At 71.7% G+C, this 196,996-nt stretch carries 149 protein-coding genes and 4 pseudogenes; 90 read left to right on the forward strand and 63 right to left on the reverse strand.

From position 1 onward, the window contains the following. The 8 genes from ACGF5O_RS43845 to ACGF5O_RS43880 all read left to right on the forward strand — a co-directional run. On the forward strand, positions 1-10,854 hold a 10,854-nt coding region (locus ACGF5O_RS43845), incomplete at its 5' end, for an amino acid adenylation domain-containing protein (RefSeq protein WP_393815540.1). Positions 10,855-10,974: 120 nt separating this feature from the next. Beyond that, positions 10,975-12,522 carry a tryptophan halogenase family protein gene (locus tag ACGF5O_RS43850; protein WP_393815674.1) on the forward strand — a complete coding sequence of 516 codons (1,548 nt, stop codon included), beginning with the start codon at positions 10,975-10,977 and terminating at the stop codon, positions 12,520-12,522. Between the two features lie 52 nt (positions 12,523-12,574). Then, entirely contained in the window at positions 12,575-13,081 is a 507-nt protein-coding gene (locus ACGF5O_RS43855) for a flavin reductase family protein (RefSeq protein ID WP_393815541.1), read from the forward strand. Continuing rightward, complete coding sequence (locus ACGF5O_RS43860) at positions 13,074-14,405, forward strand: cation:proton antiporter (RefSeq protein WP_393815542.1); 1,332 nt, start codon at positions 13,074-13,076, stop codon at positions 14,403-14,405. The genes ACGF5O_RS43855 and ACGF5O_RS43860 overlap by 8 nt, the downstream gene beginning before the upstream one ends. Positions 14,406-14,786: 381 nt before the next feature. Further along, complete coding sequence (locus ACGF5O_RS43865) at positions 14,787-15,392, forward strand: class I SAM-dependent methyltransferase (RefSeq protein ID WP_393815543.1); 606 nt, start codon at positions 14,787-14,789, stop codon at positions 15,390-15,392. Positions 15,393-15,687: 295 nt separating this feature from the next. Continuing rightward, on the forward strand, positions 15,688-16,671 hold the full coding sequence (locus ACGF5O_RS43870) for a hypothetical protein (protein WP_393815544.1): 984 nt from the start codon (positions 15,688-15,690) through the stop codon (positions 16,669-16,671). Between the two features lie 187 nt (positions 16,672-16,858). Then, the gene (locus tag ACGF5O_RS43875; RefSeq protein ID WP_393815545.1) at positions 16,859-18,706 is read left to right on the forward strand and encodes an HSP90 family protein; all 1,848 of its coding nucleotides are present in this window, start codon (positions 16,859-16,861) and stop codon (positions 18,704-18,706) included. A gap of 2 nt (positions 18,707-18,708) precedes the next feature. Then, positions 18,709-21,651, forward strand: a complete 2,943-nt coding sequence (locus ACGF5O_RS43880; RefSeq protein ID WP_393815546.1) for a tetratricopeptide repeat protein — start codon at positions 18,709-18,711, stop codon at positions 21,649-21,651. A 219-nt stretch (positions 21,652-21,870) separates the two neighbouring features. Here ACGF5O_RS43880 and ACGF5O_RS43885 read toward each other — a convergent pair whose 3' ends face one another. Beyond that, the gene (locus ACGF5O_RS43885) at positions 21,871-23,082 is read right to left on the reverse strand and encodes a cytochrome P450 (RefSeq protein ID WP_393815547.1); all 1,212 of its coding nucleotides are present in this window, start codon (positions 23,080-23,082) and stop codon (positions 21,871-21,873) included. 124 nt (positions 23,083-23,206) lie between these two features. Here ACGF5O_RS43885 and ACGF5O_RS43890 point away from each other — a divergent pair, with 124 nt between their 5' ends. Further along, complete coding sequence (locus ACGF5O_RS43890) at positions 23,207-23,860, forward strand: TetR/AcrR family transcriptional regulator (RefSeq protein WP_393815548.1); 654 nt, start codon at positions 23,207-23,209, stop codon at positions 23,858-23,860. A 345-nt stretch (positions 23,861-24,205) separates the two neighbouring features. Then, complete coding sequence (locus tag ACGF5O_RS43895; RefSeq protein WP_393815549.1) at positions 24,206-27,535, forward strand: lectin; 3,330 nt, start codon at positions 24,206-24,208, stop codon at positions 27,533-27,535. A gap of 85 nt (positions 27,536-27,620) precedes the next feature. Here ACGF5O_RS43895 and ACGF5O_RS43900 read toward each other — a convergent pair whose 3' ends face one another. After that, positions 27,621-29,327: a carbohydrate binding domain-containing protein gene (locus ACGF5O_RS43900; protein ID WP_393815550.1), complete on the reverse strand. Its 1,707-nt coding sequence runs from the start codon at positions 29,325-29,327 to the stop codon at positions 27,621-27,623. A gap of 241 nt (positions 29,328-29,568) precedes the next feature. Next, entirely contained in the window at positions 29,569-31,560 is a 1,992-nt protein-coding gene (locus tag ACGF5O_RS43905; RefSeq protein WP_393815551.1) for a LamG-like jellyroll fold domain-containing protein, read from the reverse strand. 601 nt (positions 31,561-32,161) lie between these two features. On the opposite strand from ACGF5O_RS43905, the pseudogene fusA reads away from it, so the two are divergent. Beyond that, positions 32,162-32,383, forward strand: a pseudogene (gene fusA, locus ACGF5O_RS43910) (elongation factor G); the annotation flags it as partial. Positions 32,384-32,442: 59 nt separating this feature from the next. On the opposite strand, the gene ACGF5O_RS43915 reads toward fusA, so the two are convergent. Continuing rightward, positions 32,443-33,672 carry an RNA-guided endonuclease InsQ/TnpB family protein gene (locus ACGF5O_RS43915; RefSeq protein ID WP_393815552.1) on the reverse strand — a complete coding sequence of 410 codons (1,230 nt, stop codon included), beginning with the start codon at positions 33,670-33,672 and terminating at the stop codon, positions 32,443-32,445. 17 nt (positions 33,673-33,689) lie between these two features. On the opposite strand from ACGF5O_RS43915, the gene ACGF5O_RS43920 reads away from it, so the two are divergent. The 9 genes from ACGF5O_RS43920 (at position 33,690) to ACGF5O_RS43960 (ending at position 41,814) form a co-directional block, all read left to right on the forward strand. Beyond that, positions 33,690-33,896, forward strand: a complete 207-nt coding sequence (locus ACGF5O_RS43920) for an Arc family DNA-binding protein (protein WP_393815553.1) — start codon at positions 33,690-33,692, stop codon at positions 33,894-33,896. 445 nt (positions 33,897-34,341) lie between these two features. Then, entirely contained in the window at positions 34,342-35,658 is a 1,317-nt protein-coding gene (locus tag ACGF5O_RS43925; RefSeq protein ID WP_393815554.1) for an ABC transporter substrate-binding protein, read from the forward strand. A 5-nt stretch (positions 35,659-35,663) separates the two neighbouring features. Next, complete coding sequence (locus tag ACGF5O_RS43930) at positions 35,664-36,656, forward strand: carbohydrate ABC transporter permease (RefSeq protein WP_393815555.1); 993 nt, start codon at positions 35,664-35,666, stop codon at positions 36,654-36,656. A 7-nt stretch (positions 36,657-36,663) separates the two neighbouring features. Next, positions 36,664-37,503, forward strand: a complete 840-nt coding sequence (locus ACGF5O_RS43935) for a carbohydrate ABC transporter permease (RefSeq protein WP_393815675.1) — start codon at positions 36,664-36,666, stop codon at positions 37,501-37,503. A gap of 26 nt (positions 37,504-37,529) precedes the next feature. Next, positions 37,530-38,888, forward strand: coding sequence for a GH1 family beta-glucosidase (locus ACGF5O_RS43940; RefSeq protein ID WP_393815556.1), 1,359 nt, complete (start codon positions 37,530-37,532; stop codon positions 38,886-38,888). A gap of 221 nt (positions 38,889-39,109) precedes the next feature. Beyond that, a complete protein-coding gene (locus ACGF5O_RS43945; RefSeq protein ID WP_393815557.1) occupies positions 39,110-39,979 on the forward strand; it encodes a Scr1 family TA system antitoxin-like transcriptional regulator in 870 nt (289 codons plus the stop codon). After that, on the forward strand, positions 39,976-40,161 hold the full coding sequence (locus tag ACGF5O_RS43950; protein ID WP_393815558.1) for a DUF397 domain-containing protein: 186 nt from the start codon (positions 39,976-39,978) through the stop codon (positions 40,159-40,161). The genes ACGF5O_RS43945 and ACGF5O_RS43950 overlap by 4 nt, the downstream gene beginning before the upstream one ends. Before the next feature lie 177 nt (positions 40,162-40,338). Next, positions 40,339-41,028 (forward strand): hypothetical protein, encoded by a 690-nt coding sequence (locus tag ACGF5O_RS43955; RefSeq protein WP_393815559.1) that lies wholly within the window; start codon positions 40,339-40,341, stop codon positions 41,026-41,028. Positions 41,029-41,088: 60 nt separating this feature from the next. Further along, positions 41,089-41,814: a YcnI family protein gene (locus ACGF5O_RS43960; protein ID WP_393815560.1), complete on the forward strand. Its 726-nt coding sequence runs from the start codon at positions 41,089-41,091 to the stop codon at positions 41,812-41,814. Between the two features lie 197 nt (positions 41,815-42,011). On the opposite strand, the gene ACGF5O_RS43965 is transcribed toward ACGF5O_RS43960, so the two are convergent. Beyond that, a complete protein-coding gene (locus tag ACGF5O_RS43965; RefSeq protein WP_393815561.1) occupies positions 42,012-42,896 on the reverse strand; it encodes a CDP-alcohol phosphatidyltransferase family protein in 885 nt (294 codons plus the stop codon). Between the two features lie 122 nt (positions 42,897-43,018). Here ACGF5O_RS43965 and ACGF5O_RS43970 point away from each other — a divergent pair, with 122 nt between their 5' ends. The 5 genes and pseudogenes from ACGF5O_RS43970 to ACGF5O_RS43990 form a co-directional block, all read left to right on the forward strand. Further along, a complete protein-coding gene (locus ACGF5O_RS43970) occupies positions 43,019-44,002 on the forward strand; it encodes a dehydrogenase (protein ID WP_393815562.1) in 984 nt (327 codons plus the stop codon). A 159-nt stretch (positions 44,003-44,161) separates the two neighbouring features. Continuing rightward, positions 44,162-44,560: a 6-carboxytetrahydropterin synthase gene (locus tag ACGF5O_RS43975; protein WP_093497951.1), complete on the forward strand. Its 399-nt coding sequence runs from the start codon at positions 44,162-44,164 to the stop codon at positions 44,558-44,560. A gap of 5 nt (positions 44,561-44,565) precedes the next feature. Continuing rightward, on the forward strand, positions 44,566-45,759 hold the full coding sequence (locus ACGF5O_RS43980) for a glycosyltransferase family 4 protein (protein ID WP_393815676.1): 1,194 nt from the start codon (positions 44,566-44,568) through the stop codon (positions 45,757-45,759). Beyond that, complete coding sequence (locus ACGF5O_RS43985) at positions 45,756-46,775, forward strand: trans-aconitate methyltransferase (RefSeq protein WP_393815563.1); 1,020 nt, start codon at positions 45,756-45,758, stop codon at positions 46,773-46,775. The genes ACGF5O_RS43980 and ACGF5O_RS43985 overlap by 4 nt, the downstream gene beginning before the upstream one ends. Then, a pseudogene (locus tag ACGF5O_RS43990) lies at positions 46,772-47,653 on the forward strand (YbhN family protein); the annotation flags it as partial. The gene ACGF5O_RS43985 and the pseudogene ACGF5O_RS43990, both read left to right, overlap by 4 nt. A 98-nt stretch (positions 47,654-47,751) precedes the next feature. Here ACGF5O_RS43990 and ACGF5O_RS43995 read toward each other — a convergent pair. Then, positions 47,752-48,510 carry a creatininase family protein gene (locus tag ACGF5O_RS43995; RefSeq protein WP_393815564.1) on the reverse strand — a complete coding sequence of 253 codons (759 nt, stop codon included), beginning with the start codon at positions 48,508-48,510 and terminating at the stop codon, positions 47,752-47,754. 38 nt (positions 48,511-48,548) lie between these two features. Between ACGF5O_RS43995 and ribA the strand changes: the two genes are divergently transcribed. Continuing rightward, a complete protein-coding gene (gene ribA, locus ACGF5O_RS44000; RefSeq protein ID WP_362594758.1) occupies positions 48,549-49,208 on the forward strand; it encodes a GTP cyclohydrolase II in 660 nt (219 codons plus the stop codon). A 55-nt stretch (positions 49,209-49,263) separates the two neighbouring features. Next, positions 49,264-50,409: an NAD(P)/FAD-dependent oxidoreductase gene (locus ACGF5O_RS44005; RefSeq protein WP_393815565.1), complete on the forward strand. Its 1,146-nt coding sequence runs from the start codon at positions 49,264-49,266 to the stop codon at positions 50,407-50,409. 16 nt (positions 50,410-50,425) lie between these two features. Here ACGF5O_RS44005 and ACGF5O_RS44010 read toward each other — a convergent pair whose 3' ends face one another. Continuing rightward, positions 50,426-51,649, reverse strand: a complete 1,224-nt coding sequence (locus ACGF5O_RS44010; protein WP_393815566.1) for a serine hydrolase domain-containing protein — start codon at positions 51,647-51,649, stop codon at positions 50,426-50,428. Between the two features lie 372 nt (positions 51,650-52,021). Here ACGF5O_RS44010 and ACGF5O_RS44015 point away from each other — a divergent pair, with 372 nt between their 5' ends. From ACGF5O_RS44015 to ACGF5O_RS44025, 3 genes are all read left to right on the forward strand, one after another. Beyond that, positions 52,022-52,447 (forward strand): PPOX class F420-dependent oxidoreductase, encoded by a 426-nt coding sequence (locus ACGF5O_RS44015; RefSeq protein WP_393815567.1) that lies wholly within the window; start codon positions 52,022-52,024, stop codon positions 52,445-52,447. A gap of 316 nt (positions 52,448-52,763) precedes the next feature. Further along, positions 52,764-53,174, forward strand: coding sequence for a VOC family protein (locus tag ACGF5O_RS44020; RefSeq protein ID WP_393815568.1), 411 nt, complete (start codon positions 52,764-52,766; stop codon positions 53,172-53,174). 67 nt (positions 53,175-53,241) lie between these two features. Beyond that, positions 53,242-53,583: a VOC family protein gene (locus ACGF5O_RS44025; protein ID WP_393815569.1), complete on the forward strand. Its 342-nt coding sequence runs from the start codon at positions 53,242-53,244 to the stop codon at positions 53,581-53,583. On the opposite strand, the gene ACGF5O_RS44030 is transcribed toward ACGF5O_RS44025, so the two are convergent. From ACGF5O_RS44030 to ACGF5O_RS44040, 3 genes are all read right to left on the reverse strand, one after another. Beyond that, positions 53,480-54,694 carry a glycosyltransferase gene (locus ACGF5O_RS44030; RefSeq protein WP_393815570.1) on the reverse strand — a complete coding sequence of 405 codons (1,215 nt, stop codon included), beginning with the start codon at positions 54,692-54,694 and terminating at the stop codon, positions 53,480-53,482. The two genes, ACGF5O_RS44025 and ACGF5O_RS44030, sit on opposite strands and share 104 nt — an antisense overlap. 86 nt (positions 54,695-54,780) lie before the next feature. Beyond that, complete coding sequence (locus tag ACGF5O_RS44035; RefSeq protein ID WP_393815571.1) at positions 54,781-56,103, reverse strand: nucleotide sugar dehydrogenase; 1,323 nt, start codon at positions 56,101-56,103, stop codon at positions 54,781-54,783. Positions 56,104-56,195: 92 nt separating this feature from the next. After that, positions 56,196-57,617, reverse strand: coding sequence for a glycosyltransferase family 4 protein (locus ACGF5O_RS44040; protein ID WP_393815572.1), 1,422 nt, complete (start codon positions 57,615-57,617; stop codon positions 56,196-56,198). Positions 57,618-57,718: 101 nt separating this feature from the next. Here ACGF5O_RS44040 and wecB point away from each other — a divergent pair, with 101 nt between their 5' ends. The 4 genes from wecB to ACGF5O_RS44060 are packed head-to-tail and all read left to right on the forward strand — an operon-like array spanning position 57,719 to position 63,465. Then, positions 57,719-58,807 (forward strand): non-hydrolyzing UDP-N-acetylglucosamine 2-epimerase, encoded by a 1,089-nt coding sequence (gene wecB / locus ACGF5O_RS44045; protein WP_393815573.1) that lies wholly within the window; start codon positions 57,719-57,721, stop codon positions 58,805-58,807. Then, positions 58,800-59,450 carry a class I SAM-dependent methyltransferase gene (locus ACGF5O_RS44050; protein WP_393815574.1) on the forward strand — a complete coding sequence of 217 codons (651 nt, stop codon included), beginning with the start codon at positions 58,800-58,802 and terminating at the stop codon, positions 59,448-59,450. Before wecB ends, ACGF5O_RS44050 begins: the two co-directional genes overlap by 8 nt. Continuing rightward, positions 59,450-61,282, forward strand: coding sequence for a hypothetical protein (locus ACGF5O_RS44055; RefSeq protein ID WP_393815575.1), 1,833 nt, complete (start codon positions 59,450-59,452; stop codon positions 61,280-61,282). Before ACGF5O_RS44050 ends, ACGF5O_RS44055 begins: the two co-directional genes overlap by 1 nt. Next, positions 61,279-63,465 (forward strand): glycosyltransferase, encoded by a 2,187-nt coding sequence (locus ACGF5O_RS44060; RefSeq protein WP_393815576.1) that lies wholly within the window; start codon positions 61,279-61,281, stop codon positions 63,463-63,465. Before ACGF5O_RS44055 ends, ACGF5O_RS44060 begins: the two co-directional genes overlap by 4 nt. A 137-nt stretch (positions 63,466-63,602) precedes the next feature. Here ACGF5O_RS44060 and ACGF5O_RS44065 read toward each other — a convergent pair whose 3' ends face one another. The 3 genes from ACGF5O_RS44065 to ACGF5O_RS44075 form a co-directional block, all read right to left on the reverse strand. Further along, positions 63,603-64,604: an acyl-CoA desaturase gene (locus ACGF5O_RS44065; RefSeq protein ID WP_393815577.1), complete on the reverse strand. Its 1,002-nt coding sequence runs from the start codon at positions 64,602-64,604 to the stop codon at positions 63,603-63,605. A 201-nt stretch (positions 64,605-64,805) separates the two neighbouring features. After that, the gene (locus tag ACGF5O_RS44070; RefSeq protein ID WP_393815578.1) at positions 64,806-66,167 is read right to left on the reverse strand and encodes an MFS transporter; all 1,362 of its coding nucleotides are present in this window, start codon (positions 66,165-66,167) and stop codon (positions 64,806-64,808) included. Between the two features lie 198 nt (positions 66,168-66,365). Then, positions 66,366-67,031, reverse strand: a complete 666-nt coding sequence (locus ACGF5O_RS44075) for a TetR/AcrR family transcriptional regulator (protein ID WP_393815579.1) — start codon at positions 67,029-67,031, stop codon at positions 66,366-66,368. A 157-nt stretch (positions 67,032-67,188) separates the two neighbouring features. Between ACGF5O_RS44075 and ACGF5O_RS44080 the strand changes: the two genes are divergently transcribed. The 3 genes from ACGF5O_RS44080 (at position 67,189) to ACGF5O_RS44090 (ending at position 71,986) form a co-directional block, all read left to right on the forward strand. Further along, positions 67,189-68,070 (forward strand): shikimate dehydrogenase, encoded by an 882-nt coding sequence (locus ACGF5O_RS44080; RefSeq protein WP_393815580.1) that lies wholly within the window; start codon positions 67,189-67,191, stop codon positions 68,068-68,070. Between the two features lie 87 nt (positions 68,071-68,157). Continuing rightward, entirely contained in the window at positions 68,158-69,939 is a 1,782-nt protein-coding gene (locus tag ACGF5O_RS44085; RefSeq protein WP_393815581.1) for a bifunctional sugar phosphate isomerase/epimerase/4-hydroxyphenylpyruvate dioxygenase family protein, read from the forward strand. A gap of 175 nt (positions 69,940-70,114) precedes the next feature. After that, a complete protein-coding gene (locus tag ACGF5O_RS44090; RefSeq protein WP_393815582.1) occupies positions 70,115-71,986 on the forward strand; it encodes an ArnT family glycosyltransferase in 1,872 nt (623 codons plus the stop codon). 13 nt (positions 71,987-71,999) lie between these two features. On the opposite strand, the gene ACGF5O_RS44095 is transcribed toward ACGF5O_RS44090, so the two are convergent. From ACGF5O_RS44095 to tkt, 13 genes are all read right to left on the reverse strand, one after another. Continuing rightward, positions 72,000-74,867 (reverse strand): glycoside hydrolase family 2 TIM barrel-domain containing protein, encoded by a 2,868-nt coding sequence (locus ACGF5O_RS44095; protein ID WP_393815583.1) that lies wholly within the window; start codon positions 74,865-74,867, stop codon positions 72,000-72,002. A 36-nt stretch (positions 74,868-74,903) separates the two neighbouring features. Beyond that, positions 74,904-75,770 carry a carbohydrate ABC transporter permease gene (locus tag ACGF5O_RS44100; protein ID WP_393815584.1) on the reverse strand — a complete coding sequence of 289 codons (867 nt, stop codon included), beginning with the start codon at positions 75,768-75,770 and terminating at the stop codon, positions 74,904-74,906. Then, on the reverse strand, positions 75,767-76,735 hold the full coding sequence (locus tag ACGF5O_RS44105) for a carbohydrate ABC transporter permease (protein ID WP_393815585.1): 969 nt from the start codon (positions 76,733-76,735) through the stop codon (positions 75,767-75,769). The genes ACGF5O_RS44100 and ACGF5O_RS44105 overlap by 4 nt, the downstream gene beginning before the upstream one ends. 20 nt (positions 76,736-76,755) lie before the next feature. After that, positions 76,756-78,021, reverse strand: a complete 1,266-nt coding sequence (locus ACGF5O_RS44110; RefSeq protein WP_393815586.1) for an ABC transporter substrate-binding protein — start codon at positions 78,019-78,021, stop codon at positions 76,756-76,758. Between the two features lie 260 nt (positions 78,022-78,281). Next, positions 78,282-80,132, reverse strand: a complete 1,851-nt coding sequence (locus tag ACGF5O_RS44115) for a glycoside hydrolase (protein ID WP_393815587.1) — start codon at positions 80,130-80,132, stop codon at positions 78,282-78,284. An 11-nt stretch (positions 80,133-80,143) separates the two neighbouring features. After that, complete coding sequence (locus tag ACGF5O_RS44120) at positions 80,144-81,391, reverse strand: ROK family protein (RefSeq protein ID WP_393815588.1); 1,248 nt, start codon at positions 81,389-81,391, stop codon at positions 80,144-80,146. Between the two features lie 217 nt (positions 81,392-81,608). Next, entirely contained in the window at positions 81,609-82,202 is a 594-nt protein-coding gene (locus ACGF5O_RS44125) for a histidine phosphatase family protein (protein WP_393815589.1), read from the reverse strand. A gap of 7 nt (positions 82,203-82,209) precedes the next feature. Next, positions 82,210-83,085, reverse strand: coding sequence for a phosphogluconate dehydrogenase (NAD(+)-dependent, decarboxylating) (gene gnd / locus ACGF5O_RS44130; protein WP_393815590.1), 876 nt, complete (start codon positions 83,083-83,085; stop codon positions 82,210-82,212). Between the two features lies 1 nt (position 83,086). Next, complete coding sequence (gene pgi / locus ACGF5O_RS44135) at positions 83,087-84,733, reverse strand: glucose-6-phosphate isomerase (protein WP_393815591.1); 1,647 nt, start codon at positions 84,731-84,733, stop codon at positions 83,087-83,089. After that, positions 84,726-85,661, reverse strand: a complete 936-nt coding sequence (gene opcA, locus ACGF5O_RS44140) for a glucose-6-phosphate dehydrogenase assembly protein OpcA (protein WP_393815592.1) — start codon at positions 85,659-85,661, stop codon at positions 84,726-84,728. The genes pgi and opcA overlap by 8 nt, the downstream gene beginning before the upstream one ends. Further along, complete coding sequence (gene zwf / locus ACGF5O_RS44145) at positions 85,658-87,226, reverse strand: glucose-6-phosphate dehydrogenase (protein WP_393815593.1); 1,569 nt, start codon at positions 87,224-87,226, stop codon at positions 85,658-85,660. Before zwf ends, opcA begins: the two co-directional genes overlap by 4 nt. Next, positions 87,226-88,368 (reverse strand): transaldolase, encoded by a 1,143-nt coding sequence (tal, locus tag ACGF5O_RS44150; RefSeq protein WP_393815594.1) that lies wholly within the window; start codon positions 88,366-88,368, stop codon positions 87,226-87,228. The genes zwf and tal overlap by 1 nt, the downstream gene beginning before the upstream one ends. Positions 88,369-88,400: 32 nt before the next feature. Further along, on the reverse strand, positions 88,401-90,503 hold the full coding sequence (gene tkt, locus ACGF5O_RS44155; protein WP_393815595.1) for a transketolase: 2,103 nt from the start codon (positions 90,501-90,503) through the stop codon (positions 88,401-88,403). A 145-nt stretch (positions 90,504-90,648) separates the two neighbouring features. Here tkt and ACGF5O_RS44160 point away from each other — a divergent pair, with 145 nt between their 5' ends. Beyond that, positions 90,649-91,545: a helix-turn-helix domain-containing protein gene (locus ACGF5O_RS44160; protein ID WP_393815596.1), complete on the forward strand. Its 897-nt coding sequence runs from the start codon at positions 90,649-90,651 to the stop codon at positions 91,543-91,545. Positions 91,546-91,625: 80 nt separating this feature from the next. Here ACGF5O_RS44160 and ACGF5O_RS44165 read toward each other — a convergent pair whose 3' ends face one another. Both ACGF5O_RS44165 and ACGF5O_RS44170 read right to left on the reverse strand, forming a co-directional pair. Next, positions 91,626-93,035 (reverse strand): glycoside hydrolase family 16 protein, encoded by a 1,410-nt coding sequence (locus ACGF5O_RS44165; RefSeq protein WP_393815597.1) that lies wholly within the window; start codon positions 93,033-93,035, stop codon positions 91,626-91,628. A gap of 1,703 nt (positions 93,036-94,738) precedes the next feature. After that, on the reverse strand, positions 94,739-95,017 hold the full coding sequence (locus ACGF5O_RS44170; RefSeq protein WP_393815598.1) for a hypothetical protein: 279 nt from the start codon (positions 95,015-95,017) through the stop codon (positions 94,739-94,741). 185 nt (positions 95,018-95,202) lie between these two features. On the opposite strand from ACGF5O_RS44170, the gene ACGF5O_RS44175 reads away from it, so the two are divergent. Beyond that, on the forward strand, positions 95,203-95,730 hold the full coding sequence (locus ACGF5O_RS44175) for a WD40 repeat domain-containing protein (RefSeq protein ID WP_393815599.1): 528 nt from the start codon (positions 95,203-95,205) through the stop codon (positions 95,728-95,730). A gap of 36 nt (positions 95,731-95,766) precedes the next feature. Here the strand turns inward: ACGF5O_RS44175 and ACGF5O_RS44180 are convergent, their stop codons facing one another. Continuing rightward, positions 95,767-97,014, reverse strand: a complete 1,248-nt coding sequence (locus ACGF5O_RS44180; RefSeq protein ID WP_393815600.1) for an Ig-like domain-containing protein — start codon at positions 97,012-97,014, stop codon at positions 95,767-95,769. Between the two features lie 337 nt (positions 97,015-97,351). On the opposite strand from ACGF5O_RS44180, the gene ACGF5O_RS44185 reads away from it, so the two are divergent. Then, the gene (locus tag ACGF5O_RS44185; protein WP_393815601.1) at positions 97,352-100,021 is read left to right on the forward strand and encodes an FAD/NAD(P)-binding protein; all 2,670 of its coding nucleotides are present in this window, start codon (positions 97,352-97,354) and stop codon (positions 100,019-100,021) included. 95 nt (positions 100,022-100,116) lie between these two features. Here ACGF5O_RS44185 and ACGF5O_RS44190 read toward each other — a convergent pair whose 3' ends face one another. From ACGF5O_RS44190 to ACGF5O_RS44205, 4 genes are all read right to left on the reverse strand, one after another. Beyond that, positions 100,117-100,548, reverse strand: coding sequence for a DMT family transporter (locus ACGF5O_RS44190; RefSeq protein ID WP_393815602.1), 432 nt, complete (start codon positions 100,546-100,548; stop codon positions 100,117-100,119). Between the two features lie 52 nt (positions 100,549-100,600). Beyond that, on the reverse strand, positions 100,601-100,921 hold the full coding sequence (locus ACGF5O_RS44195; protein WP_351716761.1) for an SMR family transporter: 321 nt from the start codon (positions 100,919-100,921) through the stop codon (positions 100,601-100,603). 165 nt (positions 100,922-101,086) lie between these two features. Beyond that, positions 101,087-101,743, reverse strand: coding sequence for a DsbA family protein (locus ACGF5O_RS44200; RefSeq protein WP_393815603.1), 657 nt, complete (start codon positions 101,741-101,743; stop codon positions 101,087-101,089). Then, positions 101,740-102,228, reverse strand: a complete 489-nt coding sequence (locus tag ACGF5O_RS44205; RefSeq protein ID WP_393815604.1) for a nucleoside deaminase — start codon at positions 102,226-102,228, stop codon at positions 101,740-101,742. The genes ACGF5O_RS44200 and ACGF5O_RS44205 overlap by 4 nt, the downstream gene beginning before the upstream one ends. A gap of 218 nt (positions 102,229-102,446) precedes the next feature. Between ACGF5O_RS44205 and ACGF5O_RS44210 the strand changes: the two genes are divergently transcribed. The 9 genes from ACGF5O_RS44210 to ACGF5O_RS44250 all read left to right on the forward strand — a co-directional run bounded on the left by ACGF5O_RS44210 (position 102,447) and on the right by ACGF5O_RS44250 (position 110,564). After that, positions 102,447-102,896 (forward strand): MarR family winged helix-turn-helix transcriptional regulator, encoded by a 450-nt coding sequence (locus tag ACGF5O_RS44210; RefSeq protein WP_393815605.1) that lies wholly within the window; start codon positions 102,447-102,449, stop codon positions 102,894-102,896. Positions 102,897-103,385: 489 nt separating this feature from the next. Continuing rightward, a complete protein-coding gene (locus tag ACGF5O_RS44215; RefSeq protein ID WP_393815606.1) occupies positions 103,386-104,912 on the forward strand; it encodes an AMP-binding protein in 1,527 nt (508 codons plus the stop codon). Then, positions 104,870-105,094, forward strand: coding sequence for an acyl carrier protein (locus tag ACGF5O_RS44220; protein ID WP_393815607.1), 225 nt, complete (start codon positions 104,870-104,872; stop codon positions 105,092-105,094). The genes ACGF5O_RS44215 and ACGF5O_RS44220 overlap by 43 nt, the downstream gene beginning before the upstream one ends. A gap of 95 nt (positions 105,095-105,189) precedes the next feature. After that, complete coding sequence (locus ACGF5O_RS44225) at positions 105,190-105,564, forward strand: ectoine synthase (protein ID WP_393815608.1); 375 nt, start codon at positions 105,190-105,192, stop codon at positions 105,562-105,564. Positions 105,565-105,646: 82 nt separating this feature from the next. Next, the gene (locus ACGF5O_RS44230) at positions 105,647-106,819 is read left to right on the forward strand and encodes an acyl-CoA dehydrogenase family protein (protein WP_393815609.1); all 1,173 of its coding nucleotides are present in this window, start codon (positions 105,647-105,649) and stop codon (positions 106,817-106,819) included. A gap of 25 nt (positions 106,820-106,844) precedes the next feature. Then, the gene (locus tag ACGF5O_RS44235; RefSeq protein ID WP_393815610.1) at positions 106,845-107,531 is read left to right on the forward strand and encodes a transglutaminase family protein; all 687 of its coding nucleotides are present in this window, start codon (positions 106,845-106,847) and stop codon (positions 107,529-107,531) included. A gap of 76 nt (positions 107,532-107,607) precedes the next feature. Continuing rightward, on the forward strand, positions 107,608-108,417 hold the full coding sequence (locus ACGF5O_RS44240; protein WP_393815611.1) for a maleate cis-trans isomerase: 810 nt from the start codon (positions 107,608-107,610) through the stop codon (positions 108,415-108,417). Continuing rightward, on the forward strand, positions 108,414-108,587 hold the full coding sequence (locus ACGF5O_RS44245; protein ID WP_393815612.1) for a DUF6253 family protein: 174 nt from the start codon (positions 108,414-108,416) through the stop codon (positions 108,585-108,587). Before ACGF5O_RS44240 ends, ACGF5O_RS44245 begins: the two co-directional genes overlap by 4 nt. A gap of 189 nt (positions 108,588-108,776) precedes the next feature. After that, positions 108,777-110,564 (forward strand): sulfatase-like hydrolase/transferase, encoded by a 1,788-nt coding sequence (locus tag ACGF5O_RS44250; RefSeq protein WP_393815613.1) that lies wholly within the window; start codon positions 108,777-108,779, stop codon positions 110,562-110,564. Here the strand turns inward: ACGF5O_RS44250 and ACGF5O_RS44255 are convergent. Genes ACGF5O_RS44255 through ACGF5O_RS44265 form a run of 3 tightly spaced genes read right to left on the reverse strand, consistent with a single transcriptional unit; the run spans position 110,557 to position 113,096 of the window. Next, a complete protein-coding gene (locus tag ACGF5O_RS44255; protein WP_393815614.1) occupies positions 110,557-111,897 on the reverse strand; it encodes a lanthionine synthetase LanC family protein in 1,341 nt (446 codons plus the stop codon). The genes ACGF5O_RS44250 and ACGF5O_RS44255 overlap by 8 nt on opposite strands. 9 nt (positions 111,898-111,906) lie before the next feature. Continuing rightward, positions 111,907-112,680 (reverse strand): IclR family transcriptional regulator, encoded by a 774-nt coding sequence (locus ACGF5O_RS44260; RefSeq protein ID WP_393815615.1) that lies wholly within the window; start codon positions 112,678-112,680, stop codon positions 111,907-111,909. Beyond that, the gene (locus ACGF5O_RS44265; protein WP_393815677.1) at positions 112,677-113,096 is read right to left on the reverse strand and encodes a MarR family winged helix-turn-helix transcriptional regulator; all 420 of its coding nucleotides are present in this window, start codon (positions 113,094-113,096) and stop codon (positions 112,677-112,679) included. Before ACGF5O_RS44265 ends, ACGF5O_RS44260 begins: the two co-directional genes overlap by 4 nt. A 230-nt stretch (positions 113,097-113,326) precedes the next feature. On the opposite strand from ACGF5O_RS44265, the gene ACGF5O_RS44270 reads away from it, so the two are divergent. Genes ACGF5O_RS44270 through ACGF5O_RS44285 form a run of 4 tightly spaced genes read left to right on the forward strand, consistent with a single transcriptional unit; the run spans position 113,327 to position 117,108 of the window. Then, the gene (locus ACGF5O_RS44270) at positions 113,327-114,244 is read left to right on the forward strand and encodes an SDR family NAD(P)-dependent oxidoreductase (RefSeq protein ID WP_393815616.1); all 918 of its coding nucleotides are present in this window, start codon (positions 113,327-113,329) and stop codon (positions 114,242-114,244) included. Continuing rightward, positions 114,244-115,119, forward strand: coding sequence for an amidohydrolase family protein (locus ACGF5O_RS44275; RefSeq protein WP_393815617.1), 876 nt, complete (start codon positions 114,244-114,246; stop codon positions 115,117-115,119). The genes ACGF5O_RS44270 and ACGF5O_RS44275 overlap by 1 nt, the downstream gene beginning before the upstream one ends. A gap of 10 nt (positions 115,120-115,129) precedes the next feature. Beyond that, positions 115,130-116,656 (forward strand): long-chain fatty acid--CoA ligase, encoded by a 1,527-nt coding sequence (locus ACGF5O_RS44280; RefSeq protein WP_393815618.1) that lies wholly within the window; start codon positions 115,130-115,132, stop codon positions 116,654-116,656. Continuing rightward, positions 116,653-117,108 (forward strand): MaoC family dehydratase, encoded by a 456-nt coding sequence (locus ACGF5O_RS44285; RefSeq protein ID WP_393815619.1) that lies wholly within the window; start codon positions 116,653-116,655, stop codon positions 117,106-117,108. Before ACGF5O_RS44280 ends, ACGF5O_RS44285 begins: the two co-directional genes overlap by 4 nt. A 70-nt stretch (positions 117,109-117,178) precedes the next feature. On the opposite strand, the gene ACGF5O_RS44290 is transcribed toward ACGF5O_RS44285, so the two are convergent. The 8 genes from ACGF5O_RS44290 to ACGF5O_RS44325 all read right to left on the reverse strand — a co-directional run bounded on the left by ACGF5O_RS44290 (position 117,179) and on the right by ACGF5O_RS44325 (position 129,140). Next, positions 117,179-118,852: a histidinol-phosphatase gene (locus ACGF5O_RS44290; protein ID WP_393815620.1), complete on the reverse strand. Its 1,674-nt coding sequence runs from the start codon at positions 118,850-118,852 to the stop codon at positions 117,179-117,181. 23 nt (positions 118,853-118,875) lie between these two features. Then, positions 118,876-120,711 carry a LamG-like jellyroll fold domain-containing protein gene (locus tag ACGF5O_RS44295; protein ID WP_393815621.1) on the reverse strand — a complete coding sequence of 612 codons (1,836 nt, stop codon included), beginning with the start codon at positions 120,709-120,711 and terminating at the stop codon, positions 118,876-118,878. 77 nt (positions 120,712-120,788) lie between these two features. Continuing rightward, positions 120,789-123,731 carry a glycoside hydrolase family 2 TIM barrel-domain containing protein gene (locus tag ACGF5O_RS44300; protein ID WP_393815622.1) on the reverse strand — a complete coding sequence of 981 codons (2,943 nt, stop codon included), beginning with the start codon at positions 123,729-123,731 and terminating at the stop codon, positions 120,789-120,791. Further along, positions 123,728-124,645: an alkaline phosphatase family protein gene (locus tag ACGF5O_RS44305; protein ID WP_393815678.1), complete on the reverse strand. Its 918-nt coding sequence runs from the start codon at positions 124,643-124,645 to the stop codon at positions 123,728-123,730. The genes ACGF5O_RS44300 and ACGF5O_RS44305 overlap by 4 nt, the downstream gene beginning before the upstream one ends. A gap of 138 nt (positions 124,646-124,783) precedes the next feature. Continuing rightward, entirely contained in the window at positions 124,784-125,707 is a 924-nt protein-coding gene (locus ACGF5O_RS44310; protein WP_393815679.1) for a carbohydrate ABC transporter permease, read from the reverse strand. Then, positions 125,674-126,651, reverse strand: a complete 978-nt coding sequence (locus ACGF5O_RS44315) for a carbohydrate ABC transporter permease (protein WP_393815680.1) — start codon at positions 126,649-126,651, stop codon at positions 125,674-125,676. The genes ACGF5O_RS44310 and ACGF5O_RS44315 overlap by 34 nt, the downstream gene beginning before the upstream one ends. A 34-nt stretch (positions 126,652-126,685) precedes the next feature. Beyond that, a complete protein-coding gene (locus tag ACGF5O_RS44320; RefSeq protein WP_393815623.1) occupies positions 126,686-127,963 on the reverse strand; it encodes an ABC transporter substrate-binding protein in 1,278 nt (425 codons plus the stop codon). A gap of 157 nt (positions 127,964-128,120) precedes the next feature. Further along, on the reverse strand, positions 128,121-129,140 hold the full coding sequence (locus ACGF5O_RS44325; RefSeq protein WP_393815624.1) for a carbohydrate kinase family protein: 1,020 nt from the start codon (positions 129,138-129,140) through the stop codon (positions 128,121-128,123). A 128-nt stretch (positions 129,141-129,268) separates the two neighbouring features. On the opposite strand from ACGF5O_RS44325, the gene ACGF5O_RS44330 reads away from it, so the two are divergent. The 5 genes from ACGF5O_RS44330 to ACGF5O_RS44350 all read left to right on the forward strand — a co-directional run bounded on the left by ACGF5O_RS44330 (position 129,269) and on the right by ACGF5O_RS44350 (position 136,779). Next, positions 129,269-130,033 carry a DeoR/GlpR family DNA-binding transcription regulator gene (locus ACGF5O_RS44330; protein WP_393815625.1) on the forward strand — a complete coding sequence of 255 codons (765 nt, stop codon included), beginning with the start codon at positions 129,269-129,271 and terminating at the stop codon, positions 130,031-130,033. Beyond that, the gene (locus ACGF5O_RS44335; protein WP_393815626.1) at positions 130,030-131,367 is read left to right on the forward strand and encodes a 6-phospho-beta-glucosidase; all 1,338 of its coding nucleotides are present in this window, start codon (positions 130,030-130,032) and stop codon (positions 131,365-131,367) included. Before ACGF5O_RS44330 ends, ACGF5O_RS44335 begins: the two co-directional genes overlap by 4 nt. Before the next feature lie 45 nt (positions 131,368-131,412). After that, on the forward strand, positions 131,413-134,457 hold the full coding sequence (locus ACGF5O_RS44340; RefSeq protein ID WP_393815627.1) for an alpha-mannosidase: 3,045 nt from the start codon (positions 131,413-131,415) through the stop codon (positions 134,455-134,457). Between the two features lie 4 nt (positions 134,458-134,461). Then, a complete protein-coding gene (locus tag ACGF5O_RS44345) occupies positions 134,462-135,712 on the forward strand; it encodes an alpha-L-fucosidase (protein WP_393815628.1) in 1,251 nt (416 codons plus the stop codon). 191 nt (positions 135,713-135,903) lie between these two features. Next, positions 135,904-136,779: a sulfotransferase family protein gene (locus tag ACGF5O_RS44350; RefSeq protein ID WP_393815629.1), complete on the forward strand. Its 876-nt coding sequence runs from the start codon at positions 135,904-135,906 to the stop codon at positions 136,777-136,779. Between the two features lie 36 nt (positions 136,780-136,815). Here the strand turns inward: ACGF5O_RS44350 and ACGF5O_RS44355 are convergent, their stop codons facing one another. Beyond that, positions 136,816-138,495: a carbohydrate binding domain-containing protein gene (locus ACGF5O_RS44355; protein ID WP_393815630.1), complete on the reverse strand. Its 1,680-nt coding sequence runs from the start codon at positions 138,493-138,495 to the stop codon at positions 136,816-136,818. Positions 138,496-138,718: 223 nt separating this feature from the next. Next, a complete protein-coding gene (locus tag ACGF5O_RS44360; RefSeq protein ID WP_393815631.1) occupies positions 138,719-139,840 on the reverse strand; it encodes an ATP-grasp domain-containing protein in 1,122 nt (373 codons plus the stop codon). A gap of 345 nt (positions 139,841-140,185) precedes the next feature. Between ACGF5O_RS44360 and ACGF5O_RS44365 the strand changes: the two genes are divergently transcribed. Further along, positions 140,186-141,091 carry a metallophosphoesterase family protein gene (locus tag ACGF5O_RS44365; protein WP_393815632.1) on the forward strand — a complete coding sequence of 302 codons (906 nt, stop codon included), beginning with the start codon at positions 140,186-140,188 and terminating at the stop codon, positions 141,089-141,091. Next, complete coding sequence (locus ACGF5O_RS44370; protein WP_393815633.1) at positions 141,039-141,719, forward strand: 4'-phosphopantetheinyl transferase; 681 nt, start codon at positions 141,039-141,041, stop codon at positions 141,717-141,719. The genes ACGF5O_RS44365 and ACGF5O_RS44370 overlap by 53 nt, the downstream gene beginning before the upstream one ends. 13 nt (positions 141,720-141,732) lie before the next feature. Here the strand turns inward: ACGF5O_RS44370 and ACGF5O_RS44375 are convergent, their stop codons facing one another. Continuing rightward, entirely contained in the window at positions 141,733-141,960 is a 228-nt protein-coding gene (locus ACGF5O_RS44375) for a hypothetical protein (protein ID WP_393815681.1), read from the reverse strand. A gap of 243 nt (positions 141,961-142,203) precedes the next feature. Here ACGF5O_RS44375 and ACGF5O_RS44380 point away from each other — a divergent pair, with 243 nt between their 5' ends. Then, the gene (locus ACGF5O_RS44380) at positions 142,204-143,226 is read left to right on the forward strand and encodes an alpha/beta fold hydrolase (protein WP_393815634.1); all 1,023 of its coding nucleotides are present in this window, start codon (positions 142,204-142,206) and stop codon (positions 143,224-143,226) included. Between the two features lie 49 nt (positions 143,227-143,275). On the opposite strand, the gene ACGF5O_RS44385 is transcribed toward ACGF5O_RS44380, so the two are convergent. Beyond that, positions 143,276-143,839: a toxin-antitoxin system, toxin component gene (locus ACGF5O_RS44385; protein ID WP_393815682.1), complete on the reverse strand. Its 564-nt coding sequence runs from the start codon at positions 143,837-143,839 to the stop codon at positions 143,276-143,278. 88 nt (positions 143,840-143,927) lie between these two features. Continuing rightward, positions 143,928-144,584, reverse strand: a complete 657-nt coding sequence (locus ACGF5O_RS44390) for a helix-turn-helix domain-containing protein (RefSeq protein ID WP_393815635.1) — start codon at positions 144,582-144,584, stop codon at positions 143,928-143,930. Between the two features lie 250 nt (positions 144,585-144,834). On the opposite strand from ACGF5O_RS44390, the gene ACGF5O_RS44395 reads away from it, so the two are divergent. Further along, a complete protein-coding gene (locus ACGF5O_RS44395) occupies positions 144,835-145,503 on the forward strand; it encodes a hypothetical protein (RefSeq protein ID WP_393815636.1) in 669 nt (222 codons plus the stop codon). Positions 145,504-145,582: 79 nt separating this feature from the next. On the opposite strand, the gene ACGF5O_RS44400 is transcribed toward ACGF5O_RS44395, so the two are convergent. Continuing rightward, positions 145,583-146,362 carry a cache domain-containing protein gene (locus ACGF5O_RS44400; RefSeq protein WP_393815637.1) on the reverse strand — a complete coding sequence of 260 codons (780 nt, stop codon included), beginning with the start codon at positions 146,360-146,362 and terminating at the stop codon, positions 145,583-145,585. A 38-nt stretch (positions 146,363-146,400) separates the two neighbouring features. Beyond that, positions 146,401-147,141 (reverse strand): FadR/GntR family transcriptional regulator, encoded by a 741-nt coding sequence (locus ACGF5O_RS44405; protein WP_393815638.1) that lies wholly within the window; start codon positions 147,139-147,141, stop codon positions 146,401-146,403. A gap of 123 nt (positions 147,142-147,264) precedes the next feature. Here ACGF5O_RS44405 and ACGF5O_RS44410 point away from each other — a divergent pair, with 123 nt between their 5' ends. From ACGF5O_RS44410 to ACGF5O_RS44455, 10 genes and pseudogenes are all read left to right on the forward strand, one after another. Beyond that, positions 147,265-148,296, forward strand: a complete 1,032-nt coding sequence (locus ACGF5O_RS44410; protein WP_393815639.1) for an ABC transporter ATP-binding protein — start codon at positions 147,265-147,267, stop codon at positions 148,294-148,296. Between the two features lie 51 nt (positions 148,297-148,347). Beyond that, positions 148,348-149,538 (forward strand): ABC transporter substrate-binding protein, encoded by a 1,191-nt coding sequence (locus ACGF5O_RS44415; protein ID WP_393815640.1) that lies wholly within the window; start codon positions 148,348-148,350, stop codon positions 149,536-149,538. 3 nt (positions 149,539-149,541) lie between these two features. After that, a complete protein-coding gene (locus ACGF5O_RS44420) occupies positions 149,542-150,405 on the forward strand; it encodes an ABC transporter permease (protein ID WP_393815641.1) in 864 nt (287 codons plus the stop codon). Between the two features lie 11 nt (positions 150,406-150,416). Next, complete coding sequence (locus tag ACGF5O_RS44425; protein WP_393815642.1) at positions 150,417-151,232, forward strand: ABC transporter permease; 816 nt, start codon at positions 150,417-150,419, stop codon at positions 151,230-151,232. 58 nt (positions 151,233-151,290) lie between these two features. After that, positions 151,291-152,286: a LacI family DNA-binding transcriptional regulator gene (locus ACGF5O_RS44430; protein ID WP_393815643.1), complete on the forward strand. Its 996-nt coding sequence runs from the start codon at positions 151,291-151,293 to the stop codon at positions 152,284-152,286. A 141-nt stretch (positions 152,287-152,427) separates the two neighbouring features. Then, on the forward strand, positions 152,428-153,780 hold the full coding sequence (locus tag ACGF5O_RS44435) for an ABC transporter substrate-binding protein (RefSeq protein ID WP_393815644.1): 1,353 nt from the start codon (positions 152,428-152,430) through the stop codon (positions 153,778-153,780). A 5-nt stretch (positions 153,781-153,785) separates the two neighbouring features. After that, positions 153,786-154,745: a carbohydrate ABC transporter permease gene (locus ACGF5O_RS44440; RefSeq protein ID WP_393815645.1), complete on the forward strand. Its 960-nt coding sequence runs from the start codon at positions 153,786-153,788 to the stop codon at positions 154,743-154,745. Beyond that, positions 154,742-155,623 carry a carbohydrate ABC transporter permease gene (locus tag ACGF5O_RS44445; protein WP_393815646.1) on the forward strand — a complete coding sequence of 294 codons (882 nt, stop codon included), beginning with the start codon at positions 154,742-154,744 and terminating at the stop codon, positions 155,621-155,623. The genes ACGF5O_RS44440 and ACGF5O_RS44445 overlap by 4 nt, the downstream gene beginning before the upstream one ends. Positions 155,624-155,654: 31 nt before the next feature. Beyond that, a complete protein-coding gene (locus tag ACGF5O_RS44450; RefSeq protein ID WP_393815647.1) occupies positions 155,655-157,262 on the forward strand; it encodes a glycoside hydrolase family 13 protein in 1,608 nt (535 codons plus the stop codon). Between the two features lie 110 nt (positions 157,263-157,372). Then, positions 157,373-157,897 (forward strand): annotated as a pseudogene (locus ACGF5O_RS44455) (discoidin domain-containing protein); the annotation flags it as partial. On the opposite strand, the gene ACGF5O_RS44460 reads toward ACGF5O_RS44455, so the two are convergent. Genes ACGF5O_RS44460 through ACGF5O_RS44475 form a run of 4 tightly spaced genes read right to left on the reverse strand, consistent with a single transcriptional unit; the run spans position 157,866 to position 161,229 of the window. Beyond that, positions 157,866-158,684 carry an ABC transporter ATP-binding protein gene (locus ACGF5O_RS44460; RefSeq protein WP_393815648.1) on the reverse strand — a complete coding sequence of 273 codons (819 nt, stop codon included), beginning with the start codon at positions 158,682-158,684 and terminating at the stop codon, positions 157,866-157,868. The pseudogene ACGF5O_RS44455 and the gene ACGF5O_RS44460 sit on opposite strands and share 32 nt — an antisense overlap. 24 nt (positions 158,685-158,708) lie before the next feature. Beyond that, the gene (locus ACGF5O_RS44465) at positions 158,709-159,485 is read right to left on the reverse strand and encodes an ABC transporter permease (RefSeq protein ID WP_393815649.1); all 777 of its coding nucleotides are present in this window, start codon (positions 159,483-159,485) and stop codon (positions 158,709-158,711) included. Beyond that, positions 159,482-160,255 carry an ABC transporter permease gene (locus ACGF5O_RS44470; protein ID WP_393815683.1) on the reverse strand — a complete coding sequence of 258 codons (774 nt, stop codon included), beginning with the start codon at positions 160,253-160,255 and terminating at the stop codon, positions 159,482-159,484. The genes ACGF5O_RS44465 and ACGF5O_RS44470 overlap by 4 nt, the downstream gene beginning before the upstream one ends. Positions 160,256-160,263: 8 nt before the next feature. Further along, complete coding sequence (locus tag ACGF5O_RS44475) at positions 160,264-161,229, reverse strand: ABC transporter substrate-binding protein (RefSeq protein ID WP_393815650.1); 966 nt, start codon at positions 161,227-161,229, stop codon at positions 160,264-160,266. Between the two features lie 199 nt (positions 161,230-161,428). Here ACGF5O_RS44475 and ACGF5O_RS44480 point away from each other — a divergent pair, with 199 nt between their 5' ends. Further along, complete coding sequence (locus ACGF5O_RS44480) at positions 161,429-162,154, forward strand: helix-turn-helix domain-containing protein (RefSeq protein WP_393815651.1); 726 nt, start codon at positions 161,429-161,431, stop codon at positions 162,152-162,154. On the opposite strand, the gene ACGF5O_RS44485 is transcribed toward ACGF5O_RS44480, so the two are convergent. Genes ACGF5O_RS44485 through ACGF5O_RS44495 form a run of 3 tightly spaced genes read right to left on the reverse strand, consistent with a single transcriptional unit; the run spans position 162,105 to position 164,280 of the window. Beyond that, the gene (locus ACGF5O_RS44485) at positions 162,105-163,043 is read right to left on the reverse strand and encodes a PDR/VanB family oxidoreductase (RefSeq protein ID WP_393815652.1); all 939 of its coding nucleotides are present in this window, start codon (positions 163,041-163,043) and stop codon (positions 162,105-162,107) included. The genes ACGF5O_RS44480 and ACGF5O_RS44485 overlap by 50 nt on opposite strands. After that, positions 163,040-163,219: a hypothetical protein gene (locus ACGF5O_RS44490; RefSeq protein WP_393815653.1), complete on the reverse strand. Its 180-nt coding sequence runs from the start codon at positions 163,217-163,219 to the stop codon at positions 163,040-163,042. Before ACGF5O_RS44490 ends, ACGF5O_RS44485 begins: the two co-directional genes overlap by 4 nt. Beyond that, positions 163,216-164,280, reverse strand: a complete 1,065-nt coding sequence (locus ACGF5O_RS44495; RefSeq protein WP_393815654.1) for a Rieske 2Fe-2S domain-containing protein — start codon at positions 164,278-164,280, stop codon at positions 163,216-163,218. Before ACGF5O_RS44495 ends, ACGF5O_RS44490 begins: the two co-directional genes overlap by 4 nt. A gap of 1,143 nt (positions 164,281-165,423) precedes the next feature. On the opposite strand from ACGF5O_RS44495, the pseudogene ACGF5O_RS44500 reads away from it, so the two are divergent. Next, positions 165,424-166,365, forward strand: a pseudogene (locus ACGF5O_RS44500) (transposase family protein); the annotation flags it as partial. 469 nt (positions 166,366-166,834) lie between these two features. Here the strand turns inward: ACGF5O_RS44500 and ACGF5O_RS44505 are convergent. Beyond that, on the reverse strand, positions 166,835-167,386 hold the full coding sequence (locus ACGF5O_RS44505; protein WP_393659682.1) for an HdeD family acid-resistance protein: 552 nt from the start codon (positions 167,384-167,386) through the stop codon (positions 166,835-166,837). Between the two features lie 444 nt (positions 167,387-167,830). Here ACGF5O_RS44505 and ACGF5O_RS44510 point away from each other — a divergent pair, with 444 nt between their 5' ends. Both ACGF5O_RS44510 and ACGF5O_RS44515 read left to right on the forward strand, forming a co-directional pair. Next, complete coding sequence (locus ACGF5O_RS44510; protein WP_393815655.1) at positions 167,831-170,371, forward strand: YbhN family protein; 2,541 nt, start codon at positions 167,831-167,833, stop codon at positions 170,369-170,371. Between the two features lie 128 nt (positions 170,372-170,499). Next, positions 170,500-173,241, forward strand: a complete 2,742-nt coding sequence (locus ACGF5O_RS44515) for an ATP-binding protein (protein ID WP_393815656.1) — start codon at positions 170,500-170,502, stop codon at positions 173,239-173,241. Positions 173,242-173,299: 58 nt separating this feature from the next. Here the strand turns inward: ACGF5O_RS44515 and ACGF5O_RS44520 are convergent, their stop codons facing one another. Beyond that, positions 173,300-176,071, reverse strand: a complete 2,772-nt coding sequence (locus ACGF5O_RS44520; RefSeq protein WP_393815657.1) for an ATP-binding protein — start codon at positions 176,069-176,071, stop codon at positions 173,300-173,302. A gap of 141 nt (positions 176,072-176,212) precedes the next feature. Between ACGF5O_RS44520 and ACGF5O_RS44525 the strand changes: the two genes are divergently transcribed. From ACGF5O_RS44525 to ACGF5O_RS44590, 14 genes are all read left to right on the forward strand, one after another. After that, on the forward strand, positions 176,213-178,948 hold the full coding sequence (locus tag ACGF5O_RS44525; RefSeq protein WP_393815658.1) for an AAA family ATPase: 2,736 nt from the start codon (positions 176,213-176,215) through the stop codon (positions 178,946-178,948). A gap of 87 nt (positions 178,949-179,035) precedes the next feature. Beyond that, positions 179,036-179,203, forward strand: a complete 168-nt coding sequence (locus tag ACGF5O_RS44530; RefSeq protein WP_393815659.1) for a hypothetical protein — start codon at positions 179,036-179,038, stop codon at positions 179,201-179,203. A 320-nt stretch (positions 179,204-179,523) separates the two neighbouring features. Next, the gene (locus ACGF5O_RS44535) at positions 179,524-180,009 is read left to right on the forward strand and encodes a hypothetical protein (RefSeq protein ID WP_393815660.1); all 486 of its coding nucleotides are present in this window, start codon (positions 179,524-179,526) and stop codon (positions 180,007-180,009) included. Between the two features lie 66 nt (positions 180,010-180,075). Continuing rightward, positions 180,076-181,965 carry an amidohydrolase gene (locus ACGF5O_RS44540; RefSeq protein WP_393815661.1) on the forward strand — a complete coding sequence of 630 codons (1,890 nt, stop codon included), beginning with the start codon at positions 180,076-180,078 and terminating at the stop codon, positions 181,963-181,965. An 83-nt stretch (positions 181,966-182,048) separates the two neighbouring features. Continuing rightward, positions 182,049-182,711: a hydrolase gene (locus ACGF5O_RS44545; RefSeq protein ID WP_393815662.1), complete on the forward strand. Its 663-nt coding sequence runs from the start codon at positions 182,049-182,051 to the stop codon at positions 182,709-182,711. Positions 182,712-182,747: 36 nt separating this feature from the next. After that, on the forward strand, positions 182,748-183,272 hold the full coding sequence (locus ACGF5O_RS44550; protein ID WP_393815663.1) for a DoxX family protein: 525 nt from the start codon (positions 182,748-182,750) through the stop codon (positions 183,270-183,272). After that, positions 183,253-183,990, forward strand: coding sequence for a YoaK family protein (locus tag ACGF5O_RS44555; RefSeq protein ID WP_393815664.1), 738 nt, complete (start codon positions 183,253-183,255; stop codon positions 183,988-183,990). Before ACGF5O_RS44550 ends, ACGF5O_RS44555 begins: the two co-directional genes overlap by 20 nt. Positions 183,991-184,076: 86 nt before the next feature. Then, positions 184,077-186,026 carry an amino acid transporter gene (locus ACGF5O_RS44560; RefSeq protein ID WP_393815665.1) on the forward strand — a complete coding sequence of 650 codons (1,950 nt, stop codon included), beginning with the start codon at positions 184,077-184,079 and terminating at the stop codon, positions 186,024-186,026. 225 nt (positions 186,027-186,251) lie between these two features. Continuing rightward, positions 186,252-188,939: an AAA family ATPase gene (locus ACGF5O_RS44565; RefSeq protein WP_393815666.1), complete on the forward strand. Its 2,688-nt coding sequence runs from the start codon at positions 186,252-186,254 to the stop codon at positions 188,937-188,939. Between the two features lie 115 nt (positions 188,940-189,054). Then, positions 189,055-191,721 (forward strand): ATP-binding protein, encoded by a 2,667-nt coding sequence (locus ACGF5O_RS44570; RefSeq protein ID WP_393815667.1) that lies wholly within the window; start codon positions 189,055-189,057, stop codon positions 191,719-191,721. 114 nt (positions 191,722-191,835) lie between these two features. Further along, positions 191,836-192,831 carry a LysR family transcriptional regulator gene (locus ACGF5O_RS44575; protein WP_393815668.1) on the forward strand — a complete coding sequence of 332 codons (996 nt, stop codon included), beginning with the start codon at positions 191,836-191,838 and terminating at the stop codon, positions 192,829-192,831. 154 nt (positions 192,832-192,985) lie between these two features. Then, positions 192,986-193,639: a BON domain-containing protein gene (locus ACGF5O_RS44580; RefSeq protein ID WP_362594573.1), complete on the forward strand. Its 654-nt coding sequence runs from the start codon at positions 192,986-192,988 to the stop codon at positions 193,637-193,639. A gap of 110 nt (positions 193,640-193,749) precedes the next feature. After that, positions 193,750-194,019 carry a hypothetical protein gene (locus ACGF5O_RS44585; RefSeq protein ID WP_393815669.1) on the forward strand — a complete coding sequence of 90 codons (270 nt, stop codon included), beginning with the start codon at positions 193,750-193,752 and terminating at the stop codon, positions 194,017-194,019. Positions 194,020-194,108: 89 nt separating this feature from the next. Then, positions 194,109-194,576, forward strand: coding sequence for an SsgA family sporulation/cell division regulator (locus ACGF5O_RS44590; RefSeq protein ID WP_393815670.1), 468 nt, complete (start codon positions 194,109-194,111; stop codon positions 194,574-194,576). Positions 194,577-194,591: 15 nt separating this feature from the next. On the opposite strand, the gene ACGF5O_RS44595 is transcribed toward ACGF5O_RS44590, so the two are convergent. The 3 genes from ACGF5O_RS44595 to ACGF5O_RS44605 all read right to left on the reverse strand — a co-directional run. After that, the gene (locus tag ACGF5O_RS44595) at positions 194,592-195,041 is read right to left on the reverse strand and encodes a hypothetical protein (protein WP_393815671.1); all 450 of its coding nucleotides are present in this window, start codon (positions 195,039-195,041) and stop codon (positions 194,592-194,594) included. Positions 195,042-195,368: 327 nt separating this feature from the next. Further along, positions 195,369-196,820, reverse strand: coding sequence for an alpha-amylase (locus ACGF5O_RS44600; protein WP_393815672.1), 1,452 nt, complete (start codon positions 196,818-196,820; stop codon positions 195,369-195,371). After that, a partial coding sequence (locus ACGF5O_RS44605) for a hypothetical protein (protein WP_393815673.1) occupies positions 196,817-196,996 on the reverse strand: 180 nt, incomplete at its 5' end. The genes ACGF5O_RS44605 and ACGF5O_RS44600, both read right to left, overlap by 4 nt.

Consider the following 196,996-nt stretch of genomic DNA (forward strand, 5'->3'; position numbering starts at 1 on the left):
GCGCAGGTCCTCGGTGTGGAGTCCGTCGGTGTGGACGACGACTTCTTCGCTCTCGGCGGGCATTCTCTTCTCGCGGTCCGGCTGGTGTCCCGTGTTCGGGTGCTGCTCGGCCAGGAGGTGGGGGTCCGTGCCCTGTTCCAGGCGCCGACGCCCGGGGCACTGGCGGCCTACCTCGGTGCGGCCCGTGCGGACGGCGTCCTGCGTCCTGCTCTGACCGCTGCCTTGGAACGGCCTGACAGGCCTCCGCTGTCCTTTGCGCAGCAGCGCCTGTGGTTCCTGGCCCAGCTCGAAGGCCCCAGCCCGACCTACAACCTCCCCATGGCACTACGTCTGTCCGCTGCCTCCCTCGATCGGGCAGCGCTGACAGCGGCTCTGCGTGACGTACTCGGTCGGCACGAGGCGCTGCGGACGAGGTTCCCCGCGGTCGACGGGGAGCCGTACCAGCATGTCGTACCGATCGCGGAGCTGGACTGGGACCTGGAGACCGTCGAGCTCGGCGATGCCTTGACGGACGACATCGCTGCGGCGGTCGGCGAGCGGGGCCGATATGCCTTCGATCTGACGGCCGAGTTGCCTATCCGGGGCTGGCTGTTGGAGGTCGACACCGAGTCGTGCGTGTTGGTGCTGGTGGTGCATCACATCGCGGGTGACGGCTGGTCGATGGGGCCGTTGGCGCGGGACCTTTCGGCGGCGTATGCGGCGCGGTGTGAGGGGCGGGTGCCGGAGTGGACGCTGTTGCCGGTGCAGTACGCGGACTACACGCTGTGGCAGCGGGAGTTGCTCGGCGACGAAGACGATCCCGACAGTCTGATCTCCCGTCAGGTCGCCTACTGGCGCGAGGCGCTGGACGGTGTGCCCGAGGAACTCGACCTGCCCTCCGACCACCCCCGCCCGCCCCTGGCCACCCATCGCGGACATGCGAGCGAGCAGCAGCTGTCAGCGGATGTGCACGCCAGGCTGGTCGAGTTGGCCAGGGCCGAGGGTGTGACGGTGTTCATGGTGTTGCAGGCCGCGTTGGCGGTGCTGTTGTCGCGGTTGGGTGCGGGCGAGGACATTCCGATCGGGTCGGCGGTTGCGGGCCGTACGGACGAGGGGCTTGACGATCTCGTCGGGTTCTTCGTGAACACCCTGGTCATCCGCACCGACCTCTCGGGTGATCCGGCCTTCCGCGATGTGCTGACGCGGGTGCGGGAGCGCAGTCTTGCCGCGCTGGAACACCAGGACGTCCCCTTCGAACGGCTCGTGGAGGAACTGGCCCCGGCCCGCTCACTCGCCCGGCACCCGCTCTTCCAGGTCATGCTCACTCTCCAGAACGTGGCGAGCACAGCCGTCGACCTGCCCCGTGCCGCCGCGCAACTGCCCGGCACGAGCGGACCGACGACGTCCGTGTCGAAGTTCGATCTCGACGTGACCGCCGGCGAGTTGTTCGACGACGAGGGCGGTCCGGCCGGGCTGCGGTTCGTGGTGCGGGCGGCGACGGATCTGTTCGACGCGGGGTCGGCCGCGGCGCTCGCCGAGCGTTGGGTGCGGGTGCTGGAGCAGGTGGTGGCTGTTCCGGAGGTGCGGCTGCATGCGGTGGAGGTGCTGGCGGAATCGGAGCGGCGGCAGGTCCTCACCGAATGGAACGACGCGTCCACCGGCTCCCCCCGCACCGCTGACCACTCGCTCGCCGAGCTGTTTGAGGCGCAGGTGCGACGCTCGCCGGATGCCAGGGCCGTGGTGGCCGAGGACGGCGAGGTCTCGTACGCGGAGCTGGACGCGCGGGCGAATCGGCTGGCGCGCCATCTGAGGGAGCAGGGTGTGGGGCGCGAGTCCGTGGTCGCGGTGATCATGGACCGTGGGACGGACGTCGTGGCGGCGCTCCTGGGAGTGGTCAAGGCGGGAGCGGCATACCTGCCCGTCGATCCCCAGCAACCGCCCGAGCGGCTGGGATTCATGCTCGCCGACAGCAGGGCGAGCTGCGTGCTGTCGTCCCGCTCGGTCGCGGCCGGGCTGGTGGACGCGATCGGTGACGTACCGCTCGTGGCCGTCGACAGTCCCGAGACCGCCGAACGCCTGGCCGAACTGCCCGACACCGCGCCCATCGCCGGGGACGGCGGAGCCAGGGCGCTGCCGGACCACCCCGCCTATGTGATCTACACGTCCGGCTCCACCGGCCGCCCCAAGGGTGTCGTCGTCACGCACCGCAATGTGGCACAGCTCTTCGCCGCCGCAGAGCGTCTCTACGCGTTCGGCCCCGACGACGTGTGGAGTTGCTTCCACTCCTTCGCCTTCGACTTCTCCGTCTGGGAGATGTGGGGCGCGCTGTTGTACGGCGGACGCGTGGTGGTGACCGGGTTCTCGGTGTCACGTTCGCCGGCCGAGTTCCTGGACCTGCTGGTGCGCGAGCGGGTGACGGTGCTCAGCCAGACACCGTCCGCCTTCTACCAGCTGATGGCCGCCGATGCCGACCGGCCGGAGATGGGCAGGCAACTGGCCCTGCGTTACGTCGTGTTCGGGGGCGAGGCGCTGGACCTGCCACGGCTGGGCGAGTGGTACGCACGCCATGCCGTCGACGGACCGGTCCTGGTGAACATGTACGGGATCACCGAGACCACTGTGCACGTCAGCCATCTCGCGCTCGATGCCGAACTGGCCGCGCGTGGCGGCGGAAGCCTGATCGGCCGTGGCATCCCCGGTCTTCGCACCTTCGTGCTGGACGCAGGGCTGCGCCCGGTGCCGGTCGGCGTGGCCGGTGAGTTGTACGTCGCGGGCGGCGGGCTCACCCGCGGCTATCTTGCCCGGCCCGGGCTTACGGCCGAGCGGTTCGTGGCCTGCCCGTTCGGTACCGGAGAGCGGATGTACCGCACCGGCGACCTCGCCCGTTGGCGGGAGGGCGGGGTCCTGGAGTACCTCGGCCGGGTCGACGAACAGGTGAAGGTCCGTGGTTTCCGTATCGAGTTGGGCGAGATCGAGGCCGTCCTCGCCACCCACCCGGACGTGGCCCAGGCCGCGGTGGTCGTGCGCGAGGACACCGGGGGCGAGAAGCGCCTGGTCGCCTACGCCGTCGCCAGGACCGCGACCACCGCCGCGGAGGACCTGCGCGCATACGTCGCCGACCGGCTGCCGTACTACATGGTGCCCTCCGCCGTGGTCCTCCTCGACGACCTGCCCCTGACCGTCAACGGCAAGCTCGACCGCAAGGCGCTGCCCGCATCCGACCACACCCACGCCACCGGCGCCCCCGGCCGGGCCCCCGCCAACGCGCGGGAGGAAGTGGTCTGCCAGGCCTTCACGGAGGTGCTCGGCATCGACGAGGCAGGAGCGGACGACGACTTCTTCGCCCTCGGCGGGCATTCGATGCTGGCGGTACGACTGGTGGAGCGACTTCGGGCGCGCGGACTGGACGTCTCGGTGAGGGCGCTGTTCCAGGCGCCGACTCCTGCCGCACTCGCCGCCGTCGCGGTGGCCACAGACGGCGGTTCCGGCGACACACCGGACGGAATCCCCGAAGGAACGACGCGGATCACCCCGGACATGGTCCCGCTGGCGGGGCTCTCGGCCGAGGAACTCCAGCAGGTGGCGTCGACCGTGCCCGGCGGCGCGGCGAACGTGGCGGACATCTATCCGCTGGCACCGCTGCAGGAAGGCCTCCTCTTCCACCACCTGCTGGCGGAAGGCGGAGCGGACGCCTATGTCACGGTGATGGTGCTGGAGTTCCACGACGACCAGCGCCTGGAGGCGTTCACCACCGCGCTGGGACATGTCATCGACCGCCACGACGTGTACCGGACCGGAGTGGTCTGGGAAGGTGTGTCCGAGCCGGTCCAGGTGGTCAGGCGCCATGCGGAGCTGCGGACCCTCTCCGTGGTGCTGGACGAGCGGGCGACGGCCGACCCCGTCACCGCGCTGGTGAACTCGGTGGGCCGGTCCATGGACCTGTCCCAGGCGCCGTTGATGGACCTGCACACCACCCGGACCGCCGACGGCCGGCTCCTGGCCCTGCTGCGGATGCACCACCTGATCCAGGACCACACCGGCATGGCACTGCTCCTGAAGGAGTTGCGCGCGTTCATGCTCGGCGAAGGCGACCAGCTGCAACGGCCCGTGCCGTTCCGGGACTTCGTCGCCCAGGCCCGCACCGAGGTCACCGACGCGGAACACGCCGCTTTCTTCGCCGAGTTGCTGGGTGACGTGACCGAACCCACCGCACCGTTCGGACTGCTGGACGTGCACGGTGACGGCGCCGAGGTGGTGCGCGCCCACCGTCCCGTGACGGCGGCGGTCGCCGACCGGGTCCGCCGCGTGGCCCGGAGCCTGGGGGTCAGCCCGGCGACGGTGTGGCACGTCGCCTGGGCGCGGGTGCTGTCCGCGGTTGCCGGTCGGGACGACGTGGTCTTCGGCACCGTACTGCTGGGACGCATGAGCGCGGGCGCCGGAGCCGATCGGGCGCTGGGCCTGTTCATGAACACCCTGCCCGCCCGTGTCCGGACCCTTGACACAGGAGTCCGGGCGGCCGTGGCCGCGATGCGCGCGCAACTGGCCGAACTGGTGGCGCACGAGCACACGCCACTGGCCGTGGCACAACAGGCCAGCGGCATCATGGGCGATGCACCGCTCTTCACCTCCCTCCTCAACTACCGCCACAACGACCGCGACATCGTCGGACTCCAGCCCTCGGACCCCCGCGACGCACAGCTGGGCGTCCGCTCCCTCTACACGCAGGAGAGCGGCAACTACCCGCTGATCGTCTCCGTGAACGACCACGGCGACCGCGGATACACCCTGAGCGTGGAGGCCACCAAGTCGGCGGACGCCCAACTCGTCGCCGACCTCCTGCACACCACGGCCGACAACCTCTCCACGGCCCTGACCGTCTCCCTGGACGGCGGGCCGGACCTCGAACTCGCCGCCGTGGAAGTCCTGGACGCCACCCAACGCGAGCAGGTACTCGACCACTGGAACGACAACGGGGTCGAGTTCACGGACGAGTCGGTGCTGGAGTTGTTCGAGGGGTGGGTGCGGCGGTCGCCGGGTGCGGTGGCGGTGGTGTGCGGGGATGTCGAGGTGTCGTATGCGGAGTTGGATGCGCGGGCGGATCGGCTGGCCCGGCATCTGGCGGGGTTGGGGGTTGGGCCGGAAGCGCGGGTGGGGTTGTGTCTGCCGCGTGGGGTGGACATGGTCGCCGCGGTGTTGGGGGTGTGGAAGGCGGGTGCTGCGTATGTGCCGGTGGATCCGGAGTATCCGGCGGAGCGGGTCGCGTTCATGCTGGCGGACAGTGGGGCGGCCTGTGTACTGGCGCACCGCGAGGCTGCCGGCCAGGTGCTGGCGGACGTGTCGGACGTCTTGTGGCTGGAGGACGTGGAGGCGGCTGCGGATGGTGAGGGATCGGGCTGCTCTTCGTTGGTGGGTGTCCGGCATGTGGATGGGCTTGCGTATGTGATCTATACGTCTGGTTCGACGGGGCGGGCGAAAGGCGTGGCTGTCGAGCATGGTGCGGTGCGTAATCTGGCGGGGGTTTTTGGGCCGTTGATGGGTGTGGGTCCTGGTGTGGGTGTGTTGCAGTTTGCGTCGTTCAGTTTTGATGCGTCGGTGTTGGATGTGGTGGTGGCGTTGTCGTCGGGTGGCATGTTGGTGGTGGCGAGTGGGGAGGAGCGGGCGGAGCCGGTCCGGTTGCGTGGGCGGGCCGGGTTGGATGTGGCGAGTGTGGTGCCGTCGCTTCTGGAGGTGTTGGAGCCGTCGGATCTGGGTGAGGTGCGGACGCTGCTGGTGGGGGCGTCGGCGATCAGCGTGCCCACCGCGCGGGCCTGGGCGGAGAACTTGTGTCTGGTGAATACGTATGGGCCGACGGAGTCGACGGTGATGGTGACGGCGGGTGTGGTGGATCCGGCTCGTCCGGGTCCGGTGCCGATGGGCTTGCCGATCGCGAACACCCGCTTGTATGTCCTGGACCGTTGGTTGCGGCCGGTCGCTCCTGGTGTGGTGGGGGAGTTGTACGTCGCGGGCGCGCAACTGGCCCGTGGTTATGTCGGTAACGCGCCGTTGACCGGGGAGCGTTTCGTGGCGTGTCCGTTCGGGTCGGGTGAGCGGATGTATCGGACGGGGGACCGGGCCCGCTGGACTGGTGATGGGCAGTTGGTGTTTGCCGGGCGGGTGGATGACCAGGTGAAGGTTCGTGGGTTCCGGATCGAGCCGGGTGAGGTGCAGGCGGTCGTCGCCGCACACCCCGCAGTTGCTCGTGCGGCTGTTGTAGCCCGCCCGGACACCCAGGGAGAACTCCGGCTGGTCGCCTACATCGCGCCGGACGACGACGAATCACGTAACGTGCCGGAACTCGTGGCCGCTGTGCAGGAGTTCGCTGCTTCGCGGTTGCCCGGGTACATGGTTCCGTCGGCTGTCGTGGTGCTGGATGAGCTGCCGTTGAATGCGAACGGCAAGGTGGACCGTGCGGCGCTGCCGGCTCCCGAGTTCGCGGCGGGTGGTGCGGGGCGTGCTCCGGCGGATGTCCGTGAGGAGTTGCTGTGTGTGGCCTTCGCGCAGGTCCTCGGTGTGGAGTCCGTCGGTGTGGACGACGACTTCTTCGCTCTCGGCGGGCATTCTCTTCTCGCGGTCCGGCTGGTGTCCCGTGTCCGGGTGCTGCTCGGCCAGGAGGTGGGGGTCCGTGCCCTGTTCCAGGCGCCGACGCCCGGGGCACTGGCGGCCTACCTCGGTGCGGCCCGTGCGGACGGCACCACCCGTCCCGCTCTGACCGCTACCGTCAAACGGCCTGACCGGCCCCCGCTGTCCTTTGCGCAGCAGCGCCTGTGGTTCCTGGCCCAGCTCGAAGGCCCCAGCCCGACCTACAACCTCCCCACCGTTCTACGGCTCTCGGCCGACGTGGACGCGACCGCACTCGCCGCCGCTCTGCGTGACGTACTCGGTCGGCACGAGGTACTGCGGACGAGGTTCCCCGCGGTCGACGGGGAGCCGTACCAGCACGTCGTACCGATCGCGGAGCTGGACTGGGACCTGGAGACCGTCGACCTCGCGGACGCGTCGCCCGCGGAGGTGTCGGAAGCCGTCATGCTGCGGGCGCGCCATGCCTTCGACCTGGAGGATGAGATACCCGTACGGGCATCGCTGCTCAGGATCGGCGACGCGGGGACCGCCCTGGTGCTGGTGGTGCATCACATCGCGGGTGACGGCTGGTCGATGGGGCCGTTGGCGCGGGACCTTTCGGCGGCGTATGCGGCGCGGTGTGAGGGGCGGGCGCCGGAGTGGACGCTGTTGCCGGTGCAGTACGCGGACTACACGCTGTGGCAGCGGGAGTTGCTCGGCGACGAAGACGATCCCGACAGTCTGATCTCCCGTCAGGTCGCCTACTGGCGCGAGGCGCTGGACGGTGTGCCCGAGGAACTCGACCTGCCCTTCGACCACCCCCGTCCACCGGCGGCAACGCATCGCGGCCACAGTGTTCCGCTGGTCATCCCGGCGGATGTGCACGCCAGGCTGGTCGAGTTGGCCAGGGCCGAGGGTGTGACGGTGTTCATGGTGTTGCAGGCCGCGTTGGCGGTGCTGTTGTCGCGGTTGGGTGCGGGGGAGGACATTCCGATCGGGTCGGCGGTGGCGGGGCGTACGGACGAGGGGCTTGACGATCTCGTCGGGTTCTTCGTGAACACGCTGGTCATCCGTACGGATCTCTCGGGTGATCCGGCGTTCCGGGACGTGCTGACGCGGGTGCGGGAGCGCAGCCTCGCTGCCCTGGAACACCAGGACGCCCCCTTCGAACGGCTCGTGGAGGAACTGGCCCCGGCCCGCTCACTCGCCCGACACCCGCTCTTCCAGGTCGTACTCGGCGTGGAGAACGTCGAGCACGCGGTCGCGGACCTGCCGCGCGCGCAGCCGGCGAAGCTCGGCAACTCGGCCGCCGAGCGGGAGGCCGCAGCGCCCACCGGCGCCAACTCCCTCACCGCGACCGCGAAATTCGACCTGGAGTTCACCGTCCGGGAGTCGCTGGACGGTGACGGCAGGCCCGCGGGACTTCGCGGCGCGGTCACCGCGGCGGCGGACGTCTTCGACCCGGCGACCGCCAGGCTCCTCACCGAGCGGTGGGTGCGGGTGGTGGGGCAGGTGGCCGCCGAGCCCGAACGGCACCTGCACGAGATCCAGGTGCTGGCCGACGCCGAACGCGAGCAGTTGCTGGCCGACTGGAACGACTCCACTGCCCCGGTGCCGGTCCGCACGGCGGTCGAGCTGTTCGAGGCACAGGTGCGGCGCACACCGGACGCGCCCGCCCTGCTCGGCGACGGTGTCGAGATCTCGTACGCCGGACTCGACGCCCGTGCCGACCGGCTCGCCCGGCATCTGACCGGACGGGAGGTGCGGGCCGAATCCGTCGTGGCGGTCCTGATGGAGCGGGGCGCCGGACTCGTCACGGCTCTCGTCGGAGTGCTGAAGGCGGGGGCGGCGTATCTGCCGATCGACCCGCAGCAGCCGGCCGAGCGGCTGGCCTACCTCCTGGCCGACAGCGGCGCCGCGCACGTACTCACCTCCCGCGCCTGCGCCCCGCTCCTGGACGAGGCCGCCCTGATCACCGACGTGCCGCGCACCGTACTGGACGACCTGAACCTGGACCTGGGCCCGGATCCGGAACCGGCCGCCCGCACCGCCGCCCCCGGTGGCGCCGGGTCCGCCGCCGAGCGGGACCCTGCCGGCATCACGCCCCAGCAGGCGGCATACGTGATCTACACCTCCGGTTCCACCGGGCGCCCCAAGGGGGTCGTCCTGTCCCATGCGGGCGCCGTGAACCTCGCCGAGGCACAGCGCCGGCGGCTCGGGGTACGGGCCGGAGACCGGGTCCTCCAGTTCGCCAGCGTGGGCTTCGACGCCGCGACCTGGGAACTGCTCATGGCGCTGGGCGCGGGCGCCGCGCTGGTGGTGGCACCCGCCGACGAGCTGTCGCCGGGCACTGGGCTCGCCGAGGTCGTGGACCGGTGGCGGGTCAGCCATGCGACGCTGCCGCCCGCCGTGCTGGCGGTGGAACGGCCCGCCGACTACACCGGCCTGCGCACCCTCGTGTCGGCGGGCTCCGCGCTCGACCCGCGGGTTGCCGAGCGCTGGGCCGAAGGGCGCGAGCTGATCAACGCCTACGGGCCGACCGAGACGACCGTCTGCGCCACCATGTCCGCGCCCCTGGACCCGGTACGGGTGGCGGGCGGAGCCGTGGACATCGGCGGACCGGTCGCCAACACCCGGCTGTACGTGCTCGACGAGTGGCTGCAGCCGGTACCGGCAGGGGTGACCGGTGAGCTGTACGTCGCCGGGGCGGGACTGGCCCGTGGCTACACGGGCAGGCCCGGCCTGACGACGGAACGGTTCGTGGCCTGCCCGTTCGCCGTCGGGGAGCGGATGTACCGCACCGGCGACCGGATGCGGTGGACCGCGGACGGCAACCTGGTCTTCGCGGGACGGGCCGACGACCAGGTCAAGATCCGCGGCTTCCGGATCGAGCCCGGTGAGATCCAGGCCGTGCTCGCCGCGCACCCGGGGCTCGCCCAGGCGGCTGTGCTCGCCCGCGAGGACACTCCGGGCGATCCCAGGCTGGTGGCCTACGTCGTCCCGGCCGACGGCTCCGACGGCTCCGACGGCTCCGACGGCTCCGACGGCTCCGACGGCTCCGACGATGCCGACGGTCCCGACGAGTTCGTGGCGCCCCGGCTGCTCGCCGAACTGCGGGCCTTCGCCCGGCAGCGACTGCCGGAGTACATGGTCCCGGCCGCGTTCGTCGTACTCGCCGCACTCCCGCTCACGGTGAACGGCAAACTCGACCGCGCCGCGCTGCCCGCACCCGACCCGACCGCGCCGGGACGGACCCGTGGCGCCCGCCGCGGTCCCGGCACGGTGCTGGAGGACCTGCTGTGCGAGACGTTCGCCGAGGTGCTCGGGCTCGCGGAGTTCGGACTCGACGACAACTTCTTCCAGTGCGGCGGCCATTCACTGCTGGCCGTCAAGCTCGTCGCCCGGCTGCGGGAGCGAGGTGTGTCGGTCTCCGTCGGCATGCTGCTCGCCGCCCCCACGGTGGCCGCGTTGCTGAACCGGATGAACCTGTCGTCGGTGGCCGACTCGCTGGACGTGCTCCTGCCGCTGAAGACCGACGGCGGCCACGCCCCGTTCTTCTGCGTCCACCCGGCCGGCGGCCTCAGCTGGTCGTACAGCCCGCTGGTCCGCCATGTGCCGCGCGAGATGCGACTGTACGGGCTCCAGGCCCGCGGCTTCGACGGCAGCAGCGCGTTCGCCGCCTCCGTCACGGAGATGGCGGCCGACTACATCCGGCAGATCCGCTCCGTCCAGGAGGCCGGCCCCTACCACGTGCTCGGCTTCTCGGCCGGTGGCATCCCGGCCCACGAGATCGCCGTCCAACTGGAGGCGGCCGGCGAGGAGGTCGTACTCGTCATCCTCGACGCCTATCCGGAACAACGGCCGGAACAGGCCGAACAGGCCGAACAGGCCGAAGAGTTCGAAGAGTCCGAGCAGCCGGAACAGTCCGGACGGCGAGGGCCCGACCTGGACCGGCTGGTGGCCAGGATGCAGGCGGAGGCCGGCGAGACGCTCGGCGGACTCTCCGACGCGGAGATCCAGATCTTCGCCCGCGTCTACCAGAACAACGCGTCCATCAACTCCGAGCACCGGTGCGGCCGTTTCGGCGGTGACGCGCTGCTCGTCGTCGCCGCCGCGGACAAGCCGGACGACGAACCCACCACCGAACGCTGGCGCCCCCACATCGCCGGCGACATCACCGAAGAACGCCTTGCGTGCCGGCACACGGACCTGCTGGCACCCGACCACCTCGGCGAGGCCTGGGCGCGTATCGCCGCCTGGCTCGGCCTGGAGAACTGACCCACCACGGCGGCACCGATCAGGGGGCGGTGCCGCAGCGCATCAATACGGCGAAAAATCAAGGAAATGGAGTGACAAAACGTGAATGCTCCTGTCAGTGATCAGTCCCGTTCGGCCGCCGTGGAGAACGTCGTCATCGTCGGCGGTGGTACGGCGGGATGGATGACCGCGGCGTACCTGACCGCCGCCTTCGGCGACCGGGTCAAGATCACGCTGGTGGAGTCGGCGGACGTCGGCACGATCGGCGTCGGCGAGGCCACGTTCAGCGACATCAGGCACTACTTCGAGTTCCTCGGCCTGGCCGAGCGGGACTGGATGCCCGCGTGCAACGCCACGTACAAGCTCGCGGTCCGGTTCGAGAACTGGCGTGAGCCGGGGCACCACTTCTACCACCCGTTCGAGCAGCTCGGGTCGGTCAAGGGCTTCCCGCTCACCGACTGGTGGCTGCGCTACCCGACCACCAGCCGGTTCGACGTCGACTGCTTCGTGATGGCCAACCTGTGCGACGCAGGCCGCAGTCCGCGCTACCTCGACGGGCGCCTGCTGGAGCAGGAGTTCGTGGAGAACGACGAACTGCCCACGACGATCGCCGACTACCAGGGCGCGCAGTTCCCCTACGCCTACCACTTCGAGGCGCACCTGCTGGCCAAGTTCCTCACCAGGTACGCCACCCAGCGCGGGGTGCGGCACATCGTCGACACCGTGCAGGACGTGGGCCTCGACGAGCGCGGCTGGATCTCGCACGTGCAGACCGCCGAGCACGGCCGCCTGGCGGGCGACCTGTTCGTCGACTGCACTGGATTCCGCGCGCTGCTCCTGAACAAGACACTGGACGAGCCGTTCGTGTCGTACCAGGACACCCTGCCCAACGACAGCGCGGTCGCGCTCCAGGTGCCGATGGACATGGACAAGGACCCGCTGCGGCCGTGCACCACCGCCACCGCCCAGGACGCGGGCTGGATCTGGACCATCCCGCTGATCAGCCGGATCGGCACCGGATACGTCTACTCCCGGGACTACCTGGAACCCGAGGAGGCCGAGCGGACGCTGCGCGAGTTCGTCGGCCCCGCCGCCGCGGACGTCCAGGCCAACCACATCAGGATGCGGATCGGCCGCAGCCGGCGGTCATGGGTCAACAACTGCGTGGCCATAGGCCTGTCCAGCGGGTTCGTCGAGCCGCTGGAGTCCACCGGCATCTTCTTCATCCACTACGCCATCGAGCAGCTGGTCAAGTACTACCCGGCCGCCGACTGGGACCTCTCGCTGCGCGAGCAGTACAACGGCGCGGTGATGAACGTCATGGACGGCGTCCGCGAGTTCCTCGTCCTGCACTACCGGGGTGCCAAGCGTGCCGACAACCAGTACTGGCGGGACACCAACACCCGGGTCATACCCGATGCGCTCGCCGAGCGGCTGGAGCAGTGGGAGAGCAAGGTCCCGGACACGGGCAGCGTCTATCCCCGCTACCACGGCCTGCCGCCGTACTCGTACAACTGCATCCTGCTCGGCACCGGCGGTATCGACGTACGGCCCTCGCCGGCGCTCGACCTGATCGACGAGAAGGAGGCGCTGGCCGGGTTCCAGCTCATCAAGGACAAGGCCCGTGCGCTGGTGGCGAGCCTGCCCACCCAGAACGAGTACTTCCGGAGGATGCGTGACGGCGCGTGAGCGCAGGACACACGGGCCGGCGCCGGGCGGCTCGGGTGAGGTGAGGGTGCCGATGCACGGCGAGTTCCGCGAGATGATGGCGGGCTTCCCCACCGGTGTGTCGGTGGTCACCGCCCGGCACGGTGCCGACCCGCCCTGGGGCATGACGTGTTCGTCCCTGTGCAGTCTGAGCACGGCCCCGCCGAGGCTGCTGGTCTGTCTGCGCGCCCAGAGCCCGACCCTGGACGCGGTGCTCGCCAGCGGCGCGTTCGCGGTGAACCTGCTGCACGGGGACGCGGAGCAGGTGGCGGCGCTCTTCGCCTCCGGCGCGGCGGACCGGTTCGAGCGGGTGGTGTGGAAACCGTCCGCCCGGACCGGCAGCCCCGCCCTGGTGGAGTCCGCGCACGCCATCGCGGACTGCACCGTCGCGCGCACCCACCCCGACGGCGACCACGTGATCGTCGTCGGGGTGGTGCGGTCCGTCGAGCGCTTCGACCGGGACAGCTCGCTGCTCTACGGCTTCCGGCAGTACGGGGAGCTGTCTCGTCCGTTGCCCGTGTCCCGGGGTGCGCGTGACTGACACCCTGGCGGCGGCGCCGGTCCCGCCGATCGGCGCGCACCCGATGCTGCTCTTCCTGCTCCAGGTGGGCGTGCTGCTGTCCCTGGCGATCGTGCTGGGCAGACTGGCCGTACGGCTCGGACTGCCCGCCATCGTCGGGGAGTTGACCGCGGGGGTGCTGCTCGGTCCCTCGCTGGCCGGCTGGGCCGCCCCCGGCGCGGCCGGCTGGCTGCTGCCCCGGCAGCCGGAGCAGATGCACCTGCTCGACGCGATCGGACAGGTCGCGGTGCTGCTGCTGGTCGGGCTGACGGGCATGGAGACGGACCTGCGGATGATCCGCCGCCGACGGTCCACCGCGCTGCGGGTCAGCCTCGCCGGGCTGCTCGTCCCGCTGGGCCTCGGCATCGCGCTCGGCTACCCGCTGGCCGGCCTGCTCGACCCGGACTCCGACACCACGGTGTTCGTGATGTTCATGGGCGTGGCCATGTGTGTGAGCGCCATACCGGTGATCGCCAAGACGCTGATGGACATGGGGCTGATCCACCGGGACGTCGGTCAGCTCACGCTCGCCGCGGGCATGATCGACGACGCGTTCGGCTGGATGATGCTGTCGGTGATCTCGGCGGCGGCGGTCGGCGGGCTGACCGCCGGGACGGTCGGCCACTCGGTCGGTGCGCTGGTGCTGGTGATCGTGCTGGCCGTGGTGGTCGGCAGACCGGTCGTCCGGCGCGTGCTGCGCCGGTGCGGCCCCTCCGCCGAGCGGACGGTGGCCGCGGTCGCGGCCCTGCTGCTGATGTCGGCCGCGGGTACGCAGGCGCTGGGGCTCGAGCCGGTGTTCGGGGCGTTCGTCTGTGGCATCCTGATCGGCTCCAGCCGGGAGTGGGTGCCGGCCAGGACGGCGTCCCTGCGCACGGTGGTGCCGGCCGCCCTGGCACCGGTGTTCTTCGCGACCGCCGGACTGCGGATCGATCTGCGCGCCCTGGCGAAGCCCCCGGTGCTGGCCGCGGCGCTGATCGTGCTCGCCGTGGCGGTGGTCGGCAAGTTCACCGGCGCGTTCGTGGGCGCGCGCCTGAGCCGCCTGAGCCGTTGGGAGGCGCTGGCGCTGGGCGCCGGGATGAACGCACGCGGTGTGGTCGAGGTGATCGTGGCGATGGTCGGGCTGCGCCTGGGCGTCCTGACGACCGACTCCTACACGATCATCGTGCTCGTCGCGGTGGCCACGTCCGTCATGGCACCCCCGATCCTGGCCTTCGCCATGAAACGCATCGACTGCACGAAGGAGGAGGAACTCCGGCTCCGGTCCTGGGGCGGATCGTCGGTACCCAGCGAGGAGGGGGTGGCCTAGCGGTGGGGTGGTCGGGCGGTGAGGCGGTGGGGTGGTCGGGCGGGAGGCGGGACGGCGGGACGGCGGGGCGGTGAGGCGGTGGGGCGGTGGGGCGGTCGGGGCCGCGAGGCGATGGGATGGCGGGAGGCGGGAGGCGGGAGGCGGGAGGCGGGAGGCGGGACGGCGGGACGGCGGGAGGCGGGACGGCGGTCCGGTGAGGTGGCGGCGAGGCGCGGAGGCGCCCGTGGCGTCCGCGGGCAGCTCGCTCACGGACGGTGTCACCTCCCCGAGGGTCGGCGGCATCGGTCGTCCGCGACCACCGTCCCCGGCGGCTGTCCCCGGCCCGCGCGGGTGATCCGGGCGCGTCTTCGAGCGGCACGCGGTCGGCCTATAGTTCGTCGCATGAGTCGCTGGGACGAGCTGACCGGTGGGACGTCCGGACGGGAGTACGCCGCCCGGTTCGCCGCCGTGGCCCGGAGCGGCAAGGACGTGCACGGTGAGGCGCGGTTCTGCGCGGCGCTCGTGCCCGCAGGGGCGCGCGTGCTGGACGCCGGGTGCGGTACCGGGCGGGTCATGATCCGGCTCGCGGAGCTCGGGTACGACTGCGTCGGGGTCGATCTCGACGCGTCGATGCTGGCAGTGGCGCGGGAGCAGGCGCCGGAACTGCCCTGGTTCCAGGCCGACCTGGCCGAATTCGAGCCCCGCGGACTCGGCATCGCGGCGGACTTCGATCTCGTCGTCGCCGCGGGCAACATCTTCCCGTTGCTCGCCGCCGGTACCGAGGCCGCCGTGGTCGGGCGCCTGGCCGCGGTCCTGCGCCCGGGCGGTCTGCTGGTCGCCGGCTTCGGCCTGGACGAGGCTCATCTGCCCGTACCGCCCGGCATCACCCTGCCCGAGTACGACGACTGCTGCGCCGCGGCCGGCCTTGCTCCCGTCGACCGCTTCGCCACCTGGGACGCAGAGCCGTACGACGGCGGCGGATACGCCGTCAGCGTCCACCGCCGCTGAACGCGTCTGCCGTCGCCGAACACGTCCACCGCCGTTGAAGTCGTCTTCCACGGCTGAACACGTCCACCACCGTTGAACGCGTCTTCCGCCGCTCAACCCGCTCACCGTCGCTGAACCCCCGTTCACCCCCGCCGAACCCGTCCGGGCCGCCTCTGAAACCCCGGTCGCCGCGCCCGTCACGCGGTCGGCGGGAGCGGTCTCCGTGGGCTCCCGGTGAAAACCCTGTGGAAACGATGTCGGTGGGGCCGCTTATGCTGCACCGGAATGATCACGCGGAACCTGGGGAGGGCGCGGCATGTTCGGCAAGCTGTTCGGTAGAGGCGGGGAGAAACCGGCGGCGGATCCGCATGCGCTTCCCGTGCCGCGCAGGCAGAACGGGGTGTACAAGCTGCAGTTCCTCGGGGACACCCGGGTCATGGCGCTGCTGGTGGCGGCGGAGTCGCGGGACTGGGACGCGGTCAGGATGGCGTCCGCCCACTTCGACCTCGGCCGCGACCACCAGGTGCTGGGTGAGTTGTCCGACGTCGACGGTCTGCAGGACTGGATCGGCCGGGCCGCCGAGGAGGACGAGCAGCACCGGGCGACGGCGCTGCTGATGTCCGGGGCGCGCCACATCAGCTGGGGCTGGGAGGCGCGCACCTCCGCGCGTGCCACGGACGTCTCGCGGGACCAGTGGCGCGTCTTCTACGAGCGGCTGGAGACAGCGGAGGAGCACCTGCTCGAAGCCGCCGAGCTGCGGCCGGAGTGGATCACGCCGTGGCGGCGCCTGCTCACCTCGGGCCGCGGCATGTCGGTGGGCACCGCCGTCAACGAGGCCCGGCTCGACGCCGCCCTGCGCCGCGACCCGCTGGACCTGGCGACCCACATCGAGTGGGTGTCACACCTGCAGCCCCGGTGGCACGGCGAGCCGGGCCAGGCCCTGGAGTTCGCGCGCAAGGCGTTCGCCGACGCTCCCGACGGCCATCGTCTCGGCTGTGTGGTCGCCATGGCCCATATCGAGGACTGGGTGGAGTCGGACGACAAGGACTGCCTCGACACCCCAGAGATCCAGAGGGAGTTGCGGGACGCGGCCGAGCGCAGCATCCTCCACCCCGGCTACCAGCGGCGGCCGGGCTGGCAGGAGGACTTCAACATCTTCGCCATGGCCCTGTCGCTGTCGGCCGAGAGCGTCGTGGCCCCACGGGTGTACCACGAGCTGGACGGCGCCTGGACCCGGTGGCCCTGGACCTACATGGCGCAGCCGGAGAAGACGTACGCCCGCTTCCGGCGCCGCGCCTGACCCGGCCGCCGTCACCGGTGCGTCCCGCGCCGCGCCTGAACCGGCCACCGTCACCGGTGCCTTCCGCGTCGCGGCTGAAACGGCCGCCGTTGCCGGTGCCTCCGGCGCAGCGCTCGCCGGTGTCTCCCGCGCCGCCCGGCGCACCTTCCGCCCGCCACTCCTCGATCACCCCACCCCGGACTCTGTGATGACTCTGCCCCACACCCCAGCGAGCCCGGCCGGCGCCGACCGCACCTTCCAGGTGGACCTGCGCGGCCTCGTCGACCTCCTCTCCCACCACCTCTACTCCAGCCCCCGCGTCTACCTGCGCGAACTCCTGCAGAACGCGGTGGACGCGCTGACCGCCCGGCACGGCCTCGAACCGGGCGCCGCCGCCGACGCGTTCGGCATCCGCCTGTACGCCGACGGTTCGGTGGTCCGGGTGGAGGACGACGGGGTCGGCCTCACCGAGGCCGACGTGCACACCTTCCTCGCCACCATCGGCCGCAGCAGCAAGCGTGCCGACCAGGTGGCCGAGCAACGCGCCGACTTCATAGGCCAGTTCGGCATCGGCCTGCTCTCCTGCTTCCTGGTCGCCGACGAGATCCACGTCGTCAGCCGGTCCGCCCGTACCCCCGACGCCCCCGCCGTGGAGTGGCGCGGTCGCGGCGACGGCAGCTACACCGTCCGCGCCCTGCCCGCCGCCGCCCGTCCCCGGCCCGGCACCACCGTCACGCTCACCCCCCGCGCCGACGCGGGGGAGTGGACCCGGCCGGTCCAAGTACAGGCGCTGGCCCGGCACTTCGGCTCGCTGCTGCGTCACCCGGTGACCTTCGAGGACGGCGCAGGCGGCCCTGCCGCACCCGTCAATCCCGAGCCCGCGCCCTGGGCGCGCAGCTACCCCACGCCGGGCGCGCGCTCCCGTGCGCTGGCCGGGTACGGCGAGGAGGTCTTCGGGTTCACGCCGCTGGACACCATCGACCTGGACCTGCCGGCCGTGGGCCTGAAGGGCATCGCGTGCGTGCTCCCCGAGGCGGTGCCGGCCGGGCGCCGCCACGGCCACCGCGTGCACGTCAAGGGCATGCTGCTGTCCGAGCAGGCCGAGGAGATCCTCCCCGAGTGGGCGTTCTTCGTCCGCTGCGTCCTCGACGCCGAGAGCCTGCGCCCGACCGCGTCCCGGGAGTCCCTCTACGAGGACGACACCCTCGCCGCGGTCCGCGACGCCCTCGCCGAGCGGCTGCGCGCCTGGATCGCCCGGACCGCCGCCAGCGACCCGGACCTCCTCGGCCGCTTCCTCCAGACCCACCACCTGGCCGTCAAGTCGCTCGCCGTGCACGACGACGAGATCCTGCGGATGCTGCTGCCGTGGCTGCCGTTCGAGACCACCGACGGACACGCCACCCTCGACGAGTTCGCGCGCGCCCACCGCACCGTGCTCGTGACCTCCAGCGTCGAGGAGTTCCGGCAGGTGGCGGCGATCGCCGCGGCGGCCGGACTCGGCGTCGTCAACGGCGGCTACACCTACGACCGCGAACTGGTCCACCGGCTGCCGGAGATCAGGCCCGAGGTCGCCGTCGCCGACCTCGACCCGGGCACCCTCACCGCCCACCTCGACACCGTCGACCGGGAGACGGAGCTCGCCGCCGCGGCCTACCTCGCGCAGGCCCGCGACGCCCTCGCCGTCTTCGACTGCGACGTCGCGCTGCGCACCTTCCAGCCCGCCTCCGCGCCCGCCCTCCTCCTCGACAGCCGCGAGGCCCGGCACGAGCGCAGCCGCTCCCAGCTCGCCCGCGAGCAGCAGGGCGGGGTGTGGGGCGACATCCTCGGCCACCTGCGCCAGGAGGCCCCGCGGGCCCAGCTGATCCTCAACCAGCTCAACCCGCTGGTCCGCACCGCGGTCACCATCGACGAGCCCGAACTGGCCCGCACCAGCGCCGAAGCCCTCTACGGGCAGGCCGCGATGCTGTCCCGGCGCCCGCTCAGGCCCGCCGAGTCGAGCCTCATCAACCGCTCTTTCCTCGACCTCCTCGCCCACGCCCTCCGCAAGGACAGCTGACGATGCCCTCCGCACCCCATCCCCAGAACACGGACGAGCTGTACCAGGCGCTCCAGGAGAACGACCGGCGCCCCTACGGCCGTACCCGCACCGTCACGGCCGAGGAACTGGCCGAGGCCGCCGAGCAGTTCGCGGAACCCCGGGCGCTCGTCCACGCGCTCCTGGAACTCCAGGAGGCCTACACCTACGGCTCCGAACCCCGTAAGTCGCCGGTCGTCTTCGCCCGCCTGCTCACCCTCTTCGACGAACAGCCCGACGTTTTCGACGAGCGGCTGCGGCACATGCTGTTCTGGCGGTTCAAGTGGGTGGCCAACGCCCTGATCGCGCTCCCCGAGATACCCCTCGCGAGTCTGCGCCAGTGGCTGACCGAGATGCGCGACCGGTACGAGAAGGCCGGCCTCGCGCTCCAGCCCTACTACGCGCAGGCCTACCGGCTCGCCGCCCACGCCGGCGAGGACACCGGCCTCGCCTACGAACTGTGGGCGGGACGTCCGCGGACCCGGCTCAGCGACTGCGAGGCCTGCGAGATCTGCGACCGCGCCCTGTACCACCTCGACGGGGACGACGACGAGCGGGCGCTGCGCACCTGGGAGCCCGTCCTGGCCGGGAAGGAGTCCTGCCAGGAGGAGCCCGCCCGGTCCGTGTCGTACGCGCTGCTTCCCCTGCTGCGCACCGGCGCCGCCGACCGGGCCCGCGCACTGCACCTCTCCGGTTACCGCGCCTGCCGCCGCAACCCCTCGATGTCCGGCGAGGTCGGCCGCCACCTGGAGTTCTGCGCGCTCACCGGCAACGAGGCCCGCGGCCTCGAACTCCTCGCGGAGAACCGGAACCTGTTCGACGAGGTCGACTCGCCGCTGGACCAGCTCGGCTTCCTCACCGGCGTGGAGGTCCTCCTCCAGCGCGTCGAACTCCTCGGCCACGGCGGGCTGCCCGCCGCCGGATACGCGGGCCGCACCTGGACGGTGGCCGGCCTGCGCGCCGAGGTGCGTGGCCGCGCCGACGACCTCGCCGCCCGCTTCGACGCCCGCAACGGCACCACGGCCCACACCGACCGGCGCCGGGCCCGCCTCGACCGCGCCCCCCTCCTGGACGCACTCGAACTGACCCTGCGCGCCCGTGGCCTGGACGACGTGGCCCCGGCGGCCGTACCCGCGCCCGCCGCCGCGCCCGCCGCCGTGCCCGAGTCGCTGCCCGAACTCATTGTCCGGGCACGGGAGCTGGACGACCAGGGGCATCCGGACGCGGTGGCCTGCTGGGCCCGGCTGCGCACCCTCGTCGCCGCCCCCGGCTACGTCCACCCCGACGACCCGGCCGTGGGACCGCTCGTACGGCTGCGCGCGGACCTGCTGGAGGACGAGGCGGGCCGGGCGGGCGACAAGGAGGAGTTCGACGAGGCGGCCGCCCGGTACGAGGAGGCCGCGGGCCTGTACGACGAAGCCGGCGCACCGGGCCACGCGGCGCTCGCCCGCGCCTGTGCGGTGCTGCCCGCGGGCGGTCTTCCCGGCGGGCACGGCGACGAGGCCGAGGCGCAGGCCGCGGCGCTGACTGCCGCCCACGCGGCCCTGGTCCGTCTGCACGAGGAGGCGTCGGACCTCGCCCCGTACCAGGAGGCCCGGCTGCTGCGGCTGCGGGCGACCGCGCTCGGCATGCGGCTGCAGACGTCGAGGAGCGACGAACACGTCGCGCCGGTTCTCGCCGAGGTGGACCTGCTGCTCGACTTCGCCACCCGGCACGACATCTCCGGACAGGTCTCCGGCGCCCATCTGCTGCGGGCCAGCACGTACGCCGTCTCCGGCGACCTGCCCACCGCGATCACGGAGATCGACGCCCTCCTCGACCGGCTGAAGGCGGACGGCCCCGCCTGGTACCTGCCCCGCACGTTCGCCCTGCGCGGCCGGATCCAGCTCGGCCTCAAGGACCCGGAGGCCGCGCACGCGGACCTGACCGAGGGCCTGCGGCTGGCGGCCGACTGGCCGTCCCACGCCGGCGGCGCCGCCCGCCTCCACGGTGACCTGGCCGAGGCGTCCATGCGGCTGGGCCGCCCCGACGAGGCGCTGCGGCACCTGACCCGCTCCGCGGAGCTGGAACTTCGCCGCGGCAGCCGCTTCGACGCGTTCTGCACCTACAGCAACGCGGCCCAGCTCACCCTCGACCTGGGCCGCGTCGAGGACTGCATCGCGCTGCTCGACTCCCTCCTGGCCGAACCGGACATCGCCGCCGGGGAGGTGGACTCCCGGCTCGTCGCCCAGCTGCGGCTGGCCCGCGCCCGCGCGCTGCACGCGGGGGAGGACCTCAAGGCCGCCACGGCGGAGTACGCCGCCCTCGCGGCCGAGTCGGCCGGCTGGGACGACGACCCCGGCAGCCACGCCATGATCGCCGCGGAGACGGCCATGCTCCTCGCCGAGTCCGGCGAGTTCGGCCCGGCCCGCGAGGCCGCCGACCAGGCCCTCGCCGCGCACGCCAAGGAACCGCGCTACGAGCAGCTCAGCAGCTGCCTGCGCGAACTCGCCCGCCTCCAGGCCCAGCAGCAGGGCGCGGAGGGCCTGGCCGACGCGCTCGCCCTGCTCGCCGACGCCGGCCGGGTCGCCGACGAGGCCCGCGCCGCGGGGTACCGGGCCCGGGGCCGCGACCTGGACAGCGCCCTCGCCTACGAGCACGGGCGGGTCAACGCCTACGCCAAGGAGTACGAGACCTCCCTGACCGCCCTGGACAAGGCGCTCACCCTCCTCGGTGAACCCGAACCCGACTCCCACGACCGGGACCACGTCGGCGAGTGGGCCGAGTGCGTCCGGCTCGCGGCTGTGGTGCAGGGCCTCTACCTGGAACGCCCCGAGCCCGCCCTCGTCCGCCTGGACGCGGCGGTCTCCCTGCTCACCGGCCTGGGCCACCCCGAGGAGACCGAGCCGCTGACCACCCTGGCGGCCCGGCTGCGCGACGAGGGGTGACCCGGCGGGCGCGGCGCGGGGGGGCCCGGGGGGGGGGGGCCGCCCCCCCCCCCCCCCCGGCGGGGGGGGCCCCCCCGGGGGGGCGCCCCCCCCCCCGCGCCCCCGGCCCCCCCCCCCGGGGGGGGGGGGGGGGGGGGGGGGGGGGGGGGGGGGGGGGGGGGGGGGGGGGCGGGGGGGGGCCCCCCCCCCCCCCCCCACGCCCCGGTCCGGGCGGTGCTCTCACCAGGTGACGGGCAGCTCGCTGACCCCGCCGGTGAGGGTGGTGCGCATCGTGAGGTCGTCGACGTCCTTGGCGAGCCGCAGACCGGGCAGGCGCTCGGCGAGGGCGGCGAAGACGATGCGGAGCTCCGTGCGGGCCAGGCTCGCCCCGATGCAGAAGTGCGGGCCGTGGCCGAATCCGAGGTGGTTGCGTTCCGGACGGTCGGGGTCGAACCTCTCGGCGTCGGTGTAGACGGACGCGTCGCGGTTGGCCGAGTTGATGGAGAGGATCACGGCGTCGCCGCTGCGGATGGTGACCCCGGCGACGTCGACGTCGGTGTGGGCGTAGCGCAGCAGACCGAGGTCGCCGGGTGCGCCCAGGCGCATGATCTCCTCGACGGTGGCGTTGACCCGGCCGGCCGGGTCGGCGGTCAGCGCCTGCCACTGGTCGGGGCGGGTGAGCAGGAAGAGCGTGCCCAGCCCGATGCGGTTCACGGTGGTCTCGTGGCCGGCGAAGAGCAGCCCGACGCAGAGCCTGATCATCTCGGAGTAGTCGAAGTCCGCGTCGGCGCTCTGGGCGCGGACCAGGTCGGAGATGACGTCCTCGCCCGGCCGGGGGCGTTTGGTCTCGGCGAGCGTCGTCATGTACTCGTTGAACTCCTCGCGGGCCCGTTCGGCTTCGCCGCCGATGGCGTAGTTCGCCATCCGCTCCGACAGCGAGGCGAAGTGCTCGCGGTCGCTCTCGGGCACGCCGAGCAGCCGGCAGATGACAGCGACGGGCACCGGGAAAGCGAGTCCGGCGTGCAGGTCGACCACGCCGTAGGGCGCGGCGGCCCGTTCGGCGAGCAGCCGGTCGATGCAGTCGTCCACCAGCTGCCGTACGTGGTCGGAGAGCATCACCATGCGCCGGGCGGAGAACGCCGGGGTCAGCAGCCGGCGCATCCGGGTGTGGTCGGCCTCCTCGGTGGCGTAGTCGCCCGAGGGGCCCTCCTGCACCGCGGCGCTCGTGATGCGGGACGCCCGTTCCGGCTCGGGATGGGAGCGGCCCAGCCGCTTGTCGCCGAGGAGGTCGCGGACCTCCTCGAAGCGGGTCACCAGCCAGGCCGGATCCCCGGCCGGGGTGGTGACCGGCGTGATCGGCGCCTCCCGGCGCAGCACCGCGTAGAGGGGTGCGAGATCGAGCACGTTCGGCCGTGCGAAGGGTAGTCGGGAAAGCTCGGCGGCACCGTTCATGGTCCTCCTCCTGGACCTCGGAACGCGATCTTCCGGCACTTCGACCGTAACACTTTATTGTCAGTCACTGCCAATAATGTTTTCGGCCAGTCGCCGCGCGGCCCCGGCGTGGTTGGATCGGCCGATGGAGGACGTGACGGTGGACAGTGGCCCGATGGCGCCCCGCCGGGGACGGCCCCCGGTGAGCGACCGGCAGCGGCAGCGGCAGCGCCTGGAGATCTCCCGGCACGCGGTCCGGCTGTTCGCCGCACACGGGGTGGCCGCCACCTCCGGCGAGCAGATCGCACGGGCGGCCGGCGTCTCGGAGCGCACCCTGTGGCGCTACTTCCCCACCAAGGAAAGCTGTGTCGAGCCGCTGCTCACCCAGTCGGTCGCGGCCTTCCGCACGGTCCTGCACGCCTGGCCGCCCGGCGTCGACCTCACCGAGCACCTGCGCGCCGCCTACCGGCCCGCACCCGACGCGTCGGCCGACGGGGACGCCGAGGCGGTCCTCACGGTGATCCGGCTGACCCACGACGAACCCGCGCTGCGCGCCGTCTACCTGGTGCTCAGGGAGCGCGCGGAGGACGCGTTCGTCGAAGTGCTCGCCGGACGCGCGGGCGGGGAGGCCGACCCGCTCGACGTCCGGATGCGGGCCGCCACCATGAGCGCCGTCCTCAAGGTGGCGACCGACGACCTCGCCCGGGCCGTGGCCGGGGAGGGCGTCACCCCCGAGGCGCTGCGCCGGCACCGCGAACAGCTCGCCGACGCGCTCAGCCTCGTCTCCCGGGGGCTGTAGGGGAGTTGCCCGGGAGCCGTAACTCCCGCAAGCGCCAACGGTATTGAGCCCGGCGTACGCCCCTTCGTGAACTTCGCGCCCAGAAAGTCTTGTTGGCCTCGTTGACACGCCGCAAGCGCAGGCGTTTCACTCGACTCTCGTGCATGGCAACGTTGTCAGGCCGTGGGAGCGACCGGATTCGTTGCCTGTCGCCGGCATTCCGGTGATTTTCGGCGCGCCGACACCTGATGTGCGAAGCACGAACTGCTGCGGAGGCAACCGATGGTGAGACCCCGACGTCCAGCCGCACCACGTTCCACCCGAGAGAGATTCCGCAGGCGCCTCGCCGTGGTCTGCGTCCTGGGCATGGCAGCCCTGCCGCTCACCGCGGCGGGCGGCGCCCATGCCGCGAGCGCCGGCACCCCGGCCCTCGTGACGGACCCCGCGTCCCTCGTCAACCCCCTGATCGGCACCTCCGGCGCCGTGGACACCTTCCCCGGCCCCGACATGCCGGCCGGCATGGTGCAGTGGGGTCCCGACACGACGCCGAACCGCCCCGACGGCGGCGGCTACGAGTACGCCGACAAGAAGATCTCCGGCTTCAGCCTCACCCACGTCTCGGGACCGGGCTGCCCGGTCGCGGGCGACCTGCCCGTGCTGCCGGTGACCGGCGCGCTCTCGGGCGACCTCGGCAGCACGTCGGTCGGTTTCGGCCACGCCGACGAGCAGGCGGCCATCGGGTCGTACAAGGTCACCGACGCCAACGGCGTGAAGACCGAGCTGACCGACACCACCCGGGCCGGTCTCGGCACCTTCACCTTCCCCGCCGGACAGCAGGCGAACCTGCTGTTCAAGCTGAGCGGGGGCGCCACCCAGGTCGACGGGACCCGCGTCCAGGTGGTGAACAGCAAGGAGATCAGCGGCGCGGTCGACAGCGGCCACTTCTGCGGCGCGAGCAACCGGTACACGCTGCACTTCGACATCAAGTTCGACCGGCCGTTCGCGGCGAGCGGCACCTGGGTCGGCGGCACCATCACCCCCGACGCGACGTCGCTGAAGGCGGGCAAGGTCAGCGCGGCCCCGCAGAAGTCCACGTCCAAGCCGCTGAAGGAGAAGCACTTCACCGTCCCGGCGAAGCCGGCCCCGACGGTCCACGGGAGCGCCGCCAAGGCCTCCGGCACGGCCTCCGCGGCACCGAGCGCCGGTGCGGCGTCCCGGCCGTCCAAGGCCGCCCAGGCCGCCCAGCCGCCCACGACCGGCGCCAACGGCATGTACCTCACCTTCGACACCTCCGCGAACACCACGGTCACCGCGAAGGTCGGCATCTCGTACACGAGCGACGCCAACGCGGCGGGCAACCTCGCCGCCGAGATCAAGAACTGGAACGCCGGCGCCGTCGAGAAGGCCAACCACGACGCCTGGAACGCGGTGCTGAAGAAGATCGAGGTGGGCGGCGGATCCGCCGACCAGCAGACGCAGTTCTACACCGCGCTCTACCACGCCCTGCTGCACCCGAACGTCTTCTCCGACGCCAACGGCCAGTACATGGGCATGGACAACCAGATCCACAAGCTGGCCAAGGGCCAGCAGGCGCAGTACGCCAACTACTCGGGCTGGGACACCTACCGCTCCCAGACCCAGCTGATGGCGTTGGCCGAGCCCAAGGTCGCCAGTGACGTCGTCACCTCGATGCTCAACGGCTACGACCAGACGGGCCTGCTGCCCAAGTGGGCCTCGAACAACGGCGAGAGCTACGTGATGGTCGGCGACCCGGCGGCCGGGATCATCGCCGACGCGTACGCCTTCGGCGCGACGGACTTCGACACCGCCAAGGCCCTCGCCGCCCTCCAGCACGAGGCCACCGTCCCCAACAACGACCGCCCCGGCGAGTCGGTACGGGACGCCAAGGGCTACCTCCCGCTGGACGAGAACGACTACAACTGCTGCAACTTCTACGGCCCCGTCTCCACCCAACTGGAGTACGACAGCGCCGACTACGCCCTCGCCGCCTTCGCCAAGTCGCTCGGAAAGACGGACGTCTACACGAAGTTCGCCACCCGCGCCCAGGACTGGATGAACGTCTTCAACCCGCAGACCGGCTACATGCAGGCGAAGAACAAGGACGGCCAGTTCGCGGGCGGCTTCACCCCCGGCACCTCCAACGGCTTCGTGGAGGGCACCTCCGCCCAGTACACCCCGATGGTCCCCTTCAACCTGCAACAGCTCATCCAGGCCCGCGGCGGCACCAAGGCGTACTCGGCCTACCTGGACAGCCTCCTCGACGACATCACCAGCCCCGGCGGCACCGACGCCGACCTGAGCAACGAGCCCAGCGTGGAGATCCCCTGGGAGTACAACTACACAGGTGAGCCCTGGAAGACCCAGGCGGCCGTCCGCACGGCCCAGCAGGGCCTGTACTTCAACGCCCCGGTCGGCTCGTTCGGCAACGACGACCTCGGCGCCATGAGCTCCTGGTACGTCTGGTCCGAGCTCGGCATGTACCCGGAGACCCCGGGCACGGACACCCTGGTCCTCGGCAGCCCGGCGTTCCCGACGGCCCAGGTGACCTTCGGCAACGGCAAGACGGTGCGGATCAACGCCCCGCAGGCCGCGCCCGACGCGCCCTACGTGCAGTCGCTCAACGTCAAGGGCAAGGCGTGGAACGCCTCCTGGCTGACGTACCAGCAGTTCAAGGGCGCGGGCACGCTCGACTACACGCTCGGCACCCAGCCGAACACCTCCTGGGCGTCCGGCCCTTCGGCGGTGCCGCCGTCGGACACCACGGGCGGCGGCCGGGTGCTGGCGGCGACCGGTCCCAGCAACGGCCTGGTCCTCCAGCCGGGCACGGGCGACGACGCCACCCTGAACCTGACCAACCTCGGCGGCAAGGCCGTCACGGTCGACTGGACGGCGACGGCGCCCTCCGGTGTCACCCTGGACACGGCCTCCGGCTCGCTGACGGTGCCCGCCTCGGGCAGCGCCGAGGCCAAGGTCCACGTGACGGCGGGGGCGACCGAGGGAACGTACCCGGTCACCTTCGCCCTGACCGACCACGGCACCGGTACGGCACTGTCCGGCGCGACCCTCCGGGTGGCCGTCGCCAAGGCGGGTGCGCTGTGGCCGTACGCCACCAACGAGGGCATCTACGCCGACGGCACCACCTACTCGGGCGGGTTCGACGGCGGCGGCTGGGCCTACTCGCAGAACGCGCTGTCGGCGGCCGGCGTCACGAGCGGCTCCACCCTCACGGTCGACGGCATCTCCTACACCTGGCCGACGGTGACCTCCGGTCAGCTCGACAACCTGGAGATGGCCGGCCAGACGATCCCGATGCCGGCCGGCACCTCCGGGTCGTCGCTCGGGCTGCTGGGCTCCGCGGTCAACGCACCGACCGACGGCAGCGGGGTCTCGGGCACGCTCACCGTCACCTACACGGACGGCACCAACTCCCAGGCGACGGTCGGCTTCTCGGACTGGACGCTCAACGGCGGCCCGAGCAAGCCGCTGCCGGGTGACACCACGGCCGTCACCACCGCATACCGGAACACCGGGAGCGGCGGCCGGGACGGCGTGAAGACCTACGTCTTCGCCACGAAGGTCGCGCTGGATCCGTCCAAGCAGGTGGCGTCGGTGACGCTGCCGGTGACCGGCCAGACCGGCACCGACCACCTGTTCGCCTACGGCTTCGGCCAGTAGGGCGTAGGGCGGCACGGACGAGAGGGGGGCCGGTTCCCCGGGCACGCGCCCGGGGAACCGGCCCCCCTCGTCGTCGGATCCGTGCTCAGCTCAGGGTGAAGTCGTCCGCGTCGACGGCGGACTGGCCGTACCAGCCGTGCACGAAGACGGTGACCGCCCCGCTGCTGCCGGTGGTGAAGCTGACCGTGAGCTGGTTCCAGCTGCCGCTGTTGGACCAGGTGCTCGCGGAGGCGCCGCCGCTCACCCCGATGTAGGCGTACGGGCCCTGCACCCAGGCGGTGAGGGTGTAGGTGTGGTTGGCGGACAGGGTGACGCTCTGGTCGCACTCGCCGGTGCTGCTGGAGCTCGGCGTGACCTGGAGGGCGTGGCTGCCGCTGTGGACCGGGCCGGCGACCACCGCGCTGCCGCTCGCGCAGGTCCAGGGGCTCAGACTGCCGGTCTCGAAGCCCGCGTTGGTCAGCGAGCCCCCGCCGCCCCCGCCGCCCGAGGAGAACGTGACCGTGAGCGAGTAGGTCGCGCTGTGGCTGCCGCTCGCGGCCGTGCCGGTGACGGTGATCGGGTAGGTGCCCGCGGCCACGGACGAGCCGACCGCCGCCGTCAGCGTCGAACTGCCCCCGGACGTCACGGAGGTGGGGGAGAAGGAGACGCTGACACCGGAGGGCGCGCCGGAGGCGGAGAGGCTGACCGACTCGGCGCTGCCGGAGGTGACGGCCGTACCGACGGTCGCGGTCGCCGAACCGCCCTGGGCGACCGAGGCGGAACCCGGCGACAGGGACAGCGAGAAGTCGGTGGTCGTGCCGCCGCCACCGCCCGTGCTGCCCTCGTAGGGCACGAACGCGTCGGTGAACGCGAGGGTGTTCTGGCTGATCTCACTGCACGTGGACAGCGAGTTGGCGCTGCCGCTGCACGGCTGGTCCCGGTTGGCCGACCAGAACGACAGCCGCCCGACGCCGTTCTGCGCGGCGAAGGACTCCACCGTCTGGGCGTCGGCGAGCGTGAAGGTGGACCCGTCGTCGTTCTTGCCGATCATCGGCGTGATGCCGAGGTCGGCGTAGGTGTAGCCGGAGTCGACGGACTGCATCTGGGCCAGCGTGGCCCTGGCCGCGGAGACCGCGCCCTGGCCCATCTCGGTGCCGGTGCCCGCGTAGTAGTCCATGGCCATGATGTTGACCACGTCGATCCTGATGCCCGCCGTCTTCGCGGCCTTGAGGATGTTGACGCCGTCGTTCGTCAGCCCGCTGGTCAGCACCGGCAGGGTCATGGAGAACTTCAGGTTCGGGTTGGACGCCTTGAGGTCCTTCATCGCCTGCATCTGGCGGGCCGCGGCGGCGGTGTCCGCGATGGCGGCGCCCTCGACGTCGAAGTCGAGCTGGGTGACGCCGTAGTCGTTGATGATGGCCTGGTAGCCGGCGTCGATGCTGCTCTGGGTCGAGCAGGTCCAGGCGAGCGGCTCACCGCTGGCCCCGCCGGAGGAGATGATGACGGAGGCGCCCTCGGACTTCGCCCTGGCGATCTCCGGGTCGGTGTAGGAGTCGTTGCCTATGGGGAGCGTGTCGCCCCAGATCTGGGTGCAGCCCTCGCCGAGTACGAAGGCCGCCGTGTAGGCCTTGAGCCCGTGTCCCGTGATGGCGGTGTCGAGCAGTCCTTCCTGACCGTTCGACATGTCGACGTAGGGAGCCACGGAGTAGACGCTGCTCCCCGCGGCGCTGCCGGCGGGGGCCAGCGCGACGGTGACGCCGGTGGCCGCGAGTGCGAGCGCACACGCGGAGGCCGCAAATCTTGCCAGGTGCATGACAGTGGCCCTTTCGGGATGCCCGTTCGAGGGCGGGGTGGTGGGGGGTGGGCCGAGATTTGGTACATACCAAACCGCCGTCAGGGCCTGCCAGTCAAGAGGACTAGACCAACTCCATACCTTCGGATGTCTCCCGCCTCCCGCCTCCCGCCTCCGGTCTCCCGCCTCCCGCCTCCCGCCTCCCGCCTCCCGCCTCCCGCCTCCCGTCTCCGGCGGCCGGGCCGGAGACGGGAGACCCGGCTCACCGCGCCGTGAGGAACTCGTCCGCGGCCAGGGGCCGGTTCACGATCCGGGTGTCACCGACGCTGCCGTGGAACACGATGTCGACGGCGCCCGCGTACTCGTGGCCGCCCACCAGCCACGGGAGTCCGAGCGAGGTGAGGCCGGCCGACAGCCGGTTCGGGTTGTCGACGACCGGGGCGCCCTCGACGTACAGCCTCGTGCGGCGGCCGTCGTTGACCACCGCCAGGTGCCACCACTTGAGCTCCACCAGGCCGTGCCCCCAGTTGGTGGTCGGCCAGGTGGCGTTCAGCGGGTAGTGGTTGAACTGCGGCTCGCGGCCGTTGTTCGAGATGGAGAGCTGGAGCACCGGCTCGCCCGGGTCGGTGTTCTTGCCGTGCTTGCCGGCGTCCCCGGCCGAGCCGCGGCGGCTGAGCACCGACGCCCAGCCGTTGTTCCCGGCGTCCCAGTCCAGTGGCAGCATCACGAACGTCTCGATGGTGTACCCGGACCTGAACGTCTCGCCGTTCAGGGGAGCCTGCGCCCCGGTGGTCAGGTACGAGCCGTGCAGCGGGTTGCGGCCGCCGCCGAACCTCAGGCTGGCGTGCGCCGGTTGGTCGGGGTGGTGGTCGGCCGACCAGGTGAGCGCGTCGGCAGCGGTGCCCGGCAGGGTCACCACCGTCAGGTCGTTGCCCTTCCCGGACAGGTCGCGGACGGTGTCGCCCGCGCCGAGCGCGGTGCCGGGCGCGCCCTGCCCGTCGAAGCGCCAGTACGCCAGGGTGCCCTTCACCAGCTCCCGGGCGGCGGGCCGGGCGGGCCGGGCCGGCACCGGGGCGAAGCCGGCGAAGCGCCGCTCGAAGTCGATCGGCACCGAGAAGTCGTCCACCGGACCGGTGATCCGGGCGTGCTCGGCCGCCAGCTCGGACCGGGACTCCGGCTCCTGGGCCAGGATCCACGGGTTGACCGTCTCCACGTCGATCGTGTTGCGGGCCAGGTCGAAGTGGTAGAGCCGGATCATGCCGCCACCGCCGAAGTAGCGGTTCTGGTAGTTGGTGATATGCAGGTGCACATCGTTGCCGGCGGCGTTCTTCGCGGTCGTCCGCGCGGACGGCCAGTAGTGGCCGTTGAGGGTGAGGAAGATCTGGTCGTTGCCGTCGATCAGCCGGTCCCAGACCGTCCGGCCGTAGGCGGAGAGGGCGGCGTTGTCCTCGGGGTCCCCGGACTCGTACGGGAAAACGTTGTCATCGTAGTCGGAGTAGACCAGGTCGTGCGTCGTGAGGATCACCGGCAGCTTCGGATGGGCCTTGACGACGCTCTCGGCCCACGCGAAACCCTGCTCGCTGGTCCGCCAGTCCAGGGCGAGCAGCAGCCAGGAGCGGCCGGCGGCCCGGAAGACGTGCGCGGTGTTGTAGCCGGTCGGATCGGCCCCGGCGAACGTCTTCGCGTGCGCGAACCGCTGCGGGCCCATGGTGCGCAGGTACGCCGTGTCACCGCGGCTGTCGTCACCGCTCACGTCGTGGTTGCCGGCCAGCACGCTGTACCCGGCACCGTGCCCGTCCAGCAGCGCGAAGGCCTTGTCGACCTGCTGGAAGGAGGACGGGTCCGCGTCCTGGGTCAGGTCGCCGAGGTGCGCCATGAACACGATGTTGTCGCCGTTCGCGTCCCCGCTGTTCTCCACGACGTAGCGGAACGACGCCTCCTGCGGGGTCCGGTTGACGCTGTCCTGGCTGCCCCAGTACAGGAACTGGGTGTCCGGCATGACCGCGAGGGTGAACCGGAGAGCCTCCGTGTCCGGTCTCCAGGTGCCGGTCCTGGCACCGCCGGTGGCCTCCGCGGCGGACGCGGGCGTCGCGCCGAGCACGGCCGCGCCGGTTCCCGCTGCCGCCGCGCCCGCGCCGGCCAGCGCCGTGCTGCGGAGAAAACCGCGCCGACTCTGCCCGGAGTTCTGCCCGTTGCTCTGCTCCGTGCTCTGCCCTGCGCTCTCCTGTGCCGGGGTGTCGTCTCGATGGGACATGGGGCCGCCTTTCCCGTGCCGATGGCTCAAACGCGACGACGCTACCCAGCGGCGCTCCCGGCCGGGCGGCCAAGAGGTGACAGCCGAAGACCGGGCTGCTGTCCGGGACTTGAAGGATCGAGACGGCCGGTCGAAAACCGGGTGCGGCGCCCCGCGCCCCCTGCCTACACTCGTCCACTGTCACGCACCGTAACCGTGACCCGCGGCCGCGCTGTTGTGCCGTGACGAGTCCGGACGAACGAGGGGAGAGGGCCATGCGTGAGCGCACCGCTGCCGCCCCCTCCCTCTCCCGCGCCCTGTCGCGCTACGACGTGATCCTGGTGTCCCCGTCCCTCCGGTGCCCGCCGCGCGGCCGGCACCGGACTCCGTGACGCGCGACCAGATCTGTCAACCACCGCCACATGCACGTGCTTTGACACGTCATCAGGCATGACCGGTGGAATACGCCGCACGGGAAAACGCGCCGCCCCTTCCGGGAGTGATTCCGGGAACCGCCGTCCGAAAGGTACCGGGCCATGCGCACCGAACCCCGCACGAACTCCGTCAACCCCCTTGTCGCCGTTCGCAACCTGGGCATCCTCGCCCACGTCGACGCCGGACCGCGCTGCGCGACCTCGCCCTGTCCGGTGACTGCGTCGTCGTCCTGTGCGGCTCCGCCTACCGCAACAGGGGTGTCGAACCGCTCCTCGACGCGGCGGTGGCCTATCTGCCCTCGCCGCTCGACGTCCCCGCCGTACGCGGCATCCACCAGGACGTCGAGGAGCGGCGGACCGCCGACCCCGAAGGGCCGTTCGCGTTCGCGGCGCTCGCGTTCAAGTTGACTGTTCCCCTCCCTGAAGGGAAGGGGATTCCTTCCTTCAGGGCTGAGCGGGGATTCCTGGCTCAGGCTGCCTCTGGGAGCAGCGCTCCCGGCGATCTTACGCCCTCGACGCCAGCCGGGTTCAGACCTGCCCGGACGAGCATCACGCGGGCGGAGTTCTTGTCTCTGGGCGAGACCGCTCCGCACGCGGTGCAGGTGTAGGTGCGCTCGGACAGCGGCAGTGCGTGCTTGGTTCTCGCTCCGCACGATGCGCAGTCCATGGTGGTGTGCGCGGGATGCACAAGACGGATGTCGCGTCCGTGCTTGCGGCCCATCTCGGTCAGGGCCCTCTTCGTGGCGCCGATCGCGGCGTCCGCCGCCTTACGCGCCATCGAGGACCTGGCGAGGAACTTCGGGCGGAAGTCCTCGACCGCGATGGCGTCGTGGTCGGTGACGGCCTTCTTCGCCCACTTGCGTGCGGTGTCCTGCCGCTGCCGGGCGATCTTCGCGTAGGCCTTCGCCCGCCACTTCTTCGCCTCGCGGTAGCCCTTCGAGGCGGCTTGCCCCTTCTTCGGCCGACGGCGGGCCATCATCCGGTCGTACCGGGTCAGCCTGGTCTGGGCCTTGCGGCCGTGCTGGGGGTGTGGGAGGTCGTGGGCGTCGGAGGTGGTGGTCGCGGTCTCCTTAACGCCCCAGTCCACGCCGAGCACCCGGCCGGTTCGAGGCAGCGGTCGTACCTCGGCGGTGACCACGAACGAGCAGTACCAGTGACCGACGCTGTCCCGGTACACGCGCGCCGAGGAGGGTTCGGCCGACAGGCCGCGCGACCACACCACGCTCAGCACGATCCCGCCCGCCAGATGCAGGCGGCCGTCCTTCAGCCGGAACCCGCGCCGGGTGTAGTTCAGCGTCGGCAAGGCGTCGCGTTTCTTCTTCCACCCTGGCATACCGGCCCGCTGCCGCTGAGGCAGGCGTTCTTGGATGTCCTTGTGCGCCTTGGCGCGGGACTTGCCGAAGTCCCGGATCAGCTGCTGCTGCGGCACCGAGCTGCCCTCGCGCAGCCACGGCGTACGCGCCCGCGCCTCGGTCAGTATCTTGTCGAGCTGCGCCGGGCCGCAGGTCCGCTTCTCCCCCTTCTCCTGCGTGGTCTTGTTGTGCACGTGGGTGGCCTTCGACTTGGCGACACACTCGTTCCAGATCCACCGGCACCGGTCCCATTCCGCCTCCAGCGCGGTACGGGCGGTCGATGACACACGCAGACGGTAGGTGTACCGGGCGCACCCGGCCCCGTCGGTCTCCATCAGCGTCGTCATGATGTCACCGTAGCGTCATGATTCGTTTCTCACTCCGGATCCCGGCCGACCTACACGAACGGGTGACCGCCCAAGCCGCCGCGGACCGGCGGTCCCTCAACTCCGAGATCTTCCACCTCCTGGAGGCCGCCCTCGCCGCTCCCCGGGCGGCCGCGGGATCGCCCGGCGGCGATCCGGCTTCTCCTGCCCCGCTCCGCGGGAAACCGGACTCCTCCCCGGCGTGAACGCCGGGGAATCCTCCGGGCATCCCGGTGACGGCCCGCTTGCCGCCGTGGGCGGCGGCCCCATGCCGCCGTTGGCGAGCGGGAGCGTGCCGCCGCCCCCTCCACCGCCGTAAGCGGCGCCCCGTCCCCAACGCCCCGTCGAAACACAACCGTTGTGGAACGGCATCCGGCCCCGCTCCGCGCAGGTCACCCGGCTTCGGCCCAGGTCACGCCGTCGGGGTGGGCGTACCATCGCCGCGGAACCGGCTGTTCCCCGGCCCGCCTGCACGGATACCCGTGCCGGATCCCTTGACGAGCTACTGTTCGGGGGATTAACTCACGTCCTAAATTAAGCCATGAGGGGCTTCGGAAGCCGAACGTCGGTCCAGGCGTCCGCACGCGCGGGCGCCGGCCTTCGCGAAGCCCTCTCGGGGTTCTCGACTCCCGGAAAGGCACAGCTGGAGCCATGCGCAGCATCCGAGCCGCGGCCGTAGGCGCCGTCACCATGTCTCTCGCCCTCGCGGCCACGGCCTGCGGTGGCGGTTCGTCCACCGGGGGCGGGTCCAACGACTCCCCGAAGACGCTGACCTACTGGGCCTCCAACCAGGGTGCCAGCATCGAGGTCGACAAGCAGGTCCTCCAGCCGGAGCTCGACAAGTTCCAGAAGCAGACCGGCATCAAGGTCAAGCTGGAGGTCGTGCCCTGGTCGGACCTGCTCAACCGGATCCTGACCGCGACCACCTCGGGCCAGGGCCCCGACGTGCTGAACATCGGCAACACCTGGAGCGCCTCGCTGCAGGCGACCGGCGCGCTGCTGCCCTGGGACGCCAAGAACTTCGGCAAGATCGGCGGCAAGGACCGCTTCGTCGACTCCGCGCTCGGCTCCACGGGCGCCGAGGGCAAGGACCCGGCGGCCGTGCCGCTGTACTCGATGGCGTACGCGCTCTACTACAACAAGAAGATCTTCGCCGACGCCGGCATCGCCAAGCCCCCGGCCACCTGGGACGAACTGGTCGCCGACGGCAAGAAGATATCGGCCAAGGGCAAGTCGGTGCTCGGCGCCGAGGGCGGCAACGTCTCGGAGAACATCCACCACGTCTTCGTCTTCGCCAAGCAGCACGGCGCCGACTTCTTCACCTCCGACGGCAAGCCGGACTTCACCAACGACAACATCGTCGCCGCGGTCAAGCAGTACGTCGACCTGATGGCCAAGGACAAGGCCATCCCGACCGGTGACGCCGAGTACGCGCAGAACCAGTCGGTCAGCGACTTCGCCAAGGGCAAGCAGGCCATGCTGCTGTGGCAGTCGGCCTCCTCCAACCTCAAGTCGCAGGGCATGAGCGACAGCGACTACGGCATCGCGCCCGTCCCCGTGCAGTCCGGCACCCCCGGCACCGGCACCCAGGTCAACTCGATGGTCGCCGGCATCAACCTGGCGGTCTTCAAGAACACCAAGAACCTCGACGGCGCCACCAAGTTCGTGAAGTTCATGACCAGCGACGACGAGCAGAAGATCCTCAACACCGCCTACAGCTCCATCCCGCCGGTCAAGACCGCCCAGGAGGACGCGGCCTTCAACACCCCGGCCAACGCGGTCCTGAAGAACACCCTCGCCACCAGCGCCTCGGCCCTGCCCCAGGTGGCCTCGGAGTCGCAGTTCGAGACCACCGTCGGTACGGCGGTGAAGAACCTGTTCGCCGACGCCGCCGCCGGCCGCGCCATCACCACCGACTCCGTCAAGGCCGAGCTGGAGAAGGCCCAGCAGCAGATGCCGGCGGCCTGAACACGATGACGACCACCACCACCGCCGTGCAAGAACCGGCGCGGGTGAACTCCCCCGGGGCGGCGGGCGGCTCGGGCCGCCGCCCCGGGCGGATCCGCCGCGTCGGACTGCCCTACCTGCTCCTGCTGCCCGCCCTGCTGCTCGAACTCCTCGTCCACCTCATCCCGATGGTCATCGGCGTCGTGATGAGCTTCAAGGAGCTCACCCAGTTCTACATCCGCGACTGGACCACCGCCCCGTGGGCCGGATTCGACAACTACAAGCTGTCGGTCGAGTTCAACGCCCCCATCGGCAAAGCCCTGTTGCACTCGTTCTTCGTCACCGTCGGCTTCACCCTGCTCTCCGTCGGCCTGTGCTGGCTGATCGGCACCGCCGCCGCGGTCTTCATGCAGGACACCTTCAGGGGCCGCGGCCTGCTGCGCGCCCTGTTCCTGGTGCCGTACGCGCTGCCGGTCTACGCGGCCGTCATCACCTGGGTGTTCATGTTCCAGCACGACAACGGCCTGGTGAACCACGTCCTGCACGACCAGCTGCACCTCACCGACAAGCCGTCCTTCTGGCTGATCGGCGACAACAGCTTCTACGCCCTGCTCACCGTGTCCGTGTGGAAGGGCTGGCCGTTCGCCTTCCTGATCGTGATGGCCGGCCTCCAGAACATCCCGAAGGAGCTGTACGAGGCCGCGGCCCTGGACGGCGCCGGCATGTGGCAGCACATCCGCCGGATCACCCTGCCGTCGCTGCGCCCGGTCAACCAGGTGCTGGTCCTGGTCCTGTTCCTGTGGACGTTCAACGACTTCAACACGCCGTTCGTGCTGTTCGGCAGGTCCGCCCCGGAGGCCGCCGACCTCATCTCGGTCCACATCTACCAGGCCTCCTTCGTCACCTGGAACTTCGGCACCGGCTCGGCCATGTCCGTGCTCCTGCTGCTCTTCCTGCTGGTGGTGACCGGCGTGTACCTGGTGTTCACCTCGCGCGGACGGAGGACCTCGGATGTCTAGCTCGCCCATGGCCCCGCCGCGGTCCTTCCTCTGGTCCCGGCGGATCTTCCTCACACTGCTCACCGGGTTCGTGCTGATCCCCGTGTACGTGATGATCTCCAGCTCGCTCAAGCCTCTCGCGGACGTCACCGGCAAGTTCCGCTGGCTGCCGAGCGGGCTGACCCTCCGCCCGTACATCGACATCTGGTCGACGATCCCGCTCGCCCGGTACTTCGTGAACTCGCTGATCGTGGCGGTCGCGGCGACCGTCTGTTCGGTCGTCGTCGCGGTGTTCGCCGCCTACGCCGTCAGCCGCTACGAGTTCCGCGGCAAGCGCGTCTTCACGGTCACCGTGCTCTCCACCCAGATGTTCCCGGGCATCCTCTTCCTGCTCCCGCTGTTCCTGCTGTACGTCAACATCGGCAACGCCACCGGCATCGCCCTGTTCGGCTCCCGCGGCGGCCTGATCCTCACCTACCTGACGTTCTCGCTGCCCTTCTCGATCTGGATGCTGATCGGGTACTTCGACTCGGTGCCGCGGGACCTGGACGAGGCGGCCCTGGTGGACGGCTGCGGACCGCTCGGCGCGCTGCTGCGGATCGTCGTACCCGCCGCGATCCCCGGGATCGTCGCGGTCGCCGTCTACGCCTTCATGACCGCCTGGGGCGAGGTGCTCTTCGCGTCGGTGATGACCAACGACACCACCCGCACCCTCGCCGTCGGCCTCCAGGGCTACTCCACGCTCAACAACGTGTACTGGAACCAGATCATGGCCGCCTCGCTCGTGGTGAGCGTGCCCGTCGTGGCCGGCTTCCTGCTCCTCCAGCGCTACCTCGTCGCCGGGCTGACCGCCGGCGCCGTCAAGTGAACCCACCCAGTTCCGAAGGGAATTTCGTGACCATCGACCTCGCCGCCCTCCCACACGACTTCCTGTGGGGCACGGCAACAGCGGCGTACCAGATCGAGGGAGCCGTCGCGGAGGACGGCCGTGCACCCTCCATCTGGGACACCTTCTCGCACACCCCGGGGAAGATCGCGGGCGACGACAACGGCGACGTCGCGTGCGACCACTACCACCGCTGGCGCGAGGACATCGACCTGATGCGGCAACTGGGCGCGAACGCCTACCGGTTGTCGGTCGCCTGGCCGCGCGTGCGGCCCGGCGGGGACGGCCCGGTCAACGCCAAGGGCCTCGACTTCTACGACGAGTTGATCGACGCCCTGCTGGCGGCCGGCATCACCCCGTCGGTCACCCTCTACCACTGGGACCTGCCGCAGGCCCTCCAGGACCGGGGCGGCTGGCCCGAGCGGGCGACCGCCGAGCACTTCGCCGCGTACGCCGCCGTCGTCGCCGAGCGGCTCGGGGACCGCGTCCACCACTGGACCACCCTCAACGAGCCCTCCTGCTCCGCCTGGATCGGCCACCTGGAGGGCAAGATGGCCCCCGGCTGGACCGACCTCACCGCCGCCGTCCGGGCCTCCTACCACCTGCTCCTCGGCCACGGCCTCGCCGCCCAGGCGATCCGTGCCGCCGCGCCCGGCGCCGAGGTCGGCATCGTCAACAACCTCTCCACCGTGTTCGCCGCCACCGACCGCCCCGAGGACGTGGCCGCCGTCCGCCGCCACGACGGGCACGTCAACCGCTGGTGGCTGGACCCGGTGCACGGCCGCGGCTTCCCGGCCGACATGGTCGAGACCTACGGCGTGGAACTCCCCGAGCGGCCGGGCGACCTGGCGACCATCGCCACCCCGCTCGACTGGCTGGGCCTGAACTACTACTTCCCGGCCTACATCGAGAACGACCCGGACGGCCCCGCGCCCTACGCCCGTTCCGTCTACCGCACGGACGTCCCGCGCACCGGCATGGACTGGGAGATCGACGCGAGCGGCATCGAGACCCTGCTGCTGCGCCTCACGAACGAGTACGGCGCCCGCAAGCTGTACGTCACCGAGAACGGCTCGGCCTACCCCGACGTGGTCCGCCCCGACGGCACCGTCGACGACCCCGAGCGCCAGGCGTACCTGGTCGGCCACCTCGCGGCGTGCGCCTCGGCCGCCCGCAAGGGGGCCCCGCTGGCCGGCTACTTCGCCTGGTCGCTGCTGGACAACTTCGAGTGGGCGTACGGCTACGACAAGCGCTTCGGCCTCGTCCACGTCGACTACGACACCCAGGTCCGCACGATCAAGGGCAGCGGCCACCGGTACGGGGACATCATCCGCGACCACCGGGGACAGGCCCGCAGGGCGGCCTGACCCCGCACGACCGCGGTGGGCGCGGACCAGGGGAGTACCGCGCCCACCGCACGTTCGACCGTCATACGCGTGAGCGACGACGACGCACCCTTCCGGGTGCGTGATGCGTACGCTGCGTCGGCGTACGAGGGCAAGACGTGGACCGTACGTGGATCTTGCCGTCACTCTGGGTGAGTTGAGCGTGGGGAGCGGAGCGCGCACGTGCCTGGAGGTGGCCGCGTATGACGAACGGTGTGGACGAGAGTGACGGCGACGACCTGACGGGCTGCGAGGTGGAGCGGGAGCCCGATCCCTCCGACAGCCTGCGGACCTTCGGGGCCGTCGTCCATGCGCTGCGGGAGCACGCCGGGTACAGCAGGTCCGAGTTCGCCGAGCTGGTGCGGTACTCCAAGCACACGGTCGCCTCTGTGGAGCTGGGAAGGCGGATGCCGGACCGGGCGTTGGTGGAGCGGGCCGAGGAAGTGCTGGGCAACACCGGGGCGTTACGGAAGGCGGCCCAGTTCCTGACGCGGGGCGACAAGGGGTTGGCGGTCTGGTTCCGGCAGTGGGCCCGGCTGGAGCGGATCGCGGTCAGCCTGTGCACGTACGAATGCCGCTTGGTGCCGGGGCTGTTGCAGTCGGACGGATACGCGCGGGCCGTGTTCGACGGCACGATTCCGGTGGTCACCGACGAGGGGCTGGAGAACCTGCTCGACGTGCGGATGAAGCGGCAGCGCATGCTGTTCGAGCGGCCGACGGTGCCGTTCAGCTTCATCGTCGAGGAGCACGTGTTCCTGCGGCGGTTCGGGGGCGCGGAGCTGATGCGCGAGATGTACGACCACGTGCTGGAGCGGGCCGCTCTGCGCAACGTGACACTGCAGATCGTGCCGTTGGCGGCGGGGTTGCACGCGTGTCTGGACGGACCGGTTCGACTTCTTGAGACGCCGGAGGGGCGGCGCTTCGCCTATTCGGAAGGGCAGCAGAACGGGCGGCTGATCGGTGACGTGAAAGAGGTGAGCCTCCTCCAGCAGCGCTATGACACACTGCGCTCGCAGGCCCTCAACCCCAAAGAATCGCAGGGCTTGTTGGAGCGACTGCGAGGAGAACTATGAGCACGACGGAACTCGCCTGGTTCAAGTCCAGCCACAGCGGCAGCCAGGGGGACGACTGCATCGAGGTCGCTGTCACCGAGCAGGCCGTCTGCGTACGGGACTCCAAGGATGTGTCCCGACCGCACTTCGCCGTGTGCCGTGACGGTTGGACGGAGTTCGTGGCGTTCGCGGCCGAGGCCTGATCCTCGCGCTACCCGTCCGAGCGTTCACGCGTTCGAGTGATGCATTCGTCGCGTCGGGGCGACGATCGCGGACCGCGCTCACAGCGGACCACGGCCCACGCACGGGAAACACCCAGCCATGAGTGAACGGGGCGTCCGTGTCTCCCGTATCCCCCCATCATGGGAGGATCGCTCACCATGAGTGCGTCACCGGCGGTACGGAGCCTGCGTGCCGCGGTGTTCGCCGCGGTGTGCGTGCTGCTGGCTGCCGCCGGGCACGGCCTCGCCATGGGTGATCTGCCGCCGCTGTGGGCCGACGCGGCTGGGTTCGTGACCGTGTTCGTCCTGGGGCGGGCCCTCGCGGGGCGCGAGCGCGGCCTGCCGGAGATCGGCGTGGGCATGCTGCTCACCCAGGCCGGTCTGCACTTCGGCTTCGACGCGGCCCGCGCGGTCACTCCGGCCGCTTCCGCGCCCGCCGTGACCATGGCCCACATGCGCATGCACGGTCAGGCCATGGCTGGTATGAGCGGCATGGGTGTTATGGGCGGAATGACTGGTGTGGCCGGTAGGGCGGGTGTGCGGGGAGCGGTGCAGTCGTACCCCCATGTCCATGTCCTGAGCGCGCACGCCACCCTCGCCCATGTCGTCGCCGCGCTCGTCGCCTCCTGGTGGCTGCGGCGCGGCGAGGCCGCGCTGTGGTCGCTGCTGCGGCGGACCGCCGCGCTCGTCCCCGGTCTGGCCGCCTGGTGGCACGACGCCCCGCTGCCCGCCCCGGCCGACGGCCCCCGCCTGGCCCCGGCCGCCCCGATACGGCCCCGTCCGCTGCTCGCACTGCGGCACGCGGTGAGCCGGCGCGGCCCACCGAACCCGATCCCGTACCCGGTCTAACACCCGCAAGAGCCTCTAACAGACTTCACTCGTACGGAGATCGACTCACTCATGTCCGCCATGTCTGCAACCCGCCGCACCCTGCGCCGCGCCGCCACCGTCACCGCGCTTACCTCCGCGTCGGTCCTGGCCGCCGCCGGTATCGCCGCCGCGCACGTCACCGTCCACCCCGAGAGCTACGCCAAGGGCGCCACCGACGGCGTGCTGACCTTCCGCGTGCCCAACGAGGAGGACACCGCCTCCACCACCAAGGTCCAGGTCTACCTGCCCACCGACCACCCGGTCCTGGGCGTCCTCGTCACCCCGCACGACGGCTGGACCGCCAAGGTGACCACCACCAAGCTCAAGACGCCGGTGAAGACCGACGACGGCACCATCACCGAGGCCGCCTCCGCGATCACCTGGACCGGTGGCAAGATCGGCGCCGGCCAGTTCGAGGACTTCGACGTCGCCTTCGGCCAACTGCCCGAGGACACCGACCAGCTGACCTTCAAGACCCTCCAGACCTACTCCGACGGCAAGGTCGTCCGCTGGATCGAGGAGGCGCAGAGCGGCGACGACGAGCCGGAGAACCCGGCGCCGACGCTCAAGCTGACCGCCGCGGGCGACGACTCCGCCACGGCGGCCGCACCGGCCGCCAAGAGCAGCGGCAAGGCGACCACCACGGCCGCCGACTCCAGCGACTCCACCGCCCGCGGCCTCGGCATCGCGGGCCTCGTCGTCGGAGCGCTGGGCCTGGCGGCGGCCGCGTTCGCCGTCGTCCGCACGCGGGGCGCACGGTCGTAGGTCAACACTGGTAGGTCAACACCGGTAGGCCAACACTGGTAGGCCAACACCGGTAGACCAACGCCCGCAGGCCAACACCCGTAGGCCAACATTCGCAGGCCTACGGGTGTTGGCAATCGCCCGTGGGCCAACACCCGTAGGCAAGACGAAGGGGCCCGGACCATCCCCCGGTCCGGGCCCCTCGCGCTGTCCTCGACCTACCGCACCGCGGCCAGCTCCCGTGCCCGGGCTCCGGCCCGGGCCCCGGCCCCGGCTCCAGCCCCGACCTCGATCGCGATCCCGGCTCCGATCTCGGCCTCCAGCTCGGCTTCGAGGTCGGCCTCCGTGCCGGTCCCCGCCATCGCCGCCACCGTCCCGGCCGCCGCGGCCGGCCGCGCGTTGTGCCACAGCCACAGCACGTCCCGGCCGAAGGACCACACCAGGGAGCCGAGCGCCAGCAGCACCACGGCCAGGTTGGCCAGGTACGGCAGCAGGTCCGCGCCGGCCAGCAGCAGGCAGATGCCCTGCATCGCGGCGACCGTCTTGCGGGCCATGGAGTGCGGCAGCGGGGCGTTCAGCCAGGGCGCGGCCTTCGCCGCCGCGACGAACGCGTAGCGCATCCCGCCGATCAGGAGGACCCAGGGCCCGAGCTGCGTCGAGACGTACACGCTCAGCACCAGGATCAGGAACGCGTCGACCTCCATGTCGAAGCGCGCGCCCAGCGCGGTCGAGGTGCCCGTCTTGCGGGCCACCTTGCCGTCGACGCCGTCGAGGATGAGGGCCACGGCCGTCAGGCCGACCAGCAGGGTGACCGGCGGGGAGCTCTCGAAGGAGTCGGCGACCAGGGCGGTCACGCCGCCGACCAGGATCGCGCGGCCCAGGGTCACCCGGTTGGCGGGGCCGAAGGACCGCGGCCGGGTGCGGTGCAGGGCCCGGGAGAGCACCGCCCAGGTGGCTATCGCGAACGCGAGCCCCGTCAGCCAGCCGGCCGGCCCCATGCCGATCGCCGTCCCCAGCAGGGCCAGCAACAGGATCTGTACGCCCGCTCCCACAGCGGTCTCCTGCTGGACCAGCCTGGCTTCGTAAGTGTTGTTCAGGGCCACCGCACGTCCTCCGGCCGAGTGACAGAGTCGATCAACGCCGCGTACTGTGCGCGGCCTGTGCACTTCATCGCTGTGCACATCTCCGTACGTGAACCACTTCCCGATCGTTCAGGAGGATTCCGATGAACTCCTCGGCCCGCGCGTTCTGGCTCCGCTCCCCGGGCCACGGAGAGCTGCGTGACGTCACCCTCGCGGAGCCCGGCGAGAGCGAGGTACTGGTGCGCGCGCTGTACTCCGGAGTCAGCAGGGGCACCGAGACACTGGTGTTCCGCGGCGGCGTGCCCGAGAGCCAACACGCGGTGATGCGGGCGCCGTTCCAGGAGGGCGACTTCCCCGGTCCGGTGAAGTACGGCTACCTCAGCGTCGGCGTGGTCGAGCAGGGCCCCGATGCGCTGATCGGGCGTACGGTCTTCTGTCTGTATCCGCATCAGACGCACTACGTCGTTCCGGTGAGCGCGGTGACGGTGGTACCGGAGCGGGTACCCCCGGCGCGTGCCGTACTCGCGGGCACCGTCGAGACCGCCGTGAACGCCCTCTGGGACGCGGCGCCGCTGCTCGGCGACCGGATCGCGGTCATCGGCGGCGGCATGGTCGGCTGCTCGGTCGCCGCCCTGCTCGCCCGCTTCCCCGGCGTACGGCTCCAGCTCGTGGACGCCGACCCGGCCCGCGCCAAGACCGCCGAGGCCCTCGGCGTGGACTTCGCGGCGCCCGAGGACGCCCTCGGGGAGTGCGACCTGGTCGTGCACGCCAGCGCCACCGAACAGGGCCTGGGCCGCGCGCTGGAGCTCCTCGCGCCGGAGGGCACGGTCCTCGACCTGAGCTGGTACGGCGACCGGCGCATCGCCCTCCCGCTCGGCGAGGCCTTCCACTCCCGCCGTCTTACCGTGCGCAGCAGTCAGGTCGGCACCGTCTCCCCGGCCGCCCGCGCCGGCCGCACCTACGCCGACCGGCTCGCCCTGGCCCTGGAGCTGCTGGCCGACCCGGCGCTGGACGCCCTCATCACCGGGGAAAGCGCGTTCGAAGAGCTGCCGGAGTTGCTGCCGAGACTCGCCTCCGGGGAGCTTCCGGCCCTCTGTCACCGGGTCCGCTACGGCGACAACGGCTGACGGAACGTCCAATAACGTCCACTGCGCGCCCCAAGAGGTCCTGACCTGAGAAAAGAGTGAGAGTGGACTGAACGCGGGGAAGCGAAGAGCCGTATTAAGGGCATCCCCCGGCAGGGATCAGCCGGGGGACCAGACGCGCCGCACCTGGAGGGTCGTCCGTTGTTCAGCATCACCGTCCGCGATCACATCATGATCGCCCACAGCTTCCGCGGCGAGGTGTTCGGGCCCGCGCAGCGACTGCACGGCGCCACGTTCCTGGTGGACGCCACCTTCCGCCGCGAACAGCTGGACGACGACAACATCGTCGTCGACATCGGTCTTGCCACCCAGGAGCTCGGCGCCGTGGTCAGCGAGCTGAACTACAGAAACCTGGACAACGAGCCCGACTTCGCCGGGATCAACACCTCCACGGAGTTCCTCGCGAAGGTCATCGCCGACCGGCTCGCCGAGCGCATCGAGAAGGGCGCGCTCGGCGAGGGCGCCCGGGGTCTCGCCGGACTGACCGTCACCCTCCACGAGTCGCACGTCGCCTGGGCGAGTTACGAGCGTGCCCTGTGACCGACATGGCCATCGGCCGCCCGTCGGCCCTCACCTACGTGCCCGCACAGCGCGCGGCCACCACCGACAGCAAGGCTCCGGCGAGCATCGGGATCCTCCCCATGTCCCTGCGCAACGTGCACTTCGTCATGCCCGGCGGCGTGGACGACCCGGCCAGCCCGAGCGGCGGCAACGCCTACGACCGGCGGGTCTGCCTGGACCTGCCCGGCTTCGGCTGGCAGGTCACCAGGCACGCGGTGGCCGGCTCCTGGCCGCGCCCCGGCACCGCCGACCGCGACGCCCTCGCCCGCACCCTGCGGGAGCTGCCCGACGGCACGGTCGTCCTCCTCGACGGCCTGGTGGCCTGCGGGGTCCCGGAGATCGTCGTACCGGAGACGGAGCGGCTGCGGCTCGCCGTCCTCGTGCACCTGCCGCTCGGCGCCGAGACCGGACTCGACCCGGCCGTCGCCGCCGACCTGGACGCCCGCGAGCGCACGGTGCTGCGCGCCGTACCGGCCGTGATCGCGACCAGCGACTGGGCGGTACGACGGCTGGTCTCGCACCACGGCCTGGCCCCCGAACGGGTGCATGTGGCCGCCCCGGGCGCCGACATCGCCCCGCTGGCCGGCGGCACCGACGGCGTCTCGCACCTGGTGTGCGTCGCCGCCGTCACCCCGCGCAAGGGCCAGCACCGGCTGATCGAGGCCCTGGCGGCGGTCCGGGACCTGCCCTGGACCTGCACCTGCGTCGGCGGTCTCGACACGGCTCCCGAGTACGTCGCCCACCTGCGGTCGCTGATCGCGGAGCACGGGCTGACGGACCGGCTGCACCTGGCGGGCCCGCGCGCCGGCGCCGACCTGGACGCCAGCTACGCGGCCGCCGACCTGATGGTCCTCACCTCGTACGCCGAGACCTACGGCATGGCCGTCACCGAGGCCCTGGCCCGTGGCATCCCGGTGCTCGCGACCGACGTCGGCGGCCTGCCGGAAGCGGTCGGCCGCGCCCCCGACGGCGGGGTGCCCGGCATCCTCGTGCCGCCGGAGGACCCCGCCGCGCTCGCCGTCGAACTGCGCGGCTGGTTCGGCGAGGCGGACGTACGCCGTCGCCTCAAGGCCGCCGCGCGCGGCCGGCGGGCGGCGCTCGACGGCTGGGCGACCACCGCCCGCAGCCTCGCCGGAGTCCTGCTGCGGCTCCCTGACGAACCCCGGAGGGCGGCATGACCAGCGAGACCACGACCACTACTCCGGTCGGCGCGATACCCGCGCAGCCGGGGCCGACGGATGTTACGGATGCAGGCGTGGGACGAGAACACGAGCAGGCGCCCTCCGAGGTGATACCCGGGGCCGGTCCCGTCGTCCGTCCGGGCGAGCGGGCCACCGTACGGCTGCGCGAGGCCGGGCCGGAGGAGCCGCCGCGGTACGCCCCCGAGTGGCTGGAGCTGCGGGAGAGCGCGGACGCCGCCGCCCGGGCGCACGACCTGCTGGACCCGCTGCGGATCCGGCTGGCGAACATGCCCGGCAAGGCGGGGACCGTCGTGCACGACCTGGGCTGCGGCACCGGCTCGATGGGCCGCTGGCTGGCGCCCCGCCTCGACGGCTCCCAGCACTGGATCCTGCACGACCGCGACCCCTACCTGCTGCACTTCGCGGCCGTCGCCTCGCCCCGCGCCGCCGCCGACGGCAGCCGGGTCACCGTCGAGACCCGGCGCGGCGACGTCGCCCGGCTCACCCCCGACGCGCTGATCGGCGCCTCCCTGGTGACCGCGTCCGCGCTCCTGGACGTCCTCACCCGGGAGGAGGTCGACATCCTCGCCGAGGCCTGCACCGGGGCCGGCTGCCCCGCACTGCTCACCCTCTCGGTCGCCGGGCGGGTCGAACTGAGCCCCGCCCACCCGCTGGACGCGGAACTCACCGAGGCGTTCAACGCCCACCAGCGGCGCGGCGGCCTGCTCGGCCCGGACGCGGTCACCGCCGCCTGCGAGGCGTTCGCCGACCGGGGCGCCACCGTGAAGGTGCACCCCAGCGCGTGGCGGCTCGGCCCCGACCAGAAGGCGCTCACCGAGCAGTGGCTGCGCGGCTGGGTCGGCGCCGCCGTCGAGGAGCGCCCCGAACTGGCCGAACGGGCCGACGCCTACCTGGCCGAGCGGCTCGCCGCCAACGCGGCCGGCGAACTGCGGGTCGTCGTGCACCACAGTGACCTGCTCGCGCTCGCCCGGCCGACCGGAGGCACCTCATGAGCACCCCCACCCTGGTCCGGCAGACGGCTCCCGTCGCCGCGCCGGCCGTGCCCCGGCGCCTCAACCTCCGTGCTCTCCGCACCCACCTGGGCACCGTCGCCGGAGCCGCCATCATCGCCGTGCTGCTGTGGCGGCTCGGCACCGGCGTCTTCCTCGACGGGCTGCGCCGCATCGACACGCCGACGCTGGTCGCCGGCCTGGTGATCGGCGCGGTCACGACCGTACTGAGCGCCTGGCGCTGGCAGTTGGTGGCCCGCAGCCTCGGCCTCCGGCTGCCGCTCGGGCCCGCCGTCGGCGACTACTACCGGGCGCTGTTCCTGAACGCGGCCCTGCCCGGCGGAGTCCTCGGCGACGTGCACCGCGCGGTCCGGCACGGGCAGAGCGAGGGCGACATCGGGCGCGGGGTCCGCGCCGTCGTCCTCGAACGCACCGCGGGACAGATCGCGTTGACGGTGTTCGGCGCGGGCGCGCTGCTGATCCTGCCCTCGCCGGTCCGCGGCGATGTGCGCAGCTTCGCCCCGCTGGCCGCGGCCGGGCTGGCCGGCGCGTGCGCGATCGTGGTCGCCCTCCGCATGAACAAGGCCCCGGGCAAGCGCGCCGGCGCCCTGCGCGCCACCCTCGGCGAGGCCCGCCGCGCGCTGCTGTCGCGGCGGAACGCACCGGGCGTCGCGCTCTCCTCGGGAGCCATCCTCGCCGGGCACGTCGGGATGTTCGTGGTGGCCGCCCGGGTCGCCGGCTCGGCCGCCTCCGTCGCGGTCCTGGTGCCGATCTCCGTCCTCGCGCTGGTCGCCATGGGCCTGCCGCTGAACGTCGGCGGCTGGGGCCCCCGCGAGGGCGTCACCGCCTGGGCGTTCGCGGCGGCCGGCCTCGGCGCGGACAGCGGGCTCGCCACCGCCGTGGTCTACGGCGTCCTCAGCTTCGTGGCGGCCCTGCCGGGCCTGGTGGTCCTCGTCGTCCGCTGGTACGCCGGACTGCGCTACTCCCGCCCGGCGGTGAGCAGTTCGAAGAGCGCGCCGAAGGAATCCGCGAGGCTCGACAGGAGTTCCTTCCCCTTTTCCGCCGAACCCAGGGAGGGGCGGCCGATGACGCCCGATTCGGTATAGGCGGACATTCCCAGGGTGAGGAGATGGCGACGGTCGTCAGCGGTGAAATCAGCGGACTCGTATCCAGGGCGGACCAATTCGGGATGAGCGTGCAGCAGAATGGAGGTCTCGATTTCTCCGGCATGCATGTCGGTGAGCGCCGAGGTCTCCACGCCGGCCCGGCCGAGAGCCGACTCCCAGTCCTCCGCGGCGGGGTACAGCGCCAGCCGCTCGCCCCGCGCGGACGCCTCCTGCACGACGTTGCCCAGCACGTAGTTGCCGCCGTGGCCGTTGACCACGACCAGCGCCTCGACGCCCGAGCGGCGCAGCGAGCCGGCGATGTCGTTCACCACCGCGTGCAGCGTCACCGCGGAGATGCTGACGGTCCCCGGCCAGGCCGCGTGCTCGTGCGAGCAGGAGACCGTCACCGGCGGAAGGAGGTGCACCGGGTACGCGGCGGCGATCTCCCGGGCTACCGCACAGGCGACGAGGGTGTCCGTAGCGAGCGGAAGGTAGGGGCCGTGCTGTTCGAAGCTCCCCACGGGAAGGACGGCGACCTGTGTTGAAACGTCCGCCCCCCTGGTCCGTACCTCTTCCGTAGTGTCCGCCGGCAACAAGCCGTAAGCCGCCGTACGCGCGCCCGAACCACTCATCTTTTCACGGCCTTTCGTCTCTGCTTAGGAATCAGATCATGACAGAAAACATCGGCGTACTCGGCAAGAAGTCCCCACGGCGTTCGGGCGTGGAACGCGTCGTGAATGCACCGCTGCCCACCGTGTACGGCAAATTCCAGGCGATCGGCTACCTGGACCACGACCGCGGTGACGAGCAGGTCGCCCTGGTGTACGGGGACATAGACAGCGACCGGGTGCTGACCCGGCTGCACTCCGAGTGCCTGACCGGGGACGCGTTCGGCTCCCAGCACTGCGAGTGCGGCGACCAGCTGGCCGCCGCACTGCGCGCGGTCGTCACCGAAGGCAGCGGCATCGTCGTCTACCTGCGGGGACACGAGGGCCGCGGCATCGGCCTGCTCGCCAAGCTGCGCGCCATGGCCCTCCAGGCGGAGGGCCTGGACACGGTCGAGGCCAACCTCGCGCTCGGACTGCCCGTGGACGCCCGCGACTACGGCGTCGCCGCCGGCATCCTGAGCGACCTCGGGGTGCGTTCGGTGCGCCTGATGTCCAACAACCCGCGCAAACGCGAGTCGTTGGTACGGCACGGCATCGAGGTCGCCGAGACGGTCCCGCTGCTGATCGAGCCGTGCGAGAACAACATCACCTACCTGCGGACGAAGCGCGAGCGCCTCGACCACGTGCTGCCCCACCTGGACGCGGTGGCGCACTGGTCCTGAGGTACCGGGTGGCCTCCGGGGGAAGGATCGGGGGAGACCGACAGGAGGTACACGCGTGAATCTTCGGGCCCAGGCAGTGATCATCGGCGGCGGGGTGATGGGGACCAGCATCGCCTGCCACCTCGCGAGCGCCGGCGTCCGCGACGTCGTCCTCGTCGAACGCGACGAACTCGCCGCCGGATCCACCTCGAAGGCCGCGGGCGGGGTGCGCGCCCAGTTCTCCGACGAGCTCAACATCCAGCTGGGCGCGCGCAGCTTGGAGGCCTTCGCCCGGTTCGGCGAGGAGATCGGCTACGACATCGGGCTGCGCCGCGTCGGCTACCTCTTCCTCCTCTCCACCCCCGAGGAGGTCGCCTCCTTCGAGGCGGGCGTCAGGCTGCAGAACCACCTCGGCGTGCCCAGCCGGATGCTGACCCCGAAAGAGGCGGCCCGGCTCTCCCCGCTGATCGCCACCGACGGGGTGCTGGCCGCCGCGTACTCACCGGACGACGGCCACTGCACGCCCGAGTCCGTCGTGCACGGCTACGCGGCCGCCGCCCGCGCCCACGGCGCCCGCGTCCTGCGCCACACCGAGGTCACCGGCATCGAACGGGACGGCCCCTACATCACGGCCGTGCACACCACCCTCGGCCGGATCGCCACCGAGACGGTCATCTGCGCGGCCGGCGCCTGGTCGCGGGCGGTCGGCGCGATGGCCGGCGTCGACTTACCGGTGCAGCCGCTGCGCCGCCAGATCGCGGTCACCGAAGCGGTGCGGGGACTGCCGCCGACGCTCCCCATGACGATCGACTTCACCACCAGCCTGTACTTCCACGCCGAGGGCCCGGGCCTGCTGCTCGGCATGTCCGACCCCGACGAGCGGCCGGGCTTCGCCACCGACACCCACGACCGCTGGATCCCGCGCCTGTACGCGGCGATGGAACGCCGGGCCCCGGCCCTGCTCGACCTGCGCCGCACCGGCGGCTGGGCGGGCCTGTACGAGAACACCCCCGACCACAACGCCCTGATCGGCGAGGCGCCCTCGGTCTCCCGGTTCCTGTACGCCACCGGGTTCTCCGGTCACGGCTTCCTCCAGGCACCGGCGGTCGGCGAGGTGGTCCGCGACCTGTACCTGGGCCGCGCGCCCTTCCTGGACGTCGGCCCGCTCGGCGCCGGCCGGTTCGCGGCCGACGCTCCGCGCCCGGAGTCGAACCTGGTGTGACCCGGGTGGGCGGCGTTCAGTCCAGGATCGCCTCGTGGACCAGTCGGCGCAGGTCCGGGAAGATCTTCAGGGTCTTCGGCCGGAGCTGCGTGTGGAACTGCACGGTCAGGTCGTGGGTGGGGTCGACCCAGAACGCGGTGGTGGCCGCGCCGGTCCAGCCGTAGGCGCCGGGGCTGCTCGGGGAGAGGGTGCGCTCCGGGTCGATCACCACGGAGACGCCGAGGCCGAAGCCGAGCCCGTCGTTGCCGGGTTCCTGGTGGACCGGGGCGCCGTAGGCCCGCAGATCGGCCCCGCCGGGCAGGTGGTTGCCGGAGAGCAGCCCGACCGAGGCGGTGGACAGCAGCCGGACGCCGTCCAGTTCGCCGCCCCGGCGGAGCATCTCCATGAACCGGTGGTAGTCGTACGCCGTCGCCGCGAGGCCGCCGCTGCCGGACAGGAAGCGGGGGCGGCCCCGCAACGGCAGCCCGGGGATCGCCTCGATGCCGCCGCCCTCGGTCTCGCCGTACAGCTCCGAGAGCCGGTCGGCCTGTTCGGGCACGATGTGCAGGCCCGCGTCCGGCATGGCGAGCGGCCGGAAGATCCGGTCGGCGAAGAACTCGTCGAGCCGCTGTCCGGAGACCACCTCGACGACGCGGCTGAGCACGTTGAAGCCGACGGAGTAGTTCCACTGGGTGCCCGGCTCGAACTGGAGCGGCATCCGGGCGTACACCGCCATCGCCTCGGCGAGGTCCGCGCCCGAGGGCACCGAGAACTCCAGGCCCGCCTCGCGGTAGCAGGCGTCCACGGGGTGCGTGTGGTAGAAGGCGAAGGTCAACCCGGCGGTGTGGGTGAGCAGATGGCGGATCCGGATCGGGCCGTCGGCCGGCCGGGTCACCATGTCGTCGCCCGCACCGGAGACGTGGACCCGCGGGGCCGCGAACTCCGGCAGGAACCGGTCGACCGGGTCGTCCAGGGACAGCAGCCCGTCCTCCACCAGCAGCAGCACGGCGACCGCGGTGACCGGCTTGGTCATGGAGTAGATCCGCCAGATGGTGTCCGCCTCGACCGGCAGTCCGGCCGCGCGGTCGCGGTGGCCCTGGGCGGTGAGGTGGGCGACCCGGCCGCCGCGTGCCACGGCCACCAGGTAACCGGGCAGCCGCCCTTCGTCGACGTAGTGGGCGAAGTGCTGGTCGAGGCGGTCGAGCGCCTTCACGTCCAGCCCCACCTCACCGGGGTCGACTTCCTGTCGCAGCTGTGCCATCGCTCTCCTTGGGTCGTGTCGTCCGCGGTGCGGTCCGACCTCGGACCTCATCGTCGCGCAGGAAGAGGGGAACGGTCCCGCTCATCCACGTGTGGTGTGACGGACGCTATAGAAGAGACACCGAAATGCGGACGGCCGGGGGCCCGTGCCGAACGGCGGGTCATGATGGTTCATCAGTTCCTGTCTGCCCGCGATGTCCCGCCCCGACTCCGGGCACGACCGGGGCGGCGCGGCGACTTGTGCGCCCGGCGCGCCGTACTGTGGCCCGGCGGCCTCCGTGAGGCCCCGGCGTGCGACGGCCGGGACACGTTCGGGAACGGCGCGGAGGCGGTGACGGGAATGCACGACGGACGCGGAGGGGTTCCACCCGACATGACCCAGGACGCTCTTCTGAAGCTGCTCGGCGAAGGACACGACGGGGTGCTGGTCACCCTCAAGAGCGACGGCCGCCCCCAGCTGTCCAACGTCAACCACGCCTACTACCCCGACGAGCGCACCGTCCGCGTGTCGGTCACCGACGGCCGCGCCAAGACCCGCAACCTGCGCCGCGATCCCCGCGCCTCCTACCACGTCACCAGCCCCGACCGCTGGGCCTTCACGGTCGCCGAGGGCACCGCCGAACTCTCGCCGGTCGCCACGGACCCGTACGACGCGACCGTCGAGGAGCTCATCCGCCTCTACCGCGACGTCCGCGGCGAGCACCCCGACTGGGACGACTACCGCGCCGCGATGGTCCGCGACCGCCGGCTGGTGCTGCGGCTGCGGGTGGAGCGGGCGTACGGCATTCCGCGCCCCTGACGGGCGGCGAGGCCGGGCCTAGGGCCTGTCTGACCATTCCCGTCCGCCTCGCGACGCCATGCACGCTCCGCCAGCCTTCGGCCGGGGGGACCCCCACTCGCCGCACCGGGCGCAGACCCGAGTACGTCCGGTACGAGGGCCTGCGCCCGGCACGCCGGGAGCACGCACCCGACGCCGCGAGGCCGCCCTCCGGGCGACGACGGGAATGGCCGGACAGGCCCTAGGACCTGTGGTCCAGGGCGATCGGCCGATGGTCGCGCGAGCGCCGGACACCTAGGCTGCCGAGGAGGGAACGGCAGCTCAGGAAGAGGTCACGATGTCCGTCAACGGCCGTAGTCACATCCGGATCGCCCGGCCCTCCCGGGACCTGGCGGCGGCCGAGCGGTTCTGGGTGCGGGGGCTGGGCCTCGGCGTGGTGTGGCGGGCCGAGGGCGGTTCCGAACCGGGCGAGCACGACCTGCTGATGGTGGGCTGGCCGGACGCCGGCTGGCATCTGGAGCTGGTGCACGAGCCCGCCCGGCCCGTGGAGCCGCGGCCCACCGAGGAGGACCTGCTGGTGGTCTACGTCGACGGGCCGGTGCCGGAGGACCTGGTGGCCCGGCTGGAGGAGCACGGCGGCAAGCGGGTGACCTCGCCGAACCCGTACTGGAACCAGTGGGGGATCACCGTCGAGGACCCGGACGGATACCGGCTGGTGCTCTGCGCGCGGGGCTGGTCCAACACGTGACGGGCGGTGGTCCCACGCATGGCGGCGGGTGCTTGCCGCCCGGCCGTTCCGGGACTAGCCTCCGCGCGTGATCAATGGGGCACATGTGGTGATCTACACCCGCGACGCCGAGGCGGACCGGGCTTTCCTGCGGGACGTGCTGGAGTGGCCGCACGTCGACGTGGGGCACGGCTGGCTGATCTTCCGGCTGCCGCCGGCCGAGGTGGCATGCCATCCGGCCGACGGCGAACCGTCGCACGAACTGATGCTGATGTGCGACGACCTGGACGAGACGGTCGCCGAACTCACCACCAGGGGAGTCGAGTTCAGCCGACCCGTCCAGGTCGCCGCCTGGGGCCGGGTGACGGGCCTCCGGTTGCCGGGCGGCGGCGAGGTCGCCCTCTACGAGCCGCGTCACCCGCGCGCCTAGGACCGCCCTCCTCCCGCACCCAGGTCTCCAGCCACTGCGCGAACTCGGCCGCCTTGTCCGGCCAGTTGAAGTGCGTCAGGGCCGCCTCACGGCCGCGCTGGGCCGCGGTGTGGCGCAGGATCGCGTCGGTGCTGAGCCGGCGTATCGCCTCCGCCGCCGCCCGCGGATCCTCGTACGGGACGACGATTCCGCAGCCGTGCCGCTCCACCATGTCCGCGGCCAGCGGGGTCGGCGTGGTGATGACGGGCACGCCGTGGGCCATGTACTCGACGACCTTGGTGGGCCGGGAATGGCGGTAGTTGGGCTGGTCGTGCAGGAGGGAGAGGCCGGCCAGGGCGCCCGGGAACAGGGCGAGGGCGCGGTCGTTGGGCAGGAAGCCGTGCCAGCGCAGGACGCCGTCCCGGTCGGCGGCCGTGAGCGCGTCCCGGACGTCGGGGTCGGCCGCGCCGGCCACCTCGACGCGCGGGCCGGGGCCCAGGTGCCGGGCCGTCTCTATCAGGTCCAGTGCGCCGCGCGCCCGTGACAGGTGGCCCACGTAGACGACCCGTTCGGTGCCCGGCGGTTCGGGTGCCTCGGCCGGGGCGGTGGTGAAGTTCGGCACCACGGGGTGGGTGCGGCGGAACCGCTCCTGGTAGGCGTCCTCGGCGAGCAGCAGCCGCAGATGGCGTTCCGCCAGCCGTTCGGCCGCGCGGACGCCGAGCCGCAGCGGTGGCCGCAGCGCCCTCGGCACCCAGCGTTTCATGGCGAGCGCGGCGGCGGTGTCCTCGTGGACGTCCCAGACGACCACAGGCCCGGTGCCGGACCGCCGCCAGCGGCGCAGGGTGCCGGGCAGGGTCAGCAGCAGTTCCGGGTCGTGCAGCAGGATCACGTCCGCCTCCGGCCCGCGCCGGGCCAGCAGGGCCCGGGCCGCGCCCACGGCCGCGCGGCGGCTGCGGCCCGCGGCCCTGGGCAGGTCGATGCCTTCGAGGTCCGGGCGGGGTCTTGCCTCGCGGGCCGAGAACGGCGCCGCGTAGACGACGTGGTGCCCGCGGTCCCGCAGGGCGGTGATCTGCCGGTGCAGGATGCGCGCGTCCTCGGGGTGGTGGACGACGGTGACGACGAGTATCCGCATCTGAGCGCCTTTCGACTCCGTGGCCCGGAGCGCTTCGACTCCGGGCCACGGAAGGGGAGTTGCCACACAGGTCCGGCAGCGGCCGGCTACAGCACCTCGACGCCGGGCCGGAAGATCCGCCCCCGGGTGTCGAAGAGCAGGCGGGCCTCGTCGCCGAGGGCCGGGAGGTCGTACGCGGAGTGGTCCTGGAGCAGGATCGTCAGGTCGTGCGAGCGCACCGCGGCCATCACGTCGGTGACCCGCGGCACGGCCTCCCCGTCCACGAACCAGGCCTGCACGAACGGGTCGTGGAAGGCGATCTCGGCCTCCCGCTCCCGCAGCAGCCGGGCCACCGGCACCGCCGGCGCCTCGCGCTGGTCGGCGACGTCCGGCTTGTAGGTGACGCCGAGGAGCAGCACCCGGGAGCCGTGCAGCGCCAGGCCCTCGTGGTTGAGCAGGTCCTGGGCGCGCCGGACGACGTACTCCGGCATGTGCGCGTTGATCTCCCGGGCGAGTTCCACGAACCGGAACTCGTAGCCGATCGAACGCACCTTGTAGGAGAGGTAGTTGGGGTCGATCGGGATGCAGTGGCCGCCCACCCCGGCGCTCGGCCGGAAGGGCTGGAATCCGAACGGCTTGGTGCCCGCGCAGCGGATCGCGTCCCACACGTCGACGTGCAACTCGCGGCAGAGGATGGCCAGTTCGTTGACCAGGGCGATGTTGACGTGCCGGTAGGTGTTCTCGAGAAGCTTGGCCATCTCGGCTTCCCGGGTGCCCTTCGCCTGCACCACCGTGTCGACGAGCTTGCCGTAGAAGGCGGCTGCCTTCGCCGCGCACGAGGGGGTGCAGCCGCCGACCACCTTGGGGGTCTGGCGCAGCCCGTGGGTGGTGTTGCCGGGGTCGATGCGCTCCGGGGAGAAGGCGAGCGCGAAGTCGTCGCCGGCCCGCAGCCCCGACTCCTCCAGGAGCGGTCTGACGATCTCCTCGGTGGTGCCCGGATAGGTGGTCGACTCCAGGACGACGAGCCGGCCGCGGCGCAGCCGGCCAGCGACCGCCCGCGCGGCGGAGGTCACCGCGCCCAGATCTGGGCCGCCGTCCTCGCTGAGCGGGGTCGGCACGCAGATCACCACGGTCTGCGCCCGGGCCAGGCACTTGTCGTCGGTGTACGCGGTGAACCCGGCCGCCCGCATCCGGGCGACGTCCTCGTCCGAGACGTCGTCCACGTGGGAGTGCCCGGCGTTGAGGCCCTCCACGACCCGTGGGTCGAGGTCGAGCCCGGCCACTCTCAGGCCGACCAGCGACGCCTCCCGCGCCAGCGGGAGTCCGACGTAGCCGAGCCCGATGACGGCCAGTTCAAAACTGTCGGTCTCTTCCTCGTCCCCGAGCGATGCGCTCGATTCCCCGAGCGGTACGGCCTTTTCGACCTGCATAGGGATTCACTCCGCCCTCGACGGCAGCAACTGCGGACGCCGTATGGATCCGAAGGGCCCGGACGGTGAGCAGTGGTTCCGGGCGCGGGGTCTCAGACACATCCAAGAGCGCGGTACGCCTCTCGGGTCGTGGCAGCGACCCTTTTCCAGGTGCGTTCACGCGCCACCAGCGCGCGGGCGGACTCTCCCCATTCGTCCCGCCTTTTTCGACTGTAAAGCAATACTTCGAGAGCTTCTGCCCAAGCCTGTGGAGATCCGGGCGGGATCAGCCGCCCGTTCACCTCGTCCTGCACGAGTTCGCGCAGGGCCGTGAGATCACTGGCCGCCACGGGAAGACCGCTCGCCATCGCCTCGACCGGCTTGAGCGGGGTGACCAGACGGCAGACCCGCTCGTCGGTGCGCGGCACCGCGAAGACGTCGAGAACGGCGTGGTAGGCGCGTACTTCGCGGTGCGGCACGCGACCGGTGAACAGGGCGGCGCCGGCGGCAAGGCCGAGCCGCTCGGCGAGCGCCTGGAGCCGCCCGCGCTCGGGCCCGTCGCCGACGATCAGCAGCCGCAGCGGGACCCCCCGGCGGCGCAGCTCGGCACCCGCATGGAGCAATGTGCCGATTCCCTCGTGTGGAGTAAGGGTGCTCACGGTGCCCACCACGAAGTCGTCCGCCGCGATGCCGAGCCGGGCGCGCAGTTCCGCCCCGTCCGGCGGCGGCGCGAGGAACGCGTCGTCCACCGCGTTGGGCACGATCAGGACCCGTTCCGCGGGCACCCCGCGGCCCACGATCTCGGCCTTCATCGCCGTGCCCAGCGTCAGCACCAGGTCCGCCCCGCGCATGCAGTACGTCTCCAGGGCGCGCCGGGCCCGGTACGACGGGTCGTCCGTGCCGCGGCCGGGCGCCTGGGTCAGCCAGGTCTCCTCGAGGAAGCCCCGCACCTCGTACACCACCGGCAGCCCGTAGGTCTCCCGCAGGGCGAGCGCCACCCGCCCGTTGCCGTGGTCGGTGGCCGCGTGCAGCACGGCGGGCCGCAGCCGCTCCACCAGGCGCCCGGCCAGCTCGGCGTTGCGGGCCAGGACCGCCCCCTGGCCGTAGGGCAGCCCGTACGGCAGCAGCCGGTGCTGCGGCACCCCGTTCACGACCTGCCACGGACTGGCGTCAAGCACGCCCTGCGCCACCGGGAACCCGATCCGGGTCACCACGTGCGGATCGAGCCCGGCGGCCCGCTGGGCCTCGGCGAGCGCCTGGGTGCGCACGGTGTAGCCGGCGTGCCTGAACGGCAGCCCGTTGGTGACCAGATGGAGCACCCGGCCCGGCTCGGGCCGCACCGCCCGCCCGGCGGGCGCCGGTACCCGGGCGGCGGACGGGCCGGCGGTGGGCCCGGCCGTACGGGCCCGGGCGGCGAGCCGCTGCTCCACGGGCCGCAGCCCGCGCCGCACCCGCCCCGGCAGCAGCCGCACGCCGAGCAGCGCGGCCCGGGCGGGGTCCTGCCGCAACTCGCCCCAGGCGACGGATGCGGCCAAGCTGAGTGCACGGGGGATCCGGGAAACACGGCGCGGCAGGCGAAGAGACGGACGTCGGGCCATGTCGCCAAGGTAGGCCGACAGAGCGGAGAACGTACGACATGAACGGCCGCGTACTCCATGTCGTAGGGACCAGGCCGAACTTCGTGAAGGCCGCGCCCGTCGTCGCCGCCCTGCGCGCGACCGGGCACGACCAGGTCCTCGTGCACACCGGTCAGCACTACGACGAACGGATGTCGCACGTCTTCTTCCGGGAGCTGGGCCTGCCCGCCCCGGACACCGACCTCGGCGTCGGCTCCGGCAGCCACGCCCGGCAGACCGCGGACCTCCTGGTGGCCCTGGAGGGCGAGCTGCTGGCCCGCGCCCCGGCCCTGGTCGTCGTCTACGGCGACGTCAACTCCACCCTGGCCGCGGCCCTGGTCGCCGCCAAGCTCGGCATCCCGGTCGCCCATGTCGAGGCGGGGCTGCGCAGCTTCGACATGGCGATGCCGGAGGAGGTCAACCGGCGCCTGGTCGACCAGCTCGCCGAGCTGCTCTTCGTCACCAGCCCGGAAGCCGTCGGCCACCTCGCCCGCGAGGGCGTCGCCGCGGACCGGGTGCACTTCGTCGGCAACCCGATGATCGACACCCTGCTCACCCATCTGGAGCATTTCGACCCGGCCGCCGCCCGCGCCGCCCACGCGCTGCCCGAGCGGTACGGCGTGGTCACCCTGCACCGCCCGGCCAACGTCGACGACCCCGAGGCCGCCGAGGCCGCCGCCCGCGCCCTCACCGAGGCCGCGACCCACCTCGACCTCGCGGTGCCGCTGCACCCGCGCGGCCAGGCGGCGCTGCGCAGGGCGGGCCTCGCCGACGCGCCCGGCATCCACCTCCTCGAACCGCTCGGCTACGTCGAGTTCATGGGCCTGGTCCGCGGCGCCGCCGCCGTGATCACCGACTCGGGCGGCGTGCAGGAGGAGACCACCGTGCTCGGCGTGCCCTGCCTGACGCTGCGCACCACCACCGAACGCCCGGTCACCGTCACCCACGGCACCAACCGCCTGGTCCGGCACGGCGAACTGGTGCCCGCCCTGCGCAAGGTCCTGGACGGGCGGGCCGCGGCCGACCCGGAGGGACCACCGCTGTGGGACGGCAAGGCCGGCCCCCGGATCGCCCGCGTGCTCACCGAGTGGCTGGAGCGCCATGACTGACGCCACCCGTACCTACCCCGAAGCCCCCCTCACCTACTGGGACACCCGGCACCGCGAACGCGACGACCTCGCCTCCGGCGGCCACATCGGCCTGGACCGGCCAGGCAACGAGATCTTCTACGCGATCCGGCTCGGCCAGCTCCTCACCCTGATCGGCGACCTGTCCAGCCCCGCCGCCCCGCTCTTCGTCCTCGACGCGGGCTGCGGCAAGGGGCACTTCGCCCGCTCGCTGGCCCGCTGCGGCCACCACGTCGACGCCTTCGACGCCAGCGAGGCGGCCGTCACCCACGCCAGGACCGAGGGCGGCGGCCCCCGCTACGCCGTCGCCGGGCTCGACGAGTGGCGCAGCCCCTGGCTCTACGACGTGGTGATGTGCGTCGACGTCCTCTTCCACCTCCTGGACGACGCACAGTGGGCGGCGAGCCTGCGCAACCTCGCCTCGCTCGTCCGGATCACCGGCCGGCTGATCGTCACCGACGAGAACACCGACGCACCCGTCCCGCGCGGCGACTACATCCTGCACCGCCCGCTCGCCGCCTACCGCGAGGAACTCGATCCCCTGGGCCTGAGCCACACCCTCTTCCGGCCCTACGGCTTCCGCGAGAACCGGGTCGGCTTCCACGTCTTCACAAGGACCCGCTGATGCGCCTGACCGATCTGCTCCACCCGCACCTGGACGACGTGACCTCGGTCGTGGACGCGACGAGCGGCGGCCTGCGTCTGGACCCCTACCTGCACCTGCCGCCCGGCGTCGAACTGCGCCGGCACGGGGAACCCGTCGGCGAAGGGGAGCTGATGCTCCTCTGCTACGGCCCCGACCTCGCCCTGCACGGCGCGGAGGCGGACTGCCTGGCCGCGCTGGAGCGGATGCGGCCCGGCGGCCGGGGCCTGATCGTCTTCGGCCACCCCGGCACCGACCTGCCCTACCACCGGCTCCTGGACGCCCTGGTGGCACACCGCTGCCAGGTGCTGCACGCGGCCCCGGTCGGCTACACGCACCTGCACGCCGGCGCGGTGTTCGCCTGCACCGAGGAACTCCTGCCGCCGCACGACTGGTTCGGCCACCCGCTGCCGGCCGACGGCTTCGCCACCGCCCTCCGCATCGCCGACGAGTACGTCCTCGCCGACTTCGTCTCCCGCTCCCAGCGGGCCCGCCTGATCGACCTGGAGCGGGCCGCCGAGGAGACCGCCCGCGCCCTGGAGAGCGCCCGCGAGGACGGCCTCGCCGAACGGCTCGCCGCCGCCGTCCGGGACAAGGACCAGCTCTCCTCCGCGCTGCGCCGGGCCCGGGAACGGACCGGCGTACTGGAGGCGCGGGTGGCCATGCTGGAGGGCTCCACCTCGCTCCGGGTCGGCAAGGCACTGGTCTCCGCTGCCCGGTCGCCCAAGCGCCGCGCGGCCCGGCTGCCGGGCGAGCTGTACGGGCTGTGGCGGCAGCGGAAGGCCAAGGGCCGCCCCGCCGGCCTCCGGACCACCGCCTCCGCCTCCGCGGCCGCCTCCGCCTTCGCGCCGGAGGCGCAGGCCGACGACCGCTTCCACCTCGCCCACCGCGCCCTGTCCGTGGCCCCCCGCGACCGGCTGGTGATCACCGGCGTGCTCACCGACCGCACCGCCCGGGACTTCGCGGCGGACGCCGTGGTCAGCCGGGTGCTGCCGCACGACGGTCGGCTGCTCGTCGAGCGCACCGACCCGGACGTCCTCCTCGTCCAGCTGAGCGCCTGCGCCGCCCAGGACGGACCCTGGTCGCTCACCGGCACCGGACTCGCCCCCGACCTGGACCGGCGGCTCGCCGAACTGGTCTCCCAGGCCAGGGGGCTGGGCCGTACCGCCGTGCTGTGGCGGGACGGCCCGGCGTCGTCCGCCCCGGGCCTGTCCCTGCTGCCCTGGGACACCGTCCTCGACGGCGACACCGGCACGGCGCTCTTCCGCCTCGACCCGGTCACCGACGGCCGGGACCGGCTCCGGGACGTCTTCGTGCAGGACAGCCCCCGGGTCCGGCTGGCCCGGCTCGCGGCCCTCACCGGCGGCCCCGACCCCCTTGCGGAGCGCCGGATCGCCGTCCTCGCCGCGCCCCGGGACGCCACCGACGTGGCCCGGCTCGTCGCCCAGGCGCTCGGCCAGCTGCACCGGCCGGCCGAGGTGGTCGTCGCCGACCCGGCCGGCCTCGCCCTCGACGAACTCACCGCCGCCTCGGTCGCCGTGCACGCCGGGCCCCCCACCGCACCCTGGGTCGCCGACTGGACGGACCTGACCGAGGACCGCCCGGACACCCTCCTGCTCGACCTGCTCTGCGCCCAGGAGTTCTCGGGCGCCGACGCGGTGGGCCACACCCCCGCCGCCGACGACTACGCCTTCGTACCGGCCCTGAGACCGCTGCTCGTGCGCCGCTCGCTCCTGGACTCCGGCACCCCGCAGGACAGCTGGTCGCGGGCCGGGCACCGCCTGTTCGCCGTGCGTGGAAAGGAACCGTCATGACCCGCACCCTCAGGGCGCTCGTCTACGGCGACGTGGACCTCAACCTCATCGACGGCTCCGCGGTCTGGGCCCAGTCGACGGTCCAGGCACTCTCCCGCGCGGGCTGCCGGACCCGCCTCGTCCTCAAGGCCCCGGTCGAGACGGGCCGGTTGACCGACCCGCTCGCGGGCCTGCCCGGGGTCACCGTGGTGCGGCCCTACGAGGAACACCTGGTCCCCGGCCAGGGCGCGCACCCCCTCTCGCCGTTCCAGGCCTCGCAGTTGCTCGCCCGACTGGACGCGGAGGAGCCCTGCGACCTGCTGGTGCTGCGCGGCCGCCGGCTGGTCAAGCAGATCGTCGGGGACGGCGCCTTCGACGGCCGTATCTGGGCCTACCTCACCGACATCCCGCAGTCCCCGGCCGACATGACCGAGGAGGCCCGCGCCGACCTCGCCCGCATCGCCGCCGCCTCCCGGCAACTCCTCTGCCAGACCGAGGAGTTGCGCTGCTTCCTGGAGGCCTGGGTGCCGGAGGCCTGCGGCCGGTCCGTGCTCTGCCCGCCCGCGGTGCCCGAGCCCGGCTTCCCGGTCCCGGCCCGCAGCGGCCTGCACGATCCGGTACGCCTCGTCTATACCGGCAAGTTCGCGCCCCGCTGGAACACCCTGCCCATGACCCGGCTGCCCGCGATGCTCGCCGAACGCGGCATCCGCACCGAACTGCACGCCGTCGGCGACAAGATCCACAAGGATCCGGGCCACCCCGGCTTCGACACCGCCATGGCCGAGGCGCTGCGCACCACCCCCGAGGTCGTCCACCACGGCGGCGTGCCGCGCGAGGAGGCCATGCGCCTCGCCGCCGACTGCGACCTCGGCCTCGGCTGGCGCGACGCCTCCCTCGACGCCAGCCTCGAACTCTCCACCAAGGTGCTGGAGTTCGGCTCCCTCGGGCTGCCCGTCGTGCTGAACCGGACCCCCGCCCACGAGGCCCTGCTCGGCGCCGACTACCCCCTGTTCGTGCCGGGCACCGCCGGCCTCGCGGACGCGGCGGACGCCGTCGCTCTCGCCGTACGCGACACCGCGGCCCGGCAGCTCGCCGCCGACCGGTGCGCGGCGGCGGCCCGCGAGTACACCATGGAGGCCGCGGCCACCCGCTGGCGCGGCCACCTCGACCGCGCCTTCCCCGCCGCACCCGCCGCCGTCGCCACCCGGGCCCGCCCGCTGCGGGTCGGCGTCGCAGGGCACGACCTGAAGTTCCTCACCCGCCTCCTCGACCACCTCGGCGCGCTGCCCGACCTCGACGTCCGGATCGACGCCTGGCCCGCGCTCGCCCGGCACGACGCCGCCGCCAGCCGCGAACTCGCCGACTGGGCCGACGTGGTGGTCGTCGAATGGTGCGGCCCGGCGGCCATCTGGTACAGCCGCCACAAGCGGCGCGGCAGCCGGCTGATCGTGCGCCTGCACCGCTTCGAACTCGACGCCGGATACCCGCGCCAGGTCGACATCGACAACGTCGACCGGGTGGTGTGCGTCAGCCCCTACTACGCCCGCGCCACCCGGGACCGCACCGGCTGGCCCGCCGCGAAGATCACCACGATCGGCAACTGGGTCGACGTCGACCAGCTCGACCGGCCCAAGGCGCCCGGCGCCCGCCACCGCCTCGGCATGATCGGCATCGCGCCCAGCCGCAAACGCCTCGACCTCGGCCTCGACGTCCTCGAAGCGCTCCGCGCCCGCGACCGGCGCTGGCACCTCTCGGTCAAGTCCAAGCCGCCGTGGGAGTACTGGTGGATCTGGAACAAGCCCGAGGAACGCGAGCACTACGACGCGATCCTGCGCCGCATGCAGACCTCGCCGCTCCTCGAAGGGGCCGTCGTCTTCGACCAGTTCGGCCCAGACGTCCCCAACTGGCTGCGCCGCATCGGCCATGTGCTCTCCACCAGCGACGACGAGAGCTTCCACCTCTCCCCGGCCGAGGGCATGGCCTCCGGCGCCGTACCCGCGCTGCTGCCGTGGCCGGGCGCCGACGAGATCTACGACCGGCGCTGGATCCACGACACCCCCCAGGCGATGGCCGACGCCATCGCCGGGCTCGCCGAGCAGGAGGACTGGCGGTCCGCCGGGGCGACGGCCCGCGAACAGGTGCGGGAGGGGTTCTCGCTGGAGCGGGTGGCGGAGGACTGGACGGAGCTGCTGGTGTCCGGGTGAGTCCGCCTGAGTCCCGGCGAGACCGCCGGGCGCGTGCGGACCCCGTGCCCGGCGGTCTCGCCGGGCACGGGGTCTTCGTCGTCCTTCGCGCGGGTGACGCGTCGTCAGCGGTGGGTGACGCGCTGTCCGGGGAGCCGTCAGGCCGCCGACTCCTGGCGGCCGGCCGGCTCGGGGAGCAGGCGGGCGCCGAGGCGGTCCTGGCTCGGCCAGCGGACGTCGTGGGCCCAGCCCAGCTTCTCGAAGATCCGGATCAGGCGGGCCGACGGGTCGATCTGGCCCGGCAGGACACCGTGGCGCGCGCCCGTCGGGTCGGCGTGGTGCGAGTTGTGCCAGCTCTCGCCGAAGGACAGCAGAGCCAGCGGCCAGAAGTTGGTGGCCTTGTCCCGGCTGGCGAACGGACGCCTGCCCGCGACGTGGCAGACCGAGTTCACCGACCAGGTGACGTGGTGCAGCAGGGCCATCCGCATCACCCCGGCCCAGAAGAACCCGGTCAGCGCGCCGGCCCAGGTGCCGGTGACGAGCCCGCCGACCAGCGCGGGGGCGAGGAGGGAGACGACGGTCAGCGGCCCGAAGAGCCGGCCGATGAGCCGCAGGTCGCGGTCGGCGTCGATGTCGGGCGCGAACCTGGCCCGGTTGCTCAGCTCGCGCTTGAGCATCCAGCCGATGTGCGCGTGCAGCAGCCCCTTGAGCAGCGCGCGGGTGTCGGTGCCGAAGCGCCAGGGCGAGTGCGGGTCGCCCTCGCGGTCGGCGAAGGCGTGGTGGCGGCGGTGGTTGGCCACCCACTGCACCGGCGAGCCCTCGACCCCCAGCGAACCCGCGACCGCCAGCGCGATCCGCAGACCCCGCTTCGCCTTGAACGAGCGGTGCGTGAAGAGCCGGTGGTAGCCGACCGTGAGGCCGAAGCCGGACACGAGGTAGGCGACCACGGCCATGGTGACGTCCAGGGCCGACAGGCCCCGCCCCCACAGCAGCGGCACCGCGACGACCAGGCAGAGCAGCGGGCCGACCACGAAGATCCACATCGCGACGCCCGCCGCGGCGTTCTGTGGGGCGTCCAGGAGCGGCTTGACCCCGGCCGCGGTGCCGGCGTCGCCTTCGGTGACGGTCTGTTCAGAACGGTCAGCTGTGCTCGGGCTCATCGGTTCCCCGCCGTTGCTCAAGGATGTCGGACACGGTGCCGCCTACCGCCCACGATCGCACCGAACGGCATCGCCGCAGGTCATCGCTCATGTCCAGGGTGTGAACGGCGTGGGACCAAATCTCCTTCGAGCCGGACGGCGACGGTCCGCCCGGGCGCCGGCCCGGGCGGACGTGTGCCTGCATCGCACGGCGGACGAGGGTCAGGCCGTCACGGTCTCCGGCCGGGACGCCTCGCGGGGGGTGCGGGACCCGAGGTCCTCCGTGGCCACCGTGTGGGTCTCACGGGCGGACAGCGCGGCGATCACCGGCGGCACGCACAGCGCGGCCGTGAACAGCGCCACCGCCGACCAGTCGTCGCCGCCGGGACCCGCGATCTGCGCCGCGAAGGTCACCGCGAACCCGGCCACCGCGAAGCCGATCTGGGTGCCGATCGCCATGCCCGACAGCCGTACCCGGGTCGAGAACATCTCGCCGTAGAAGGACGGCCAGACACCGTTGGCCGCGCTGTAGACGACACCGAAGGCGACGATCCCGAGCAGCATGATCAGCGGGTACGAGCCGGTGGAGATCGCCCACAGGTAGCCGAACATCGCCACCGCGCTGCCCACCGCCCCGATCAGGTACACCGGCCGCCGGCCGATCCGGTCCGACAGCGTCGCCCACGCCGGGATCGCGCCCAGCGCCACCAGGTTCGCCAGCGCACCCACCCACAGCATCGACGTCTTCGACATCCCGACCGAGTCGCTCGTCGCGTAGGCCAGCGCCCACACCGTGAAGATCGTGCTCACCGAGGCGATCAGCGCGCCCCCGACCACCCGCAGCACGTCCGCCCAGTGGTAGCGCACCAGCGTCACCAGCGGCAGCCGTACGACACCCTCGCCCGCCGCCTGCTCGGCGAAGGCCGGGGTCTCCTCGAGCCTGCGCCGGATGAACCAGCCGGCCACGGCCACCGCGACACTCAGCCAGAACGGCACCCGCCAGCCCCAGGACATCAGCTGGTCCTCGGGCAGCTGGGAGACCGCGATGAAGACCAGGGTGGCGATCAGCTGACCGCCCTGCGTGCCGCCGAGCGTGAAGCTGGTGAAGAAGCCGCGCCGGCGCGGCGGCGCGTGTTCCAGAGTCATCGAGCTGGCGCTGGCCTGCTCGCCCGCCGCCGAGATGCCCTGCAGCACCCGGCAGAGCACCAGCAGCACCGGAGCCAGGCCGCCCACCTGGGCGCGGGTCGGCAGACAGCCGATCAGGAACGTCGACAGGCCCATCAGCAGCAGCGTGAAGACCATGATCTTCTTGCGGCCGATCCGGTCCCCGAAGTGCCCGAGGAACAGCGCGCCGACCGGGCGGGCCGCGTACGCCACCCCGAACGTGGCCAGCGAGAGCAGGGTCGCGTTGGCCGGGTCCGACTCGTCGAAGAAGACCTTCGGGAAGATCAGCGCGGCGGCGCTGCCGTAGATGAAGAAGTCGTAGTACTCCAGGGCGCTGCCGATCCAGGCGGCCAGAGCGGCCTTCTTCGGCTGGCCACCCGGTGGAACGGCGGTGGCGGCGGGCTGGGCGGGGACGGGCACGGCGGTGCTCCTTCGGGGAACTCCAACGTAGGCGGAGTGAGCGGCGGGGGAGAAGGCCGGTTCCCAGGGATGACGGGGTCGGCGGACCAGGGGCCGGGTGCTAATTAACCCACTGGGTAGTTAGTCGCGATGGGTACGGATGTTGCGCTCGCGTTTCCCCGGTGTCAAGAGGTCGTGCCGGACACTCCGGTGCGACGGTCAGTCCGCCGCCCGTTCCGCGGTGAGGTAGGCGATCACCATGTCGCCGAGCATCGTCCGGTAGTGCGCGCGCTGCGCGGGGTCCACCAGGTCGCGGCCGAAGAGGGCGCGGAAGGTGGCCCGGTTCGCCACCCGGAAGAAGCAGAACGAGCTGATCGTCGCGTGCAGGTCGACGGCGTCCACGTCGGCCGTGAACAGGCCGGACTCCTGCCCGGCGGCCAGGATCCGGCGGATCACCTCAAGGGCCGGCGAGCCCATCCTGCCGAGCTTCTCGGAGGCCGCGATGTGCTCGGCGCCGTGGATGTTCTCGATGCTGACCAGCCGGATGAAGTCCGGGTGCTGCTCGTGGTGGTCGAAGGTCAGCTCGGCCAGCCGGCGGATGGCCGCCACCGGGTCCAGATGCTCGACGTCCAGCTGCTGCTCGGCCTCGCGGATCACGCCGTACGCGCGCTCCAGGACCGCCGTGAACAGCTGCTCCTTGCCGCCGAAGTAGTAGTAGATCATCCGCTTCGTGGTGCGGGTGCGGGCCGCGATCTCGTCGACGCGGGCCCCGTCGTACCCGGCCCGGGCGAACTCCTGGGTGGCCACGTCGAGGATCTCGGCCTGGGTGCGGGCGGCGTCACGGAGCCGTCCGTTGGTCTGTGCCGGTTCGTCGACGCTGGTCATCGGGTTCCTATCGGGTGCCTTCGCAGGGGTGGCCGGTGCGGAGATTCTAGAAGCCCCCGCCGGAGGCGTTCGCGGAGAGGTCTTCCCCTGTCGCGGTCTCCGGTGTTATAGCTAACGTACTAGTTCGTACATTAGCTATGCCGCTCTGGAGGGCCACGTGGCCAAGGACTCGTATCTCGTCGGACTGATCGGTTCCGGTATCGGCCCCTCGCTCAGCCCGGCCCTGCACGAGCGCGAGGCCGACCGGCAGGGACTGCGGTACGTGTACCGGCTGATCGACATCGACGTGGTCGGCGTTCCGCCGGAGGCCGTGGGGGAGCTGCTGCGGGCGGCGCGTGACCTCGGCTTCGACGGGCTGAACATCACCCACCCCTGCAAGCAGCTGGTCATCGAGCACCTCGACGCCCTCTCCCCGCAGGCCGAGGCGCTCGGCGCGGTCAACACGGTGGTCTTCGAGGCCGACGGGAGGGCCGTCGGCCACAACACGGACGTGACCGGGTTCGCGGCGTCGTTCGCACGCGGGCTGCGGGACGCCTCGCTGGAGAGTGTCGTGCAGCTCGGCGCCGGGGGCGCGGGGGCCGCCGTCGCGCACGCGACGCTCACGCTGGGGGCCGAGCGGGTCACCGTCGTGGACGCGCTCGCCGACCGGGCCGTCGATCTCGCGGGCTCGCTGAACCGGCACTTCGGCGCGGGGCGCGCGGTCGCCGCGACGCCGGACCGGTTGCCGGAGCTGCTCGCGGGCGCCGACGGGCTGGTGCATGCGACGCCGACGGGGATGGCCGCGCATCCGGGGCTGCCGGTGCCCGCGGAGCTGCTGCGGGCCGGGTTGTGGGTGGCCGAGGTGGTGTACCGGCCGTTGGAGACGGAGCTGGTGCGGACCGCTCGGGCGTTGGGGTGTGCGGTGCTGGACGGGGGCGGGATGGCCGTGTTCCAGGCGGCGGATGCGTTTCGGTTGTTCACGGGGAGGGAGCCGGACGCTGCGCGGATGCTGGCCGACATCGCGGAGCTGGCAGAGAGTTCGGCGGGTCAGGTTGTGTGACGGGTGCGGGCCGGTGGGGGTTGATCGCGCAGTTCCCCGCGCCCCCAAAAAAAGCAGGGGGTTGCAGTGAACGTGAGGAAAAAGGTCATGCGGACTTCCATTGCCACCGTTTCGCTCAGTGGGTCGCTCACCGAGAAGCTGACCGCCGCCTCCCGGGCCGGGTTCGACGGGGTGGAGATCTTCGAGAACGATCTGCTGGCCAGTCCGCTCCCGCCCCGTGAGATACGGGCCCGGTGCGCCGATCTGGGGCTGACCGTCGACCTCTATCAGCCCATGCGGGACATCGAAGCCATCCCCGGCGACGAGTTCGCGCGCAATCTGCGGCGCGCGCGGCACAAGTTCGGGCTGATGCGGGAGCTGGGGGCCGACACCGTGCTCGTCTGTTCCTCCGTGTCGCCGCTCGCGATCGACGACGACGGTCTCGCGGCCGAGCAGCTCTCCCGACTGGCGACGCTCGCGCAGGACTTCGGCGTCCGGGTCGCCTACGAGGCGCTCGCCTGGGGGCGGCACGTCAGTACGTACGACCATGCCTGGCGGATCGTCGAGGCGGCAGGGCACCCCGCGCTCGGGACGTGCCTCGACAGCTTCCACATCCTCTCGCGGGGGTCCGATCCCAAGGGCATCGAGGACATCCCCGGGGAGAAGGTCTTCTTCCTGCAGCTGGCCGACGCCCCGCTGCTGGCCATGGACGTGCTCCAGTGGAGCCGGCACTACCGGTGCTTCCCGGGGCAGGGCGGGTTCGACGTCGCCGGGCTCGTGCGGCACGTGCTGCGCACGGGGTACGACGGGCCGCTCTCCCTTGAGGTCTTCAACGACGTCTTCCGGCAGGCCGAGGCCGGGCCGACCGCCGTCGACGCGCACCGTTCGCTGCTGGTGCTCCAGGAGGCCCTCGGGGTAGGGGAGTTGCCCGTGCCGGTCGTGCCGACTGGGGTCGCGTTCGCCGAACTGGTCACGCCGGACGCCGAACCGGTCTCGGCGCTGCTCGGCGCCCTCGGCTTCGCCAGGACCGCCCGGCACCGCAGCAAGCCCGTCGACCTGTGGGAGCGGGGCGCGGCCCGGATCCTCGTCAACACCGGTCCCGCCGCCCGCCGCGACGGCACCGGGCTCGCCGCGATCGGCCTGGAGTCACCGGACCCGCGGGCCGCCGCCCGCCGCGCCGAGGCCCTGCTCGCCCCCGTGCTGCCCCGCCGCCGCGCCCCCGAGGACGTCCCGCTCGACGCCGTCGCCGCCCCCGACGGCACCGAACTGTTCTTCTGCGCCACCGGTCGGGATCCGGAACTCCCCGACTGGCGGGCAGACTTCACCGACGTACCGCACATTCCGCCGGCCACCCCCGCGCACATCGACCACCTCGCGCTCACCCAGCCCTGGCACCAGTACGACGAGGCGGCCCTCTTCCACCGCAGCGTCCTCGGCCTGCACGCCCAGGAGAGCGTCGACGTCGCCGACCCCTACGGGCTGCTCCGCTCCCGCGCCGTCACCAATGCCGACGGCAGCGTCCGGATCGCCCTCGGGGTCGGCGCGGCCCCGGCCGACGACACCCTGCACGCCCAGCACATCGCCCTGGCCGTCCCGGACGTGGTCGCCGCGGCCCGTGCCTTCCGGGCGGCCGGCGGCGCTCTGCTGCCCATCCCCGCCAACTACCACGACGACCTCGCCGCCCGGTACGAGTTCGCCGACGGCGAGCTGGAGACGTACCGCGACCTCGACATCCTCTACGACCGGGAGGCGGGCGGGGTCTTCCGGCACTGCTACACGCGGACCGTCGGACGGGTGTTCTTCGAACTGGTCGAGCGGGACCCCGGATACCGCGGTTACGGCGCCCAGAACGCCCCGGTGCGCCTCGCGGCCCAGCACACCCGGCGGTGAGACACAGGCGGGGTTCAGGATTCTTACAGCTTCCATGGGCAATACTCACGAACATCCTGAATGTTCCTTGACAACCCGGACGTGACGTTCGCCGGAATCCCGTCGTCCTACAGGCCGTAGCACTCCGGGGCGCTTGGGAAGCCCCGGACACCGGGAGTCCTGGAGGCCGTCCGCGATGCCGAGCCCTGTCAGCGCCGAGCCGCTCGTCCGAGTCGAGGGGCCGCCGCCCCCGCCGGCCCCGGCGCGGAGCCGTACCCAGCGCTACGAGCGCCCGATCCTCGCCGGCATCGCCACCGTCGCCGCGCTGTTCTTCTTCTGGGGCATCTGGCACAGCGCGTACCACTCCTTCTACGCGAGCGCGGTCCGCAGCATGACCGACAACCCGGTCGCCTTCCTCTACGGCTCCTTCGACCCGGGCAACTCCATCACCCTGGACAAACTGCCCGGCTTCCTGTGGCCGCAGGCCCTGTCGGCGCTGGTCCTCGGCTTCCACCCGTGGTCCCTGGTGGTCCCGCAGGCCCTGGAGGGCGTGGCCTCGGTGGTCCTGCTGCACGTGGTCGTACGGCGCTGGGCCGGCGTACCGGCCGGGCTGCTGGCCGCCGCCTTCCTCACCCTCACCCCGGTGACCGTGGGCCTCGGCCGCTCGGTCACCGAGGACGCGCCGTTCGTCCTGCTGTTGCTGCTGGCCGCCGAGGCCACCCAACGGGCCACCGCCCGCGCCCGGCTGCGCACCCTCGTCCTCGCGGGCGTCTGGGTCGGGGTGGCGTTCCAGTGCAAGATGCTGGAGGCCTGGGCGGTGCTGCCCGCGCTGGCCGTGACCTACCTGGTGGCCGCGCCGACCACCCTGCGCCGCCGGATCCGGGACCTCGCCGTGTCCGGGGCGGCCACGCTCGCGGTGTCCCTGTCCTGGATGCTGGTCGCCGGCCTGACCCCGGCCGCCGCCCGCCCCTACCTGGACGGCACCACCGACAACGCGCCGGTCGCCCTCGTCGTCGGCTACAACTTCCTGACCCGCTTCCAGGCGCTGGGCGTCGACGCGGCCGGCACCGGGAGCATCGTCACCGACCGGACGCACGGCAGGGCCTCGACGGGCATGGGGGAGAGCGTCTGGAAGATGTTCAGCCCCGGGCTGGCCAGTCAGACGGGCTGGCTGTACCCGCTGGCGGCGCTGGGCCTGGCCGCAGGGCTGTACGGCCTGTGGCACCGCCGCCCGCAACGCACCGATCCCTTCCTGGCCGGGTACCTGCTGTGGGGCGTCTGGCTGGTGACGTTCTTCCTGGTCTTCAGCTTCGGCAGCGTGACCGGACACACCTACTACATGGGTGTGGTCGCGGTCGGCCTGTCCGCCCTGGCCGCGACGGCCGTGACCCGGGTGCGGCGCCGGGGCGTGCTGTGCGCGGTCCTCGCCGTCAACGTCGGCTGGTGCGCGGCCCTCACCCTGTACTACCCGCGCTTCTTCACCTGGTCGGTCGGTGTCGCCGCGGTCCTGGCCCTGCCGGCGCTGGTCCTCTTCGCCGTCGGCGGGCCACGTCCGCGCAGGACCGCCCTCGCCGTCGCCCTCGCGGCGGTCCTGGTCGTCCCCACCGTCTGGTCCGCTTCCGCCATGTCCCTGCGCTACAACCAGCCCGGCGGGTTCGGCCGGATCGGCCCGGGCAGCATCGCCACCCGCAACGGCGCCTCCGCCCTGACCCCGGACCAGCAGCGGGTCCTCGCCTACCTCACCGCCCACCGGGACGGCGCCCGCTACCTGGCCGCCGTGCCCCGCTGGCAGATGGCGGCGCCGTACATCCTCTCGGACAACGCCGCCATCCTCCCGCTCGGCGGCTTCACCGCCCACGTGCCGTACCCCGCGCCCGGCACCTTCCACCACCTGATCGACACTGGCCGGCTCCGCTACGTCCTGCTCTCCGCGGCCGACCTCACCCACCGCGCCCGGGGCGCGAAGACCCCGGGCCGGGCCCTGGTCCGCTGGGCCGTCGGGCACTGCGCGCCCGTGCAGGTCTCGCGGTACACGCTGTACCGCTGCGGACCGGGCCACGGCGGGTGACCGCGCCGAAGGGTCAGCCGATCTCCGTGAACACGAAGGAGAACTCGGCCGGTCCGGCGTGCAGTTGGTACTGCGGCAGGACACCCGGCCCGCAGGACTGCGAGCCGATGCCGTGCTGGCCGTGGTCCAGGTTGACCCACACGGTGTCACCGGGCGTCAGACCGGTGCGATGCGCGGCGGCGTCCAGCTGCTCGGTGGTCCAGCGGCGGGCCGTGAACCAGAACTCCGGGTCGCCCTCGATCCGCAGCCCGCCGAGCTCCGCCCAGCGGACGTCCGCGCGGGCGCCGTTCTCCTGCGGACGGAGGTACGGCGTCTGCAGGCCGTCCACCGTCGACTCCCAACGGCCCACCATCGAGGCCGACCTGGTGTCCGGGTACGCCTCGCCCGGTCCGCCGCCGAACCACCGCACACGGTCGGCCGCCGTCAGCCCGAGGCGGACGCCGAGCCGGGGCAGCGGCACCGTCCAGTCCCCGTCCGGGGCCACGGACACGGTGAGCCGGAGCCGGCTGCCGTCCGTGGTCCAGCGGTAGACCGTGACCAGCCCGAACTCCCAGGCGGCGGGCGCCACCCGGGTCCGCACGGTCAGCGCGTCACCGGTCTGCTCCACCGCGTCCAGGCGGTGGCGCATCCGGTGCAGGCCGAACTTCCGCCACAGCGCGCCGTAGCGGATGTCGCTCTGCCAGGCGGCACCGTCGTCGTTGTCGGTCGGAGCCCGCCACACGTCCAGCCGCGGTCCGGTCACCGCCACCGAGCCGATGCTCCGCAGCGCGCCGCTGCGCGCGTCGAAGACGGCCGGACCGAGGGTGATCGACCCGTCGCCGGACGCCACCGGTCCGGCGGAGGCGGCGAAGGCCGGCAACTGCCGCCCCGAGACGGGGAACTGACCCCACGCCACGACATGACCGCGCGGTCCCCAGCCCGCGTCGGCTCCCAGCACCGCCCGTACCGTCCACTGCGTCTCGCCGCTGCCGGCCGCGACCGGCGGCTCCGGCAGCTTCACCTCCGCCGACCCACCGGCCGCCAGGGCCGGTACGGCCAACGGGCCCGACTCGACGGTCTCGCCGCCGACCTGGTACGACCACTCGAAGTCCAGCGCGGACAGGTCGGCGAAGTCGTACCCGTTGGTGACGCGTACGGTCCCGTCCGCGCCGTCGCCGTCGATCCGGACGGGCTCGATCACCTTCTTGTACTCCACAAGCCCGGGGGAGGGCTCCCGGTCGGGGAAGACCAGCCCGTCGCAGACGAAGTTCCCGTCGTGCAGCTCCTCGCCGAAGTCGCCGCCGTACGCGTACCCGTACCGCTCGTCCTTGATGCCGTGGTCGATCCACTCCCAGATGAAGCCGCCCTGGAGCCGGTCGTACGACTCGAAGATCCGCTGGTAGTCGGCGAGGCCACCGGGGCCGTTGCCCATCGCGTGCCCGTACTCGCAGAGGATGAAGGGGAGTCGACGGCGCTTGTGGGTGCCGCCGTCCAGTTCCCGGCCGATCCGCTCGACCTCGGCGTTGTCGGCGTACATCCGGGAGTACACGTCCGTGTCACGGCAGTCGATGTCACCCTCGTAGTGCACGAGCCGCGACGCGTCCCGGCCGTGGATCCACTCGGCCATCGCGGTCAGGCCCCGCCCGGTGCCGGCCTCGTTGCCCAGGGACCAGATCACCACCGACGGGTGGTTCTTGTCGCGCTCGACCATCCGGGCGGCCCGGTCGAGCAGCGCCGGGGTCCAGCGGTCGTCGTCGACCGGGTTGTCCCGCCAGGCCTGCTCGGTGAAGCCGTGGGTCTCCAGGTCGCACTCGTCGATCACCCACAGGCCGTACTCGTCGCACAGGTCGAGGAAGGCCGGGTGCGGCGGGTAGTGCGAGGTGCGGACCGCGTTGACGTTGTGGCGCTTCATCAGCAGCACGTCCGCGAGCATGGTCTCCGGGTCGAGGGCCCGGCCCTTCTCGTGGTGCCACTCGTGCCGGTTGACGCCCTTGAAGAGGACGGGCCGCCCGTTGACCTTGATCAGCCCGTCCTCCAGCACGACGGTCCGGAAGCCGATCCGCAGCGGCACCCGCTCGCCCTCGGTGGCCAGCACCCCGTCGTACAGCCGCGGGGTCTCCGCCGTCCACGCCTCCACCGGGACGGTGACCGGTTCGCCGGTGGCGACGTCGATCCCCAGCTCCGGCACGGTGACCCGGCCGGCCACGTCGGAGTCGACGCGCAGCGTGCCCGCGCCGTCGACGTGGTCGTAGGAGGCGTGCACGAAGAAGTCGAGGGCGCTGCCGGCCGGGCGGTGCAGCAGGGTCACGTCCCGGAAGATGCCGGGCAGCCACCACTGGTCCTGGTCCTCCAGGTAGGAGCCGGCCGACCACTGGTGGACGCGGACGGCAAGCACGTTCCCGGCCGGCTTCAGCAGCTGCCCGACCGCGAACTCGTGCGGCAGCCGGGAGCCCTTGAACTCGCCGATGTCCGTGCCGTTCAGCCACACCCGGGCGCAGGACTCGACCCCGTCGAAGCGCAGGACCGCCCCGCCGTCCGCCAGGTCCCAGCCCTCGGGCAGGTCGAAGAACCGCAGGTGGTCACCGGTGGGGTTCTCGGTCGGGACCCTGGGCGGATCGACCGGGAACGGGTAGAGGTGGTTCGTGTAGATCGGCGCGCCATGCCCCTGGAGCACCCAGTGCCCCGGGACCGAGACCTCCGCCCAGCCTCCGGCGTCGTACCCCGGCTCGGCGAACGCGTCGTCCTCGGCGTCGGCCGTGGGCGACAGGCGGAAGCGCCAGCCGCCGTTGAGGGAGAGGGACTCGGCGTCCGAGACGGGGTACCAGGCGCGGGGCGGCAGGGCCCCGGAGCCCGGTGAGACGTCCTCTACGTAGTCGACGGCCGTGGCAGAGCGGAAAGACATCGGTCTCCAGGTCTTTCGAGGTGTGTTCGCGGCGGGTCAGCCCTTGATGCCGGTCTGCGCGATCCCCTGGACCAGCCAGCGCTGGAGGAAGAGGAAGACGAACACCAGGGGCAGGATGGAGATGGCGGTGGCCATGAAGATCAGGTGGAAGTTGACGGTCTGGTTGGTCATGAAGGAGGAGAGCGCGATCTGCACGGTCCAGGAGCTCGGGTCCTGGCCGATGACGAGCGGCCACAGGAACGAGTTCCAGGCGCTGATGAAGGTGATCGTGGCGATCGCCGCGAAGAAGTTCAGCGAGTTGGGTACGACGATCCGCCAGTACGCGCCCCAGTAGCCGAGCCCGTCCACGCGTGCCGCCTCCTCCAGCTCCTTGGGGAATCCGAGGAAGTACTGCCGGAAAAGGAAGCAGGTGAAACCACTGAACAGGCCGGGGATGATGAGTCCGCGGTAGGTGTCCACCCAGCCGAGGGAGGAGACCAGCACGAAGCTGGGCACGAAGGTGACGGCGGTGGGGACCATCAGGGTCGCCAGGACCGCGTAGAAGACCTTGTTGGCGTGCCGGTACGGGATGCGGGCCAGGCCGTAACCGGCCAGGGAGCACACCAGGAGCGTGCCGCCCGTGGTCAGGACGGCGACGACCAGCGAGTTCACCATGGACTTGCCGAAGTCGACCGTGGGGTCGCTGAACAGCTCGCTGATGTTGCCCCACTGGAAGGAGGGCAGCACCTTCCAGTTCTCGCCGGTGATCTCCAGGTCCGTGGAGAGGGCGTTGCGGACGATCAGGTAGAAGGGGATCAGGAAGAGCAGGGCGGCGATGCCGACGGCGACGTACAGCCCCGTGCTGCCGAGGACGCCCCCGCCCTTCCTGCGTCGCTTGCCGACCTGGGGCGTGGTGGTGGTCACTTGGACTCCTCCCCCCTTCCGAATCCCATGAACTTGCCCTGGACCAGGGTGACCAGGCAGATGAGCAGCGACAGGATGACCGCGCCGGCGCTGCCCGCGCCGTAGTCCTGGCTGGTGCCGAGGGCCGTCTTGTAGAGCTCCATGAGCGGTGTCTGCGCCCAGGTCGCCTTCTGCCCCACGATGTTGAAGAACTCGTCGAACGCCTGGTACGCGGCGATGAGCAGGAGCAGGATCACCGCGGTGGACGTGGCGCGCAGCTGGGGCAGCGTGATGTACCGGAAGGTCTGCCAGCCCCGCTTGGCGCCGTCGATGGCGGCGGCCTCGTACAGCTCGCCGGGGATGTTCTGGAGCGCCGCCAGGAACAGGATCATGTAGAAGCCCGCTTGGATCCACAGCCGCAGGGTCACGATGACCAGCCAGTACCAGGGCGGAGTGGGGTCGGACATCCAGGCCACGGTGTCGGCGCCGAACCAGCCGATGACCGTGTTCGCGAGTCCGAAACGGACACCGCTGAAGATGGACATCTTCCAGATCAGGGCGGCCGCCACGTAGGAGACGGCGGTCGGCAGGAAGAACACCGACCGGAAGAACGCCCGCATGAACCGCAGCTGGTTCACGAGCAGCGCGAGCCCGAGCGACAGCGCCCAGGTGGTCGGCACGATGAACGCGGCGAACACGGTGAACGTCACCAGCGAGTCGGGGAACTCGCTGTTGGTCAGGATCTGCTTGTAGTTGTCGAAGCCGATGAAATGGCTCGGCGTGACGGTGTAGCGGGCGTCGAAGAAGCTGAGCCAGATGCTCCAGCCGATCGGCACGAAGACGAAGATCGCCAGGCCGATGAGGAAGGGCCCGGTGAAGAGCCAGAAGTTCACGGTCGGGTTGCCCCGCAGGCCCCGCCGCGGCCGGGCCGGGGAGGCCTTGGCCGGGGCGGGCTGGGCGACCCCGCGTGTGGTGGTGGTCGACATGTCGTGGTCTTCCCTGGGGCCTATCCGAACAGCTTCTTGAGCTCGACGTCGACCTTCTTGTCGCAGGTGTCGAGCGCCGCCTCGGGGTTGCCGTTCTTACGGACGGAGGAGGCGATCACCTCGGCGAAGGCGGTCTGCATGGTCTGGTCGTAGGCGATGTTGTCGAAGTGTCCGTAGTCGGTGAAGAGCTTCACGCCCTCGGCGGCCAGGCCGGACTTGAGCTTGGTCGCCCCGCTGGCGATCGAGGTGCGCGGCGGGATGTGGAAGCCGTACGAGGTGGCCCAGTCCTCCTGGTACTGCTTCTGGTCGATCCACAGCCACTTGACGTACTCCTTGGCCGCGTCGACGTTGTCGCCCTTGGCGTTGACGAAGATCGACCAGCCGCCGTTGTAGACGGACAGCTTGCCCGCGCTGCCGATCTTCGGGAACGGGAAGATGCCGAGGTCGTCGCCGAGGGCCTTCTGCATGGCCGGCATGGACCACATGCCGCCCCACTGGATGGCACACAGGCCCTGGTTGAGCGAGGACGGGTCCCAGAAGTCGGTCGGGGCGTCGAGCAGCACGTCGCCGCTGGTGAACAGCTTCCGGAGGGTCTTCAGTCCCTCGATGACGCCGTCCGTGTGGTAGGCGATCTGGTTCTTGTCGTCGATGGTGTCGGCGCCGGCGGACCAGATGATGGGGTTCTGGATCGCGCTGAAGTCGTTGCCGAGGAAGGCGCCCTTGACCTTGCTGGTGGTCAGCTTGGCGGCGGCCTCGACCAGCTCGTCGAGGGTGGTGGGCACCTCGACCTTGGCCTTCTCCAGCATCGACTTGCGGTAGTAGAAGAACTGCGGGTCGTCGATCATCCGGATCCCGTAGATCTTCCCGTCGACCGTGTGGGACTTGATGTCGTTCGGGTTGAAGTCGTCCTTGACCGGGTCGATGATGTCGCTCAGGTCCGCCACCTGGCCGCTCTTGACGAGCTGGAGCTGCGGGTGGAACTCGAAGACGTCGGGCGCCTTCTTGGTGAGCAGGGCCGCGAAGAGCGCGGACTCGAAGTTGTTGCCGGTGATCCAGTTGGTGCTCACGTCGGCCTTCTTGTACGCCGCCGCGTAGCGCTTGAGGGCCTGCTCGGTGCCCGCCTCGCCGTAGGCGTGGAAGTACTGGGTGAGCTGCGTGCCCGACCCGCTGCCCCCGCCTCTGCCGTTGTTGCTGCCGCACGCGGCCAGCGTGCCGGCGGCGGCCATGCCCGCTGCCGCCCGGAAGAGCGACCGGCGAGACCAGTTGTTGTTGCTGAGTGCCGACATTTTGACGTCCTTGTCTGTCGAGTGCGGCTGTGGCGCTGCGGCTGTGGAAGGCCCTGAAAACCTCGCGAGCCGGCTGGCTGAAAATGCGTCGCGGAGCGGGACGTTAACCTTCGGCTAATGCTTCGGCAAGAGGTTGGACGAAGTCTGCGCGAAACGTTGCACCCGGTTCGGGATGACGAACAGGTGCGAAAGCGGAGCGAGTTGAGGGCCGCCGGGTCAGGGGGTGGCCGGCGGCCCTCGGTCCGGGCGGAGCCGGTCGGTTACTGCCTGGTCCAGGCCTCGTTGGCGCCGCCGTTGCAGCTGTAGAGGATCACCTTGCTGCCGTCGGCGGTGGCCTGCCCGCTGACGTCGAGGCACTTGCCGGACGCCTCGCCGAGGATCTGCCCGTTGGCGTTGAGCAGCCAGCGTTGGCTCGCGTCACCGGTCGGCTCCGCGGTGGCCGTCAGACCGGAACCGGACGCCGTCAGATAGCCGTTCGGGCCCTTCAGGGTGCCGTCGGCCCGGTACGACCAGGACTGGTCCGCGGCGCCCGTGCAGGTGGCGAGCGCGGCCCCGGAGGCGTCCGCCGTCAGGCACTTGCCGGACTGCCTGCCGGCCAGCGCGCCGGTCACGGCTGAACTGCCGTGGCCCTTCTGGTCGAAGACGTACGTCGTGACCGAGCGGGCCGCGAGGGTGGCGGACACCGTCCCCGCGCTCACCGACGGTTTCGCGACGTCGGCCCAGTCCTCGGTGGCCGACGTGCGCACCGCCTGCCTGGCCTTCGCCGGTGCCGCGTTGTTGAAGTGCAGGCTCAGCGGGGTGTCGGTGGTGTTGTGGTTGTTGACCACGACCACCCACTTGCCGCCGCTGTCGTACGCGGACACCTCGACCCCGTCCGGCGCCCCGGTCACGTTGTGCGCGACCGAGCCGGGTCTGACGAACTTGCTGTACTGGCCGAGCGCGTAGTACCGCTTGGTGAAGTACAGCGTCTGGTTGCCGTTCGTCGCGTAGTCGGGGTCGTAGTAGACCAGGCCGTCGTTCCAGCCGACGTCGTTCTTCGCGTACGGGTCGGTGCCGTAGCCGCTGGCCAGCGCCACCCACCACTGGAAGGCCGAGTCGTGGGCGCTCGCGAAGTCCTTGTAGATGATCCGGGACATCAGCAGGGCGTTGTCGATGGACGGGTCGTACTCCTGGTTCCAGCCCGTGGAGCCCTTGCCGAAGCAGCAGATCTCGCTGGCCCAGGACTTCTGGCCGACCGTCCTCGACGTCTCGTAGACGTTGCCGAGCTGGCCGTCGCCCGGGTTGTTGTAGGTGTGGTGGGCCAGCGCGGACACGTACTGCGCGGTGCCGGGCTGCGAGATCCACTGCGGGAGTTCGGAGACGAACTGGGTGGTCTGGCTGGACTCGTCGGCGATGACCGAGGTCTTCTGCTGCCGGGCCCGCTGCTCGGCGCCCAACGCCCGCACGATGTCGTCGCGTTGGTCGACGGTGACCTGCATGCCCTCCTGGCCGCACGAACCGAAGTCGTTGTCCGGCTCGTTGAAGGGGCTGATGTAGTCCAGTTTCACGCCCTGGCGGGCGAAGTGGTCGGTGACGTCGGCGATGTAGTTCGCGTAGGCGCTCTCGTCCTCGGCCTTCAACTGCCCGCCGCAGCTCTGCCCGTTGGTGGTCCACCGGGCGGGCGCGCTGTTGACGAAGCCGATCAGGTCCTCGACGCCGTACTTCGCCGCGTACGTCAGGAACGTCCGGCCGCCTTTGTCCCTGGTCCAGTCGTACGAGCCGCCGGAGGTCAGGAAGTCCTCGGCGGCCCGGGCCGGGGTGGTGACCGCGGCCCCGCCACCGCCGATGTTGTAGCGGTACGAGCTGAGGTCCAGGCCCTGCTTGGAGAAGAGCAGTTTCGCCACCCTGGCCTGGACCTTGGGGGAGAAGTGCTGGAGGTCGTTGACCCACCAGGCGCCCGAGGCGCCGATGTCGTCGATGGTCTGGGCGGCGTGCGGGGAGACCTCGGCGGCGGATGCCGTGGCGGTGGCGGCCGAGGTGGGCGGGGCGGCTGTCAGGGGCCCGGCGACGGCCAGTGCGGCCGCGGCCGTCAGGAGGACCGATCTCCTGCGATGGGGGTGTGACACGTGCATCCCTTCCGTCGTCATGAAGGTGGTGCGGTACGGCTCCGGGCGGGGCCGGCGGTGCGTCTCGGGGTCCGCTGTCCCACCGACTGCAGGGCGCCCTCCAGCGCGAACGTGGCCGCGCCCAGGCAGACCGGGTCGGTGGGGACGGGGGAGAGGACGATCTCGGTGGCGGCGAACGGCCGCCGCAGCGCGTGCCGCCGGACGGCCTCGCGCACCTCGTCGAGCAGCGGTGCGCCCAGCCTCCTGGCGACCCAGCTGCTGAGCACGACCACTTCGGGGTTGTACAGGTTCACCAGGTCCGCGACGCCCGCGCCGAGATAACGGGCGGTGTCGCGGACCACCTTGACGGCCACCGGGTCCCCCGCGGCCACCCCGTCGGCCAGCGCGTCGATCGTGGCCGTCTGGTCCTCGGGGTGCATCAGCGTGGAGCGGGGGCTGAGTTCGCGCAGGTTGAGCATGATGCCCGGGGCGCCGACGTACGTCTCGACGCAGCCGTGGTTGCCGCAGTGGCAGAGCCGGCCGTCGAGCACGAGGGTCGTGTGCCCCCATTCGCCGGCGCTGTTGGTCACCCCGCGGTACAGCCCGCCGCCGAGGATCAGCCCGGCGCCGACCCCGGTCCCGAGGTTCACCACCACGGCGTCCTCACGCCCGCGCGCGGCCCCGAACCAGAGCTCGGCCACCGCGCTCGCCCGCAGCGGGTTGTCCAGGTGGAGGGGGTAGGCGATGTGTTCGGCGAGCAGGCCGAGGAGCGGCACGTCGTGCCAGTCCCAGTTGGGCGCGTACTCGGCGATGCCGGTGGCCCGGTCCACCTGGCCCGGCACGCTCACCCCGACACCCAGCACCCGGGCGCCTTCCACGCCGGCCTGGGCGACCACCGAGCCGACGGCCGTGGCCACCTGGCCGACCGCCCGCTCGGGCCGGCTCTCCCCGGGGCGCATGTCCTCCACCGCGCGGGCCAGCACGTTCAGCCCCAGGTCGAACAGCTCCACCCGGACGTACGTCTCCGCCATGTCGACACCGATCAGCGCGCCGCCCGCCGAGTTGACGGCGACGAGCCCCCGGGGACGGCCGCCCGCCGAGTCCTCGAAGCCGACCTCAGTGATCATCCGGAGGTCGAGCAGCTCCCCGACGAGGGTGGCGACCGTGGCGACGCTCAGTCCGGTGGCGGCGGCCAGCGTCTGCCGGGAGGTGGGGGACCGGGCGATGATCTGGCGCAGCACCTCGTAGCGGTTCGCGGTGCGGATGTCACGCGATGTGCGCTTCACGCGGCTGCCCCTCCCATCCCGTCACGGCCGGGCCGGGGCGTACGACGGCACCGGCGCGGCGTCAGGCTATGGGCTTCACAGGACTTTCGACAAGGGGTTAGGAAATGGGCCGTAGAAACATGCGCGGCGGCCACCGGGGGGCCACCCGTCGAGCCGCCGCGAGCCAACACGGCAAAACGGCCCGCCAGTTGTCACTGGCGGGCCGTCGCGACAGGCGTTACGGCTGCTTGTTCCACTCGGCGATCACGGGCCACCCGTGCTCGGTGGAGAGCCGGCTGACCGTCCCGGTCGCCAGCTGGAACAGCCGGCCCTCGGCGGGCGGCAGCCCCAGGCGGCGGGCGGTCAGCACGCGCAGGAAATGGGCGTGGGCCACCAGGATCACGTCACCCGTGCCGGTGTTCAGCGCCGTCTCGACCTTCCTGAGCACCCGGTCCGCCCGTGCGCCGATCTGCTCCGGCGACTCGCCCGGGTGGCCCTGCGGGCCCGGCGGGACGCCGTCGGTCCACAGGTACCAGTCGGGGCGGCTGCGGTGGATCTCCACCGTGGTGACGCCCTCGTAGCCGCCGTAGTCCCATTCGTGCAGGTCGGGGTCTGGTACGACCCCGGTCAGACCGGCCAGTTCGGCCGTGCGTATGGCGCGGTCCAGCGGGCTGGCCAGCGCCAGGGCGTAGGTCCGGCCGGTGAGCAGCGGGGCGAGGGACTTGGCCTGTTCCTCGCCGTGCTGGGTCAGGGGCAGGTCGGTCCAGCTGGTGTGCTGGCCCGACACGCTCCACTCCGTCTCACCGTGGCGGACCAGGAGGAGGTCCCCCACGGCACACCTACTTCGACTCGACGGCGTGGCCGCCGAACTGGTTGCGCAGCGCCGCGATCATCTTCATCTGCGGGGAGTCGTCCTGGCGGGACGCGAACCGGGCGAACAGGGAGGCCGTGATCGCCGGCAGCGGCACCGCGTTGTCGATGGCCGCCTCGACGGTCCAGCGGCCCTCGCCGGAGTCCTGCGCGAAGCCCTTCAGCTTGTCCAGGTGCTCGTCGTCGTCCAGCGCGTTGACCGCGAGGTCGAGCAGCCAGGAGCGGATGACGGTGCCCTCCTGCCAGGAGCGGAAGACCTCGCGGACGTTGTCCACGGACTTGACCTTCTCCAGGAGCTCCCAGCCCTCGGCGTAGGCCTGCATCATGGCGTACTCGATGCCGTTGTGGACCATCTTGGAGAAGTGCCCGGCGCCGACCTTGCCGGCGTGGACATAGCCGTACGGGCCCTCCGGCTTGAGCGCCTCGAAGATCGGGTGCAGCCGCTCGACGTGCTGCTTGTCGCCGCCGACCATCAGGGCGTAGCCGTTCTGCAGGCCCCAGACGCCGCCGGAGACGCCGGCGTCGACGAAGCCGATGCCCTTGATGCCGAGTTCGGCGGCGTGCTTCTCGTCGTCCGTCCAGCGGGAGTTGCCGCCGTCGACCACGGTGTCGCCCTCGGACAGCAGGTCCTTGAGCTCGTCGACGACGGACTGGGTGGCGTGGCCGGCCGGGACCATCACCCACACCACGCGCGGGGCGTCGAGCTTCTCGACCAGTTCTTCCAGGTTCTTGACGTCGGAGACGTCGGGGTTGCGGTCGTAGCCGATGACGGTGTGCCCTGCGCGGCGGATCCGCTCGCGCATGTTGCCGCCCATCTTGCCGAGGCCGATGAGTCCGAGCTGCATGTCAGTTCACTTCCTTGAGCGTGCGGTACGTCGAGACGAGGGCGGTGGTGGACGGGTCGAGGCCGGGCACGTCGGCGCCCTCCGTCAGGGCGGGCTCGATGCGCTTGGCGAGCACCTTGCCCAGCTCCACGCCCCACTGGTCGAAGGAGTCGATGTTCCAGACGGCGCCCTGGGTGAAGACCTTGTGCTCGTAGAGGGCGATCAGCTGGCCGAGGACGGACGGGGTCAGTTCCCTGGCGAGGATGGTCGTGGTGGGGTGGTTGCCCTTGAAGGTGCGGTGGGCCACCTGCTCCTCGGCCACGCCCTCCGCGCGGACCTCCTCGGCGGTCTTGCCGAAGGCCAGCGCCTGGGTCTGGGCGAAGAAGTTCGCCATCAGCAGGTCGTGCTGGGCCTTGAGTTCACCGCTCAGCTCGGCGACCGGCTCGGCGAAGCCGATGAAGTCCGCCGGGATCAGCTTGGTGCCCTGGTGGATCAACTGGTAGTACGCGTGCTGGCCGTTGGTGCCCGGCGTGCCCCAGACGACCGGGCCGGTCTGCCACTGCACCGGCCGGCCCTCCCGGTCCACCGACTTGCCGTTGGACTCCATGTCCAGTTGCTGGAGGTAGGCGGTGAACTTGGAGAGGTAGTGGCTGTACGGCAGGACCGCGTGCGACTGGGCGTCGAAGAAGTTGCCGTACCAGACGCCCAGCAGGCCCAGCAGCAGCGGCGCGTTGGCCTCGGCGGGGGCGGTGCGGAAGTGCTCGTCGACCAGGTGGAAGCCGTCCAGCATCTCGCGGAAGCGGTCCGGGCCGATGGCGATCATCAGGGAGAGGCCGATCGCCGAGTCGTAGGAGTACCGGCCGCCGACCCAGTCCCAGAACTCGAACATGTTGTCCGGGTCGATGCCGAACTCCGTGACCTTGCCGGCGTTCGTGGAGAGGGCCACGAAATGCTTGGCCACCGCCTTCTCGTCGCCACCCAGTCCGTCGAGCAGCCAGGTGCGGGCCGAGGTCGCGTTGGTGATCGTCTCGATCGTGGTGAACGTCTTCGACGCCACGATGAACAGCGTCTCCGCCGGGTCCAGGTCCCGGGTCGCCTCGTGCAGGTCGGCGCCGTCCACGTTGGACACGAAGCGGAAGGTCAACTCCCGTGCGGTGAAGGCGCGCAGGGCCTCGTAGGCCATCGCCGGACCGAGGTCGGAGCCGCCGATGCCGATGTTGACGACGTTCCTGATCCGCCTGCCGGTGTGGCCGGTCCACTCGCCCGAGCGGACCCGCTCGGCGAAGGCGCCCATCTTGTCGAGCACGGCGTGCACGCCGGGCACCACGTTCTCGCCGTCGACCTCGACCACCGCGTCGCGCGGGGCGCGCAGCGCGGTGTGCAGCACCGCACGCTGCTCGGTGATGTTGATCTTCTCGCCGCGGAACATGGCGTCCCGCAGCCCGAACACGCCGGTGGCGGTGGCCAGTTCCTGGAGCAGGGCGAGGGTCTCGTCCGTGATCAGGTGCTTGCTGTAGTCGATGTGCAGGTCGCCGACCCGTACGACGTACCGCTCGGCGCGCGCCGGGTCGGCCGCGAACAGCTCACGCAGGACGGGCTGTCCTTCGGCCCGGTGGTCCTCCAGGGCGGCCCACTCGGGCCGCCGGGTGAGCTCGGGGGTGTCAGGCATGGGAAGCGGTCTCCTCGGTTGCCTCGCCCCGAAGGGCGATGGCGTACATCTCGTCGGCGTCGAGGCGGCGCAGTTCCTCGGCGATGAGTTCGGAGGTGGGGCGGACCTTCAGGGCGAGGGTGCGCGGCGGCTGGCCCGGCAGGGTCAGGCTGGCCAGGGGGCCCTCGGGGCGGTCGATGACGATCTCGCCGGTCGCGGTGCCGAGCCGGACCTTCGTGACGACCGGGCCCGGGGAGACCACGCGGTCCACCTTGACCTTCAGGCGCGCCTCCAGCCAGCGGGCGAGGAGTTCGGCGCTGGGGTTGTCCGCCTCGGCCTCGACGGCCGCCGAGGTCACGTCGACCCGGGCCTGGTCGAGGGCGGCGGCCAGCATGGACCGCCACAGGGTGAGCCGGGTCCAGGCGAGGTCGGTGTCGCCGGGCGCGTAGTTCAGGGCGCGGGTCTCCAGGACCTGCATCGGCCGGTCGACCGCGTACAGGTCGGTGATCCGGCGCTGGGCGAGCGCGCCGAGCGGGTCCTTGGAGGGGGTGTCGGGGGCCTCCACCGGCCACCACACCACCACCGGGGCGTCCGGCAGCAGCAGCGGCAGCACCACCGAGTCGGCGTGGTCGGAGACGTCGCCGTAGGTGCGCAGCACGACCGTCTCGCCGGTGCCGGCCTCGGAGCCGACCCGGACCTCCGCGTCGAGGCGGGAGGCGGTGCGGTCGCGCAGGGTGCGGGCGTGCCGCTTGATGACGACCAGGGTGCGCGAGGGGTGCTCGTGCGAGGCCTCCTCGGCCGCCTTGATCGAGTCGTAGGCGTTCTCCTCGTCCGTGACGATCACCATCGTCAGGACCATGCCCACGGCGGGGGTGCCGATGGCGCGGCGCCCCTGCACCAGCGCCTTGTTGATCTTGCTTGCCGTGGTGTCGGTCAGGTCGATCTTCATGGCCTGCGCCAGCTCCGTCCGTCTCGTGCGAGCATCTCGTCGGCTTCCTGCGGTCCCCAGCTGCCGGACTCGTACTGTGCGGGCTTACCATGCTTTGCCCAGTACGTCTCGATCGGGTCGAGGATCTTCCAGGACTCTTCCACTTCCTGGTGACGAGGGAACAAATTGGCGTCGCCGAGGAGCACATCCAGGATGAGCCGCTCGTACGCCTCCGGGCTGGACTCCGTGAACGACTCGCCGTACGCGAAGTCCATCGTCACGTCCCGGATCTCCATCGAGGTGCCCGGCACCTTGGAGCCGAACCGGACCGTCATGCCCTCGTCGGGCTGGACGCGGATGACGATCGCGTTCGCGCCGAGCTCCTCGGTGGCCGTGGAGTCGAAGGGGGAGTGCGGGGCCCGCTTGAAGACCACCGCGATCTCGGTGACCCGGCGGCCCAGCCGCTTGCCGGTGCGCAGGTAGAAGGGGACGCCCGCCCAACGGCGGTTGTCGATGCCGAGCTTGACGGCCGCGAAGGTGTCGGTCTTCGACTTCGGGTCGATCCCGTCCTCTTCGAGGTAGCCGATGACCTTCTCGCCGCCCTGCCAGCCCTCGGCGTACTGCCCGCGCACGGTGTGCCGGCCCAGGTCGTCCGGCAGTCGCACCGACTTCAGGACCTTCAGCTTCTCGGTGAGCAGCGCGTCCGCGTCGAACGCGATCGGCTCCTCCATCGCGGTGAGGGCCATCAGCTGGAGCAGGTGGTTCTGGATGACGTCACGGGCCGAGCCGATGCCGTCGTAGTACCCCGCCCGGCCGCCGATGCCGATGTCCTCGGCCATGGTGATCTGCACGTGGTCGACGTACGACCGGTTCCAGATCGGCTCGTACATCTGGTTGGCGAAGCGCAGCGCCAGGATGTTCTGGACGGTCTCCTTGCCCAGGTAGTGGTCGATGCGGAACACCTGGTCAGGATCGAACACGTCGTGCACGACCGCGTTCAGGTCCCGCGCCGACTTGAGGTCGTGGCCGAACGGCTTCTCGATGACCGCCCGTCGCCAGGCCCCGGCCGGCGGGGTGGCCAGGCCGACCTTCTTCAGCTGCCGCACCACCTTCGGGAAGAACTTCGGCGGCACGGAGAGGTAGAACGCGAAGTTGCCGCCGGTGCCCCGGGAGCCGTCCAGCTCGTCGACGGCCGCCTTCAGCTGCTTGAACGCGGTGTCGTCGTCGAAGTCGCCGGGGATGAACCGCATGCCCTCGGCGAGCTGCTGCCAGACCTCCTCCTGGAACGGGGTCCGGGCGTGCTCGCGCACCGCGTCGTGGACGACCTGCGCGAAGTCCTGGTCCTCCCAGTCCCGGCGGGCGAAGCCGACGAGAGAGAAGCCCGGCGGCAGCAGGCCGCGGTTGGCCAGGTCGTAGATCGCCGGCATCAGCTTCTTGCGGGACAGGTCACCGGTCACGCCGAAGATGACCAGGCCCGACGGGCCCGCGACCCTCGGCAGTCGCCGGTCGCGCGCGTCGCGCAACGGGTTGTCCCAGTCGGCGGCGGGCACCGCCGGTACCCGCACCTCCTTGGCGGTCTCGCTCATTACGCCTCAACTCCCTTGCTGTCCAGGGACTTCGCGACGGCGTCCAGCAGGTCCTGCCAGGCCACCTCGAACTTGGCGACGCCCTCGTCCTCCAGCTTGCCCACGACCTCGTCGTAGGAGATGCCGAGCTTCTCGACGGCCGCCAGGTCGGCGCGGGCCTGCGCGTAGCCGCCGGTCACCGTGTCGCCGTGGATGTCACCGTGGTCGGCGGTCGCGTTGAGCGTCGCCTCCGGCATGGTGTTGACGGTGCCGGGGGCCACCAGCTCGTCGACGTAGAGGGTGTCCTTGTACGCCGGGTCCTTGACGCCGGTGGAGGCCCACAGCGGGCGCTGCTTGTTCGCCTTCGCGGCGGCCGGCGCGGTCCAGCGGTCGGACGAGAAGACCTCCTCGTACGCCTCGTAGGCCAGCCGGGCGTTGGCCAGCGCCGCCTTACCCTTCAGTGCGAGCGCCTCGTCCGTGCCGAGGACCGTCAGCCGCTTGTCGATCTCGGAGTCGACGCGGGAGACGAAGAAGGAGGCCACGGAGTGGATGGTGGAGAGGTCCAGGCCCTTGGCCGCGGCCTGCTCCAGGCCGGCCAGGTAGGCGGCCATGACCTCGCGGTAGCGCTCCAGCGAGAAGATCAGCGTGACGTTGACGCTGATGCCCTCGGCGACGACCGCGGTGATCGCGGGGAGGCCGGCCTTCGTCGCCGGGATCTTGATCATCACGTTGGGGCGGTCGACCAGCCAGAAGAGCTGCTTGGCCTCGGCGACGGTGGCGGCGGTGTGGTGGGCGAGGCGGGGGTCGACCTCGATGGAGACCCGGCCGTCCGTGCCATGTGACGCATCGTATACAGAATGCAGGATATCGGCGGCGGCCCGCACGTCCTGCGTCGTCATCATCCGCACGGCCTCCTCGACCGTGACGCCCCGCACGGCGAGGTCGGCGAGCTGCTCCTCGTAGCCCTCGCCGGAGCCGATGGCGGCCTGGAAGATCGACGGGTTCGTGGTCACGCCCACGACGTTGCGGTCCGCGACGAGCTCGGCGAGGTTGCCGGTGCTGATCCGCTTGCGCGACAGGTCGTCCAGCCAGATCGAGACGCCCTCGTCGGAGAGGCGCTTGAGTGCTCCCGCGGTGGCGGTTGCTTCGGTCACAGTGATCATCTTCCTCTACTGAACTGATTCTGGCTGGTGGATCAGGCGGTGCGGGCGGCCGTGCGGGACTCGCGGGCCGCCGCCGCCACGTTCTCGGGGGTGAAGCCGAACTCGGCGAACAGGGTTCCGGCGTCGGCGGAGGCGCCGAAGTGCTCAAGGGAGACGATCCGGCCGGCGTCGCCCACGAAGCGGTACCAGGTCAGGCCGATCCCGGCCTCGACGGCGACCCGCGCCTTCACGGCCGGCGGCAGGACGCTCTCGCGGTACTCGCGGGACTGCTCCTCGAACCACTCCACGGACGGCATCGACACCACGCGGGTGCCGACCCCCTCGGCCTCCAGGAGGTCACGGGCCTCGACGGCGAGGTGCACCTCGGAACCGGTGGCGATCAGGACCACCTCCGGGGTCTCGGTCGACGACTCGCGCAGCACATAGCCGCCCTTGGCCGCGTCCGGGTTCGGCGCGTACGTCGGCACGCCCTGTCGGGTCAGCGCGAGCCCGTGCGGGGCGGGGTGCGTGGCATGCCTCTTCAGGATCTCGGCCCAGGCCGCCGCGGTCTCGTTGGCGTCGGCCGGGCGGACGACGTTCAGGCCCGGGATGGCGCGCAGCGCGGCGAGGTGCTCGACCGGCTGGTGGGTCGGGCCGTCCTCGCCGAGACCGACGGAGTCGTGCGTCCAGACGTAGGTCACGGGGAGCTGCATGAGCGCCGACATGCGGACGGCGTTGCGCATGTAGTCGGAGAACACCAGGAAGGTGCCGCCGTAGATGCGGGTGTTGCCGTGCAGGGCGATGCCGTTCATCTCGGCGGCCATCGAGAACTCGCGGATCCCGAAGTGGACGGTGCGGCCGTACGGGTTCGCCTCGGGCAGCGGGTTGCCCTTCGGCAGGAAGGAGGAGGTCTTGTCGATGGTGGTGTTGTTGGAGCCGGCGAGGTCGGCGGAGCCGCCCCACAGCTCGGGCAGGACCGGGCCGAGCGCCTGGAGGACCTTGCCGGAGGCGGCGCGGGTGGCGACCGACGTGCCCTCCTCGAAGACGGGCAGCGCGTCCTCCCAGCCCTCGGGAAGCTGACCGGCGACCACCCGGTCGAAGAGCCGCGCGTGCTCCTCGTTGCCCGTCCGCCACTCGGCGACGCGCTTGTCCCAGGCCGCGTGGGCCTCGGCGCCCCGGTCCAGGGCCCGGTGGGTGTGGGCCAGGACGTCGGCGTCGACCTGGAAGCTCCGCTCCGGGTCGAAGCCGAGGACGCGCTTGGTGGCGGCGACCTCGTCGGCGCCGAGCGCGGAGCCGTGGGAGGCCTCGGTGTTCCGCGCGTTCGGGGCGGGCCAGGCGATGATCGTGCGCATCGCGATGACGGACGGCCGGTCGGTCTCGGCCTGTGCCGACTTCAGGGCCGCGTACAGGGCGTGAACGTCGACGTCACCCTCGGCGGTCGGCTCGATGCGCTGGGTGTGCCAGCCGTAGGCCTCGTACCGCTTGAGGACGTCCTCGGAGAAGGCGGTCGCGGTGTCGCCCTCGATGGAGATGTGGTTGTCGTCGTAGACGAAGACCAGGTTGCCGAGCTTCTGGTGGCCGGCCAGCGAGGAGGCCTCGGCGGAGACGCCCTCCTCCAGGTCGCCGTCGGAGACGATCGCCCAGATCGTGTGGTCGAAGGGGGAGGCTCCCTCGGCGGCCTCCGGGTCGAAGAGGCCGCGCTCGTAGCGGGCGGCCATGGCCATCCCGACGGCGTTGGCGACGCCCTGGCCGAGCGGCCCGGTGGTGGTCTCGACGCCGGCCGTGTGGCCGTACTCGGGGTGGCCGGGCGTCTTGGACCCGTGGGTGCGGAAGGCCTTCAGGTCGTCCAGCTCCAGCTCGTACCCGGCGAGGAACAGCTGGGTGTAGAGGGTGAGCGAGGTGTGCCCGGGGGAGAGGACGAAACGGTCCCGGCCGGTCCACTCGGGGTCCGCCGGGTCGTGACGCATCACCTTCTGAAAGATCGTGTACGCGGCCGGGGCCAGGCTCATCGCGGTGCCGGGGTGCCCGTTGCCGACCTGCTGCACGGCGTCGGCCGCCAGAAGGCGCGCGGTGTCCACGGCACGCCGGTCGAGGTCGGTCCACTCGAAGCCGTCGTCGGAGCCGTCGCCGAAGCCGGCTGCTGTCTGCGTGCTCATCTTCAAGAAGTCCTCGTTCGAAGCGTTCTGGCTGGCCTGACGCGTTCAAAAGTAAAAGTCTGACTTTTGAGAGGGAAGGTCGGAGTGTGTCAGCCTGTGGTGAAAGTGGGACACGGATCTTCGACAGGGACGGCACGAGAAGGACATGGCGGACAGAACGCCCAACGGGGCAGGCGACGGTGACGGAATCAGAACCTTCCCCTTCCCGGTGGATCTGAGCGTCGGCGGCGTCGGCATCCAGGTCGGCCCGATGGGGACCGAGCGCCTGTGGCACGCCGACGCCCCCCTCGAACGCGTCCACCGCATCGACTTCCACGTGGTCATGCTCTTCACCGGGGGCCCGGTCCGCCACATGATCGACTTCGCCGAGTACGAGGCACACGCCGGCGACCTGCTCTGGATCCGCCCCGGCCAGGTGCACCGCTTCTCGCGGACCTGCGAGTACCGCGGAACCGTCCTGACCATGCAGCCCGGCTTCCTGCCCCGGGCCACCGTCGAGGCGACCGGCCTCTACCGCTACGACCTGCCGCCCCTGCTCCGCCCCGACGCCCCGCAGCTCGCCGCGCTCCAGGCGTCGCTCGCCCACCTGCAACGCGAGTACGAGGACACGGCGACCCTCCCCCTGAGCCTGCACACGGCCGTGCTGCGGCACTCCCTGACGGCGTCCCTCCTGCGCCTCGCCCATCTCGCGGCCAGCTCGGCGGAGGCGGCCCGCCGCCAGGCCGACACGACCTTCACCCTCTTCCGGGACGCGGTGGAGAAGGACTTCGCCGCCAACCACAGCGTCAGTGCCTACGCCGACGCCCTCGGCTACTCCCGCCGCACCCTGGTCCGCGCGGTCCGCGCCGCCACGGGGGAGACCCCCAAGGGCTTCATCGACAAGCGGGTCGTCCTGGAGGCCAAACGCCTCCTCGCCCACACCGACCTCCCGATCGGCCGGGTCGGCGCGGCGATCGGCTTCCCGGACGCGGCGAACTTCTCCAAGTTCTTCCACCTGCACACCGGGCAGACCCCGGTGGCGTTCCGGGCGGAGCTGCGCTGACCCGGCCGGGCCGGGTCAGCGCGACGGCGCCGGAGGGGATCCCCCCGGCGCCGTCCGCCCGGTTCCTGCGTACTCCGGTGTCAGTGACCGAAGTCGAACCAGTTCACGTTCACGAAGTCCGCCGACTGGCCGCTGCTGAAGGTCAGGTAGACGTCGTGGGTGCCCGTCACCGAGCTGATGTTGGCCGGGACCGTCGTCCAGGTCTGCCAGCCGCCGGTGTTGGCCACCGAGAAGCTGCCGACGGGGGAGTTGGAGGGGCTGTCGAGCCGGACCTGGACCAGGCCGCTCACCCCGGAGGCCGCGCCGCTCGCCACTCTCGCGTAGAACTGGGTGGCCGCCGTGGAGCCGAAGTTCACGCCCTTGTAGAGCGCCCAGTCGCCGTTGGAGACGTACCCGATGTCCTGGCCGCCGCCGGTGTCGGTGGTGGTCTCGGCGGTGACGCCGGACTGGCTGTCGTAGGACTCGGCCTGGATGGCGCTGTAGGCGTCCCGGTTGCCGGTCGGCGGGGTGGTGGTACCGCTCCCACTGGCCGACAGCACCTGGACGTAGTCCACGACCATCGGGTGGCCGGACTCGGTGGCGCTGGTCGGGCCGCCGCCGAACGCGGCCGGGAAGCCGCCGCCCATCGCCACGTTGAGGATCACGAAGAAGCCGTGGTTGGTGGCGTTCGCCCAGGTGGTGGCGTCGACCTGGCTGGCCGTCACCGTCTGGTAGTTGACGCCGTCGACGTAGAAGCGGATCGCCTCGGGGCTCACCGAACGGTCCCACTCCATCGTGTAGGTGTGGAAGCCGGACTGGCAGGTGGTGTTGGGGCAGGCGGTCGAATTGCCCAGGCCCGTCGTCTCGTTGCAGGGGCCGCCCGGGTTGGTGCCGCAGTGCATGGTCGCCCAGACCTTGTTCAGGCCCTGGACGTTCTCCATGATGTCCAGCTCGCCGACGCCGGGCCAGTTCTGGTAGTTGCCCCGGTAGGGCGCGCCCAGCATCCAGAACGCCGGCCAGTAGCCGAGGGCGGCGTCGCCGGTGACGTTCGGCATCTGGATGCGGGCCTCGACGCGCAGCTTGCCGCCGGCCGGGGGCTGGAAGTCGGTGCGGGTGGTCTCGATCCGGCCCGAGGTCCAGTTGCCGGACGCGTCCCGGACCGGCGTGATCTTCAGGTTGCCGCTGCCGTCCAGGGCGACGTTGGTGGTGGACGAGGTCATCGTCTCGACCTCGCCGGTGCCCCAGTTGGCGGCGCCTCCGGGATACGAGGTCCCGGTGTCGTACTGCCAGTCGGACGTGTTGACGCCGGTGCCGGCGGTGCCGTTGAAGTCGTCGAGGAAGACCTGGCTCCAGCCGGACGGGACGGAGGGAGCCGAGGCGCTGGCGGGCAGGGTGGCGGTCGTGGCGGCCGCGACCGCCAGGCCCATGGTGGCGAGCGCGGCGAGGAGGGCGCGACGCAGCGAGCGTCCCCGTCTGTGGTCCGCGGGGGGTATACCGGAGGTTTCACTCATGGGGGTGCCTCTCGGGTACGGAGGGGGTGCGCGGGTGGGCCTCCGAGAGCGCCAGGAGTGGCCGAGACCGATTGAGAGCGCTCTCAAAGTGGGCCCAATGTGCTCTCCGTGCCTGTGACCGTCAAGAGTTAAAACAAAGAATCTCCTTGTTTCACAGGGGAGTTCACGCAGTGAAGGCGATCCGGTCCGTGGCGGGTCCGGCTGTGGGGGAGCCCTGCATACGAGTTGTGTGACAGTCGTGGACATTGTGTCCACGCTTCCGGTGGCGGACCGGAATTGATGTGAGCATGGCTAGGGCGCACGGCTGAGCGGCTTCGTGGGGCGTATCGAGCGCCTGCACTCCGGAGGCGAGGGCGTGGCATCGACCGGGCCCGAGAGAATGCTGGTGGTCGCCGCACTGCTGATGGCGGGTGCCGAACCGCGCGGGCGGCCCCTGGTGAGCGTGCCCGTCGTGTTCGGACGGTCTGCCCCGCCCGGCGAGGCCGCCCTGGAGCAGGGGGTCACCGGCGTTCTGGAACTGCGTGAACTTCCCGCCGGGCCGGCCGGGTTGTATCCCGATCCGCGGGCGATGGCGGGAGCGGACAGCCCGAACGGGCAGTTCGCCGCCTCCGTGGGCCATGCATGGAACGCGGCCGGGCCCAGGCGTGCGGGCCGCTGCGTGCTGTGGCGCATCGTCGTGTCCGACGAACCCCTGCCTCCCGCACGGATCGAGGGCCCGTCGCTCGGCGCCGCCTTCGCACTGGTCCTGCGCGAACTTGGTGGTGCAGCACCAGGACTCCGTGGCCAAGCAACAGCTGACGACCGCCCATCAACTCGCCGACGTGGCACGAAGCCTGCTCCAGAGCGATACCGGCCTTGCGGAACTGTTCGCGGTCCGGGCATACCGGTACCACCCCGACTCGCTGACCCGTCAGGCGCTCTTCCGGGCGGTCACCGCCAGCCCTCACCTGGCCGGCAGTGCGCAGGCGAGCGGGCCGGTCTCCGCGCTGTCGGACTCGGCGGACGGTCGGGTCGCTCTGGCCGGTACCCGGGACGGTGCGGTGGAGCAATGGCCGGTCGACGGGACCGCGATCGGCAGGGGGCGTCGGCTCGGCCGCCTGCCCGGACCCGTCACCGCGGTAGCGGCCGACTGGGACGGCGGCACCGTCGCCGCCATCGACCACAGCACGATCCGTCTCTGGGCGGCCGGGCAGCCGGCCACGGCTCCGCTCATCCCCCGCGGACAACAGCCCACGGCGGTCGGGGTGTCCCCTCCGGACGCTTCGTCACCGTGGCGACGAAGGCCCCGGCGTTCGGCGTTCCCCCCGTGCTGTGGGTGCTCGACCGGACCACGGGGGCACGACGCACCTCACCCTCAAGGACATGACCGGGGGGCCGACCGCCATCGCCTACCCGAGCGACTACCACGTGGTGGCCTTCGCGGACGACTACGGCATCTGGGAGCGGGTCGCCCTGCCCGGTACGACCCGGACAGGGGGAAGCCACGTGGGCTTCGGCAACCGGAATTCGGGCTCCGCGCTCGCCCCCGACGGCAGCTACTTCACCTACAGCAACGCCACGTCCCCCCTCCCGATCTGGCCGTCCGAAGGCTCGCCCGACATCGACAAGCCGTCTCTGCGGGCGACGACCCAGCCAGGTCACCCCGAGGCGCTGGCCCTCAGTGCCGGAGGTTCGTGGGCCGCCGCGGCCGTCGGCAGCAGCGTCTACGTGTCACGGACCGCTGCCGCGGGCACGACGCCGTCCGATCCCGTCGTCCTGTCCGGGGCGGGGAAGGTCTCTCCCGGCGCGCTCGCCTTCCTCGGCAACAGCGGCAGCAGACTCGTCTCGGCCTCGGGAGACGTGCTGAGCCTGTGGGACCTGGCGCAGTACTCCCGGATCGCGACGCAGGCACGGGCCGACATCCCGGTCTCCTGCTTCGGGTGCCGGGGGCCGAGTGTCTCCGTGTCCGCGAACGGCCGCTCCGCGGCGGTCGTCGACGGCAACGGCGGGACGCTCGACGTCCAGGGGCTCGACCCGCCCGGCGCCGGCCTCCGTACGGTGCAGGAACCGCCGCCGAGCCCGTACGGGGCGACGCCGTGGCAGCACGACGGATCGGGAGTCGTCGTGGTGTCCGAGGACGGCAGCGCCCGGATTCTCGCTCCGGGACAGCGCCACCCTGAAGAAGACCGTGACCCTCAGCGGACCCACCGCGGTGGGCCTCGACGTACTCAGAGATCTGGCGTTCAGCCCGGACGGCACGATCCTGGCCACCGCCGAGGGCACGTCCACGACACTGTGGGACGTCGCCACCCGTACGAAGGCAGCCACCCTCACCGACACCGAGATCGACCCCGTGGGCGTGGTCTCCCTGGCCTTCAGCCCCGACGGCACGATCCTCGCCTGCGGCAACCTGCACGCGACGATCTCGCTGTGGGACACCGTCACGCACTCCGGGATCGCCACTCTGGTCGATCCCGTCGGCTACACCACGACCCCGCGGAAGGGAGTGGACTCCATTGCCTTCAGCCCGGACGGCAGAGCCCTGGCCGGCAGCACGGGAGACGGACTGATCCTGCTGTGGGGCCTCACCACCCGAAAGCTCACCACCCGCTTCGACGGGCAGACCGAAGTCTCGGGAACCGTGGCGTACAGCCCGGACGGCATGATGCTGGCCGCCACCCTCGACCACCGGCTGGGCCTGTGGAGGCTGGGCTGACCTACGCCGGGCAGCCGGCCTCCGGAAGGCGCGGGGCTAGACCGCGCTGCCGGCCTTCCAGTCCGCCCAGGACAGGTTCCAGCCGTTGAGGCCGTTGGAGGCCTCGACGGTCTTCTCGCCGGAGTTCCTGACGATCACCACGTCGCCGAGCATCGAGCTCTCGTAGAACTTGTAGCCCGCCACGGAGGAGTCGTTCGCGCCCTTGGCGTCGTGCAGGCCGACGCAGCCGTGGCTGGTGTTCTGGCTGCCGAAGACCGAGGTGGACGCCCAGTAGTTGCCGTGCACGAAGGTGCCGGAGGTGGTCAGCCGCTGGGCGTGCGGGACGTCGGAGATGTCGTACTCGTCGCCGAGGCCGACCGTGGAGGACTCCATCCGGGTCTGCTTGAACCGCTCGCTGATCACCATGATCCCGGACCAGGTGGTGTGCTGGGCGTTGCCGCCCGAGACGGGGTAGGTGGCCAGGGTGGCGCCGTCCCGCTTCACGACCATCTCCTTGGCCGACAGGTCGACGGTGGAGATCTGCTCGCGGCCGATGTGGAAGGTGACGTCCTTCGACTGCACGCCGTAGACGCCGTCCGAGCCCTCCACGTCCTTCAGGTCGAGGCTCAGGGTGATCTTGGTGCCGGACGCCCAGTACGTCTCCGGGCGGAAGTCGAGCCGGGTGTCGCTGAACCAGTGCCCGACGATCTCGACCTCCGGCTCGGCGGTCACGGTGATCGCCTTCTGCACCGCCGCCCGGTCCGCGACCGCGTGCGTGAAGTTGATCGACACCGGCATGCCGACGCCGGACGTGGAGTCCGCCTCGGGGGTGAAGTAGCCGATGAACGTCTCGCCGGGGGACTTGGTGGTGAAGGTGGCCACCGTCTCGCCGGTCGCGCCCTGCGCCTTCGCCGTCACCGTGTACTTCGTGCCGGAGTACGGGTTCTTCGCCGACGTCCACTTCGTCTTCGCGTCGTCGAAGGTCCCCGCCAGCGTCGACCCGTCGTTGCCCGCGACGGTCACCGAGGCCAGCGTGCCGTCGGCCACCGTGACCTCGACCGGGGCGGTGAAGTCGGCCTTCGTGGTGCCGGAGACGGGTGTGACCGTGATCGTCGCCTTCTTGGTGGCGGACTTCGCGGAGGCCGTGGCACCCTTGCCGCCGGTGGTGGCCGAGGCGTCCGCGGAGGAACTGCATCCGGCCAGCGCCGCCCCCGCGGGCACCGCGCCGAGAACCGCGAGGATCCCGCGCCGGGACCACTTCCCCGGCTGCCGTCCGGACCCGTTCGATATGTGCTGGACGCCCACGACACGCCTTCCTGACTTGTCCACCTGTGTCAGGGCATCCTGCGCCGGTTGTATGGGTGGCTCCTTTGAATCACGGGGGTGCCCGCTGAGATTCCGATGAGGAGCCGGAAGGCCACCCCGCGCGGTCACGGTCAATCCGGCGCGGACCGGGGCGAGTCGGCCGGAACCCGGGTTGCCCCGCCCGCCGATCGTGAACAGAGTATGAACGCCCGGCCGGCGGCCTGAGTTTCCGGTGAGATCACCTGCCCGGCCTGGCTTCCCCACCTACCCGATCGGAATAGTTCGGAACAGTTCGGAACAGAGCAGAAGCAGTAAGCCGACCCGCCGGAGGTATTCCGTGACCGACGTCCGCAAGCGGCACAACGTGGCCATCGTGGGAGCGGGGGCGGCGGGCACCCTCACCGCCGTCCAGCTCTGCGAGACGGCGCACCGCCGCCGGACTCCGCTCGACCTCGTCCTGATCGACCCGGCCCCGGAGGCGGGCCGCGGCACCGCCTACGCCACCCGCGACCCCCGGCACCGGCTCAACGTGCCCGCGGGCAACATGAGCGCCTACCCGGACGACCCCGGGCACTTCGTCCGCTGGCTCTGCCGCCACGGCGAACCCGCCGTCACCGGCGCCGACTTCGCCACCCGCTACCGCTACGGCGCCTACCTCGCCGACACCCTCGGCCAGGCCGTCGTCCGCGCCCACGGCACGGTCGCCGTACGCCGGCTGCGCACCCTCGCGGAGAGCTGTACCGGCACCCCCGACGGCCGGGTGGCACTCCACCTCGCCGACGGGGGACCCCTCGCGGTGGACAGCGCGGTCCTGGCCACCGGACCCGCCGCGGCGAGTGCCGGCTGGGCCCCGCCCGCCCTGCGCACCTCGCCCCGCTTCGTCGCCGCCCCGTGGGCGCCGGAAGCCCTGGACCCCGTCCGGGACAGCCCCGACGACGTCCTCCTGGTGGGCACCGGCCTGACCGCCGTCGACCTCGCCCTCACCCTCGACCGCCCCGGCCGCACCGTGCACGCGCTCTCCCGCAGCGGGCTGCTGCCCCAGCCGCACGCCCTCGGCCCGGCCGGCACCATGCCCGCCCCCGACGGCCTCGACGACACCTCGCTCGGCCGGCTCCGGCGCGCCGTCTACCGCCACGTGAGCCGCTCGGTCCGCACCCACGGCGACTGGCGCCCCGGCCTGGACAGCCTCCGCCCGCACACCGCCCGGCTGTGGCGCAGCCTCACCCCCGAGGAGCGCGAGGAGTTCCTGGCCCGCGAGGGCGCCCTGTGGAACACCCACCGCCACCGCATGGCCCCTGCCACCGCCGAACACGTCTCCCGCGCCCGCACCGCACGGCGCCTGCACGTCCGCACCGGCACCGTCGCCCGCGTCTCGGCCGCCGAAGACGGCACCCTCGCCGTCGAGTTGTCCGACGGGCAGGTGCTGCACGTCGGCTGGGTGATCGACTGCACCGGACCCGGCCGCCGCCCCGACACCCCGCTGTGGCAGGCCCTGTTCGCCGCCGGTCTGGCCGCCCCCGGCCCGCTGGGCATGGGCGTGGCCACCCGCGAAGGACAGCTCGCCGACGCCCAAGGCCGCCTCACCGGAGCCCTGTTCACGCTCGGTGCCCCGCGCCGGGGCGAGTTGTGGGAGACCACGGCGATCCCCGAGATCCGCGTCCAGGCCGCCGAACTGGCCCAGCGGCTGCTGCCGCTCCCGGAGCGCCGGCGCGGCGCGCGAAGGCCGGTCGACGGACAGGGGCTGCCCCTGTCCACGCACGCCGAGGCCGCCGCCGCCTACCGCAGCGGCCTCGACCGGGTGCTCAAGGTGCGCTCGGGCGCCGAGGACGCCTTCGCCCGCGCGGTCGCCCTTGACCCCGGCTTCGCCCTCGGCCACGCGGCCCTCGCCCTGCTGGGCCACGAGTGCGCCGCCGCCGTCGACGTGCCGCGGGCCCTCGCCGACGCCCAGCGCAGCGCCCGCGAACGCGCGGACGACCGCGAGCGGTCCTTCGTGGACGTGATCACCCGCCGGGTGACCGGCGACGACGGCGACGAGGCGCTCGTACGGCACCTGCGCGGGCACCGGGGCGACGCACTGGCGCTCGCGGCGGCCGTGCCGACCATCGCGTTCTCCGGGGTCAGTGACCTCCAGGACGACGACGCGCTCAGGCTGCTCGACCTGACCTCGCCCGCGTACGACGGGCACTGGTTCCACACCTCGCTGCTGGCCTTCCTGCGCCAGGAACAGGGCCGGCTGCACGAGGCGGGCGAGCTGGCCCACCGCGCGCTGGCCGCCGAGCCGGCCTCCGGGCACGCGGTGCACGCCCTGGCGCACGTCCACTACGAGTCCGGGGCGCACGAGGCGGGCCGGGACTGGCTCGACGGCTGGGTGTCCGGACGCGGCCGGGGCGCGGTGCACCGGGCGCACTTCTCCTGGCACATCGCCCTGCACGAACTCGCCCTGGACGACCCGGCCGCCGTCCGCCGGCGGTGGTTCGCGCAGCTCGCGCCGGGCCGGGTGGTGAGCGGGGTGCGGGCCCTGGTCGACTCCGGGTCGCTGCTGTGGCGGGCCCGGGTGAGCGACAGCTGGCCGGGCGACCTCCCGGTCGCGGGGGTGCTGGAGGCAGTGGAACGCGACGTACTGGAGCGCCCGCAGACCGCGTTCACCGCGCTGCACGCGGCCGTCGCCCTCACCGCCGCCGGGGACCTGGCCGCGCTGCGCCGGCTGCGCGACCACGCGGCCGGCGCCGACGAGGTGCAGCGCGAGGTGGTCGCCCCGCTGTGCGAGGCGTTCGCCGCGCTCGTCGAGGAGCGGTTCCACGAGGCGGCCCGGGGCCTCGACGCGCTGCTGCCGGTGCTGCGCCGGGTCGGCGGCAGCGCGGCCCAGCGGGAGGTGGTGGAGGAGACCCTGCTGTACGCCCTGGTGTCGGACGGGCGGTGCGAGGCTGCCCGGCGACTGCTCGACGCCCGCCTCGACCGCACCCGGGCCCCGCGCGACCGGCGGCTGCGTGCGGGGCTGGCCTCCTGAGCGGACGGGACCGGGGGTGGCTGCCACCCCGGCCGCGGGCCGTCCCCGCCGGTCGGCGGGGACGGCCCGGACCCTGCTCGGCGCCGCGTGCCGGCTCAGCGCTCCGCGCCCTGCCTCTCCTGCGGCCGGGCGTCGATCGTCCGGGTGCCCTGGGCGGCGTCGAGGGCCTCGGGGGTGCTCTGCGGCCGGTCGGCGAGCTTGAGCCACACCACGCCGACGATGATGACGCCCAGCCACAGGGCCTGGACCGGGGTGAGCGACTCGTCGAAGAAGACGGGGCTCAGCAGCGCCGCACCGGCCGAGCCGATGCCGGCCCAGACGGCGTAGCCGATCCCGACGTCGATGGTGCGCAGCGAGACGCTCAGCGCCCAGAGCGTCAGCAGGAAGAACACGACGGCGACCAGCGACCACGTCAGGCGGGTGAAGCCGTGGCTGCCGCCGACGGAGAGCGCGTAGCCGACCTCGAACCCTCCGGCGAGGAGAAGTACGAGCCAGGCGTTGGCCGAGGAGCGGCCGGTGTCGGTCATGGGAGTGCGTCCTTTCACAGGGAATGGGGGGTCCGGCGACGGCGGGGGTTCCTCAGGCGGCACCGCTGAGCTGCAGGCCGACGACCCCGGTGATGATCACGGCGATGCCGAGGGCCTTGCGCCAGTCCAGACGCTGGCCGAAGACCGCCGCTCCGAGCAGGGTGATGCCGACGCCGGCGACGGACGTCCAGATGGCGTAGCCGACACCGACGTTGAAGGTCAGCAGGGCCTTGCTGAGGAAGTAGGTCCCGATCGCACCGCTGAGCAGGGTCACCACGGTCCACTTGCGGTTCTTGAAGCCTTCGGCCTTGCCGGCCGCGATGGCCACGGTGATCTCGAAGATGTCCGCGATGGCGAGGTAGAGCCACTGCATGGGCTTTCCTTTCGTTCGATGGGCACGGCGCGACCGAGCGGTGGTCCGCCGGGACGTGCGGTGGTGGCGTGCCGGGACGTGAGGGGGTGGTGCGGCGGCCCGGTGCCGGGAATCCCGCCGCGGGGACAGCGGCCGTTCACAGCCGTCGGCAGCCGTCGGTGGTCGTCAGCAGCCGTCGATGCCGCAGGCGGCACCGCGGGCGACGGCCTGTTCGGCCTGGGTGTCGAGCACCGCCTTGCGGATCTGCGCCGCGGTGGGGACGCCCTCGATGCGGTGGCGCTCGCCGACGACGAGCGTGGGGACGACGGAGACGCGGTACGCCGCCGCGGTCCGCAGCGCCTCCTGGTGGGCCTCGGTGTAGGTGCCGTCCGTCAGGGCCGAGGTGAAAGCGGTTTCGTCCAGGCCCAGTTCGGCGGCGATGGCGGCGAGCACGTCGAGCCGGCCGATGTCCCGGTTCTCCTGGAAGAAGGCCCGCAGCACCCGCGGGGTGTACTCCGCGCCCCTGCCGTGCTCGGCCGCGTACCGGTAACCCTCGAACGCCAGCCGGGTGTAGGGCTGCGGCGAGACGGTGGGCAGGGTGATGTCCACGTTCATCCGGCGGGCCGTCGGATAGACCGAACGCGCCCAGATCGCGGGCAGGTACTCGTCCTCCGGCCGCAGCGTCGGGGTGGGGTGGGGCCGCAGTTCGAACGGCATCCACTCGATCTCGACGTCGAGGTCGTGGGTGGCCTCGTGCAGCGGGCCCTCGGCCAGCATGCAGAACGGGCAGACGAAGTCCGACCAGACCCTGATGCCGACCCCGCTGGTTTCCGTGCCGGTCACGGCCGCCTCCGGTTCAGGGTGAGGAAGTCTTCGAACGGCTGCGTCCCTTCCGGGAGTTGCAGCGAGGTGACCTTGATCTGCCAGGCCGCCGGATCCTCGGCGAAGATCGAGTACGACCCCGAGTAGTCGAAGCCGTACCGGGCGGCCGTCCTGCGGTCGGCCACGTGGACGATGTGGCCGACCCTGAAGTACAGCGAGGCCATGTAGCACAGGGCGCAGGGCTCGCCGGAGGCGATCAGCGTGGCCCCGGCGGTGGCGTGCAGCCCGTGTTTCGCGGCGGCCTCCCGCAGCGCGACCACCTCCGCGTGGGCCGTGGGGTCGTCGTCCTCGTGCACCCGGTTGAAGCCGGTGCCGAGAACCTGGCCGCCGTCGACCACCAGACCCGAGAACGGGATGCCGCCCCGGGCGACGTGTTCGCGGCTGATCCGTACCGCCTCACGGGCGTACTCGGTCAGCTCGCTCTCCGGGATCTCTGAAGGGGACATGATCGCTCCTCGACTCGGACCGTGGACATGCGGAGCCGGAGCGCAACGGGCGGGCGGAGCCCTTGGACGCGTTGGTGCCGGGCATGAGACCCTCGATAGTTGTTTGTACGTGCATATTCTTGGAGTGCACAAGATCCACTGGATGGATTGAGTGGACGACTAAAGCTTGCATGAACATGTATCTTGTTGTCAACGCGCCGCCTGAGAGGGAGCTGCCCATGACGACCACGATCACCTACGCGTCGGCCGCCTCGTCCGACCAGGCCATGTGGGGGAGGGTCCTCGCCCTGCACGCGCACGTGGAGCGTCAGCTGACCCAGGCCCTGCAGCGCCGGCACGGCATAGGCCTCTCCGAGTTCCGGGCCCTGGAGTGTCTCGTCCAGGCCGAGGACGGCGAGCTGCGCATGCAGGAGCTCGCCGACAAGGTCGGGCTCGGGCAGAGCTCGGTGACGCGCCTGGTGGGGCGGCTCTTCGCGGCCGGCTTCGCGCTGCGGGACCTGTGTCCCGACGACAAGCGCGGCGTCTACGCCGTCATCACCGACGACGGCAGGCGGCGCTACGCCGACGCGCGCGGCACCTACTCCGAGGTGCTCAGCGCGGCGCTGAACACCGCCGGCGGCACCGCCGAGCTGGCCGGTACCGTCCAGGCGCTGCGCAGCGCCCTCTGAGCGCCGCCGTCGCACCCGTCCGGCCGCGCCCGCCCGGAACCCGCTGAAACCCCCTGCCGAAAGCCGTCCTCCGGGACGGCTTTCGGCGTTTCGGCTCCCGTCCGCTCCTGGTGGCCCGTGTCCGGGTGAACGCCCGGCTCCGCGCGGAGCCCTCTTCCTTAAGCGCTGCGACACCTTGGCGAAAGCCGTTTCAACGGCCCGAAACACATAGTTCATCAAGCAAACTTGACGCTCTCATATGCCTGATGGCCGGTGATGTGCATCACTGATTGCAGGAACATTTACATGCTTGACTCTGCATGCATCGCCTGTACGGTTAGTCGCGGATCGATCACGGGGGAGTGATGCGGAGCCGGCCGAGCTGATGGCTGCCGGGCTCCGCGGATTCCACGGCGCGGCTCTGGCGCCGTCACCCTCCTTGGCATGCCGCTTTCACATGGACAGGTGCATGAACTGGGGGAAAATATGCCATCACCAGGCCTTTTTGACGTGCTCACCGCCCACGCCCGCCGCCGGCCCGACCAGGTGGCCCTGATCCGGGGCGAGCGGCAGGTGACGTACCGCGAACTGGTCGGCCTCGCCGAGGAACTGGCCGCCGCCCTGGACGGGCTCGGGCTCGACCGGCGGCAGCCGCTGTGCGTGCCCGCGCACAAGACGCCCGAGACGATCGCCCTGCTCATCGGCGCCTTCCGGGCCGGTTACGCGGTCCTGGCACCGTCACCCGAACTGGGCTCGGCCGCCCGTGCGACGCTCGCCGCGCAGGCCCGGTGCTCCCGGACGCTGACCGTCGGCGCCCAGGGGGTGCTCGACACCGCCCCGGTCACGCCGGACGAACAGGCCGCCGGGGACTTCGACTTCGCGGACCCCGCCGCCACGCCCCTGCTGCTCACCACCTCCGGCTCCACCGGCACGCCGAAGATCGTGCCGATCCCCGGCGACGGCTTCGACCGGTTCGCCGACTGGGCGGCCGGCCGGTTCGGCCTCACCGGGCAGGACACGCTGCTCAGTTACGCACCGCTCAACTTCGACCTCTCCCTGCTCGACGTGTGGACCGCGCTGCGGCTGGGCGCCCGCACGGTCCTCGTCGAGCAGGAGTCCAGCGCGGACGCCCGTCACCTCCAGGACCTCACCGACCGGCACGGGGTCACCTTCGTCCAGGGCGTGCCGATGCTGCACCGGCTGCTCGTCCAGGACGGTGCCGTGCATCCCGCCGTCCGCACGGTCGTCTTCACCGGCGACGCGCTGCCCGAGGCACTGCTGCGACAGCTCGGCACGGCCTTTCCCGGCGCCGGCTTCCACAACGTCTTCGGGTGCACCGAGACCAACGACAGCTTCATCCACGACGCAGACCCCGCGGCGGCCGGCGAGCAGACCCCCATCGGCCGGCCGCTGCCCGGGGTGCGGGCCCTGCTCCTTGACGGCGAGGGACGGGTCCTCGACGGTCCCGGCACCGGTGAACTCCTCGTGACCACGCCGTTCCAGACCGCCGGCTACCTGCAACGCTCCCGCAACGAAGGGGTGTTCGTGCCCGCCCCCGACGGCGGGGCCGAGGTCTTCTACCGCACCGGCGACCTCGTCACCCGGGACGCCGAGGGCCTGCACCGGCTGCGGGGGCGCACCGACTTCCAGGTCAAGGTCCGCGGGGTGCGGACCAACGTGCAGGAGGTCGAGAACGTCCTCGCGGCCCACCCCGACGTCGCCGAGGCCGCCGTCGTCGCGATCCCCGACCAGGAGGCCGGCTACCGGCTGCACGCCCAGGTGACCCGGCGGCCCGGCACCTCCCTCACCTCGCTGAGGCTCCGCTCGCACAGCGCCGAGCGCCTGCCCCGCCACGCCATCCCGTCCTCGGTGCACGTGGGCGACGCCCCACTGCCGCGCACGTCCACCGGAAAACCCGACCGCAACCTCATCAAGGCAGCACGACAGAAGGGAAATCCCGCAGGACCTCCCTGGCGGACGAAATTCGCGGCTATGTGGTCGCCGAGTTCCTCGACGGAGAGGACACGGCCGATCTGACCGCCGAGTTCGACCTCATCGACAACGGAGTGGTCGACAGCCTGGGCGTGGTCCGGATCGTCTCGCACCTCTCCCGGACCTATTCGATCCCGATCGACGACATTCCGCTGACCCCGGACAACTTCCGCAGCATCGGCGCCATTTCGGCATTCGTCGAGACCGCGGCGAAGACCGCCGCCTGAGCCGGTCCCCGGATTACCGCGGAAAGCCCGGAACCACCTCCGGAGCGCTTTCGAAAGATCCTCCGGAAGCACCCCTCACACACAAGGAGACAGGAATGATCGTCCGCAGCACCAGCGAGCTCGCCGCCGTCGAGTGGGGCAACGGCACCAGCCACCGCCTGCTCACCGAGGCCGACGGAATGGGCTTCACCGTGTGCGAGACGGTGGTCCGCAAGGGCACCACGAGCGCCCTGCAGTACCGCCGCCACCTGGAGGCCTGCTACTGCACGGGCGGTTCCGGCGAGGTCGTCACCGCGTCCGGCGAGCGCTACAAGATCACCGAGGGCACCATCTACGCCCTCGACGAGAACGACGCGCACTACCTCGTGGCCTCCGACTACGAGGACCTGAGACTCATATCCGTGTTCAGCCCGGCCCTGCGCGGCGACGAGAAGCACACGCTGTCTCCCGACGGCTTCTCCCAGTACTGAGTTCCGCGACCCGGGGCCCGCCCCGCAGGCGGCGGCGCGGGCCCCGGCCCCGACCAGCGACGTACCGGAAGGCAGCACACGCATGACACCCGCACCGTCCGCACCGCGGACCACCGGCACCGGCACCGAACCGGGCACCGGCCCGGACCCGTACACCCTCGTCGCCCCCTGGGCGGACGAACTCAACCACGACGTCGAAGAATGGGACGCCCGGGCGGAGTTCCCCTGGGAGAAGTGGAAGACGATCCGGCGCTCCGGACTGCTCGCCGTACCGTTCGAGACACGGTACGGCGGCCGTGGCGGCACCCTGACCGACACCATGCGCGCCCTCGAAGGGCTCGGGCACACCTGCCGGGACGCCGGCCTCGGCTTCTCCGCCTCCACGCAGATCGTCAGCGTCGGCGTCCCGCTGCAGGCGTTCGGCTCCGAGGAGCTCAAGGACCGCTTCCTGCCCAGGATCGTGGCGGGCGACCTGGTCACCGCGCACGCCATCACCGAGCCGGCCAACGGCTCCGACGCCCTGAACATCGCCACCACCGCGACCAGGGACGGCGACGACTACGTCATCGACGGCGGCAAGACGCTCATCACCAACGCCCCGATCGCCGACCTCTTCCTGCTCTACGTACGCACCGGCAGCCCCGGCCCGTTCGGCCTGAGCGTTCTCCTCGTCGAGCGGGACACCCCCGGCCTCCGGGTCGGCGAGCCGCTCGGCAAGATGGGGCTGCGCACCTCGCCGCTGAGCGAGGTGACCTTCGGGGGGCTGCGGGTGCCCGCCACCCGGCGCATCGGCCAGGAGGGCGCCGGCTTCCTGGTCCTCGACCACGTGATGAAGCGGGAGATCCTCTTCTCCTTCTCCCTCACGCTCGGCGAGATGGAACACCGGCTGGAACGCGTCGTCAGGTACGCCAGGTCCCGCCGCCAGTTCGGGGAGCCGATCGGCGCCTTCCAGGGCGTCGCGCACAAGATCGCGGACATGAAGATCGCGGTGGAGACCGCCCGCAAGTGGCTCACCGACACCGGCGCCAAGGTGGAGTCCGGCCAGGACGCCGCGATCGACGTCGCCGCCACCAAGACCGTGGTCAGCGAGGCCAACAAGCGCACCGCGCTCGACGCCGTCCAGATCTTCGGCGGCCAGGGCTACCTCACCGCCACCGGCATCGAGCGGGACGTGCGCAACGCGGTCGGCGGCACCATCTACTCCGGCACCAGCGAGATCCAGCGCAACCGCATCGCCTCCCTGCTGGGCCTGTGAGCCGGGAGCTGACGAAAGGGCCACCATGAACGCACTCACCCCGGACGACCTGCGCCGGCTCACCGCACCCACCGAGTTCCTCGACTACGAGAGCGAGGCCGTCCAGAGCTTCGTCGACGAGGCGGTCCCCGACCGCGCCGCCGACAAGCGCCGGCTTGCCGTCGAGCTCTACCACGCCGTCCGCGACGACGTCTTCTACGAGGTGTACGGCGCCGACCTGTCCGAACGGGGTTTGCGGGCCAGCCACACCGCGGCCACCCGCAAGGGCTTCTGCCTGCACAAGTCGGCGCTGTACGCGGCGTCCTGCCGGGCCGTGGGCATCCCCGCCCGCGTCCACTACGGCGACGTGCGCAACCACCTCGCCTCCGACCGGCTGCGCGCCCACATAGGCGGGGACGTCTTCTTCCACGGTCTCAACTCGGTCCACCTGGACGGCAGGTGGGTCAAGGCCACCCCGGTCTTCAACAAGATCCTGTGCCGGCTGTACGGGATGAAGCCGCTGGAGTTCGACGGCACCGCCGACAGCCTGCACCACCCCTTCGACGACCAGGGCCGTCAGAGCATGGAGTTCCTGACCGACCACGGCGGCTTCGACGACGTTCCCTACGACTTCGTGATGGCGAACATGCGGCGCAAGCACCCCGGCTTCCTGAACGCCGACGGCACCGGCACGGTCCGCGGCGGCTCGCTGGCCGCCGAGGCGTCCGCCTGATGCGACCCGACGGCGGCCCCTGCTGCACCGAGGGCGACCCCGACGACTTCCCCGACGACGAGGAGGAGACACGGAGATGAGCACCATCCGAGCCCAGAAGGACGGCTGGGAGGCGCGGGCCCGCATCGGTGTGGTCGTGCCGCACGCGGACGTCGGCCCGGAGTCGGAGTTCCGGGCGATCGCGCCCGAGGACGTGTTCGTGCACGGCTCGCGCGTCCACTTCGGCGCGATGCGGGCCGGCGGCGAGATGGACCCGAAGATCCCGCACGACCCGGTGCGGGCCTTCGTGGAGCCGCCGCACATCGACGACGCGGTGGAACTGCTGGCCGCCGCCCCGCTCGACGTGATCGCGCTGGGCTTCACCAGCTCCGCCTACGTTCTCGGCGCGGCCGGCGAGAAGGACCTGTTCGCCCGGCTCGCCCGGGTCACCCGCGGACTGCCGCTCACCGGCACCACCACGGCGGCCGTGGCCGGCTTCACCGCGCTCGGCACCGGCCGGATCGCCCTCGTCAACCCGCCGTGGTTCGACGACCGGCTCTCCGGTCTCGGCGCCGACTACTTCACCGAACAGGGCTTCGACGTCGTCCACCACGGCCCGTGCGGACTGCCCAGCAACCAGAAGCTGATCACCCCCGGGGCGCTCTCCGAGTGGATCCGCACCACGGTCGCCGGGCACCAGCCCGACGCCGTCCTGGTGGCCGGCAACGGCATCCGCGCGGTGGGCGTCGTCGACGCCCTGGAACAGGAGCTGGGGTTCGCGGTCCTGACCGCCAACCAGGTCCTGTTCTGGCATGCCCTGCACCTGGCCGGAGCGGCCGGGGAGGCTCACGGGATCACCGGGTACGGCCGGCTGTTCGCAGCCGAGCCGCCGGCCGGCACGGTGTGAGCCTGCCGGCGGCCGACGGGCACGCGGCCCTGTTCGTCACCGACGAGGGGGACGCCCGCCGGATCCCCCTCGTCCGCCGGCGCGACGACGGCACCTCCGTGCACGGCATGGTCCGCTACCGGGACGCCCGAACCGGTACCCAGGTGACCGCGCCGCGCACCCGTCTGTGATCATTCTGACGTCGTGGAGCGGGAACCTCCGAGCCCGGAATTCCCTCTCACGAGTCGAGCCACGAGTCGAGCCACGACTCGAATCACGACTCGAAACAGAGCGTTCACAGCGTGTGCATGGTCCTGGACGGACGGCCGTGACCACCATCTGTCCAGGACCACGCGCAGTCGTCACACCGGGGGACCCGTATGCCCAGTCGCCGCCGCTTCCTCACCGGGGCCGCCGCCGCGCCCGCCGCGCTCGCGGCGGTCGCGGGGTGCGAGGACGGGGACGCGGCGCGGCCGGCCGCCGAGCGGCCCCGGCCCACCGTCAAGCCCGCCGTGGCGGCACCGGCCGCGCAGCATCCCTCGGACCGGCTCAACTTCGTCGTGATCCTCGCCGACGACCTCGGCTACGGCGAACTCGGCTCCTACGGCCAGCAGTTGATGCACACCCCGCGCCTGGACACCCTCGCCGCCGAGGGCCTGCGCTTCACCCAGGCCTACGCGCCCGCCCCGGTCTGCGCGCCCTCGCGCTGCTCGCTGCTCACCGGCCTGCACGGCGGGCACTCGACCGTGCGCACCAACCCCTGGGGACCCGGCGGCCAGGGCGCCCTCACCGAGAAGGACTTCACGTTCGCGGAGGCGCTCAGGGCGCTCGGCTACCGCACCGGCCTGATCGGCAAGTGGGGCTTCGGACCCAACGCCCCGGACCAGCCGAGCCACCCCAACGCCCGTGGTTTCGAGGAGTTCTACGGCTACCTCACCCACCACCACGCCCACGACTACTTCCCCGACTACCTGTGGCACAACGGCACCCGCGAGGAGATCCCGGCCAACAGGGGCGGCGCCCAGCAGGTCTACGCCCCCGACCTCATCTCCGAGCGGGCCCTCGGCTTCCTGCACACCCACCAGGGCGAGCCGTTCCTGCTGTACCTCGCCCCGACCGTGCCGCACGCCCCCAGCAAGGACCCGCACGTCGGGGCGTACGCCGACCGCCCCTGGACCGGGCCCAACAAGCGGCACGCGGCCCAGGTCACCACCTTCGACACCCTGGTCGGCGACGTCACCGACAAGCTCACCGCGCTCGGCCTCGCCGAGAACACCGTCGTCCTGGTCACCAGCGACAACGGGCCGCACGAGGAGGCGGGCACCGACCCCGACCTCTTCGACGGCAACGGCCCGCTGCGCGGCTACAAGCGGAACCTGTACGAGGGCGGCATCCGCGTCCCGTTCATCGCCTGGTCGCCGCGGCACGTCAAGGCCGGCACCACCGACCGGCCCACCCCGCTCACCGACCTGCTGCCCACCCTCGCCGAGCTCGCGGGCGCGCCCGCCCCCGCGGACGTGGACGGCCTCTCCGTCGCCCCGCTGCTGCGCGGCTCCACCGACGCCCCCCGCCACGACAGCCTCTACTTCTACCGCAACCACAACGGCGTCACCGCCCGCCAGAACGCGGCGGACCACGGCCGCGGCGACCGGCTCGCCGAAGCCCTGCGGCACGGCGACCTCAAGGCGGTCCGGTTCGCGCCCGGCCAGAGCCGCCGCGCCCCGGACGACCAGTGGGACGTGGAGCTCTACGACCTCGCCCGGGACCCCGGCGAGGAGCACGACCTGGCCGCCGCCCGGCCGGCCCGGGCGGACGCGCTGGTGAAGCTGATGCACGCGTCCTGGGCGCCGGTGTACCCGCGCAGGCCCTTCGGTGTGACCCTCGAAGCCGGCGGCCGGGGCACGGAGTTCACGGTCACCGCCACACTCGCCAACGGCTCGGCGCGCCCCTGGAACGCCGCCCGGCTCGCCCTCGACATCCCGAGCGGCTGGACCGCCCACGCCCGGGACACGGCCACCGCACCCCGCCTGGACCCCGGCGAACGCCTCACGGTCCGCTGGCGCCTCACCCGCCCCCAGGTCTCCACCGCCACGACCCTCACCTGCCGGGGCACGGCCCACCACGGGGACGACGAGGTGACCTACACGGCCACGGCGCCGCTCAGCTGACCAGCCCCGCCCGCGCACCGCGCAGCCGCGCCGGCACCGCCCACCACTGGTCCGGGCGGTCCACGACCGGGGCGTCCGGGCCGGTGTCCAGGTACCGGGCGAGGCGCAGCAGGTAGGCCGCGACACCGGCCGCGCCCTGCATCCAGGACGTGCCGGGCGGCAGCAACGGGGTCTCGATGCGGTACTCCACGAAGCGCCAGCGGGCCCCGTCCCCGTCCCTGATCGCCCGTTCGACCAGCGCGTCGCCCATCCGGAGCGCGGCGTCCGCCAGCCGGTCCACCCCGGGGGTCCCCGCGAGGTCCTGCGCCGCGTCCAGCAGGACGTCCCCGACGCCCGCCGTCCCGCAGCAGCGGCCGTCGTTGTCCCAGAACCCGGGGCGCAGCCGCTCCGGGACTCCCGAGGTGAGGACCGAGGTCAGGCAGCGCTGCCGCAGCTCCCCGACGCCGTGCCCGGCCACCTCGGTGACGCCCGCGTGCGCCAGCGCCGTGAACAGGTGCGAGGTGCCTGCCGGTCCGTGGCACCAGGTGTACGTCACCGGTTCCACCTCCCGCGTCGACGGCGGGATGGTGTGCGGGACGACGAAGCCGCCGTCCGCGAGCGAGCCCATGGACAGCACATGGCGGGCCGCGTCCGCGGCGGCGGTGACGAAGTCCTCGCGGCGCAGGGCCACGCCCGCCACCGCCAGCGCGGCGCCCACCCCGGCGGCGCCGTGCGAGTAGTTCGGGGACCGCGACTGCGAGGTCGGTGAGATCCCCCAGTCAAGGCCCGCCCCCGTGCGGTCCGCCATCCGCAGCAGGGCCTCGCCGCCGGTCGTCGCGATCCGTTCCGCGTGCTCGCCGCCCGCCCAGACCGCCGTCATCACCACGCCCGCGACACCCATGATGACGTCGGTCAGGGGCGCGTCGGAGTCCGGCACGAACGAGGTCGTGGTCCGCCAGCCCTCGGGCGTCGCCAGCTCCGCGAGCCGGCGCAGCACCACCGCCTCGCTGCCCGGCGCGAGGAGCCGCAGCGCCGTGGCGTGGCCCGCAAGACCGACGTAGAGCGAGGGTTCGGCCACGAGGGGTGCCCGCGCCGACAGGCGGCTCACGATCCCGGCCGCCAGGGCCTGTTCCGGTCCGCTGAGGCTCCGGTACCGGGCGATCTCCGCCAGCACCGGGGCCAGGCCCGCGATCCCCGAGTACAGCGAGTCCCGGTCCTCGTCGGGCGGGAGCTCCCCGGGGCCCTCCTCCGGCACCGACTCCGGCAGCCAGGGACCGTCGTCCTCCCGCACCTGCCGCAGCACCCACGTCCAGGCGGCCTCGCCCAGTTCCCGGTACACCTCGCTCGCCGTCACCCGGACACGTTACAGGGGCCGGGCCGCCGTAGGGTCCGGCTGCCAGCCCAGCGCCCGGGAGATCCCGCGGGCCGCCAGCCGTACCGCCGGGACCAGTACCGGCACCTGGGCGTCGGCCTCCGGTACCACCACGGAGACGGCCGCGACCACCTGTCCGGCCGCCCCGCGCACCGGCGCCGCCACCGACAGCGCGTCGTCGGTCACCTGACGGCTGCTCACCGCGGCACCGGTCCGCCGGACCTCGGCCAGGGAGCGGCGCAACCGGGCCGGATCGGTGACGGTGTACGGCGTGAAGGACGCCAGCCGGCCCGCGCAGTACTCCTGCTGGAAGTGGGGCGTCTCGTGCGCGAGCAGCGCGAGCCCCACCCCGGTCGCGTGCAGGGGCCAGCGGGCGCCCACCCGGATGTGCACGCCCACCGCCGAACGCCCGGACAGCCACTCGATGTAGACGACGTCCGACCCGTCCCGCACCGCCAGCTGCACGTTCTCGTGCGTCGCCTCGTACAGGTCCTCCAGGCAGGGCAGCGCGATCTGCCGCAGCGCCAGACCGCGCGGGGCCAGCGCGGCCAGCTCCCAGAGCCGCAGTCCCACGTGGTAGAACCCGTCCGCGTCCCGTTCCAGCGCGCCCCAGGCGGTCAGCGCGCCGACCAGGCGGTGCGCGGTGGTGAGGGTGAGCCCGGCCCGGCGGCCGATGTCCGTCAGGCTCAGCGCCGGATGCCCGTGGTCGAACGCGGCCAGGACCGCGAGCAGCCGGTCGGGCGCGGAGCGGGCGGCGGTGGTCATGGCCGGTCGGCGACGCGCAGCAGCAGGGCGTGGAGTGTCGCCCGCTCGGCGGGGTCGAGCGGGTCGAGGAGCTCGTTGGTCACGCGGCGGCCCGCCTCGTCGGTGTCCCGCAGGAACGCCCGGCCGGCCTCGGTCAGGACGACGATCCGGCTGCGGCGGTCGTCGGGGGCGGGGCGCCGCTCGGCGAAGCCCAGCTTCTCCAGGTCGTCGACCAGGCCGACGATCGCGCTCGGGTCGTAGCCGAGCCGGGTGCTCAGCTCCCGCTGGAGCGAGCCCGCCGAACCGGCGAGGAAGCGCAGCACCGCGTAGTGGCGCAGCCGCAGCCCCGACTCCTGGAGGAAGGTGTTGAAGACCTGCCCCGAGCGCAGCCCCAGGCGGTACAGCAGGTAGCCGGTGTCCGCGTGCAGCCCGCGCATCCACGGCTCGTCCGCGTCGATCGAGGTCGGGTTCTCGGTGTGCTGGCGGGTGATGGCGGTCTCCCTGGTCCGGGCCCCGGCGGCGGGGCGGTCTGTGCGACAGATTCCAGCATGAGGCACCCGTGGGTCGACAACAACTATTGACGACAACAATTATTGCTCTTAGCTTCGATCTCGAAAGCCGCAGGTGGCCCCACGGGCCGCCGCCGTCGTCTGTGAAGGGACCGACCGTGCCCACCATCGATCTCACCGGCAAGGCCGCCGTCGTCACCGGCAGTGGCCGGGGCCTCGGCCTCGCCTACGCCCACGCCCTCGCCGCCCACGGCGCCTCGGTGGTCGTCAACGACGTGGACGAGACCGTCGCCGAGCAGGCCGTGAAGTCCATCGCGGAGGCCGGCGGCACCGCCGTCGCCGAGGTGGTCCCGGTCGGCACCGCCGAGGCCGCGGACCGGCTCGTGAACCGGGCCGTCGAGGAGTTCGGCCGCCTCGACATCCTGGTCACCAACGCGGGCATCCTGCGCGACAAGGTGCTCTGGAAGATGACCGACGACGACTTCGACGCCGTGCTCACCACCCACCTCAAGGGCACCTTCACCTGCGCCCGCGCCGCCGCCGTCCGGATGCGCGAACAGGGCGGGGGCGGCACCCTGATCCTGGTCGGCTCCCCGGCCGGCCAGCGCGGCAACTTCGGCCAGACCAACTACTCCGCCGCCAAGGCCGGCATCGCCGCCATGGCCCGCACCTGGTCGATGGAGCTGGGCCGGGCCGGCATCACCGTCAACGCGATCGTCCCGGTGGCCGCCACCGCCATGACCGAGACCATCCCCGCCTTCGCGCCGTACATCGAGGCCATGCGCAACGGCGAGCCGCTCCCCGGCTTCCTGCGCAAGGGCGAGGGCTTCGGCACCCCCGAGGACTGCGCGGCCCTCGTCCCCTTCCTCGCCTCCGAGGCCGCCCGCGGCATCACCGGCCAGGCCATCGGCATCGGCGGCGACAAGGTGGCACTCTGGTCGCATCCGCAGGAGATCAGGGCGGCCTACGCCGACGGCGGCTGGACCCCGGAAACCCTGGCCGACGCCTTCCCCACCTCGGTCGGCGCCGAACTCCAGACGGTCGGCATCCCGGCGCCGAAGCTCCCGGAGGCGTGATGGACATCGAGACACTGACCGCGATCGACGTCCACACGCACGCCGAGGTCTCCTCCCGCGGGCACTCCTCCCTCGACGACGACCTGCACGACGCCTCCGCCGCCTACTTCAAGATCGAGGGGAAGCGGAAGCCGACGATCGAGGAGACGGCCGCCTACTACCGGGAGCGGAACATGGCCGCCGTGATCTTCACGGTGGACGCCGAGTCCGCGACCGGCACCGCGCCCGTCCCCAACGAGGAGGTCGCCGAGGCCGCCGCCGCCAACGCCGACGTCCTGATCCCCTTCGCCTCCATCGACCCCTTCCGGGGCAAGGCCGGCATCCGGCAGGCCCGCCGCCTGGTCGAGGAGTACGGGGTGAAGGGCTTCAAGTTCCACCCCAGCATCCAGGGCTTCTTCCCGAACGACCGCGCGGTGGCCTACGGCCTCTACGAGGTGATCGAGGAGACCGGCGCCATCGCCCTCTTCCACACCGGCCAGACCGGCATCGGCGCCGGCGTCCCGGGCGGCGGCGGCATCCGCCTCAAGTACTCGAACCCCCTGCACGTGGACGACGTGGCCGCCGACTTCCCGCACCTGAAGATCATCCTCGCGCACCCGTCCTTCCCCTGGCAGGACGAGGCCCTCGCGGTCGCCACCCACAAGCCGGGCGTGCACATCGACCTGTCCGGCTGGTCGCCCAAGTACTTCCCGCCGCAGCTGGTGCAGTACGCCAACACGCTGCTCAAGGACAAGGTCCTGTTCGGCTCCGACTTCCCCGTCCTCACCCCCGACCGGTGGCTCGCGGACTTCGAGAAGCTGCCGATCAAGGACGAGGTCCGGCCGAGGATCCTCAAGGAGAACGCCGCCCGCCTGCTCGGGCTGACCACGCCGTAAGGGGCCGCAGATGCGCAACGAGGGACTGGGGTCGTGGCCCGCACGCCGGGCCCGCAAGACCCCGCACCGCACGGCACTGATCTCCGGCGGGCAGGCGACCGACTACGGCACCCTGCACGCCCGCACCACCCGCCTGGCCCACGCCCTGCGCGCCCTGGGCATCCGCCGCGGCGACCGCGTCGCCTACCTCGGCCCCAACCACCCCGCCTACCTGGAGACCCTGTTCGCGGCCGGCGTCCTCGGCGCGGTCTTCGTCCCCCTCAACACCCGCCTGGCCGGCCCCGAGATCGCCTACCAGCTCGGCGACTCCGGTGCCAGGGCCCTCCTCTACGGCCCCTCGCACGCCGGACTCGTCGCGGGCCTGCCCGGCACCACCGACGTCCGGACGTACGCCGAGGTCGGCCCGGAGTACGAGGAGCTGCTGTCGGCCGCGCCCGACGACCCGATCGACGAACCGGTCGCCCCCGACGACACCTGCATCATCATGTACACCTCGGGGACGACCGGCCGCCCCAAGGGCGCGATGCTCACGCACGCCAACCTGACCTGGAACGCGTTCAACGTCCTGGTCGACACCGACCTGATCGCCGACGAACGCGCCCTCGTCTCGGCCCCGCTGTTCCACACGGCGGGCCTGAACATGCTCACCCTGCCGGTCCTCCTGAAGGGCGGCACCTGCGTCCTGGTCGAGGCCTTCGACCCGGGGGCGACCCTCGACCTGATCGAACGGCACCGGATCACCTTCATGTTCGGCGTCCCGACGATGTTCGAGCAGGTGGCCAGACACCCGCGCTGGGCCGACGCGGACCTCTCCTCCCTCCGCATCCTGACCTGCGGCGGCTCCCCGGTCCCGACGCCCCTGATCGCCGCCTACCAGGAGCGCGGCCTGACCTTCCTCCAGGGCTACGGCATGACGGAGGCGTCCCCCGGCACGCTGTTCCTCGACGCCGAGCACGCGATCAGCAAGGCGGGCTCGGCCGGCGTGCCGCACTTCTTCAGCGACGTACGGGTCGTGCGGCCCGACCTGACCCCGGTCGAGGTCGGCGAGCCCGGCGAGATCACGGTCCGCGGACCCCATGTCATGCCCGGCTACTGGGGCCTGCCGGAGGAGACCGCGGCCTCCTTCGCGGACGGCTGGTTCCGCAGCGGGGACGCGGCCACGGTCGACGAGGACGGTTACGTCTTCGTCGTCGACCGCCTCAAGGACATGATCATCTCAGGGGGCGAGAACGTCTACCCCGCCGAGATCGAGGATCTGCTCCTCGCCCACCCCGACATCGTGGAGTGCGCGGTCATCGGCGTACCGGACGACAGGTGGGGCGAGGTGCCGCGCGCGGTGGTCGTGCCCCGCGAGGGCACCGTCCTCGACCTCGACGAGGTGCTCGCCTCGCTGACCGGGCGGCTCGCCAGGTACAAGCTCCCCAAATCGGTGGTGCTCGCCGACGAACTCCCGCGCACCGCCTCCGGAAAGCTCCTCAAGGCCCGCGTGCGCAAGCGCTACGGCTCTCCCGACTCCCAGCCAAGGAACCCCACATGACCGTCACCGTCAACGGCCTCGCCGAACTGAAGAAGATCGCGGGCAGCGACCTGGGCAGCAGCGACTGGATCGAGGTCACCCAGGACCGCATCGACACCTTCGCCGACGCCACCGGCGACCACCAGTGGATCCACGTCGACCCGGAGCGGGCGGCCGCGGGACCCTTCGGCGCCCCGATCGCCCACGGCTACCTCACCCTGTCGCTGTTCATCCCTCTGTTCACCGAGCTGCTGGACGTCCAGGGCGTCACCACGAAGGTCAACTACGGCCTGAACAAGGTCCGTTTCCCGTCCCCGGTGAAGGCCGGTTCCCGGATCCGGCTGGCCGCCCGGCTCGCGGAGGTCGAGGACGTGCCGGGCGGCGTGCAGATCGCCGTCGACGGGACGATCGAGATCGAGGGCGGCGCGAAGCCCGCGGCTGTACTCCAGAGCCTGTCGCGGTTCTACGCGTAGTGGGGAACTGCGGGCCGGTGGGGGCCGGTCGCGCAGTTCCCGGCGCCCCTGACGGGGCGCTTCACTCAGCTCAGTTCACCACGTCCACGAAGACCGGGTTCGAGTAGAACCAGGTGTCCGCCCACGGGTCGCCGCTGCCCGGCTCGTGCGGGATCGGGCCGTGCGGGTCGATGGACGCGCCCAGGTAGCCCGCGCCGTTGCGCTTGCCGTCACTGCCGCGCAGCCGGACGTAGAACGACTCGTCGCCCGCGGTGACCGGGAAGCGCAGCGTGTACGTGCCCTTGCGGCCGGAGACGTCCTTCGTCTGGACGACCCTGGTGTCGGGCGCCTGCCAGGTGTCGCGGTCGGCGACCGGGCCGCGCACCGCGCCCCGGATGACGTCGACGTGCGCCAACTGGGGCAGAATGCCGTGGGTGTTGGCCCTGGACGCGCTCGTCACCGTCACCTCGAGGGTGATCCGCTCGCCCTTGCGGACGCGCAGCCGCCCGCCGAGGGTGACGCCCCGGCCGTGGTCGCAGTCCCGCTTCAGCCGGACGTCGAGGCCGTCGAGCAGGTGGCCGTGGTCCAGCCAGACCCGGCCCGCGCGCAGGCCCGCCATCACCGCGCGGTAGCCGTACCCGGTGACGCCGACGTGGGTCCGGCTGAACTCGCCGGGCCAGAAGTCGGAGCCGGGCTGCGTGGTGTCGGTGTTGACCGGGTCGGGCAGCTTGCCGGTGTTGTCGAAGTTCTGCCCGGCCGGCCAGTCGCCGTTCTTCCAGGTGTCGAAGACCGTGCGGTGGTTGTCGGAGTTGGTGGTGATCGTGAAGAGCCTGCCCTCGGAGAGCATCGCGTCCCACAGGCCGCCGACGGTCGCGGTCGCCCAGTCGAAACCGCCGTACGTGACGTAGGCGCCCGTGGGGAAGCCCGCCCAGGACTGGGCCGACTGGCTGTTCTGGTACTCGCCGCGGATCGCGTTCGTACCGCCCCAGCCCGGGATCGCGGCACCCTGGGCGCCGGGTGCGCCCTCCATGCCGATCATGATCTCGGAGGCCGCGTCCCGCCAGTTGCGCATCTCGTGCGGGGAGTCGATGCCGAGCCGCAGCGGGTGGTTGGCGAGGACGAGGACGTCGTCCACGTAGCCGGTACGGCGCTGCTCGGCCAGCCACTGGATGGCCTTGACGGCGTGCGCCTCGTTGCGGGCGGTGTCCGTGGCGCCGGCCGAGCCCTCGGTGTAGCCGAGGAGCTTGCCGTCGTAGGCCAGCTCGAACTGCGTGAGCAGGTCGGTCTCGTGCGGTCCTGGCGCGGCGAACACCGTGCAGTGCTCGGCGGCCGGGATGTACCACTCCAGGCCCTGGAAGATCAGCTGGCGCGGGTTCTCGGCACGCGCCTTGAGGATCTCCGCGTGCTCCATCTTCGCGCCGTAGTAGGCGTGCCCGAAGTTGGAGTGCTCGTTGAACACCATCCAGTCCAGGCCGTACTTGGCGGCGGCCCGGGCCTGCTGGGAGAACGTGTACTTGGCGTCGTGGCTGTACACGGAGTGCACGTGGTGGTCGCCGACCAGGTAGGCGAGGCGCGGGTCCTCGCCGCCCAGGCCCTGGCGGGCGGGGGAGGCGGCGAACGCCGGGGTGGCCGCCGAGCCGAGCGCGAACGCGGCGCCGAACAGGCCCGCGCGGCGCAGGAGTCCACGCCTCGACATGCCCTGGGCGTCCAGGTCGGCGGGGGAGACGGCAGGGTCGGCCCAGGAGGGCAGCTGCTGCTCGGTCATGAAGATGATCCTCGTAACGGGGGTCAGTGGGTCATGAAGGAGGAGACGGGCAGGGCCCGCGCGACGATCCGGACGTCGCCGAGGCGGCCGTGCAGGATCTGGTCGATCTTGTCGGCGTACTCGTAGCCGCCGAGCAGCCAGGGCTTCCCGGAGGAGGCGATGCCGACCGCGGCGGCGTGCGGGTTGCGGGCCACCGGGCAGCCCTGCACGTACATCGTGGTGTGCTTGCCGTCGTTGACGACGGCGACGTGCCACCAGATCTCCGGGTCGGTCTCGTCGCCCCAGTTGGTGGCCAGCTGCCGCTGGTTGAGCGGGTGGACGGCCCACTGCGGGCCCGGACCGTCGGAGAGGGAGAGCGTGGCCAGCGGCTCGTCCGGGTCGTCGGTGACCGTGCCCACCGAGCCGTTGCGGCCCGTGCGGCTCACCAGCCCGGACCAGGCGTTGTGCGAGGCGTCCCAGTCGGCCGGCAGCCGGTAGAACGCCTCGATGGTGTAACCGTCCTTGAAGGTCGCCGAGTTGAGCGGGGCGCCGTCGACCGTCTTCAGGTAGGCGCCCTTCAGGGGCGACTTGTAACCGGTGAACTCCAGGCTGCCGTGGCCCGGCTGGTCCGGGTGGTGGTCCGCCGACCAGCCGAGGGTGCCGCCGCCCACCGAGACCACGGTGAGGTCGTTGCCGTTGCCGGACAGGTCACGGACCGTGCCGGAGACCGCCGAGTCGAACCGCCAGTAGGCGGCCGTGCCCCGGACCAGCAGCTGCGCGGCGGGCCGCGCCGGGCGGACCGGCACCGGGTCGAAGCCCTCGAAGCGGGCCGCGAAGTCGATGTCGACGGAGAAGCGGTCGCCGTCGCCGCTCAGCTCCATCTCCTGCCGCTCCAGCTCGTTCAGGCCCTTCTTGGCCCGGCCGAGGATCCACGGCGAGACCGTCTCCACGTCGATGACGTCGCGGTCCAGGTCGAAGTGGTAGAGACGGATCATCGCCGCGCCGCCGAAGTACCGGTTCTGGTAGTTCGTCAGGTGCAGGTGCACGTCGTTGCCGGCCGCGTTCTTGCGGGTCGCGCGACCGGCCGGCCAGTAGTGGCCGTTGAGGGTGAGGAAGATCTGGTCGTGCTCGTTGACCAGCTGGTCCCACAGCTGCTGCCCGTACGACGACAACTCGTCGTCGTCCACGACCAGTTCGTGCGTGGTGAGGATGACCGGCGTCTTCGGGTGCGCCGCGATGACGTCCTTCGCCCAGGCGTACCCCTTGGCCGACAGCCGCCAGTCCAGCGCCAGCACGAGCCACTCCCGCCCGGCCGCCCGGAACAGGTGGTAGGTGTTGTAGCCGTCCGCGGAGGCCCCGCCGAAGGTCGCCATGTCCTTGAAGCGCTGCGGCCCGAAGACGTCCAGGTACGGGGTGTCGCCGCGCTGGTCGTCCGTGGACGACCTGATGTCGTGGTTGCCGGCCAGCACGCTGTAGCCGACCCCGCGCCGGTCGAGGATCTCGAACGCCTTGCCGATCGCGGCGAACTCCTCCGTCGCCCCGTTCTGGGTGAGGTCGCCGAGGTGGGACAGGAAGACGATGTTGTCGTCGGACTCGCCGCCGTGCTCCAGGAGGTAGCGCAGCGACGCCTCGATGGGCGCCGGGTTGATGCTCGGCCCGTCGAAGAGGTACTGGGTGTCCGGCATCACCGCGAGGGTGAAGCGCCGGCTCTCCGGGTCGGGCCGCCGGCCGGAACCGGAGGACGACGCCTCGGCGACGGAAGGCAGCGCGACCCCGGCGGTGGCGGCGGCGCCCAGCAGCGCGGTCGCCCTGAGGAAGTTGCGTCGCCCGGCTCCGGCCTGCGCGGCCTCGCCCTGCGGGTGGTCATGCGAAGTACACACGTGTGCTCCGTGGGTATGCGGAAGTGACGGCGAAGGGCGTGGGGGGATCTCGGCAGACGGATCTCGGCAGACGGTTCTCAGAGCACGCGCAGGGTCCAGCTCCAGCGGTGGAGGCCCGGTGCGACGAGGTAGGACGGGAAGGTGTCGGGACCGCACGATGCCGTGCCGAGGCCCCGGTGCGCGGCGTCGACGTGGACCACGCAGCCGGCCCGCGGCACGAGTTCGTCGTGGTGGGTGACGGCGGTGAGGTCCTCGGCGCGGTAGCGGCTGACGGAGACCTGGCGGGGTTCGTCCAGCTCGACCGCGAGTCCGGTGGCGTCCGGCGCCGACAGCGTGAACCGCCGTACGCCGTGCCGGCCGCCGCTCTCCTGGGGCCGCAGATACGGGGTGAACAACGCGTCCACCGGCAGGGAGTGATGGCCGACCGGGGCTCCGGCGGCACGGTCGGGGTACGACTCCCAGGGACCCTGACCGAACCACTCCAGCAGATCGAGCCCGGCCACCGTCTCGAAGACCGAGCCGACCCGGGCCACGTCCGCGAACTCCTTGGGCAGCTCGGCCGACTCGTCGATCCGGACCCCGCCCTCGACCGGCGTGAACTCCTGCCGGTGCCGTACCACCCCGACCGTGCCGGCGTACTCCGCGAGCACGCTCACCCGGGCGCCGTCGCGGCGTACCGAGACCACCTTGCGGACCAGCTGGTCCAGGCCCCAGGCGCGCCAGCGCAGCGCCATCCCGCCCAGTTCGTCGTTGTCGGTGGGCGCCCGCCACAGCGACAGCGCCGGCGCGGCGGCCAGCAGCGGATGCAGCAGCAGCCCCTCGCCGTCCACCTCGACGGCCGGGCCCGCCGGCACCGGCGGCCCGAGCGGGTCCGCCGCCCGGAGCCGGATCTGCGGCGTGCAGACCTCCGTACCGGCCGGCGCCCACGCCTGGTCCTCGGCGACCGTCACCCGCAGCGTCAGCCACGCCTCGCCGCCGTCCGCCGGCACCTCGAACGGCAGCGGTACGGCCGCCGTCTCGCCGGGGCACAGCTCGGGCAGCTCGGCCGGGCCGGTCAGGGTACGGCCGTCGGCAAGCGCCAGCTCCCAGGTACCGGCGAGCCAGTCGAAGCCCCGGAAGTGCTGGTGGTTGGCGAGCACGATGCCCTCGTGCCGGAAGCACCGGATGCGGACCGGCGCCGCGATCTCCCGGTGCTCGTACATCGCGGGCTTCGGGGTGCGGTCGGGGAAGACGATGCCGTCCGCGACGAACGCCCCGTCGTGCAGGGCCTCGCCGAAGTCGCCGCCGTACGCCCAGCGGTGGCCGGGCGCGGCGACACCGTTGTCGTACAGTCCGGCGCCCGTGCGCCCGGCCGGTCTTCCGTCGCTCACCCGCTGGAGAATTCCGTGGTCCCAGAACTCCCAGATGAACCCGCCCTGAAGACCCGGAGTGGACTCGATGGCGGCCCAGTGGTCGGCCAGCGTGCCGTTGCTGTTGCCCATCGCGTGGGAGTACTCGCACTGGATCAGCGGTTTCGTCTGCTCCCCGGACAGGGCGTGGGCGACACAGTCCTCCAGCGCCGCGTACATCGGGCAGGCGATGTCGGAGGCCACGTCCGGATCCGCCCAGCCGAGTTTGGCGGCCCCCTCGTACTGGATCGGCCGGGTCGGGTCGTGCCGCCGCACCCAGCCCGCCGCCGCGTCGTGGTTCGCCCCGTAGTCGGACTCGTTGCCCAGCGACCAGATGATGATCGAGGGGTGGTTCTTGTCGCGCAGCACCATGCGCGAGACCCGGTCCACGAAGGCGTTCAGGTAGCGCGGGTCGTCGGCGATCTCGTGGGCGTGGTCGTGGGACTCGATGTCCGCCTCGTCGACGACGTAGAAGCCCAGTTCGTCGGCGAGGTCGTACAGCGCCGGGTCGTTCGGGTAGTGCGAGGTGCGGATCGCGTTGAACCCGAACCGCTTCAGCACCGCCAGGTCGGCGCGCATGTCGTCGTACGACACCGTCCGCCCGGTCAGCGGGTGGAAGTCGTGCCGGTTGACGCCCCGGATGAACACCCGCTCGCCGTTGACGAGCAGGTCCCGGCCGGTGATCTCGACGTCCCGGAAGCCGACGCGGTGGTACGACGTGTCGGCGACCGTGCCGTCGGCGCGGTGCAGCCGGACGGTCAGCCCGTACAGCTCGGGCTGCTCCGCGTTCCAGGTGCGCACCTCGGGCACGGTGGCGCGGATGCGGGCCTCGCCGAGGAAGTCGGAGACCCGGTCGTCCTCGGTGTTGAGCCGGTCGAACTCGGCGTCCTGCGCGAGGGGTTCGCCGTCGAGGTCCCCGGTGACGTACCAGCCCTCGGGCAGCGCCCGGTCGCCCGCCGCGTTCCGCACCTGGCAGTCCACCCGCAGCTCGCCGTCCCGTCGCGCCCGCACGGTCACGTCCGCGAGCCGGAACGGGTCGGTCGCGTACAGCAGCACCGACCGGGTGATCCCGCCGTGCCACCAGTGGTCCTGGTCCTCGACGTGCGTGGCGTCCGACCACTTGACGACGGTGAGCCTGAGGACCGACCGCGCGCCGGGGCGGACCGCGTCGGTCAGGTCGAACTCGGCCGCCAGGTGCGAGTCCTTGGAGACGCCGACGGGCCGTCCGTCGACGTGCACCAGGAGCACGCTCTCGGCCGCGCCGACCTGGAGCACGATCCGGCGCCCGGCCCACTCCGCGGGGACGTCCAGCTCACGCTCGTAGACCCCGGTCGGGTTGGCGGCGGGGGAGGCCGGCGGGAACTCGCGGAACGGCATGGTGACGTTCGTGTACTGCGGCAGGTCGTCGGTGTCCTGCACGGTCCAGGCGCCGGGGACGTGCGCCGTGGCCCAGGAGCCGCCGACCGGCGCGTCCGGAGCCGGCAGCAACTGGAAACGCCAGTCGCCGTCCAGGGGGAGCGCTCCGGTGCGCCGGTCGACGGCGTTCATGGGGAGCCGGCCCCAGGAGGTCAGCTCGGGTGCCTCCCAGGGGCGGAGGGCGAACAGCGGGTCGGTGGGAAGTTCGTCGGTCATGACCATTCCGAAGTCGGTGGGGTGGGGCTGGGCAGGACCCGCCCGGCCAGGCCCCAGTCCGGGTCGACGGGGATGCCGAGCCGGTCCAGGACGGTGGGGGCGATGTCGACGAGCCGGGGCGAGTCGAGCCGGGTGCCGGCGGGCGTGCCGGGCTCGGCGAGGACGACGAAGACCTCGCGCTCGGCGCGGGTGTCGCCGCCGTGGCCGCCGGTGTCGAGGTGCCCGTGGTCGGTGGTGACCAGCACGGTCCACCGCTCGCCGGAGCCGCGGGCGTCGACCGCCGTGAGCAGCCGCCCGAGGTGGGCGTCCTGGGCGAGCAGGGCGGCGTCGTAGGCGGCGGAGAGCGGGCCGGTGGCGTGGGCGGCCTCGTCGGTGCCGCCGAAGTACACGAAGAGCAGGTCCGGGTCGTGTTCGGTGAGCCAGCGGACGGCGGTGCGCGCGACGAGGTCGTCCGCGGTCGCGTAGCCGTCGGTCTCGCCGTCGTGATGCACCCGCCGGCCGACGGCGGGGCCGAGGGTGCCGCGGTGGACCAGCTCCGGCCAGGAGACCACGGCGGCGGTGCGCAGACCGGGGCGGGCGGCGCCGGCCCGGCTGAGGAAGTCGGGGTAGCGGGTGTAGTCGGCGCCCGCGAAGTCGTTGCCGGTGACCCCGTGCCGGTCGGGCCACACCCCGGTCAGCACGCTGGACCAGCCGGGCCCGGAGTCGGTGTAGGCCATGCTCGTCCACGGCCCGCCCTCGGCCTGGCCGTCGGCCTCGCCGTACGGCAGCAGGCTGGTGCCGTGGGCGCCCCGGGCCAGCAGGCCGTGCAGGACGGGGGCGTGGGCCGCGGAGCGGACCAGCCGGTCGTTCCGCAGCCCGTCCATGCCGACCACGAGCACCTTGTCCCGGGGGGTGCCGTCCCGGCCGCCTGGCACGGCACGGCGCCGGGCGAACGGCAGGCGGGCGGAGGGCCCCTTGCCCTCCGCTGCCCGCGTCCGCTCGGCGTCGGTGTCCGTCACCGGATCCCTCCTCTGTCCTGCGCGTGCCGCGCGGGCCGGTCCGTCCCGCGCGGGTCAGGTGCCCTGTACCGCGCCCTCGGTGGCGCCCGCGATGAAGCCGCGGGCGAAGACGGCGAAGACCAGCACCAGCGGGAGCGACGCCATCAGGACCCCGGCCATGACCATGCTGTAGTCGGTGGTGTGGCCGACGTTGAGCTGGGCCAGCTCCACCTGGAGCGTCACGTGGTCGGGGTTGGTGAGCACGATGAGCGGCCAGACGTAGTCGTTCCAGGCCCCGACGAAGGCGTAGATGGCGAGGAAGGACAGCGCGGGCCGGATCATCGGCAGCGCGATGTTCCAGTACTGGCGGAAGAACCCGGCGCCGTCGATGCGCGCGGCGTCGAGGAGTTCGTCGGGCACGCCGTTCTCGATGTACTGGCGCAGCCAGAAGATGCCGAAGGCGTTGGCCAGGGCGGGCGGGACCAGCGCCTTGAGCATGCCGACCCAGCCGATGTTCGACATGAGGATGAACTGCGGCAGGATCGCCAGCTGCAGCGGCAGCATCATGAACAGCAGCAGCGTGCCGAAGAGCACCTTGCGGCCGGGGAAGTCGAACTTGGCGAAGGTGAAGGCCGCCAGCGAGTCGATGAAGAGCACCAGGACGGTGGTGACGGTCGCGACGATGACCGTGTTGAGCATCGACCCGAAGAAATCGATGGTGTTCAGCACATGCCGGATGTTCTCCAGCAGGTGGGAGCCGAAGGTGAACTTCGGCGGGCTCTTGTAGATGTCCTGGGTGGTGTTGGTCGCCATGACGATCGTCCACACGAACGGGAAGACCGAGAGCAGGACGGCCGCCATGAGGATGATGTGCGCGGTCAGGCCCTTGGGGCGGCGCAGCCGCCGCGGGCGCGGGGCCGGCCGCGCCGGGTCGGCTTTCGTGACGGCCGTGGTGTCGGCTGTGGTCACGGCTTCCTCCCTCGTTGGGTGATGCGCCAGTTGACGGCGACGAGGACGATGATCAGCAGGAAGAAGGCCCACACGATGGCGGCGCCGTAGCCGTAGTCGTTGTTGAGGAAGGCCGACTGGTAGAAGTACAGCAGCGTGGTCAGACCGGCCTGTCCCGGGCCGCCGAGGTTCGCGTTGGCGGCGTTGCTGGCGAACAGGACCTGGGGCTCGCTGAAGCTCTGCAGACCGTTGATCGTCGAGATGATGACGGTGAACAGGATGATCGGCCGCATGATCGGGACGGTGATCTGGAAGAACGTGCGGACCGGGCCGGCGCCGTCCATCTTCGCCGCCTCGTAGATCGAGGTCGGGATCGCCTGGAGACCGGCCAGGTAGATGATCATGTTGTAGCCGGTCCACATCCAGGTCATCAGCAGCGAGATGACCACCTTGATCAGCCACGGGTTGCTCAGCCACGGCACCGGCGAGATGCCGACCGTGCCCAGAATCGCGTTGACCAGGCCGAAGTTGTTGCTGAACACCGCGCCGAAGAAGATCGCCACAGCCACGATCGAGGTGACGTTCGGCACGTAGAGGGCGATCCGGTAGAAGCCCTTGAAGCGGCGCACCGAGTGCAGCAGCGTGGCCAGCACCAGGGCGCCCAGCAGGGTGGGCACGGTGGACAGCACCCAGATCACCAGGGTGTTGCGGATCGACAGCCAGAAGACCGGGTCCGACCACAGGAACCTGAACTGCTGCAGGCCCACGAACTGCATGTCGCCGAGGCCGTCCCAGCGCTGGAAGGCCAGGTACAGCGAGTAGAAGACCGGGAAGAACGAGAACGCGGCGAAGATCAGGTAGAACGGCGAGATCGCCAGGTACTGGCGCCAGTACGCCAGCGGGCCGCGCCGCTTGGGCCGTGCGGTGGTGCCCGCGGGCGTGGCGCGCCGTGGGCGGAACCGGGCCGGGCCCGGCCCGCCGCGGTGTTCGGGCACCGCGGCGGGACCGGTCACCGGAGGGGATGTCACCTCAGTTCACCCCCTGCCGCCGGGCGATCTGCTTGGCCTGGCTGACCGCGTCGTTCCAGGCGTCGTCGGGCTTCTTGCCCTTGGCCTCGATGTTGGTCAGCTCCGTCATGTACGGGGCCATGACGGCCGCGTCGGCCGGCGCCTCGTAGCTGTTCGGGACGGCCTTGGCGGCCGGGCCGAAGACCTCGATGATCTTCTGCCCGCCGAAGAAGGCGTCCGGGCCCGTCATGGCCGGCATGGCGTACGCGGCCGGGGCGGCCGGGAAGATGGCGGCGTCGGTGAAACCGCGGGCGTCGTTGGCGGGGCTGAGGATCCAGCTGATGATCTTGAAGGCTTCCTCGGGGTTCCGGCACTGCCTGGGCAGCGCCAGGTAGGAGCCGCCCTGGTTGGACGGTCCGACCGGGTTCGCGCAGACCCGCCACTTGCCCTTGGTCTGCGGCGCGGCCTGCTCGATGTCCAGCGCGTGCCAGGCCGCGCCGAGCTCGGTGAGCAGGTTCTTGCCGACGGCTGCGTTCCAGCTGTTGTCGTTGATCTTGGCGTCGATGCCCAGGGTGTACGGGCGGACGGCCGTGGTCCACGCGCTGCGGATGTGGTCCTTGTCACCGATGAAGTGGTTGTTCTTGTCGATGAACCGCTGGGTGCCCTGGCCGACCACGATGTTGAAGACGGAGCCGATGTTGTTGACCAGGAAGGTGCCGGGGTTCTTCTTCTGCAGCTCGGTGCCGAGCGTGAAGTAGTCCTCCCAGGTCGTGACCAGGGCGGCGACCTTGTCGGGGTCGGTGGCCACGCCGGCCTTGGCGAACAGGTCCTCGCGGTAGAAGAGCGCGGTGGGGCCGATGTCGATCGGGAAGCCGATCTGCTTGCCGTCGGAGGTCTGGGCGAGCTTGGTCTTCCAGCCCAGGTACTGCGAGGAGAGCTTCTTGAAGCCCAGGTCGTTCAGGTCGAGGAAGCGGGAGGCGTTGGGCAGGAAGGAGGCTATGTCCTCGCCCTTGATGCCGGTGATGTCGGGCACGGAGGAGCCGCCCGCGGCGAGGGTGGTGGTGAGCTTCTGCTTGAAGTCGCCGCCGATGGACGAGGCGGTCAGCTTGACCGAACCGCTGAAGTGGGTCTTCGCCTCCGCGACCACCTTGTCGCTGAGCGCACCGCCCCAGTACCACAGGGTGAGGTTCTTGCCGTTCTTGGTACCGCCCGATCCGGAGCCGCCGCATGCGACGGTCAGGCCGGACGCGGCCGCGGTGAGTGCGGCGGCCTGGAGGAAGCCTCTACGTGAAAGGTCCACGGGTCACTCCTGTTGTTCCTGTTCGTGGTACTGAGGGGCGTTGGTGCTGTGGATCGTGGGGGCTGTGGGGCTGTGGGGCTGTGGGGCTGTGGGGCGTTGGGTGTCGTGCTGTGGGGCTTTGGGGCCGCGAGGCCGTCGGACTGCGGGCGGGTGCGGGTCAGGTGTGCCGGGCGGGCGGGGTGACCGGGGCGTGCCGCACCGGGGGGCCCACGTCCGCCGGCAGGCGGTCGGCGAGGAAGCCGTAGGTCTTCTTCAGTTCGGGATCGGTCAGTGAGCGCCACCAGCGGTCGACGCCGTACCAGCCGGGGGCCGCGAGGGCGCCGCCGTGGTGCTGTACGGAGAGCCCGGCCGCGAGGACCGCGAACCGCAGCCGCTCGGCCAGCGGCCAGCCGCCCAGGGAGGCGGTGACGAAGCTCGCCCCGAACACGTCCCCGGCGCCCGTGGCGTCCAGGACGCCGACGTCGAGGGCCGGGACCTCGGCGTACTCGCCGGTGGTCTGGTCGACGGCGACCGCGCCGTCCCCGCCCCGGGTGACGACCGCCACCGGCACCAGCTCGGCGAGCGTACCGAGGGCCGCGACCGCGCTGTCGGTGCGGGTGTAGGCCATCGCCTCGGTCTCGTTCGGGAGGAAGGCGTGGCACAGGGCGAGCTGGTCGAGGAGGTCGCGGGACCACTCCTGGGTGGGGTCCCAGCCGACGTCTGCGTAGACGTGGGTGCCGTTGGCGGCCGCCTTGGCGATCCACTCGCGGGGCTCGGCCTCGATGTGCACGAGCGCGGTGCGCGCCTCGGGCGGGTCGCCCATCAGCGTGTCCTGCGAGTACGGGGGTTCCTGGCCGTGCGTGACGAGGGCCCGGTCGTGGCCTGCGGCGAGCGAGACGGTGACGGGGGTGGGCCAGCCGTCCGCGGTGCGGGAGAGCGAGAGGTCGATGTCCTCCTGGTCGCACAGGACGTCCCGGCAGTACTCGCCGTAGAAGTCGTCACCGAAGACCGTGGCCAGCGAGGTGCGCAGGCCGAAGCGGGACGCGGCCACCGCGAGGTTCGCGATGCCGCCGGGGCCGCAGCCCATGCCGGCCGTCCAGATCTCCTCGCCCGGCGTCGGCGGCTTGCCGAGCCCCGTGAGGACGAGGTCGTAGAAGAGCAGCCCGGTCAGCAGCACATCGGGCCTGTCGTCGTCCACGTGCGCAGCCTCTCGTCAAAACTCGTCATTTTCGATGACGGGAATCGTGCGCTGCTCGGAGAGATTGGTCAATACCCGAGCAGAACTGAGCATGGATTTGATTGAAGATGACGAGTAGTGTTCGCCGCGTGCTGGCAGAACGACGACACCAACTCATCCTGCGGGCCCTGCGCGCCGGTGGCCCCGCCTCTGTGACCGACCTCTCCGAGCAGTTGAGCGTGAGTCCGGCCACCATCCGGCGCGACCTGGTCAAGCTGGAGGAGGACGGGCTGCTCACACGTGTCCACGGCGGCGCCGTCGTCGAGGAGGGCGACCAGCCCTTCGCCGAGGTCGCCGAGGTGCGGGTGGCCGAGAAGGACGCGATAGCCGCGTGCGCGGCGGCGCTGGTCAAGGACGGCCAGTCGGTGCTGCTCGACATCGGCACCACGGCCTTCCGGCTCGCCCGCCAGCTGCACGGCCGCCGCCTCACCGTGATCACCAGCAACCTGGTGGTCTACGAGGAGCTCGCCGACGACGAGGGCATCGAACTGGTGCTGCTCGGCGGCATGCTCAGGCGCGAGTACCGCTCCCTGGTCGGGTTCCTCACCGAGGACAACCTGCGCCAGCTGCACGCCGACTGGCTGTTCCTCGGCACCAGCGGGGTGCGGCCCGGCGGGCAGGTGATGGACACGACGGTCGTGGAGGTGCCGGTCAAGCGCGCCATGATCGGGGCGAGCGACAAGGTCGTGCTGCTCGCCGATACCGCCAAGTTCCCGGGCACGGGCATGGCGAAGGTCTGCGGTCCCGGGGACCTGGACATGGTGGTGACCAACGCGCCGGTGGACCCGGCGACCCGAGCCGCCCTGGAGGAGGCCGGTGTCGAGGTGGTCCTGGCAGGAAAGGCTCAAACGTGAAACTGACGATTCTGGGCGGCGGCGGGTTCCGCGTGCCGCTCGTGTACGGCGCACTGATGACGGACCGGGCCGAGGGGCGGGTCACCGAGGTCGTGCTGCACGATCTCGACGCCGGCCGGCTGTCCGCGGTCGCCCGGGTCCTGGCCGAACAGGCGGCGGGCGTCCCGGACGCCCCCGCCGTGACCGCCACGACCGACCTGGACGAGGCCATCACCGGCGCCGACTTCGTCTTCTCGGCGATCCGGGTCGGCGGCCTGGAGGGCAGGGCGAACGACGAGCGGGTGGCCCTCGCCGAGGGCGTCCTCGGCCAGGAGACGGTCGGCGCGGGCGGCATCGCCTACGGCCTGCGGACCGTGCCCGTCGCCGTCGACATCGCCCGGCGGGTGGCCCGGCTCGCCCCCGACGCCTGGGTCATCAACTTCACCAACCCCGCGGGCCTGGTCACCGAGGCCATGTCCCGGCACCTCGGCGACCGGGTCATCGGCATCTGCGACTCCCCGGTGGGGCTCGGCCGCCGGATCGCCCGGGTGCTCGGCGGGAACCCGAAGGAGGCCTGGATCGACTACGTCGGTCTCAACCACCTCGGCTGGGTCCGCGGCCTGCACATCGAGGGCCGCGACGAGCTCCCGCGCCTGCTCGCCGACCCCGACCTGCTCGGCTCCTTCGAGGAGGGCAAGCTCTTCGGCGTCGACTGGCTCCAGTCCCTGGGCGCGATCCCGAACGAGTACCTGCACTACTACTACTTCAACCGCGAGGCCGTCCGCGCCTACCAGCAGGCCGAGAAGACCCGCGGCGCGTTCCTGCGCGACCAGCAGGCGCACTTCTACGAGGCGGTCGCCGCCCCGGGTTCGAAGGCCCTGGACGTCTGGGACCGCACCCGCGCCGAGCGCGAGGCCACCTACATGGCCGAGAACCGGGAGACGGCCGGCGCCGGCGAACGCGACGCCGACGACCTCTCCGGCGGCTACGAGAAGGTCGCCCTCGCCCTGATGCGGGCCATCGCCCGCGACGAGCGCACCACCCTGATCCTCAACGTCCGCAACCGCTCCACCCTCTCGGTGCTCGACGGCGAGGCCGTCATCGAGGTGCCCTGCCTGGTCGACGCCAACGGCGCCCACCCCGTCGCCGTCGCCCCGCTGCCCGACCACGCCACCGGCCTGGTCTGCGCGGTCAAGGCGGTCGAGCGCGAGGTGCTCGCCGCGGCCGAGTCCGGCTCCCGTACGACGGCCGTGAAGGCGTTCGCGCTGCACCCGCTGGTCGACTCGGTGAACGTGGCCCGCCGGCTGGTCGAGGGGTACGCCGAGGTCCACCCGGGCCTCGCGTATCTTAAGTAGTCAGCCGCTCGGAAAGCGCTTTCCATCCTTCTTCTGGAGACTTCCATGCACGACGAACGCCGCCGGATCGAGGAGCGCGTAGAGCGCCTCCAGAACCAGCGCATCAAGCCCGCGGTCTACGCGGCCACCGTCCCCTTCGAGGTGTCCGCCTGGCAGGCCCCCGGGGAGCCGGTGCCCTTCGAGGAGGCCGCGGCCGCCGCCTACGAGCCGTTCGCGATGGACACCCCGTGGGGCCCGCCCTGGGGCACCACCTGGTTCCGGATGCACGGCCGGGTCCCCGAGGAGTTCGCGGGCCGCCGCGTCGAGGCCGTCATCGACCTCGGCTTCGTCGGCGACTGGCCGGGCAACCAGGCCGAGGCCCTGGTCCACCTCGCCGACGGGACCCCGCTGAAGGCGGTCAACCCGCTCAACCAGTACGTGCGGATCGCGAACCCGGCGACCGGCGGCGAGGTGATCGACTACCTGGTCGAGGCCGCCTCCAACCCCGACATCCTGGCCAACAACTTCGAGGCCCCGACGCCGCTCGGCGACGTCCTGACGGCGGGCGACAAGCCGCTCTACACCTTCAAGCGCGCCGACATCGCCGTCCTCGACGAGGACGTCTGGCACCTCGACCTGGACATCCAGGTGCTGCGCGAGCTGATGCTGGAGCTCGGCGAGCACGACCCGCGCCGGCACGAGATCGCGCACGCCCTCGACCGCGCGATGGACCTGCTCGACCTGGACGACGTCTCCGGCTCGGCCGCCGCGGTCCGCGAGGCCCTGAAGCCGGCGCTCTCCAAGCCCGCGCACGCCAGCGCGCACATCATCTCCGGCGTCGGCCACGCGCACATCGACTCGGCCTGGCTCTGGCCGATCCGCGAGACCAAGCGCAAGACCTCCCGCACCTTCTCCAACGTCACCTCGCTCGCCGAGGAGTACGACGAGTTCGTCTTCGCCTGCTCGCAGGCCCAGCAGTACGAGTGGGTGCGCGACAACTACCCGCAGGTCTGGGCCCGGATCCAGGAGTCGGTCAAGAAGGGCCAGTGGGCGCCGGTCGGCGGCATGTGGGTGGAGTCCGACGGCAACCTGCCCGGCGGCGAGGCGGTCGCCCGCCAGTTCGTGCACGGCAAGCGGTTCTTCATGGAGCACTTCGGGGTCGAGACCAAGGGCGTGTGGCTGCCGGACTCCTTCGGCTACAACGCGGCCTACCCGCAGATCGCCAAGCTCGCCGGCAACGACTGGTTCCTCACCCAGAAGATCTCCTGGAACCAGACCAACAAGTTCCCCCACCACACCTTCTGGTGGGAGGGCATCGACGGCACCCGTATCTTCACGCACTTCCCGCCCGTCGACACCTACAACGCCCGCTTCAGCGGCGAGGAGATGTCCCGCGCGGTCCGCAACTACGCCGAGAAGGGCGGCGCCACCCGCTCGCTGGCCCCGTTCGGCTGGGGCGACGGCGGTGGCGGTCCCACCCGCGAGATCATGGAGCGGGCCCGCCGCCTGAAGGACCTGGAGGGCTCCGCGAAGGTCGAGGTCGAGCACCCGGACGCGTTCTTCGCCAAGGCCCGCGCCGAGTACGAGGACGCCCCGGTCTGGGTCGGCGAGCTCTACCTGGAGCTGCACCGCGCCACCTACACCTCGCAGGCCCGCACCAAGCAGGGCAACCGGCGCAGCGAGCACAAGCTCCGCGAGGCCGAGCTGTGGGCGACCACGGCCGCCCTGCACGCGCCCGGCTACCGCTACCCGCACGAGAAGCTCGACCGTCTCTGGAAGACGGTCCTGCTCCACCAGTTCCACGACATCCTGCCGGGCTCCTCGATCGCCTGGGTGCACCGCGAGGCCGAGGCCGAGTACGCCCGCGTCGCCGAGGAACTGGAGGCGCTCACCGGCGAGGCGGTCACCGCCCTGGGCGGCGGCACCGCCCGCGTCTTCAACACCAGCCCCTACGGCCGCGCCGAGGTCGTCCGGGACGCCGCGGGCACCCCTGTGTACGTCGAGGTCCCCGCGAGCGGCAGCGCCCCGCTGACGGCCGCCGCCGAGGCCCCGCGGCCGGTGACCGTCGAGGGCCGCGTCCTCGACAACGGACTCGTCCGGGTGGAGATCGCCGAGGACGGCACCCTGTCGTCGGTGTACGACCACCGAGCCGGGCGCGAGGTCCTCGCGGGCCAGGGCAACCTGCTCCGCCTGCACACCGACCTCCCGAACTACTGGGACGCCTGGGACGTCGACAAGCACTACAAGAACCGCTACACCGACCTCCTGGACCCCTCGGAGATCACGGTCGCCGACGCGGACCCGCTGCTCGGCTCGGTCCGGATCACCCGCCCGTTCGGCAACGGCTCGACGATCACCCAGACGGTCACCGTCCGGGCCGGCAGCCCCCGGATCGACTTCGAGACCGACATCGACTGGCACGAGGCCGAGAAGTTCCTCAAGGCCGGCTTCCCGGTGGACATCCGCGCCGCGCACTCCTCCGCCGAGATCCAGTTCGGCCACGTCCAGCGGCCCACGCACACCAACACCAGCTGGGAGGCGGCCCGCTTCGAGGTCTCCGGCCACCGCTGGGTGCACGTCGGGGAGCCCGGCTACGGCGTCGCCGTCATCAACGACTCGACGTACGGCCACGACGTCTCCCGCACGGTCCGCGAGGACGGCGGTACGACCACCACGGTCCGGCTCTCCCTGGTGCGCGCCCCGCGCATCCCGGACCCGGGCGCCGACCAGGGCCGCCACCGCATCACGTACTCGCTGCTGCCGGGCGCCACCATCGGGGACGCCGTCGCCGAGGGCTACGCGCTCAACCTCCCGCTGCGGGTGGCCGACGCGGCAGGCGAGCCGCAGCCGGTCGTCTCGGTGGACGGCGACGGCGTCACCGTCGAGGCCGTCAAGCTCGCGGACGACGGCTCCGGCGATGTCGTGGTCCGGCTCTACGAGTCCCGGGGCGGCCGTGCCCAGGGCGTCCTGCGCACCGGCTTCCCGCTGGCCGGCGCCCGGGTCACCGACCTCCTGGAGCGTCCCCTGGAGGACGCCTCCACCGACGGTGACACCGTCTCCGTGGCGCTGCGCCCCTTCCAGATCCTCACCCTCCGCCTGCGCAGGAGCTGACCGGATGGCCATGCAACCCTGGTTCACCGACGCCAAGCTGGGGATCTTCGTGCACTGGGGCATCTACGCCGTGGACGGGGTCCAGGAGTCCTGGTCCTTCTACGACGACATCGTGCCGCACGAGCGGTACATGTCCCAGCTGGACCGCTTCACCGGCGCCGAGTACGACCCGAAGGCGTGGGCGGACCTGTTCGCCCGCGCCGGCGCGAAGTACGCCGTGCTCACCAGCCGTCACCACGACGGTGTCGCCCTCTGGGACACGGCGTACGGCGACCTCAACCTGGGCAAGGACTACCTCGGCCCGTACGCCGGGGCCCTGCGCGAGAAGGGGCTGAAGGTCGGCCTCTACTACTCGCACTCCGACTGGAACCACCCCGACTACGCCTCCACGCGCAAGCCGGGCCGCCCGCCGGAGCTGGAGGACAACCGCTACTCGGAGGTGGCCGCCGAGCACGAGGACCTGGCCGCCTGGGAACGCTTCATCGCCTACCGGGACGGCCAGATGACGGAGCTGGCCTCCCGCTTCCGGCCGGACCTGATGTGGTTCGACGGGGAGTGGGACCGCAGCGAGGAGCAGTGGCGGATCCCCGAACTCGCCGCGCTGATCCGGTCGTACGTCCCGCACGTCGTCTTCAACGCGCGGATGCTGAGCGAGGGCGACTACGCGACGCCCGAGCAGGGCGCCCCCGTCGTGCCGCCGGACGGGCCGTGGGAGCTGTGCCTGACGATCAACGACTCGTGGGGGTACCAGCACCACGACCACAACCACAAGTCCCTCTCCCAGCTGATCCGCTACTTCACCGAGACCATCGGGGGCGGCGGCAACCTGCTCCTCGACGTCGGTCCCATGGAGGACGGCACCATCCCGCAGCCGCAGGTGGAGCGCCTGGAGGGGCTGGGGGAGTGGATCCGCAGGCACGCGGAGGCGGTGTACGGGACCGGGCGCGGCCTGCCGGCCGGGCACCACTACGGCCCGAGCACCCTCTCCGCCGACCGGCGCACCCTCTACCTCACCCTGTTCGACGTCCCGCGCGCCGAGATCGGCGTCCGGGGCCTGGCGGCCAAGGTGAACAGGGTCACCGTGCTCGGCACCGGCACCGAGCTCGGCCACCGGGTGGTCGGCGGGCTGCACGAGGCGGTCGGCGTGCTGTGGATCGACCCGCCGGCCGCGGCCGACCTCGACCCGTACGCCACCGTCCTCGCCGTCGAGCTGGACGGGGAGCTGGAGCTGTACCGGGGATCCGGCCGCTTCTGACCCGGTTCGGGTCCGAAGTCCGGATTTCTCATATGAAGAATTAAGAGAACGGTAAACCAGCAGGTCACGGCGGCTTTTCGGGCCGCCGTGACCCTGTTGGTTTCCCTCTTGGACACCTTGAGTTCGCCTGACACCCCTGGGATGCGGGACGGCAGGGACGACAGAAAGGCATCACCGTGCGAGACCCGCGAATGTCAGCGATCGCCAAGGGGCTCAAGCGCCGGGGCCGGCTCATGGCACAGGCGGTGAGCCCGCCGCGCAAGACCCTGGACGCCATCCCGACCCAGCGCCCCGCCGAGCGGCCGCAGCAGGCCGCTCCCGACTTCACGGCGCCGCTCGCCCCGCGCCTGGTGGAGTCCCCGGCCTTCGTGCTCTCCTCGGTGCGCTCCGGCTCCACGCTGCTGCGGGTCCTGCTGAACAGCCACAGCCGCATCCGCGCCCCGCACGAGATGCACCTGCGCACGGTCCACGTCCGCATGTCCCGGGAGTTCACCGCGGACGCCATGAAGGAGCTCGCCCTCGACCGCGAGGAGCTGGAGCACGTGCTGTGGGACCGGGTGCTGCACCTGGAGCTCAGCCGCAGCGGCAAGGACGTCATCGTCGACAAGACGCCGCCGAACACCCTCATCTGGCCCCGGCTGCACCGATGTTGGCCCGAGGCCCGGTTCATCCTGCTGCTGCGCCACCCGGGCGCCGTCATCCAGTCCCTGACCAGCCGCCGCGCCGACCCCGACCACGAGGCGATCCGCGCCGAGGTGCTGAGCTACGCGGAGAAGCTCGAAGAGGCCCGCCAGAACCTCACCGGCGCCCACGTCATCACGTACGAGGACCTCACCGCCGACCCGGAGCGGGTCACCCGCGACCTGTGCGCGTACCTGGGCGTCCCGTGGGAGAGCGGCATGCTCGACTACGGCAAGCAGGACCACGGCACGTTCCGGCCGAAGCTCGGCGACTGGAGCAAGGAGATCAAGTCCGGCAGGATCCAGGCCGCCCGCCAGGCCGACCCGGCCGCCGAGCTCCCGCCCCGCCTCGCCGAGATAGCGAAGGCGTGGGGATACCCGGTCTAGGCATCCCCACGCCTCGGTAGCGGCCGGTCCCGATGCTCAGCCGGTGAAGCCGGCCGTGATCGAGGTGAACTGCCAGTCGCTCTGGCTGATGCCGGAGCAGTTGCTCACCACGCCGCCGCCCGCGCAGCCGCGGTCCCGGTTCGCCGCCCAGAACGCGAGCCGGGCGATGTGGTGCGAGTTCCCCCAGTCACGGATCTGCGTCCAGATCGCCGGAGTGGTGTTCTCCTGCTGGTCGGACAGGCCGTTCATGCCGGAGATCCCGATGTGGGCGTAGGCCGTCGCGTCGTCCCAGCCGAACGTGGACTTCAGCTTGGTCTTCAGCCCCTCGGCCGCGGCCACGGTGTTGCCGTACATGTCGGAGCCGCCGCCGAAGTCGAACGGCATGATCGTGAAGACGTCGATGTCGGCGCCGATCGACTGGGCCTGCTCGATCAGCCGGTTGCCGTAGTACGTCGGCCCGGTGGTGGACGTGCCGAACGTGACGATCGTCTTCAGGCCGGGGTTGTTTGCCTTGACCGTCTTCAGGGCCGTCAGGATCCTCGCCTGCACGGCCTCGTTCTCGAACTCGTCGGTGTTCTCGATGTCCATGTCGACGGATTTGAGACCGTAGGCGCTGATCACCTTCTGGATCGCCCCGGCCAGCGCGCTCGCCGAGGAGCAGTTGGCGCCGAGCTTGCTGCCCTGCCAGCCGCCGAAGGACGGGGTGACGTCACCGCCGGCCGCCCGGATCTGGTTGATCGCGGTCTGGTCGACGCCCCCGGTCAGCGCCCGGCTGCCGTCCCAGGCCGGGTTGCAGCCGCCCGAGTCCAGCACGAAGGCCATGGTGAAGTTCTTGATACCGGTCGCGTTCATCACGGTCGACGGGTTCGGCGGGTCGCCCCAGCCCTCGTAGAGGTAGGGCGCGGCCTGCTTGAAGCCGGTCCCGCCGCCGCTGCCCGCGCTCGTCGTCACGGAGACGGAGTTGGAGGCCGCCGACACGTTCCCGGCCGCGTCCCGCGCCTTCACCGTGAACGTGTACGCCGTACTGGCCGACAGCCCGCTCACCGTGGCGGAGGTCCCGGAGACGCTCGTCGCCAGGGTCGACCCGCGGTAGACGTCGTACGCCGCCACCCCGACGTTGTCCGTCGCGGCCGACCACGACAGGGACACGCTCGACGAGGTCTTCCCGGTGGAGGTCAGGTTCGCCGGCGCGGTGGGCGCCTGGGTGTCGGAGCCGCCGCCGGGCCCGTCGAGGCTGATGTCGTCGGCGTAGTACGTCCCCTGGGCGTACCACCCGTGCAGGTAGATCTGGGCGCTGGTCTGCGAGGCCCCGGTGGTGAAGGAGACCGTCAGCTGGCTGTACTGGGACGCCGAGGTCGTCCAGGTGGACGCGCCCCCGGTCACCCCGAGGTAGACGTACGAGCCGCGCACCCAGCCGCTGAGCGAGTAGGTGGTGTTGGGCTGCACCGCGACGGTCTGCGTGCACTGGGCGGTGTCACTGGCGCTCGCGGCCCCCGCGAGCGCCTTCGAGCCGCCGTGCACGGGGGAGGACACGACCGAGCCGAGGTTCCCGGAGCAGGACCACGGCGAGAGGCTCCCCGACTCGAAGCCGGGGTTGGACAGGATGTTGGCCGCCTGCGCGGTACCGGGCAGCGCGATAGCCCCGGCGAGCGCGAGAGCGGCGGACCCGAGCAGGGCGAATATCCGACGTCTGGAACGTCTGAGCGAGTTGCGCACGCGATCTCCCTGAAGGAATGGGGGTGTTCGGGAGTTGCACGAAGGTGCAAGGATGTGCGCAACAAATTTGGTCTGGACCAATCCCCCTGTCAAGAAGACGAACGTGAATTGGTCCATACCGGCGAGACGAGACGCGCCCCGAAAGGGGCGCGGGGCTGTGTTTGATATACGGCTCCGCCGCGTGGGCGCGAGCAACCACGACGGCGCCGCACCCGCCGACAACCTAGAGCGGCAGCACCGCAGCCGCGGCGTCGACCGACTCCACTTCCACGGGCAACGCCGGCGCCAACACCACGTCGGCATCCTCCCGCTGCACGGGAACTGACGGAAGCACGGGCTTCGGCCCGGACACCACCGCGTAGTCCTGCCCCAGGAACGGCGGCTCGATCACCCCGGGGTCCTCGCCCAGCGCCAACTGCACAGCCGCCCAAGGCGCGTTGACCCCGCACAGCGACAGCTGGTGCAGCCCGCCCGCCGGCCGCGTGTTCACGTCGAGCAGCACCGGCTGGTCGCCGTACATCCGGAACTGGATGTTGGACAGGTAGTGCAGCCCGAACCCCTCGGCGATGATCCGCGCAGGCTTCAGCCACTGGTCGTCGAGGGTGAACCCGCGTCGACGCCCTTTCTTGGTGCGGCCCACGGCCATCCGGAGCCGGTTGTCCGGCCCGGTGAGGCAGTCGACGGAGACCTCCGGCTCCTCCAGACGGGGCATCACCAGCCAGTCCACCGGCTGGTCGGCGCGGCGCAGCGCGTCCACGACCAGGTCGAGCTGGACGTACGGGCCGGGGAACCCGCTGAGGTGAAAGAGCGAGAAGGGGGCGCGCGTGATCACCCGGAAACCCACGCCACCCGCACCGGCGGCCGGCTTGAAGCAGGCCTTGTGCCCGTCGGCCTCCAACTCCTCGACCGCGGCGACCAGTTCGTCCGCCGTGCGGACCCGCGACCACGGCGGCACGGCCACGCCCACCGAGCTCACCGCCTCGTACGCGGTCGCCTTGTCCTCGAAGACGGCGGTCGCCTCCGGCGTCGGCGCCAGCAGGGCCGTGCCGATCGCCTCGAAGTCGGCCCGGTGCGCCACGATCGCCGACTGGTGCAGCCGGGGCACGAAGACATCGATGCCACGGCGCTGGCACTGGTCGAGGGCGTACTCGACGTACGCGGCCGGGGACAGGCCCTCCGGCTCCAGGTCGGCGGTGTCGGCGGCGGCCAGCACGGGGGAGTCGGCGTCACCGTGCGTCGCATGGATCTCGACCGCCCGGTCGCTGGGATTTCTCCGCAGCTGATCCATGAAGAACACGTTCTCCGCGTACGTGCGGTTGAGCCAGACGCGTACGCGAGAGCGCATTAAAGCCGCCTTTCGGGGTTTTCGGGCAGGGCTCAGCGGGCCCGTGCCCGGGCAGGGTGGTTGGAGGGACACCAAACCGCCCTGGGCGAAGGGGCGTTCGTGGCGGTGGTGTTGGGGGGATCATACGGCTTTCAAGGGGCCCCGCGTGCAACGCGAGTGTTACGGATTTCCCCGTACTGTCCACGCGCGTTTTCCTGCATCGTCCGCGCCGGTTTCCTTGACGGCCCCGACCCTCGCTCCGAACCCCGCCCCGATCCCGGTGCGGCGCCCGGCGGGGTGCCCTTGTTCCCGGCCCCCGAAGTGTGTTGTGGTGGGGTCCGACGACATGATCGGAAGGGGTGCGCGGTGGAGTCCACGGCCGGTGCCGGGCAGTTGCTGGCCATCAGCGACCTGCACATCTCGTACCCGGAGAACCGCGAGCTCGTCGAGAAGATGCGTCCGGAGACGGACGAGGACTGGCTGATCGTCGCCGGTGACGTCGCGGAGACCGTCGCGGACATCCGCTGGGTGCTGGAGACCCTGGCCGGCCGCTTCCGCAAGGTCCTGTGGGCGCCCGGCAACCACGACCTGTGGACCCACCCCAAGGACCCGGTCACCCTGCGCGGAGTCGCCCGCTACGAGCACCTCGTCGGCCTCTGCCGCGAACTGGGCGTGCTCACCCCCGAGGACCCCTACCCGGTCTGGGAGGGCCCGGGCGGCCCGGCCGTCGTGGCACCGCTGTTCCTGCTGTACGACTACTCCTTCCTGCCGGCCGGCTGCGCCACCAAGGAGGAGGGCCTCGCCTACGCGCACGGCACCGGCATCGTCTGCAACGACGAGTTCCTGCTGCACCCCGACCCCTACCCGACCCGCGAGGACTGGTGCCGGGCCCGGGTGGAGGAGACCGAGCGCAGGCTCGCCGAACTGCCCGGGGAACTGCCCACCGTGCTGGCCGGGCACTACCCGCTGGACCGGCACCCCATGGACGTGCTCTGGTACCCGGAGTTCGCCATGTGGTGCGGCACCACCCGGACCGCGGACTGGCACCGCCGGTTCCGCGTCGCCACCATGGTCTACGGCCATCTGCACATCCCCCGGACCACCTGGCTCGACGGGGTCCGCTTCGAAGAGGTCTCCGTGGGATACCCCCGCGAATGGCGCAAGCGGTCCGGGGACCCGGGCAGGCTGCGCCGCATTCTGCCGATGGAGGTCGGAACCGGTGATCGAGGAGCTGCTCCCGGAGTCGGTGGTGGCCGTGGAGATGCTCGGTGACGAGTCGATCCGCGAGGCCCCGCTCTACCCCGAGGAGGCGGCGCTGGTCGCCCGCGCCGTGCCCAAGCGCCGCCGCGAGTTCGCCGCCGTCCGCGCCTGCGCCCGCAGCGCCATGGAGAAGCTCGGGGTCCCGCCGCAGCCCGTCGTGAGCGGCGCGCGCGGCGCCCCGCAATGGCCGGACGGGCTGGTCGGCAGCATGACCCACTGCGAGGGCTACTGCGCCGCCGCGCTGGTCCGCGCCACCGACCTGGCCTCCCTCGGCATCGACGCGGAACCGCACGCCGCGCTCCCCGAGGGCGTCGCCGAGGCCGTGCTGCTGCCCGCCGAGCGGGAGCGGCTCGGTCTGCTCGCGGCCGAACGGCCCGGCGTGCACTGGGACCGGCTGCTGTTCAGCGCCAAGGAATCCGTCTACAAGGCGTGGTTCCCCCTCACCGGGAAGTGGCTGGACTTCATGGAGGCCGACATAGAGCTCGTCCCGGAGCCCGGTGAGCGGCCGCACGGCCTCCTGCGCGCCCGCCTGCTGGTCCCGGGACCGGTGCTCGGCGGGCGGCGCCTGGAGGTCTTCGAGGGCCGCTGGAGCGTGGGGCACGGCATGCTCACCTCGGCCGTGGTCGTGCCGCACCCCTGACGCGCCGCCGGAGTCAGGTGGGTGGGCACCAGTCGTGCAGCAGCCGGAAGAACGCCTCCTCGTTGCCCGTCAGTCCGGCGCCGGCCAGGGCCTGCTCGGCCTCGGCGAGCACGGCGGGCGGCACCACGAAGGGGCGCGGGGCGTCGGGCGGCCCGTCGAAGGCCGCGCGCACGGTGTGCAGCAGCCGCAGATAGGCCTGGACGGCGGCGCGTTCACGGTCGGTCAGTACGGCGGTGTGCATCGGTCGGCTCTCCCCGTCGGTCGTCGTGGTCACGCGCCCGGACGGCGCGGGCACACCGGGTGTGCGGTGCGCACCCCCCAGCTTGCCGGTCGCCACTGACAACGCCCCCGTACCGGGCTCCGGTTCGCTCGCTTAGCCGAGGCGAAACCTCACCGAAACGCCCTGGGGGAAAGGCCTCCTACCCTGGAAGCAGGGGATTCCGGCCGGGCCGGGACAGGTCCGGGACAGCGGGGAGGCCGAGCCGTGGCAGAAGCGGTGCCCAGCCGTCCGCAGCGCGCAGCGCACCTGCGCCCGGTGGGCGACGGCGAACTGGAGGCGCGCCACCGGGTCGTGCACGGCTACCGGCGCGCCTACCGCGTCGCCGGTGACGGACCCGCCCTCGTCCTCATCCACGGCATCGGGGACTCCTCGGCGACCTGGGCACGCCTCATCCCCGACCTCGCCCGCACCCACACCGTGATCGCCCCCGACCTGCTGGGCCACGGCGAGTCGGACAAACCGCGGGCCGACTACTCGGTCGCCGCCTACGCCAACGGGGTGCGGGACCTGCTGACCACCCTGGGCATCGAGTCCGCGACCCTCGTCGGGCACTCGCTCGGCGGCGGCGTCGCGATGCAGTTCGCCTACCAGTTCCCCGAGCGCACCGAGCGGCTCATCCTGGTCAGCGCGGGCGGGGTGGGCCGCGAGGTCAACCCGGTGCTCCGGCTCGTCTCGCTCCCCGGCGCCCATCTGCTGCTGTCCGCGCTGCGGCTGCCCGGCATGCGGCTCCAAGTGGGGCTGGCCGTACGCCTGCTGAGGCTGCTGGACACCGGCCTCGGCCAGGACGCCCCGGAACTGCTCACCCTGGTCGACGCGCTCCCCGACGAGACCTCCCGCAACGCCTTCGTCCGCACCCTGCGCGCGGTCGTCGACTGGCGCGGCCAGGTCGTCACCATGCTGGACCGCTGCTATCTCACCGAGGGCATGCCGACCATGCTCCTGTGGGGCGACCGCGACAGCGTGGTCCCGGTCCGGCACGCCCACCGCGCCCTGGAGGCGATGCCCGGCGCCCGGCTGGAGATCTTCGAGGGCGCCGGGCACTTCCCGTTCCACGCCGACCCGGCCCGCTTCGTCGCCCTGGTCCAGGAGTTCACGGCCGGCACCGCCCCCGCGGACTGGAGCCGTGAGCACTGGCGCGCCCTGCTCCTCGACGGCCGCCCCGGCACCGGCCACGGCCCGGCCGGGCAGCAGGACCTGCGCGAGGCGAGCGAACGCAGCGCCACCTGAGCCGGCACCCACCCCGAATCTCTCCCGCCCGACCCGCGACCCGGGCGTGTCACCTGCCCAGGTACCCCAGCGACGCCTCGATGCGGCCCGCCACGTCGTGCCGCCGCACCGGCCCGCGCAGCGCCGAACCCGCCAGCCGGGTACGGCACTTGCTGGCCAGCAGCAGCCCGAAGGTCTCCGCGTCCCGCTCCTCGGCCCGGTCGAAGCGGGTGCGGGCGGCCACCCGCTGGACGGCGGCCTGGAGCGCGGCCCGGTCGGCCTCGGCGCCCGCGTCGGAACCGGTGCCGGTGGCCGCGTCGAGGAGCCGCGCGGCCACCCCGACCCCGTCGATGTCATGACCGCAGTGCTCGGCGTGCATGTGCCACAGCTCGTGGCCGAGGATCACCAGCTGATGGTCGGGCACGGTGCGTTCCTCGACGACGACCAGGTCGCGGTCGGCCAGGTCGAGCCAGAGCCCGCTGGCCGTGCCGGGCGGGAAGACGGCCGTACGGAACTGGACGGGGCGGCCGCGGCGGCGGCCCAGCGCGTCGCACAGCGCCCGGTACAGCTCCTGCGGCGGGGCGGGGGTGGACAGGGTCAGTTCCCCGACCAGCTCACCGCTCAGCCGGCGCATGTCCCTGCCGATGCCCACTGTCCTCCCTCGGCTCACGACTGTCGGCTCACGACTCTCGGCTCACAACCGTCGGCCTACGACTCCCGGCTCACGACGCGGGCCGTTTGACGCTCTCCAGGAGCATGTCGAGCCATTCCGCGACCTTGTCCCGGTGCTGGTCGGTGGGGAGTTGGGCGGCCCGCCAGGCGATACCGCGCACCCCGTGGTCCTGTAGCAGCCGCTCCAGCGGGTCCTCGGCCGCCTCCGCCGCGGCCCGCTCCCGGTCGGCCAGCTTCTGCAGCAGCTCCTGCTCGACGTGCTGGAGGGCACCGGCGAGCGCCTCGGGGTCCTCGGCGGTGAGGAACCCCGCGTGCACCCGGAAGTAGCGCTGGAGGGCGTCGCAGTGCTCCATGGTCGGCCGCCGGTCACCGTTGATGAGGGCGCCGGCCTGCTGCCGGGACATGCCCGCGCCGTCGGCGATCTCCTGCTGGGTGTGCTTGCGGCCGTTCGGCTTGAGCCGGCTGCGGCGCAGCAGGTCGAGGCGTTGCAGGAAGCGGGCCTGGACGTCGGGCTCGCCCGCCGGGCGGCCGGTCAGCAGGGCCCGGACCACGGGCTCGGGAACGCCTGAGGCGTGGGAGAGCCGTCCGACGTGGAGGACCTCGGCGTGCGGGACGCCGAGCCGGTCGGCGAGCGCGGTGACGCGGGCGACGGCGGCCGGCAGCTGGGCGGTCGCCGTGGCGTCCGGATCCTCGTAGCCATCCGTCACCGACAGAACTCCTACGTCTCTCAGGGGAATCACGGGCTTCTCACAAGGTGTGCCGGAAATCTCCGTCACTCGCGCGAACCCCCCGGAGATTAGCGGGTCGTTCGAACTCACATCCAGGTCTCGCCACAACTGTGGCCAATTTCGGACGTCAACAGGCATGAAATGCCACGATAGTTGACATGACTCAGGGTGGGGCAGCAGGATCACATCGCCGCGAGAAGGCCGCATAGGCAAGAGGGGTGACCTCCCGATGGCATATCAGGCAGGTGGGCGGCGGCCGGCGCCGCGGCCCGTCCCCGAAAGCCTTGAGGCCCAGGCGTACCTCCAGGACTACGCGCTGCTGCTGGACGCCGTCCCCTTCCCGTCCCTGGTGGTGGACCACCGCTGGGACGTGGTGCTGGCCAACGACGCGTTCGAGACACTTTTCCGGGCGGTCGCCCCGCATCCCACCGCGATGCCCGGCGACAACTTCCTGCGCTTCGTCCTGTTCCATCCGGACGCCGGCGCGGTCCTCGGCGGCCACGAGGCGGGCTGGTGCCTGCCGCTCCTGGCGCAGTTCAAGACCACCCTGGAGCGGTACGGCCACGACCACGAACTCCAGGCGATCCGCCGGGAGATCGCCCAGGACCCGATCATGGAGGCCGCCTTCCGGCAGGGGCTGCCGCACTGGCTGCGCGCGGTCGGCGAGGACGGCGCGCAGCTCGACGGAGCGGTCCGGGCGCTGCTGCATCCGGACCCGCGGCTGGGCGCCACCGAGTGCCGGGTCGTCGGCGAGACCCCCAAGACCCTTCAGGACATGGGCTACGCGCGTTACACCCTGGTGCTGCGCGCCGTCCCCCGCCCCGCCGCCCCGCGCCGCTCCCGGCGGCCCGGCGGCCTGGGTGCCCATCTGACCGTCGTCCCGGCCCCCGAAGGCTGACCCGGCACCGTCGGCGTTCAGGTCGCCGACGGCGCCGGGCCGGACGCCCGCGTCGACTCAGCCCCTGCTCGTCCCCGCCTCAGCCGCCCGCCACGACCAGGACCAGCGGCACGCCCCGGCACGGCACGAGCCGCAGCCCGCCGAACGCGCCCGGCCGGCCGCTCTCCAGCACCGCCGCGAAGTCCGGCCCCCGGTCCAGCGAACCTGCCAGCCGGGCCGGGTCCGCCGACGCCGCCACCCGGCCGCGGGCGTTGACCAGCCGCGCGGGTCCGGGCAGCTCGCGCAGCAGCGGCAGCGCGGCAGCCTCGAAGTGCCGCAGGTACACGTCGGCGGCGGCCACGCCCAGGAACCGGCCGCCCACCTCCACCGGCGCCGACAGCGTGAGGCTGTACTCGTCCGAGCAGAGGTAGTCCACGTACGGCCCGGCCACCGCCCGCCGCCCGGTGTCCCGGGGCAGCGCGAACCAGTCCCAGTGCGTGTAGTCGGAGTAGGCCGAGGTGCGCGGGTCCAGGTCGAGGAGGAGCGGCCGTACGTCCCCGGACGCGTCGCTCTGCCACCACTCCAGCCAGGCCGGGACGTCGGCCAGCACCCCGGGCGCGGCCACGAACCCGACGCCCGAGACCAACTCCTGCCGGGTCAGGCGCAGATGAAGCCCGGGACGGAGCGCGGCGAGGTCGGCTGTCACCGGCCGGCGGTCCTCGGCGGCCACCCGGGCGAGCAGCGCGGCCGTGTCGGCGCGGGTGGCCGCCACGGCGTCGAACACCGCCTCCAGGGCGTGCCCGACCCGCGCGGCGACGTACTCCTCGGCGGCGTCGAGCGTGGCCGCCGCCGGACCGGAGGGGACGGTGCTGCGGCTCATGGTGCCCTCCGGCGGACGGGGGAGCGAGTACGGCGCGGCTACAGGGCCAGCCGCAGGGCGATGAGCCGTGCCGCCGAGTCCCGTACGCACCGCTCGGCCAGCTCCCTGGCCGATGTGTGCGCCCCATCCTGCACGGCCGAGATTACGGACCGGTGACGGTCCGCCACCTCTTCACGATATTCGTCGTCGCCCAGCACAAGGCAGAGCAGCGCCCCGATCTCGGCCTGCAGCGCGACCTGTTCCCGGGTGAGCCGGGCCGACTGCGCGGCGGCGGCCAGCTCGACGTGGAAGCGCCCGTACACCCGGCTGCGCGCCGCCGCGTCCGGTGCCCCGCGCAGCTCCTCGGTGGTCCGGCGGAGCTGGTCGAGGTCGTGGTCCTCGGTGCGCTGCGCGGCGAGGTCGGCGGCGGTGCCCGACAGGGCCGCCCAGTGGTCGCCGAGGTCGCGCAGCTCCTCGGGGCTCCAGCCGCGCAGCCGCGCCGTGAGCCGCTCCCGGTCGGGCACCTCGGGGGAGGCGACGAAGCTGCCGCCGCCCCGGCCCCGGCGGGTGACCACCAGGCCCCGCTGGCGCAGGGCCATCAGCGCCTCCCGCAGGGTCACCGTGGAGACCCCGAGCCGTCCGGCCAGTTCGGTCTCGCCCGGCAGCTGCTCCCCGTCGGAGAGCAGGCCGAGCTCGATGGCGTCGCCGATCCGGCGGACCACGGCGTCGACCCGGGCCCCGCCGTCCACCGGGGCGAAGACGGCCTTTCGGGCGCCGCCCACCGTCTGGTGCTGTCTCACGGCCCACCACCCTATGCGTTGACCCAACCTTTACCTCGGAAGGGTCTTGAGCTTTGAACTATGACTTCATATCTTTCCGGTCACCAGGTGCAACGCACGAGAACGGCAGAGAGGTTCCCGCCCATGGAGGCCAGCGCGATCCGGTTGCGGGATCTGCGGAAGTCGTTCGGCGACACGAGCGCCGTGGCCGGGGTCGACCTGGACATCCGCGACGGCGAGTTCTTCTCGATGCTCGGCCCCTCAGGCTCCGGCAAGACCACCGTGCTCCGCCTGATCGCCGGCTTCGAGACCCCCACCTCGGGCACGATCGAACTCGCCGGGCAGGACGTCACCCGCCGCGCCCCCTTCGAACGGGACGTCCACACCGTCTTCCAGGACTACGCCCTGTTCCCGCACATGACCGTCGAGCAGAACGTCGCCTACTCCCTCAGGGTCCGCGGCGTCCCCAAGGCCGAACGCCTGGTCCGCGCCCGCAAGGCCCTCGCCGAGGTCCGCCTGGACGGCTACGGCACCCGCCGCCCGTCCCAGCTCTCCGGCGGCCAGCGCCAGCGCGTCGCCCTCGCCCGCGCCCTCGTCGGACGCCCCCGCGTCCTGCTCCTCGACGAACCCCTCGGGGCCCTCGACCTCAAGCTGCGCGAGCAGATGCAGATCGAACTCAAGGCCCTGCAACGCGAGGTCGGCATCACCTTCGTCTTGGTCACCCACGACCAGGAGGAGGCCCTGACCATGAGCGACCGCGTCGCCGTCTTCCACCAGGGCCGCATCGAACAGGTCGGCACCCCCGCCGAGATCTACGAACGCCCCCGAAGCCCGTTCGTCGCCTCCTTCGTCGGCACCTCCAACCTGCTCACCGGCGAGGCCGCCCTGCGCGTCCTCGGCGAGAGCGGCACCCACAGCGTCCGCCCGGAGAAGATCCGGGTCCTCGGCGAGACCGCCGAACCCGACCCGGAAGGGCACGTCAGTGCCCTCGGCACGGTCGCCGAGGTGGTCTACCTCGGCGACGCCACCCGCTTCCTCGTCGACCTGGACGGCGGCGGCCGGCTCACCGCGCTCCAGCAGAACCTCGACACCTCCGCCGAGGACGTCGCCGCCTACCGCGGCACCCGCGTCCGGCTGCGCTGGCAGCGCCGGCACACCGTCCACGTCCCCGACTGACCCGCCGCCCCCCAGGTCCGGATCCGCCGTCCCTCACGTATGGAGAACGCCGTGCGCCTCACCCGACCCCTCACCGCGACCGCGGTCGCCGCGCTGCTGCTGGCCGCCTCCGCCTGCGGCTCCTCCGGCTCCGGCTCCTCGACCGGCCTCAACCCGCCCGACCTCAAACCCCTCGCGAAACTGGGCAAGTCCGAGGGCGAGGTAAACCTGATCGCCTGGGCCGGCTACGTCGAGGACGGCTCCGACGACCCCAAGGTCGACTGGGTCACCGACTTCGAGAAGCAGACCGGCTGCCAGGTCAACTCCAAGGTCGCCGCCAGCTCCGACGAGATGGTGAAACTGATGAAGACCGGCCAGTACGACGCCGTCTCCGCCTCCGGCGACGCCTCCCTGCGCCTGATCGCCTCCGGCGACGCGGCCCCGGTCAACACCAAGCTCGTACCGAACTACAAGGACGTCTTCAGCGGCCTGAAGAACGGCGCCTGGAACTCGGTCAAGGGCCAGATGTACGGCATCCCGCACGGCCGCGGCGCCAACCTGCTGATGTACAACACCCGGAAGGTCAGCCCCGCGCCCACCTCCTGGTCGGCCGTCTTCGACGACGCCGGGAAGTACAAGGGCCACGTCACCGCGTACGACTCGCCGATCTACATCGCCGACGCGGCGCTCTACCTCAAGGCCACCAAGCCCGAGTTGAAGATCAAGGACCCCTACGCGCTCGACCAGAAGCAGTTCGACGCGGCCGTCGCCCTGCTCAAGCAGCAGAACGCGGACATCGGCGAGTACTGGAGCGACTACCTCAAGGAGATCTCCGCCTTCAAGAGCGGCGACTCCGTCATCGGCACCAGCTGGCAGGTCATCGCCAACCTGGCCGCCGACGAGGGCGCCGAGGTGAAGGCCTTCGTGCCGAAGGAGGGTTCCACCGGCTGGTCCGACACCTGGATGGTGTCCGCCAAGGCCAAGCACCCCAACTGCGCGTACCAGTGGCTGAACTGGATCGTCTCCCCGAAGGTCAACGCCGAGGTCGCCGAGTACTTCGGCGAGGCCCCCGCCAACGCCAAGGCCTGCGCCCTGACCGCCGACAAGAACTTCTGCACGACCTACCACGCGGCCGACGAGAGCTACTGGAAGAACATCGCCTTCTGGAACACGCCGATCGAGCAGTGCCTGGACGGCCGCACCGACGTCACGTGCGTGCCGTACGCCAAGTGGGTGCAGGCCTGGACCGAGATCAAGGGCTGACCCATGGCCCTGCTCACCCGGACCGCGGGGGCGCTGCACCGGCGCCCCCGGCTCCGCCTCGCCCTGCTGCTGACCGCCCCGCTGCTGTGGCTCGCCGTGCTCTACCTGGGCTCGCTGGCCGTGCTGTTCGTCTCCGCGTTCTGGACGACGGACTCGTTCACCTCCGAGGTCGTCAAGGTCTGGTCGACCGACAACTTCCACGAGCTGTTCACGACCCCGGTGTTCCGGCAGGTGATCCTGCGCAGCGTCGGCGTGGCCCTCGCGGTGACCGCCCTCTGCGCGGTGCTCGCCTTCCCGGTCGCCTTCTACACCGCCCGGATCGCCAGGCCCGGCCGGCGCCCGCTGCTCGTCGTCGCCATCCTCACGCCGCTGTGGGCGAGTTACCTGGTCAAGGTGTACGCCTGGCGGCTGATCCTGTCGGAGGGCGGGCTCGCCGACTGGCTGCTCAAGCCCTTCGGGCTCAGCGGGCCCGGCTTCGGCCTCCCGGCCACCGTGCTGACCCTGACCTACCTGTGGCTGCCGTACATGATCCTGCCGATCCACACCGCGCTGGGGCAGCTGCCCGACAACCTCCTCGACGCGTCGGCGGACCTGGGCGCCCGCGCCGGGCGGACCTTCCGGTCCGTGGTGCTGCCGATGGTGCTGCCGTCGGTCGCCGCCGGGTCGGTGTTCACGTTCTCGCTCAGCCTCGGCGACTACATCACCGTGCAGATCGTCGGCGGCAAGACCCAGCTCATCGGCAACCTCGTCTACGCCAACATCGAACTCAACCTGCCCATGGCCGCAGCCCTCGCCACCGTCCCGGTCGTCGTCATCGTGCTGTATCTGCTCGCGATGCGCCGCACGGGCGCGCTGAGCAGCCTGTAGAGGAGCCCGCCGTGCAACTCTCCCGTTCCGCGCGGATCGCGGTGCGTGCCGCCGCCGCCCTCGGCTTCGCCGTCATCTACGTCCCGCTCCTCCTCGTCCTCGTCAACTCCCTCAACCCCGACCGCAGCGCGAGCTGGCCGCCGCCCGGCCTGACCACCCGCTGGTGGTCGGCCGCCTGGCGCAGCTCCGGCGCCCGCGACGCCCTGTGGACCTCGGTGAAGGCCGGGCTCGGCGCCACCGCGATCGCGCTGGTGCTCGGCACGCTGATCGCCTTCGCGGTCGCCCGGTACCGCTTCTTCGGCCGGGACGCCCTGTCCTTCGTGGTCGTCCTGCCGATCGCGCTGCCCGGCATCGTCACCGGCATCGCCCTCAACTCGGCCTTCAGTACGGTCCTGGAGCCGCTCGGCGTCGGACTCGGCCTGTTCACCGTGGTCGTCGGACACGCCACGTTCTGCGTGGTGATCGTCTTCAACAACGTCGTCGCCCGGCTGCGCCGCACCTCCGGCAGCTACGAGGAGGCGGCGGCCGACCTGGGAGCCGACACCTTCCGGGCCTTCGCCGACGTCACCTTCCCGCTGGTGCGCTCGGCGCTGCTCGCGGGCGGTCTGCTCGCCTTCGCCCTCTCCTTCGACGAGATCGTCGTCACCACCTTCACCGCGGGACCGGGCGTCCAGACCCTGCCCCTGTGGATCTTCGACAACATGACCCGCCCGCAGCAGGCGCCGGTGGTCAACGTGGTGGCGGCCGTACTCGTACTGCTCTCCGTCGTCCCCATCTACATCGCGCAACGGCTTTCGGCGGACACGGCGACCGGCAGCCGCGTCTGATCCGGTCCATCGAGACGTTACGCAAAAGGCTTGCGTAAATTGCGCTACCCTTGCGTGCATGACGCGACGACTTGCGGAAGTAGCCAAGAAGGTCGGGGTCAGCGAGGCCACGGTCAGCCGGGTGCTCAACGGCAAGCCAGGGGTCTCCGAGGCCACCCGGCAGGCGGTGCTCTCGGCCCTGGACGTGCTCGGCTACGAGCGCCCCACCCAACTGCGCGGTGAACGCGCCCGGCTCGTCGGTCTGGTCCTGCCCGAGCTGCAGAACCCCATCTTCCCGGCGTTCGCCGAGGTCATCGGCGGCGCCCTGGCCCAGCTCGGGCTCACCCCGGTGCTGTGCACGCAGACCAAGGGCGGGGTCTCCGAGGCGGACTACGTGGAGCTGCTGCTGCAACAGCAGGTCTCCGGCGTGGTGTTCGCCGGCGGGCTCTACGCCCAGGCCGAGGCGCCGCACGACCACTACCGGCTGCTCGCCGACCGGAACATCCCGGTGGTGCTGGTCAACGCGGCCATCGAACACCTCGGCTTCCCGAGCGTGTCCTGCGACGACGCGGTGGCGGTGGAGCAGGCCTGGCGACACCTCGCCTCGCTGGGGCACGAGCGCATCGGCCTGGTCCTCGGCCCCGGCGACCACGTGCCCTCGGCCCGGAAGCTGGCGGCGGCGCGGGCGATCGGCGACGTGCCGGACGAGTCCGTGGCGCGGGCGATCTTCTCCATCGAGGGCGGCCACGCGGCCGCGTCCCGGCTGATCGACCGGGGCGTCACCGGCATCATCTGCGCCAGCGACCCCCTTGCGCTGGGCGCCGTCCGGGCGGCCCGCCGCAAGGGGTACGAGGTGCCCTCCCGGGTCTCGGTCGTCGGCTATGACGACTCGGCTTTCATGAACTGCACCGAGCCCCCGCTCACCACCGTCCGGCAGCCCATCGAGGCCATGGGCCGGGCCGCCGTCGAACTCCTCAACGCGCAGATCGGCGGCACGGTCGTGCCGGCGGAGGAGCTGCTGTTCGAGCCCGAGCTGGTCGTCAGGGGGTCGACCGCGCAAGCGCCGAAAGCCTGAGGCTCAGGAGATCCCATTCTCTGTCGAATAATTACATATTCTGCGTGACATCTTGCGCGACGGTGCTGCCGGTGCTTGAGTGTGCGGCGCCCACCGGTCCCGGTGCGGCGCCCAACTGCTCCTGTTCTGGGGGGTCCACCGATGTCCAGCACCGGGTTCCGCCGTGCTCTCGTCGCGTTCGGCGTCTGTTCCTCACTCGCGCTCTCCGCCACGGCCTGCGGGTCGGGCGACGACGACGCGGGCAGCGGCAAGACGCGCATCACCGTCAACTGCGAGCCGCCGAAGAGCGCCAAGGTCGACCGGTCGTTCTTCGACCAGGACATCGCCGACTTCGAGAAGAAGAACCCGGACATCGACGTCGTCGCGCACGACGCGTTCCCCTGCCAGGACCCGAAGACCTTCGACGCCAAGCTCGCCGGCGGCCAGATGGAGGACGTGTTCTACACGTACTTCACCGACGCCAAGCACGTCGTGGACATCAACCAGGCGGCCGACCTCACGCCGTACCTCAAGGAACTGAAGAGCTACGACACCATCCAGCAGCAGCTGCGGGACATCTACACCGTCGACGGCAAGGTCTACGGCATCCCGCGCACCGGCTACTCGATGGGCCTGATCTACAACCGCAAGCTCTTCCAGCAGGCCGGTCTCGACCCCGACCAGCCGCCGACGACCTGGGACGAGGTCCGCGCCGACGCCAGGAAGATCGCCGCGCTCGGCAACGGCACCGTCGGGTACGCCGACTACAGCGCGCAGAACCAGGGCGGCTGGCACTTCACCGCGGAGATGTACGCGCAGGGCGGTGACGTGGTGTCGGCCGACGGCAAGTCGGCGACCGTCGACACCCCCGAGGGCCACGCGGTGCTCCAGAACCTGCACGACATGCGCTGGACCGACGACTCGATGGGCAGCAAGCAGCTCCTCATCATCAACGACGTCCAGCAGATGATGGGTTCGGGCAAGCTCGGCATGTACCTCTCGGCGCCGGACAACATCCCGATCCTGGTGAAGGAGAAGGGCGGCAACTACAAGGACCTCGCCCTCGGCCCGATGCCCGGCGGCAAGGGCACGCTCATCGGCGGCGACGGCTACATGTTCAACAGGAAGGACACCCCCGCCCAGATCCGCGCCGGCCTCAAGTGGCTCGACTCCATGTTCCTCACCCCCGGTGACGGCTTCCTCGGTGACTACGCCCGCGCCAAGAAGAACAACGCGCCCGTCGGCCTGCCCGAGCCGCGCCTGTTCACCGGCGCCGCCGACGCCAAGGACCAGGCGGTCAAGAAGGCCAACGCCAACGTGCCGGTGGAGAACTACCAGGCGTTCCTGGACGGCAACCAGTCGCTGCAGATGAAGATCGAGCCGCCGGACGCCCAGCAGATCTACTCCGTCCTCGACGGCACCGTCTCCGCGGTCCTCACCAAGAAGGACGCCGACATCGACCAGCTTCTCAAGGACGCCAACGACAAGATCGACGGCATCCTGGCCCGGGGCTGACCACCATGACCAAGACGGCCGCACGACGACCCGCCGCCCCGGCGGCGGTCGCCGTAGGACAGGCCCCGGCGCCGCCCCCGGCAGGGGACCGGAGGCGGCGCCGGATCACCGACCAGGCCCGTGCCTACGGGTTCCTGCTCGGCGGACTGATCTGCTTCGCCCTGTTCTCCTGGTACCCGGCGATCCGCGCGGTCGTGATCTCCTTCCAGAAGTACACGCCGGGCTCGTCCGCCGAGTGGGTCGGCACCGCCAACTTCACCCGGGTCCTGCACGACCCCGAGTTCTCGGCGGCCTGGCGCAACACCCTCACCTTCACGCTGCTGGCCCTGCTGATCGGCTTCGCGATCCCGTTCGTGCTCGCCCTGGTCCTGAACGAACTCCGGCACGCGAAGGCGTTCTTCCGGGTCGTGGTCTACCTCCCGGTGATGATCCCGCCGGTGGTCAGCGCCCTGCTGTGGAAGTGGTTCTACGACCCCGGGGCCGGCCTCGCCAACGAGACGCTGCGCTTCCTGCACCTGCCCACCTCGAACTGGACCAACGGCACAGGCACCGCGCTGGTCTCCCTGGTGATCGTGGCCACCTGGGCCAACATGGGCGGGACCGTCCTGATCTACCTGGCCGCCCTCCAGTCCATCCCCGGCGAACTGTACGAGGCCGCCGAACTCGACGGCGCGAACCTCCTCCAGCGCGTCCGGCACGTGACGATCCCCCAGACCCGGTTCGTCATCCTGATGCTGATGCTCCTTCAGATCATCGCCACCATGCAGGTGTTCACCGAACCGTTCGTCATCACGGGGGGCGGCCCGGAGAACGCCACGGTCACCGTGCTCTACCTGATCTACAAGTACGCCTTCCTCTACAACGACTTCGGCGGCGCCTGCGCGCTCAGCGTGATGCTCCTGGTGCTGCTCGGCATCTTCTCCGCCGTGTACCTGCGGCTGACCCGGTCCGGGGAGGACGGATGAGCAGCGCCACCCGCACCCTGATCTCCCCGGCGACGCTGGCCCGGCCGCGCGGGAAGGCGGTCTACTGGACGGTCTTCACCGGGGTCGTCTTCCTCTTCGCCCTCGCCTTCCTGTTCCCCGTGTACTGGATGGTGACCGGGGCGATGAAGTCACCGGACGAGATCGCGCAGACCCCGCCCACCGTCATCCCCGAGCACTGGCACCTGTCCGGCTACACCGACGCCTGGGACCTGATGCAGCTTCCGGAGCACCTGTGGAACACGGTCGTGCAGGCGGCCGGCGCCTGGGCCTTCCAGCTGGTGTTCTGCACGGCCGCCGCCTACGCCCTGTCGAAGCTGAAGCCGGCCTTCGGCAACGTGGTCCTCGGCGGCATCCTGGCCACCCTGATGGTGCCGGCCCAGGCCCTGGTCGTACCCAAGTACCTGACCGTCGCCGACCTGCCGTTCCTCCACACCAGCCTGCTCAACGACCCGCTCGGCATCTGGCTGCCTGCCGTCGCCAACGCCTTCAACCTCTACCTGCTCAAGCGGTTCTTCGACCAGTTGCCCCGCGACGTGCTGGAGGCCGCCGAGATCGACGGCGCCGGGAAGCTGCGCATCCTGTGGTCCGTGGTCCTGCCCATGTCCCGCCCGGTCCTCGGCGTCGTCTCGATCTTCGCCCTGGTCGCGGTCTGGCAGGACTTCCTGTGGCCGCTGATGGTCTTCTCCGACACCGACAAGCAGCCCATCAGCGTGGCCCTGGTCCAGCTGTCGCAGAACATCCAGCTCACCGTGCTCATCGCCGCGATGGTGATCGCCAGCATCCCGATGGTCGCGCTGTTCCTCGTCTTCCAGCGGCACATCATCGCCGGGATCAGCGCGGGCAGCACCAAGGGCTGACGGCCCTTCCTCCGACAGAAAGGTTCGCCCAGTGGGACAGCCCAGCCATGCCCCGAAGGACCACGACTGGTGGCGTTCGGCCGTCATCTACCAGGTGTACGTCCGCAGCTTCGCCGACAACGACGGCGACGGCACCGGCGACCTCGCGGGCGTCCGCGCCAGACTGCCGTACCTCGCCGAACTCGGCGTGGACGCACTGTGGTTCAGCCCCTGGTACCCGTCACCCATGAAGGACGGCGGCTACGACGTCGCCGACTACCGGGCCATCGACCCGGCCTTCGGCACCCTCGCCGAGGCCGAGAAACTCATCGCGGAGGCGCGCGAGCTGGGCATCCGGACGATCGTCGACATCGTCCCCAACCACGTCTCCGACCAGCACCCCTGGTTCCAGGCGGCCCTGGCCGCCGGACCGGGCAGCCCGGAGCGCGAGCTGTTCCACTTCCGCCCCGGCCGCGGCCCGAACGGCGACCTGCCGCCCAACGACTGGCCCTCGCAGTTCGTCGGCTCCACCGAACCGGTCTGGACCCGGCTGCCCGACGGCGAGTGGTACCTCCACCTCTTCACGCCCGAACAGCCCGACCTCAACTGGGCCCACCCGGCCGTCCACCAGGAGCACGAGGACATCCTGCGCTTCTGGTTCGAGCGGGGCGTCGCGGGCGTCCGCATCGACTCGGCCGCCCTGCTCGCCAAGGACCCGGACCTGCCCGACCTGGCCTCGCACCCGCACCCCCACCCCTTCGTGGACCGCGACGAACTGCACGACGTCTACCGTGCCTGGCGCGCGGTCGCCGACGCCTACGACGGTGTCTTCGTCGGCGAGGTCTGGCTGCCCGACGCCGAGCGCTTCGCCCGCTACCTGCGCCCCGACGAACTCCACACCGCCTTCAACTTCTCCTTCCTGTCCTGCCCCTGGGACGCGGCCCGGCTGCGGACCTCGATCGACACCACCCTCGCCGAGCACGCCCCGGTCGGCGCCCCCGCCACCTGGGTACTGTGCAACCACGACGTGACGCGTACGGCCACCCGATACGGCCGCGAGGACACCGCCTTCGACTTCGCGGCCAAGGCGTTCGGCGTCCCGACCGACCTGGAACTGGGGAGCCGCCGGGCCCGCGCCGCCGCCCTGCTCTCCCTGGCCCTGCCCGGCGCGGTCTACCTCTACCAGGGCGAGGAGCTGGGCCTGCCCGAGGCCGACATCCCGGCCGACCGCATCCAGGACCCGATGTACTTCCGGTCCGGCGGCACCGACCCCGGCCGGGACGGCTGCCGGGTGCCGCTGCCCTGGGCGGCCGGGGCGCCGTACGCGGGCTTCGGCTCGCGGGAGGAGCCGTGGCTGCCGCAGCCGGCCGGCTGGGCGTCGTACGCCGTCGACCGGCAGCAGGACGACCCGGGTTCCATGCTCGCGCTCTACCGGCGCGCCGTCGCGCTGCGCCCGCGCTTCGGCGACGGCCCGCTGACCTGGCTGCCCGCCCCCGTGGGGGTGCTCGCCTTCACCCGCGCCGACGGTGTGACGTGCGTGGTCAACCTGGGCGCCGCCCCCGCCGAACTCCCAGCCCACTCCGAACTCCTGCTCAGCAGCGGCCCGTTGGACGACGAGGGCCGGCTGCCGCAGGACACGGCGGCCTGGCTGACGGACTGAGCCGCCGGTACCGCTCGCGCTGTCCCCGCCCCCACCTCCGAAGGGATCAGCACATCCAGCGCAGTACAGGCAGAACTGTCAGGAGCATGCCAGCCGCGGTGGCCGCGGTGGCGCTCGCCGACGGTGGCGGCAACTCCGGCTGGTCGAGCGCCTGGTCGGACTGCTCCACCTGGCCGACGCCCGGGCAGGGCAACCCCGACCCGGACCCGGGCCGCAACCTCGCCAAGGGCCGCCCGGCGAGCGCCACCGGCTCGGTGGACGTCTACACCCCCGGCAAGGCGGTCGACGGGGACGCCAACAGCTACTGGGAGTCCACCAACAACGCGTTCCCGCAGTCGCCGACCGTCGACCTCGGCGCCTCCTGCGCGGCCCGCCGCCTGGTGCTGAAACTGCCCCCGTCCTCGGCCTGGGCCGCCCGGACCCAGACCGTCACCGTCCTCGGCAGCACCGACGGGTCGAACCACTCGACCGTGGTGGGCTCCACGGGCTACCGCTTCGACCCGGCCACCGGCAACACCGTCACCGTGGCCCTGCCCGGCTCCACGAACCTGCGCTACCTGCGGCTCACCGTCACCGCCAACAACGGCTGGCCGGCCGGCCAGTTCAGTGACGTGGAGGCGTATCTGACTCCGTGACCGGGTCCTCCCCCCGGGGAACCCCGCGCTTCGCCGCCTGGATCTGCTCGTAGACGTGGGTCCGCAGTTCGGCGAAGCGCGGGGCGACCCGGGTGTGCAACTGGTCGCGCTCGTCCGGCAGATCGACCTTCAGCTGGTCCCGGACGACGGTCGGGGAGGCGGACAGGACGATCACCCGCTGGCCCAGGTAGACGGCCTCGTCGATGTCGTGGGTGACGAACAGGACGGTGATCCCGCGCTCCCGCCACAGCCCCCGGACCAGGTCCTCCAGATCCGCCCGGGTCTGGGCGTCGACGGCGGCGAACGGCTCGTCCATCAGCAGCACCCGGGGCTCGTAGGCGAGGGCGCGCGCGATCGCCACCCGCTGCTGCATACCGCCGGACAGCTGCCACGGGTAGGCGCCGGCGGCGTCCGCGAGACCGACCGAGCCGAGCGCGTCGGCGACCAGCTCCCTGCGTCGCTCGCGCGGCAGGTGCTTCTGCTTCAGCGGGAGTTCGACGTTCTCGGCGACCCGCATCCAGGGGAACAGGCTGCGGCCGTACTCCTGGAAGACGAACGCCATCCCGGGCGGCGGCCCGGTCACCTTCCGCCCCTCCAGGAGGACTTCGCCGCCGGACGGGGTGAGCAGGCCGCCCATGCACTTCAGCAGGGTCGTCTTGCCGCAGCCCGACGGCCCGACCAGACAGACGAGTTCACCCGCCGCCACGGTGAAGGTGAGGTCCCGCACCGCCTCCACACGGCGGCCGGATCCGTCGTAGACCTTCTGCAGGCCGCGTACGTCGAGCATGGACCACCCCTTCGCGAGGTTCATTCAGGACCGCCGGGTTGTCGCGCGCAGCCCGTGGTACCAGCCGAGCACCCGCCGCTCGACCACCTGGAAGACCACCGACAGCACGAAGCCGAGCAGCCCCAGCAGCAGGATCCCGGTCCACATGCCGGGGATCGCGAACTCGCGCTGGAACTGCACGATGGCGAAACCGAGCCCGTTGCTGGCCGCGAACATCTCGCTGATGACCATCAGGATGATCCCGATCGACAGCGCCTGCCGCAGGCCCGCGAAGATCTGCGGACTCGCCGAACGCAGTACCAGCGTACGCAGCCTCGCCGCGCCCGTGATGCCGTAGGAACGGGCCGTCTCCGCCATCACCGGGTCGACCGCCCGCACCCCCTCGACGGTGTTGAGCAGGATCGGCCAGACGCAGCCACTGGCGATCACGATGACCTTCATGCCGTCGCCGATGCCCGCGAACAGCATGATGACCGGCACGAGCACCGGCGGCGGCACCGCCCGCAGGAACTCCAGGACCGGTTCGCACACCGCCCGCACCCGCCGGTACGAGCCGATGACCGTGCCCAGGGCCACGCCCACGACGGCCGCCGACGCGTACCCGGCGAGCAGCCGCAGCACACTGCGCAGCAGGTCGTCGCGGAGCCGCTGACCGGTCCAGACGTCCGGGAAGGTCTTGAGGATCGTGCGCAGCGGCGGCCAGTAGATGTTCGTGCTGCCGGCGGAGGCCAGCCACCACAGCGCGACCAGGACGGCGGGCAGGGCGAGGAGGTACCCGGCCTTCAGCAGGACGGCCCTCACACCGCCACCTCCCCGCGCACCGACTGGTGCCAGGCCAGCGCCCGCCGCTCCACCGACCGGGCACCCACGTTGACGAGCAGCCCCAGCAGTCCGGTCACCACGATCAGGGCGTACATGTCCGGCACCGCCTGAGAGGCCTGCGCGACCGCGATCCGCTGCCCCAACCCCGGCGCCCCGATGACCAGTTCGGCGGTGATGGTGAGGATCAGCGCGACCGCGGCGGCCAGCCGGACGCCGGTCATCACGTACGGGAGCGCGGTCGGCCACAGCACGTGTCGGACCCGGGCCCAGGTGCCCAGGCCGTACGACCGCGCCGTCTCCTCGGCGACCGGGTCGACGTCCTGGACGCCGTACATCACCTGGATCAGCACCTGCCAGAACGAGGCGTAGACGACGAGCAGGAGGACCGAGCGGAGTTCGGTGCCGTAGAGGAGGATCGCGAGGGGGATCAGGGCGACCGAGGGGATCGGGCGGAGGAACTCGATCGTGGAGGCGGTGGCCGCGCGCAGGTGCGGGACGACCGAGAGGACGACCCCGGCCGCGATGCCGGCGCCGACCGCCACGGCCAGGCCCACCGCCCAGCCGGTGAGGGTGTCGCCGAGCGCCGACCAGAAGGCGCCGTCGGCGAGTTCGGTGCCCAGCGCGCGGGCGATCCGGCTGGTCGGCGGGAAGTAGTCCGCCTTGACCAGGCCGAGCCGCGGCACCGCCTCGCCGAGGACGAGGAAGGCCGCGAGCCCGGCCGCACCCAACAGGGCGTTCAGCCCCTTCACGGGTTCGGTCACGGCAGCAGCTTGTCCAGGTCGGGGGCCGTCTTGAAGAGGCCGTCCTGCTCGCTGAGCTTCTCCAACGTCTCGATCGACGAACGGTTCGCCTCGGCGGGCCACTTGGGCAGCGTCACCTTGGCCAGCACGTCGGCCGGGGTCTTGGTGTAGGTGGTGACGATCTGCCGGACCTCGTCCGGGTGCGCGTCGGCGTACGACAGAGACTCCGCGACGGCCTCCTGGAACTTCTTCACGACGGCCGGGTTCTTCTGTGCGTACGACGTCGACGTGAAGTACATGGCGACGGTGAGGTTCGGCGCCACGTCGACCAGCGGCGAGGCGATCTCGGTGGCGCCCTGGAGCTTCATGGTGGCGAGGGCGGGTTCGACGGCCATCGCCGCGTCGATCTGGCCCTTGTCGAGCGCGGCCGGCATCTGGTCGAAGGCGAGCTCGACGAAGTTCACCTTGTCCGGGTCGCCGCCCGCCTTGCGCACGGACTCGCGGACCGCGGTCTCGTTGATGTTCTTCAGCGTGTTGACGGCGACCTTCCTGCCCTCCAGCTGCTTCGGCGACGTGATGCTGCTGCCCTTCTTCACGACCAGCCCGCCGAAGTCCTTGCCGGCCACGCCGGTCGAGGCCACGCCGTTGGCGATCGCCTGCACCGGCACGCCGTTGGACTGCGCGATCATCAGCGAGGTCATGTTGCTGAAGCCGAACTGGAACTGACCGCTCGTCACCCCGGGCACGATGGCCGCGCCGCCCTGCGCGAGGGTCGTCGACAGCTTCAGGCCGCGCTTGCCGAAGAAGCCCTCCTTCTGGCCGAGATAGAGGGGGGCCACGTCGACGATGGGGATGATCCCCACCTTGACCGTGGTGGTGCCGCCCGACGAGGTGGCGGTGGACGACGAGCCCCCGGAGGAGCCGCAGGCCGCCGTGGCGAGCAGGAAGGTGCCGGTCGCGAGACCGGCGAGCAGACGACGCATGGCTCCTCCTGTGCAGACATCGGTGTTCCGACAGGCTGTGCGCAGTGCGCACAGTGGTGCTCGTTCAGGGGGTGCTGAGCGGGACGGTAGAACCGGCCGGAGGACCGGGTCAATGGGCTTGGCTGACAAAATTGTTGACAGTTACCGAACCGCGCTCTCACCGTGTTCCCGGTAGCGGCCATGCCGGACCGGGGAGGCGATGAGGCCCGTGAACGCCCGCGCACCGCACTTCGTGAGGTCCTTCGAACGCGGCCTCGCCGTCATCCGCGCCTTCGACGCCGAGCATCCGGCGCGCACGCTCAGCGAGGTGGCCGGCGCCTGCGACCTGCCCCGCGCCGCCGCCCGCCGCCTGCTGCTCACCCTCGCCGACCTCGGATACGTCCACTCGGACGGCCGCCTGTTCCGCCTCACCCCGCGCGTCCTGGAACTCGGCTACGCCTACCTCGCCGGCCTCGACCTGCCCCGCCTCGCCGCCCCGCACCTGGAGCAACTCACCTCGGCGGTGGGGGAGTCGGCGGCACTGTGGGTCCTGGACGGGGACCAGGTCGTCTGCGTCGCCCAGGTCCCCGCCCGGCGGGTCATGGCGGCGGCCGTCGCCGTGGGGGCGCGCTTCCCGGCGCGCGGTACGGCGGCGGGCCGCGCGATGCCGGCCTCCTCGCCGCAGGCCGAAGGCGCCGAGGACCATGTGCTGCTCGACGGCGACCCCGAGGACGGCGTGACGACACTGGCCGCCCCGGTCCGGGACCGGAGCGGCCAGGTGGTGGCCGGGGTGAGCCTCGCGGTGCACTCCGGGCGGTTGTCCGCCCCGAGGGTCCGCCGCGATCTGCTGCCGGGTCTTCGAGCGGCCGCGGCGGCGATCGAGGCGGACCTGCGGATCACAGATCCAGTACCAGCCGCGCCCCTCGGCACCGCGACACACAGATGAGCATGGTCTCCCCGGCCGCCCGCTCCTCCTCGGTGAGCACCGAGTCCCGGTGGTCCGGATCGCCTTCGAGGACATCCGTCTCGCACGTCCCGCAGGTCCCCTCGGTGCACGAGTAGAGCACCTCGACCCCGGCGGCCCGGACGGTGTCGAGCACGGAGACGCCGCGCGCCACGGTGAGGGTACGACCGCTCTGCGCGAGGACCACCTCGAACTCCCGCTCCTCGCCCGCCGGTTGCTCCTTCGGCCGGAACCGCTCCATGCGCAGCACCTCCGCCGGGCAGCGCGCCTCCACCGCGTCCAGCAGCGGCCCCGGACCGCAGCAGTACACCAGGGTGCCCGCCGGGACGTCGTCCAGCACCGCGCCGAGCTCCAGCAGCCCCGACTCGTCCTGCGGGGCGACGGTGACCCGCTCCCCGCCGTACCGCGCCAACTCGCCGGTGAACGCCATGGACCGCCGGGTCCGGCCGCCGTACAGCAGCGTCCACTCGGCGCCCGCGGCCTCGGCGGCGGCGAGCATCGGCAGGATCGGGGTGATGCCGATACCGCCCGCGACGAACCGGTAGCGGGGTGTCGGTTCGAGCCGGAAGTGGTTCCGCGGCCCGCGCACCCGCACCTTTTCGCCGACGCCCAACTGCTCGTGCACATGGGCGGATCCGCCCCGCCCGTCGGGTTCCCTGAGGACCGCGACCCGCCAGCGGGACCGGTCCCCGGGATCGCCGCAGAGCGAGAACTGCCGCTCCAGCCCGGGCCCGAGCAGCACATCGACATGCGCCCCCGGCTCCCAGTCGGGCAGTTCCTCGCCGAGGGGATGCCGAAGGGTGAGGGCGACCACGCCGTCGGCCACCGACTCCCGCTCGTTCACGACCAGTTCGGCTTCGTAGAGGCTCATGCGGTGCGCTCCGGGGACTGGTGGCCCTCGGGGTGGCCGAGCATCCACTCCCACATCTCGACCGGGTCCTGGGCGGTGTGCTCGGCGCCGCAGTGACAGGTGCCGTGCAGGACGTCGGTGCCCGGCAGCCAGTCGATGCGGTAGATCTCCCCGGTCCGGCCGGTGGGTGCGCTCACAGGACCTTCTCCACGGGCTTGTCGCCCTCCTCGACCAGCCGGCCCAGGATGCGGCGGGCGGCGAGACCGCCGGTGTCGATGTTGATGCTCAGCTCCTGGTAGCCGGCCCGCTCCGAACCCAGCGTCCGCTGGAGGAGGTTGAGGGCGTCCACGTCCTGCATGACCACCGTGTGGTTGTTGCTCCGCAGGAACTCGGTGACCTCCGCGTCGTCGGTCGCCCAGTCCCGGGAGACCATCCAGAAGTCGTACACCTTGCCGTCCGAGGACGGGGTGATCGCATAGGTGATCTCGGTGTGGAAGCCGTTCGGGTCGCTGCCGTCGGCCTCCGGCACCACACCGGTCGGCGCGATCCGGCTGTGCAGCAGATACAGGCACGGCGCGTGGTACTCGATGTCCTGCCAGCGCGTGATCCGGCCCTCGATGCCGGTCGAACGGGCGTAGAACGGCGGGCACTCGGCGTCGTCCATGTGCCGGCTCACCCGCACGATCCCCGCGCCCTCGTCGACCTCGGTGGTGATGGGCGTCTCGGCGACCTCGGGGGTGCCTATGTAGCCGCCGTGCAGATAGGTCTCGTGGGAGAGGTCGAGGAGGTTGTCGACGAGGAGACCGTAGTCGGCGTCGATCGGCTCCATGCCCCGGACGGTCGTCCAGCCGGGGGCGTCGAGATGACGTGCCCGCGGTATGGACCCCGCGTCGGCGAGGGCCGGGTCGCCGACCCACACCCACACCAGCGAGTCCTGCTCGACCACCGGGTAGGAGGCGACCCGGGCGGTGCGCGGGATGCGTTTCTGCCCCGGCACGTACACGCAGGCGCCGGTCCGGTCGTAGGTGAACCCGTGGTACCCGCACACGATCCGGTCGCCGTCCAGCCCGCTCTCCGACAGCGGGTAACGGCGGTGCACACAGCGGTCGCTGAGGGCGACGGGCGTGCCGTCCTCCTCCGACCGGTAGAACACGAGGGGTTCCCCGAGGATCGTCCGCCCGAGCAACTCACGCCCGACCTCGTGGCTGTAGGCGGCGACGTACCACTGGTTCCTGGCGAAGGCGGTGATGTGAGGCATGGCGTTCCCGTCCCTGAGAGAGCGGGGCGCCGTCGCCCCGCGTGCCGTGGTTGGACTCAGGGTCGTGACGGTCGCTGGGGCTCGGCAAGGCGGCTTCTGCCAGGCGGAAGGGCTTCTGTAAAGAGGCTGATCAGAGTCTTGTTCTGTCAACCCCTGGTCGCCAGAGTGGAGTGCCGCGTGGTGCGGCCATTCGGTTCGCGCTCGGGGGAGCCGGAGGCGGCGACGGCGAGTGCGACTACTCACAGCGTGGCGTCAATCGCCCAGTAATGTCCACTTAGTCTCATCTGTGATACTCCTCTCTCGGCGGATGCTCGGTACAGCGGCAAGAATCAGCATCACTGCAGGTCAACTACTGTCCGTTTTGGAGTCGGGGGCCCTCGGGGCGAATCCGGGTCGAATCCGCGCCCTTTCAGGCCGTTGAGCGTGTTGCCGCTGGTCAGGGTGGTGTGAGGTCGCGCGCTGGTTCGCCTTGCGGATGGGGGTGGCGCGGCGAGCAGTCGGGCCGATGAGCCGCTGAAGAGGCACTGAGTGGCGGTGGTCGGTTGCCAGGGGTGTGGGCTGACCAGCGGATTCTTCGCTGCTGGTGGCGGTCGCCTTTCGTGATCACGTCCTGCGGAAATGTCTTCAGGCGGGCCGGCTGATGCCTGATGGCCCGGGATTGATGGTTCCTGGCCGAAACCGACCTGCCGAGCGTTTCAGGGGCCGTCCAGGAGCCGCGCGGTGGTCGGGCCATGTGGCAGAGGCCCCGCTGCCTCGCGCGGCAGCCGGCGCTCTCGCAACATCCGGTACACCACCGGAACTGCCATTCCGCGGCGCCGACATCAGCACAGCCATGGTCGGCTCGCCGTCACCGACGCCGAACTGGAAAATCTTGGTACCTCGACGAGTTCATGGGTCCGCGAGGCCCCTTGAGTGGCTCTCATGTAAGTCCTGCTCCTGGCTGGGCAGGTGGGGGCACATCTTTCGGCGGCCAGTAGAGACTCCCCACGTACGGCCGGCTCGATTACCCAACCGGCAGTCACACTCAGTAGCCTCGGCGCTGGCTACGGGGGCCTGGCGCATGAAGGGCTGACCGTGCTCGCCGACCACGCCCCGGACCTGTCCACCGCGCTGGAACGCGCGGCGGCGGCCGGGTACACCCACCTCAACCTGGACGGCACCGTGATCCGCACCGACCGCGTGGCCGCCGCCGGCCCCAACGGGGCGGGCCTGTGGTGGTCCGGGAAACACAAGCATCATGGCGGGAACGTGCAGGTCATCGCTGCCCCGGACGGCTGGCCGCTGTGGGTCTCGCCGGTCCGCCCGGGCCGCGAGCACGACACCACCTGCGCCCGGGTTCACGGCCTGGTCGACGCTCCGAACCGGCTCGCCGTCACCCTGGGCATCCCCACCCTGACCGACCTCGGCTACGAGAACACCGGGCCCGGCTTCCGCCACCCGGTCAAGAGGCCCAAGGGCGGCGAACTCGCCGAGCCAGACAAGGCGTTCAACGCCGTGATCCGAGGTGTCCACGCCGTTGCCGAGCGCGCCAACGCCCTGCTGAAGGTCACCTTCAAGGCCCTGCGCCGAGTCAGCCTCGACCGCGCGGCCATCACCCGGATCGCCCGCGCCGCCCTCGTCCTGCTCCAGCTCGAACACGACCGCACCATCTGGTCAATCACAGAACGTCGTGATCCAACGGGCACCGACCTGTCGCGCTGGCAGGCCGACGAACTCCGGGCCGTTGTGCTGGCACTCGACAACAGGTCCCGCAAGAGCCACGGTTGGAAAGGCGCGGCGGTCTGCACCTGGGCGTGGACTACTGCCACGCCACCGGCGGCCCGGTCACGTTCGAGCGGCTGGCGGGCACCTCCGTCCTCATCATCGACGCGGTGGGCGCCAAGCTCGACGTCGACGCCTACCTCTCCCTCCTGGCCCGTGGGCATTCGTACGCCGCTCGCGGGTCTGTACCGCAAAGGCGCCGAGGGGAAGAAACACGTCCAGGCCGTGCTCGCCCTCGCCCGCCGACGCGTCAACGTCCTGTGGGCGCTGATCCATGACCGACGGTGCTACGAAGCGACTCCCCCAGCGGCCACGACCGCTTGACAACAGCATCAGGAAGCCAGGGCACATTGGTTTCGACGAGGGCACTGATGTGCCCTGGGCTTCCTCGGAGCCCTGGGCCTCCGTTTCCGCGAAGGCGTCGTCGATCGCCTTACGGATGAGATGCGCAGGATCGGGTCGGCACCGGGATCGAGGCCGGCATGAGCACGGCGGTCACGGTGACCTGTTCACCGATGATGCGGTGCTCGCCGACACGGATCCATGGCTCGCGGAGACATGCCGAGATGCCCGGACTCTCCGGGCCGATGGCGAGGGTCACCACGGCGTAGACGGCCGCCGCGGGCACGGTGTCGAGCCATTCCTGGGCGTGCGACGCCGGTTCCTCCCGTACGTGTCCGGGCCTGCTGCGGGGGTGGGTACAACGCTGATCCCGCGTTCCGACGAAGTGCCCCACCCGTACTCATGTCGGGTGGGGCACTTCGTCGGTAGCGAGGTCCGGGCCTTGCCCGGCTCAGACGCCCACCGGCTCTGCGCCGCCGACGTCCTGCAGGACGCGACGTTCCTGGAAGGACGCGGTGATGCCCCCGATGCCGTAGACGATGCTGAACAGCCCGAAGACGGTGGCCAGCGAGACCGCACCGATGTCCGGCCGGACGAACAGCACGAAGGCCAGCGCGACCGACACCAGGCCGGTCAGGATGAACAGGGCCCGCTCACCCGGCTTCTCTCCGCGCTGGAAGGCCAGGCCGATCTCCAGGCCACCCGTCAGCAGGGCATACGCGGCGATCCAGATCGTGAGGGCCATCGCGGTGATGCCGGGCCAGGCCAGGGCGACCACGCCGGCGACGACATCCAGCAGGGCAAGGAGCAGCCAGCCGAAGACCGGACCCACCCGGTCGCTGCTGAAGGCGCGCATGGTGTCCGTCGCCGCGCCCATGAACGCGTAGACGGCGAACAGGATGACGAAGGCGCCGATGGTGATGCTGGGCCACACTACGGCGACCACTCCGACGGCAACCGCCAGCAGACCGCGCCAGAGCAGTGCGTTGGGCGAACTGAGCATGATGATCTCCCACTCGATGAAAGTCTCGCCTGGGTCCGGACGCGAAGCGAGGGATGCCGGTGGTGCCGTCCGGCTCTGCTCGAGTCGTGTCGTCCACCCTGAACGCTAGGGCGGCCGGCCTTGCTGCTGATCCGTCATCCGACTGCGTTCCCTACTTCATCCCACGGGGCGGACCGAGCCCTGTCCGGGCCTGCTGCGGACATGCAGGATGCTGTGCAGTCATGTGACAGAAGCCCGGGCCCGCGCCCCGGCGAGAGCATCGGTGCTGTCCGCACAGCAAGGAGTCCACATGGTCACAACAGCGCCAGTTCGTCCGGGTGTCGAGGACCGATGGCGCCGCTCGGCATCGCCGCTGCGGTCGCGGCACTCTGCCCCGGGCCGAGGGGAGAGCCTTCGCTCTGCGGACATGGGTGAGCGCATGGGTGATCCGACCGGCGGCCGACCGTGATCGAAGGCCGACGCATCCACCTCGCCACGGACGTCGTCAGCCACCCCGCTCCGGGCGCCGCGGGCGCCTCGCAGGGCCCGCGGGATCCGGTGATCGACGCCCCGCAGCCGCAACCGGTCCGCCGGGCGGCCGACCTGTGGCGGCTGCTGCTGTCCCTCGCCGCGCTCACGGCGACGGTGCTGCTCGCGGTCGTGACGCGGGATTTCGCCCGGTCCGTGCAGGAAGGGCTGCTCAGCGCGGCGACCGCACTGCCACCCGGGCTGCGCGACGGTCTGGTGGGACTCGTGCAGGGGTTCGCCCTGCTCGCGCCGACCTCCGCACTGGCACTGTGGGGTACGCGGCGGCGGATCGACCCGGTTCAGCGGGTGGTACCCGCGGCGCTGCTGGGCGCGCTGACCGCATGGTCCCTCACGCACCTCGCGCTGGCGCGCGGCAGGCCGGATCTGTGGCCGGCGGTACTGGCCGGCCGGGCCGGTCTGGTGCACGCGGGCTGGCCCTCGGCGGTCTACCTGGCCGCCTGCGCGGCGGCGGTCGTCGGGGCGGGTCCGTGGCTGGGGCCCCGGGCCCGGCCGGCGTTGTGGTCGCTGACCGCCGTGTGTGCGGTGTTGAGCGTCGCCGCCGCCGCGATCGTGCCCTTGGACGCCGTCGCGGCGCTCGCCGTGGGTGGCGCGGCGGGATCGGCCGTGCTGTTGCTGGGCGGGGCGCCGACGGACCGCCCGGCGGCACAGGCGGTCGCCGACGCGCTGGTCGCCAGCGGAATCCCGGTCTCCACCCTGCGTGAGCTGCCCTCGGACGACCAGCGTCCCGGTGCGGGGATCGTCTACCACGCCGAGACCGCCTCCGGTTCCCGGCTGGCAATACGAGTGCTCGCCGCCGAGGACCACAACCGCGATCTGTTCCACCGGCTCGCCCGTCGGACGCTCCTGCGCCACCCGGCCGACGCGACAGCCCGGTCACCGCTCGGGGCGGCCGAGCACGAACTGCTCATGCTCGTCTTCGCGGCCCGGACCGGCGCCCGGGTGGACGAGCCCGTGATGGCGTATCCGGTGGCCGGGGGCGGCGCGCTCGTGGCGACCGTCGGGAAGGGCTCCCGTGCGCTGTCCTCGCTGCCGGACGAGGAGCTGACCGACGACGTGCTGGAAGGCGTGTGGACGTCCGTGGCCCGACTCCAGGAGCATCGGCTCGGTCACCGGGCACTGCGCCCGGAGCACGTCCTCGTCGAACCGGGCGGCGAGTCCCGGCTCTTCGCGTTCGCGCGCGCCCAGCTCAACGCTCCCCCCGAGGTGCTCGGCAGCGACATCGCCGAACTGCTGGCGACGACCGCGATACGGGTCGGCCCCCAGCGCGCCACCGTGTGTGCGCTCGCCGGCCTCGGACCGGACCTGCTGGCGACCGCCCTGCCCTACTTGCAGCCGCTCGCCCTGATCGGCCCGGCGCGGCACGACGTCGCCCGGTACGACCAGGCCCGCGCACGCGCCGCCAGGGAGGGTGCCCGCCGACGGCGGACGCTGCGTGCCGGCGGCCGTCCGAGTCTGCTGCGTGATCTCGCCGCCGAGGTCGAAACAGCCAGTGGTGCTCCGGCGGCCGCGCCGGCGCATCTCGCGCGCTTCACCTGGAAGAGCGTTCTGGGCCTGCTGGGCGCGTTCCTGGTCCTCCACCTGGTGCTGCCCCAGTTCGCGAACGCTCCGGCGGCCCTCGACGCGCTGCGCGACGCCAACTGGTGGTGGGTGCTCGCGGTGCTGCCCGTGACCTTCGTCTCGCAGGCGTTCTCGACGTGTCTGCAACTGGGCACCATCCCCGACCGGCTGCAGTTCCTGCCCACGTACTGGGTGCAGTTCGCCAGTTCCTTCCTGAACCGGATCACCCCGGGCAACGTGGGCGGCATGGCGCTCAACCTGCGCTATCTGCAGAAGACGGGGATCGAGACCGGTGCCGCCACGGCCTCCGTCGGGCTGCAGAGCCTGGCCGGTGCGGTCTCCAACGCGGTTGTCGCCGCGGTCTTCTTCGCCTTGGCGGGGCAGCGCCATGGCGGAGTGCGTCCGGACCTGCCCTCCGGCCAGAAGGTGCTGTGGGCCATCGCCCTGACGCTCGCCGCCGGGAGCCTGCTCGCGCTCACCCGGCCCGGCCGGCGCTTCCTGGGCGAGAAGGTGTGGCCGTTCCTGCGCGCGGCCGGGTCGACCATTGCCGGGATCGCTTCCCAGCCGGCCAGACTCGCGGTGGGCGTCACCGGTGCGCTCGGCCTGCCTCTGGTCCAGGTCGTCGGTATGGCGCTGAGCGTCCACGCGTTCGGCGGCGGGCTTGCCTTCCTCCAGGTCGGCGCCGCGTACATGGCGGCCCGCCTGATCGCCGGCGCGGCTCCCGTGCCGGGCGGTCTGGGCGCCCTGGAGGCCGGTCTCATCGCCGGTCTGACCACGCTGGGCATGGCGGCCGGGGCAGCCACGTCGGCCGTCCTCGTCTACCGGCTCCTCACGTTCTGGCTCAACGTCCCCATCGGCGCGGTGGCGCTCGGGGACGTGCAACGCCGGAACTACGTCTGAAAGAAGACTCGAGTACGCAGAACGAGCAGCCGATACCGTCGCCCACGCTGCTGTTCAGGACGCGGGCCCTTCGTGCCCACCGGACCGGAGCGGCTCCCGCGAGGATGTCGCTCGTAGGAGGGATGAACATGGCTGGGCTGATCGGTCGTGACTCCGAGACGGCTCAGCTGGAGTCGCTGTTGGACGGCGCGTCGGCCGCCTCCCCGGCCGGCGGGGCACTGCTGGTGCGCGGCGAACCCGGGATCGGGAAGTCCGCGCTGCTGGAAGAGGCGGCCGGCCGGGGACGGGACCGCGGGATGCTCGTGCTGAACTGCTCGGGCGTGAGCGGTGAGGCGCATCTCGCGTTCGCCGGTCTGCACCAGATGCTGTGGCCGGTGCGTGCCGATGCGGACGTGCTTCCCGCCGTTCAGCGAAACGCGCTGTTCGCCGCACTCGGGCTCGTCGACGCGCCCGTCCCCGGCATCCACCTCGTGGGGCTGGCCACGCTCGAGTTGCTGACCGAGTGTGCCCGGCGGGCTCCGGTGCTGATGGTGGTCGACGACGTTCATTGGCTGGACCGGCCGACGTCCGAGGTGCTGGCGTTCCTCGCCCTCCGGCTGCACGCGGATCCCGTCGTCCTGGCGGCCGCGTGCCGCGACGGCGAGGGGGACGCCGGTCCGCTCGACACGGCAGCCCTGCGGGAGCTGCGACTCGGGCCGCTCGACCCCGCGGCGGCAGCCGCCCTGCTGGACTCCTACGGCAGGCTCGACCCTCGCACGCGCCGGCGCGTACTGGAGGTGGCGGTCGGCAACCCGCTGGCGCTGGTGGAGCTGCCGACGGCGCTGCGCGGCAGGCCCGATGACACCGACCCGCCCACGTGGCTGCCACTGACGGCTCGGCTGGAGCGGGCGTACGCCGCCCGGCTGGCCGGGTTGCCGGAGGCGAGTCGGACCGCGTTGCTGGCCGCCGCTCTCGGCGGCGACGCGCCGGCCGAGGTGCTCGACGCGGCAAGCCGGGTGGCGGGCACGGAGGTGTCCGCGGCGGATCTGGCCCCCGCCGTGACGGCGGGGCTGGTCGAGATCGACGCGACTCGGGTGCGCTTCCGGCACCCGCTGGTCCGCTCGGCGGTCCACGAGGCGGCGAGCGCGGCACGGCGCGGGCAGATGCACGCCGTGCTCGCCGAGGTGCTCGCCGACGCGCCCGACCGCGCGGTCTGGCACCGGGCGGCGGCCACGGTGGGTCCGCACGAGGAGGTGGCCGCCGATCTGGAACGGTCCGCGGCGAGGGCGCAGCTCCGCGGCGCGACGTCCGTGGTGGCAGCGGCCCTCGCGGAAGCGGCCCGGCTCACCGCGCAGCCGGCGCGGCGTGGGCATCTGCTGCTCCGCGCCGCCGAGCAGAGCCATGAACTCGGCCAGTGGCAGACCACGCTGAGGCTGCTCGACCAGGCGGAAACACTGGAGCTGGACCTGGGGGATCAGATCCAGCTGCGCTGGTTTCGCGAGGTCCTCAGCCCGGCCAGCAGCACCGGCACGCCGCCGCTCGCGGATTTCGCCGACATGGCCGACCGGATGCGTCGGGCCGGGGACACCGAGTTGGTGCTGGACGCGCTGCTTCGCATCGTCATGCGCAGTTGGTGGTCCAGCCCGGAACCGGAGTCCTACCGGCGGCTGGCCGTGGTGGCCGAGGCGAGTGCCGCGTACGACGCCGATCCGCGCCTGTTGAACATCATGGCGCTGGCGGATCCCCTCGGGCGCGCCGCGGAGGTGCGCAGCCGACTGAGTGACTGCCCGCCCGCCGTCGTCTCCGCCGCCGGCTACCTCCTCGGTCTCGCCGCCCAGGCCGCCGGGGCCACCGACCAGGCTCTCGCGTTCCACACCGCCGCGAGCGCGACGCTCCGGGAGCAGGGTCAGCTCGGGCTGCTCGGCGAGTGCCTGCTCGCCAAGTCGTGGGTGGCCCTCCTGCTCGGCCGGCTCGACCTCGCCTTGGCGGCGGCGGACGAGGGCGGCCGGCTTCTCGCCGAGACCCGCATCCCGTTCTGGGCGACCGGCACGCAACTCGTGACGGCGATCGTGGCCGGCCGGCGGGGCGATGCCACGACCGCCGCCGACCTGACCGGCCGGGCCGAGCGGGTGCTCGCGACCGCCGGCATACCGTCCATGCTGACCCAGGTCCACATGGCCCGCGGCGCCGCGGCTCTCGACGCGGGCCGCTTCACCGAGGCCTACGAGCAGCTGGCGCGTGTCTTCGACCCCGACGACATCACCTACCATCCGCAGATGCGGGCCTGGGCGCTGGCCGAATACGTCGTCGCGGCGAGCCGCAGCGGCCACCAGGACGCCGCTCGCGCGCGCTGCGCCGAACTCACCGAGGTCGCGGCCGCCACCGGCTCCCCGCTGCTGCGCGCAGGCCTCACCATCGCCGCGCCGATGCTGGCCGATGACGACGCCGCCGGGGCGCTGTTCGACGAAGCGCTGCGCGCCGACCTGAGGGCGTGGCCGCTGCATCGCGCCCGCCTCCAGCTGGCGTACGGCGCCTGGCTGCGCCGCCACCGCAACGTGGTCGAGTCCCGTACGCCGCTGCGCGCGGCCCGTGACATGTTCGACGCACTCGGTGCCACCGTCGAAGGAGAGCGCGCCCGCCAGGAGTTGCGCGCCTCGGGCGAGGAGAGCGGCGGGCGCGTGCCCGGCGTGCTGGACCGGCTGACGCCGCAGGAGTGGCACATCGCCCGGCTCGCGGCGCAGGGTCTGTCCAACCGGGAGATCGGCCAACAGCTTTACCTGTCGCACCGGACGATCAGCAGCCACCTGTACCGGATCTTCCCGAAGCTCGGCATCACGTCGCGTGCGGAACTGGCCGCCGTCCTGGCGACGGCCCCGGACGCGGAATCATGACGTCGGATCACGACGTCGGATCATGACGTCGGCCTCGGCCACGACCGCTGGGACGCGCTCACAGACCGGGGTCGTCCGCCGCCAACGCTTCGCGGAGCTGTGCGCGTGAGGTGATGCCGAGCTTGGGAAAGATGTTGTACAGGTGTGAGCTGATGGTCCGGTGCGACAGGTACAGCTGCTGGGCGATCTCCCGGTTGGAGAGCCCCTGCGCCGCGAGCCGGGCGATCTGCCATTCCTGTGACGAGAGTTGCGGCGTGCCCTGCGCCCGGACGCGCTTCGTCTTCAGACCGGTGGCCCGCAGCTCACGGCCGGCCCGAGCCGACCAGGCCGCGGCGCCCAGTGTGTCGAACACGCTGAGCGCGGAACGCAGCGTGGTGCGCGCCTGAACCATGCGCTGCCCCCGGCGAAGCCACGCACCGTAGGCGAGGTCGAGCCGGGCCCGGTACCACGGGGAGGCCGCCGCGCTGATCTCGAACGCTTCCCCGAACAACTGCTCGGCGTCGCCGTCGTCGGCGAGCGCCACCCGCGCGTAGTACATCGCGCGCATCACGCCCCCGGCGGGTGTGCTGTCCAGCACCGGCTCCAGTCCCGCCAGGATCGTCCGGCCCTCCGCCACGTTCTCGCTCGCGGCGGCCGCCTCGGCGAGGTAGTCGATCGCCCAGACCTGCTGCACCGGGTGGTAGGCGTGGTCGCCCTCGTCCATCATGCGCCGGAGCTGGTGGAAGGCGTTCCCGGGCTGCTGACGGCCGAGCTCGATGAGTCCGTGGGAGAGCTGGGCGCCGTTGATGACCGCCTCGTTGCCGCTGAGGAGGGCGACCCGCTCCGCTTTCGCCAGCAGCCTCTCGGCCTCCTCGGTCTGGCCGCGGAGCCCGGCGAGATTGGCCCGGCCGAGCGCCGCGCACGCCTCCCACACCGGCTGCCGGGTCTCGGCGGCCAGCCGCTCGGCCTCCTCCGCCGCCGGACCGGTGAGATCCCAGCGGCCGAGGTACATGGCGGCGAACGTCTGCAGGACGAGGACCTGGGCCAGCAGCCCCAGCCGTCCCTGCAGGCGCAGACCGTCCAGGGCGGGGCGGGTGAAGCGCAGGGCCCGGCTGAACTCGCCGCTGACGAACGCCGCGCGTGCGAGCAGCCCGGTGGCCGCGGGGTCGACGTCGTCGCGCTCGGCCCACTCGGCAAGGCTGTGGACGACATGGCGGTGGCGGGCGAACCCGCCGCCCACCGCCCATGAGGCCAGCAGCCGGGGGTCCGCGTCGCCCAGCGGCAGGCTGCCGGTCAGGCTGTCGGCCGTGGTCACCACGTCCGTGCGGATGGCTTGTCCCGGCTCGGACCACCAGCAGCGGATGGTGGCACCGACCAGCAGATCGGCGGCCAGGTCGAACTCACCGTCGCCCCGTGCGCGGACGGCCGAGGCCAGCAGCCGCCGGACGCCGGCCACGTCACCGGGGGTGCCGTCGTCGAAGGCGCTGTCCAGCCAGTTGAGGCGAGCCTTCGCGGCGGGGTCCAGCCTGAGGGCACGGGCCCGGTCGATGAGCTGCTGAACGCTGTCGGGGCGACCGCGTTCGAACGCGATCTCCGCTGCCCGCAGCAGCCTTCCGCCGCGGTGGCCGTCGTCCGCGGACAGTTCGGAGGCCCGCTCGAGCCACGTCTCGGCCGAGGACGGCGCGCCGCGTTCCAACGCGCGCTCCGCGGCGGCGTCCAGCGCCTCCGCGACCTCCTCGTCGACTCCCGTCGTGGCCGCCGCCAGGTGCCAGGCGCGGCGGTCCGGATCTGCGCCGAGAGCCTTCGCCAGGGCCCGGTGAGCGGCGCTCCGCTCCTGCGGAGTCGCGGACTGCCAGACGGCCGAGCGGACCAGCGGGTGCCGGAACTCCACCCGCGGGCCGTCGACCTTCAACAGGTCCGGCCTGATGTCGAGTACAGCCTTGTCCGACGCGGCCCCAGGCCCCGCGAGGATCTTCGCCGCGGCGTCGAGATCCCTGACCCGGTCGCCGTCGTTCACGGCCGCGAGCAGGAGCAGCCGCCGGGCTTCGGGACCGAGTTCCGTCAGCCGGGCGGCGAACGCCCGCTCCAACTGCGTGGTGAGCGGCAGTACGTCGAACGCGCCCGTGGGGTGTCCCTTGAGGGCGAGCGGCAGTTCGACGAGTGCCAGCGGGTTGCCCTTCGCCTCGTCCAGGATGCGCCGTTCGACCACCGGCGACAGGCTCGGGGCATGCAGCGCGAGCAGCCTGCGTGACGCCTCCGGGTCCAGCCCTTGCAGGACGCTGAGGCCGACAGCGGGATCGCCCAAGGTGCGGTCCTGGTCCTCGGGCACCGGTCGCGACGCGATCAGGAGGACGACGGGTTCCGAGTCCAGCCGCCGGGCCAGGAACTCGATGGTGTCCCGGCTCGCGGCGTCCACCCACTGCATGTCGTCCACGATCAGCAGCAGCGGTTGCGCCGAGGCGGCGTCGGCGATGAGTTCGAGGGCGGCAAGAGCCACGAAGAACCGCTCCGGCGCCTGTTTGGAAACACTCATGCCGAAGGCGCCCAGCAGTGCTTCCCGGTGACCTTCGGGCAGCGCGTTTGCCTTCGGCAGAACTTTCCGCAGGAGATCGTGCAGGGCCGCGTAGGGAAGATGGCGTTCGGACTCCGCACCCCGGGCGGTCAGCACGGTCATGTCGCGGCGCCGCGCCTGAGTGGCCGCGGCCGCCAGCAGTGAGGTCTTGCCGATGCCCGCCTCACCCCTGATCACATGGGTGCGACCCCGGTCGGAGACGGTGTCCAGCAGGCCCGTCACCATGCCGAGATCGGCGTCGCGGCCCACCAGGTTCCGGCTGCGTGAGCTCTCGGTCATCGCGCGCGTCGCCGCCCTTCGCCGGGGCCCGCAAGGCGCCCACCGCACATCTTCAGTATTTCTTCAGTCACCTTACTGAGGACAGGACGTACTGATCTTCATATCTTCACCACAGGTCGGATCGGGAAGTTGGGGGCTCGTATGGTCGACTTTGATCTCGCTGGCCGGACCACCGAGCTCACGACATTGCGGGACCGGATCCACCGACTTCCCTCCCAGGGCGGCGCACTTGTGGTTCGCGGCGAGCCGGGGATCGGCAAGTCCTCTCTGCTGGATGCGGCGGCGCGGCTGGCCGAGACGGTGGGGCACCGCGCGCTTCAGGCCACCGGGTTCGAGTCGGAGGCCAGGATTCCGTTCGCCGGGCTGCACCAGTTCCTGAGGCCGGTGATCCATGCGGCGGATCGGTTGCCCGCGACCCAGCGGCAGGCGCTGCTGTCGGCGCTGGGTGTCGACGACGGACCGTCTCCGGAGCTGTTCAAGGTCGCTCTCGCGGTGCTGAACCTGCTCGCGGAGCTGGCCACCGAGCGTCCGGTCGTGGTGGTCGTCGACGACGTCCACTGGCTCGACCAGTCCAGCCAGGACGTGCTGACGTTCGTCGCCCGTCGGGTCGACCGCGACGCCGTTCTGGTCGTAGGGGCGATCCGCAACGGTCACGCGAGCCCGTTCGCCGGGGCCGGACTGCCCGAGTTCGAGGTGGCCGCGCTGGACGACGCGGCCGCGCGCGAGGTGCTGGCCACGCGGGCCGCCGATCTGAGTGCCGCGGACCGGGACCGCATTCTGCTGGAGGCGCGGGGCAACCCGCTGGCACTCGTGGAACTGCCGGAAGCCTGGCGGACGTTGGGGACCGCGGGCAGGCGAGCGCCCCTGTCGACGGTGCCGTTGACCGCGCGACTGGAGCGGGCGTTCGCGGGCCGGGTCGGCGACCTGCCCGGCGATGCTCGTGACGCCGTCCTGGTTGCCGCCGTCGACTATGACAACGATCTTTCCGAGATTCTGGCGGCGACCTCGGTCCTGTCCGGGCGGGCAGCGGACGTCGGCGTGTTCCACGCCCCGATCCAGGCCCGGCTCCTGACGGTCGACGGAACACAGGTGCGGTTCCGCCACCCGCTGGTCAGGTCCGCCATTCTGCAGGAGGAACCTCTGGCGCGTCGGCTCGCGGCCAACGCGGCTCTCGCGAAGGCGCTGGACGCCGACCCCTACCGGCGCACCATGCACCGGGCCCAGTCGATCCTCGGCCCCGACGACGAGGTCGCCGACGAGCTCGAGGCCACGCACACCATCTCCCTCAGGCGCGGTTCGGTCACCTCCGCGGTCTGGGCGCTGGAGCGTTCGGCGCAGCTCACCACCGACTCGGCGACGCAAGGCAGGCGACTGCTGCTGGCGGGGGAGCACGCGTTCGGGCTCGGACGGGCGGACATGGTCGACCGGCTGATCACGGCCGCCGCGCGCACCGAACTCTCGGAGTTGGACCGGGCCAGGATGGAATGGCTCAGGGAGATCTTCAGCGACGGTGTCCCGGGCGACGCCGGGCGCGTGCTCGAACTGTGCGAGATCGCCGAGCGATCGGCGGCCGCAGGCGACTTCGACCTGGTTCTCAACCTGCTGCTCGGCGCCGCACTGCGATGCTGGTGGGCCGATACGGGTCCGCAGGCACGGGCGCGGGTGGCCGCCGTCACCGAGGCCCTTCCCGTACCCGCGACCACCCCGCGCCGCCTTGCGGCCCTCTCGGTCGCAGAACCGGTTCTGCGCGGTGCCGTGGTTCACGACGTGCTCTCCCGGATGTCACCGGCGGGCGACTACGACGCCGACGCCCTGCGGCTGCTCGGCATGGCCGCACATGCGATGGGCGACGCCGTCCGCGCTGTCGACCTGCTGAGCAGATCAGCACAGAAGCTTCGGGAGGAAGGCCGGCTCGGCCTGCTGTCGCACGTGTTGACCATGCAGATCAACAACTATCTGTGGATGGGCGACTGGGACCGCGCGCTCGTGGTCTCGGAGGAGGGCCACCGGATCGCGGCGGACACCGGGCAGCCGGTGTGGACCACCGGGTCGATGAGCCAGGAGGCGATCCGCTTCGGGCTGCGCGGCGAGACCGAGCGGGCGCTGAAGATGGCGGCACAGGTGGAGGCGGAGGCCGGTCGTGACCGGCTCAACGACCTGCTCTGCTGTGTGCAGCTCGCGCGTGGCCTGGCGTGGCTCAGCTCCGGGCAGTACGAGTTGTCGTACGAGGCGCTGCGCAGGCTCTACGATCCTGCCAGCCCCTCCTACCACCCGCGGGAGTCCTTCGACGGAGTGATGTTCTTCGCCGAGGCCGCCGCGCACAGCGGCAACCGGCAGGACGCCGCACCGGTCCTGGCCGAACTGGAGCGCGTCGCCCGGATCACGCCCTCACCGCTCCTGCACATCCATCTGCTGTACGCCCGTGCGGTACTCGCGGAGGACGCCGATGCCGAAGAGTTGTATGCCACCGCGCTCGGCCACGATCTGAGTCGCTGGCCGCTCGTCCGCGCCAAGCTCGAACTGGCCTACGGCGAGTGGCTCCGCCGGCACCGAAGGGTGGCCGATTCCAGGACCCCACTGCGCTCGGCCCTGACCACCCTCAAGCTCATCGGCGCCACCGCCTGGGCGGAGCGGGCCCGCGCGGAGCTGAGGGCATCCGGCGAGCGCATGTCCGAGCGCCAGGCCTCGGCCCTCGACGAGCTCTCGCCGCAGCAGCTCGAGATCGCCAGGCTCGCGGCCGACGGCCTGTCCAACAAGGAGATCGGAGAACGGCTCTACCTCTCCCCCCGGACCGTCGGCTCCCATCTGTACCGGATCTTTCCCATCCTCAACATCACCACCAGGGCACAGCTCGCGGCCAGGCTGGAGGAGGGGTGATCGGGCGAGAGGAAGAGCCGCCCTCCCCGGGCAGCGTTCCTTGAGAAGCTGCCCGGGGAGCACTTTGCGTCGGGCGCCGGTGCCGCCATGCCGCCCCAGGTCTTGCCGAACACGCCGTTCATCAGCAGCATCGCCATGTCGCAGCGCACGCCGTCGGCCTGGTCGCCGATCGGCACCAGCGTGTCCACCGCCACCGTCCACAGCTCGTCGCTGACGGCGTTCAGCTGGACCACGTCCGGCCAGGGCGGGGAGTAAGGGGCCCGGCCGCGGGCGCTGGCCGCCGGCCTCGATTGATCCGCCGATACGACGCCTTACCGAAGCGGCGTATGCGGGCAGTGGGTGCGCCACTTCCGTCAACCGACTGCGGACGCCACGGCCGCATACGTAGGCGGATGCGGCCGCGGGCTGCAGACGCCGCCCCAGTCGTTTGACCGAAGCCGTGCGCCCGTACCCCCGGCAGGGTGAAGGCAGTTCGATCCCCGCGCGCACCGCCGGAGCCGGGCCCGGGATTCGCCCTGCTCACCCCGCACGTCGTGCCGGCGAACGGCACACGTCCGTCAACGAAGGGACGCACCATGGCCGACCAGGCGCCTCAGACGCAGCCCGCACAACCCGCTCCCGAGAAGACCCCGGGCGGCGCCACGGGCCGCCTCGCCGAACTCTCCCAGAAGGCCCAGGAAGCGCAGCGGACGGTGGAGGCGAGCGTCGCCGAGGACCGGCAGAAGCTGTCCGCGGCCGTGTCCGCCGCGAAGGACAAGGCCGAGCAGGGCGCCCAGAAGCTGCAGGCCGGCGGCAAACAGGCCGAGGAGAACGTCGTCGGCAGCTGGAACCAGGTGCAGACGTCGTGGCACGAGCATGTCGCCTCGACCCGCAAGAAGATCGAGGAGCGCAAGGAGGAGCGGGATGTGAAGCGCCTGCAGCGGGCCGCCGACGACGCCGAGGACTACGCCGTCGACGCGATCACCTTCGCGATCGTGGCCGTCCAGGAGGCCGAGTACGCCGCCCTGGACGCCGCTTTGGCCAGGGCGGACGCGGACGACGCGGCCGACGGCTCGCAGTGAGCCGCTGACCGGCCCCGAACGCCGGCGGACAGCGAAGACGCCCAACCCCGAGGAGGTCCGGCGAACATGTCTGCAATTCCGGTCGGCGGCCTGGTCCCCCAGGCCGCCGACGATCCCGCGGAACTCGTCGTCCGCAACGCGAAAGTCCACACGGGGGACCGGGGCCGCCCGCAGGCCGAGGCCCTGGCCGTCCGCGGCGGCGTCATCACGGTCGTCGGTGACGACACGGACGTCGCCGCGCACATCGGGCCGGCCACCAAGGTCGTGGACGCCCTCGGCCGGCGGATGGTCCCGGGCCTCAACGACGCGCATCTGCACGTGATCCGCGGCGGGCTCAACTACGTGCTGGAGCTGCGCTGGGACGGGGTGCGTACGCTGGCCCAGGGCCTGGCGATGCTGCGGGAACAGGCCGCACGCACCCCGAAGGGCCAGTGGGTGCGGGTGGTGGGTGGCTGGTCGGCCGAGCAGTTCGCCGAACAACGGCTGCCGACCGTCGCGGAGCTGAACGCCGCCGCCCCCGACACACCGGTGTTCGTCCTGCACCTGTACCAGTCGGCGATCCTCAACCGGGCGGCGCTGAAGGCGGCCGGATTCGGCAAGGACACGCCCGACCCGAAGGGCGGACAGATCGTACGCGGCCGGGACGGGGCACCGACGGGCATGCTGCTGGCCGCGCCCAGCGCCCTCATCCTCTACTCGACCCTGGCCAAGGCGCCGGTGCTGGAGGGCGACGACCGGAAGACCTCGACCCGCCACTTCCTGCGCGAACTCAACCGGTTCGGACTGACGTCGGCGATCGACGCCGCCGGCGGCTTCCAGAACTTCCCCGACAACTACGCCACCGTCATCGAACTCGCCGAGGCCGGGCAGCTGTCGCTGCGCATCGCCTACCACCTGTTCCCGCAGACCGCGGGCCAGGAGATCGACGACCTCACCCGCTGGATCTCCATGGTCCGCCCCGAGGACGGCGACGCGTGGCTGAGGCTGAACGGGGCGGGCGAGAACCTCACCTGGGCGGCCGCCGACTTCGAGAACTTCACCGAGCCGCGTCCGGAGCTCGCCTCCGGCTACGAGGCCGAGTTCGAGAAGGCGGTGCGCCTGCTCATGGAGAACGGGTGGGGGTTCCGGCTGCACGCCACGTACGACGAGACCATCCGCCGCGATCTCGCTGTCTTCGAGAAGCTCGCCGCGGAAGGACTCTTCCCGGCCGGGAACCGGTGGCTGTTCGACCACGCGGAGACCGTCTCCGCCGACAGCCTGGACCGCATCGCCTCCCTCGGCGGCGCGATGTCCGTCCAGAACCGCCTGTCGTTCCAGGGCCGGGCGTTCCTGCGCCGCTACGGACCCGGTGCCGCCGCCGACGCCCCTCCCGTCCGGGCCATGCTCGACCGTGGCCTGACCGTCGGCGGCGGCACCGACGCCACCCGGGTCTCGTCCTACAACCCGTGGGTCGCGCTGCACTGGCTGGTCAGCGGCCGGAACGCCGGCGATCTGGTCCTGCGCCCGCCGGCGAACCGCGTCGACCGGCAGACCGCGCTGGCGATGTTCACCCGCGCGGGCGCCGCACTGACCGGAGAGGAGCAGGTCAAGGGCGTCCTGCGGCCGGGATGCCACGCAGACCTCGCGGTCCTGTCCGACGACTTCTTCACCGTGCCCGAGCCTGCGATCGCGCACATCGAGTCGCTGCTCACGGTCACCGGCGGCCGGATCGTCTACGCCGCCGGTGAGTACGAAGGCCTCGACGAGGAGCTGCCGTCGGTCAGCCCCGCCTGGAGCCCGGTGGCGCACTTCGGCGGCTACCAGGCGGCCCACCCGGCCGCCGTCGCCGGCGCCCGCCAGGCGGAGCTGCTCGGGCAGGCCGCGGCCGAGTCGGAGCAGCATCGCCGGTGGCGCGTGGCGCGCGGTCTCGCCCCGGACGGCCCGAGTTCGGTCTTCGACCCCTGCTTCGTCGTCTGAACTCCCCGGGAAGGGGCCGGCGTTCGAGCCGCCCTCTCCCGGGAGACCGATCACCGGCTCCCCACCCAGAAAGGTCCACCCTCATGGTAGATATCGCCGAGGTCGCCGCGGCTCCCAGCCCCGACCTGCTCACCCCCGACAACTGCGCGGTGCTGTTCGTGGACCACCAGCCGCAGATGTTCTTCGGCACCGGAAGCGGCGACCGCACCGCCATCATCAACGCCACGGTGGGGCTGGCCAAGTCCGCCAAGGCGTTCGACGTGCCGGTCGTGCTGAGCACGGTGGCCGCCGAGTCCTTCTCCGGCCCGATCATGCCGCAGCTGCCGGCGGTCTTCCCCGACCAGAAGATCATCGACCGCACCACGATGAACGCCTGGGAGGACGTCTCCTTCGTCGCGGCCGTCAAGGCGACCGGCCGCAAGAAGCTCGTCATGGCCGGGCTGTGGACCGAGGTCTGCGTCGTCCTGCCGGTGCTCTCCGCACTCGCCCAGGGCTACGAGGCCTACGTGGTCACCGACGCGTCCGGCGGTGTCAGCCCGCAGGCCCACGAGCACGCGATCCAGCGCATGGTGCGCGCCGGGGCCGTCCCGGTCACCTGGCTGCAGGTGCTGCTGGAGCTGCAGCGCGACTGGGCCCGCACCGAGACGTACGGCGCGGTGACGGACGTGGTGAAGGAGAACGGCGGTGCGTACGGCCTCGGCATCGTCTACGCGCAGGCCGTCTTCGGCGCCCACGCCGCCGGCTGACCGGGACACGCGGACGTCAGGGACGGGCAGGGCGCGATGGACGCCGGACTGTTGGTGCTCCGGCTGGTGGTGGGGCTGCTCATCGCCGGCCACGGGGTACAGAAGGTGAGCTTCCGGCTCGGGGGCAACGGCTTGGCGGGCGGGACCGAGGAGTTCCGCCGCGACGGGTTCCGCGGCGGCCGGCTGACCGCGCTCGTCGCGGGCGTCAGCCAGCTCGGCTCCGGCCTGTTCCTGGCGGCGGGCCTGCTCACACCGCCGGCCGCGATGGCCGCCATGGGCGTGATGACGGTCGCGGCCACCGTCAAACGGCCCCATGGCCTGTGGGTGCAGCACGACGGCTACGAGTACCCGCTGGTCCTCGTCGCCGCCTGTGCGGCGCTGGCCCTCACCGGGCCCGGTCGCTGGTCCCTCGACCACGCGCTGGGCCTCACCCCGTGGCCGGTGTGGGTCGCCCTCACGGCGATCGTGACCGGCCCCGCGAGCGGACTGCTGACCCGCCTGGTACTGCACCAGGAAGCCACCGCACCGGAGGGGGTGTCCCATGCGCAGGCTGCTGACTGACGCCGCCCGCACGCTCGCGCCGCCGACGGGGGACCGCCACGGCCCGCTGCCTCCGCTCCTGCTGACGCTGACCGTGGTCACCGGGCTGGTCGACGCGGTGAGCTATCTGGGGCTGGGGCACGTCTTCGTCGCCAACATGACCGGAAACGTGGTGTTCCTCGGTTTCGCGCTGGCGGGCGCCCCCAGCCTGTCCGCGCTCGCCTCCGTCGTCGCGCTGGCTGCGTTCCTCCTCGGCGCGCTGGCCGGCGGCAGGCTGGCAGGCCGGTACGCCGCGAACCGCGGACGCCTGCTGACGGCGGCCACCGGCGCGCAGACGCTCCTGGTCGCCGTCACCGTCGCCGTCACGGCGGCCACGGACGGCGAGGTCACCACCGCCGTCAAGTACACGCTGATCATGGCCCTCGGGCTCGCCATGGGACTGCAGAACGCGGTGGCGCGCCGCCTCGCCGTCCCCGACCTCACCACGACCGTGCTGACGCTGACGCTGACGGGGCTGGCCGCGGACTCGGCCCCGGGGCCCGACGCGGCGCCGCGCCAGGGCCGGCGGATCCTGTCCGTGCTGGCCATGCTGGTCGGCGCCCTGGTCGGCGCGGCGCTCCTGCTGCACGGACATCTCGTGCTCGTCCTGGGCCTTGCCCTGCTGCTCCTGGCGCTCACCACGGTGGTGACCCGGCGTCTGTCCGCCACCGGCGCCGCATGGACCCGGCCGCCGTCCTGAGGCTCACGCAGTCTTGACCCCGTTCGGACAGAGGCGCCGTCCTCCCCGACGGGCTGGACCTGTCCCTCACCCGCCAGGAGCTCGTGATGCCAGCGCCCGCCCCCACCCGTACGAATCGACTTCACGCATGGCTCCTGGAAGGCCTGTCGGACATGGCCAGGCACCAGACGGGGCCGCAGGCGGAGAAGCGCAGCGCCCACCAGGGGCAGCCCTGGTGGCGGGTGATGTGCCTCACCGGCGTCGACTACTTCTCAACCCTCGGCTATCAGCCCGGCATCGCCGCCCTCGCCGCGGGGCTGCTGTCGCCCGTGGCGACCATCGTGCTGGTCCTGGTCACCCTGACCGGCGCGCTTCCCGTCTACCGCCGGGTGGCCGAGGAGAGCCCGCACGGTCAGGGCTCGATCGCCATGCTGGAGCGGCTGCTGCCCTTCTGGAAGGGCAAGCTGTTCGTCCTGACGCTGCTCGGTTTCGCCGCGACCGACTTCCTCATCACGATCACCCTGTCCGCGGCGGACTCCTCCGTCCATCTGCTGGAGAACCCGCATGCGCCGCACTGGCTGCACGGCCGGCAGATGCTCGTCACGCTGCTGCTCATCGCGCTGCTCGGGGCGGTGTTCCTCAAGGGGTTCCTGGAGGCGATCGGTGTCGCCGCCGCCCTGGTCGGCGTCTATCTGACGCTGAACGCGGTCATCATGGTCACCGGCCTGTGGCAGCTGGCGACCGAAGAGCACGTGATCACCGACTGGACCACGGCGCTCACGGCGGAACACGGCAACGTCCCGGCCATGATCGGCGTGGCGCTGATCGTCTTCCCCAAGCTCGCACTCGGCCTGTCCGGGTTCGAGACCGGCGTCGCGGTCATGCCGCACGTCGAGGGCGACCCCGGCGACACCGAGGAGCGGCCGAGCGGCAGGATCCGCGGCACCAAGAAGCTCCTCACCACGGCCGCGCTCATCATGAGCGGGTTCCTGATCGCCTCCAGCCTCATCACCACCCTGCTCATCCCGGCCGAGGAGTTCCAGCCCGGCGGCGCCGCCAACGGACGGGCGCTGGCGTATATGGCGCACGACCATCTCGGCAGCGCCTTCGGCACCGTCTACGACGTCGCCACCATCGCGATCCTCTGGTTCGCCGGCGCCTCCGCCCTGGCGGGACTGCTCAACCTGATGCCGCAGTACCTCCCCCGCTACGGAATGGCTCCGCACTGGGCCCGCGCGGTGCGGCCCATGGTCATCGTCTTCATCCTGGTGGCGTTCCTGGTCACCTGGATCTTCGACGCCGACGTCGACGCCCAGGGCGGCGCCTACGCCACCGGCGTGCTCGTGCTCATCTGCTCCGCGGCCGTCGCGGTGACCATCGCGGCCCACCGGGCCGGACAGCGCAACCGGACCGTCGCGTTCGCCGTGATCTCGGTGGTGTTCGTCTACACCACCGTCGTCAACGTCGTCGAGCGGCCCGACGGCGTCAAGATCGGCGCCTGCTTCATCGCGGGCATCATGATCCTCTCCCTGGCCTCCCGGCTGGCCCGCGCCTTCGAACTGCGGGTCACCGGCGTGTCGTTGGACCCGATGGCGGAACGCTTCGTCCGCGACACGTCGCACCGCACCATCCGTTTCATCGCCAACGAGCCCGACGAACGCGACGCCGCCGAGTACCGGGACAAGATCCAGCAGATCAGGGCCGACAACGAGGTCCCGCCGGAAGACGACCTGATCTTCGTCGAGGTCACCGTTCCGGACCCCTCGGAGTTCGAGGCGTACCTGACCGTACGCGGCGACGTCCTGCACGGCCGCTACCGCGTGCTGACCGTGGAGCACTCCGCCGTCCCCAACGCCCTGGCCGCGTTCCTCCTGCACGTCCGCGATCTGAGCGGCCAGCGCCCGCACATGTACTTCGAATGGTCCGAGGGCAACCCCTTCGCCAACTTCCTGCGCTTCTTCCTCTTCGGCCAGGGCGAGGTCGCCACCGTCACCCGCGAGGTCCTCCGCGAGGCGGAGCCCGACCGGGCGAAGCGCCCTCGCGTCCACGTCGGCTGAGCGCCGCCGCCGCTCCAGCGGCACCGACGCCGAGAGCGTCACCTCGGGCAGTGGCCGAGGCCGGCCGCGTGCAGAAGCGGGGCGAACGTCGCCGGCGACGACGCCTCGACGTTCACGTCGGAGTACGGGCATGCTCCGGCAGTCATTTGACTCAAGGCCCGCCGCTGAAGAACTTCTACGATTCCCGGAGAAGGGCGGAGCGTACCGGGAAGACTGTGGGGACGCATGCACGAGGCCGAACTCCTTGGACGCGACGGAGAGTTGAGGATCCTGCGGGAACTGACCGGGAGGCTGCCCGGTACCGGTGGCGCGTTGGCACTTCAGGGCCGCCCCGGCGTCGGCAAGTCCGCGTTGCTGCGGGCCGCCGCCGACCATGCCCGGTCCACGGGATGGCAGGTGATCGGGGCGGCGGGGCGCGCCGGTGACGCACCCTTCAGCGGCCTGCGTGAACTCCTGCAACCGGTGCTCGGCTCGGCGGACTCACTGCCCGCGGGACAGGACAGGGCCTTGCGGTCGGCGTTCGAGACCGGGTCGGCGCCGCCGCCGGAGACCTTCAGGGTGGCGCTGGCCGCGCTGAACCTCATCGCCGCGAGGGCGGCCGAGCGGCCCGTGGTGCTGATCGCCGACGACGTGCAGTGGTTCGACAGGCCCTCCCAGGAAGTACTGGCCTTCATGGCGCGCCGGGCCGATCACGACCCGGTCGTCATCCTCGCGGCCCTCCGCAGCGGATGGACTCTTCCGGGCATGCCGGTGCTGGACGTGCCGGTGCTGGACGAAGCCTCGGCGCGGCGGCTGCTCGCCCGTCGTGCGGCCGCGCTTCCCGCCGCCGTTCGCGAGCGCATGCTCGGGGAGGCGCTCGGCAACCCGCTCGCGCTGGTGGAACTCCCCGCAGCATGGCACCCGGCCGGCCCTCCAGGTGCATGGGCCCACCTGCCGGTGAACTCCGCCCTGACCACGGCGTTCGCGGGCGGGCTCGGCGCACTGCCGGACCAGGCGCGGGACGCCCTGGTGATCGCGGCTGTCACCCACACGGGAGAACTCTCGGAAGTCCTGGCGGCCGCCTCCGTTCTGACACGTCGGCCGGTGCCGGTGGACGCCCTCGACAGCGCGGTCGCAGCCCGTTTGATACGGCTCGACGGGACGAAAGTCCACTTCCTTCATCCAGTGGTCCGGTTCGCGGTGCTGGATGCCGAGGCCCCGGCCAGGCGGCGAGCCGCCCATGCCGCTCTGGCGCAGGTGCTGGCCGACCATCCGGACCGGTGCACCTGGCATCGTGCCCAGTCCGTCAACGGCCCCGACGACGAACTGGCGGACGAACTGGCGGATGCCCACGTTCCCCTGCTCCGGAGTCACGGAGTCGTGGCGGCCATCTGGGCGCTCCAGCGATCGGCGCAGCTGACCACGGACTCGGCCACCCGGGGACAGCGGTTGCTGGGTGCGGCCGAGCACGCGTACGGCCTCGGCCGCACACGCCTGACCCACGCTCTGATCGACGAGGCCGAACGCCAGCAGCTCGGCGGCACGGACCGGGCGAAGGCCGGGTGGCTGCGCGACATCTCCGAGGCAGGCCCGCAGGCGGAGCCGGTCCCGGCGCGCGCGCTCGACATCACCGAGCCTACGGCCGGCGATCCCGGCCTGGCCCTCGACCTGCTGCTGAGTGCGGCGCTGCGGGCACAAGGGGCGGATGTCGGCTCCGCCCGGCGAGCCGGCATCGTCGCGGCCGCCGACCGGCTGACGGCCACGAGCGACCCGCGCCATATCGCGGCTCTCGCGCTGACCGAACCCGTGCTCCGCGGCCGGGCGGTGGCCGACCGGCTGCCGTCGACCGCGGCGGTGTCGGCTCTCCCCGACGCGGACGGGCTGCGGTTACTCGGTATGGCCGCGCACGCGATCGGCGACCCGATCCGCGCGGTCGACCTGCTCGGCCGGGCGGAACCGGTCTTCCGCGATCAGGGCCGGCTCGGCCTGCTGTCGGCCGTGCTCCTCACCCAGGCCGCCGACCTGCTGCTGCTGGGGGACTGGCCGCGTGCGGCGACCATCGCCGACGAAGCGCGCCGGATCGTCGCCGAGACCCGGCAGCCGGGCTCCATCGCCGCGCTGACCGGCTTGGACGCGGTCGCCGCCGGGCTGCGCGGGGAAATGGAGCGGGCGTTGGAGCTGGCCGACACCGTGGCCGCATGGGAGCGCGCCGATCTGGTCCCGGGGCTGCGGCTGGCCCGCGGCCACGCACGGCTCGGTGCCGGGCAGTACACCGAGGCGTACGACGAGCTGAGGCCGCTGTTCGACCAACCCCGTGAGCGTCTGACGTGGCAGAGCTTCACCGCGCTGATGCCGTTCGCCACGGCGGCGGACCGCAGCGGCGCCCGCCGTGACGCAGCGGACGTGCTCGCGGAGCTCGAGGAGGTCGCGCGCGTCACCCCCGCCCCGCTGCTGCACGTCCAACTGCCGTACGCACGGGCCGTGCTCGCCCCCGAGTCCGCGGCCGAGGAACTGTACATGGCGGCGTTGGGCCAGGACCTGGCCCGCTGGCCGCTCGTCAAGGCCCGGACGGAACAGGCGTACGGACTGTGGCTGCGGCGCCGGCGCCAGTCCGCCGAGGCGCGCCCGATGCTGCTCGCGGCGCGGACCACGTTCGAACTCGTCGGGGCCTGCGACTGGGCCGGGCACAGCGGTACTCAGGGAGGCGACGGCCCGCTCCCGTCCGTCGTGGACCTGTTGTCGCCGCGGGAGAAACTGATCGCCGGCCTGGCCGCGGAAGGGCTCTCCAACCGGGAGATGGCGGAACGACTGCACCTGTCGCCCCGTACGATCGCGGCTCATCTCTACAGGGTCTTCCCCAAGCTCGGAATCAGGTCGCGCGGTGAGCTGGGGTCCGTGCTGGAGCGGCCGGAGACGGCCGTGACCGACGGCTGAGACCAGCCCCGCGCCGCAGCACCGGATGAGCACCCGGGATCAGTCGGATGACCCAAGCCGCCGACCGCGCCGGGTGCTTACCGTGGCCGCACTGAGGGGTCGTCGGAAGGAAGCCATGGGTACGGCGATGCTGGTCGGAAGGCGGCGGGAGATCGCGGTGCTGACGGGGCTCCTCGACCGTACGCCGCCGCGGAGCGAGGTGCTGCTGATACTCGGGGATCCGGGCATCGGCAAGTCGTCGCTGCTCAACGAGGCGGAGTCCCAGGGGCGGGACCGGGGCTTCCGGATACTTCGGCTGGTCGGCGTGGAGGCGGAGGCAGGCTTCCCGTTCGCGGGACTGCACCAGATGGTCCGTCCGGTCCTCGACCGGGTCTCGCTGCTTCCGCGGAACGAGAGCGATGCCCTGTCGGCGGCGTTCGGGCTGGCCGAGGGCCCGCCGCCGGAGCCGTTCCTGATCTCCATGGCGGTCGTCAACCTGCTGGCGGCCGTGGCGGAGGACGAGCCGGTGCTGGTCCTGGCCGACGACGTGCAGTGGCTGGATCCGCAGTCGCACGAGGTGCTGACGTTCGTCGCGCGGCGCGTGACCGGAGCAGTGGTGATCATCGCCGTGATGCGCACGGGCCACACGGGCCCGTTCCTCAACGCCCGTTTTCCGCAGCTGGACGTCGGCGGCGTGGACGACGACGCGGCGGCGCGGATCCTGGCGGATCACGCCCCCGGGCTGGGTCCGGCCGAGTGGCGGCGCATCCGGGATGAGGCACATGGTAATCCGCTGGCGCTGCGGGAGTTGCCGGTCGCCATGACGGCTCTGCGGCCGGGCGGCGGCGCCCGGCTCGTCGCGGACGCCGGCCTGCGTCCGCTGAGCCTGTCCGACCGGCTGGAGCACGCGTTTGCGGGGCGCGGTGCCGAGCTGCCCTCGGCGACCCGGGACGCCTTGCTCGTCACGGCCGTCGATCCGACCGACGACCTCACCGAAATCATCGCGGCGGTCTCGGTCCTGCGCTCGGACGAGGTCACTCCCGAGGTGTTCGCCCCCGCGCAGGCGGTCGGGCTGGTGACCGTGCGGGACGGCCGCGTAGCCTTCCTGCATCCCCTGATGCGGTCGGGCGTCCTCCAGGCCGAAACCCTGGCCCGGCACCAGTCGGCCCACAGTGCGCTGGCCGATGTCATGGCCGATCCCTACCGGCGGACCTGGCACCGTGCCCAGTCGATCGTGGGCCCGGACGACCGGATCGCCGACGATCTCGAGGCCAACGCCGCCCAGGCCCTGCGCCGGGGCGCGGTGATAGCGGCGATCACCGACCTGGAGCGGTCGGCACAGCTGACGAGCTGGTCGGCGCGGCGCGGACACCGGCTGCTGATGGCCGCCGAGCACGCCTTCGGACTGGGCCGTGGCGACATGGTCAACGCGTTGCTCCAGTCGGCGGCCAGGACCGATCTGACCGACCTGGACCGGGCTCGTATGGAATGGCTCCGCGAGATCTTCGACGACGGCATCCCCGGCGACGCCGTCCGTGTCAACGAGCTGTGCGACATCGCCCTGCGGTCCGCCGCCGCGGCCGATGCCGATCTGGCGCTCAACCTGTTGTTGGGGGCGGCCCTGCGCTGTTGGTGGGCCGACACCGGGCCGGCCGCCCGGGAGCGTGTGGCCGACTGCGTCGACCAGTTGCCCGAGACCGCGGACGACCCGCGCTGCGTCGCGACCCTGGCGGTGGCGGAACCGGTACTGCGTGTCCGGCAGGTCATGGACGCGCTCAACGCGGCGGACCCCGGCGACAACGCCGACGTCCTACGGGTACTGGGCATGGCGGCGCACGCGGTGGGGCACGAGGCCCTGGCGGCCGAACTGCTCGTGCACTCCGAGATGACGTTGCGCGAGCAAGGCCGTCTGGGTCTGCTGTCCCAGGTGCTGTCCATGCAGGTGATGATCCACCTGGTGCTCGGAGACCTCGTGCGGGCGGCCGCCGCGGCCGAGGAAGGCGAGCGGCTGGCCGTGGAGACCGGGCAGCCGGTGTGGCGGACCGGGACGCTGGTGTGCGACTCCGTCCTGAAGGCGCTCCTCGGCGACACACAGGAGGCGCTGCGGCTGTCCGCCGAGGCCGAAATGGAAGCGGCCCGCCGCCTCCTGAACGATCTGCTGTCCTGCGTTCAACTCGCCCGCGGGGCCGCGTACCTGGCGGAAGGCCGGAACCGGGACGCGTACCGGATGCTGCGGCGGGCGTTCGATCCGGAGGATCCGAGCTTCCACCAGCGGGAGAGGTTCACGAGCCTGATGTTCCTGGCGGACGCGGCCGTACGCGCCGGCCACCGCGAGGACGCCCGCACCGTGGTGGCCGATCTGGAGCTCCTGGCGCAGGAGACGCCGTCACCGATCCTGCACGTCCACCTGTCGTACGCCCGCGCCGTCCTGGCCGCCGACGAGGACGCCGAGGACTTCTACCTGGCGGCGTTGCGGAAGGACCTGTCGAGCTGGCCGTACGCCCGCGCGAAGATCGAGCTGGCCTACGGCTCCTGGTCGCGCCGCCTGGGGCGGCTCGACCAGGCACGGTCGCTGCTGCTCTCGGCGCAGTCCGCCTTCGACCGGATCGGCGCGCTCCCGTGGGGCGACGAGGCGCGGCTCGAACTGCGGGCGACCGGAGCCCCGCTCGTCTGGCCCGACGCGTGCGCAGCCCGGTTCGCACAGATCACCGAGCTGGCCGCACTGCGGCTGACCGACGACGAGATAGCGGAGCAACTCAGCCTGCCCACCGCGGTGGTGACGATGTACCGCGGCGGAACATGATCCGGCGACCGCGGCAGTGAAGACACCGCGGCAGTCGGATGACGCAAGCCCGGCGCCCCGGCTTCCGGCACCATGACAGGAGTCCGCTTCTCACAAGTCGCCGGATGTGACCGCATGGAAACAGCCGAGAACGGATCGGATTTCTTGCTCGATTCCGAGGATTCGGCGCCCCAGGGTATCGAACTCCGCCATCTGCGCTATTTCGTGGCGGTTGCCGAAGCGGGCACCTTTACTCATGCCGCGGAACGCATGTATGTCGGGCAGCCGACACTGAGTCAGCAGATTCGGCGCCTGGAGGAATTCGTCGGCACACCGCTGCTGCAACGACGGCGGGAAGGCGTACGGCTGACCGAGGCCGGCATCGTACTGCTGGAGGAATCCCGGGCCGTCCTCTCCCTGGTCGATCACGGAGTGAGCAGGACCCGGCGGGCGGCCGGTCTCGGCCGGTCCCGCCTGCGCTTCATCGTCCAGCCGCACCTGCCGTCCACGCTCGCCGCGGAAGCCGTCTCCAGACTGCGCTCCGCCGCCGCCGATGTCGACGTGACCTGGCTGGAGACGGCGCTGGACGCGGAGTTCTCCTCGATCCTCGACCGGCGGGCCGACGCCGCTCTCTGCTGGATGAGCCCGGCCGACCGCACGCTGCCGGACCCTCTCGACGTCATGGAGATCGGGGTCTTCGAACCCGAGGTCTGGGTCCCTGAACAGCACCCGGCGGCCGCACACGGAGGCATCGGCCTCGACGATCTCGCCCGCATGGACATCATCCACGGGCCACGCCGCCTCGATCCCGGAACGTACGACGCATGGCGCACCGTGCTGCGGACCGGCAACCCGCGCTTCGACTTCACCGACCCGCCGTTCAGACAGTCGCTGCCCATGACGCTGGCCTTCGCCGCGACCGGGAGCCGGCCCAGCGCCGTCCTGACGGGCCCGTGCCACCGCGTGGGGAGCGAGGCACGGCCGGCGACCGACGCCGCGTGCCACCAGATGGTGCCCGTCCGCGTCGAGCGGTCTCGGCTTTCCGCCACCGCCGGTCTGGTGTGGAGCGCGGACCTGCCCCGTGAAGTGCAGCAGATGCTTTTCGACACCGCGGAAAACATCGCCGTCTGAGCCGGAGTCCCAACCGCAACCGCGGAACACGAAATCCATAGAGCCGACCAATACCAGTATCGTCGGGATCGCTTTCACGGACACCGGGGTTTCGCGGTGAACTGATGACGGCGCAGAAATGCGCGGCCCTCACCAGGAACGGAAGGATCCCCCGATGGGTAAGACCAAGGACATCCACCAGGCGGTCGACGCGGAACTCGCCTTCGACCCGTTCGTGGACGCGACGGACATCACCGTCCACAACCTGAACGGCGAGGTGAGGCTCACCGGCACCGTCCCGAGCTACCTGCAGTACGTGGAGGCCGCCGACGCGGCGCGGCGCGTCGCGGGTGTGACCAAGGTTCACAACCACCTGGAGGTGGTACTGCCGCCCGAGCACTACCGCGACGACGCGACGCTGGCCGCGACGGCGAACAACGTGCTGCTGATGAACATCGCCGTGCCGCTGGGCGTCGAGGCGACCGCCAACGACGGCAATCTGACGCTGACGGGCATCGTCCGGTACGGCTCCGAGCGCGGGGCCGCCGAAGACGCGGTCTCCGGGCTCACCGGCGTGCGCAACGTCAAGAACAAGATCGACATCGCCGACGACGCCGACCCGGTCGACGTCACCCTGCTGGTCCAGGACGCGCTGGACCGCAACGCGCTGATCCTCGACGACAGCGACGTCGGCATCACCACCAACGAGAACACGGTCGTCCTCACCGGCCATGTCCGCACCTGGGCGGAGCACGACGCGGTGATAGCGGCCGCCTGGATGGCCCCGGGCGTCTACGACGTGCAGGACGACCTCTACATCACCGGCTGACACCCGGTCGGCAAGAGGGCGGCACCAGGGCCGGTTCCCCGGGAGCACACCGTGGGACCGGCCCGCTCTCTTCGCCGACCGTCCGACCAGGACGACAGGAGGAAGCACGCATGCACAACACCGCGCGATCCCGGACCAAGGAGACCAAGGACCACGGCCTGTTCCGCGAGCCGGGCGCCGATCTCGAACGCCTGCTGCGGGACGCCCTCGCGCTGATCGCCGGCACCAGGCCGGTCTCCCGCGAACCCGAACACCATCACCGACCCCATGCCACCCCGCGTCACAGGCTCGCCCGTTCCGTGGGACACCTGGCCGGCTACACCCTGCTCGGCTACGTCATCGTCCACCAGCGGCGAAGCCTGAGGCACCTGGCCGGCTGAGCCGGGGTGCCTCGTCCCGGCGCGGCCTGCAGGCCGCGCCGGGCGCAGTTCAGGAACCTCGGTACGAATCAGCACAGAAAGGGAAGCGCATGGCCGTTCCGCAGAACAATCCACGCGGGGACATACGCTCCGCCGAACAGGACTGCCCGGATCTCACGTTGACGGTCTGGCTGCATGTGTCCCTGGACGAGAGCCTGCCGCTCCAGGCCCGCTTCAGCTACGACGAGTCCCTGCCCCTCGAGGTGGACGTCGAGTTCTCCAACTCCGCCGGAGGCGTCGTCACATGGGCGCTCTCGCGGGACCTGCTGATCGCGGGCATGCACCAGCCGAGTGGCGACGGCGACGTCCGGATCCTGCCGCCGTGCCCACGCCATGGTGGGAACAGCCTCTGGGTGTTGCTGCAGGGACGGCGTGGTGCGGCGCTTCTGGAAATCCGCCTCGCCCCCGTGCGCAGGTGGATCGTCGGCACGCTCAAGTCCGTACCCTTCGGCACGGAAGGGTTGTCGATGGACTGGGACGAGTCCTTCTCACGCGTCCTGGCGCAGGGGGACCGCTGACGGTCCCCCTGGTGCCTACCCGGGCTCCGCACCGTCGAGGGCCTGGGTGCGATGGCGCAGATCCAGTCCCTCGGCGAAAGCGGAGTCGGGCAGGTGCCTGCGGCCCTCACGGGTACGCAGCAGGGCGAGCACGATCTGGTCGAGCCCCGAGTGCCGGGGCAGCACGCCGACCAGCCCATGACGCACGGCCCGCAGCAGCTGACCGGGGCCCACGTACTGGGCCACCAGCACGATCCGCGCCCCCTGTTCCCGCTGGGGGCGCCACGCCACCCGCATGAGGGCGAGGGCCTGTTCGTCGAGTTCCCTGGCCAGCACGAGCAGCGCATCCGCCCGTGCTTCCTGATCCGGTCGCAGCACGCGGACGCGGGGCCGCTCTCGCAGCGCGGTGGCGATGGCACAACCGAACCTGGGGTCGGGGGACTTCACGACCACGGTCACAGGAGACGTCACTCGTATCGTTCTCATGACTCCGAAGCTAGGTGACCGGAACCGGGCCGGACTTCGGTCGGACGACTGTCCTGAAGGCCGCATCCCGGTCGTCCTGTGCGTTCCCGCCGCGAGGTAGGCATTTCAGTCGTCCGACTCAAGCCGTCACGCCGGACCTGGATCACGATCGCGGCCACGCCCCCCAGGGACCGCTCAGCCGCCCGGAGGAGGCGACATGACCGGTCCGAAGAGGCCCGCGCTGGCGGCGCGTACAGGGACGCGTCCGGGAACAAGCCCGTAGGGACGCAGGCGTCCGCACGAGCAGGGTGTGGTGGCACCTGGGGTGACGGGCAGGAGCCCCCTCGGCTACCGCTGGACCGAGAGCAGGTGCCAGTGCCAGGGGTCGAGCGCGACGAACAGGCCGGGACCGGCCAGTTCGTCGCCTTCCCGGTCGTAGGTGTTCTCGTCGAGCAGTTCGGCCAGAGTGCACGACCGCCCGCGGAGATCGGTCCAGGGCAGCGGAAGCCTCCCCTGAGCGGGCCGGTCCGAGTAGTTGATCACGACGACGTACCGGTCCTGGCCGGCGGACCAGGACCAGGCCAGCAGATTGCGGTGGGTGTCGTTGTCCGGCCAGCCCGCGCAGTCCAGCAGCTGCCAGTCGCCCTCGCGTACGTGGGCCGTTGCGGTCACCAGGCGGTCGTAGAAGTCGTGCAGGGCCTCGTCCGCCGGTTCCTGCGGCCGGCGCGAGAGGAACACGGGCAGGTGCACCCGGCGGCCCTCGAACTGGCCCTCGTGCCAGAGTGTCGCGCCGGGCAGGGTGGCGACGGCGACGGCCGCCGCCCGCTCCCGGTCGCCGGGCAGGGCGGTGGCGGCCCGGGGTTCGTCGTGGTTCTCCAGGAACCGGACGAGCCCCCGCTGGTAGTCGAGGCCGGCCCGGAGGTGGGCGCGGACGGATTCGGCGTCCTCGTGGACGAGGCGGTCGTAGAGCCGCTTGTCGTAGCAGTGGTCGAAACCCTGCTGCTGGAGGGCCCATTCGAGGTCCCAGTACGCCTCCGCGACGAAGAGGAGGTCGGGGTGGTGCTCCCGGACCTTCGGGATGACGTACGACCAGAAGTCCTCCGCCGGGGCAGCTCCCGCCCGATGTCCCCACGTCTTGGCGAACACGTCGTTCATCAGCAGCATCGCCATGTCGCAGCGCACCCCGTCCGCCTGGTCGCCGATCGACACCAGCGTCTCCACGGCCGCCGCACGCAGGTCGTCGGCGAAGGCGTTCAGCTGGACCACGTCCGGCCAGGGCGGGAAGTACGGGTCACGGCCACGCGCATATACCTGATCGCCCGCTTTCAGGAACGCCTCGGGGTCGCGGGCCAGGTCGTCGGGGGTGCCGTGGACCAGGCAGTCCGGGCGTTCGGTGAGCCAGGGGTGGTCGGGGGCCACGTGGTTGGGGACGTGGTCGAGGATCAGGCGCACCCCCCGCGCGGCCAGCCGGGCGCGTGCCTCGGCGAGTCCCGCCGGACCGCCGATGCCCGGGTCGACCACGTAGTTCCGTACGCAGTACGGCGATCCGGCGATGTCACCGGTGGTCAGGTCGGGCAGGGCGTGGCGGAAGGAGGAGAGCAGCTCCTCGTTGCGCAGGGCGATCTCCAGTCCCGCCGGGCTGCGCTCCCACACGCCCAACAGCCACACGGCGTCGATACCCGGCCGCGCGACCTCGTCCCACACCTCCTCGGGCACCTCGCCCAGGGTGACGGGGCGTCCGTACCGAGTGGTCAACTCACCCAGCCATACCAGGGTGTTGATCTCGTAGATCACTGTCATGACAGGGGCTCCTCCCTCAGGGCGCCCCAGTCCCCGGCGCCGACGAGACGGAACAGGGTGGCGGTGACGGCTGCCAGGCCGGTCCAGCCGGTCTGGTGGGAGGCGCCGAGGCCGGCGCCGTTGTCGCCGTGGAAGTACTCGTAGAACAGGATCAGGTCCTTCCAGTGCGGGTCCTC

The organism is Streptomyces sp. NPDC048291, from assembly GCF_043201715.1.
GTDB lineage: Bacteria > Actinomycetota > Actinomycetes > Streptomycetales > Streptomycetaceae > Streptomyces.

What these genes read in the sequence shown, in the direction of transcription:
- ACGF5O_RS43855 (WP_393815541.1), top strand. Translation starts at nt 12,575, where the DNA reads ATGCACGGCGAGTTCCGCGAGATGATGGCGGGCTTCCCCACCGGTGTG.
- ACGF5O_RS43865 (WP_393815543.1), top strand. Translation starts at nt 14,787, where the DNA reads ATGAGTCGCTGGGACGAGCTGACCGGTGGGACGTCCGGACGGGAGTAC.
- ACGF5O_RS43870 (WP_393815544.1), top strand. Translation starts at nt 15,688, where the DNA reads ATGTTCGGCAAGCTGTTCGGTAGAGGCGGGGAGAAACCGGCGGCGGAT.
- ACGF5O_RS43875 (WP_393815545.1), top strand. Translation starts at nt 16,859, where the DNA reads ATGACTCTGCCCCACACCCCAGCGAGCCCGGCCGGCGCCGACCGCACC.
- ACGF5O_RS43880 (WP_393815546.1), top strand. Translation starts at nt 18,709, where the DNA reads ATGCCCTCCGCACCCCATCCCCAGAACACGGACGAGCTGTACCAGGCG.
- ACGF5O_RS43885 (WP_393815547.1), bottom strand. Translation starts at nt 23,082, where the DNA reads ATGAACGGTGCCGCCGAGCTTTCCCGACTACCCTTCGCACGGCCGAAC.
- ACGF5O_RS43890 (WP_393815548.1), top strand. Translation starts at nt 23,207, where the DNA reads ATGGAGGACGTGACGGTGGACAGTGGCCCGATGGCGCCCCGCCGGGGA.
- ACGF5O_RS43895 (WP_393815549.1), top strand. Translation starts at nt 24,206, where the DNA reads ATGGCAGCCCTGCCGCTCACCGCGGCGGGCGGCGCCCATGCCGCGAGC.
- ACGF5O_RS43900 (WP_393815550.1), bottom strand. Translation starts at nt 29,327, where the DNA reads ATGCACCTGGCAAGATTTGCGGCCTCCGCGTGTGCGCTCGCACTCGCG.
- ACGF5O_RS43905 (WP_393815551.1), bottom strand. Translation starts at nt 31,560, where the DNA reads ATGTCCCATCGAGACGACACCCCGGCACAGGAGAGCGCAGGGCAGAGC.
- ACGF5O_RS43915 (WP_393815552.1), bottom strand. Translation starts at nt 33,672, where the DNA reads ATGACGACGCTGATGGAGACCGACGGGGCCGGGTGCGCCCGGTACACC.
- ACGF5O_RS43920 (WP_393815553.1), top strand. Translation starts at nt 33,690, where the DNA reads ATGATTCGTTTCTCACTCCGGATCCCGGCCGACCTACACGAACGGGTG.
- ACGF5O_RS43925 (WP_393815554.1), top strand. Translation starts at nt 34,342, where the DNA reads ATGCGCAGCATCCGAGCCGCGGCCGTAGGCGCCGTCACCATGTCTCTC.
- ACGF5O_RS43930 (WP_393815555.1), top strand. Translation starts at nt 35,664, where the DNA reads ATGACGACCACCACCACCGCCGTGCAAGAACCGGCGCGGGTGAACTCC.
- ACGF5O_RS43935 (WP_393815675.1), top strand. Translation starts at nt 36,664, where the DNA reads ATGGCCCCGCCGCGGTCCTTCCTCTGGTCCCGGCGGATCTTCCTCACA.
- ACGF5O_RS43945 (WP_393815557.1), top strand. Translation starts at nt 39,110, where the DNA reads ATGACGAACGGTGTGGACGAGAGTGACGGCGACGACCTGACGGGCTGC.
- ACGF5O_RS43950 (WP_393815558.1), top strand. Translation starts at nt 39,976, where the DNA reads ATGAGCACGACGGAACTCGCCTGGTTCAAGTCCAGCCACAGCGGCAGC.
- ACGF5O_RS43955 (WP_393815559.1), top strand. Translation starts at nt 40,339, where the DNA reads ATGAGTGCGTCACCGGCGGTACGGAGCCTGCGTGCCGCGGTGTTCGCC.
- ACGF5O_RS43960 (WP_393815560.1), top strand. Translation starts at nt 41,089, where the DNA reads ATGTCTGCAACCCGCCGCACCCTGCGCCGCGCCGCCACCGTCACCGCG.
- ACGF5O_RS43970 (WP_393815562.1), top strand. Translation starts at nt 43,019, where the DNA reads ATGAACTCCTCGGCCCGCGCGTTCTGGCTCCGCTCCCCGGGCCACGGA.
- ACGF5O_RS43980 (WP_393815676.1), top strand. Translation starts at nt 44,566, where the DNA reads ATGGCCATCGGCCGCCCGTCGGCCCTCACCTACGTGCCCGCACAGCGC.
- ACGF5O_RS43985 (WP_393815563.1), top strand. Translation starts at nt 45,756, where the DNA reads ATGACCAGCGAGACCACGACCACTACTCCGGTCGGCGCGATACCCGCG.
- ACGF5O_RS43995 (WP_393815564.1), bottom strand. Translation starts at nt 48,510, where the DNA reads ATGAGTGGTTCGGGCGCGCGTACGGCGGCTTACGGCTTGTTGCCGGCG.
- ribA (WP_362594758.1), top strand. Translation starts at nt 48,549, where the DNA reads ATGACAGAAAACATCGGCGTACTCGGCAAGAAGTCCCCACGGCGTTCG.
- ACGF5O_RS44010 (WP_393815566.1), bottom strand. Translation starts at nt 51,649, where the DNA reads ATGGCACAGCTGCGACAGGAAGTCGACCCCGGTGAGGTGGGGCTGGAC.
- ACGF5O_RS44015 (WP_393815567.1), top strand. Translation starts at nt 52,022, where the DNA reads ATGACCCAGGACGCTCTTCTGAAGCTGCTCGGCGAAGGACACGACGGG.
- ACGF5O_RS44020 (WP_393815568.1), top strand. Translation starts at nt 52,764, where the DNA reads ATGTCCGTCAACGGCCGTAGTCACATCCGGATCGCCCGGCCCTCCCGG.
- ACGF5O_RS44030 (WP_393815570.1), bottom strand. Translation starts at nt 54,694, where the DNA reads ATGCGGATACTCGTCGTCACCGTCGTCCACCACCCCGAGGACGCGCGC.
- ACGF5O_RS44035 (WP_393815571.1), bottom strand. Translation starts at nt 56,103, where the DNA reads ATGCAGGTCGAAAAGGCCGTACCGCTCGGGGAATCGAGCGCATCGCTC.
- wecB (WP_393815573.1), top strand. Translation starts at nt 57,719, where the DNA reads ATGAACGGCCGCGTACTCCATGTCGTAGGGACCAGGCCGAACTTCGTG.
- ACGF5O_RS44050 (WP_393815574.1), top strand. Translation starts at nt 58,800, where the DNA reads ATGACTGACGCCACCCGTACCTACCCCGAAGCCCCCCTCACCTACTGG.
- ACGF5O_RS44055 (WP_393815575.1), top strand. Translation starts at nt 59,450, where the DNA reads ATGCGCCTGACCGATCTGCTCCACCCGCACCTGGACGACGTGACCTCG.
- ACGF5O_RS44060 (WP_393815576.1), top strand. Translation starts at nt 61,279, where the DNA reads ATGACCCGCACCCTCAGGGCGCTCGTCTACGGCGACGTGGACCTCAAC.
- ACGF5O_RS44065 (WP_393815577.1), bottom strand. Translation starts at nt 64,604, where the DNA reads ATGAGCCCGAGCACAGCTGACCGTTCTGAACAGACCGTCACCGAAGGC.
- ACGF5O_RS44075 (WP_393815579.1), bottom strand. Translation starts at nt 67,031, where the DNA reads ATGACCAGCGTCGACGAACCGGCACAGACCAACGGACGGCTCCGTGAC.
- ACGF5O_RS44085 (WP_393815581.1), top strand. Translation starts at nt 68,158, where the DNA reads ATGCGGACTTCCATTGCCACCGTTTCGCTCAGTGGGTCGCTCACCGAG.
- ACGF5O_RS44090 (WP_393815582.1), top strand. Translation starts at nt 70,115, where the DNA reads ATGCCGAGCCCTGTCAGCGCCGAGCCGCTCGTCCGAGTCGAGGGGCCG.
- ACGF5O_RS44095 (WP_393815583.1), bottom strand. Translation starts at nt 74,867, where the DNA reads ATGTCTTTCCGCTCTGCCACGGCCGTCGACTACGTAGAGGACGTCTCA.
- ACGF5O_RS44105 (WP_393815585.1), bottom strand. Translation starts at nt 76,735, where the DNA reads ATGTCGACCACCACCACACGCGGGGTCGCCCAGCCCGCCCCGGCCAAG.
- ACGF5O_RS44110 (WP_393815586.1), bottom strand. Translation starts at nt 78,021, where the DNA reads ATGTCGGCACTCAGCAACAACAACTGGTCTCGCCGGTCGCTCTTCCGG.
- ACGF5O_RS44115 (WP_393815587.1), bottom strand. Translation starts at nt 80,132, where the DNA reads ATGCACGTGTCACACCCCCATCGCAGGAGATCGGTCCTCCTGACGGCC.
- gnd (WP_393815590.1), bottom strand. Translation starts at nt 83,085, where the DNA reads ATGCAGCTCGGACTCATCGGCCTCGGCAAGATGGGCGGCAACATGCGC.
- pgi (WP_393815591.1), bottom strand. Translation starts at nt 84,733, where the DNA reads ATGCCTGACACCCCCGAGCTCACCCGGCGGCCCGAGTGGGCCGCCCTG.
- opcA (WP_393815592.1), bottom strand. Translation starts at nt 85,661, where the DNA reads ATGAAGATCGACCTGACCGACACCACGGCAAGCAAGATCAACAAGGCG.
- zwf (WP_393815593.1), bottom strand. Translation starts at nt 87,226, where the DNA reads ATGAGCGAGACCGCCAAGGAGGTGCGGGTACCGGCGGTGCCCGCCGCC.
- tal (WP_393815594.1), bottom strand. Translation starts at nt 88,368, where the DNA reads ATGATCACTGTGACCGAAGCAACCGCCACCGCGGGAGCACTCAAGCGC.
- tkt (WP_393815595.1), bottom strand. Translation starts at nt 90,503, where the DNA reads ATGAGCACGCAGACAGCAGCCGGCTTCGGCGACGGCTCCGACGACGGC.
- ACGF5O_RS44160 (WP_393815596.1), top strand. Translation starts at nt 90,649, where the DNA reads ATGGCGGACAGAACGCCCAACGGGGCAGGCGACGGTGACGGAATCAGA.
- ACGF5O_RS44165 (WP_393815597.1), bottom strand. Translation starts at nt 93,035, where the DNA reads ATGAGTGAAACCTCCGGTATACCCCCCGCGGACCACAGACGGGGACGC.
- ACGF5O_RS44190 (WP_393815602.1), bottom strand. Translation starts at nt 100,548, where the DNA reads ATGACCGACACCGGCCGCTCCTCGGCCAACGCCTGGCTCGTACTTCTC.
- ACGF5O_RS44195 (WP_351716761.1), bottom strand. Translation starts at nt 100,921, where the DNA reads ATGCAGTGGCTCTACCTCGCCATCGCGGACATCTTCGAGATCACCGTG.
- ACGF5O_RS44205 (WP_393815604.1), bottom strand. Translation starts at nt 102,228, where the DNA reads ATGTCCCCTTCAGAGATCCCGGAGAGCGAGCTGACCGAGTACGCCCGT.
- ACGF5O_RS44210 (WP_393815605.1), top strand. Translation starts at nt 102,447, where the DNA reads ATGACGACCACGATCACCTACGCGTCGGCCGCCTCGTCCGACCAGGCC.
- ACGF5O_RS44225 (WP_393815608.1), top strand. Translation starts at nt 105,190, where the DNA reads ATGATCGTCCGCAGCACCAGCGAGCTCGCCGCCGTCGAGTGGGGCAAC.
- ACGF5O_RS44230 (WP_393815609.1), top strand. Translation starts at nt 105,647, where the DNA reads ATGACACCCGCACCGTCCGCACCGCGGACCACCGGCACCGGCACCGAA.
- ACGF5O_RS44235 (WP_393815610.1), top strand. Translation starts at nt 106,845, where the DNA reads ATGAACGCACTCACCCCGGACGACCTGCGCCGGCTCACCGCACCCACC.
- ACGF5O_RS44240 (WP_393815611.1), top strand. Translation starts at nt 107,608, where the DNA reads ATGAGCACCATCCGAGCCCAGAAGGACGGCTGGGAGGCGCGGGCCCGC.
- ACGF5O_RS44250 (WP_393815613.1), top strand. Translation starts at nt 108,777, where the DNA reads ATGCCCAGTCGCCGCCGCTTCCTCACCGGGGCCGCCGCCGCGCCCGCC.
- ACGF5O_RS44260 (WP_393815615.1), bottom strand. Translation starts at nt 112,680, where the DNA reads ATGACCACCGCCGCCCGCTCCGCGCCCGACCGGCTGCTCGCGGTCCTG.
- ACGF5O_RS44265 (WP_393815677.1), bottom strand. Translation starts at nt 113,096, where the DNA reads ATGCGCGGGCTGCACGCGGACACCGGCTACCTGCTGTACCGCCTGGGG.
- ACGF5O_RS44275 (WP_393815617.1), top strand. Translation starts at nt 114,244, where the DNA reads ATGGACATCGAGACACTGACCGCGATCGACGTCCACACGCACGCCGAG.
- ACGF5O_RS44280 (WP_393815618.1), top strand. Translation starts at nt 115,130, where the DNA reads ATGCGCAACGAGGGACTGGGGTCGTGGCCCGCACGCCGGGCCCGCAAG.
- ACGF5O_RS44285 (WP_393815619.1), top strand. Translation starts at nt 116,653, where the DNA reads ATGACCGTCACCGTCAACGGCCTCGCCGAACTGAAGAAGATCGCGGGC.
- ACGF5O_RS44290 (WP_393815620.1), bottom strand. Translation starts at nt 118,852, where the DNA reads ATGACCGAGCAGCAGCTGCCCTCCTGGGCCGACCCTGCCGTCTCCCCC.
- ACGF5O_RS44300 (WP_393815622.1), bottom strand. Translation starts at nt 123,731, where the DNA reads ATGACCGACGAACTTCCCACCGACCCGCTGTTCGCCCTCCGCCCCTGG.
- ACGF5O_RS44340 (WP_393815627.1), top strand. Translation starts at nt 131,413, where the DNA reads ATGCACGACGAACGCCGCCGGATCGAGGAGCGCGTAGAGCGCCTCCAG.
- ACGF5O_RS44345 (WP_393815628.1), top strand. Translation starts at nt 134,462, where the DNA reads ATGGCCATGCAACCCTGGTTCACCGACGCCAAGCTGGGGATCTTCGTG.
- ACGF5O_RS44350 (WP_393815629.1), top strand. Translation starts at nt 135,904, where the DNA reads ATGTCAGCGATCGCCAAGGGGCTCAAGCGCCGGGGCCGGCTCATGGCA.
- ACGF5O_RS44360 (WP_393815631.1), bottom strand. Translation starts at nt 139,840, where the DNA reads ATGCGCTCTCGCGTACGCGTCTGGCTCAACCGCACGTACGCGGAGAAC.
- ACGF5O_RS44375 (WP_393815681.1), bottom strand. Translation starts at nt 141,960, where the DNA reads ATGCACACCGCCGTACTGACCGACCGTGAACGCGCCGCCGTCCAGGCC.
- ACGF5O_RS44385 (WP_393815682.1), bottom strand. Translation starts at nt 143,839, where the DNA reads ATGCGCCGGCTGAGCGGTGAGCTGGTCGGGGAACTGACCCTGTCCACC.
- ACGF5O_RS44395 (WP_393815636.1), top strand. Translation starts at nt 144,835, where the DNA reads ATGGCATATCAGGCAGGTGGGCGGCGGCCGGCGCCGCGGCCCGTCCCC.
- ACGF5O_RS44400 (WP_393815637.1), bottom strand. Translation starts at nt 146,362, where the DNA reads ATGAGCCGCAGCACCGTCCCCTCCGGTCCGGCGGCGGCCACGCTCGAC.
- ACGF5O_RS44410 (WP_393815639.1), top strand. Translation starts at nt 147,265, where the DNA reads ATGGAGGCCAGCGCGATCCGGTTGCGGGATCTGCGGAAGTCGTTCGGC.
- ACGF5O_RS44420 (WP_393815641.1), top strand. Translation starts at nt 149,542, where the DNA reads ATGGCCCTGCTCACCCGGACCGCGGGGGCGCTGCACCGGCGCCCCCGG.
- ACGF5O_RS44430 (WP_393815643.1), top strand. Translation starts at nt 151,291, where the DNA reads ATGACGCGACGACTTGCGGAAGTAGCCAAGAAGGTCGGGGTCAGCGAG.
- ACGF5O_RS44435 (WP_393815644.1), top strand. Translation starts at nt 152,428, where the DNA reads ATGTCCAGCACCGGGTTCCGCCGTGCTCTCGTCGCGTTCGGCGTCTGT.
- ACGF5O_RS44440 (WP_393815645.1), top strand. Translation starts at nt 153,786, where the DNA reads ATGACCAAGACGGCCGCACGACGACCCGCCGCCCCGGCGGCGGTCGCC.
- ACGF5O_RS44445 (WP_393815646.1), top strand. Translation starts at nt 154,742, where the DNA reads ATGAGCAGCGCCACCCGCACCCTGATCTCCCCGGCGACGCTGGCCCGG.
- ACGF5O_RS44460 (WP_393815648.1), bottom strand. Translation starts at nt 158,684, where the DNA reads ATGCTCGACGTACGCGGCCTGCAGAAGGTCTACGACGGATCCGGCCGC.
- ACGF5O_RS44475 (WP_393815650.1), bottom strand. Translation starts at nt 161,229, where the DNA reads ATGCGTCGTCTGCTCGCCGGTCTCGCGACCGGCACCTTCCTGCTCGCC.
- ACGF5O_RS44480 (WP_393815651.1), top strand. Translation starts at nt 161,429, where the DNA reads ATGAGGCCCGTGAACGCCCGCGCACCGCACTTCGTGAGGTCCTTCGAA.
- ACGF5O_RS44485 (WP_393815652.1), bottom strand. Translation starts at nt 163,043, where the DNA reads ATGAGCCTCTACGAAGCCGAACTGGTCGTGAACGAGCGGGAGTCGGTG.
- ACGF5O_RS44495 (WP_393815654.1), bottom strand. Translation starts at nt 164,280, where the DNA reads ATGCCTCACATCACCGCCTTCGCCAGGAACCAGTGGTACGTCGCCGCC.
- ACGF5O_RS44505 (WP_393659682.1), bottom strand. Translation starts at nt 167,386, where the DNA reads ATGCTCAGTTCGCCCAACGCACTGCTCTGGCGCGGTCTGCTGGCGGTT.
- ACGF5O_RS44515 (WP_393815656.1), top strand. Translation starts at nt 170,500, where the DNA reads ATGGCTGGGCTGATCGGTCGTGACTCCGAGACGGCTCAGCTGGAGTCG.
- ACGF5O_RS44520 (WP_393815657.1), bottom strand. Translation starts at nt 176,071, where the DNA reads ATGACCGAGAGCTCACGCAGCCGGAACCTGGTGGGCCGCGACGCCGAT.
- ACGF5O_RS44525 (WP_393815658.1), top strand. Translation starts at nt 176,213, where the DNA reads ATGGTCGACTTTGATCTCGCTGGCCGGACCACCGAGCTCACGACATTG.
- ACGF5O_RS44530 (WP_393815659.1), top strand. Translation starts at nt 179,036, where the DNA reads ATGCCGCCCCAGGTCTTGCCGAACACGCCGTTCATCAGCAGCATCGCC.
- ACGF5O_RS44535 (WP_393815660.1), top strand. Translation starts at nt 179,524, where the DNA reads ATGGCCGACCAGGCGCCTCAGACGCAGCCCGCACAACCCGCTCCCGAG.
- ACGF5O_RS44540 (WP_393815661.1), top strand. Translation starts at nt 180,076, where the DNA reads ATGTCTGCAATTCCGGTCGGCGGCCTGGTCCCCCAGGCCGCCGACGAT.
- ACGF5O_RS44545 (WP_393815662.1), top strand. Translation starts at nt 182,049, where the DNA reads ATGGTAGATATCGCCGAGGTCGCCGCGGCTCCCAGCCCCGACCTGCTC.
- ACGF5O_RS44550 (WP_393815663.1), top strand. Translation starts at nt 182,748, where the DNA reads ATGGACGCCGGACTGTTGGTGCTCCGGCTGGTGGTGGGGCTGCTCATC.
- ACGF5O_RS44555 (WP_393815664.1), top strand. Translation starts at nt 183,253, where the DNA reads ATGCGCAGGCTGCTGACTGACGCCGCCCGCACGCTCGCGCCGCCGACG.
- ACGF5O_RS44560 (WP_393815665.1), top strand. Translation starts at nt 184,077, where the DNA reads ATGCCAGCGCCCGCCCCCACCCGTACGAATCGACTTCACGCATGGCTC.
- ACGF5O_RS44565 (WP_393815666.1), top strand. Translation starts at nt 186,252, where the DNA reads ATGCACGAGGCCGAACTCCTTGGACGCGACGGAGAGTTGAGGATCCTG.
- ACGF5O_RS44570 (WP_393815667.1), top strand. Translation starts at nt 189,055, where the DNA reads ATGGGTACGGCGATGCTGGTCGGAAGGCGGCGGGAGATCGCGGTGCTG.
- ACGF5O_RS44575 (WP_393815668.1), top strand. Translation starts at nt 191,836, where the DNA reads ATGGAAACAGCCGAGAACGGATCGGATTTCTTGCTCGATTCCGAGGAT.
- ACGF5O_RS44580 (WP_362594573.1), top strand. Translation starts at nt 192,986, where the DNA reads ATGGGTAAGACCAAGGACATCCACCAGGCGGTCGACGCGGAACTCGCC.
- ACGF5O_RS44585 (WP_393815669.1), top strand. Translation starts at nt 193,750, where the DNA reads ATGCACAACACCGCGCGATCCCGGACCAAGGAGACCAAGGACCACGGC.
- ACGF5O_RS44590 (WP_393815670.1), top strand. Translation starts at nt 194,109, where the DNA reads ATGGCCGTTCCGCAGAACAATCCACGCGGGGACATACGCTCCGCCGAA.
- ACGF5O_RS44595 (WP_393815671.1), bottom strand. Translation starts at nt 195,041, where the DNA reads ATGAGAACGATACGAGTGACGTCTCCTGTGACCGTGGTCGTGAAGTCC.
- ACGF5O_RS44600 (WP_393815672.1), bottom strand. Translation starts at nt 196,820, where the DNA reads ATGACAGTGATCTACGAGATCAACACCCTGGTATGGCTGGGTGAGTTG.